Annotated in this window: 212 protein-coding genes, 3 pseudogenes and 1 riboswitch (2 of these 216 only partly in view); of the genes and pseudogenes, 107 read left to right on the top strand and 108 right to left on the bottom strand. The window is 72.4% G+C overall.

What is annotated here, in order from left to right; genetic code table 11:
- Positions 1-146, top strand: the final stretch of a protein-coding gene (locus tag B0I28_RS19570) for a heavy metal translocating P-type ATPase (RefSeq protein WP_106365540.1). It extends 2,098 nt beyond the left edge of the window; 146 of the gene's 2,244 nt are visible here — the last part of the coding sequence; the start codon falls outside the window, past its left edge; its stop codon occupies positions 144-146.
- A gap of 42 nt (positions 147-188) precedes the next feature.
- Here the strand turns inward: B0I28_RS19570 and B0I28_RS19575 are convergent, their stop codons facing one another.
- Positions 189-1,034 carry an SRPBCC family protein gene (locus B0I28_RS19575; protein WP_106365541.1) on the bottom strand — a complete coding sequence of 282 codons (846 nt, stop codon included), beginning with the start codon at positions 1,032-1,034 and terminating at the stop codon, positions 189-191.
- A gap of 209 nt (positions 1,035-1,243) precedes the next feature.
- Between B0I28_RS19575 and B0I28_RS19580 the strand changes: the two genes are divergently transcribed.
- The 13 genes from B0I28_RS19580 to B0I28_RS19640 all read left to right on the top strand — a co-directional run bounded on the left by B0I28_RS19580 (position 1,244) and on the right by B0I28_RS19640 (position 14,546).
- A complete protein-coding gene (locus B0I28_RS19580) occupies positions 1,244-1,561 on the top strand; it encodes a DUF3817 domain-containing protein (RefSeq protein ID WP_219926868.1) in 318 nt (105 codons plus the stop codon).
- A gap of 185 nt (positions 1,562-1,746) precedes the next feature.
- The gene (locus tag B0I28_RS19585; protein ID WP_106365542.1) at positions 1,747-2,760 is read left to right on the top strand and encodes a LacI family DNA-binding transcriptional regulator; all 1,014 of its coding nucleotides are present in this window, start codon (positions 1,747-1,749) and stop codon (positions 2,758-2,760) included.
- Positions 2,757-3,671, top strand: coding sequence for a carbohydrate ABC transporter permease (locus B0I28_RS19590; RefSeq protein WP_106365543.1), 915 nt, complete (start codon positions 2,757-2,759; stop codon positions 3,669-3,671). Before B0I28_RS19585 ends, B0I28_RS19590 begins: the two co-directional genes overlap by 4 nt.
- On the top strand, positions 3,668-4,510 hold the full coding sequence (locus tag B0I28_RS19595; RefSeq protein WP_219926869.1) for a carbohydrate ABC transporter permease: 843 nt from the start codon (positions 3,668-3,670) through the stop codon (positions 4,508-4,510). The genes B0I28_RS19590 and B0I28_RS19595 overlap by 4 nt, the downstream gene beginning before the upstream one ends.
- A 32-nt stretch (positions 4,511-4,542) precedes the next feature.
- Positions 4,543-5,823: an extracellular solute-binding protein gene (locus tag B0I28_RS19600; RefSeq protein ID WP_106365544.1), complete on the top strand. Its 1,281-nt coding sequence runs from the start codon at positions 4,543-4,545 to the stop codon at positions 5,821-5,823.
- A gap of 72 nt (positions 5,824-5,895) precedes the next feature.
- Complete coding sequence (locus tag B0I28_RS19605; protein WP_106365545.1) at positions 5,896-7,080, top strand: ADP-ribosylglycohydrolase family protein; 1,185 nt, start codon at positions 5,896-5,898, stop codon at positions 7,078-7,080.
- A complete protein-coding gene (locus B0I28_RS19610; protein WP_106365546.1) occupies positions 7,077-8,423 on the top strand; it encodes an ADP-ribosylglycohydrolase family protein in 1,347 nt (448 codons plus the stop codon). Before B0I28_RS19605 ends, B0I28_RS19610 begins: the two co-directional genes overlap by 4 nt.
- Positions 8,420-9,319 (top strand): ribokinase, encoded by a 900-nt coding sequence (locus B0I28_RS19615; protein ID WP_106365547.1) that lies wholly within the window; start codon positions 8,420-8,422, stop codon positions 9,317-9,319. The genes B0I28_RS19610 and B0I28_RS19615 overlap by 4 nt, the downstream gene beginning before the upstream one ends.
- Positions 9,306-11,318, top strand: coding sequence for an SUMF1/EgtB/PvdO family nonheme iron enzyme (locus B0I28_RS19620; RefSeq protein WP_106365548.1), 2,013 nt, complete (start codon positions 9,306-9,308; stop codon positions 11,316-11,318). The genes B0I28_RS19615 and B0I28_RS19620 overlap by 14 nt, the downstream gene beginning before the upstream one ends.
- Positions 11,315-12,502 (top strand): CaiB/BaiF CoA transferase family protein, encoded by a 1,188-nt coding sequence (locus B0I28_RS19625; RefSeq protein ID WP_106365549.1) that lies wholly within the window; start codon positions 11,315-11,317, stop codon positions 12,500-12,502. The genes B0I28_RS19620 and B0I28_RS19625 overlap by 4 nt, the downstream gene beginning before the upstream one ends.
- A complete protein-coding gene (locus B0I28_RS19630) occupies positions 12,499-13,296 on the top strand; it encodes an HpcH/HpaI aldolase/citrate lyase family protein (RefSeq protein ID WP_106365550.1) in 798 nt (265 codons plus the stop codon). The genes B0I28_RS19625 and B0I28_RS19630 overlap by 4 nt, the downstream gene beginning before the upstream one ends.
- A gap of 16 nt (positions 13,297-13,312) precedes the next feature.
- A complete protein-coding gene (locus B0I28_RS19635) occupies positions 13,313-13,831 on the top strand; it encodes a GNAT family N-acetyltransferase (protein ID WP_106365551.1) in 519 nt (172 codons plus the stop codon).
- A 61-nt stretch (positions 13,832-13,892) separates the two neighbouring features.
- On the top strand, positions 13,893-14,546 hold the full coding sequence (locus B0I28_RS19640) for a maleylpyruvate isomerase family mycothiol-dependent enzyme (RefSeq protein WP_106365552.1): 654 nt from the start codon (positions 13,893-13,895) through the stop codon (positions 14,544-14,546).
- Between the two features lie 57 nt (positions 14,547-14,603).
- Here the strand turns inward: B0I28_RS19640 and katG are convergent, their stop codons facing one another.
- Both katG and B0I28_RS19650 read right to left on the bottom strand, forming a co-directional pair.
- On the bottom strand, positions 14,604-16,823 hold the full coding sequence (katG, locus tag B0I28_RS19645; RefSeq protein ID WP_106365553.1) for a catalase/peroxidase HPI: 2,220 nt from the start codon (positions 16,821-16,823) through the stop codon (positions 14,604-14,606).
- Between the two features lie 189 nt (positions 16,824-17,012).
- Entirely contained in the window at positions 17,013-17,396 is a 384-nt protein-coding gene (locus B0I28_RS19650) for a VOC family protein (protein WP_106365554.1), read from the bottom strand.
- 206 nt (positions 17,397-17,602) lie between these two features.
- Here B0I28_RS19650 and B0I28_RS19655 point away from each other — a divergent pair, with 206 nt between their 5' ends.
- Positions 17,603-18,229, top strand: coding sequence for an HAD family hydrolase (locus tag B0I28_RS19655; protein WP_219926870.1), 627 nt, complete (start codon positions 17,603-17,605; stop codon positions 18,227-18,229).
- Here B0I28_RS19655 and B0I28_RS19660 read toward each other — a convergent pair.
- The 3 genes from B0I28_RS19660 to B0I28_RS19670 all read right to left on the bottom strand — a co-directional run bounded on the left by B0I28_RS19660 (position 18,226) and on the right by B0I28_RS19670 (position 23,318).
- Positions 18,226-20,517 carry a 5'-methylthioadenosine/S-adenosylhomocysteine nucleosidase family protein gene (locus tag B0I28_RS19660; RefSeq protein WP_106365556.1) on the bottom strand — a complete coding sequence of 764 codons (2,292 nt, stop codon included), beginning with the start codon at positions 20,515-20,517 and terminating at the stop codon, positions 18,226-18,228. The genes B0I28_RS19655 and B0I28_RS19660 overlap by 4 nt on opposite strands.
- Positions 20,508-21,857 carry an FAD-dependent monooxygenase gene (locus tag B0I28_RS26940; protein ID WP_146148171.1) on the bottom strand — a complete coding sequence of 450 codons (1,350 nt, stop codon included), beginning with the start codon at positions 21,855-21,857 and terminating at the stop codon, positions 20,508-20,510. The genes B0I28_RS19660 and B0I28_RS26940 overlap by 10 nt, the downstream gene beginning before the upstream one ends.
- A 240-nt stretch (positions 21,858-22,097) precedes the next feature.
- Complete coding sequence (locus B0I28_RS19670) at positions 22,098-23,318, bottom strand: MFS transporter (RefSeq protein WP_219926871.1); 1,221 nt, start codon at positions 23,316-23,318, stop codon at positions 22,098-22,100.
- Between the two features lie 159 nt (positions 23,319-23,477).
- Here B0I28_RS19670 and B0I28_RS19675 point away from each other — a divergent pair, with 159 nt between their 5' ends.
- Positions 23,478-23,894, top strand: a complete 417-nt coding sequence (locus tag B0I28_RS19675; RefSeq protein WP_106365559.1) for a MerR family transcriptional regulator — start codon at positions 23,478-23,480, stop codon at positions 23,892-23,894.
- Here B0I28_RS19675 and B0I28_RS19680 read toward each other — a convergent pair.
- Positions 23,876-24,361 carry a hypothetical protein gene (locus B0I28_RS19680; RefSeq protein ID WP_106365560.1) on the bottom strand — a complete coding sequence of 162 codons (486 nt, stop codon included), beginning with the start codon at positions 24,359-24,361 and terminating at the stop codon, positions 23,876-23,878. The two genes, B0I28_RS19675 and B0I28_RS19680, sit on opposite strands and share 19 nt — an antisense overlap.
- Before the next feature lie 211 nt (positions 24,362-24,572).
- Between B0I28_RS19680 and B0I28_RS19685 the strand changes: the two genes are divergently transcribed.
- Positions 24,573-27,329, top strand: coding sequence for a glycoside hydrolase family 183 protein (locus B0I28_RS19685; protein ID WP_106365561.1), 2,757 nt, complete (start codon positions 24,573-24,575; stop codon positions 27,327-27,329).
- On the opposite strand, the gene B0I28_RS19690 is transcribed toward B0I28_RS19685, so the two are convergent.
- Positions 27,326-28,054: a methyltransferase domain-containing protein gene (locus tag B0I28_RS19690; protein ID WP_106365562.1), complete on the bottom strand. Its 729-nt coding sequence runs from the start codon at positions 28,052-28,054 to the stop codon at positions 27,326-27,328. The two genes, B0I28_RS19685 and B0I28_RS19690, sit on opposite strands and share 4 nt — an antisense overlap.
- 25 nt (positions 28,055-28,079) lie before the next feature.
- Between B0I28_RS19690 and B0I28_RS19695 the strand changes: the two genes are divergently transcribed.
- The 4 genes from B0I28_RS19695 (at position 28,080) to B0I28_RS19710 (ending at position 32,456) form a co-directional block, all read left to right on the top strand.
- The gene (locus B0I28_RS19695; protein WP_106365563.1) at positions 28,080-28,916 is read left to right on the top strand and encodes a UbiA family prenyltransferase; all 837 of its coding nucleotides are present in this window, start codon (positions 28,080-28,082) and stop codon (positions 28,914-28,916) included.
- Between the two features lie 11 nt (positions 28,917-28,927).
- Positions 28,928-30,118 (top strand): acyl-CoA dehydrogenase family protein, encoded by a 1,191-nt coding sequence (locus B0I28_RS19700; protein WP_106365564.1) that lies wholly within the window; start codon positions 28,928-28,930, stop codon positions 30,116-30,118.
- The gene (locus B0I28_RS19705) at positions 30,112-31,146 is read left to right on the top strand and encodes a type III polyketide synthase (RefSeq protein WP_106365565.1); all 1,035 of its coding nucleotides are present in this window, start codon (positions 30,112-30,114) and stop codon (positions 31,144-31,146) included. Before B0I28_RS19700 ends, B0I28_RS19705 begins: the two co-directional genes overlap by 7 nt.
- A 212-nt stretch (positions 31,147-31,358) precedes the next feature.
- Positions 31,359-32,456, top strand: coding sequence for a Cmx/CmrA family chloramphenicol efflux MFS transporter (locus B0I28_RS19710; protein ID WP_106365566.1), 1,098 nt, complete (start codon positions 31,359-31,361; stop codon positions 32,454-32,456).
- Here the strand turns inward: B0I28_RS19710 and B0I28_RS19715 are convergent.
- Positions 32,431-33,963, bottom strand: a complete 1,533-nt coding sequence (locus tag B0I28_RS19715) for a DUF1349 domain-containing protein (protein ID WP_219926873.1) — start codon at positions 33,961-33,963, stop codon at positions 32,431-32,433. The genes B0I28_RS19710 and B0I28_RS19715 overlap by 26 nt on opposite strands.
- An 87-nt stretch (positions 33,964-34,050) precedes the next feature.
- Between B0I28_RS19715 and B0I28_RS19720 the strand changes: the two genes are divergently transcribed.
- Both B0I28_RS19720 and B0I28_RS19725 read left to right on the top strand, forming a co-directional pair.
- A complete protein-coding gene (locus B0I28_RS19720; RefSeq protein WP_106365567.1) occupies positions 34,051-35,169 on the top strand; it encodes a sensor histidine kinase in 1,119 nt (372 codons plus the stop codon).
- Positions 35,166-35,822 carry a response regulator transcription factor gene (locus B0I28_RS19725; protein ID WP_106365568.1) on the top strand — a complete coding sequence of 219 codons (657 nt, stop codon included), beginning with the start codon at positions 35,166-35,168 and terminating at the stop codon, positions 35,820-35,822. Before B0I28_RS19720 ends, B0I28_RS19725 begins: the two co-directional genes overlap by 4 nt.
- On the opposite strand, the gene B0I28_RS19730 is transcribed toward B0I28_RS19725, so the two are convergent.
- From B0I28_RS19730 to B0I28_RS19740, 3 genes are all read right to left on the bottom strand, one after another.
- Positions 35,807-36,316: a potassium channel family protein gene (locus B0I28_RS19730; RefSeq protein ID WP_219926874.1), complete on the bottom strand. Its 510-nt coding sequence runs from the start codon at positions 36,314-36,316 to the stop codon at positions 35,807-35,809. The genes B0I28_RS19725 and B0I28_RS19730 overlap by 16 nt on opposite strands.
- On the bottom strand, positions 36,313-37,611 hold the full coding sequence (locus tag B0I28_RS19735; protein ID WP_106365569.1) for a chloride channel protein: 1,299 nt from the start codon (positions 37,609-37,611) through the stop codon (positions 36,313-36,315). Before B0I28_RS19735 ends, B0I28_RS19730 begins: the two co-directional genes overlap by 4 nt.
- A gap of 73 nt (positions 37,612-37,684) precedes the next feature.
- Positions 37,685-38,245 carry a TetR/AcrR family transcriptional regulator gene (locus tag B0I28_RS19740; protein WP_219926875.1) on the bottom strand — a complete coding sequence of 187 codons (561 nt, stop codon included), beginning with the start codon at positions 38,243-38,245 and terminating at the stop codon, positions 37,685-37,687.
- Between the two features lie 141 nt (positions 38,246-38,386).
- Here B0I28_RS19740 and B0I28_RS19745 point away from each other — a divergent pair, with 141 nt between their 5' ends.
- Complete coding sequence (locus B0I28_RS19745) at positions 38,387-39,886, top strand: MDR family MFS transporter (protein WP_106365571.1); 1,500 nt, start codon at positions 38,387-38,389, stop codon at positions 39,884-39,886.
- A 58-nt stretch (positions 39,887-39,944) separates the two neighbouring features.
- Here the strand turns inward: B0I28_RS19745 and B0I28_RS19750 are convergent, their stop codons facing one another.
- The gene (locus B0I28_RS19750; RefSeq protein ID WP_106365572.1) at positions 39,945-40,442 is read right to left on the bottom strand and encodes an ArsR/SmtB family transcription factor; all 498 of its coding nucleotides are present in this window, start codon (positions 40,440-40,442) and stop codon (positions 39,945-39,947) included.
- Between the two features lie 86 nt (positions 40,443-40,528).
- Between B0I28_RS19750 and B0I28_RS19755 the strand changes: the two genes are divergently transcribed.
- The 3 genes from B0I28_RS19755 (at position 40,529) to B0I28_RS19765 (ending at position 43,416) form a co-directional block, all read left to right on the top strand.
- A complete protein-coding gene (locus B0I28_RS19755) occupies positions 40,529-41,500 on the top strand; it encodes a S41 family peptidase (RefSeq protein WP_219926876.1) in 972 nt (323 codons plus the stop codon).
- A 156-nt stretch (positions 41,501-41,656) separates the two neighbouring features.
- Positions 41,657-42,904 carry a sulfotransferase family protein gene (locus B0I28_RS19760; protein WP_181245869.1) on the top strand — a complete coding sequence of 416 codons (1,248 nt, stop codon included), beginning with the start codon at positions 41,657-41,659 and terminating at the stop codon, positions 42,902-42,904.
- A gap of 17 nt (positions 42,905-42,921) precedes the next feature.
- Positions 42,922-43,416, top strand: a complete 495-nt coding sequence (locus B0I28_RS19765) for a nucleotidyltransferase domain-containing protein (RefSeq protein WP_106365575.1) — start codon at positions 42,922-42,924, stop codon at positions 43,414-43,416.
- 17 nt (positions 43,417-43,433) lie between these two features.
- Here the strand turns inward: B0I28_RS19765 and B0I28_RS19770 are convergent, their stop codons facing one another.
- Genes B0I28_RS19770 through B0I28_RS19780 form a run of 3 tightly spaced genes read right to left on the bottom strand, consistent with a single transcriptional unit; the run spans position 43,434 to position 48,932 of the window.
- Entirely contained in the window at positions 43,434-46,595 is a 3,162-nt protein-coding gene (locus B0I28_RS19770) for an error-prone DNA polymerase (RefSeq protein WP_106365576.1), read from the bottom strand.
- Complete coding sequence (locus B0I28_RS19775) at positions 46,588-47,973, bottom strand: DNA polymerase Y family protein (protein WP_106365577.1); 1,386 nt, start codon at positions 47,971-47,973, stop codon at positions 46,588-46,590. The genes B0I28_RS19770 and B0I28_RS19775 overlap by 8 nt, the downstream gene beginning before the upstream one ends.
- Entirely contained in the window at positions 47,970-48,932 is a 963-nt protein-coding gene (locus B0I28_RS19780) for a hypothetical protein (protein ID WP_106365578.1), read from the bottom strand. The genes B0I28_RS19775 and B0I28_RS19780 overlap by 4 nt, the downstream gene beginning before the upstream one ends.
- 384 nt (positions 48,933-49,316) lie before the next feature.
- On the opposite strand from B0I28_RS19780, the gene B0I28_RS19785 reads away from it, so the two are divergent.
- A complete protein-coding gene (locus B0I28_RS19785; protein ID WP_106365579.1) occupies positions 49,317-52,253 on the top strand; it encodes a carbohydrate binding domain-containing protein in 2,937 nt (978 codons plus the stop codon).
- 76 nt (positions 52,254-52,329) lie between these two features.
- Here B0I28_RS19785 and B0I28_RS27360 read toward each other — a convergent pair whose 3' ends face one another.
- From B0I28_RS27360 to B0I28_RS19800, 4 genes are all read right to left on the bottom strand, one after another.
- Positions 52,330-52,500: a hypothetical protein gene (locus tag B0I28_RS27360; protein ID WP_181245870.1), complete on the bottom strand. Its 171-nt coding sequence runs from the start codon at positions 52,498-52,500 to the stop codon at positions 52,330-52,332.
- Positions 52,501-52,598: 98 nt separating this feature from the next.
- The gene (locus B0I28_RS19790; RefSeq protein WP_106365580.1) at positions 52,599-54,677 is read right to left on the bottom strand and encodes a PhoX family protein; all 2,079 of its coding nucleotides are present in this window, start codon (positions 54,675-54,677) and stop codon (positions 52,599-52,601) included.
- Positions 54,678-54,858: 181 nt separating this feature from the next.
- Complete coding sequence (locus tag B0I28_RS19795; protein ID WP_106365581.1) at positions 54,859-56,214, bottom strand: MFS transporter; 1,356 nt, start codon at positions 56,212-56,214, stop codon at positions 54,859-54,861.
- Positions 56,215-56,419: 205 nt separating this feature from the next.
- On the bottom strand, positions 56,420-57,070 hold the full coding sequence (locus B0I28_RS19800; protein WP_106365582.1) for a TetR/AcrR family transcriptional regulator: 651 nt from the start codon (positions 57,068-57,070) through the stop codon (positions 56,420-56,422).
- Positions 57,071-57,243: 173 nt separating this feature from the next.
- Between B0I28_RS19800 and B0I28_RS19805 the strand changes: the two genes are divergently transcribed.
- Together B0I28_RS19805 and B0I28_RS19810 are read left to right on the top strand one after the other, a co-directional pair.
- Positions 57,244-58,122, top strand: coding sequence for a shikimate dehydrogenase (locus B0I28_RS19805; protein ID WP_106365583.1), 879 nt, complete (start codon positions 57,244-57,246; stop codon positions 58,120-58,122).
- 19 nt (positions 58,123-58,141) lie between these two features.
- Positions 58,142-59,947: a sugar phosphate isomerase/epimerase and 4-hydroxyphenylpyruvate domain-containing protein gene (locus B0I28_RS19810; RefSeq protein WP_106365584.1), complete on the top strand. Its 1,806-nt coding sequence runs from the start codon at positions 58,142-58,144 to the stop codon at positions 59,945-59,947.
- Positions 59,948-59,981: 34 nt separating this feature from the next.
- On the opposite strand, the gene B0I28_RS19815 is transcribed toward B0I28_RS19810, so the two are convergent.
- Together B0I28_RS19815 and B0I28_RS19820 are read right to left on the bottom strand one after the other, a co-directional pair.
- Positions 59,982-60,242, bottom strand: a complete 261-nt coding sequence (locus B0I28_RS19815; RefSeq protein WP_106365585.1) for a hypothetical protein — start codon at positions 60,240-60,242, stop codon at positions 59,982-59,984.
- Positions 60,239-61,051: a phytanoyl-CoA dioxygenase family protein gene (locus B0I28_RS19820; RefSeq protein ID WP_181245871.1), complete on the bottom strand. Its 813-nt coding sequence runs from the start codon at positions 61,049-61,051 to the stop codon at positions 60,239-60,241. The genes B0I28_RS19815 and B0I28_RS19820 overlap by 4 nt, the downstream gene beginning before the upstream one ends.
- Before the next feature lie 367 nt (positions 61,052-61,418).
- On the opposite strand from B0I28_RS19820, the pseudogene B0I28_RS28640 reads away from it, so the two are divergent.
- From B0I28_RS28640 to B0I28_RS19835, 3 genes and pseudogenes are all read left to right on the top strand, one after another.
- A pseudogene (locus B0I28_RS28640) lies at positions 61,419-61,811 on the top strand (helix-turn-helix domain-containing protein); the annotation flags it as partial.
- Positions 61,812-61,968: 157 nt separating this feature from the next.
- The gene (locus B0I28_RS19830) at positions 61,969-63,315 is read left to right on the top strand and encodes a GH1 family beta-glucosidase (protein ID WP_106365586.1); all 1,347 of its coding nucleotides are present in this window, start codon (positions 61,969-61,971) and stop codon (positions 63,313-63,315) included.
- Positions 63,312-64,604: an MFS transporter gene (locus B0I28_RS19835; RefSeq protein WP_106365769.1), complete on the top strand. Its 1,293-nt coding sequence runs from the start codon at positions 63,312-63,314 to the stop codon at positions 64,602-64,604. Before B0I28_RS19830 ends, B0I28_RS19835 begins: the two co-directional genes overlap by 4 nt.
- On the opposite strand, the gene B0I28_RS19840 is transcribed toward B0I28_RS19835, so the two are convergent.
- Positions 64,601-65,566 (bottom strand): GlxA family transcriptional regulator, encoded by a 966-nt coding sequence (locus B0I28_RS19840; RefSeq protein ID WP_106365587.1) that lies wholly within the window; start codon positions 65,564-65,566, stop codon positions 64,601-64,603. The genes B0I28_RS19835 and B0I28_RS19840 overlap by 4 nt on opposite strands.
- 149 nt (positions 65,567-65,715) lie before the next feature.
- On the opposite strand from B0I28_RS19840, the gene B0I28_RS19845 reads away from it, so the two are divergent.
- The 5 genes from B0I28_RS19845 to B0I28_RS19865 all read left to right on the top strand — a co-directional run bounded on the left by B0I28_RS19845 (position 65,716) and on the right by B0I28_RS19865 (position 71,796).
- Positions 65,716-66,282 carry a hypothetical protein gene (locus B0I28_RS19845; RefSeq protein WP_106365588.1) on the top strand — a complete coding sequence of 189 codons (567 nt, stop codon included), beginning with the start codon at positions 65,716-65,718 and terminating at the stop codon, positions 66,280-66,282.
- Between the two features lie 121 nt (positions 66,283-66,403).
- Complete coding sequence (locus tag B0I28_RS19850; RefSeq protein WP_219926877.1) at positions 66,404-67,258, top strand: LamG domain-containing protein; 855 nt, start codon at positions 66,404-66,406, stop codon at positions 67,256-67,258.
- A gap of 151 nt (positions 67,259-67,409) precedes the next feature.
- Positions 67,410-68,924, top strand: coding sequence for a pectinesterase family protein (locus B0I28_RS19855; protein ID WP_181245872.1), 1,515 nt, complete (start codon positions 67,410-67,412; stop codon positions 68,922-68,924).
- A gap of 63 nt (positions 68,925-68,987) precedes the next feature.
- Positions 68,988-69,599 carry a LysE/ArgO family amino acid transporter gene (locus tag B0I28_RS19860; RefSeq protein WP_106365590.1) on the top strand — a complete coding sequence of 204 codons (612 nt, stop codon included), beginning with the start codon at positions 68,988-68,990 and terminating at the stop codon, positions 69,597-69,599.
- Between the two features lie 151 nt (positions 69,600-69,750).
- Positions 69,751-71,796 (top strand): cellulase family glycosylhydrolase, encoded by a 2,046-nt coding sequence (locus tag B0I28_RS19865; protein WP_219926878.1) that lies wholly within the window; start codon positions 69,751-69,753, stop codon positions 71,794-71,796.
- 57 nt (positions 71,797-71,853) lie between these two features.
- On the opposite strand, the gene B0I28_RS19870 is transcribed toward B0I28_RS19865, so the two are convergent.
- The 3 genes from B0I28_RS19870 to B0I28_RS19880 all read right to left on the bottom strand — a co-directional run bounded on the left by B0I28_RS19870 (position 71,854) and on the right by B0I28_RS19880 (position 76,728).
- Positions 71,854-74,088, bottom strand: a complete 2,235-nt coding sequence (locus B0I28_RS19870; RefSeq protein WP_146148172.1) for a tetratricopeptide repeat protein — start codon at positions 74,086-74,088, stop codon at positions 71,854-71,856.
- Positions 74,089-74,125: 37 nt separating this feature from the next.
- A complete protein-coding gene (locus tag B0I28_RS19875; protein ID WP_181245873.1) occupies positions 74,126-75,112 on the bottom strand; it encodes a LacI family DNA-binding transcriptional regulator in 987 nt (328 codons plus the stop codon).
- A gap of 89 nt (positions 75,113-75,201) precedes the next feature.
- Positions 75,202-76,728, bottom strand: a complete 1,527-nt coding sequence (locus B0I28_RS19880; protein WP_106365594.1) for an alpha-N-arabinofuranosidase — start codon at positions 76,726-76,728, stop codon at positions 75,202-75,204.
- 154 nt (positions 76,729-76,882) lie between these two features.
- Between B0I28_RS19880 and B0I28_RS19885 the strand changes: the two genes are divergently transcribed.
- The 4 genes from B0I28_RS19885 to B0I28_RS19900 all read left to right on the top strand — a co-directional run bounded on the left by B0I28_RS19885 (position 76,883) and on the right by B0I28_RS19900 (position 80,032).
- A complete protein-coding gene (locus B0I28_RS19885; protein ID WP_106365595.1) occupies positions 76,883-77,656 on the top strand; it encodes a DUF1684 domain-containing protein in 774 nt (257 codons plus the stop codon).
- Positions 77,657-77,769: 113 nt separating this feature from the next.
- Complete coding sequence (gene pnuC / locus B0I28_RS19890; protein WP_106365596.1) at positions 77,770-78,405, top strand: nicotinamide riboside transporter PnuC; 636 nt, start codon at positions 77,770-77,772, stop codon at positions 78,403-78,405.
- Positions 78,402-79,481, top strand: a complete 1,080-nt coding sequence (locus B0I28_RS19895; RefSeq protein ID WP_106365597.1) for an AAA family ATPase — start codon at positions 78,402-78,404, stop codon at positions 79,479-79,481. Before pnuC ends, B0I28_RS19895 begins: the two co-directional genes overlap by 4 nt.
- Positions 79,482-79,528: 47 nt before the next feature.
- On the top strand, positions 79,529-80,032 hold the full coding sequence (locus tag B0I28_RS19900; RefSeq protein ID WP_106365598.1) for a GNAT family N-acetyltransferase: 504 nt from the start codon (positions 79,529-79,531) through the stop codon (positions 80,030-80,032).
- A gap of 2,271 nt (positions 80,033-82,303) precedes the next feature.
- Here B0I28_RS19900 and B0I28_RS19910 read toward each other — a convergent pair.
- Positions 82,304-83,362, bottom strand: a complete 1,059-nt coding sequence (locus tag B0I28_RS19910) for a patatin-like phospholipase family protein (protein ID WP_245889047.1) — start codon at positions 83,360-83,362, stop codon at positions 82,304-82,306.
- Positions 83,363-83,596: 234 nt separating this feature from the next.
- Here B0I28_RS19910 and B0I28_RS19915 point away from each other — a divergent pair, with 234 nt between their 5' ends.
- The 5 genes from B0I28_RS19915 to B0I28_RS19930 all read left to right on the top strand — a co-directional run bounded on the left by B0I28_RS19915 (position 83,597) and on the right by B0I28_RS19930 (position 86,881).
- Entirely contained in the window at positions 83,597-84,772 is a 1,176-nt protein-coding gene (locus B0I28_RS19915) for an LLM class flavin-dependent oxidoreductase (RefSeq protein WP_106365601.1), read from the top strand.
- Positions 84,773-84,783: 11 nt separating this feature from the next.
- A complete protein-coding gene (locus B0I28_RS19920; RefSeq protein WP_106365602.1) occupies positions 84,784-85,263 on the top strand; it encodes a MarR family winged helix-turn-helix transcriptional regulator in 480 nt (159 codons plus the stop codon).
- The gene (locus B0I28_RS19925) at positions 85,260-85,952 is read left to right on the top strand and encodes a CE1759 family FMN reductase (RefSeq protein WP_106365603.1); all 693 of its coding nucleotides are present in this window, start codon (positions 85,260-85,262) and stop codon (positions 85,950-85,952) included. Before B0I28_RS19920 ends, B0I28_RS19925 begins: the two co-directional genes overlap by 4 nt.
- 91 nt (positions 85,953-86,043) lie before the next feature.
- The gene (locus B0I28_RS27365) at positions 86,044-86,199 is read left to right on the top strand and encodes a hypothetical protein (protein WP_181245874.1); all 156 of its coding nucleotides are present in this window, start codon (positions 86,044-86,046) and stop codon (positions 86,197-86,199) included.
- A gap of 31 nt (positions 86,200-86,230) precedes the next feature.
- Positions 86,231-86,881 (top strand): DUF4241 domain-containing protein, encoded by a 651-nt coding sequence (locus tag B0I28_RS19930; RefSeq protein WP_106365604.1) that lies wholly within the window; start codon positions 86,231-86,233, stop codon positions 86,879-86,881.
- 38 nt (positions 86,882-86,919) lie between these two features.
- Here B0I28_RS19930 and B0I28_RS19935 read toward each other — a convergent pair whose 3' ends face one another.
- Positions 86,920-87,864 (bottom strand): NAD(P)/FAD-dependent oxidoreductase, encoded by a 945-nt coding sequence (locus B0I28_RS19935; RefSeq protein WP_245889049.1) that lies wholly within the window; start codon positions 87,862-87,864, stop codon positions 86,920-86,922.
- Positions 87,865-87,945: 81 nt separating this feature from the next.
- On the opposite strand from B0I28_RS19935, the gene B0I28_RS19940 reads away from it, so the two are divergent.
- A complete protein-coding gene (locus tag B0I28_RS19940) occupies positions 87,946-88,548 on the top strand; it encodes a helix-turn-helix domain-containing protein (protein ID WP_106365605.1) in 603 nt (200 codons plus the stop codon).
- Here the strand turns inward: B0I28_RS19940 and B0I28_RS19945 are convergent.
- The 16 genes from B0I28_RS19945 to B0I28_RS28320 form a co-directional block, all read right to left on the bottom strand.
- The gene (locus B0I28_RS19945) at positions 88,545-89,273 is read right to left on the bottom strand and encodes an HAD family hydrolase (protein WP_106365606.1); all 729 of its coding nucleotides are present in this window, start codon (positions 89,271-89,273) and stop codon (positions 88,545-88,547) included. The two genes, B0I28_RS19940 and B0I28_RS19945, sit on opposite strands and share 4 nt — an antisense overlap.
- Positions 89,274-89,385: 112 nt before the next feature.
- Positions 89,386-90,075 carry a hypothetical protein gene (locus B0I28_RS19950; protein ID WP_146148173.1) on the bottom strand — a complete coding sequence of 230 codons (690 nt, stop codon included), beginning with the start codon at positions 90,073-90,075 and terminating at the stop codon, positions 89,386-89,388.
- Between the two features lie 61 nt (positions 90,076-90,136).
- Complete coding sequence (locus B0I28_RS19955; RefSeq protein ID WP_106365608.1) at positions 90,137-91,114, bottom strand: ABC transporter substrate-binding protein; 978 nt, start codon at positions 91,112-91,114, stop codon at positions 90,137-90,139.
- A 33-nt stretch (positions 91,115-91,147) separates the two neighbouring features.
- Positions 91,148-93,469: an arylsulfatase gene (locus tag B0I28_RS19960; RefSeq protein WP_106365609.1), complete on the bottom strand. Its 2,322-nt coding sequence runs from the start codon at positions 93,467-93,469 to the stop codon at positions 91,148-91,150.
- 14 nt (positions 93,470-93,483) lie between these two features.
- Positions 93,484-94,218 carry an ABC transporter ATP-binding protein gene (locus B0I28_RS19965; RefSeq protein WP_106365610.1) on the bottom strand — a complete coding sequence of 245 codons (735 nt, stop codon included), beginning with the start codon at positions 94,216-94,218 and terminating at the stop codon, positions 93,484-93,486.
- Complete coding sequence (locus tag B0I28_RS19970; RefSeq protein ID WP_219926879.1) at positions 94,191-94,979, bottom strand: ABC transporter permease; 789 nt, start codon at positions 94,977-94,979, stop codon at positions 94,191-94,193. Before B0I28_RS19970 ends, B0I28_RS19965 begins: the two co-directional genes overlap by 28 nt.
- Before the next feature lie 100 nt (positions 94,980-95,079).
- Entirely contained in the window at positions 95,080-95,967 is an 888-nt protein-coding gene (locus B0I28_RS19975; RefSeq protein WP_106365612.1) for an ABC transporter permease, read from the bottom strand.
- Positions 95,957-96,748 (bottom strand): ABC transporter ATP-binding protein, encoded by a 792-nt coding sequence (locus tag B0I28_RS19980; RefSeq protein ID WP_106365613.1) that lies wholly within the window; start codon positions 96,746-96,748, stop codon positions 95,957-95,959. Before B0I28_RS19980 ends, B0I28_RS19975 begins: the two co-directional genes overlap by 11 nt.
- A complete protein-coding gene (locus tag B0I28_RS19985) occupies positions 96,745-97,845 on the bottom strand; it encodes an ABC transporter substrate-binding protein (RefSeq protein WP_106365614.1) in 1,101 nt (366 codons plus the stop codon). Before B0I28_RS19985 ends, B0I28_RS19980 begins: the two co-directional genes overlap by 4 nt.
- A 202-nt stretch (positions 97,846-98,047) precedes the next feature.
- The gene (locus B0I28_RS19990; RefSeq protein WP_106365615.1) at positions 98,048-99,412 is read right to left on the bottom strand and encodes an LLM class flavin-dependent oxidoreductase; all 1,365 of its coding nucleotides are present in this window, start codon (positions 99,410-99,412) and stop codon (positions 98,048-98,050) included.
- Positions 99,409-100,167, bottom strand: coding sequence for an ABC transporter ATP-binding protein (locus B0I28_RS19995; RefSeq protein WP_106365616.1), 759 nt, complete (start codon positions 100,165-100,167; stop codon positions 99,409-99,411). The genes B0I28_RS19990 and B0I28_RS19995 overlap by 4 nt, the downstream gene beginning before the upstream one ends.
- On the bottom strand, positions 100,143-101,009 hold the full coding sequence (locus tag B0I28_RS20000) for an ABC transporter permease (protein ID WP_106365617.1): 867 nt from the start codon (positions 101,007-101,009) through the stop codon (positions 100,143-100,145). Before B0I28_RS20000 ends, B0I28_RS19995 begins: the two co-directional genes overlap by 25 nt.
- Positions 101,006-102,070: an ABC transporter substrate-binding protein gene (locus tag B0I28_RS20005; protein ID WP_106365618.1), complete on the bottom strand. Its 1,065-nt coding sequence runs from the start codon at positions 102,068-102,070 to the stop codon at positions 101,006-101,008. Before B0I28_RS20005 ends, B0I28_RS20000 begins: the two co-directional genes overlap by 4 nt.
- A 28-nt stretch (positions 102,071-102,098) precedes the next feature.
- Positions 102,099-102,599, bottom strand: coding sequence for a flavin reductase family protein (locus tag B0I28_RS20010; RefSeq protein WP_106365619.1), 501 nt, complete (start codon positions 102,597-102,599; stop codon positions 102,099-102,101).
- Entirely contained in the window at positions 102,596-103,135 is a 540-nt protein-coding gene (locus B0I28_RS20015) for an NADPH-dependent FMN reductase (protein WP_181245876.1), read from the bottom strand. Before B0I28_RS20015 ends, B0I28_RS20010 begins: the two co-directional genes overlap by 4 nt.
- 264 nt (positions 103,136-103,399) lie before the next feature.
- A complete protein-coding gene (locus B0I28_RS28320; protein WP_106365621.1) occupies positions 103,400-103,954 on the bottom strand; it encodes a winged helix-turn-helix domain-containing protein in 555 nt (184 codons plus the stop codon).
- A 262-nt stretch (positions 103,955-104,216) separates the two neighbouring features.
- On the opposite strand from B0I28_RS28320, the gene B0I28_RS20025 reads away from it, so the two are divergent.
- The 3 genes from B0I28_RS20025 to B0I28_RS20035 all read left to right on the top strand — a co-directional run bounded on the left by B0I28_RS20025 (position 104,217) and on the right by B0I28_RS20035 (position 108,582).
- Positions 104,217-104,672, top strand: a complete 456-nt coding sequence (locus B0I28_RS20025) for an RrF2 family transcriptional regulator (RefSeq protein ID WP_106365622.1) — start codon at positions 104,217-104,219, stop codon at positions 104,670-104,672.
- 121 nt (positions 104,673-104,793) lie between these two features.
- On the top strand, positions 104,794-106,005 hold the full coding sequence (locus B0I28_RS20030) for a glutamate-cysteine ligase family protein (RefSeq protein ID WP_106365623.1): 1,212 nt from the start codon (positions 104,794-104,796) through the stop codon (positions 106,003-106,005).
- Between the two features lie 120 nt (positions 106,006-106,125).
- Complete coding sequence (locus B0I28_RS20035; protein WP_106365624.1) at positions 106,126-108,582, top strand: polysaccharide lyase 8 family protein; 2,457 nt, start codon at positions 106,126-106,128, stop codon at positions 108,580-108,582.
- On the opposite strand, the gene B0I28_RS20040 is transcribed toward B0I28_RS20035, so the two are convergent.
- The 4 genes from B0I28_RS20040 to B0I28_RS20055 form a co-directional block, all read right to left on the bottom strand.
- The gene (locus tag B0I28_RS20040; protein WP_146148174.1) at positions 108,576-109,157 is read right to left on the bottom strand and encodes a hypothetical protein; all 582 of its coding nucleotides are present in this window, start codon (positions 109,155-109,157) and stop codon (positions 108,576-108,578) included. The two genes, B0I28_RS20035 and B0I28_RS20040, sit on opposite strands and share 7 nt — an antisense overlap.
- A 167-nt stretch (positions 109,158-109,324) precedes the next feature.
- Positions 109,325-109,999 carry a response regulator gene (locus tag B0I28_RS20045; RefSeq protein ID WP_106365626.1) on the bottom strand — a complete coding sequence of 225 codons (675 nt, stop codon included), beginning with the start codon at positions 109,997-109,999 and terminating at the stop codon, positions 109,325-109,327.
- Positions 109,996-112,542: a sensor histidine kinase gene (locus B0I28_RS20050; RefSeq protein ID WP_106365627.1), complete on the bottom strand. Its 2,547-nt coding sequence runs from the start codon at positions 112,540-112,542 to the stop codon at positions 109,996-109,998. The genes B0I28_RS20045 and B0I28_RS20050 overlap by 4 nt, the downstream gene beginning before the upstream one ends.
- A gap of 67 nt (positions 112,543-112,609) precedes the next feature.
- Positions 112,610-113,785, bottom strand: coding sequence for an ROK family transcriptional regulator (locus tag B0I28_RS20055; RefSeq protein ID WP_106365628.1), 1,176 nt, complete (start codon positions 113,783-113,785; stop codon positions 112,610-112,612).
- 215 nt (positions 113,786-114,000) lie between these two features.
- Here B0I28_RS20055 and B0I28_RS20060 point away from each other — a divergent pair, with 215 nt between their 5' ends.
- The 4 genes from B0I28_RS20060 to B0I28_RS20075 all read left to right on the top strand — a co-directional run bounded on the left by B0I28_RS20060 (position 114,001) and on the right by B0I28_RS20075 (position 118,926).
- Complete coding sequence (locus B0I28_RS20060; protein ID WP_219926880.1) at positions 114,001-115,407, top strand: ABC transporter substrate-binding protein; 1,407 nt, start codon at positions 114,001-114,003, stop codon at positions 115,405-115,407.
- Positions 115,408-115,514: 107 nt separating this feature from the next.
- Entirely contained in the window at positions 115,515-116,498 is a 984-nt protein-coding gene (locus B0I28_RS20065; RefSeq protein ID WP_106365629.1) for a carbohydrate ABC transporter permease, read from the top strand.
- Positions 116,495-117,559 (top strand): carbohydrate ABC transporter permease, encoded by a 1,065-nt coding sequence (locus B0I28_RS20070; RefSeq protein WP_219926881.1) that lies wholly within the window; start codon positions 116,495-116,497, stop codon positions 117,557-117,559. The genes B0I28_RS20065 and B0I28_RS20070 overlap by 4 nt, the downstream gene beginning before the upstream one ends.
- A gap of 14 nt (positions 117,560-117,573) precedes the next feature.
- Positions 117,574-118,926, top strand: coding sequence for a GH1 family beta-glucosidase (locus B0I28_RS20075; protein ID WP_106365630.1), 1,353 nt, complete (start codon positions 117,574-117,576; stop codon positions 118,924-118,926).
- Positions 118,927-118,968: 42 nt separating this feature from the next.
- Here B0I28_RS20075 and B0I28_RS20080 read toward each other — a convergent pair whose 3' ends face one another.
- Positions 118,969-119,421, bottom strand: coding sequence for a globin domain-containing protein (locus B0I28_RS20080; protein WP_106365631.1), 453 nt, complete (start codon positions 119,419-119,421; stop codon positions 118,969-118,971).
- Between the two features lie 38 nt (positions 119,422-119,459).
- Entirely contained in the window at positions 119,460-120,479 is a 1,020-nt protein-coding gene (locus B0I28_RS20085) for a LacI family DNA-binding transcriptional regulator (RefSeq protein WP_106365632.1), read from the bottom strand.
- Positions 120,480-120,661: 182 nt separating this feature from the next.
- Between B0I28_RS20085 and B0I28_RS20090 the strand changes: the two genes are divergently transcribed.
- From B0I28_RS20090 to B0I28_RS20110, 5 genes are all read left to right on the top strand, one after another.
- Entirely contained in the window at positions 120,662-122,299 is a 1,638-nt protein-coding gene (locus B0I28_RS20090; protein WP_106365633.1) for a glycoside hydrolase family 13 protein, read from the top strand.
- Between the two features lie 42 nt (positions 122,300-122,341).
- A complete protein-coding gene (locus tag B0I28_RS20095; protein ID WP_106365773.1) occupies positions 122,342-123,691 on the top strand; it encodes an ABC transporter substrate-binding protein in 1,350 nt (449 codons plus the stop codon).
- A gap of 16 nt (positions 123,692-123,707) precedes the next feature.
- Entirely contained in the window at positions 123,708-124,691 is a 984-nt protein-coding gene (locus B0I28_RS20100) for a carbohydrate ABC transporter permease (RefSeq protein WP_106365634.1), read from the top strand.
- Positions 124,691-125,584 carry a carbohydrate ABC transporter permease gene (locus tag B0I28_RS20105; protein ID WP_106365635.1) on the top strand — a complete coding sequence of 298 codons (894 nt, stop codon included), beginning with the start codon at positions 124,691-124,693 and terminating at the stop codon, positions 125,582-125,584. Before B0I28_RS20100 ends, B0I28_RS20105 begins: the two co-directional genes overlap by 1 nt.
- 166 nt (positions 125,585-125,750) lie before the next feature.
- Positions 125,751-127,022: a glycoside hydrolase family 16 protein gene (locus tag B0I28_RS20110; protein WP_106365636.1), complete on the top strand. Its 1,272-nt coding sequence runs from the start codon at positions 125,751-125,753 to the stop codon at positions 127,020-127,022.
- A 57-nt stretch (positions 127,023-127,079) separates the two neighbouring features.
- On the opposite strand, the gene B0I28_RS20115 is transcribed toward B0I28_RS20110, so the two are convergent.
- The 4 genes from B0I28_RS20115 to kdpF are packed head-to-tail and all read right to left on the bottom strand — an operon-like array spanning position 127,080 to position 131,904.
- Positions 127,080-128,003 carry a potassium-transporting ATPase subunit C gene (locus B0I28_RS20115; RefSeq protein ID WP_106365637.1) on the bottom strand — a complete coding sequence of 308 codons (924 nt, stop codon included), beginning with the start codon at positions 128,001-128,003 and terminating at the stop codon, positions 127,080-127,082.
- Positions 128,003-130,141, bottom strand: coding sequence for a potassium-transporting ATPase subunit KdpB (kdpB, locus tag B0I28_RS20120; RefSeq protein ID WP_106365638.1), 2,139 nt, complete (start codon positions 130,139-130,141; stop codon positions 128,003-128,005). Before kdpB ends, B0I28_RS20115 begins: the two co-directional genes overlap by 1 nt.
- 12 nt (positions 130,142-130,153) lie before the next feature.
- Positions 130,154-131,815 (bottom strand): potassium-transporting ATPase subunit KdpA, encoded by a 1,662-nt coding sequence (kdpA, locus tag B0I28_RS20125; protein ID WP_106365639.1) that lies wholly within the window; start codon positions 131,813-131,815, stop codon positions 130,154-130,156.
- On the bottom strand, positions 131,815-131,904 hold the full coding sequence (gene kdpF / locus B0I28_RS20130) for a K(+)-transporting ATPase subunit F (RefSeq protein ID WP_106365640.1): 90 nt from the start codon (positions 131,902-131,904) through the stop codon (positions 131,815-131,817). The genes kdpA and kdpF overlap by 1 nt, the downstream gene beginning before the upstream one ends.
- Before the next feature lie 418 nt (positions 131,905-132,322).
- Between kdpF and B0I28_RS20135 the strand changes: the two genes are divergently transcribed.
- From B0I28_RS20135 to B0I28_RS20150, 4 genes are all read left to right on the top strand, one after another.
- Positions 132,323-133,900: an alpha/beta hydrolase gene (locus B0I28_RS20135; RefSeq protein ID WP_106365641.1), complete on the top strand. Its 1,578-nt coding sequence runs from the start codon at positions 132,323-132,325 to the stop codon at positions 133,898-133,900.
- A 214-nt stretch (positions 133,901-134,114) separates the two neighbouring features.
- On the top strand, positions 134,115-134,948 hold the full coding sequence (locus B0I28_RS20140) for an undecaprenyl-diphosphate phosphatase (RefSeq protein ID WP_106365774.1): 834 nt from the start codon (positions 134,115-134,117) through the stop codon (positions 134,946-134,948).
- Between the two features lie 94 nt (positions 134,949-135,042).
- Complete coding sequence (locus tag B0I28_RS20145; protein WP_106365642.1) at positions 135,043-135,612, top strand: TetR/AcrR family transcriptional regulator; 570 nt, start codon at positions 135,043-135,045, stop codon at positions 135,610-135,612.
- Positions 135,609-135,881: a hypothetical protein gene (locus B0I28_RS20150; protein ID WP_106365643.1), complete on the top strand. Its 273-nt coding sequence runs from the start codon at positions 135,609-135,611 to the stop codon at positions 135,879-135,881. Before B0I28_RS20145 ends, B0I28_RS20150 begins: the two co-directional genes overlap by 4 nt.
- Here B0I28_RS20150 and B0I28_RS20155 read toward each other — a convergent pair.
- The 9 genes and pseudogenes from B0I28_RS20155 to B0I28_RS28645 all read right to left on the bottom strand — a co-directional run bounded on the left by B0I28_RS20155 (position 135,878) and on the right by B0I28_RS28645 (position 144,412).
- Positions 135,878-136,801 carry a DMT family transporter gene (locus B0I28_RS20155; RefSeq protein ID WP_219926882.1) on the bottom strand — a complete coding sequence of 308 codons (924 nt, stop codon included), beginning with the start codon at positions 136,799-136,801 and terminating at the stop codon, positions 135,878-135,880. The two genes, B0I28_RS20150 and B0I28_RS20155, sit on opposite strands and share 4 nt — an antisense overlap.
- Positions 136,802-136,948: 147 nt before the next feature.
- Entirely contained in the window at positions 136,949-138,184 is a 1,236-nt protein-coding gene (locus B0I28_RS20160) for an MFS transporter (protein ID WP_219926883.1), read from the bottom strand.
- Positions 138,181-138,813, bottom strand: coding sequence for a GntR family transcriptional regulator (locus B0I28_RS20165; protein WP_106365644.1), 633 nt, complete (start codon positions 138,811-138,813; stop codon positions 138,181-138,183). The genes B0I28_RS20160 and B0I28_RS20165 overlap by 4 nt, the downstream gene beginning before the upstream one ends.
- A gap of 60 nt (positions 138,814-138,873) precedes the next feature.
- Entirely contained in the window at positions 138,874-139,437 is a 564-nt protein-coding gene (locus tag B0I28_RS20170; protein ID WP_106365645.1) for a PadR family transcriptional regulator, read from the bottom strand.
- 186 nt (positions 139,438-139,623) lie between these two features.
- The gene (locus B0I28_RS20175; protein WP_106365646.1) at positions 139,624-140,727 is read right to left on the bottom strand and encodes a type I restriction endonuclease; all 1,104 of its coding nucleotides are present in this window, start codon (positions 140,725-140,727) and stop codon (positions 139,624-139,626) included.
- 195 nt (positions 140,728-140,922) lie between these two features.
- Complete coding sequence (locus B0I28_RS20180; RefSeq protein WP_106365647.1) at positions 140,923-141,486, bottom strand: hypothetical protein; 564 nt, start codon at positions 141,484-141,486, stop codon at positions 140,923-140,925.
- Positions 141,487-141,547: 61 nt separating this feature from the next.
- Positions 141,548-142,849, bottom strand: a pseudogene (locus B0I28_RS20185) (UDP-N-acetylglucosamine 1-carboxyvinyltransferase); the annotation flags it as partial.
- 128 nt (positions 142,850-142,977) lie between these two features.
- Positions 142,978-143,904, bottom strand: coding sequence for a LysR family transcriptional regulator (locus B0I28_RS20190; RefSeq protein WP_106365649.1), 927 nt, complete (start codon positions 143,902-143,904; stop codon positions 142,978-142,980).
- Positions 143,905-143,959: 55 nt separating this feature from the next.
- Complete coding sequence (locus tag B0I28_RS28645) at positions 143,960-144,412, bottom strand: hypothetical protein (RefSeq protein WP_181245877.1); 453 nt, start codon at positions 144,410-144,412, stop codon at positions 143,960-143,962.
- Between B0I28_RS28645 and B0I28_RS20200 the strand changes: the two genes are divergently transcribed.
- The 5 genes from B0I28_RS20200 (at position 144,375) to B0I28_RS20220 (ending at position 148,089) form a co-directional block, all read left to right on the top strand.
- Positions 144,375-144,767, top strand: a complete 393-nt coding sequence (locus B0I28_RS20200) for a CBU_0592 family membrane protein (protein WP_106365650.1) — start codon at positions 144,375-144,377, stop codon at positions 144,765-144,767. The genes B0I28_RS28645 and B0I28_RS20200 overlap by 38 nt on opposite strands.
- Positions 144,768-144,793: 26 nt before the next feature.
- Positions 144,794-145,441, top strand: a complete 648-nt coding sequence (locus B0I28_RS20205; protein WP_106365651.1) for a response regulator — start codon at positions 144,794-144,796, stop codon at positions 145,439-145,441.
- A gap of 13 nt (positions 145,442-145,454) precedes the next feature.
- Positions 145,455-146,066 (top strand): IMPACT family protein, encoded by a 612-nt coding sequence (locus tag B0I28_RS20210; RefSeq protein ID WP_106365778.1) that lies wholly within the window; start codon positions 145,455-145,457, stop codon positions 146,064-146,066.
- A 10-nt stretch (positions 146,067-146,076) separates the two neighbouring features.
- Entirely contained in the window at positions 146,077-147,030 is a 954-nt protein-coding gene (locus B0I28_RS20215) for a glycoside hydrolase family 43 protein (protein WP_219926884.1), read from the top strand.
- 72 nt (positions 147,031-147,102) lie between these two features.
- Positions 147,103-148,089, top strand: a complete 987-nt coding sequence (locus B0I28_RS20220) for an NAD(P)-dependent alcohol dehydrogenase (RefSeq protein ID WP_106365653.1) — start codon at positions 147,103-147,105, stop codon at positions 148,087-148,089.
- Positions 148,090-148,104: 15 nt separating this feature from the next.
- Here B0I28_RS20220 and arfB read toward each other — a convergent pair whose 3' ends face one another.
- Genes arfB through B0I28_RS20240 form a run of 4 tightly spaced genes read right to left on the bottom strand, consistent with a single transcriptional unit; the run spans position 148,105 to position 152,936 of the window.
- Positions 148,105-148,524, bottom strand: coding sequence for an alternative ribosome rescue aminoacyl-tRNA hydrolase ArfB (gene arfB / locus B0I28_RS20225; protein WP_106365654.1), 420 nt, complete (start codon positions 148,522-148,524; stop codon positions 148,105-148,107).
- A gap of 9 nt (positions 148,525-148,533) precedes the next feature.
- Entirely contained in the window at positions 148,534-149,574 is a 1,041-nt protein-coding gene (locus B0I28_RS20230; protein ID WP_106365655.1) for a phosphotransferase family protein, read from the bottom strand.
- 23 nt (positions 149,575-149,597) lie between these two features.
- Positions 149,598-152,087 (bottom strand): DEAD/DEAH box helicase, encoded by a 2,490-nt coding sequence (locus B0I28_RS20235; protein WP_181245878.1) that lies wholly within the window; start codon positions 152,085-152,087, stop codon positions 149,598-149,600.
- A 48-nt stretch (positions 152,088-152,135) separates the two neighbouring features.
- A complete protein-coding gene (locus B0I28_RS20240; RefSeq protein ID WP_106365657.1) occupies positions 152,136-152,936 on the bottom strand; it encodes an exodeoxyribonuclease III in 801 nt (266 codons plus the stop codon).
- Positions 152,937-153,049: 113 nt separating this feature from the next.
- On the opposite strand from B0I28_RS20240, the gene B0I28_RS20245 reads away from it, so the two are divergent.
- The 5 genes from B0I28_RS20245 to B0I28_RS20265 all read left to right on the top strand — a co-directional run bounded on the left by B0I28_RS20245 (position 153,050) and on the right by B0I28_RS20265 (position 158,337).
- On the top strand, positions 153,050-155,314 hold the full coding sequence (locus B0I28_RS20245) for a hypothetical protein (RefSeq protein ID WP_146148175.1): 2,265 nt from the start codon (positions 153,050-153,052) through the stop codon (positions 155,312-155,314).
- A gap of 58 nt (positions 155,315-155,372) precedes the next feature.
- On the top strand, positions 155,373-156,152 hold the full coding sequence (locus B0I28_RS20250; RefSeq protein WP_106365659.1) for an exodeoxyribonuclease III: 780 nt from the start codon (positions 155,373-155,375) through the stop codon (positions 156,150-156,152).
- 66 nt (positions 156,153-156,218) lie between these two features.
- Positions 156,219-157,181 carry a coiled-coil domain-containing protein gene (locus B0I28_RS20255; protein ID WP_106365660.1) on the top strand — a complete coding sequence of 321 codons (963 nt, stop codon included), beginning with the start codon at positions 156,219-156,221 and terminating at the stop codon, positions 157,179-157,181.
- A 17-nt stretch (positions 157,182-157,198) separates the two neighbouring features.
- Complete coding sequence (locus B0I28_RS20260) at positions 157,199-157,837, top strand: maleylpyruvate isomerase N-terminal domain-containing protein (RefSeq protein ID WP_106365661.1); 639 nt, start codon at positions 157,199-157,201, stop codon at positions 157,835-157,837.
- Between the two features lie 56 nt (positions 157,838-157,893).
- Entirely contained in the window at positions 157,894-158,337 is a 444-nt protein-coding gene (locus B0I28_RS20265; protein WP_106365662.1) for a hypothetical protein, read from the top strand.
- An 8-nt stretch (positions 158,338-158,345) separates the two neighbouring features.
- On the opposite strand, the gene B0I28_RS20270 is transcribed toward B0I28_RS20265, so the two are convergent.
- From B0I28_RS20270 to B0I28_RS20280, 3 genes are read right to left on the bottom strand one after another with little or no spacing between them, the layout of a single operon-like run.
- The gene (locus tag B0I28_RS20270; protein ID WP_106365663.1) at positions 158,346-158,837 is read right to left on the bottom strand and encodes a methylated-DNA--[protein]-cysteine S-methyltransferase; all 492 of its coding nucleotides are present in this window, start codon (positions 158,835-158,837) and stop codon (positions 158,346-158,348) included.
- Entirely contained in the window at positions 158,837-160,357 is a 1,521-nt protein-coding gene (locus B0I28_RS20275; protein ID WP_106365664.1) for an AlkA N-terminal domain-containing protein, read from the bottom strand. The genes B0I28_RS20270 and B0I28_RS20275 overlap by 1 nt, the downstream gene beginning before the upstream one ends.
- A gap of 49 nt (positions 160,358-160,406) precedes the next feature.
- Positions 160,407-161,399 carry a tyrosine-type recombinase/integrase gene (locus B0I28_RS20280; RefSeq protein WP_219926885.1) on the bottom strand — a complete coding sequence of 331 codons (993 nt, stop codon included), beginning with the start codon at positions 161,397-161,399 and terminating at the stop codon, positions 160,407-160,409.
- Between the two features lie 83 nt (positions 161,400-161,482).
- Here B0I28_RS20280 and B0I28_RS20285 point away from each other — a divergent pair, with 83 nt between their 5' ends.
- The gene (locus B0I28_RS20285) at positions 161,483-161,902 is read left to right on the top strand and encodes a secondary thiamine-phosphate synthase enzyme YjbQ (RefSeq protein WP_106365666.1); all 420 of its coding nucleotides are present in this window, start codon (positions 161,483-161,485) and stop codon (positions 161,900-161,902) included.
- 7 nt (positions 161,903-161,909) lie between these two features.
- On the opposite strand, the gene B0I28_RS20290 is transcribed toward B0I28_RS20285, so the two are convergent.
- Positions 161,910-162,869 carry an aldo/keto reductase gene (locus tag B0I28_RS20290; RefSeq protein ID WP_245889051.1) on the bottom strand — a complete coding sequence of 320 codons (960 nt, stop codon included), beginning with the start codon at positions 162,867-162,869 and terminating at the stop codon, positions 161,910-161,912.
- A 102-nt stretch (positions 162,870-162,971) separates the two neighbouring features.
- Here B0I28_RS20290 and B0I28_RS20295 point away from each other — a divergent pair, with 102 nt between their 5' ends.
- The 3 genes from B0I28_RS20295 to B0I28_RS20305 are packed head-to-tail and all read left to right on the top strand — an operon-like array spanning position 162,972 to position 164,663.
- Positions 162,972-163,331 (top strand): MerR family transcriptional regulator, encoded by a 360-nt coding sequence (locus tag B0I28_RS20295; protein WP_106365667.1) that lies wholly within the window; start codon positions 162,972-162,974, stop codon positions 163,329-163,331.
- 45 nt (positions 163,332-163,376) lie between these two features.
- Positions 163,377-164,114, top strand: a complete 738-nt coding sequence (locus B0I28_RS28325) for a nucleotidyltransferase domain-containing protein (protein WP_106365668.1) — start codon at positions 163,377-163,379, stop codon at positions 164,112-164,114.
- A 12-nt stretch (positions 164,115-164,126) separates the two neighbouring features.
- The gene (locus B0I28_RS20305) at positions 164,127-164,663 is read left to right on the top strand and encodes an AAA family ATPase (RefSeq protein WP_106365669.1); all 537 of its coding nucleotides are present in this window, start codon (positions 164,127-164,129) and stop codon (positions 164,661-164,663) included.
- On the opposite strand, the gene B0I28_RS20310 is transcribed toward B0I28_RS20305, so the two are convergent.
- Entirely contained in the window at positions 164,656-165,153 is a 498-nt protein-coding gene (locus tag B0I28_RS20310) for a tetratricopeptide repeat protein (RefSeq protein WP_106365780.1), read from the bottom strand. The genes B0I28_RS20305 and B0I28_RS20310 overlap by 8 nt on opposite strands.
- A 33-nt stretch (positions 165,154-165,186) precedes the next feature.
- Complete coding sequence (locus tag B0I28_RS20315; RefSeq protein WP_146148176.1) at positions 165,187-165,927, bottom strand: hypothetical protein; 741 nt, start codon at positions 165,925-165,927, stop codon at positions 165,187-165,189.
- Between the two features lie 39 nt (positions 165,928-165,966).
- Here B0I28_RS20315 and B0I28_RS20320 point away from each other — a divergent pair, with 39 nt between their 5' ends.
- Positions 165,967-166,638, top strand: coding sequence for a maleylpyruvate isomerase N-terminal domain-containing protein (locus B0I28_RS20320; protein WP_106365671.1), 672 nt, complete (start codon positions 165,967-165,969; stop codon positions 166,636-166,638).
- Here B0I28_RS20320 and B0I28_RS20325 read toward each other — a convergent pair.
- On the bottom strand, positions 166,635-167,348 hold the full coding sequence (locus tag B0I28_RS20325; protein WP_181245879.1) for an HNH endonuclease family protein: 714 nt from the start codon (positions 167,346-167,348) through the stop codon (positions 166,635-166,637). The two genes, B0I28_RS20320 and B0I28_RS20325, sit on opposite strands and share 4 nt — an antisense overlap.
- Positions 167,349-167,466: 118 nt before the next feature.
- Between B0I28_RS20325 and B0I28_RS20330 the strand changes: the two genes are divergently transcribed.
- From B0I28_RS20330 to B0I28_RS20340, 3 genes are all read left to right on the top strand, one after another.
- Entirely contained in the window at positions 167,467-167,991 is a 525-nt protein-coding gene (locus B0I28_RS20330; protein ID WP_106365673.1) for an AAA family ATPase, read from the top strand.
- 84 nt (positions 167,992-168,075) lie between these two features.
- Complete coding sequence (locus B0I28_RS20335; RefSeq protein ID WP_106365674.1) at positions 168,076-169,218, top strand: WD40/YVTN/BNR-like repeat-containing protein; 1,143 nt, start codon at positions 168,076-168,078, stop codon at positions 169,216-169,218.
- Positions 169,215-169,496: a MoaD/ThiS family protein gene (locus tag B0I28_RS20340; RefSeq protein WP_106365675.1), complete on the top strand. Its 282-nt coding sequence runs from the start codon at positions 169,215-169,217 to the stop codon at positions 169,494-169,496. The genes B0I28_RS20335 and B0I28_RS20340 overlap by 4 nt, the downstream gene beginning before the upstream one ends.
- A 58-nt stretch (positions 169,497-169,554) precedes the next feature.
- On the opposite strand, the gene B0I28_RS20345 is transcribed toward B0I28_RS20340, so the two are convergent.
- Positions 169,555-169,986, bottom strand: coding sequence for an FKBP-type peptidyl-prolyl cis-trans isomerase (locus tag B0I28_RS20345; protein WP_106365676.1), 432 nt, complete (start codon positions 169,984-169,986; stop codon positions 169,555-169,557).
- Between the two features lie 149 nt (positions 169,987-170,135).
- Here B0I28_RS20345 and B0I28_RS28330 point away from each other — a divergent pair, with 149 nt between their 5' ends.
- Entirely contained in the window at positions 170,136-170,588 is a 453-nt protein-coding gene (locus B0I28_RS28330; RefSeq protein ID WP_106365677.1) for a MarR family winged helix-turn-helix transcriptional regulator, read from the top strand.
- Here B0I28_RS28330 and B0I28_RS20355 read toward each other — a convergent pair.
- Entirely contained in the window at positions 170,582-171,244 is a 663-nt protein-coding gene (locus B0I28_RS20355; protein ID WP_106365678.1) for an NAD(P)-dependent oxidoreductase, read from the bottom strand. The two genes, B0I28_RS28330 and B0I28_RS20355, sit on opposite strands and share 7 nt — an antisense overlap.
- Positions 171,245-171,366: 122 nt before the next feature.
- Between B0I28_RS20355 and B0I28_RS20360 the strand changes: the two genes are divergently transcribed.
- From B0I28_RS20360 to B0I28_RS20380, 5 genes are all read left to right on the top strand, one after another.
- Entirely contained in the window at positions 171,367-171,972 is a 606-nt protein-coding gene (locus B0I28_RS20360; RefSeq protein WP_219926886.1) for a rhomboid family intramembrane serine protease, read from the top strand.
- Complete coding sequence (locus B0I28_RS20365; protein WP_106365679.1) at positions 171,969-172,193, top strand: hypothetical protein; 225 nt, start codon at positions 171,969-171,971, stop codon at positions 172,191-172,193. Before B0I28_RS20360 ends, B0I28_RS20365 begins: the two co-directional genes overlap by 4 nt.
- A gap of 89 nt (positions 172,194-172,282) precedes the next feature.
- On the top strand, positions 172,283-172,669 hold the full coding sequence (locus B0I28_RS20370) for a GntR family transcriptional regulator (protein WP_106365680.1): 387 nt from the start codon (positions 172,283-172,285) through the stop codon (positions 172,667-172,669).
- Positions 172,666-173,559: an ABC transporter ATP-binding protein gene (locus tag B0I28_RS20375; protein WP_106365681.1), complete on the top strand. Its 894-nt coding sequence runs from the start codon at positions 172,666-172,668 to the stop codon at positions 173,557-173,559. The genes B0I28_RS20370 and B0I28_RS20375 overlap by 4 nt, the downstream gene beginning before the upstream one ends.
- Positions 173,556-174,545 (top strand): ABC transporter permease subunit, encoded by a 990-nt coding sequence (locus B0I28_RS20380; protein ID WP_106365682.1) that lies wholly within the window; start codon positions 173,556-173,558, stop codon positions 174,543-174,545. Before B0I28_RS20375 ends, B0I28_RS20380 begins: the two co-directional genes overlap by 4 nt.
- A gap of 84 nt (positions 174,546-174,629) precedes the next feature.
- Here the strand turns inward: B0I28_RS20380 and B0I28_RS20385 are convergent, their stop codons facing one another.
- Positions 174,630-175,034 carry a VOC family protein gene (locus tag B0I28_RS20385; RefSeq protein ID WP_106365683.1) on the bottom strand — a complete coding sequence of 135 codons (405 nt, stop codon included), beginning with the start codon at positions 175,032-175,034 and terminating at the stop codon, positions 174,630-174,632.
- Between the two features lie 235 nt (positions 175,035-175,269).
- Between B0I28_RS20385 and B0I28_RS27375 the strand changes: the two genes are divergently transcribed.
- Positions 175,270-176,370: a coiled-coil domain-containing protein gene (locus tag B0I28_RS27375; RefSeq protein WP_106365684.1), complete on the top strand. Its 1,101-nt coding sequence runs from the start codon at positions 175,270-175,272 to the stop codon at positions 176,368-176,370.
- Positions 176,371-176,433: 63 nt separating this feature from the next.
- On the opposite strand, the gene B0I28_RS20395 is transcribed toward B0I28_RS27375, so the two are convergent.
- Together B0I28_RS20395 and B0I28_RS20400 are read right to left on the bottom strand one after the other, a co-directional pair.
- Positions 176,434-177,024 carry a DinB family protein gene (locus B0I28_RS20395; RefSeq protein ID WP_106365685.1) on the bottom strand — a complete coding sequence of 197 codons (591 nt, stop codon included), beginning with the start codon at positions 177,022-177,024 and terminating at the stop codon, positions 176,434-176,436.
- Positions 177,025-177,081: 57 nt separating this feature from the next.
- The gene (locus B0I28_RS20400) at positions 177,082-177,381 is read right to left on the bottom strand and encodes a putative quinol monooxygenase (RefSeq protein ID WP_106365686.1); all 300 of its coding nucleotides are present in this window, start codon (positions 177,379-177,381) and stop codon (positions 177,082-177,084) included.
- A gap of 64 nt (positions 177,382-177,445) precedes the next feature.
- Between B0I28_RS20400 and B0I28_RS20405 the strand changes: the two genes are divergently transcribed.
- Entirely contained in the window at positions 177,446-178,195 is a 750-nt protein-coding gene (locus tag B0I28_RS20405; protein WP_106365782.1) for an SAM-dependent methyltransferase, read from the top strand.
- Between the two features lie 63 nt (positions 178,196-178,258).
- On the opposite strand, the gene B0I28_RS20410 is transcribed toward B0I28_RS20405, so the two are convergent.
- The 3 genes from B0I28_RS20410 to trhA form a co-directional block, all read right to left on the bottom strand.
- Entirely contained in the window at positions 178,259-178,699 is a 441-nt protein-coding gene (locus B0I28_RS20410) for a DoxX family protein (RefSeq protein ID WP_106365687.1), read from the bottom strand.
- A 141-nt stretch (positions 178,700-178,840) separates the two neighbouring features.
- Positions 178,841-179,227 carry a DnaJ family domain-containing protein gene (locus B0I28_RS20415; protein WP_106365688.1) on the bottom strand — a complete coding sequence of 129 codons (387 nt, stop codon included), beginning with the start codon at positions 179,225-179,227 and terminating at the stop codon, positions 178,841-178,843.
- 39 nt (positions 179,228-179,266) lie between these two features.
- A complete protein-coding gene (trhA, locus tag B0I28_RS20420; protein WP_106365689.1) occupies positions 179,267-179,926 on the bottom strand; it encodes a PAQR family membrane homeostasis protein TrhA in 660 nt (219 codons plus the stop codon).
- Positions 179,927-180,043: 117 nt separating this feature from the next.
- On the opposite strand from trhA, the gene B0I28_RS20425 reads away from it, so the two are divergent.
- Together B0I28_RS20425 and B0I28_RS20430 are read left to right on the top strand one after the other, a co-directional pair.
- Positions 180,044-181,240, top strand: a complete 1,197-nt coding sequence (locus B0I28_RS20425; RefSeq protein ID WP_106365690.1) for a cation:proton antiporter — start codon at positions 180,044-180,046, stop codon at positions 181,238-181,240.
- Positions 181,241-181,322: 82 nt separating this feature from the next.
- Positions 181,323-181,844 (top strand): DUF2269 domain-containing protein, encoded by a 522-nt coding sequence (locus B0I28_RS20430; protein WP_106365691.1) that lies wholly within the window; start codon positions 181,323-181,325, stop codon positions 181,842-181,844.
- On the opposite strand, the gene B0I28_RS20435 is transcribed toward B0I28_RS20430, so the two are convergent.
- Positions 181,768-182,913, bottom strand: coding sequence for a glycosyltransferase (locus B0I28_RS20435; protein ID WP_106365692.1), 1,146 nt, complete (start codon positions 182,911-182,913; stop codon positions 181,768-181,770). The genes B0I28_RS20430 and B0I28_RS20435 overlap by 77 nt on opposite strands.
- A gap of 141 nt (positions 182,914-183,054) precedes the next feature.
- On the opposite strand from B0I28_RS20435, the gene B0I28_RS28040 reads away from it, so the two are divergent.
- Positions 183,055-183,966 (top strand): hypothetical protein, encoded by a 912-nt coding sequence (locus B0I28_RS28040; RefSeq protein ID WP_245889052.1) that lies wholly within the window; start codon positions 183,055-183,057, stop codon positions 183,964-183,966.
- Positions 183,967-183,978: 12 nt separating this feature from the next.
- Here the strand turns inward: B0I28_RS28040 and B0I28_RS28650 are convergent.
- Positions 183,979-184,710: pseudogene (locus tag B0I28_RS28650) on the bottom strand (helix-turn-helix domain-containing protein); the annotation flags it as partial.
- A gap of 131 nt (positions 184,711-184,841) precedes the next feature.
- On the opposite strand from B0I28_RS28650, the gene B0I28_RS20445 reads away from it, so the two are divergent.
- Positions 184,842-185,537, top strand: a complete 696-nt coding sequence (locus tag B0I28_RS20445; protein WP_106365694.1) for a hypothetical protein — start codon at positions 184,842-184,844, stop codon at positions 185,535-185,537.
- Positions 185,538-185,610: 73 nt separating this feature from the next.
- Here the strand turns inward: B0I28_RS20445 and B0I28_RS20450 are convergent, their stop codons facing one another.
- Complete coding sequence (locus B0I28_RS20450; RefSeq protein WP_106365695.1) at positions 185,611-186,123, bottom strand: LuxR family transcriptional regulator; 513 nt, start codon at positions 186,121-186,123, stop codon at positions 185,611-185,613.
- Positions 186,123-188,543 carry a helix-turn-helix transcriptional regulator gene (locus B0I28_RS20455; RefSeq protein ID WP_219926887.1) on the bottom strand — a complete coding sequence of 807 codons (2,421 nt, stop codon included), beginning with the start codon at positions 188,541-188,543 and terminating at the stop codon, positions 186,123-186,125. The genes B0I28_RS20450 and B0I28_RS20455 overlap by 1 nt, the downstream gene beginning before the upstream one ends.
- A gap of 209 nt (positions 188,544-188,752) precedes the next feature.
- Here B0I28_RS20455 and B0I28_RS20460 point away from each other — a divergent pair, with 209 nt between their 5' ends.
- From B0I28_RS20460 to B0I28_RS20505, 10 genes are all read left to right on the top strand, one after another.
- A complete protein-coding gene (locus B0I28_RS20460) occupies positions 188,753-190,243 on the top strand; it encodes a dynamin family protein (protein ID WP_106365696.1) in 1,491 nt (496 codons plus the stop codon).
- Positions 190,244-190,276: 33 nt separating this feature from the next.
- Entirely contained in the window at positions 190,277-190,867 is a 591-nt protein-coding gene (locus B0I28_RS27690; RefSeq protein WP_219926888.1) for a nucleotide exchange factor GrpE, read from the top strand.
- Positions 190,864-192,795 (top strand): dynamin family protein, encoded by a 1,932-nt coding sequence (locus tag B0I28_RS20470; RefSeq protein ID WP_106365697.1) that lies wholly within the window; start codon positions 190,864-190,866, stop codon positions 192,793-192,795. Before B0I28_RS27690 ends, B0I28_RS20470 begins: the two co-directional genes overlap by 4 nt.
- Entirely contained in the window at positions 192,788-193,276 is a 489-nt protein-coding gene (locus B0I28_RS20475) for a hypothetical protein (protein ID WP_106365698.1), read from the top strand. The genes B0I28_RS20470 and B0I28_RS20475 overlap by 8 nt, the downstream gene beginning before the upstream one ends.
- A gap of 482 nt (positions 193,277-193,758) precedes the next feature.
- Entirely contained in the window at positions 193,759-195,021 is a 1,263-nt protein-coding gene (locus tag B0I28_RS20480) for a J domain-containing protein (RefSeq protein ID WP_146148178.1), read from the top strand.
- Positions 195,022-195,102: 81 nt separating this feature from the next.
- Complete coding sequence (locus B0I28_RS20485) at positions 195,103-196,449, top strand: IucA/IucC family protein (protein WP_106365700.1); 1,347 nt, start codon at positions 195,103-195,105, stop codon at positions 196,447-196,449.
- A complete protein-coding gene (locus B0I28_RS20490) occupies positions 196,446-197,978 on the top strand; it encodes an IucA/IucC family protein (RefSeq protein ID WP_106365701.1) in 1,533 nt (510 codons plus the stop codon). Before B0I28_RS20485 ends, B0I28_RS20490 begins: the two co-directional genes overlap by 4 nt.
- Positions 197,975-199,114 (top strand): type III PLP-dependent enzyme domain-containing protein, encoded by a 1,140-nt coding sequence (locus tag B0I28_RS20495; protein WP_106365702.1) that lies wholly within the window; start codon positions 197,975-197,977, stop codon positions 199,112-199,114. Before B0I28_RS20490 ends, B0I28_RS20495 begins: the two co-directional genes overlap by 4 nt.
- 111 nt (positions 199,115-199,225) lie before the next feature.
- Positions 199,226-200,380, top strand: coding sequence for a hypothetical protein (locus B0I28_RS20500; RefSeq protein WP_106365703.1), 1,155 nt, complete (start codon positions 199,226-199,228; stop codon positions 200,378-200,380).
- Positions 200,377-201,168, top strand: a complete 792-nt coding sequence (locus B0I28_RS20505) for a PhzF family phenazine biosynthesis protein (RefSeq protein WP_106365704.1) — start codon at positions 200,377-200,379, stop codon at positions 201,166-201,168. Before B0I28_RS20500 ends, B0I28_RS20505 begins: the two co-directional genes overlap by 4 nt.
- A 12-nt stretch (positions 201,169-201,180) precedes the next feature.
- Here the strand turns inward: B0I28_RS20505 and B0I28_RS20510 are convergent, their stop codons facing one another.
- Positions 201,181-201,651, bottom strand: coding sequence for a MarR family winged helix-turn-helix transcriptional regulator (locus B0I28_RS20510; RefSeq protein ID WP_106365785.1), 471 nt, complete (start codon positions 201,649-201,651; stop codon positions 201,181-201,183).
- Between the two features lie 59 nt (positions 201,652-201,710).
- On the opposite strand from B0I28_RS20510, the gene B0I28_RS20515 reads away from it, so the two are divergent.
- Positions 201,711-202,088 (top strand): cupin domain-containing protein, encoded by a 378-nt coding sequence (locus B0I28_RS20515; RefSeq protein ID WP_106365705.1) that lies wholly within the window; start codon positions 201,711-201,713, stop codon positions 202,086-202,088.
- On the opposite strand, the gene uppS is transcribed toward B0I28_RS20515, so the two are convergent.
- The 5 genes from uppS to B0I28_RS20540 all read right to left on the bottom strand — a co-directional run bounded on the left by uppS (position 202,085) and on the right by B0I28_RS20540 (position 207,371).
- Positions 202,085-202,864: a polyprenyl diphosphate synthase gene (gene uppS / locus B0I28_RS20520; protein WP_106365706.1), complete on the bottom strand. Its 780-nt coding sequence runs from the start codon at positions 202,862-202,864 to the stop codon at positions 202,085-202,087. The two genes, B0I28_RS20515 and uppS, sit on opposite strands and share 4 nt — an antisense overlap.
- A gap of 20 nt (positions 202,865-202,884) precedes the next feature.
- Positions 202,885-203,634 (bottom strand): MerR family transcriptional regulator, encoded by a 750-nt coding sequence (locus B0I28_RS20525; RefSeq protein ID WP_181245880.1) that lies wholly within the window; start codon positions 203,632-203,634, stop codon positions 202,885-202,887.
- Between the two features lie 317 nt (positions 203,635-203,951).
- On the bottom strand, positions 203,952-204,698 hold the full coding sequence (locus tag B0I28_RS20530) for a succinate dehydrogenase/fumarate reductase iron-sulfur subunit (RefSeq protein ID WP_106365708.1): 747 nt from the start codon (positions 204,696-204,698) through the stop codon (positions 203,952-203,954).
- Positions 204,695-206,632 carry a fumarate reductase/succinate dehydrogenase flavoprotein subunit gene (locus tag B0I28_RS20535; protein WP_106365709.1) on the bottom strand — a complete coding sequence of 646 codons (1,938 nt, stop codon included), beginning with the start codon at positions 206,630-206,632 and terminating at the stop codon, positions 204,695-204,697. The genes B0I28_RS20530 and B0I28_RS20535 overlap by 4 nt, the downstream gene beginning before the upstream one ends.
- A gap of 1 nt (position 206,633) precedes the next feature.
- Entirely contained in the window at positions 206,634-207,371 is a 738-nt protein-coding gene (locus tag B0I28_RS20540; protein ID WP_219926890.1) for a succinate dehydrogenase cytochrome b subunit, read from the bottom strand.
- Between the two features lie 77 nt (positions 207,372-207,448).
- Between B0I28_RS20540 and B0I28_RS20545 the strand changes: the two genes are divergently transcribed.
- The gene (locus tag B0I28_RS20545) at positions 207,449-208,375 is read left to right on the top strand and encodes a LysR family transcriptional regulator (protein WP_106365787.1); all 927 of its coding nucleotides are present in this window, start codon (positions 207,449-207,451) and stop codon (positions 208,373-208,375) included.
- Here B0I28_RS20545 and B0I28_RS20550 read toward each other — a convergent pair.
- On the bottom strand, positions 208,372-208,743 hold the full coding sequence (locus tag B0I28_RS20550; protein ID WP_106365710.1) for an ankyrin repeat domain-containing protein: 372 nt from the start codon (positions 208,741-208,743) through the stop codon (positions 208,372-208,374). The two genes, B0I28_RS20545 and B0I28_RS20550, sit on opposite strands and share 4 nt — an antisense overlap.
- 212 nt (positions 208,744-208,955) lie before the next feature.
- Between B0I28_RS20550 and B0I28_RS20555 the strand changes: the two genes are divergently transcribed.
- The gene (locus B0I28_RS20555) at positions 208,956-209,207 is read left to right on the top strand and encodes a hypothetical protein (RefSeq protein WP_106365711.1); all 252 of its coding nucleotides are present in this window, start codon (positions 208,956-208,958) and stop codon (positions 209,205-209,207) included.
- On the opposite strand, the gene B0I28_RS20560 is transcribed toward B0I28_RS20555, so the two are convergent.
- The 15 genes from B0I28_RS20560 to B0I28_RS20630 form a co-directional block, all read right to left on the bottom strand.
- On the bottom strand, positions 209,179-210,381 hold the full coding sequence (locus tag B0I28_RS20560) for a chorismate-binding protein (RefSeq protein WP_425433449.1): 1,203 nt from the start codon (positions 210,379-210,381) through the stop codon (positions 209,179-209,181). The two genes, B0I28_RS20555 and B0I28_RS20560, sit on opposite strands and share 29 nt — an antisense overlap.
- Position 210,382: 1 nt before the next feature.
- On the bottom strand, positions 210,383-212,059 hold the full coding sequence (locus B0I28_RS20565) for a vWA domain-containing protein (RefSeq protein ID WP_106365712.1): 1,677 nt from the start codon (positions 212,057-212,059) through the stop codon (positions 210,383-210,385).
- Between the two features lie 90 nt (positions 212,060-212,149).
- Complete coding sequence (gene gcvP / locus B0I28_RS20570) at positions 212,150-214,999, bottom strand: aminomethyl-transferring glycine dehydrogenase (RefSeq protein WP_106365713.1); 2,850 nt, start codon at positions 214,997-214,999, stop codon at positions 212,150-212,152.
- Positions 215,000-215,037: 38 nt separating this feature from the next.
- A riboswitch (glycine riboswitch) is annotated at positions 215,038-215,138 on the bottom strand.
- A 21-nt stretch (positions 215,139-215,159) separates the two neighbouring features.
- Positions 215,160-215,717, bottom strand: a complete 558-nt coding sequence (locus B0I28_RS20575; protein WP_106365714.1) for a MerR family transcriptional regulator — start codon at positions 215,715-215,717, stop codon at positions 215,160-215,162.
- Positions 215,718-215,820: 103 nt separating this feature from the next.
- Positions 215,821-216,291 (bottom strand): bifunctional nuclease family protein, encoded by a 471-nt coding sequence (locus B0I28_RS20580; protein ID WP_106365715.1) that lies wholly within the window; start codon positions 216,289-216,291, stop codon positions 215,821-215,823.
- Between the two features lie 130 nt (positions 216,292-216,421).
- Positions 216,422-216,856, bottom strand: coding sequence for an FHA domain-containing protein (locus tag B0I28_RS20585; protein ID WP_106365716.1), 435 nt, complete (start codon positions 216,854-216,856; stop codon positions 216,422-216,424).
- A 36-nt stretch (positions 216,857-216,892) separates the two neighbouring features.
- A complete protein-coding gene (gcvH, locus tag B0I28_RS20590; RefSeq protein WP_106365717.1) occupies positions 216,893-217,270 on the bottom strand; it encodes a glycine cleavage system protein GcvH in 378 nt (125 codons plus the stop codon).
- 146 nt (positions 217,271-217,416) lie between these two features.
- Positions 217,417-218,028 (bottom strand): CDP-alcohol phosphatidyltransferase family protein, encoded by a 612-nt coding sequence (locus tag B0I28_RS20595; protein WP_106365718.1) that lies wholly within the window; start codon positions 218,026-218,028, stop codon positions 217,417-217,419.
- Between the two features lie 350 nt (positions 218,029-218,378).
- The gene (locus tag B0I28_RS20600) at positions 218,379-218,993 is read right to left on the bottom strand and encodes a hypothetical protein (RefSeq protein WP_106365719.1); all 615 of its coding nucleotides are present in this window, start codon (positions 218,991-218,993) and stop codon (positions 218,379-218,381) included.
- Positions 218,994-219,145: 152 nt separating this feature from the next.
- Positions 219,146-219,754 (bottom strand): YesL family protein, encoded by a 609-nt coding sequence (locus B0I28_RS20605; RefSeq protein WP_106365720.1) that lies wholly within the window; start codon positions 219,752-219,754, stop codon positions 219,146-219,148.
- A complete protein-coding gene (locus B0I28_RS20610; RefSeq protein ID WP_106365721.1) occupies positions 219,754-220,644 on the bottom strand; it encodes a carbohydrate ABC transporter permease in 891 nt (296 codons plus the stop codon). Before B0I28_RS20610 ends, B0I28_RS20605 begins: the two co-directional genes overlap by 1 nt.
- A 67-nt stretch (positions 220,645-220,711) precedes the next feature.
- A complete protein-coding gene (locus B0I28_RS20615) occupies positions 220,712-221,701 on the bottom strand; it encodes a carbohydrate ABC transporter permease (protein WP_219926893.1) in 990 nt (329 codons plus the stop codon).
- 71 nt (positions 221,702-221,772) lie between these two features.
- Positions 221,773-223,068: an ABC transporter substrate-binding protein gene (locus B0I28_RS20620; protein WP_106365722.1), complete on the bottom strand. Its 1,296-nt coding sequence runs from the start codon at positions 223,066-223,068 to the stop codon at positions 221,773-221,775.
- A gap of 54 nt (positions 223,069-223,122) precedes the next feature.
- Positions 223,123-224,568 (bottom strand): rhamnulokinase, encoded by a 1,446-nt coding sequence (locus B0I28_RS20625; RefSeq protein WP_106365723.1) that lies wholly within the window; start codon positions 224,566-224,568, stop codon positions 223,123-223,125.
- Positions 224,565-226,234, bottom strand: partial view of a bifunctional aldolase/short-chain dehydrogenase gene (locus B0I28_RS20630; RefSeq protein WP_106365724.1) — the 3' portion only. 361 nt of this gene lie beyond the right edge of the window; only the last 1,670 of its 2,031 coding nucleotides appear in the window; its start codon lies beyond the right edge, outside the window — the gene reads right to left on this strand; it ends in the stop codon at positions 224,565-224,567. The genes B0I28_RS20625 and B0I28_RS20630 overlap by 4 nt, the downstream gene beginning before the upstream one ends.

Genomic DNA, 226,234 nt, shown 5'->3' on the forward strand with positions numbered 1-226,234 from the left:
CGTTCGCCTACAACGTCGCGGCGATCCCGCTCGCGGCCCTCGGCCTGCTCAACCCGATGCTCGCCGGTGCGGCCATGGCCTTCTCCAGCGTGTTCGTGGTCGGCAACAGCCTGCGCCTGCGCTCCTTCAAGAGCCGCGCGCTCTAACGGCACGAAGCGGGCCCCGCCGGTCTCCGGCGGGGCCCTGCGCTATGCCGCCGCGAGCCGCGCGGCCTCGGCCGCGACATGCTCCACCGCGCCGGCGCCCCACTGCTCGACGGCCGCGTCGAGCTCCGCGGGATCGGTCCCGCGCACCTCCAGGAACAGCCTCGCGCCGTGCCCGGTGCCCTCGCCCAGGCGCATCCGCACCTCCCCGCCCGGCTCGCCGTGCGCGACGACGAACGCGAACGACTCCGGCCTCTCGCACTCGGTCACGGTCCCCAGCAGCACGTGCGGGACCTGCGGCGCCCGGAACTCCGCGCCCACACCCGGGGCCCGCTTCCCGCCGAAGAACAGGTCCCACGCGGCCTGCGCCGGACACACGAGCTGCCGCTCGAACCGCGCGGTCCACCCGTCAGGGCTCTGATCCACCTGCGGCCGATCGAGCCCGAAGCGCGCCGCCAGCTCCTCGTGGCGGGCCTCGCCGCGGCCCGGGTCGCCCGGCGTCCGGTCGGCGAGGACCTCGTCCAGGCCCGCCATGCACTGCTCCCACCCCGTCGCGAAGCTCGCCGCCCCGCCGCGGTCGTCGAAGCCGTGCAGCAGCGTGAACCGGGTCCCGCCGTCCTCCTCGGCCAGCGCGAACTCCAGCCTGTCGCCGCCCCACGTGAACGCCAGGCGCCGCGGCGGGTCCGCGGCGAGGACCTCGCCCTCGCCGCCCTCGCCGAAGTCGGCCCTCCCTCCCGCGCGCAGCTCCAGTTCGGCGCCGAACGGGAACCACTGCGCGAGCTGCGCGGGCTCGGTCACCGCGCGCCAGACGCGGTCGATCGGGTGGTCGTAACGCCGCTCGACCCTGACGGCCGGCCGGCCGCGGTCGGCGAGCATCCCGGGATCGGACATCGTTCCTCCTCGTGCAGCGGCTCCTCGTCCCAGCGTCGCCGCGCACCGGCGCGGGCGCTGGCGAACCCGGGATCCCGCGGTCCGGCGGGCACGTCGAGCCCCGGACCGGCCGCCGCGGGTGGCCTGCGGCGCAGGCGCGCGCCACGCCCGGCCGCCTTCTGGGACCCGGTGCTAGGTTCGGCGCGGAACCACTCTGAAAGGGGCCCGCGGTGGCAAAGAACCCCGTCTTCCTGTACCGGATGCTCACCCTCGCCGAAGGCTGGTCCTTCGTGCTCCTCCTCGTCTTCGGGTCCGTGCTCAGCCGCGTCTCCGAGATCGACCTGGTGATGCCGCTCGGCGCGCTCCACGGCGCCCTGTTCGTGCTCCTGGTCGGCTCCACCCTCGTCATCCGCCGCCGCCTCGGCTGGGGCTTCGGCACCACGCTCCTCGCGCTCGTCTGCGCCGTCGTGCCGCTCGCCCCGTTCTGGTTCCACCACCGCAAGCGCGAGGACTTCCTCGCCGCCGAGCGCGCGGTCCAGCCCGCCTAGACCCGTACGCCTCCCCAGCGCGTCCACGGCATCCTCCGTGGACGCGCTGTTCTCGTCCTGCCTGCGAAAACGATTGCCGCCGCGATACCGGTGTGACTGCTGTTGCGTTCCCGAGAATCTTTGGTATCGTTCCTGGAAACGTTCTTAAGAACGTTCCCAAACCCCTCCTACCCGCAAGGATCAGGATGGCTGAGACGCAGAAGTCCAACCTCCAGCTCGTCGCCGCCAAGGCCGGCGTGTCCGTGTCCTCCGTGTCGCGGGTCCTCAACGGCGGCTCCGCCTCCGAGGAACTCGCACGGAAAGTCCGCGAGGCCGCCGCCGAACTCGGCTACGTCCCCCACGCCAGCGCCCGCACCATGCGCACCGGCCGCACCGACCAGATCACCCTCGCCGTCGCCGACGTCGGCAACCCCGTCTACGTGCAGATGATGCGCACCGTCACCGGGATCGTCGCCAAGGCCGGGTACCGGCTCGTCGTCTCCTCCACCGGCGCCGACCCGCAGTCGCAGATCGACCTGGTCACCAGCCTCAACCGCGGCTACGCCGACGGGCTGCTCATGAGCCCCCTGCGCATCACCGAAGACCTCGTCGAGGCCATGAAGTCCAGCCGCCTCCCGATCGTCGTCATCGGCACCCTCCCCGCCGACGTCGCCCTCGACAACGTGCGCGCCGACTCCGCCACCGGCATCGGCCTCGCCGTCGAGCACCTCGTGGCCCAGGGCCGCAGGCGCATCGCGCTCGTCAACGGCCCCGTCGACACCGTCCCCGGCTCGGCCCGCCTCGCCGGGTACCTCTCCGCGATCGAGCGCTTCGGGCTCGCCACCTCCGCGGAACTCCAGGTCACCGCCTCGGCGTTCACGTACAAGGCCGGGCGCAAGGCCACCGCCGCGCTCCTGGCTCAGGCCAGCCCCGACGCGATCATCGGCGCCAACGACCTCCTCGGCGTCGCCGCCCTCAAAGAGCTCGCCGCCGCCGGCCGCCGCGTCCCCGAGGACGTCGCCGTCGTCGGCATGGACGACACCGACGCCGCCGAACTCGCCACCCCGTCCCTGACCTCGGTGGACCTCGGCTCGGCGAAGCGCGCCAAGGCCGCCGCGAAGCTCCTCATCCGCCGCATCGCCGAACCCGGCGCCCCCGTCAGCCGCATCGTCATCCCCCCGGCCCTGTCGGTCCGCGAATCCACCGGAGGCCCGGCATGACCGCCCTCGCCGCACCCGCACCGCCGCGCCGGCGCCGCCGCTCGACCGAGGGCCGCGACGCGTGGCTGCTGGTCCTGCCCGCGCTGCTGCCGGTGATGCTGTTCAGCGTCTACCCGCTCGTCTACGGCGTGCTCCTCGGCTTCACCGACGCCGAGGCCGGGCTCAACGTCGAGACGCACTTCAACGGCCTCGACAACTACACCGCGCTCGCGGGCAACGAGCTGTTCTGGAACTCGTTCAAGATCGGCCTCATCTGGGCGTTCTCGGTGACGATCCTCCAGTTCCTCGCCTCCCTCGGCCTCGCGCTGCTGCTCAACCTGAACCTGCGGCTGCGCTGGCTGGCCCGCACGCTCGCGCTCATCCCGTGGGCGATGCCGCCGGTGATCATCGCGATCATGTGGCAGCTCATGCTCAACCCGAACTACGGACCGGTCAACCGGACCCTGGAGTCGCTGGGCCTGCCGTCCTCGATCAACTGGCTCGGCGAGTCGGCGATCGCCCTCCCGGTGGTCATCGTCGTCGGCGTGTGGGCGGGGATGCCGCAGACCACGATCACGCTCCTGGCCGGGCTCCAGTCGGTCCCCGCGGAACTGAACGAGGCGGCCGCGATCGACGGCGCCACCACCTGGCGCCGGTTCTGGCACGTGACGCTCCCGGCGCTGCGCCCGATCATCACCGCGATCACCACGCTCGACCTGATCTGGAACTTCAACTCGTTCGCGCTCGTGTTCGTCCTCACCGCGGGCGGCCCGGGCGGGACCACGATGCTGCCGAGCCTGTTCGCCTACAACGAGGCGTTCCGGTACGGCAACTTCGGCTACGCCGCCGCGATGGGCAACGTCATGGTGATCCTCATCGGCGCGTTCCTGTTCCTGTACCTGCGCGCCCAGATGCGGAGCCGGACCTCATGACGAAATCGATGCGCAGCCCCCTCGCCCGCCCGCTCCAGTACGTCGCGCTGCTGGCGTACATGTGCTTCCTGGCGTTCCCGCTGGTCTTCCTGCTCACGACCGCGTTCAAGACCGACCGCGAGATCCGCTCGCCCGACCCGAGCTTCCTGCCGCAGTCGCTGAACTTCGACAACTTCACGGCCGCGATCGAACGCGCGGACCTGTTCCGCGCGGCCGGGAACAGCCTCCTGACCGCGGTCACCACCACGGTGATCGTCACGGCCGTGTCGCTCCCGGCGGCCTACGCCCTCGTGCGGTTCCGCACGAAGCTGCGCGCCGTCGCCACCGGGTGGATCCTGCTGTCGCAGGTGTTCCCGTTCATCCTCATCATCATCCCGCTGTTCCTGCTGCTCAAGAACATCGGCCTGGTGAACACGCTGCTGGGCCTGGTCCTGGTGTACGCGGTGTGGGCGCTGCCGTTCGCGCTGTGGATGCTCCAGGGCTACGTCTCGGCGATCCCCGTCGAACTCGAAGAGGCCAGCGCCGTCGACGGCGCCGGGCGCTTCAAGACCCTCGTCAGGATCGTCCTGCCGCTGCTCGCGCCGGGCCTGGTCGCGACCAGCCTGTTCACGTTCATCAACTCCTGGAACGAGTTCTTCTTCGCGCTCGTGCTCATCCAGGACCCCGACATGCAGACCCTGCCGCTCGCCCTCGCCCGCTTCGTCGGCGCCGAGGGGCAGGTCCAGCTCGGGCCGCTGGCCGCGGCCGCGCTCATCGCGTGCCTGCCCAGCCTCGTCTTCTTCATGCTCATTCAGAAACGGCTCACCGCCGGACTCCTCAGCGGCGCGGTCAAAGGCTGACCGGGCCGACCACTATGGAAAGAGAGAACGACATGCGAACTCGCACCAGCGCCAGCGTCGCCGCGGTTGCCGGGCTGCTCGCCCTGCCCCTCGCGCTGACCGGATGCTCGGCCTTCGGCGTCGGGGACGACGGCGGAGACGACGGGAAGGTCACCCTGACCTTCCAGTCCCTCGCCTACCAGGACACCACGATCGCCGCCACCCAGGAGATCGTCGACGCCTGGAACGAGGCCAACCCCGACGTCCAGGTCGAGCTCGTCCAGGGCTCGTGGGACAACGTCCACGACCAGCTCGTCACCCAGTTCCAGGGCGGCACCGCGCCGGACATCATCCACGACGAGTCCGCCGACATCATGGGCTTCGCCGAGCAGGGCTACCTCGCCGACCTGAGCGACTACCTCTCGGACGACACGAAGTCCGCGGTCTCGGACGACATCTGGGGCACCGTCACCGCCTCCGACGGCTCGATCGTCGCGGCCCCGACCCTGCTCCAGTCCTACGTGGTCTTCGCGAACACCGACGCGTTCGCCGACGCGGGCGTGGAGCTCCCGACCGGCGACAGCCTCGCCTGGGACGACTTCCAGGCCCTCGCCGGGCAGGTCGCCGGGGACGGCTTCGGCCTCGGCTGGGGCCTCCAGCAGCCCACCGCCGCGGTCATGAACCTCTCGCTCGGCTTCGACGGCACCTACTTCGACGGCGACGCGATCAACGTCGGCGCGAACGAACTCGCCGTGCCCGAGCGCATCCACGCCATGGCCTACGAGGACGGCTCGCTCGACCCGGTCTCGCTGACCCAGTCCGGCTCCGACGTCCTGCCGGGCTTCTTCGACGGCAAGTACCCGATGTACGTGGCGGGCAACTACATCGCCCAGCAGATCACCGAGTCCGCGCCCGAGGGCTTCAACTGGGCGGTCCTGCCCCCGCTCGCGGGCACCGCCGGGGCCGTGCAGGCCGCGAACCCGCAGACCATGTCCGTGGCCGCCGAGTCCGAGCACGTCGAGGAGTCGGCCGCGTTCATCGACTTCTTCATGCAGGCCGACCACCAGGCCGCGCTCGCCCAGGGCGACTGGCTCATCCCGTCCTCCACGGCCGCGCGCGACCTCGTCGCCGAGCAGACCGCGGGCGAGAACGGCTGGGACGCGATCCTCGCCTCCGGCGAGGGCCTGTCGGCCGCGCCGTTCCAGTCGGCCGTGAACTACCCGCAGTGGAAGGACCAGTACGCGACCCCGGCCCTCCAGCAGTACCTGGCCGACGAGATCACCGCCGAGCAGCTCACCACGCAGCTGACCGACGGCTGGAACAGCCTCGGCTAGCGCCTGTCCGCACCACCCCGTCCCGCCGGGGCCCCGGCCCCGGCGGGCACCCGAACCGATCAAGGAGACACGATGACCCAGGCCACCGCACCGCTGCACGACGTCCTGACCGACAAGGCGACCGGCGCGCTCGCGGGCGCCGCGGTGGGCGACGCGCTCGGCGGCGCCGCCGAAGGGAACACGCCCGAGGCGATCCAGCGGCGGTACGGCGGCTTCATCGAGGGGATCGTGCCGCCCTTCAACGCGGACTGGCGCAACGCCCGCCCGATCGCCCCGTACCACAAGGGCGACGGGCACATCACCGACGACACGCTCATGACCTGCGCGCTGGTCGACGTCTACGGGACGGTGCGCGACCACCTCACCGCCCACGACGTCGCGGCCCACCTGGTGCCGCTGCTCATGGGGGAGAAGCGGTGGATCCCCGAGTTCGAGTCCGAGGCGCTGCTGCTGCACCGGATCTTCCTCGCCGAGAAGTGGCTCGTCGCGCGCCTCCACTACGGGCACATCGACCCGCGCGAAGCCGGGGTCGGCAACATCGTCAACTGCGGCGCGACCATGTACGCCGCGCCGATCGGCATCGTCAACGCCGGGAGCCCCGACGGCGCCTACGCCGAGGCCATCGACGTCGCCGGGGCCCACCAGTCCTCCTACGGGCGCGAGGCCGCCGGGGTCTACGCCGCCGCCGTCGCCGAGGCCATGCGCCCCGGCGCGTCCGTGGATTCGGTCGTCGCCACCGCGCTGCGCCTCGCGAAGGACGGCACCCGGAGCGCCGTCGCCGCGGTCACCGAAGCCGCCCAGAGCATCACGGACTGGCGAGGCGGCCTCGCCGACCTGCGCCGCGCCGTCGAGCCGTTCGACACCGTCGGCCCCGACTACCGCGCCCCCGCGATGGACGCGCGCATCCCCAGCCGCACCAAGGCCATCGAGGAGCTCCCGATCGCCCTCGGCATGCTCGTCGCCGCCCGCGGCGACTACTGCGAGGCCGTCCTCGGGTCCGTCAACTACGGCCGCGACTCCGACTCGATCGCCGTCATGGCCGGGTCGATCGCCGGGGCCCTCGGCGGCCTCGCCGCCGTCCCCGCCGACTGGATCGCCGACGTCTCCGACGCCAGCCGCATCGACGTCACCGCCACCGGGCCCGCCATGGCCGCCGTCGCCCGCGACGTGTGGGCCCGCGACGCCGAGCGCGCCGCCGAGGTCGCCGCCGCCCGGACCGCCTACGCCGGGGCGCCCGCGCTCGGGGCCGCAGAATGATCCGGCTCTCCTGGACCCAACCCGAGGACCTCGTCCCGCACGCGCTCGAAGCGGCCCGCCTCGACGGCCGCGCCGCCGCCGCGATCCGCGACCGCTGGACCGCCGCGGGCGGCTCGACTGCCGCGCCCGTCTCCGGCGCGACCCCCGAGCCCGCCCCGGAAGCCCTGCGCGCCCTGGCCCGCGAGCTCCTCGACGAGCTCGACCGCCTCCCCGACCCGCCGGGCCTCGCCGACGTCGAACCCGACGACCTGGGCCCCGTCCTCGCGCGCGCCACGCCCCCGGAGCTCCCCGAGCCCGGCGACATCGAAGACCGTCTCCTCGGCGCCTGGCTCGGCCGCGCCGCCGGATGCCTCCTCGGCAAACCCGTCGAGAAGATCAGCCTGGCCGGCATCCGCGCCATCGCCAAGTCGACCGGCAACTGGCCCCTCAACGGCTACTTCACCGAGCAGGGCCTCGACCCGGACATCGCCGCGAAGTACCCGTGGAACCGGCGCTCGCGGCCCACCAGCCTCGCCGAGCACATCGACGGCATGCCCGAGGACGACGACCTCAACTTCCCGCTCATCGCCCTCACCCTCCTTGAGCGGCACGGCCCCGGCTTCACCACCGACCACGTCGCCCAGGCCTGGCTCGACCTCCTCCCCGGCGGCCGCGTCTTCACCGCCGAGCGCATCGCCTACCGCAACCTCCTCGACGGCGTCGAACCCGAGCGCGCCGCCGCGGTCCGCAACCCCTTCCGCGACTGGATCGGCGCGCAGATCCGCACCGACCTGTACGGCTGGACCCGCCCCGGCCTGCCCGTCGACGCCGCCCTGCTCGCCTGGACCGACGCCCGGCTCTCCCACGGCCGCAACGGGATCTACGGCGCCATGTTCGCCGCCGCGGCCAGCGCCGCCGCCGTCACCGGCGCCGGAGTGGACGCGGTCCTCGCGGCGGGGCTCTCGGTCGTGCCGCCCCGCAGCCGCTACTTCGCCGCCGTCGCGCGCGGCATCGCGCTCGCCGACGACGACCTGTCCGACGAGGACGCGATCGACGCGCTCCACGCCGAGTACGGCCACCTGCACTGGGTCCACGTGCTCCCCAACGCCGCGCTCCTGGCGTTCGCGCTGGCCCGCGGCGGCGGCGACTTCCACCGCACCATCACCCTCGCCGTCTCCGGCGGCTGGGACACCGACTCCGTCGGCGCCACCGCCGGGGCCCTCACCGGGGCCCTGACCGGCGCGAAAGCCCTTCCCGCCGAATGGATCGCGCCGCTCGACGACCGCTACGCGACCTCCGTGCCCGGCTTCGCCGGCGCCCGGTTCTCCGCCCTCGCCGCCCGCACCCTGGAGGCGTCCCGATGACCGTGCTCGTGCTCGGCTCCGCCAACCTCGACCTCGTCTACGAGGTCGACCGCATCCCCGCCCCCGGGGAGACCGTCCTGTCGCGCGGCTTCGCGTCCTTCGCGGGCGGCAAGGGCAACAACCAGGCCGTCGCCGCCGCCCGCGCCGGCGCCCCCACCCGGTTCGTGTGCGCCCTCGGCGCGGACGCCTCCGGCGACCGGCTCGCCGCCGAGGCCCGCGACGCCGGGATCGACCTCCTCGACCGGCGCGTCGACGCCCCGACCGGGACCGCGGCGATCTTCGTGGACCGGCGCGGGGAGAACTCCATCGTCGTCGACTCCGGGGCGAACGCGCTCCTCACCGACCTGACCGCGGCCGAACGGGAAGCGATCGGCGCCGCCGACGTGCTCGTCCTCCAGCTGGAGACGCCCGTGCCCACGGTGGCCGCGGCGGTCGCCGCCGCGAAGGCCGCCGGGACCCGCGTGGTCCTCAACGCCGCGCCCAGCGGGGCCGTGCCGCTCGATCTCCTCGACGACGTGGACGTCCTCGTCGTCAACGAGCACGAGGCCGCCGAACTCGCCGGGCCCGGCGACGCCGCGGCGGTCCTGACCGCCCGCGGCTGCGCCGTCATCGTTACCCTCGGCGCCGAAGGCGCCCTCGTCGGCGTCCCCGGCGAGGAGCCCGTCCGGGTGCCCAGCTACACCGTGGACGCCGTCGACACCACCGGCGCGGGCGACACGTTCGTCGGCGCGTTCGCCGCCGCGCTCGACGGCGATCCTTCCGGGACCGGCCTCGAAGCGCTCGTGGCCGCCACCGGCTTCGCGACCGCCGCCGCGGCGCTCGCCGTGCAGCGCAAGGGCGCCGTCCCGTCCATTCCGACCCTGGAGGAGGTGCGGGAGTTCCGTGACGCACGCTGATCCCGACGAGGCCGCCACCAACACGTTCGACCCGCTGGTGCCCCGGCCCATCGACCGGTCCACCGTCCTGCCCGCCGGAGGGAAGATCGACCCCGAGGCGGGGGACATCGCGAAGATCTTCGCCGCGCCCGACGACCCCGCCGACTGGCCCGCCTGGCGCGAGGACCTCGCCGCCTGGCGCGACGAGGCCCGCGCCCGCCTCGCCTACAGCGGCAAGGCCTACGAGGACCCGCGCACCGCGTGGGCGTCCCGCGCGTTCGCCGTCGCCCAGGTGTGGCTGTGGGACGAGCGGCTGTTCGACCACGCCGAGCAGCGGTTCACCGTCGACCGGTTCCTGGAGTCGATCGCGGGCCAAGGCGGCCTCGACGGGCTCGTCCTGTGGCACGCCTACCCCGTGATCGGCATCGACGACCGCAACCAGTTCGACTTCTACCGCGACGTGCCCGGCCTCGAAGCGCTCGTGCGCGAGTTCCACGACCGCGGCCTGCGCGTGTTCGTCGACTACAACCCGTGGGACACCGGCACCCGCCGCACCGGCCGCACCGACGCCGAAGAACTCGCCGACCTCTGCGCTGGGCTCGGCGCCGACGGCGTCTTCCTCGACACCCTCAAGGAGGGCGACGCGGACCTCACCCTCGCGCTCACCGCGACCGACCCGCCGCAGGTCCTCGAAGGCGAGTCCCGCGTCCCCAACGCGCGCATCGAGGACCACCTCCTGTCGTGGGCCCAGTGGTTCGCCGACTCCGAGGCGCCCGGCGTGCAGCGCGCGCACTGGTACGAGCGCCGCCACATGATGCACTCGATCCGCCGCTGGAACCGCGACCACTCCGGGGAGCTCCAGTCCGCGTGGATGAACGGCACCGGGATCCTCGTGTGGGACGCCGTCTTCGGCGTGTGGGTCGGCTGGAACCGCCGCGACGAGGCCACGCTGCGCCGGATGCTCCGCGTCCAGCGCGCCCTCGCCGACGTCCTCGCCGAAGGCGAATGGGCCCCGCTCGACGGCGCCACCCCCGAAGCGGTCACCGCCGGGGTGTACGCCTCCCGCTGGACCCGCGGCGACCTCACACTGTGGACGGTCGTGAACCGCCGCGACATCGACTGGATCGGCACCCCGCTCGCCGCGCCCGCCGCGGGCCGCCGCTTCGACCTGACCGCCGGGGCCGAGGTCACCGGCGCCGTCAAGGTCCCCGGCCGCGGCATCGCCGGCATCCTCGACCTCGCCCCCGGCGCCGAGGCCCCCGCATGGCTCGACGGGCTCCTGGCCGAAGCCGCCGCCGACCCCGGCTCCGGGGACGCCCGATTCCCCGCCCGCGAAGCGGTCCGCGTGCGCCCGAGCCGGTCCGCGCTCCACCTGCCGCCGAACACCGCCGTCCGGCCCGCCCCCGGGGCCCACCGCCTCACCGTCACGTTCCGGCGCCGAGAGACCGGCTTCTACCAGGGCGCGCCCTACGTCGAGGAGTGGAAGCCGCTGCCCCCGCGCCTCCACGACCCCCGCGAAGAGGTCGTCTCGTGCGAGACCGGCCCGGTCGCCGTGGCCGCCAACGAGGTCAGCGTCCGCCAGTACCGGCGGTTCCTCGAACGCTCCGGCTACGAGCCGCAGACGCCCCACCGGTTCCTGTGCGGCACCGAGGACGCCGACCCGGCCGCGCCCGTCACCGGCGTGTCCCTCGCCGACGCCCGCGCCTACGCCGCGTGGGCCGGGGCCCGCCTGCCCGACGAGTTCGAATGGCAGCTCGCCGCCGCCGAACCCGGCTTCACCCGCCGCGAACCGGCCGTGTGGAACTGGACCGAGAGCGAGCACACCGACGGGATCACCCGCTTCGCGATGCTCAAGGGCGGCAGCGCCCACCGCTCCGAAGGCTCCGACTGGTACACCGACGGCGGCCTCCAGGACCCGTCGTTCAGCCTCAAGTTCCTGCTCCCGGGCCTGGGCCTGGAGCGGTCCAGCAGCATCGGCTTCCGCATCGCCTGGGACCTGACCCGAGAGGAGACCGCATGACCGCGCCGCTGGAGGGCCTGCGCGTCCTCGACGTCTCGACCCTGTTCGCCGGGCCCATCGCCGCCACGTTCCTCGGCGACTTCGGCGCCGACGTCGTCAAGATCGAGCACCCGGCGAAACCGGACGCCTCCCGCGGCCACGGGCCCTCCAAGGACGGCGTCAACCTGTGGTGGAAGACCCTGGGCCGCAACAAGCGGACCGCCACCGTGAACCTCGGCACGCCCGAGGGCGCCGACCTGCTGCTGCGCCTCGCCGCCGACGCCGACGTGCTCATCGAGAACTTCCGGCCCGGCACCCTCGAACGCTGGGGCCTCGCCCCCGAGCGCCTCCACGAGGCCAACCCGCGGCTCGTCATCGCCCGCGTCACCGCGTTCGGCCAGACCGGCCCCTACGCGAAGCGCCCCGGCTTCGGCAGCCTCGCCGAGGCCATGAGCGGCTTCGCGGCCCTCACCGGCCAGCCCGACGGGCCCCCGACGCTCCCGCCGTTCGGCCTCGCCGACGGCATCGCCGCGCTCGCCACCGCCTACGCCGTCATGGTCGCCCTCCGCGCCGCAGGCCGCGACGGCCGCGGCCAGGTCATCGACCTCGCCATCATCGAGCCGATCCTCATGCTCCTCGGCGGCCAGATCACCGCCTACGACCAGCTCGGGACCCTCCAGTCCCGCAGCGGGAACCGCTCGGTCAACAACGCGCCCCGCAACGTCTACAAGACCGGCGACGGCGAATGGGTCGCCGTCTCCACCTCCTCCCAGTCCATCGCCGAACGCGTCATGCGCCTCGTCGGCCGCGGCGACCTCGTCGCCGAGCCCTGGTTCGCCTCCGGCCACACCCGCGCCGAGCACGCCGACGAACTCGACGACGCCGTCGGGGCATGGATCAGCGCGCGCCCCACCGCCGAGGTCGTCGCCGCGTTCGAGGAGGCCCAAGCGGCCGTCGCCCCGGTCTACGATGTACGCGGCGTCCTCGCCGATCCCCAGTACCGGGCGATCGGCACCGTCCAGACCGTCCAGGACGAGGACCTCGGCCCCGTCAAGATGCAGAACGTCCTGTTCCGCCTCTCCGAGACCCCCGGCGCGATCCGCTTCCCCGGCCGCCGCCACGGCCAGGACACCGACGAGGTCCTCGCCGAGGTCGGCGTGACCCGTGAGCAACTGGAACGACTGCGGGAGAAGGGGATCGTATGAACCCGGTCAGCGCGCTGTACGTCCCGGGCGACCGCCCGGACCGCTTCGGCAAGGCCGCCGCCTCCGGCGCCGACACCGTCATCCTCGACCTGGAGGACGCCGTCGCCGACACCGCGAAGGCCGCCGCCCTCGACCACGTCACCGCCTGGCTCGCCGACCGCGAACCCGGGACCGAAAGCGGCACAGTCGACGTGCAGGTCCGCGTCAATGTCGGCGCCGACCACGAGATCCGCGCCGTCCGCGCCACCGGCGCCCGCGTGGGCCTGCGCATCCCCAAAGTCGAAGCGCCCGAAGACCTCGGCGTCATCGCCCACCTCGCGCAGGGCCTGCCGCTGACCGCGCTCATCGAGTCCGCGCGCGGCCTCCAGAACGCCGCCGCCATCGCCGCCCACCCCGCCGTCGCCGCCCTCGCCCTCGGCGAGGCCGACCTGCGCTCCGACCTCGGCGCCACCGCCGAAGCCGTCCTCGACCACGCCCGCATCCAGGTCCTCGTCGCCGCCCGCGCCGCCGGACTGCCAGCCCCGATGCTCTCGGTCTACCCGCGCATCCAAGACCTCGACGGCCTGCGCGCCGACACCGAGCGCGGCAAGGCCCTCGGCCTGCGCGGCCGCACCGCCGTCCACCCCAAGCAGATCCCGGTCATCCGCGAGGTCTTCGCCCCCACACCCGAGGAGACCGCCTGGGCCGAAGCGGTGGTGGCCGCCCTGGAGCACGGGGGAGTGGCGACCCTCCCCGGAGGCGAGATGGTCGACCCCGCCATGCTCGGCCGCGCCAGGAGCATTCTCGGGAAATAGCGGGCATACTCGTGCGGTGACACTCATCCGACGCGAGACCGACCGCGACCACGCCGCCGTCCACGCCGTCCAGGATGCCGCCTTCAAGGGCGCCGCCCACGCCTCCGGCCACGAGGCCGACCTCGTCGACGCCCTCCGCGGCACCGAAGCGTGGGCCCCGCCCCACTCCCTCGTCGCCGAGATCGACGGCGCGGTCGTCGGCCACGTCGTCTCCAGCTACGGGACCGTCGCCGGAACCCGCGTCCTCGGCCTCGGCCCCATCGGCGTCCACCCCGACCGCCACGGCCAGGGCATCGGCTCCGCGCTCATGCACGCCGCGCTCGCCGCCGCCGACGCCCGCGACGAGCCCGCCGTCATCCTCCTCGGCGACCCCGGCTTGTACGGCCGCTTCGGCTTCGTCCCCGCCGCCGACCACGGCATCGAGCCCGAGCACCCCGAATGGGGCTACTACTTCCAGATCCGCACCCTCACCGCCTGGGACGACAGCCTGAAAGGCACGTTCGCGTACGCGCCGCCGTTCGCCGAATTCGGCTGAGACCGATGAATCCCGGAGCGCCGACGAGTCACCACCGGACGGAGAGAACGGAGCCCCGGAGATGACCGAACGATACGACCGGCTGCCGCGCACGAGGATCTGGAACATGATCTTCTTCGAACGCATGGCCCTGGCCGCGGACCTCGCCCGCATCGCCCCCGAGGCGTGGGAGACGCCCTCGCTGTGCGAGGGCCTCACGGTGCGCGAGGTGCTCGCCCACCTCACCGCCGGCGCGAGCCTCAACCTGCGGCAGTGGATGCGCGGCGTCATCGAATGCCGCTTCGACTTCGACGCGCAGGTCCACCTGCAACTGCGCCGGCACCTCGGGGCGACCTGGGAGGAGACCCTGGAGGGGTTCGACCGCGTCGACGGCAGCACGACCAAGGCGATCCCGTTGAAAGCGCTGCTCGGCGAGACCGTCGTCCACGGCGAGGACATCCGGCGCCCCCTCGGCATCCGGCACGACTACGCCGTCGCCACGGTCACCGCGCTGGCCGAGTACTACCGGCGCTCGAACTTCGTGGTCGTCGCGGGCAAGCGCGCCAAGGGCCTGCGCCTCGAAGCGGCCGACGGGCCGTTCGCGGCCGGAGCGGGCCCGCTCGTGCAGGGCCGCACCATCGCCCTCATCATGGCGATGACCGGCCGCAACGCCTACTGCGACGAACTCGAAGGCGACGGCGTCCCGATCCTCCGGGAGCGCTGCGAATCCATGTGAGGCGACGCGAAAGCCGCCGGGCCCCCAGGGCCCGGCGGCTTTCGCGTCGCTTGCGTCTTAGCGCAGGTCGAACCGGTCGAGGTTCATGACCTTCACCCACGCGGCCGCGAAGTCCTTCGCGAACTTCTCGGCGGCGTCGTCGCTGCCGTAGACCTCGGCGAGGGCCCGCAGCTCGGAGTTGGAGCCGAACAGCAGGTCCACGCGGGTACCGGTCCACTTGACCTCGCCGGTGGCGTCGTCGTGGGCCTCGTACGTGGCCGAGTCGTCGCCGACCTTCCACGTGACGCCCGGCGCCAGGAGGTTCCGGAAGAAGTCGTTGGTCAGCTGGCCCGGGCGGTCGGTGAACACGCCGTGCTTGGCGTCCTCGAAGTTCGCGCCGAGGACGCGCAGGCCGCCGACGAGGACGGTCATCTCCGGGGCGGTCAGCGTGAGCAGGTTCGCCTTGTCCACCAGGAGGAACTCCGCGGGGATGCGGTGGCCTTTCCCGAGGTAGTTGCGGAAGCCGTCGGCCGTGGGCTCCAGCGGCGCGAACGAGTCGGCGTCGGTCTGCTCCTCGGTCGCGTCGACGCGGCCGGGCGCGAACGGCGCCTCGACGTCGAACCCGGCGTCCTTCGCGGCCTTCTTGACCGCGGCGGTGCCGCCGAGGACGATCACGTCGGCCAGCGAGACGTGCTTGCCGCCCGCGTTGAACGCGTCCTTGACCGCTTCGAGCCTGTCGAGGACGACTCCGAGCTTGTCGGGCTCGTTCACGGTCCAGCCGCGCTGCGGCTGGAGGCGGATGCGGGCGCCGTTGGCGCCGCCGCGCTTGTCGCTGCCGCGGAAGGTGGACGCGGAGGCCCACGCGGTCGACACGAGCTGCTGCACCGTGAGCCCCGAATCGAGGATCCTGGCTTCGAGGTCGGCAACGTCGGCGTCAGTGAGCGGCTCGCCCTCGGCCTGCGGGAGCGGGTCCTGCCAGATGAGGTCCTCTTCGGGGACCTCGGGGCCCAGGTAGCGGACCTTCGGGCCCATGTCGCGGTGCGTCAGCTTGAACCAGGCGCGGGCGAACGCGTCGGCGAACTCCTGCGGGTTCTCGGCGAAGCGGCGCGAGATCGGCTCGTAGACCGGGTCGAAGCGCAGCGACAGGTCGGTGGTGAGCATGGTCGGCTGGTGGGTCTTCGACGGGTCGTGCGCGTCGGGGACGGTCCCGGCGCCCGCGCCGTCCTTCGGCCGCCACTGGTGCGCGCCCGCGGGGGACTGGAACAGCTCCCACTCGTAGCCGAACAGGATCTGGAAGAAGCTGTTGTCCCACTGGGTCGGCGTGTCGGTCCAGATGCCTTCGAGGCCCGAGGTGATGGCGTCGCCGCCCTTGCCGGTGCCGTAGGCGTTCTTCCAGCCCAGGCCCAGCTCCTCGATCGGGGCGCCCTCGGGCTCGGGGCCGACGTTCTCGGCCGGGCCGGCGCCGTGGGTCTTGCCGAAGGTGTGGCCGCCCGCGATGAGCGCCACGGTCTCCTCGTCGTTCATCGCCATGCGCGCGAAGGTCTCGCGGATGTCGCGGGCCGCGGCGATCGGGTCCGGGTTCCCGTTGGGGCCCTCCGGGTTCACGTAGATCAGGCCCATCTGCACGGCGGCGAGCGGGTTCTCCAGCTCGCGGTCGCCGGAGTAGCGGGCGTCGCCCAGCCAGGTGGTCTCGGGGCCCCAGTAGACGTCCTCGTCCGGCTCCCACACGTCGGCGCGGCCGCCCGCGAACCCGAACGTCCGGAAGCCCATGGACTCCAGCGCCACGTTCCCGGCGAGGATCATCAGGTCGGCCCAGGACAGGCTCTGGCCGTACTTCTGCTTGACCGGCCACAGCAGGCGGCGGGCCTTGTCGAGGTTGCCGTTGTCGGGCCAGGAGTTCAGGGGAGCGAAGCGCTGCTGGCCCGCGCCGGCGCCGCCGCGGCCGTCGTGGATGCGGTAGGTGCCCGCGGAGTGCCAGGCCATGCGGATGATGAGCGGGCCGTAGTGGCCGAAGTCGGCGGGCCACCAGTCCTGGGAGGTCGTCAGGACCTGCTCGATGTCGCGCTTGACCGCGGGGAGGTCCAGGGTCAGGAACGCCTTCCCGTAGTCGAAGTCCTCGCCGAGCGGGTTCGTCTCGGCCGGGTTCTTCGCCAGGAGCCGCAGGTTGAGCCGGTCGGGCCACCAGCCGCGGTTGCCGCCGCCCTGCGCCGGGACGGGCGCGCGGCCGTGCGCGACCGGGCACTTCGACTCGGCTCCGGCCTCCGGGTCGTGAATGATGGCTTCGTGGTCGTCAGACATGGCTTTCCCTCCTGTATCGCCGGGGAGCCCCGTACCCCTGCCAGGGCGGCCCCCACAGGCCCTAAACCTACTCCTAGTTTAGACAGAGTCTAAATGGGGGTCGGTGTGCCTCGTCCCACCCGTCCCGACCCGTGCACCGGGCCCATTCTAGGGACGAGCGGGACGATCAGGAGCGAATCGCCTGCCCTGTCACTCGGACCAGTCGTACCCGGGGTTGCGGCACAGGCAGAACGGGTGGCCGACCGGGTCGGTGTACACCTGCCAGCCGTAGCCCTCGTCGTTGATGAAGTCCTTCAGGTGCACCGCCCCGAGCGCCTCGATGCGCGCCCGCTCGGGCGCGAACTCGTCCACCTCGAAGTCCAGGTGGAACTGCTTCGGGTGCTCGTCCCCGGGCCAGCTCGGCGCCGTGTAGTCGTCCACCTTGTAGAACGCCAGCTCGATCTCGCCGAACACGAGACTCGCCCAGCGCTCATGGCTCGAAGCCGCCACCTCCCTGCCCGTCACCCCCGCATAGAACGCCGCGAGCGCCATCGGGTCCGGACAGTCGATGATGAAGTCGGTGAGTTTCAGCATCAGGCGATAGTGCCACGCCTTCCGGGCGCACGGAAGGCGCTGTGCGCCTCTGGCTCCCTGATCCGCTCGGTCCCGTCCGGATCACCCGGCTCAACAGCGGACTCCACTACCGTGTCATGCGTGTCGGATCCCATTCTCCCCGTGTCGAGTTAGACTGGCCCGAATGACTTCGGCTATGGGGTAGAAGAATGCTTCACGTGTTTGACATGGACGGGACACTGCTGCGATCCACTACTGCCAATGCCGAAATCGGCAGGCGCCTCGACATCCATCACGAAGTCCGCATGCTCGACCACGAGTTCGCCACCAGTGACATGTCCACACAGGAATACGCCTTGCGACTCAGAGGCTTGTGGAAGGTCCTTGAGTACAGCACCATTCGCGAAGCGTTCGAAGCCGCCCCGAAGCTCAAGCGCATCAAAGAGACCGTCCAGGACATCCACCGGCGCAACCACAAGGCCATGCTCATCACCATGGCGCCGCGGTTCTTCGCAGAACTATTCGAGGAATACGGGTTCGATGCGATCTGCGCCTCCGACTTCCCGCGGGACCACCGGGAACTCCTCGACATCGAATCCATCCTCTCGCCGGAGGACAAACCCCGACTCGCCCGTGAATTCTGCATGGACCACGCCATCGAATTCGAACAGGTCGTGGCCTATGGGGACTCCCGGTCCGACATCGCCATGTTCAGAGAGGCGCGGACCTCCGTCTCCGTCAACGGCGACCTCCACATCCAGGAGTTCGCCTCCCACCGCTACGAGGGCGGCGACCTCTGGGAGGCGTACCAGATGGTCGTCTCCGCGGCCGCCGTCCAGGATTCGCGGGTCTAGACCATGCCGCCGGCCTCGATCATGTGATGCGCGAACGAGGCCGCCTTGCGAGCGGCCTCCTTCTGCCGGCTCTCCTTGCGGTACCCCTTCCTCCCGTCCGCCCAGTCGCAGACCGCCTTGATGAGGATCCAGTCGGTCTTGCCCCGGTACGCGGCGGCGCACAGCCCGGCCCCCTCCATCTCGCCGCCGATCGCCTGGCCGTCGGTCAGCGCTGCGAGCTCGTCCCGGAAGTCGACGTCGTCCACGAGCTTGTCCCCGGACATGACCAGCCCGAAGTCGACCGACCCCTGGTCCCAGTCCACGGCCGCGGACCGGCACCTGCCGAGCAGCCGCGGCGAGGCGCTGATCCGGTCGCCCCGCAGCACCGTCCGGCGGTCCTGCGAACCCGAGCGCCGCTGGAGCTCGTACGACAGGACCTGCTTCGACACGAGCACGTCGCCGATGCGCTGGCGGGCCGGATCGAGCCCGAACGCGATGCCGACCATGACCAGGGACTTGGGGCGCAGCGCCTGGATGCCCTCCGCGATCGTGAGGGCCGACCCGGAGGCGCCGCCGCTGCCCATCTCGGTCTCGACCAGGTAGACGTGGGCGCCGGAGAGGATGTTGAGGTCGAGATAGGTGTTGTCGCCGATGAAGCGGCGCCGCAGCCGGTCGCCCGAGCGGATGCCGAAGGCGTCCAGGACGGCCCGCGTCTCGGTCCGGGTCGCGGTGACCAGGAGGATGTCGGCCCGCTCGTCCATCAGCTCGCGTCGGTGCTGCGCCATGATCGCTCCGTAGTAGGGGTTGTGCTCGATCGTCTGCGCCATCGCCTCGGCCGCGATCTCCGCGGAGGCGATCCGGAGGTCGGGGCGCTCGGGCCGGGGGTCCGGTTCGACGTCGATCCTCCGGACCACCGACTGGACGTACGACCGCAGGCTGAACTGCGAGCCGCCGAAGCCCTGCGCGGTCGTGGCGAGGGTCCGCAGGATGAGGCGGATGAGGCCGCAGAGCCGCAGGTGCGATTCGCTGCCGCGCATCGCCAGGAAGGCGTCCCAGTCGTCCTCGGCGGCCTCCCAAGGAGCGCTGACGAGGGCGCCGAGCCCGAACTTGACGAGGAGCAGTTCGAGGAGCTGGACGTCGTATAAGGGGAAGTCCTCGGAGAGCATCATGTCGAAGACCTCCAGGCCGCGGAGCCCGGTGGGGACGACCCCGTTGTAGAAGTCGAGGTAGTGCGTCGAGTACGCCGTGGAGATCTGCCTCCGGACCACCGCCGCCGCGGTGGGCGGCGCCGAGATGCGCCGGAGGTGCCGGTTGAAGTAGGCGATGGTGATCGCCTCCTCCTCGCGGGTGAGCAGCGACTGGAGCGACGACTCCTTCGCGATCCGCTCCGCCTCGTCGGCGGCCTGCCCCCTGTTCATCGACCAGAGCAGCATCTGCTCGGAGATCTTCTCCGTCGTGCCGTCCTCCTTGATGACGGCGGGCCGGATCGCGTCCAGCGCCTGGAGGTTCCCCCGGAAGTACATGGGGTAGCGGTCCTCGTCGTGGGCGTAGAGGAGCCTGCGGGACTCGTAGAACTCCTCGACGCTCGCCTTGTAGCTCACCGGGTGCAGGGCCCCGGCCTGGGCGGCGGACGCGAGGATCCGCCTGGAGGACTCGGCGAGGCCGGTGTTCTCCCAGACCAGCGAGATGCCGCAGTAGAGCGGGGACGCGGTGCCGAGCAGCAGGCATTTCAGAGCGTGCTCCATGACCGGGTGGCTGAGCCGGAACCGCACGGCCTCGCCGAGTTCGCGGTCCAGGAAGTTCAGGTACACCGGTCGCTCCACCATCCGGCCGATCATGGAACGCTCCTCCGCTCTGCTCGGGGGTAATTCGGCGAGGCAGGTCTGCGGATGCGATGCCGACCGCATCATCCGCCGCAGCTCGTCCTCGGACCGGCGGCCGCCCTCCAGGGCGCCCGCCTCGAATGCGGCTTCGTCCACGTCGATCTCCTTGATGTCCCGCAGTTCGGTGCCCAGGCTGAAGTACCTGACGGGCTTCTCCAGCCGGAGGGCGTACTCGATCTCGAAGAGGACGCCGTCCGAGATATCGCCGAACACCCAGGTCTCGTCGGCGATCCGCACGATGTTGTTGTTGCCGCGCCTGACGAGGTCGCGTTCGACGCGGTCGTTCAGGAAGTACTCGAACATGCGGAACGGGTTGAGCGGAACGGCGCCGCTGCGCAGGACGAATTCGCAGATGACGTCGCGGCAGTAGAAGCTCAGCTTCGAGTGCGCCGTGTAGACGACGGGAAGCTGCGAGACTAGGTCCATGTTCGTTGTCCTCGGATCGATCGGCGTTGGGACGGCAGGGCCTCCGCTATCTGGGAGCCGACGAACGCGCCGCTCACCAGGGCCGCGGTGATCCCTCTGAAGATCCCGGAATGGTCGCCTGCGACCCAGACCGGGAACGACGGGACGTTGAGCCGCTCGTTCACTAACGGGTAGAACCCGACGCCTTCCACCGTGGGTCCGGTGAGCGTCGCGCCCTCCAGCGAGTGCGGCCGGACCGCGTCGCTCAGGCGGCCGAGGCCCTCGGTGAGGAGGCCGTTCAGGTCGCCGCCGTAGAACTCGGCGAGCGGTCCCCGGTTCGCGGTGAACTCCTCGACGGGGCTCGAACGGACCGCGTCCGGGTTCCGGGCCCTGCCGCGGACGAGCTCCAGCGCCGCTTCCGCCTTGGCGCGGTCGTGGATCCTGAGGTTGAACCCCACGCTGGAGCTTCCTGTCGGCGGGCAGTCGGCGCGGCCGGACACGGAGGTGATGCGGTCGAACCTCGTGGTCACCACCGCGCCGTCGCGGCAGCAGCAGAAGGTGCGCCAGCTGTATCCGGGGGCGCCGTGGATGATGTGCTTGGGGTCGAGTCCGTTCTCGTGGCGGAGGAAGAACCGGTCGGCGGGCTGCTCGATGCGGAATCCCAGCTCGACGCGCCTGAACACCGGCCGGTGCCCGGGGGCGTCGAACGCGCAGGACAGCGACCCGAACCGGCCCGTCGCGAGGACCGCGAACTTCGCGCGCAGCACCGTTTCGGCCCCGCTGCGGTCCCTCGCCGCGACCTCGACGGCATCGTCGGGCAGCACCGAGATCCGATTCGCCTTCGTGCCGAACCGGAATTCCGCTCCGCTGCGCGATTGCAGCGATTCGACCAGTGATGCCCGGTGTTCCGGTGAGACATAGAATGACGGATACGCCTTCTTGAATTCACTCCGCGCGACGGTTCGGTGGCGATTCCTGTCCGTCATCGTCGGGAATCCGGGCGTCCCGATGCCGAGCGACGCCAGCGTCTCGGCGAATGCGAGATAAGCGGTGCGGAGCGCGGATTCGGGGCCGAGGTTCCACAGCGCCGTGGCAGAGGGAAAGAACGAGAATTTCCCGTCCGAATAGAGCCCGGCGCCGCCCGCTCCCGAGGTCAGGTCGTCCGGCTCCGCCGGATCACGTTCATGCAGCGGCCTTCCCTGATCGAGGACCACTGTGCGGGATCCGGTGGGCCCCAGAGCAGCGGCGGCGGCGAGTCCGGCCGGCCCGGCGCCGATCACCACCACGTCGCACGTGATCGGCATCGACTCCGGCGACCGGCGTTGGCGGGGAGGAATGAACGGAGCATCGGGGCGCTTCATGACTGGTGTTCCTTGTGTTCGTGCTTGCGTATTCGCATAGAACACGCCGAAGGGACAAATCGATATTCCCACGTTTCGGCGGAACGTGTGGACCCGAGCTTCCAGTCCCGCGGAAAGGAACTCGTTCCGGAATCATAAACGCACGCGGATCGGACTCTTTCTCACATGCGTGAGCAGAGTGGGGCGGCAGATGCGGACGATTCGATTCGTCCGCCTGTTCAATGCATTGTCAGATCTCGGTCAGTTCTCGGTGAGGTGCTTGGGTTTGCGGGCTGCGGGGGAGCAGATGAGGGCCACTGCGACGAGGACGAGGACGACGAGGAAGGCGTTGCGCAGGCCCACTTCGTCGCCGAGGAGGCCGATGAGGGGCGGGCCGACGAGGAAGGCCATGTAGCCGATGGTGGCGACGGCGGCGACGTTGGCGGTGGCGCGGCGGGGGTCGTCGGCGGCTGCCGACATGCCCACGGGGAAGCCGAGGGAGGCGCCGACGCCCCACAGGACCGCTCCGGCGATGGCGATCGGGGCGGTGGGGCCGATGATGACGAGGAGGAGCCCGGCGAACGCGAGGAGGGCGGACCCGGCCAGGACCGGGACGCGGCCGAAGCGGTCGAGGGCGGCGCCGCCGAAGAGGCGCCCGGCCGTCATGGCGGTGACGAAGACGGCGAAGACCGCGGCGCCGCCGGGGTTGGTCAGGCCGTAGCCGTCGACCATCGCGAGTCCGAGCCAGTCGTTCGCGGTGCCCTCGGTGAAGGCCATGCCGAGGATGATGAGGCCGATGAGGATGATCCGCGGGTCGGTCCACGCGGACAGGCGGGTCCGCCAGCCCGCGGGCTCCCCTTCGGTCTCGTGCGGCTCCTCGGCGGGCTGGAGGTAGCGCACCACCCACAGGTCGACGGCGATGACGAGCGCGCCGACGACGCCGAGGTGGGCGGCGACGGGGACGCCGAGCTGCTCGGTGAGCGCGCCGCACCCGGCGCCGAGCATGGTGCCGACGCTGAACCCGGCGTGGAACATCGGCATCAGGGTCTTGCCGATGCGCCGCTCGTTGGCGGCCCCGGCGACGTTCATCGCCACGTCGAGGACCGAGTTGCCCGCGCCCGCGACCATCAGGGCCGCGAACAGGAGCCAGAAGCCGGGGACGAATCCGGCGATGAGTCCGGCGGCGATGAGGCCGACCGCGGCGGCCGCGAGGAACCAGCGGATCGCCCGGTTGACGCCGACGTGGGTGATGACGTGGCTGGAGGCGACGAGCCCGAGGATCGCGCCGCCCGCCATGCCGAGGATGAGGAAGCCCATCTCCTGCGTGGAGGCGCCGAGGATGTCGCGGATGTTCGGCACCCGGGCCGCCCAGTTCGCGAACACGAAGCCCGAGAGGGCGAAGATCGTGAACACGGCGTTGCGCCAGTGGGCCAGCACCGGGTCGGTGCGCCCGAAGCGCTCGCGCAGGGGGGTCTCGGTCACGGCGGTCCAATCGGATCGTGGGCACAGGGGTGCCCGCGGCGGACCGGGCACCGGACCAGCTTGCATCCGATCGGCCGGTTCGACAAACCATTTCGACAGGTGAACGCCGGTGGATCGCTAAAGTACGGCGAATGCCGAGGTCACGCTAGGATGGCCCGCATGGACGAGGGGCTCTCGATCGGCGAGGTCGCGAAGGCGACCGGTCTGAGCGTGCACGCGCTCCGGTACTTCGAGCGCGAGGGCCTGTTCCTGCGCGACATCCCGCGCTCCGGCGGCGGCCGCCGGGTCTTCGACGCCGCCGACGTCGAGTGGCTGGTGCTCTTGAACCGGCTGCGGGACTCGGGGATGCCGATCGCGGGCATCCGCGAGTTCGCGGCGCTCGTCGGCGCCGGGCCCGGCAACGAGGCGGAGCGGCTGAAGCTCCTCAAGCAGCACGAGGCCGACGTGCGGGCGAAGATCGCCGAGCTGGAGGCCTGCCTCGACGTGGTGCACCGCAAGGTCGTCGTCTACGAGCGGCACGTCGAGGAGGGCACCGCGCGGGGCCTGTGGGACCCCGGTCAGGGAGCGGCCCGGTAGGGGAGCGCCCCGTCGAGGCGCCAGTGCGTCCGGTCGGTCGACACGCCCGCCGAGTGCAGGCGCACGCCGTCCTCCTTCCACCACAGCCACCCGGCGATCCCCACGACGGGCAGCCCTGCCAGGAACGCGAGGAGCACGATCTTCCCCAGCGGCTCGGCCAGCGGCAGGTACACCAGCGACCCGAACACCGCCGCCGCGGCCGACAGCGCGAGCCCCGCCAGCGCCACCGTCAAGTGCCGCTTGCGGATCCGCTTCGTCTCCGCAACACTGCGGACGCGCAGCAGCAGTTCCGCCCCGCAGGTCCCGCAGCGGACCTCGCCGACCTCCTCGCCCGCGGCGGGCCGCCGGTAGGGGACCGGGGTGGTCGCGAAGCGCTTCGTCTCGCGCGAGTAGACGATCACGGTGAAGAAGCTGGTGTCGACCAGGTGCCCGACGACGATCCCCGACTGTTCGCGCAGCTCGCGCACGGCACGCTCCTCCCGTTCGCCGCCACTGTAGTCGGGGCGCGGCGGGACCGGTCCCGTGCGCCCCGAAATCGCCTCCATTGAGGTCTATCGGGAAGACCCTCCACACTGCCATACTCACTGATGTCGATACTCATTGGTATCGATACCAACGGGACGGAGGGCAGTCTTGAGAAGGCTTCCGATCGCTTGCACCGCAGCGGTATTCGTCAGTTTGCTGGTCATCCAGCCCGCCCAGGCGGCCCCGCCGGCCGCCGCACCCCCAGAGGAGACTCCCGACCTGCAGCAGCAGGGCGTCGCCGAGCCCGAGCCGTGGGACCAGGACGCGTTCGACGCGTTCACCGACCCCGGCGACGCCGAGTTCGCGGGACCGGACGAGGGGTTCGCCGCCGCGCTCGCGCCCGGCAACAGCCCCGTCCGCCAGGCGATCACGGCCGAGTCGCTCGGCGCCGAGCCGTTCGCGATGGAGGACGCGGCGACCGCGGCGGCCGACGACTGCGCCTCCTCGTACAACTACAACTTCCACGACTACGAGTGCCAGGCGTTCGCCGGGGACTTCGTGTTCCTCTACGACATCAAGGACAGCCCCGGCGACACGCGCGGCGTCCCGGCCGACGCGGGCGCCAACGGCCGCCCCTACGCCGTCGTCGACATGATCAACGCGATCGACGAGGCCCAGTCCGCCTACCGCAGCATGGGCTACGACGTCGACCCCGGCTCCGGCCCCTGGGCGGTCGTGGTGGGGCTCAACGACACCCAGGAGGGCTGGTTCGACGGCGGGGCGTTCACGCTCCCGTTCGGGGCGAACAGCCAGCCGATGATCATCCTGCCCTCCGACCCGGGCCTGCACGACGACGACAACTACGACTACCTGCCCCGGCACGAGTTCTTCCACGTCGTGCAGTACCAGTACTGGGACGACACCGGCGACATCGGCTGGGCCTACGTGCGGGACTGGATGGGCGGCAGCGACTTCAAGACCATGAACTGGTGGATGGAGTCCACGGCCGAGTGGGCCGCGCTCATGTCCTACCGGCTCCAGCCGTACGACCCGCGCAACCCCACCGCCGCGATGATGTACGCCCGCGCGCTCCCGGAGTTCCTCGGCGACCCCGGCCGCGCCCTCAACGCCGCCGAGGCCCTGGGGAGTTCGAGGCAGTACAGCACGTTCATCCTGGCGTTCTACCTGAACGAGCAGACCGGCAGCACCGCGGCGGTCCGCAAGACCTGGGAGCACATCCGCGACCACGACTCGACGCCGATCACCGCGATCAAGGCCGTGCTCACCGGGTACGGCCTCGACATCCCCTCGACCCTCCTGGGCTTCTCGGTGGCGAACTACCGGCTCGCCGAGGAGCAGGGCGGCGCCCCGCCGAACCCGATGGCCGGGTACGGCTACGACGACGAGGAGCGCGACCTGTGGCGCTCCTACCTGGCCGGGGACTCCCGCACCGACGACCACCTGCTGGGCGAGTACCGCCCGAACCGGACCACCCGCGCCGTCCCGATGGGCACGCAGGAGACGTACACGGCCGAGATGGAGCCAGGCGGGTCCGCCTACTTCGACTTCGCGGCGGTCCAGAACTCCGGCGACCCGACGAACGGCTACCGGTCCCGCCTCACGATCTCGACTGAGGACCGGGACGACCTCGAATACGTGGCGATGGTCTGGTCCGCGCAGGGCAGCCCGGGGAGCCTCTCTGAATATCCGACGGCCGCAAGGGCGGTCTACCCCGACGCGAGCAACGTCATCACGATCACCGACTTCGCCTACCCGATGGTCGTCACGCTCGTCGCGACCCGCACCGACCTGAACACGAACTCGGTGGAGGCGGACGGCGACGGCCGCGAGTACCGCTTCCGCGCCAGGGCCCTCGTGCCGCTCGACCACCCCTCCTGCACGCTCTCGAACCTGGACGTCTCGAACCTCCAGGACGACGGCGTCGCGCCCGAGCAGCAGTTCCTCGACTACGCCGCGACCACCCCGAACGGCTGGACCGGCGGCGACTCGACCTACTCGGTGCGCCTGCCCGACGGGGACGTGCTGTGGCTGTTCTCCGACACGTTCCTGGGGCCGCTCAACAGCGACGGCACCAGACCGGTCACCGCGCCGCTGATCAACTCCACGTTCGTGCGGCAGGACGGGAGCGGTCTGACCACCATCCAGGGCGGCACGGCCGCGAACCCGGAGGCGATCATGCCGCCGCCGGAGGCGAACCACTGGTACTGGCTCGGCGACGGGATGATCTCCCGCCAGAACGGGACCGACTACCTGCAGGTGATCTTCCAGGAGTACCTGCGGTTCGGCACCGGGGACTGGGACTGGCGGTTCGACCAGAACGTCGTCGCCACGTTCTCGCTCTCGAACCTGAAGGACCCCTTGCGGGTCGAGGCCCTGCCCTCGCAGGCGGGCGCGTGGGGCTCGGCGCTGCTCCCGGCCAGCCAGTCCGGGGACGGCTACACGTACATCTACGGGATCGCCGACGCGCCGACGAACAAGAAGCAGCGCATCGCCCGCGTCCACGGCTCCGACCTGGGTGCGACCGCGAAGTGGCAGTACTGGACCGCCGACGGGTGGACCGCGTACGAGTCGGACACCGGCATCGGCCTCAACGGCATCGCCAACGAGTACTCGGTGACCAAGTGGAACAACCAGTTCGTGCTGGTCACCCAGGACTCGACGCTCGCGTTCAACAACCAGGTGTTCGCGTACACGTCCTGCTCCCCGGCGGGGCCGTTCACGAACCAGAGCCTCGTCTACTCGATGCCGGAGACGGGCCTGTTCGGCTCCTACGGCGACGAGCGGGTCTTCGCGTACAACGCGCACCTGCATCCGACGATCAGCTCCGGGAACCGGTTCGTCATGTCCTACAACGTGAACACCTTCGACAGCCGCATGACCGAGGAGGGCTCCCACTACCAGGACCCGAGCATCTACAAACCGAGATTCATCAGCTTCACCCTGAGTTAGCGACCGGGGCCCGCCTCCGGGCGGGCCCCTTTCACGCCCCACGCCTGGAACAGCACCGCCGTCGTCGGCACCGGCGCCATCCGCACGGCCTCGCGCCGCCGCGCCAGCCACAGCGCCGCATCGCCCAGGTGCGGCATGATCCCGCGCAGCGTCAACGCCACGCCGTGCCTCCTGCATTCGCGCACCAGCTCCCGCCGGTCCACCAGCAGCGCCGGGTCGTGGACGCCGCGCGTCGCGATCCGCGGAATGCGTTCGGCCACACCGATCGCCAGGAACCGGCACAGCGCGGTCGCCGCGAGCGTGTCGACCACCAGCAGCCCGCCCGGTCGCAGCAGCCGGCACGCCTCCGCGACGACCGCCGCCAGGTCCGGGACGTGCTCCAGGATCTCCCCGGCCACCACCACGTCGGCGCACTCGTCGGGCAGCGGCACCGCCGCCACGTCGGCGCGCACCGCCATGACTCCGTGCTTCCGCGCCAGCGCCAGCGATTCGCGCGAGACGTCAACGCCCACATGCACATAGCCCTCCACGTGCGGCGCGAGCAGCCCCGCCCCGCACCCGAGATCCACCAGGACCGCGCCCGGCCGCTCCGGGGCCGGGACGAGCGCGCCGCGCGCCGCCGCGAGCCAGTGCAGCACCGCGAAGACGCCCCGCGGGCGCCACCACTCCCCGGCGAGCCGGTCGTACAGCGCGGGGTCGTTCGCAATGCGGGTCTGGCGTGGCATACCGCCAGGGTGGCACACTGATCCGATGACAACGGCCGCGGCGATGCTCCGAGCGCTCGTCCTTGCGTCCCATCCGCTTCCGGCCCTCGCCGTCACCCTCGTCACCGCCGGACTCGCCGCCTCCGCGGGCTGGTCGGTCCCCGGGATCATCGCCATCGCGGTCGCGATCCTCCTCGGCCAGCTGTCGGTCGGCTGGCTCAACGACCTCGTCGACGCGCCCCGCGACGCCCAGGCCGAACGCGCCGGGAAGCCCCTCGCCTCGGGTGAACTCCACCCCGCCATCGCCTCCGCCGCCATCGCCGTCTCGGCGCCCGCCGCGGTCCTGCTCACCCTCGTCTCCGGCGTCCCCGCCGCACTCGCACACCTCGCGGCCCTCGCCTCCGCGTGGGCCTACGACCTCGGCGTCAAGTCCACGCCGTTCTCCGTGGTCCCCTTCGCGTTCTCCTTCGGGATGCTCCCGGCGATCGTGTCCCTCGGCGAGCCCGGCTCCCCCTGGCCGCCGCTGTGGCTCATGGCCGCCGCCGCGGCCCTCGGCTGCGCCGCGCACTTCGTGAACGTCCTGCCCGACCTCGCCGACGACGCCGCCACCGGTGTGCGCGGCCTCCCGCACCGCCTGGGCCCCTTGGCGACACGGCTCCTCGCCGCAGCGCTCGTCCTCGCCGCCTCCGTCCTGCTCGCGTTCGGCCCGCCCGGCCCGCCCTCGGCCCTGGTCCTGGCCGCCGTCCCCTTCGCCGCGCTCGTTCTCGCCGCCGGACTCGCCCTCGGCCGCAAGGCCGGTTCGCGCGCCGCGTTCCGCGCCGTGCTCCTCGTGGCCCTTGTCGACGTCGTCCTCCTCCTCCATACTGGGGTCCCTTCGGCCTGAGGAGTGAGCGCATGCCAGCACCGACCGAGTCCAAGGGCGGCGGCGCGCTGGCGCTGGCGCGCGAGCTCGCCCCGCGGTTCGCCGACCGGGCCGCGGCCCACGACGAGCGGGGCCGCTTCCCCGAAGCGGACTTCGCGGAGCTGCGGGAGGCGGGCCTGACCGGGCTCATGGTGCCCGAGCGGCTCGGCGGCGCCGGGGCCTCGTTCGCCGAGTACGCGGCGGTCGCGGCGGCGCTGGCGCGGGGCGCGGGCTCGACGGCGCTCATCTTCAACATGCACGCCTCGGTCACGGGCGCGCTCGCGCAGACCCCCGAGCACCTGGTGCGGGCCCTCGGCGCGCCCGAGAGCTTCTTCGCCGCCAGGGACAAGGCCCTCGCCGCGGCCGCCGACGGCGCCCTCTACGGGGTCGCGATGAGCGAGCGCGGCGGCGGCTCGCGCCTGTCGAAGACCACGACCGCTTACCGCCGCAGCGCGAACGGCTTCCGCATCACCGGCGCGAAGGCGTTCGTGTCCGGCGCCGGGCACGCCGACGCCTACCTGGTGACCGCCCGCGACGCCGAGTCCGAGGAGCCGCTCGTCTCGCACTTCCTCGTGCCCGCCGGGGCTGGGCTCCGCGTCGAGGAGACCTGGGACTCGCTCGGCATGCGCGCCACGGGAAGCCACGACGTCCACTTCGACGTCGAAGTCGGGGAGGACGCGCTGCTCGGCGGCGTCGAGGGCCTCGCGCTGCTCCTCGCCGAAGCGATGCCGCAGTGGCTCGTCGCCTCCTACGCCGCCGTCTACACCGGGGTCGCGCACGCCGCCGTCGACGCGGCCGCCGCCCACATCCGGGGCCGCGGCCTCGACGCGCTCGCGCCTGTGCGGGCCCGCATCGGCCGCGCCGACGCCGCGGTCGCCGCCGCGGAACTCGTGGTCGCCGAGGCGGCCCGGCGCATCGACGCCGCACCGGGGGAGGAGGACACCAACCGGTGGGTGTGGCGCGCGAAGCTCACCGCCGGGGACACCGCGTTCCAGGTCGCCTCGTCGCTCCTCGAAGCGGCCGGGACCTCCGCCTCGCGCCGCGGGCACCCGCTCGAACGGCTCTACCGGGACGCCCGCTGCGGCGCCCTCCAGCCCGCCACCTCGGACGTGTGCGCCGACTGGCTCGGCGCCGCCGCCCTCGGCGCCGACCCCGACCACGACACGGCGGTGCCGCGATGGTGACCGCGGGCCTCGCCGGAATCGGCATGGCCCTGCCGCCCCAGTACGAGCAGGACTGGCTGTGGGACAACGTGTTCCGCGCACACTTCAACGGCAGCCGCATCGCCGCGCGCATGTTCGACACCGCCGGGGTCGCCCGCCGCCACTCCACCACCGCGCCGTTCGAGCTCGCCGACGCCGCCGACTGGTCCACTGAGGAGCGGATGCGCCGCTACGCCGAACGCGCGCCCGCGCTCGGCCTGCGCGCCGTCCGCCAGGCCCTCGCCGCCGCGGGCACCGAACCCGACGAGATCGGCCTCCTCGCCGTCGCCACCTGCACCGGCTACGGCACGCCCGGCACCGACATCGAACTGGCCCGGACACTGCCGCTGCGCGCCGACGCGCGGCGGCTCCTGGTGGGGCACATGGGATGCCACGCCGCGATCCCCGCGCTCGGCGCCGTCGCCGACTACACGGCCGCCCACCGGCGGCCCGCGGTCCTGCTGTGCGTGGAGCTCACCTCCCTGCACGTGCAGCCCGCGACCCGCGACATCGACCAAGCGGTCGTCCACGCCCTGTTCAGCGACGCCGCCGCCGCGGTCGTCGTGCGCCCCGAGGACGGGCCGGGCCTGCGCGTCGTCGACGTCGCCGCCCGCACCGACACCGTCCGCCGCGGCCACATGACCTGGCGCGTCACCGACCTCGGCTTCCGCATGGGCCTCTCTCCGGAGGTCCCCGAAGCCCTCAGCGAGCACGTCGGCCCGCTCGTGAAGGACCTCCTCGCCCGCCACGGCCTCGACCGGTCCGAGGTCGCCGGGTGGGCCGTCCACCCCGGCGGGCCCCGCGTCCTCGACGCCGTCGCCGCCGGGCTCGACCTCGCTCCCTCCGCCCTCGACCCGTCCCGGAAGGTCCTCGCCGAGCACGGCAACTGCTCCTCGGCGACGGTGCTCCTCGTCCTCGACGAGATCCTCAGGGCCGGGCCCCCGGACGGCCCGATCGTGATGCTCGCCTTCGGGCCCGGCCTCACCCTCTACGCCGCCCTGCTCGCCTGAAAAAGCATTGCGGGCCCGTCCGGGGCCCGTGATAAGTTCGGCGCCATGTCCTCACCCGAAGCGTCCAGACCCGGGCCGCCGCACCGCCGGCGGCCCTGACGCCCGTGTGAGACCACTTCCAGCCCCGCTCGACGAGCGGGGCCGTCTCTCCGCGCGCCCGGCGCCGCGGCGGTCCCCAGCCGACCGTCCGCTTCTTCCGGAGAGACACACTCATGCCGTTCGTCCTGTACATGCTCGCCGTCGCCGTGTTCGCGCAAGGCTCCTCGGAGTTCATGCTCGCCGGGCTCCTGCCCGACATCGCCGCCGAGCTCCACCTCACCGTCGCCCGCGCCGGGCTCCTGACCTCCGCGTTCGCCGCGGGCATGGTCGTCGGCGCGCCGCTCATGGCCGCGGCCGGGCGCCGCTGGCCCCCGCGCGCCTCGCTCGCGGCGTTCCTCGCCCTGTTCATCGCCGCCCACGTCGCCGGGGCCCTCACCGACTCGTTCGCGGTGCTCCTCGCGACCCGCGCGGTCGCCGCGCTCGCCAACGCCGGGTTCCTCGCCGTCGCCCTCGCCACCGTCGCGCTCCTCGTCCCCGCCGACTCCCGCGCTCGGGCCCTCTCGATCCTCCTGGGCGGCACCACGCTCGCCCTGGTCGCCGGGGTCCCGGCCGGGGCCGTCCTCGGCGAGGCCCTCGGCTGGCGCGCGACCCTGTGGGCCGTCGCGGCCCTCGCCGTCCCCGCGCTCGTGGCCGTCGCGCTGGCCGTCCCCGACCGGTCCGCCGCGACGGGCCCGGTCGCCCTGCGGACCGAACTGGCGGTCCTGAAGCGCCCAAGCGTGCTCCACGTCCTCGCGCTCGGCGTCCTCGTCAACGGCGCCACATTCGGCGCCTACACCTACCTCGGGACACTCGCCTCGGGCCGCGTCCCGCTCGTGCTGGCGCTGTTCGGGATCGGCGCGTTCCTCGGCGTCCTCGCCGCCGGGCGCCTCGCCGACCGCCACTGGCGGGCCCTCCTCGCCTGGGGCGGGCCGCTGCTCCTGGCCGGGTGGCTCGCGCTCGCGCTCCTTCCGGCCGCCTTGCCGGCCTTGGCGTTCGCGCTCGGCGCGCTCGCGTTCGCGGTGGGCTCCACGCTCATCGGACGCATCATGGCCGCCGCGCAGGACGCGCCCACCATGGGCGGGTCCTACGCGACGGCCGCGCTCAACGTCGGCGCGATGCTCGGCCCGGTCCTCGCCGGGTTCGGCTACGACGCCGCCGGGCCGACCGGCCCGGCGCTGGTGAGCGCCGGACTGGTCGCGGCCGCGATCACCGTGCGAGCACTCCGGCGCTGACCGGCCGCGGCGCGCGGACCGGCACCGCGCGCCGCGCCGCCAGCCACCCGGCGACCGCCAAGTACGCCAGCAGCACCGCTGTTCCGGCCCAGCCCGGCAGCGGATAGAAGCCCGCCGAGGGCACGTAGTGCCCGGTCACCTGCGGGTACTCGACCACGGCCTGCTTGAGCGCGAACACCGCCGCCGGAGTGGTCCGCAGCAGCCACTGCGCGACCGCGTCGGGCAGCAGCGGCAGTACGCCGACCGCCAGCGGCACCGCGATGAGCACCACCGCCGCCACCGCGGCCGTCCACTTGCGGCGCAGCCACGCGCCGATCGCGAACGCCAGCACCGCACTCAGCGCGAGCGCCGCTGCGGCCCCGGCCGCGATCCGCGCCGCGTCCCGCACCGGGAGCGGTTCGACCGGCACCCCGTTGCCTTCCAGCACTGCGGTCCCCGCCCCGATCGCGACGCCCGCCGCGACCAGTCCGACCACGAACACCGCGGTCCCGAGCACGGTCGCGCGGGCCGCGAGGTCGCTGCGTGTCAGCGCCTCCCGAGATGCCCCGAACCGGGCTGCCGCCACGACCAGCACCGCCAGCGCGAACGGCAGGCCCGCCAGGAGCCGGTCCACCGTGGCGATCCCCTCGACCCCCGCGGGCCCGATGTCGCCGGTGCCGCTCACGGTCCAGGTGCCGCCGTCCTCGACGCCGCCGGAGGGGTTGTGGAGCTTTTCCCAGTCGGTCTGGTTCATCTGTCCGACCGACTCGTTGGCCCACCCACCTGCGCCGCCCTCGACCGCGACGTTGTCGAACACGCCGACGGCCTGCGTGAACCGCGACTCCGGAAGCCCAGCGCCCCAAGCCGTCTCGCGCACGGTCAAGTCGCCGGGGGAGGCGGCGAACATGCCCGCCTGGACGGTCTCGGGGAGCCCGTCGAGGACCGCGGTCCCGACCTCCTCCCACGTCTGCCCGTCCATCGACGCGGAGGCGGTGATCCGGTCGCCGTCCCGGTCCAGCCGCAGCCACACCGGCGTCCCTGGCTCGACGGCGGGCCCGGCGACGTCCTCGATGTACCCGTGCTGGAACCGGACCCCGTGCTCCCCGGTGAGCATGAGCGCGGCGTAATCGGAGCCCTGGTCGAGCCCGTCCTTGACGATGATCCCGGTCTTCGCCCACGGGACCAGGCCAGGGACGATCTCGTCGTGGTCGGGCGGCGGGTAGGTGATGGTGCCGGTCATGTCGGCCAGCCGCACCGTGACCGACCCGTCCGGGCCGAGTCCCCGGTGGACGAACCAGAACCGGTCGGCGACGGCCGTCCCGTCGCTTGAGGCGGGCGTCTGCGGGCAGGGGCCCTCGCACGAGGACCGGCTGCCCGCGGCCGTGAGCAGCGCGAGTCCGACGAGGACCGCCGCGGCGGCGGCGAGGGCGATGAGCCGCGCGGGGCGGCGCAGCGCCCCCAGGGCCCGCGGGCAGTGCCTGACGGTGCGGCCGACGGCCGCGCACGTGGCGTGCAGTTGCGTCTTCATGCCGGGAGTTCTACGCGCTCGTCGATGACACGGGCCGCACCGAACCCGTTAGGCCCCTGTTATCCCCGCGCGGGCATCCTTGGAGCCATGGTGAAGACGAGGACGCGGTTCACGGTCCTGTACGGCGCCGCGTTCCTGATCTGCGGGGCGGGGCTCCTCGCGCTCGTGTTCGCGCTCTCCGGAGGCGACCTCGCCGACACGCAGCCGGCGCCCGGCCAGGGGACCGCGAGCCCCGAGGATCAGGTCGCGGCCCTCCAGCGGCAGCTCGCCGAACTGGACGACCTGCACTCCCGGCAGATCCTCACCGCCTGCCTGAGCGCGTTCGCGCTCATGGTCGTCGTGTCGCTCCTGGTCGGCCGCGTCCTCGCCAAGCGGGTCCTGCGGCCGCTGCGGCGCATCACCGCCGTCACCCGCGGGATCACCGCCGAGCACCTGGACCGCCGCCTCGCCCTCCCCGGTCCGCGCGACGAGGTCACCGACCTCGCCGACACCGTCGACGACCTCCTGGGCCGCCTCGAAGCGTCCTTCGCGGCGCAGCGCCGCTTCGCCGCCGACGCCTCCCACGAGCTGCGCACCCCGCTCGCGACCATGCGCGCCACCGTCGACGTCGCCGCCGCCAAGCCCGCCGCCCCTGCGTCCGTCACCGCGCTCGCCGAACGCCTGCGGCCCCAGCTCGACCAGGTCGACCGGCTCTTGGACGGCCTCCTCGCGCTCGCCCGCGCCCAGCACGGCGCCGTCGCCGCCGACGACACCGTGGACCTCGCCGCCGTCGCGGCCGCCGCGATCGAGGCGCGCGCCGACGACATCGCCACTGCCCGCCTCACCGTCACGACCGCCGCCGAACCCGGCTCGCGCGTCCGCGGCGACACCGCACTCCTGGCCCGCATGGTCGGCAACCTGATCGACAACGCCGTCGACCACAACGGACCGGACGGCGCCATCGCCGTCGCCACCGCGCCCGCGGACGGCAAGGTCCGCCTCACGGTCCGGTCCTCCGGCCCGGTCCTCGACCAGGCCGCCGTCGACGACCTGGTCCGCCCCTTCCACCGCCTCGGCGCCGACCGCACCGGCTCCGACCGCGGCTCCGGGCTCGGCCTCGCGATCGTCCACGCCGTCGCCGCCGCCCACGGCGGCGCCCTCACGCTCACCGCCGCACCCGAAGGCGGCCTCACCGCGACGGTCGATCTCCCGGAGGCCCCGCGATGAGGGTCCTCGTCGTCGAAGACGCCCGCGCCCTCGCCGAAGTCGTCGCCGAGGGCCTGCGCGACAACGGGTTGGCCGTCGACCTCGCCTTCGACGGCCTCGCCGCCGCCGAGAAGCTCGGCTGCACCGCCTACGACGTGCTCGTCCTCGACCGGGACCTCCCCGGCCTGCACGGCGACGCGGTCTGCCGCCTCGTCGCCGACCGCCCCGACCGGCCCATGATCCTCATGCTCACCGCGGCGGGCGCCCCCGACGACCGCGTCTCCGGCCTGGTCCTCGGCGCCGACGACTACCTGCCGAAGCCGTTCCACTTCCCCGAGCTGGTGCTGCGCGTCCAGGCCCTCGCCCGCCGCCGCCCCGACGCCCGCCCGCGCACGCTCCGCGTCGCCGGGATCGAACTGGACCCGGTGCGGCGCACCGCGGTCCGCGACGGCCGGGTCCTGTCCCTGTCGGTGAAGGAGTTCGCGGTCCTTGAGGCCCTCATGCACGCCAGCCCCGGGTTCCTCTCGGCCGAGCGGCTCCTGGAGCAGGTGTGGGACGAGCACGCCGACCCGTTCACGAACACCGTCGCCGTCACCGTGGGCCGCCTGCGCCGCAAGCTCGGCGCGCCCGCGGTCCTCGCGACGACCCCGGGCGTGGGCTACCGGCTGGAGTGACGGGCCCCGCGCTGGCGGGCCCGCGCGGTCAGCTTGCGGGCCATGAGCGACGCCGACGCGGCGATCACGGTGAAGTTGAACGCCATCTGCACCGTCAGCAGCGCCCGCGCGATCTGCCCCTGGGCGTGGACGTCGCCGAAGCCCACTGTCAGGAGCGTGCTCAGCGCGAAGTAGAGCGCGTCGATGCGGGTCGCCAGCCCGGCGAACTCGTCGGGCCGGTGGACCGCGACGCCGTAGTCGGCGAGCGCGAACACGAGGACCCCGCCGAGGATCGCCACGAGCAGCCCGCCCAGCGGGGCGTCCGGGTCGCGGAGCTGGCGCTCGGCCTCCCAGTAGGCGAAGACCGCGATCGTCGCCAGCATCGCCGCGGTCACAGCCCACCGCAGGACCAGTACACCGGGGTCGGCGCCGGCGTTGACGGGGACGATCGCGTAGGCGACCGCGAGCGCGAGGCACATGGCCGCGTACCGCCACGGCGCCGGAAGCCGCTTCACGCCGCCTCCCCGGTCCGGGACCGGTCGAGGACCCGGCCGGTCACGAACGCGACGACGACGGCGATGAGCACCACCGGGGTCATCGACGCGGCGTCGGCGCCGAGCAGCAGCGTCACCAGGATCGCCGCCGACACCGGCAGCGGCAGGACCGCCGCGGTCGCCGCCGCCATGCCCGCCGCCAGCGCGGGCACCGCCCCGAACCCGGGGAGCGCGCTGAGCAGGACGCCCGCGGCCGCGCCGAGGAACACGCCGGGGAAGATCGGGCCGCCGCGCAGCGCCGCCAGCGACACCGCGTACGCCACGCCCTTGAACACCAGGACCGCGACGAGCACGCCGATCCCGAACGCCTCCGGGTCCCGGCTCAGGTCCGCGAGCGAGTCCTGCCCCGACAGGAGCACGTCGACGGGGGAGCGGCCCGTGAGCAGCGCGTACGCGCCCGCGCACACCGCCGTCACCGCGACCGCGGTGAGCGCCATGGCCATCGGCCGCCGCTGCGCGACCGGCGCGAGGCGCCTGCCGAGCGCGTGGACCTCCCTGACGCCGACCGCGATCGCCACGGCCGCGGGGACCGTCCACAGCAGGTCGGTCACGTGCAGCGTCGCGTCCGGCAGGCCCGGCAGCTCCAGCGACGACACCGGCAGGCCCGTCCACGCGCCGAGCCCGGTGAAGATGAGCGCGCCCACGCCCGCCGACAGCAGGCACGGCAGCAGCAGCTTCGTGAGCTTCGGCCCCGCGAACCCGGCGGCCTCCAGGATGAACACGGCCGCGACGAGGGGGCTGCCGAAGATCACGGCGACGGCCGCGGCCGAACCTGACGTGCCGACGATCCCCGCCGCGGGCGTGCCCTGCGTGCGGCGCGCGAGCATGAGCGCCGTCGCCGCGCCCACGGCCATGAGCGGCGCCTCGGGTCCGAGGACCACGCCGAGCGGCAGGCCGCCGACGGCCGCGAGCAGCACGCCCGGCAGGTACGCGGGCTTGACGGGCTCGGCCGAGAGGCCGTCGATCGGCAGGTGCCCGGCCCCGCCGGGCGTCCACTTGACCGCCGCGCCCGTGAGCAGGCCGCCCAGCAGCAGCCACGGGGCCGGCCACCACCACGGCACCGGGTCGAGGCCGAGATCCGCGGGCAGGTCCTCCCACACGAGGGCCGTCAGGCGGTGCAGCAGCGCCAGGAACGCGAACGCGACCGCCGAGACGGGGACGCCGACGAGCCCTGCGAGCAGCAGCACCCGCAGATACGGGCCGCTGCGCGCCAACTGCTCCAGCCGCCCTGCCTCCGGTTCCGCCCGATCGCCCACCGCGCCCCCTCACCCGTCACAGTGGATCTTCCACCGCGCGGGGGCCCGGCACCGGGCGTTCGCGCAAACGGAGTCAGCTCGCGCCGACCGGCCGCAGCGCCGCCATCGTCCGGTCCAGGGACGGCGCGAACTCCTCGGGGTCGCACGCGGGGAACGCCGCCGCGTGCAGGCACGCGAACGCCCCGCCGACCATCGCCCGCAGCACCACCGGGTCCGCGTCCTCCGACCGCGCCAGCAGCGCGTCGGTGAGCATCCGCTGGAGCAGCTCCAGGCGGCACAGGTACGAGGCGAGCAGCCGCGGGGACCGGTCGATAATTCGCTGGATCGCGGCGTCGTGCTCGCGCGATACTGGGTCGCCGAAGCGCTCGACGACCGGGTCGAACGCGCGCCGCAGCGAGTCCCATTCGTGCTCGCCCGCGGGCCGCGCCGCCAGCCGGGCCGCGAGGTCCTCGCCCAGCCGCTCCAGGCTGTCGAGCACGACCTCGTCCTTCGAGGCGAAGTACCGGAAGAACGACCGCTGCGACATGCCGACGGCCGCGGCGATCTCGTCGACCGTCGTCTCCTCGAAGCCCTTGTCGACGAACAGCTCCTCGGCGGCCCGTGCAATGCGCGACTGCACGGCCCGGCGTGACACTTCTCGCAGACTCCCACCGGCGCTCATGGTCGGATGGTAGCAACTGCAATGATTGACAGTCACTGACACTTCCGGGGCGTCAGCGCCGTCACCACAGCGCGGCACCGGCACGTCCACAACACCCGAAGGATGATCCCCCCAATGAGCGTTGACCAGCGACCGGCCGACACACCGCCGTCCGCCGAACCCGCCGAAACCGCCCCCTCGGAGGGGGTCCCGGCCCAGATCAAACTGGTGCTCGGCGTGCTCCTCGTGGCCGCGTTCGTGATGATCCTCAACGAGACCATCATGGGCGTCGCGCTCCCCGAGCTCATGGAGCAGTTCAGCCTGACCGCCGCCACCGTCCAGTGGCTCACCACCGGGTTCATGCTCACCATGGCCGTGGTGATCCCCATGACCGGGCTCATCCTCCAGCGGTTCACCACCCGCACCGTCTTCATCGCCGCGATGACCCTGTTCACCGTCGGCACGATCCTGGCCGCCTCGGCGCCGGTCTTCGGCGTCCTCGTCGCCGCCCGCGTCATCCAGGCCAGCGGCACCGCCGTCATGCTGCCGCTGCTCATGACCACCGTCATGACGTTCGTCCCCGCCGACCGGCGCGGGCGCACCATCGGCTTCATCACCATCGTCATCGCCGTCGCCCCCGCGATCGGCCCGACGTTCTCCGGGTTCATCCTCTCCCAGCTCACCTGGCACTGGATGTTCCTGTCGGTGCTGCCGATCGCCGTCCTCGGCCTCGTCCTCGGCGCCCTGAAGATCCAGAACCTCGGCGAGACCCGCCCGGTGAAGTTCGACCTGCTCTCCGCGCTGCTGTCCGCGGTCGCCTTCGGCGGCCTCATCTACGGCCTCTCCTCCATCGGCGAGGCCGCGGCCGGGGCCCACACCCCGGTCCCGCCGTACGCGGCGATCAGTGCGGGCGCGGTCGCGCTGGCCCTGTTCGTGCTCCGGCAGCTGCGCCTCCAGCGCACCGACTCGGCGCTGCTGGACCTGCGCGTGTTCCGCTCCCGCTCGTTCACCGTCGGCGTCGTCATGCTGCTGGTCTCCATGGCCGCCCTGTTCGGGTCGCTCATCCTGCTGCCCATGTACCTCCAGAACGTCCTGGAGCTCACCACGTTCCAGACCGGCCTGGTGGTCCTGCCCGGCGGCCTCGCCATGGGCCTCACCGGCCCCACGGTCGGCCGCCTCTACGACAAGCTCGGCCCGCGCCCGCTCGTCATCCCCGGCTCGTTCGGCGTGTTCGGGGCGCTGGCCCTGCTGACGCTGCTCGACCAGGCGAGCCCGGTGTGGTTCGTCGTCGTCATCCACGTCCTCATGAGCCTGAGCCTGAGCCTGCTCATGACGCCGCTCATGACGTCCTCGCTCGGGTCGCTGAAGATGGAGCTGTACTCGCACGGCAGCGCCGTCCTCACCACCCTCCAGCAGGTCGCGGGCGCCGCGGGCACCGCCGTGTTCATCACCCTGATGACCACCGGCACCAAGGCCAGCCTGGAGTCCGGGGCCGAGGCGGTCACCGCCACGGCCGACGGCATCCACACCGCGTTCCTGTGGGGCGCGGGCATGGCCGTGATCGCCGTGGCCGCGGCGTTCATGGTCCGCAAGCCCGCCGTCGACGGCCAGGAGCCCGCGCTCGCCGCGCACTAGCCCCTGACGACGCCCACCGGGCCCGGCCGCACCGCGCGGCCGGGCCCGGTCGCGTTCGTCATCCGGCCTGCCCGGAGCGGTAGAGGCCCACGAGGACGCCGTAGCGGGGCTCGCCCTCGGCCTCCTCAAGGCCGTTGACGAGCGCTTCGAGGGTCTCCCGCACGTGCCGGGCCTGGGCCTCGGTGAGGCGGACGCCCCGCAGGACCACCAGCGGGTCGTCGGCGTCGGCGACGATCTCGTCGGCGACGGCCGCGAGGACGATCTTCGTGGTCTCGCCGGTCTCGTAGTGCAGCCTGCGGAAGGCGCGCCTGAAGTACTGCTCGGTGCCGCCCCGGACCTGCCGCTCGTGGTCGAGCACCACCAGGCCCGCCTCGCGGAGGAGCTTCAGGTGGTGCCCGGCGCTGCCCTTGCTGATGCCGAGGTCGGCGGCGAGGCCGCTCAGCGTCGCGGGCCGCTCCCCGAGGGCGAACAGGAGCCGGTGCCGGACCGGGTGCGCCAGCGCGCGGTACTGCTGCGGGGTCGAGACCGTCAGATCGGGGGCGTGCGCTTCGTCCATGAAATCAAGTGTCCAGAAAACTGGACACTTTGTCAACGGCGTGGTTCACTTCTCGGTATCACCCGCCCCGCATGGAGGTCCCTCTCATGAACGCCGTCATCCCGCAGATCGCGAAACTGCTCCACGAGCACTACGTGTTCCCCGAGGTCGCCGCCGAGCTCGGCGACCTCCTCGCCGCCCGCGCGGCCGAAGGCCGCTACGAAGGCGCCGGCCAGGCCCGCCTCGCCGAGCTCGTCACCGCCGACCTGCAATCGGTCAACGGCGACCTCCACCTGCGCCTCAAGCACAGCGAGGCCGAACTCGAAGAGGCCCACGACGACGAGGAGACCCAGCTGCGGCAGATGGCCGAATGGGCCGGCCTCGCCTGCGGCGGCGTCGCCGCCGCGCAGCGCCTCCCAGGCAACGTCGGCCTCCTCAAGATCGCGCCGCTCCTGTTCCCGCCCGCCGTCGCGGGCGACCAGGTCACCGCCGCCTTCCACCTCCTCGCCTCGACCGACGCGCTCATCCTCGACCTGCGCGAATGCCTCGGCGGCGACCCGAACATGGTCGCCTGGGCCTACGGCTTCCTCACCGGCCCCGAACCCGTGCAGCTCACCGGCATGGCCCACCGCGACCCGGCCGACCTCCACCAGCTGTGGTCCTCCCACGTCCCCGGCCCGAAATTCGGCCCCGACAAGCCCGTGTGGGTCCTCACCAGCGCCATCACGTTCTCCGGCGGCGAAGCCCTCAGCTTCGACCTCCAGGAGCGCGGCCGCGCCGCCGTCGTCGGCGAGCGCACCAGGGGCGGCGCCCACCCCCGCCAGGGCTTCAAAGTGGACACCCACCTGGAGGTCACCATCCCCACCGCCCGCTCCGTCAGCCCCATCTCCGGCGGCAACTGGGAAGGCACCGGCATCGCCCCCGACGTCCCCGTGGCCGCCGCCGACGCGCTCCCCGCCGCCCACCGCCTCGCCCTCGAAGCGGTCCTCGCCCTCGGCGCCGACGGCTTCCGCGCGCAGGTCGCCGCCGAGGCCCGCCAGGCCCTCGCCGGCTTGGAGCACGCCGCCGCCGACTCCTGATGCATTGCGGCGCAGCCGGTCCCCGGCGAACCTGAACGCGGGGGACCGGGGCGGCGGCGTATCGTGTGGCGCACCGAGGGGCGGCAAAGACCACCGCCCCGCCCATACCGGTCGCACCCCGCCCAGATGTCCCCGAACCCCGTAAGGAGACCTCACTTGCAGCGCACCACCAGGATGCTCGGCGTCATCAACCTCCTCATGGAAGGCCAGCGCCGCGGCGAATCACGCGGCAACGACAAAGTGGACGCCGTCTTCGACAAGCTGACCGCCAAGGCCCGCAAGGACTCCGGCACCACCGACCTGGTCCTGTCCGACGAGGACGCCGCCATCATGGAGAGCCTGCGGTTCCTCCTCCACTGCTGGGCCGCCACCCCCGCCCTCTCCGGCGTCGGCTGGCGCTCCGCGAAGGACATGGTCGAGGCCCGCATCTCCAACCTGCTCACCGTCCGCCGCCTGCAAGCCCAGCACCCGCAGGTCCGCGACGAGGTCGTCGAGCGCCCCATCTTCGTCCTCGGCCTGCCCCGCACCGCCACCACGCTCACCCAGCACATCATCGCCGGGTCCGACCACGCCCGCGCCCCGTACCTGTGGGAGATGTACTACCTCGGCCTCGAACCCGACGCCGAGGAGCGCCAGCGGCGCATCCGCAAGACCCAGAAGCGCCTCGACATGACCCTCCTCATGTCCAAGACCTGGCAGCACATCCACCCCACCAACGCCGAATGGCCCGAAGAGGACTACTGGCTCAAGTTCCACGCCACGTTCCACACCACCGTCGCGCCCCTCCCCGGCTACCTCGACTGGTACCGCACCGAGTACGACCGCGACACCGACTTCCGGTTCGTGCGCGACGCCCTCCAGGTCCTCCAGGCCGGGCGCCCCCGCCAGCGCTGGGTCCTCAAGCACCCCGGGAACCTCTTCAACCTCGACTCGATCCTCCGCGTCTTCCCCGACGCCCAGATCGTCCTCACCCACCGCGACCCCAACACCGTCATGTCCTCGCTGTGCTCCATGGTGGAGAGCCTCTACAGCATCCACCTCAAGCGCGGCGCCGTCGACCCCCGGGCCATCGGCCGCCAGTGGCTCCACGAGCTCGCCTCCGGCATGGACCAGTGCCGCCGCGTGCGCGCCGAGAACGCCCGCCCCGGCCGCTTCATCGACGTCAAGTACCACCGCCTCACCGGCTCCCCCCACAGCGCCGTCCCCGACCTGTTCCGCCAGCTCGACCTCCCCTGGGGCCCCGACGACGAGGCCCGCCTCGACGAGCACCTCACCCGCACCGGCCAGGGCGGCGGCCGCGACGGCGTCCGCCGCCACGAGCACTCCCTCATGGGCTACGGCCTCGACCCCACCGAAGTCGACGACGCCTTCGGCAGCGACTACATGCGCCTCGCCGCCGGCTGACCGGTACCCTCGCGCACATGATCGGACCGCAGCAGGTGCTCGCCCTCCTCGACCGGATCGGCGGCGCCGGAGTCGACGTGTGGATCGGCGGCGGCTGGGGCGTCGACGCCCTCCTGCACGAGCAGACCCGCCCCCACCGCGACCTCGACCTCATGCACCGCGCAGAGCACGAACCCGCCCTGCTCGACCTGCTGCGCTCCCTCGGCTACGCCGAGACCCTCGACTGGCGTCCGGTCCGGTTCGTCATGACCGGACCGGACGGCATCGAGATCGACTGCCACCCGCTCCGCTTCGCCGCCGACGGCTCCGCCGTCCAGGCCGCCCCTGAACCAGCCGAGCCGTTCCGCTACCCCGCGGCATGCTTCACGACCGGCGTCATCGGCGGCACCCCCGTCCCCTGCCTTTCCGCCGAGCAGCAGGCCCACTTCCACCAGGGGTACGAGCCCGCCGAACGCGACCTCCACGACATGGCCCGCCTCCGCGACAGGTTCGGCATCGCCACGCACTTCTGACCCCTACCGACACTGCTTCACCTGAAGTCGCGGGACGGCGCCGACGGGCTGTTCAGGTCCAGCTCGACCAGCTTGTACGCCACGACCATCGGCATCGCGCTCCGGTGCGCGTCGACGGCCTTCTCGATCGTGCCCTTGATGCGCAGGGCCTTCGCCACGGTCGCGACCGACTGCCACCGCTTCCACAATCCTTGCGAGCACACCACGTTCGCGATGCCCGTCTCGTCCTCCAAGCTCAGGAACGTCACGCCCTTCGCGGTCGAGGGGCGCTGTCGGTGGGTGACGATCCCGGCGATCTCGACCCGCTTGCCGTCCTTCATGTGCGGGAGCCGCCGGGCCGGGAGCACGCCGTCGGCGTCGAGCCCCGCCCGCACCAGCTCCATCGGGTGCGTCTCCACCGACAGGCCCAGGCCCGTGTAGTCGGCGCGCGCCAGCTCGGCCGCGCTCATCCCCGGCAGCGTCGGCGGCGGCGCGGCCGGGCCCGTGCCCGGGATCGTCCCGGGCCGCTCGTCCACCGTGCCCGCCGCCCACAGGGCCTTGCGCCGGTCGGCCTCCAGGCTCCCCAGCGCCCCGGCGACCGCGAGCTTCTCCATCCGCGCCCGGTCCAGCCCCGCCCGCCGCGCCAGGTCCGCCAGCGACGCGAACGGCCCCTCCTCCCGCGCCGCCGCGATCCGCTTCCCCGCGTCGGCGCCGAGCCCCTTGACGTTGTCGAGCCCCAGCCGCAGGTCCGCGACCCCGTACAGCGGCGCCTCGCACGCCCGCTCGGCCGGGACCAGCGACGCGACCTCCTTGCTGGCGTTCACGTCCGGGGCCAGCACCTCGATCCCGTGCCGCTGCGCGTCGGCGATGAGCGACGCGGGGGAGTAGAACCCCATCGGCTGGCTCGCCAGCAGCCCCGCGTAGAACGCGGCCGGGTACCGGCACTTCAGCCACGCCGAGGCGTACACCAGGTGCGCGAACGACGCCGCGTGCGACTCGGGGAACCCGAAGTCCGCGAACGACTTCAACTGGTCGTAGATCTGATCCGCCTGCGCGCCTTCGATACCGCGTTCTCTCATCCCCGCGTACAGGCGTGCCTTCAGCTCCTCCATGCGCTCGGCGGACCGCTTCGCGCCCATGGCCCGGCGCAGCTGGTCGGCCTCCCCGCCGTTGAACCCCGCCGCCACGATCGCGATCTGCATGAGCTGCTCCTGGAACAGCGGCACCCCGTACGTCTTCGCGAGCGTCTCGTGCAGGATCTCCGGCACCTGCTCGCGCCACGGCTCGCCGTGCCGCCGCCGCAGGTACGGGTGAACCGCCCCGCCCTGGATCGGCCCCGGCCGGATGAGCGCCACCTCCGCGACGAGGTCGTTAAACACCCTGGGGCGCAAGCGGGGCAGCGTCGCCATCTGCGCCCGCGACTCCACCTGGAACACGCCCACGGTGTCGGCCCGGCACAGCATCTCGTAGACCTCGGGCTCGTCCGGCGGCAGCTTCCACAGGCGCACCTCCCGCCCGTGGAAGTCCCGCACCAGGTCGGACATGCGGTGCAGCGCCTCCAGCATCCCCAGGCCCAGCAGGTCGAACTTCACCAGGTGCGCGTCGGCGCAGTCCTCCTTGTCCCACTGGAGGACCGTGCGGTCCTTCATGCGCGCGGGCTCGACCGGCACGACCTGGCTCACCGGCTCCTCGGTGAGCACCATCCCGCCCGGGTGGATGCCCAGGTGCTGCGGCAGGTCCCGCAGCTCGCCCGCGAGCGCCTGCACGTCTTCCGGGATGCCCTCGGCCTCACCGGGATCGATCCCGCTCCACCGGTGCAGCCGCTTCGACCACGCCACCGCCTGGTCGTGCCCGTACCCCAGGGCCTTCGCCGCGTCCCGCACCGCCGACCGGGGCCGGTACGTGACCACGTTCGCCACCAGCGCCGCCCGGTCCCGCCCGTACTTCCCGTAGACGTACTGGATGACCTCCTCCCGGCGGCCCGACTCGATGTCGATGTCGATGTCCGGCGGCCCGGTGCGCTCATCGGACAGGAACCGCTCGAACAGCAGCCCGAACGCCACCGGGTCCACATTGGTGACTCCGAGGACGTAGCAGACCGCGCTGTTCGCCGCCGACCCCCTGCCCTGGCACAGGATGCCGCTCCGCTCGCAGAAATCGACGATGTCCGCGACGATGAGGAAGTAGCCGCTGAACTTCAGCCGCCGGATCACCCGCAGCTCCTTGTCGAGCTGCTCCCACTGCCGTGCCGTCGCCTCCCCGGGAGGCCCGTAGCGCTTCAGCGCGCCTTTCGCGGTGAGCGTCGCGAGATAGGAGAAGTCGTCGTGGTCCTCCGGGACCGAGAAGTGCGGCAGCTGCGGCTTCAGCAGCTCCAGGTCGAACGCGCACTCCCCGGCGATCCGCACCGACTCCTCCACGGCCGCAGGGAAGTCCGCGAACCGCAGCGCCATCTCCGGGCCCGAGCGCAGGTGCGCCCCCGCGTTCGCGGGCAGGAACGGGTCGACCTGGTCCAGGGTCGTGCGGGCCCGGATCGCCGCCAGCGCCGCCGCGGCCTTGGCCCGCGCCGGGGCCGCGTAGTGGGCGTTGTTGGTCGCCACCACCGGGACCCGGCAGCGCCGCGCCACCGCCGCGAGGGCCTCCATCCGCTCGACGTCCCCCGGCAGGTCGTGGCAGGTCAGCTCGACCGCGACGCGCTCGGCCCCGAACAGGCCGACCAGCCGCCGCAGCTCCCGCTCGGCCGCCTCGGGCCCGCCCGCGTCCAGCGCCGCGTTCAGCGGGCCCTTCCGGCAGCCGGTGAGGACCTGCCAGTGCCCGCCCGCCTCCGCCGCGAGCGCGTCGAGGTCGTAGCGGGGGCGGTCCTTCTCGCCGCCGTCGAGCTTCGCGGCCGTGATCGCCCGCGAGAGCCGCTTGTAGCCCTCGGGGTCGCGGGTGAGGACGACGAGGTGCCGCCCGACCGGGTCGGCCTGCCCGCGCCGCGCCTTCGGCATGTCGAGCCCCAGCTCGGCCCCGAAGACCGTCGGCAGACCCGACACCTTTGCGGCCGTGGCGAACTGGGACACCGCGTACAGGCCGTCGTGGTCGGTGATCGCCAGCCCCCGCAGCCCCAGCCGGTGCGCCTCCGCCGCCAGCGCCGCCGGGGCGTCGGCGCCGTCGGCGAACGAGTAGTGCGAATGGCAGTGCAGCTCCGCGTAGTCAGTCATACCAGCCCACCGCCCGCCACCGGCCGTCCTCGCGGACCAGCAGGGCCGCGCTCCCGTCGGCCAGCTCCACCTGGAGCCGCGCGTACCGGCGCGCCTCCGCGCTCCACCACCGCTCCGCCACCGGCCACGGCCCCGCCCACGCCGTGATCCGAATCCGCCTGCCCCCCAAGGACACCAGCGCCGGAGTCGCCGACAGGTCCCCGCGGGCCGCGACCGTCACCGGCGCCCCCGCCGCATCGAGGACCTCGACGTCCTCCCCGGTCCCGGTCAGCTGCGGCAGCGGGTCCGGCAGGCCGCCCGGCCACGGCCCCGACGGCGGCGCCGGGACCGGCTCGACCTCCCATGCGGCGCTGGCGTACCGCTCATCGAGGTCGCGGCCGTCGGCGGGAGCGGCGATGCGGACGGACTCGGGGCCGAGCAGGCTCTGCGCGTGCCGCAGCGCGGCTTCGGCCTTGACGGCGGCGGCGGTCTTGGCGCCCCACAGGCCCTGCCCGGCCTGGACGAGGCCGACCAGGCCGCCGGGGGCGAGTTCGAGGGAGGTGACGGCGTTCGCGGCCGCGTCGCCGCCGTGGACGAGCGGCCCGGCGGCGAGCCAGCCCTCCAGCTGCCAGCGGACGCGGCGGGAGAGGTCGGCGGCGGTGATCGCGGGGTCGACCTGCCAGGTGCGGCGCCGCTCCAGGCCGCTGCCGGTGCGGGCGGTGACGGTGACGCGGGTGCAGGTGAGGTTGCGCTCGTCGAGGACGCGCAGGAGCCGCTCGGCGAGGGGCCGGGCCGCGAAGACGGCGTGCTCCACCGTCTCGTACGGGGTCTCGGGGGTCTCGGCGACCGTGAGCTCCGGCGCGGCCGGGCGGGGCACGAGCGGGCGGGTGAAGCGCCCGGCCGCGAGCAGCTGGGCCCGCCGCACGGGCGCGCCGAACCGCTCGGCCACGGCCTGCGGCGGGAGGTCCCGGAACGTCCCGAGCGTATCGATCCCCAAGTGCCGCAGGGTCTCGCAGGTCTCGGGCTCCACCAGGCCGGTGAAGCGGAGGTCGGTGATGTCCCTCCCGGCGAGGAACGCGGCGTCGCCGCCGGGCGGCACGATCCGGCCGTCCCGGGCGGCCAGGACCGCCGCGAACAGGCCGTCGGCGACCCCGGTGAGGCAGTCCTGCCCGACCAGGCCGGCGACGGTGTCGATGAGCCGCTCGCAGAACGCCGCCTCGTTTCCGGCCCCGGCGCGCAGCGGCACGGCCGCGGAACCGATCTCCAGGACCTCGACGTACGGCGTGAGCAGGTCGAGGGCCTCCAGCACCGGCTCGAACGCGGCGGCGTCCTCGCCGTCCCAGTCGGGGAGCCGCATCACCAGGACCCGCCCCGGGGCCCGCCGGACGCGGACGGTCATCGCCGCTCACCCCGGCCCGCGCGGGCCGGGGGACCCGCCGCGCCGGGCCCGGCGGGCCGCCCGCCTTCGGAACCGGCGGTGCGGGCGTGCAGGTCCACGACCGCGGCGGCCCCGCCGCCCGGCTCGGCGGCGTGCCGCGGCTCAAGGTGCTTCTGCGGTTCCACGGCGCGGTCGCGCAGGTCGAGGACGTGCTCGGGCGGCATGCCGCCGTAGGGCCAGATCGAGGCCCGCCGCACGCCGCCGGAGCGCCAGCGGGAGGCCACGTCGAGTTCGCAGGCGTTGATGCGCCCGGAGCCCCAGCGGCGCCCGGCGTTCTCGCGCAGGCCGTTCCAGCGGGCCCGGGACACTTGCAGCCGGGTGTCGGCCCCGGCCACGGGCCGGGTCTCCCACCACACGATGGAGGTGCCGGTGCCGCGGGCGCGCGCGGTGAGGCGCCGGGCCTGCGCGGGGCTGAGGCCCTCGCTGGGCACGACGATCACGGCGACGCCCTCGGCGAGGGTCCCGGCCGCCTCGGCGACGCGCCCCGCGGGGTCGACCAGCGCGACCCGCCCGAGGTCGACCCCGGCCGCGGTCGCCGCCAGCGGGTACACCCGCGGCAGCCCGACCAGGGCGCACCAGGCTCCGGCGGCGGTGGGGCCGGCGAGGAGGCGCCAGAGGAGGGAGGTGGCGCCGCGGCGGGTGGCGGTGATTGCGGTCACGGTTGCGAGGCCGCCGTGGGGGAGGAGGGCGGAAATGTCGGGGGTGACGGGCAGGATGGTTTTCGGGGGCCCGATGGCAGGGGAGGTGCGGCTCTCGTCGTGCGCGGCGCCGTGCGGCGCCGCCAGACCCGCCCCGGCCGTGCCGGGCGTGGCCGCAGTATCGGCACCGACCCCGGTGCCGCCTGCGGCGGCGCGGCGCAGGTCCGCGCCGGTGCGCAGGCCGAGCTCAGCGGCCAGTGCGGCCGCGACTGTGGTCGCCACCAGAACCCCCGTGCTGTGTCGAACATGTGTATCAAGATCAACTTACCGAACGCGGCGGCTCGCGCAACTTAAAACGGGTGTTCGATAAATCTCGCTCGGCGGGTGTGCCCGTCGCCATGCCGCCCGGACGGGTGACAATGCGGCCGCGGCCCTCGCGCGGGCCGGATTTCTGTCGGACCCCCGGGCAAGGATCGCCGCTACGGTCCCCTGGGCGGGTGGGGGTTAGGGACGGCTGTACGGCCTGCGGCACTCAGCGCTATCAATCGAGACATGGCTATATGGGAAAGTCTGTGCTAGGGTCTGCTTACTTCTTGCAAGACCTGCAAGAAAACATCTGGGAACGGCAAGTCCAGAACAGCAGACCACGCCCCACAGGAGCCCGACATGACTCGCGGACCCCGCCGCCGTTCCCGGCTGCTCGCCGCCGTCCTCGCACTGGCCGCCGCGCTCATGGCGCTGGCGGCCGTCCCGGCCGCGACGGCCGCCACCACCGCCACCGTCTACTACCGCGCCGCCTCCGGCTGGACCGGCGCCAATATTCACTACGCCCCCGACGGCGGCGCCTGGACCGCCGTCCCCGGCGTCCCCATGACCCCCGCCTGCACCGGCTGGTACACCCGCACCGTCGACCTCGGCACCGCGACCGGCGCGCAGGTCGTCTTCAACAACGGAGCGGGCGCCTGGGACAACAACAACGGCGCGAACTACCGCATCGGCTCAGGCGACGTCACCGTCGCGGGCGGCCAGGTCGGCGCCGGGAACCCCTGCGGCGGCGACGAGGCCGTCGTCTACTACGACCTCACCTCCACGGGCTGGACCCAGGCCTACCTGCACTACGCCATCGCGGGCGTGTGGACCACCGCCCCCGGCCTCGCCATGGCCGAGCCCGCCTGCGCCGGATGGGCCCGCCTCACCGTCCCGCTCGGCTCCGCGGCCGGCCTAACCGCCGCGTTCAACAACGGCGGCGGCGTCTGGGACAACAACGGCGGCAGCGACTACGCGATCGGCGCGGGCACCACCCTCGTCTCCGATTCGGAGGTCACGGCCGACGCGGCCGACCCCTGCGAGGCAGCCGAGCCCGACACCGTCGCCCCCGCCGCGCCGACCGGCGTCACCGCCGCCGTCAACGCCACCACCGTGATCCTGTCGTGGACCGCCTCGACCGACGACGTCGGCGTCACCGGCTACCGCCTCACCCGCACCTCCGCCGACGGGACCGTCACCCGCACCACCGCGTCGACGAAGTTCACCGACGCGAACCTCGACCCGAACACCGAGTACGACTACACCGTCGCCGCCTACGACGCCGCCGGGAACCTCTCGCCCGCCAGCGGATCGGTCACCGCGACCACCGGCGACGCCCCGCCCGCCGCCGCGGGCGGCGAGATGCTCGGCGGCGACCCCCGCCAGGACCCGATCTACTTCGTCATGACCGCCCGCTTCTACGACGGCGACGAGTCGAACAACCGCGGCGGCGCCAAGCACGAGACCTCCGGGAACGCCGACTACGACGACCCGATGTTCCGCGGCGACTTCTCCGGCCTCATCGAGCGCCTCGACTACATCAAGGCCCTCGGCTTCTCCGCCGTGTGGATCACCCCGGTCGTGCTCAACCGCTCCGACTACGACTACCACGGCTACCACGGGTACGACTTCTACGAAGTGGACGCCCGCCTCGAATCCGAAGGGGCCTCCTACCAGGACCTCATCGACACCGCGCACGCCAAGGACATGAAGATCTACCAGGACGTCGTCTTCAACCACTCGTCCCGCTGGGGCGCGGTCGGCCTGGAGACGCCCACCGTCTTCGGCGTCCAGGACGACCAGTGGGGCGACTTCTACGACGACTACAACCCCGACTTCGCCTACGACGGCCTCTCGGTCGAGCCGAACTCCGGTCGCTCCTACTACAACGGCGACCTCTGGTCCACCGAGGAGCCGGCGGGCAACACCTGCCGCAACTGGGGCACCCCCACCGGCAACTACAGCTCCGAAGGCTGGACCGTCTACAACTGCCAGTGGCCCAGCCCCACCTCCGGCATGTTCTCGGCCGCGAACTACCACCAGTGCTGGATCGGGAACTGGGAGGGCGAGGACGCCCGCTCCTGCTGGATCCACGAGGACCTCGCCGACTTCAACACCGAGAACGCAGCGGTGCAGGACTACCTGATCGGCGCCTACGAGCAGTACATCGACATGGGCGTCGACGGCTTCCGCGTCGACACCGCCGTCCACATCCCGCGCGTCACCTGGAACCGCGTGTTCCTGCCCGCCCTCCAGGAGCATCTGGTCGCCAAGTACGGCGTGGAGAAGGCCCAGGACTTCTACATCTTCGGGGAGGTCGCCGCGTTCGTCCACGACCGCTGGAACCGCGGCTCGGTCAACCACTCCGCGCAGTTCTACACCTGGCAGGAGCGCCGCGAGTACTCGGCGGACGACGTCGCCGCCGCGATCGAGCAGTACGACTGGGAGAACGCCCAGGGCACCGAGAACCAGCCGACCAGCGACAACGCGTTCCTCGACGGGAACGCCTACCACGCGCCCGACTACTCGCAGTTCTCCGGCATGAACATCATCGACATGCGCATGCACATGAACTTCGGGGAGGCCTCGAACGCGTTCTTCAACGGCAAGGACTCCGACCCCTGGGTCAACGACGCCACGTTCAACGCCGTCTACGTCGACTCGCACGACTACGGCCCCAACAAGTCCAGCACCCGCTACGCCGGGGGCACCGACGCGTGGGCCGAGAACATGAACCTCATGTGGACGTTCCGCGGCATCCCGACCCTGTTCTACGGCTCCGAGATCGAGTTCCAGGCGGGCGTGCGGATCGACTGCGGGCCCACCTGCCCGCTCGCCGAGACCGGGCGCGCCTACTACGGCGACCACCTCGAAGGGACCCTCGCCGTCAGCGACTTCAGCCGGGTCGACTCGGCGACCGGCGCCGTCGCGACCACCCTCGACCAGCCGCTCGTGCAGCACCTCCAGCGCCTCAACGAGATCCGCCGGGCCGTCCCGGCGCTCTCCATGGGGCAGTACTCCACCGAGAACATCAGCGGCGGCATCGCGTTCAAGCGCCGCTACACCGACGCGGACACCGACAGCTTCGCCCTCGTCGCCATCACCTCCTCCGCGACGTTCACGAACATCCCGAACGGCACCTACACCGACGCCGTCACCGGCGACGTCAAGACGGTGACCGGCGGGACGCTGACCGCCACCGTATCCGGGCAGGGCGACATGGCCGTCTACGTGCTCGACACCGCGCTCACCGACGCGCCCGGCCAGGTCGGCGACGACGGGCCGTACCTCTCGTAGGACCTTGCCGCCCAGAAGGACCGGGCCGGCCGCGGGAGACCCCCGCGGCCGGCCCGGCCGCTCGCGCACAAACGCGTCAGAACTTCCCGAGGAGCCAGGCGACGCCGGTCGCCACGGCGGCGATCGCGATGGCGCAGTAGATGGCGAACTCCAGCCAGTCGCCGCAGGTGAAGTCGTCGAAGAAGCCGGAGAAGAACTCGCGGAGGAAGCCCTTGGGGGCCTCGGGGGGATCGGGCGGGGTGGACATGGCACCGAGGATAGGCAGGTCCGGCAAGCGGGCGCCCGCGCTCGGAACGCGGCGAGGCGGCGCCCGGTCCCCCGGACGCCGCCCCGCCGTTCAGTGCGCTAGCAGCCGATGTTGCCGAAGCGCGGGGTCGTCACGTTCACGACCGCCGGACGCGGGAGCGAGGTGCCGCCGTCGGGCCAGTTGGACAGGCGGTTGTCGTAGTCCGCGCCGTCGAGTTCGCCCGGGTGCTGGACCGCGACCAGGATGTGCTTGGCCTGGGCGACCGGGCCGCAGGTCTCGGCGCCGATCGGGACGGACAGGAACTGCTTGGTCTCGCCGCGGTGCGAGCCCTCCAGGGCCACCGCGAACAGGCCGTCGTTCGAGCCGAGCGCGTTGCCGTCGGTGGAGATCCACAGGTTCCCGTACGGGTCGAACGCCACGTTGTCGGGGCACGAGATCGGGGAGACCTGGTCCTTGGGGAACCCGCCGAAGTAGGTGTCCGCCGCGGCCGGGTCGCCGCAGACGAGCAGCAGGTTCCAGCCGAACGTCAGCGACCGCGGGTCGTCGTCGTCCTCGACGAGCTCCAGGACCTGGCCGTGCTTGTTCGAGTTGCGCGGGTTGGCCTCGTCGGCCGCGGCCTTCCCGGAGGTGCCGCGCTGGGTGTTGTTCGTCAGCGCCACGTAGACCTTGCCGGTCTTCGGGCTCGGCTCGACGTCCTCGGGGCGGTCCATCTTCGTCGCCCCGACCTGGTCGGCGGCCTGGCGGGTGAAGACGTACACCTCCTCGGCGGTGAATCCCTCCACATAGGAGGTGTCGCCGGAGGCCAGCTTGATCCACTCGCCCGAGCCGTCGAACGCGCCGTCGGCCGGGAGCGCGCCGGAGCCGTCGATCTCGGCCGCCGGGCTGTCGCCGGTGAACTTCGCGACGTACAGCGTGCCCTCGTCGAGGAGCTTGCGGTTGTGCTCGCGGGCGGAGCGGCCGGAGCCGTGCTTCATCTTGTTCTTGGAGACGAACTTGTACATGTAGTCGAAGCGCTCGTCGTCGCCCATGTAGACGACGACGTGCCCGTCGTCGGACAGGCGCGGCCCGGCGCCCTCGTGCTTGAAGCGGCCCAGCGCGGTGCGCTTGCGCGGCGTCCAGTCGGGGTCGTACGGGTCCAGCTCGACGATCCACCCGAACCGGTTGGGCTCGTTGGGCTCCTGCTCCAGGTCGAAGCGCGGGTCGTACTGCTCCCACTTGCGCGCCGACGCCCCGCCGGAGAAGCCGTAGCGGGCCAGCTTCGCCTTCTGCTCGGCGTCGGTCATCGTCGCGAAGTTCGCGAAGTACTGGTTGAAGTTCTCCTCGCCCGACAGGATCGTGCCCCACGGGGTGGTCCCGCCCGCGCAGTTGTTCAGCGTGCCCAGCGCGGTCGTGCCCTCGGGGTCGGCGGTGGTCTTCAGCAGGTCCGAGCCCGCGGCCGGGCCGGAGATCACGAACGGCGTCTCGGCGGTGATGCGGCGGTTCAGCTCGTCGCCGACGACCGGGGTCAGGGCGCCGGTGCGGCGGTCCTCCTTGACCGTGACGACCGACAGGCCGTGCGCGGCCATGCCGATGCGGATCTGGTCCTCGGTGGGGGCGGCCTCGTCGTAGCCCGGGAGCATGGAGCTCTCGGTCGTGTACTCGTGGTTGCACACGAGGACCTTCTTGCGGCGGTCGTCCGGGTGGTCGAGCAGCGCCGTGTAGTCGTTGTTGTAGCCGAACTGGCCGGCCTGCGACTCGGGCGTCTGGTGCTCGGGGTCGAACTCCGGCGCGCCCTCCAGGACCGGGTCGCCCCAGCGGATCACGATCTGCTGCTCGAAGCCCTCGGCCGTGACGACGGCGTCCTCGCGGTTGAGGGCCACCGCCTCGAAGTCGAGGCCGCGCGGGCGCGAGCCGCGCTTGCCGAGCTCGGCCGCGTCGTCGGCGTCCGCCGCGAACGCAGGGGTCGCGGCGGCGCCCGCGGCACCGGCCACGATCGTCGCCGTCACGCCGCCCTTGATGAGGCCCCGGCGCGAGACGGCCTTGGCGATCACGTCGCCCAGGTACTCGTTGTCGGAGGTGTTCGGCACCGGGTGGTTGCAGGCGTCACCGCACCGGTACAGGCAGGTCAGCTCCGAGCGCCCGCCGTGCACGGTCGGGAAGATCGTCAGGCGTCGCCGCTCCGGGTTGTGGGGTCGCATCGCTTCGCTTCTCTCCATGGCAGTCCGATGGGGAACGCGGCCGGGGGTCGTTCGCGTTCGGTTGTCTCTCGCCCCGGACGCTATGCGGAGCGGGTATGCGGTTCCACCAACGTCGCATGAACACCAGGAGAACGCCCTCGCCACGGTATAGAGGAATCGCCCGAGGCGAGGGCGAAACGGGTCAGTCCGCGGCGCCCGAGGCGGCCCGCACCGGCGCCCGCTTCAGGCCCAGCTCCTCGGTCGGGACCCGGTACGTCTCGCGCGCCGAGAACACCGCGACGGCGTTGACCAGGCACATGACCGCGGTGAACACGGCCACCCGCACCCACGCGCCCTTGTCCGCGCCCTCCAGGGCCACCGCGACCGTGGGCAGGAACCCGCTGATCGCGAACCCGATCTGCGTGCCGATCGCCATCCCCGACAGGCGCACCCGCGCGGTGAACATCTCCCCGTAGAACGACGGCCAGGTCGCGTTCGCGGCCTGGTAGACGAGGCCGAACAGCACGATGCCGAGCCCGAAGATAAGCGCCCAGTTCCCCACCGAGATCGCCCACAGGTACGGGAAGATGAGCACCCCGCACCCGAGCGACCCGAACAGGAACACCGGCTTGCGCCCGAACCGGTCCGCGGCCCCGCCCCACAGGGGGATGAGCGCCACCGCGAGGAGGTTCGCCGCGACGCCGACCCACAGCATCGGGGTCCGCTCCAGGCCCACCGTGTTCACCGCGTACGTCAACGCGTAGACGGTGAAGATCGTGGACACCGAGGCGATGAGCGCCGCGCACACCACGCGGAGCACGTCCGCCCAGTGGTCGCGCATGAGGACCGCGAACGGCAGCTTCACGGTGTTCCCGGCCGCCGCCTCGTCCTCGAAGACCGGGGTCTCCTCGATGCGGCGGCGGATGATGTAGCCGACGACGACCATGACGACGCTGGCCCAGAACGGGATCCGCCAGCCCCACGACAGCAGGTCCTCCTCGGGGAGGGCCGCCACCGGCAGGAACGCGGCGGTCGCGATGAGCTGCCCGGCCTGCGTGCCGCTCAGCGTCCAGGAGGTGAAGAACGCGCGCCGGTGCGCGGGGGCGTGCTCCAGGCTCATCGAGTTGGCGCTGGCCTGCTCGCCCGCGGCCGACAGGCCCTGGAGGAGGCGCAGGAGCACCAGGAGGACCGGCGCGGCGACGCCGATGGACTCGTAGCCGGGGAGGCACCCGACGAGGAACGTGGTGGCGCCCATGAGCAGGAGCGTGAACACCAGGACCCGCTTGCGGCCGAAGCGGTCGCCGACGTGGCCGAGGATCACCGCGCCGAGGGGGCGGGCGGCGTAGCCGACGCCGAAGGTGGCGATGGCGAGCAGGGTGCCGGTCGCGGCGTGCTCGGCGGGGAAGAAGACCTTCCCGAACACGAGGGCGGCGGCGGTGCCGTAGATGAAGAAGTCGTAGTACTCCAGGGCGGAGCCGATCCAGGCGGCGACGGCGGTGCGCCGGGGCGTGCCGCGGTGGTCGGGGCCCGGCGGGCGGGGGGCGGGGTGGACGGACACGGTGGATCTCCTTGCGCCGTTGCAGGGTCGCGGGGGGTGGTCATCGCAGACGATGAACGTACTGGATAGTTATGTACTGCTTGGTTAATACCCGATCATTCGCCAGCGCGGCGGCGCTGTCAAGAGGGCGCGGTGAACGGAAAGGCGCAGGTCGGCGGGCAGCATGCATTGCGGCCCATCGATGTTGCGGGAGTGGCTGGTGCGGTCAGCGCCTGGCGAGGTGCTCGACGACGAGGTCGCCGAGCATGGTCCGGTAGTGCTCGCGGCGGCCGGGGTCGAGCAGGTCGCGGCCGAAGATCGTGCTGAACGTGTGCCGGTTGGCGATGCGGAAGACGCAGTAGGAGCTGATGAGCATGTGGACGTCGAGGGCGTCGACGTCCTCGCGGAGCACGCCCGCGGCGCGGCCGCGTTCGAGGATGCGCCCGATGACGTCGAGGACCGGCGCGGACAGGCCGGGGAGCATCTCGGACTGGGCGAGGTGCTTGGCGCCGTGGATGTTCTCGATGGAGACCAGGCGGATGAAGTCGGGGTGCGACTCGTGGTGGTCGAAGGTGAGCTCGGCGAGCTCGCGCAGCGCCGCGAGCGGGTCGAGGTGCTCGACGTCGAGGCCGCTCTCCAGGGACCTGATGACCGAGTAGGCCTGTTCGAGGACGGCGAGGTACAGGCCCTGCTTGGACTCGAAGTAGTAGTAGATCATCCGCTTGGTGGTGCGGGTCTTCGCGGCGATCTCGTCGACGCGCGCGCCCGCGTAGCCGTTGGCGGCGAATTCGCTCGTCGCGACGTCGAGGATCTCGGCCCGGGTGCGCTGGGGGTCGCGGACGCGGTCGGCGGCCGGGGCGGTCTCTCGGGTGCTCAAGCGGGACCTCGTGTCGGGGGAGTGGCGGAACCGCAACTGTAACGCGCGGGGCCGCGGGCCGGCTGGACGGGCGGGGCCGCGGGCGCCCGCGGCGGGGCCTTTGCAAACGCGCGCAAGGTTGCTAAGTTGAAGTAACTAGTTCGTACAAAGCTGCCGAACGGCGAGGAGACCCCGTGCCCACAGACTTCGGCGCTCCCGGCGCGCACCTCATCGGCCTCGTCGGCGCCGGGATCGGGCCCTCCCTCAGCCCCGCGCTCCACGAGCGCGAGGCCCACGAGCTGGGCCTGCGCTACCAGTACCGGCGCCTCGACCTCCTCGACCTCGGCATCGGGCCCGACCGGGTCGGCGACCTCCTCGCGGCCGCGCGCCTCACCGGCTACACCGGGCTGAACGTCACCCATCCCGTCAAGCAGGCCGTCATCGCCCACCTCGACTCGCTGTCGGAGGAGGCCGCCGTCCTCGGCGCGGTCAACACCATCCTGTTCAAGGGCGGCAAGGCGGTCGGCTACAACACCGACGCCTCCGGGTTCGCCCGCAGCGCCATGGGCGGCCTCGCCGGGGCCCGCCTCGACCGCGTGGTGCTCCTCGGCGCGGGCGGCGCCGGGGCCGCCGTCGCCCACGCGCTCCTGGGCATCGGCGCCGGGCACGTGCAGGTGCTCGACCTCGACGCGGACCGCAGCGCCCGCCTCGCCGACGCACTCGGCGCCCACTTCGGACGCGACCGCATCACCGCCGGGCCCGCGGGCGACCTCGCCAGTGCGCTCGACGGCGCCGACGGCCTCGTCCACGCCACCCCGACCGGCATGGCCGCCCACCCCGGCACCGCCGTCCCGACCGCGCTCCTGCACCCGGGCCTGTGGGTCGCCGAAGTCGTCTACTTCCCGCTCGAAACCCCGCTGCTCACCGCGGCCCGCGCCGCGGGATGCCGCGTCCTCGACGGCGGCCGCATGGCCGTCTACCAGGCCGTGGACTCGTTCCGGCTGTTCACCGGGACCGAACCCGACGCGGACCGGATGCTCCGCCACTTCGACGCGCTCGCCGCCGCCCGCTGAGGAGGAACCCGTGCACCCCATGGGCATCGCCACCGTCTGCCTCTCGGGCACCCTGGACGACAAGCTCACTGCTGCCGCCGCCGCGGGCTTCGACGGGGTCGAGGTCTTCGAGCCCGACCTCGTCGCCGCGGCCGACACCCCCGAAGCGGTGCGCGCCCGCTGCGCCGACCTGGGCCTGACCATCGACCTGTACCAGCCGTTCCGCGACTTCGAGGCCGTGCCGCCGCCGCTGCTGGCCGCGAACCTGCGCCGCGCCGAGCTCAAGTTCCGGGTCATGGAGCGCCTCGGCGCCGACCTGCTGCTCGTGTGCTCCAGCGTGCATCCGGACTCAGTGGACGACGACGACCTGGCCGCGGAGCACCTGCACCTCCTCTCCGAACGCGCCGCCGACCACGGCGTGCGCATCGCCTACGAGGCCCTCGCCTGGGGCCGCCACGTCTCGACGTTCGACCGGGCCTGGCGGATCGTGCGCCGCGCCGGCCACCCGAACCTCGGCCTGTGCCTCGACACCTTCCACATCCTCTCCCGCGGGTCCGACATGTCGGCGATCCGCGTGATCCCGCCCGAGAAGCTGTTCTTCCTCCAGCTCGCCGACGCCCCGCGCCTGGACATGGACGTGCTCCAGTGGAGCCGCCACCACCGGCTGTTCCCCGGCCAGGGCGCGTTCGACCTCGCCGGGTTCCTGCGCACCGTCCTGGAGACCGGCTACACGGGGCCGCTGTCGCTCGAAGTGTTCAACGACGTGTTCCGCCAAGCGGATCCGCGCGTGGCGGCCGTCGACGCGCTGCGCTCGCTGCTCGGCCTCCAGGAGGCCGCGGGCGTGGACACCGCCCTGCCCGCGCCGCCGCGCCTCGACGGCGTCGCGTTCGTGGAGATCGGCGCGGGGGCCGGCGCCGACGCCGAGGTCGCCGGTGCGCTGGAGGCACTCGGGTTCGCGCGCAGCGGCGCCCACCGGTCGAAGCCGGTGGCATTGTGGGAGCAGGGGAGCGCCCGCATCCTGGTGAACCGGGCCGCCGCGGCCGAGGGCGCGACCGCGGTCGCCGCCATCGCCGTCGAGAGCACCGACCCGCCCGCCTCGGCCCGCCGGGCCGAGCGGCTCCTGGCCCCGATCCTGCCGCGGGAGCACCGCGCCGGGGAGGCCGACCTCGCCGCGGTCGCCGCCCCCGGCGGCACCTCGGTGTTCTTCTGCCGCAGCGACGTCGAGGAGGGCTGGCGGGCCGACTTCGCGCCGACCGGCGACCCGGCCGCGTCCGACTCGGTCCTCCACGGCGTGGACCACGTGGCCCTGACGCAGCAGACCGACGACTTCGACGGCGCGGCCCTGTTCTACCGCACCGTCTTCGGCCTCGACCCCGAGACGCCCGCCGAGGTCGCGGCCCCCTTCGGGCTCATGCGGAGCCTGTCGATGGCCGACGCCGCGCACCGCGTGCGGATCGCCCTGAGCGTGGCCGCGGTGCGCCGGGGCGGCTGGGCCCCCGCCGTCCCGCACCCGCAGCACGTCGCCTTCGCGACCGGCGACATCGCCGCGGCCGCAAGGCGACTGCGGGACGCGGGGCTGCTCCTGGAGATCCCCGCCAACTACTACGAGGACCTCGACGCGCGTCTCGCCCCGCCGCCCGGGCGCCTGGAACTGCTGCGCGCCAACGCCCTCCTGTACGACCGCGACGGGGACGGCGAGTTCCTGCACTGCTACACGCCCGTGCTCGGCTCCCGCGTCTTCTTCGAGGTCGTGCAGCGCCTCGGCGGCCACACCGGCTACGGCGCCCCGAACGCACCCGTGCGCATGGCCGCCCACCGCCGCGACCGCCTGCGCCGCAGAGCATAAGGGCCCGGGCCGATGGCCCGGGCCCTTCACCGTCCTATTCGATCTTCTCGAACCAGAACTCGTGCTTCAGGAACGACGTGTCGTACTCGTGCCCCGGATAGGGCGGGATGAGCTGCGACGCCTGGAACAGCCGCCAGCCGTCCTGCAGCGCCTCCACGCCGGAGTCGTACGGCGGCAGGTCGCTGTCGCCGGTGGTGGGGTCGGTCTTGCCGGTGCCGTCGTAGAACGACCAGGCGAGCACGTCGGAGTCGAGACCGGAGGTGTTCAAGTAGAGCACCATGACTTGCTGCTTCATGCGGCCCTCCCGGGGCGGTTGGCGACGCGGGTCGCCCACAGGTCGATGTCGAAGGAGGCGTTGCCGGTCATGGCCCGCCACAGCTTGATGCGGTTGTAGATCTCCAGGCGCCCGGTGGCGTGCTCGCACCACGGGAAGAACCGCGACAGCTCCTCGCTCACGCGCGGGTCGTCCAGGTCCGAGGTGTCCCACAGGCGCACCTGCGGCACCGTCGGGTTGAACCGGATCTTGTACATGTAGCGGCGCCTGTCGGAGTCGTTGCGGCGCCCGCCGTGCCAGATCCCGTGGTGGAGCAGCACGACCGTGCCGGCCGGGCAGGTGAGCCGCGTCTGGCCGCGCAGGTTCTGGTAGCGGCCGGTGTCGGACTCGTTGGTGCGGCGCAGGTGCGAGCCGGGCACGGACAGGGTCCCGCCCATGGTGCCGGTGACCTCGTGCGGGTAGTACATGAGCTGGACGTCGAAGGCGTCCGGGCGGGTGTCGATGATCGCGTCGCCGTGGAGCGCCTGGGCCGCGCCCTCGTGCGGCTCGCGCACGTGGAGGGCCTGGTGGTCCACGAGCGGGTCGGGGCCGACGAGGCTGCGCAGCGCCCCGGCGACCGCGGGCACGGCCAGCAGGCGCCGCGCGAACGAGCCCTCCTCGTACACCTTCGCGACCGGCTCGCCGTGGTAGATCACCGGAATGCCGGCGTCGAACACGTCGATCGCCTCTTTGTTGAGCTCGTCGGGGACGACGGCGTCCATGCGGTGGTAGCCGTTCGCGACGAAGCGAGCGACCTCGACCGAGGACAGCAGATGGTCAGTGGTTGCCATGCACCTAACGTAGGGGCTAATCTCGGCCCTGTCGTTGGCCGTAATCACCGACTGGTGGTCGATTCTCCCCATGCAGCACGTGCGCCTCCACCTCGACTCCCCGCCCGACGCCGTTCACGCCGGGATCGGCCTCCACGGCCAGGGCATCGACGAGGAGCGCTTCCGCCTGCCCGACCTGTGGCAGCTCCACCTCTACGACTACGACGCCGAACTCACGGTGGGCGGCACCCGCCACGCGATCCGGCCCGGCCGCATCAGCCTCATCCCGCCCGACACCGAGGCCCGCTTCCGCTACCGGGGCCCCTCCGAGCACTTCTACGTCCACTTCAGACTCACCGGTTCCGGTGCGGCCCACGAGGTCCCCGTCATGCGCGACGCCGGGCCCGCCCGCGCCCCCGTCGCCGAGGCCCTCCGGCGCGCCGTCGCCGCCCAGCCCCAGGCCCCCTCCCGCGCCGCCGCCGAGGTCTGGACCGTCCTGTGGCGCCTCACCGAGATTCCCTCCGAGCCCGCCGGGCACCCCGCCGTCGCCGCCGCCCTCGCCCACATCGAGGCGAACCTCCCGCGGCCCCTCACCGTCCCCGGCATCGCCGCCGCGGTCGGCCTGTCCCACAACCACCTCACGCGCCTGTTCGGCGCCGCCACCGGCACTACCGTCGTCGCCCACATCAGGCGCCGCCGCCTCGAACGCGCCCGCCACCTGCTCACCGAGTCGACCCTGTCGATCGCGGCCGTCGCCGCCGCCGTCGGCGTGCCCGACCTCCAGGCGTTCAACAAGGCCTGCCGCCGCGAACTCGGCGCCTCCCCGCGCGCGATCCGCGCCGCCGGACCCCCCAGAGACCGCCCCCAAGCGGGGTTACCGGCCGGTTCACGACCTGGTATGTTCACGAACGTAACTCACGTCACGTTCGGAGGTGCCCGTGGCCGCCATACCGCGCCTGCCCGAGGGATTCGTCTGGGGAACCGCCACCTCGGCGTTCCAGATCGAAGGAGCCGTGAACGAGGACGGGCGCGGCACGTCCGTCTGGGACGCCTTCACCGCCGAACCCGGCAAGATCCGCGACGGCCACACCGCCGACACCGCCTGCGACCACTACCACCGCTACGACGAGGACGTCGCCCTCCTCCAGCGCCTCGGCGCCGACGCCTACCGCTTCTCCATCGCCTGGCCCCGCATCCAGCCCGACGGTACCGGCCCCGCGAACGAACCCGGCCTCGCCTTCTACGACCGCCTCGTCGACGCCCTCCTCGCCGCCGGCGTCACCCCCATGCCCACCCTCTTCCACTGGGACCTCCCGCAGGCCCTCGAAGACCGCGGCGGCTGGCTCGACCGCGACACCGCCCACCGCTTCGCCGCCTACGCCGCCGCCGTCGCCGACCGCCTCGGCGACCGCGTGCGCCACTGGATCACCCTCAACGAGCCCTTCGAGCACATGGCCCTCGGCTACGCGCTCGGCCAGCACGCCCCCGGCCACACCTACCTCCTCGACGCCCTCCCCGCCGCCCACCACCAGCTCCTCGGCCACGGCCTCGCCACCGCCGCCCTCCGCGCCGCCGGAGCCCCCCACGTCATGCTCACCAACTCCTACACCCCCGCGATCCCCTACAGCGGCAGCGCCGCCGACACCGAGGCCGCCCGCGCCTACGACACCCTCCACCGCCGCCTCTTCACCGACCCCGTCCTCCGCGGCGCCTACCCCGACCTCGACGGCTTCGGCCTTGCCGGACCCCTCCCGTTCGTCAAGGACGGCGACCTCGACGCGATCAACGCCCCCCTCGACGGCCTCGGCGTCAACTACTACAACCCCACCCGCGTCACCGCCCCCGAACCCGGCACCACCCCGCTCCCCTTCGAACTCGCCGAGTTCGCGCACGTCAACACCACCGACTTCGGCTGGCCCGTCATCCCCTCCGGCCTCACCCAGACCCTCCTGGAGCTCACCGCCGACTACGGCGACGCCCTCCCGCCCCTGTGGGTCACCGAGAACGGCTGCTCCTACGACGTCGCCCCCGACGCCGACGGCCGCATCCGCGACCAGGCCCGCATCGACTACCTCGAAGCGCACGTCAAAGCCGTCGCCGCCGCCGTCGACCAGGGCGCCGACGTGCGCGGCTACCTCGTGTGGAGCCTCCTCGACAACTTCGAGTGGGCCGAGGGCTACCACCAGCGCTTCGGCCTCGTCCACGTCGACTTCGACACCCTGGAGCGCACCCCCAAGGACTCCTTCGACCGCTACGCGGCCCTCATCGCCGAGCAGCGGCGATGACCACCGCCCCGCCCGCCCCCGACTCAGCCCCCGACGCCGCCGCGACGATTCCCGCTTCCGACGCCGCGCTGGCCGAACCCGTCCGCAACGTCGGCCGCGTCTGGATCGGCGGCATCACCACCGCCATGCTCGGCCTGTACATGGCGTTCTTCACCCCGATCCAGGTCCTCCTGCCCCTCCAGCTCGAAGCGATCGACGAGGACGGGAAGGTCGCCGCCTTCGGGCTCGTCACCGGCGTCGGCGCGCTCGTCGCGGTCGTCGCCAACCCCCTCGCCGGGGCCCTCTCGGACCGCACCACCGGCCGCTTCGGCCGCCGCCACCCCTGGACCCTCGGCGGCGTCGCCGCCGGCGCCCTCGCCTTGTGCCTCTTGGGGTTCCAGACCACCGTCCTCGGCGTCCTCCTCTGCTGGTGCCTCGCCCAAGCGGCCCTGAACGCCGGATACGCCAGCCTCAACGCCGGCATCCCCGACCACGTGCCGGTGCGCCAGCGGGCCGTCGTCTCCGGCTGGATCGGGTTCCCCCAGGCCCTCGGCCTCGTCGTCGGCGCCGTCATCGTCACCATGTTCGTCACCGACCTCTCGGCGGGCTACATCGTCATCGGCCTCGCCGCCGCCGCGATGGCCCTCCCGTTCATCCTCACCACGCCCGACCCGCCCCTGCCGCGCCGCGCCCGCCCCCCGTTCTCGTGGCGGGCCGTCCTCGACACGTTCTGGGTCTCCCCGAAGGCCCACCCCGACTTCGCGTGGGCCTGGTTCACGCGATTCCTCGTCATGCTCGGCAACGCCACCGGCACCCTCTACCTGCTGTACTTCCTCGACGACGCGGTCGGCTACCCCGACCCCGAGCAGGGCGTGCTCATCCTGACGCTCCTGTACACCGGCGGCGTCATCGCCACCGCCGTCGCCGGGGGCGTCGTCTCCGACCGGATCGGGCGCCGCAAGGCCCTCGTCACCGCGTCCTCAGTGGTCATCACGATCGCCGCGCTCATCCTCGTCTTCTGGCACACCTGGCCCGCCGCCATCGCCGCCGCCGCGATCATGGGCGCCGGGTTCGGCGTCTACCTCTCGGTCGACCAGGCCCTCATCACGCAGGTCCTGCCCGCCGCCACCGACCGCGCCAAGGACCTCGGCATCATCAACATCGCCTCCACCGTCCCGCAGGTCCTCGGCCCGGCCCTCGCCGCCCCGATCATCGCCGGGTTCGGCGGCTACGCCGGGCTCTACGCCGTCGCCGCGGGCGTCACGCTCCTCGGCGGCATCCTGGTATGGCCCATCAAGTCCGTGCCTTAACCCGTGTTCGCCGCGACCGTGCGGTACTGCGAGGGCGCGATCCCGTACTCCTTCGCGAACGCCTGCCGCAGCGCCTCCGCCGACGCGAACCCGCAGCGCGCCGCGATCCGCGCCACCGGCAGGTCCGTCGTGGACAAGAGCTGCGCCGCCGACGTGACGCGGGCCTTCCTGACGTACCTCCCCGGCGTCTGCCGCAGGTGGGCGCGGAACAGCCGCGTCAGGTGCCGCGGGCTCACCCGCGCGAGCCGCGCCAGCGCCTCGGTCGACAGGTCGCCGTCGAGCGCGGCGGCCACGTGGTCGGCGACCTTGCGGACCACGTCGTGGTCGGCGGGCGGCGCGGCGGTGAACACGCTCATCTGCGCCTGGTTCCCGGGCCGGTGCAGGTAGGTGACCATCGCGCGCGAGACCCACCGGGCCATGTCGGACCCGAAGTCCGCCTCGATGAACGACAAAGCGAGGTCGAGCGCGCTGGTGACCCCGGCGGCGGTGTACACGTTCCCGTCCTGCACCCAGATCGGGCGCGGGTCCACTTCGACCTGCGGGTACCTGGCGGCGAGCTCGTCGGCGAAGCGCCAGTGCGTGGTCGCCCTCCTCCCGTCGAGGAGCCCGGCGGCGGCGAGGACGCTCGCGCCGGTGCACAAGGACGCGACGCGCTCGCTCTCGCGGGCGAGGCGGCGCACGTGCCCGGTGAGCCGCTCGTCTGCCGCCGCGCCGCCGTGGCCGAGCCCGCCGGAGACGACGAGGGTCCCGATCGGCCCGCGGACGCGTTCGAGCACCGCCTGCGCGTTGAGGACGAGCCCGCTGGAGCAGGTGACGGGCGCGCCGCCGGGGGTGGCGAGCACGAGGTCGTACCGGCAGGCGGGGTCGATGTGCCTGACGGCGTCGAGTGTGGTGGTGACGCAGGCGATGTCGAGGAGTTCGGCGTCGTCGTAGCCGACGACGACCACGCGGTGCGGGTCCATGCCTTCACTGTAAGCGCAGGCGGGCGGTGTCCGGAAGACGAGGATCCCAAGATTTCGGACCTCGGTGCATCCCGAGCTTGACCGTCTCGCGCGGGAGGCGGATCGTTGGGGGCGTCAGATACCCCCTCCAGGTATGCAAGGAGCTTCCGATGTCGACCGCCACCCCTGAGCTCACCGGGAACCGCCTCCTGCGGTTCTGGCCCGCCGCCGCGGGCACCGCCTTCGGCGCGCTCGTCGCCTACGACCTCGCCGTGGGCGCCGACCTCGCGCCGGTCCTCACCGCCTCCGGCCTCGTCTACCTCGGCGCGGCCGCGCTCCGGCGCCCGCGCGCCGCCTGGCCCGTGTTCTGGCTGACCTTCGTGGTCATCGGCGCCGCCGGGTTCACGCCGTGGGAGGACGCCGACACCTGGGTCCTGCTCGGCGTCGCCGCCGCCTTCGCGGTGTACGGCCTGGTCCGCGGGGTGACCCGCCCGTTCGAGGAGTTCCCGCTCCAGTCCCTCGCGATGGTCGTATTCGGCGGGGCCGCCGTGGCGGTCCTCGTCATCGGCGGCGACGTCGCCGCGTACATCGTGGCCGCGGGACTGCTGGGCCACGCCGCGTGGGACGTCTGGCACCGGCACAACGGCCGCGTCGTGGTCCGCTCGATGACCGAGTTCTGCATGTTCCTCGACACGATCGCCGCGGTGGCGATGATCGTGGTGACCGTGAACGGGTGAACGCGTAGGAAACCGTTGACAAATGTGCGCCCGATCCGCACCATATATGACTGTATATTGAAGTGGTTCGATGTGACCGGAAACCTCCGGTCGCATCGCCGCGCATCGAAGGCGGTTGAACATGAACGCACCCAAGGGCAGCACCAGGCGCACGGCCCTCAAGCGGTTCGCGGCGGCGGCGGGCGCCGCCGCAGCCGCGCCGCTCCTCGGCCCGCTCGACCCGGCCCGGGCCGCGGACCAGGCGTCCGAGTACATCGGGGCCGCGGCCTGGGAGACCGTGCTCGACGGCTCCTTCGCCAGCCGCGCCACCCTCGAAGCCTCCTGGAACTACCTGTACCCGTGGGGCTCCGACCACAACGGCACGGCCCGGATGTACGCGTCCTCTTCGGACGCCAACCACCTCTGGCTCTCGCCCAGCGGCGTCCTCAACATCAAGGCCACCCGGATCACCTGGGACGAGGGCAACTCCAGCAAGGACCCGTACCTGCCGATCCACTACCACTCCGCGGCCATCCACGCCAAGCGGCAGGTCCTCGTCAACGACACCTACCCGAACTGGGAGCTGCGCGGCCAGTTCCAGGCCCCCTCGGCGCCCGGCACGTGGCCGGCGTTCTGGATCACCGGCGCGAACTCGTGGCCGCCGGAGAGCGACATCCTGGAGTTCAAGGGCGACGGCAGGAACTGGTTCAACACCTACGACGGCTCCTGGGACAACACGATCGTCCCGGTCTCCTCGCCCGGCTCCTGGCACGAGTACCGGATCTGGATGACCAAGACCAGCGCCACCGACGTGCAGATCCACTACTACCTCGACGGCACGTGGAAGGCCGCGCACACCGGCTCGAACTTCGTCGGCAAGGCCATGAACATCATCATCAACCTCCAGATGGAGGGCTCGTCGGGCTCCTCGGGCCCGAGCGGCGACACGCTCTACCGGGCCCAGAACGTCTACGTGGGCCGCACCAACAACGGCTGATCCGCTGCCACCCGGGTCTCGGAGGCCCGGGCGGTGGCGCCCTGAGACCGTTTGCCCTACAATCTGAATCGACAACTATCAATGCCTGGATTGCTGAGGAGATTTTCCTCCCGGCATGCTCAGCGACCGGGCGCGTTCCCATGGAGTCGATATGCAATCGATTGCCCCAGCGCGCCTTGCGAGCGCGCGCCCGCGGCGCGTCCTCACAGCGGCGCTCGCGCTCCTGCTCGGCGCCGTCCTGGCCGCCACGACCGCCCTGTTCACCGCCGCCAGTGCGCAGGCCTTCGAGACCGGTACCTGGTACAACGTGCAGTCCCGCAGCTCGGGTCTGGTGCTGGGCATCCGTGCGGCGTCGCTCGACAGCGGTGCCGAGCTCGTGCAGTGGTCTGCGAACGGTTCGCAGGACCAGCAGTTCCGCTTCACCGATGTGGGCGGCGGGTATTACAAGATCGAGGTGCGCCATTCGGGCAAGGTCCTCGACGTCGCCTCGGGCTCGACTGCGGACGGTGCGAAGGTCCAGCAGTGGGGCGATGCCGGGAGTGCGAACCAGCAGTGGCGGATCACCGAGTCCGGCGGCTACGCGACGTTCGTGAACCGCGCTTCGGGCAAGGTCCTCGATGTCTGGGAGTGGTCGACCGCCAACGGCGGCAGGATCTCCCAGTACACGGCCACCGGTGCCACCAACCAGCAGTTCAAGCTCATCCCCGCCGAGGGCGACATCGACGCCGACATCGTCGTGGCCGCCGACGGCTCCGGCGACTACACCACCGTCCAGGCCGCGGTGAACGCCGCGGCCTCCGGCTCGACGATCCTCATCAAGGCCGGGAACTACAAGGGCGCGGTCACCGTGCCCTCCTCCAAGACCGGCATCACCTTCGTCGGCGCCACGGGCAACGCCGCCGACGTCGTGATCCACGAGAACCGCTGCGCCAGTTGCGACAACGGCTCGGGCGGCACGTGGGGGACCAGCGGCAGCGCCTCGGTCCTCCTCCAGGGCGCGAACTTCACCGCCGAGGACCTCACCTTCGCCAACACCTACGACGAGGCCGCGAACGGCAGCAGCCAGGCCGTGGCCGTCAAGGTCCAGGGCGACCGGATGGTCTTCGACAACGTGCGGTTCCTCGGCAACCAGGACACGCTCCTGACCGACTCGCCCAGCGCCACCACCGTGTCGCGCCAGTACTACCACGACTGCTATGTGGAGGGCGACGTCGACTTCATCTTCGGCCGCGGCACCGCCGTGTTCGACGGCTGCACCGTCAAGTCGCTCACCCGCGGCTCGACCACCAACAACGGCTACATCGTCGCGCCGAGCACCGAGATCACCAACCCGTACGGGATGCTGTTCTACCAGTGCACCCTGACTTCCAACGCCCCCAGCAACTCCGTGTACCTGGGCCGCCCGTGGCCCGCCGGGGGCTCCACCACCGCGCGCGGCCAGGTCCTCTACCGCGAGACCTATATCGGCGCGCACATCCGCACGGCCGAGCCGTGGTCCGACATGTCGGGCCTGGCCTGGGAGGACGCGCGCCTGCGCGAGTACCAGAACACCGGCCCCGGCGCCACGGTCAACGCCAACCGGCCCCAGCTGTCCTCCAGTGAGGCCGCGAACTACGAGATGGCGGACTACCTGCGCGGCTCCGACGGCTGGAACCCGATCCGCTGACCGCGGGTGCGCATTGCCGGACCACTACGATCCGGTGATGCGCACCTACCCCTCGCCCCTCCCGTGACCGCGCTCCTCGCCGGGCTCGCCCTCGGGCTCGCGCTCATCGTGCCGATCGGGGCCCAGAACGTGTTCGTGTTCGGCCAGGGCGTGGCCCTCGGGATGCCGCGGGCGCTGTGGGCCGTGGCCGGGGCGGGACTGTGCGACACGCTCCTCATCGTCCTCGGCGCGACCGGCGCCTCCGCGCTCCTGGACTCCGTGCCGGGCCTGCGGCCCGCGATGCTCGCCGCCGGGGCCCTGTTCCTCGCCTACCTCGGCGTGAAGTCCCTGCGCGCCAAGCCCTCCGAACTCGCCGACGAGACCGGCGCGTGGTCCCCGGCCCGCACGCTGCGCCGCACCGCCGCGGTGTCGCTGCTCAACCCGCACGCCGTGCTCGACACCGTCGGCGTCCTCGGCGCGGCCATCGCCGCGCAGGCCACCGCCTCCCGCGCGGTCTTCGCCGCCGGGGCCGTCGCGGCCTCCTGGATATGGTTCCTGCTTCTCGCCAGCGCGGCAACGGGACTGCGGAAGTTCATGACGAAGGAGCGGCGCGTCTGGTTCGACCGCGCCTCCGGGCTGGTCCTCCTCGTCTTCGCCGCCTGGCTCGCCTACGAGTTCGCAAGGCTCCTGATGTAAGCCTTGGGAGCGATTGACAAAGTTTAGTCTCACAACTTAGTCTTATATCGAGGATTCTCTATGGGTTCCCGCGGCCCCGCACGTCCTCCCGGCACACGACGCGGACAGAAGGAGAGCCATGCAAGGCGTCAAGCGACGAACCCGCACATGGATGGCACTGGCAGTGGCCGCCCTCGCCGTCTTCGCGGCAGGGCTCGGCATCCTCGCCCCCAACGCCGCCTACGCGGCCGAAGGCTGCAAGGTCGACTACAAGATCGCCGCCCAGTGGGGCGGCGGCTTCACCGCCGACGTGAAGATCACCAACCTCGGCACCGCCGTCAGCTCCTGGAACCTGGTGTGGACGTTCCCCAACGGGCAGCGGGTCACCAACGCCTGGAACGCGACCACCACCAGCTCCGGCGACACCGTCACCGCCAAGAGCATGAGCTACAACGGCTCCATCCCCACCGACGGCTCGCAATCGTTCGGCTTCAACGGCTCCTGGTCCGGCACCAACGGCGTCCCCGCCTCGTTCAGCCTCAACGGCACCGTCTGCACCGGCACCCCGACCAACCCCACCACCTCGCCCACCGACGGCCCCACCACCACCCCGCCGCCCACCGGCGGTGTCAGCGCCATGGAGACCGTCGCGGCCATGCAGCCGGGCTGGAACCTCGGCAACTCCCTCGACTCGGTCGGCACGGACGAGACCGCCTGGGGCAACCCGCGCATCACCCAGTCCCTCATCCAGAACGTCGCCGCCCAGGGCTACAACAGCATCCGCATCCCCGTCACCTGGGACAACCACCAGTCCAAGTCCGCGCCTTACACTGTGGAGGACGCCTACCTCGACCGCGTCGAAGAGGTCGTCAACTGGGCGCTCGACGCCGACCTGTACGTCCTCATCAACATCCACCACGACTCGTGGATCTGGATGGCGGACATGAACTCCAACCGCACCGTCGTCGAGGCCCGCTACGAGTCCATCTGGACCGCGCTCGCCGACCGCTTCCGCGACGCCCCGCCCGAGCTGCTGTTCGAGAGCGTCAACGAACCCCAGTTCAACAACGTCGACGACGCCACCGCCTACGCGCTCCTGGACGACCTGAACACCTCGTTCCACGAGATCGTCCGCGCCTCCGGCGGCGGCAACGCCGACCGCGTCCTGGTCCTGCCGACCCTCCACACCAACGCCGACCAGGGCCGCCTCGACGCCCTCAGCGACACCATCGCGGCCCTCGACGACCCGAACATCGCCGCGACCATCCACTACTACGGCTTCTGGCCCTTCAGCGTCAACATCGCCGGGTACACCAAGTTCAACGACGAGGTGCGCGCCGACCTCGAAGGCTACTTCGACCGCGCCTACAACGAGTTCGTCGCCAACGGCATCCCCGTCCTGATCGGCGAGTACGGCCTCCTCGGCTTCGACGCCCACACCGGCACCGTCGAGCAGGGCGAGAAGCTCAAGTTCTTCGAGTACGCCGGGTACTACGCCCGGCAGAAGGGCATCACCCTCCAGCTCTGGGACAACGGCCAGCACTTCGACCGCACCGCCTTCCAGTGGAAGGACCCCGAGCTCTTCGCCATGATGAAGGCCGCCTGGACCACCCGCTCCGGCACCGCCTCCTCCGACCAGATCTACGTGGCCCGCACCGCCGCCGTCGCCGACGTCTCCCTGACCCTCAACCTCAACGGCACCACCTTCCAGGGCCTGCGGGTCGGCACCACCAACCTCGTGCAAGGCACCGACTACACCGTCTCGGGCTCCACCCTCACCATCAAGGCCAGCAGGCTCACCACCCTCCTCGGCGACCGCTCCTACGGCGTCAGAGGCAGCGTCCAAGCGGTCTTCTCCCAAGGCGCGCCATGGCGCATCAGCGTCATCTCCTACGACCAGCCGACCATGTCCGCCGCGACCGGCGCCTCCGCGTCCTTCGCCATCCCCACCCAGTTCAAGGGCGACCAGCTCGCCACCATGGAGGCCAAGTACGCCGACGGCACCCCCGCCGGCCCCCAGAACTGGACCTCCTACAAGGAGTTCGCCCGCGCCTTCAGCCCCGACTACGCGGCTGGCACCGTCAGCCTCCCCACCGCGTTCTGGGCGGAAGTCAACGACGGCCAGAAGGTCACCCTGACCTTCCACTTCTGGAGCGGCAAGACCGTCACCTACTACGTCACCGAATCCGGCGGCAACGTCACCGGCTCCCTGACCTAGCCCGCCTCCGACAGACGGACCGGCCCGGCGCGAACGCGCCGGGCCGGTCCCGCGCCGTCAGTAGCTCCCGATCCCGATATTGCTCGCCCCGCCGGTGAAGCCGCGCCCGGGGCCGCGATACCGGCCGGAGCGCTGCCGCTCGGTCCAGTAGTCAAGGTTGTGCACCACGGCCTGGCGGTACCGGTGCTCGTAGGGAAGCAGCCGGTCGCAGTCGGCCAGCAGGCCGCGGAACTCCTGGAGGGCCGTATCGACATCGCCGGTCCGCGCCGTCCACCGGGCGAGGTCGTTGCGGACCGCGAGTGTGTCGGGGTGGTCGGGCCCGAGCACTTGGAGCTGGTGGGCCAGCACCGACCTCAGCTCAGCGACCGCGGCGGCCCTGTCGCCGGCTTCTCCCCTCCAGCCCGCGAGGTTCTGGCGGCTGCGCAGCGTGTCGGGATGGTCGGGCCCGAGCACGCGCAGCCGGTCGGTCAGCATCGCCTCGGTGGCGGCCACCGCACCCTCGGGGTCCCCGGCGGCGCCTCGCCAGTGGGCGAGATTGTGCCGGACCGCGAGCGTGAACGGATGGTCGGTCTCCAACAGCCGCAGGCAGTCCGTGAGCAGCTCTTCGTTCTCCTCCGCGGCGGCCGCGGCGTCACCGGAGCGGCCCTTCCAGCGGGCGCGCAGCGAGCGTGCCACGAGCACATCGAAGTGGTCGGCGCCGAGCACTCGGGTCCGGTCGGCCAACAGCTTCTCGGTCTCCGATATGGCCGTCTCCAGATCCCCGCGCTCGCCCTTCCAGTACAGGAGGCGCTGTCGGGTGGAAAGGGTGTCGGGGTGGTCGGGCCCCAGTACGCGGGCACGGTCGATGAGGACCGATTCGAAGCCCTCGATCGCGGATTCCACATTGCCGGACTCGCCCTTCCAGCGGGCGAGCGAGTGGCGGGCGCGGAGCGTGTCCGGGTGGTCCTCGCCCAGATTCCCGCTGACCGGCAGCAGCAGCGCTTCAAAGAACCTCTCCGCCATCTGCACTTGGCCGTGCTCGCCGAGGCTGTTGCCGGACCTGAACAGCAGCGGATGCGCCCGATCGTGGAACAGCGTCATGCTGGACTGTTCGACCAGTCGAGCCGCACTGACCAGCAGGGTCGAGGCTGAAGCGGGTGAGCTCTCCAGATCGGGCCAGATCGCCAGCAGGGCGTCCGCCGCGGTAAGCACGCCCGCGTCGATATCGGCGGTCGAGGCGGATTCGAGCACGGCCCGCTGCACCAGCGCGTGCATCCGCACCAGTGACCCGTCGGTGTCTATCAGGCTCAGGCGGTGGAGTCGGCTCAGCGCGGTCGGGACCTGGTGCGCTCGGACCGCGCCGCCGCGGGAGCAGAACTCCAGGGCCGGTTCGGTGGAGAAGAGCGAGGCGGGAATCCCGGTCGGGTCGAGCAGCGCGGCGAGGTGCAGGAGGCTGCTGGCGAGTCCCCAGGGAAGCTGCCGATCGGCCTGTTCGAGCGAGAGCGTCCAGGTCGTGTTCAGCGGCGAGTGGTAGCCGTCAGGCGAGATCTCCGGACTGAGCTCGGCGAGGGCGATGGTGCGGTCCGCCATCAGTGCGAGGTAGCCCTCGCAGGAGAGGCCGGGCCGATCGATGATGAACGCCGCCGCCTGTGCGAGCGCGAGCGGCAGTCCGCCGAGGCGCTCGGCCAGGACCGCGGCCCCGGCAGTGCGCCTTGCGTGGAGTCCGAGCCTGCCGTGCAGATACGCAAGGGACTCTTCAGGGCTGAACAGGCCGATGTCGAGACGGGACCGGCCGTCGCCGTCCAAAGCGGCGTCGCGGCGCCGTGTGGTGACGATCGTCCGTCCCCGTGGGTGCGCCGGAGGCCAGAGCCCTTGGAGGTCCGCCGGATCGTCGAGGTCGTCGAGCACCACCAGCCACCGCGGTGCCCCGGGGCGAGCCAGGAAGTTGAGGAAGGCAACCGCGGCGTGATCGCCCTGTTCCGGCTCGGCGCTGCAGATCTCGACCCCCGCCTGCGCGAAGGCGGCGGCGATGCCGCTGCGGCTGCTGGCGTTCACCCACATGAGCAGGTCCACTTCGCCCCGCTCCCAGCGGCGCGTCGCGTAGGCCGCCGCCAGTTGCGTCTTCCCGACGCCGCCCATGCCCGACAAGACTTGGCAGGGCGCGTCCGCTGCGACCAGGTGCTCATCGGCGGCGCGCTCCTGCCGTGATGCCGCCAGCGGCGGCACCGTGCCGATGCGGTGCGGCCATTGGACCGGGGCGGGGCGCGGGGCGCCCACGACCAGTTCGATCCGGTTGTCGAAAGCTCGGGGCAAGGCGGCTACCTCCGGGGGAAGGAAGTACCGATTCTACTCAGGCGGTCGACTCGCGCACTTTCAGTTCGAATGGGGCCGTGTGCTCTTCGGGGGGCCGGGTCGGGTCCTCCATGCGGGCGGCGATGAGGTCGACGGCTTTTTCGGCCATCCAGCGGTGGTCCGGCGAGACCGACGACAGTGCCGGTGTGGTGTAGGCGGATTCGGGGATGTCGTCGAAGCCGACCACCCGCACATCCTCGGGGACGCGGAGGCCGAGGTCGGCCAGGCCGCGGATGACGCCCAGCGCCACGGTGTCGGTCACGGCGACGACGCCGTCGAAGGGGACGCCCGAGGCGTGGAGGCGGCGGACGGCGCGGCGGCCGTCCTCCATCGACATGCCCGAGAGGGCGACCAGGGAGGTGTCGAGGCCGATGCCATGGGCCGCAAGGCCGTCCACATAGCCCTGGTAGCGGCGCGAGACGACGTGGACGCCTTCGAGGGTCCACCCCGTGACGTTCGCGATCCTCTTGCAGCCCTGTGCGATCAGGTGCTCGGTGGCGGCGCGGGTGCCCGCCTCGTTCGCCATGCCGACGTGGTCGATGCTGGCGCCGAAGTCGCGTTCGCCGAGCATGACGATGGGGAAGTCGCCCCAAGAGTGGGCCTGCTCGCGCGGGTCGAGGACCACGGCGCTCAGGATCAGGCCGTCGAACTGGAGCTTGTGGGACTGGGCGACCGCCTCGACCTCGCCGGTGTCGCTGCCGCCGGTCTGCTCGATCGCCACGTGGAAGCCGCGCGCCTGCGCCGCCTCGATGACGAGGGCGCCGAGCATCCCGAAGTACGCCTGGTCGACGCCGGGCACAGCGAGGCCGATGACCCCGGTGCGCCCGGCTTTGAGCGTGCGGGCGTTGACGTTCAGGCGGTACCCGGACTGCTGGATCGCATCGAGGACGCGCAGCCGGACCGGCTCGGAGACCCCGGCCCGGTTGTTGACCACGTTGGACACGGTCATCTTCGACACGCCGGCCAGGCGCGCCACGTCGCTCATCGTCACCATCTCGGGTACCGCCTTCCAGACTCGACGACCCTCCTATGTTCTCACCCTAATGCGGGGGCGCGACTACGCCGTGTCCCCGCCTACGCGACATCGCCCGCGACGGTGACGAACGAGTGCGCCGGAAGGTGCACGAGCAGCTTCCCGCCCTCGATCCGCACCCCGTCGTGGGCGCGCGGCGCGACGGCCTCGGGGGCGTCGGGGCTGTTGTGCGCGTTGACCGCGGCGGCCGTGAGGATCTCCGAGGCCAGGCCGGTGACGGCGCCGCCGCGGAGGTCGATCGACACGTCCGCGGCCTCGTCGGCGTCCAGGTTGGACAGCGAGACGAGGAGGCGGCCGTCCTTGCGGGAGGCCGAGACCGACACGGTCGGCAGCTCCGCGCCGTCGACGTCCTTGACCGGCTTGTCGCCCACGACGTGCACCTGGAGGCTCGCGGCGTCCTGGTGGCCCTTGTTCATACGGAACACGTGGTAGGTCGGGGTGAGCACCAGCGCGCCCGAGTCGGGGTCGGTGAGGATCATCGCCTGGAGCACGTTCACCGTCTGCGCGATGTTCGCCATCACCAGGCGGTCGGCGTGCTTGTGGAAGATGTCGAAGTGGACGGAGGCCACGAGCGCGTCGCGCATCGTGTTCTGCTGGTACAGGAACCCGGGGTTCGTGCCCGGCTCCACGTCCCACCAGGTGCCCCACTCGTCGAGGACGATCCCGATCTCCTTCTTCGGGTCGTACAGGTCCATGACGTTCCCGTGCCCGGTGAGCAGCTCGTCGGTCCGCGACGCCTTGTAGAGGGTCGTGTAGTACTCGTCGGTGGTGAACTCCGTCGCCGAGCCCTTGTTGTCCCAGGGGCCCGCCACGGTGTAGTAGTGCACCGAGACCGCCTGGTACAGCGGGCGCTCGACGCGCTGGCAGCCCAGGTGGGAGAGCTGCTTCATGAGCGTCTCGGTCCAGCCGTACGAGAAGTCCGAGGCGCCCGCGGCGATGCGGTAGAGCTTGTTGTCGCCGTAGTTGCGGCAGTAGGTGGCGTAGCGGCGCGCTTCGAGGGCGTACTGCTCGGCCGACATGTTGCCGCCGCAGCCCCAGGTCTCGTTGCCCAGGCCCCAGTACTTGACCTTCCAGGGCTCCTCGCGGCCGTTGGCCTTGCGCTCGCGCACCGCGGGGGAGTCGCCGTCGCGGGTGAGGTACTCGACCCACTCGCTCATCTCCTGCACGGTGCCGGAGCCGACGTTCCCGGAGATGTACGGCTCGGTGCCGAGCAGCTCGCACAGGGCCATGAACTCGTGGGTGCCGAAGTGGTTGTTCTCCTCGACCCCGCCCCAGTGGGTGTTGATCATGACCGGCCGGTCCTCCTTGGGGCCGATGCCGTCGCGCCAGTGGTACTCATCGGCGAAGCAGCCGCCGGGCCAGCGCAGGTTCGGGATGTCCAGGGCCCGGAGGGCTTCGACGACGTCGAGGCGGATGCCGCCCTCGTTGGGGATGTCGGAGTCCTCGCCGACGTAGAAGCCGCCGTAGATGCACCGGCCGAGGTGCTCGGCGAAGTGGCCGTACACGTGCCGGCTGATGACGGGGCCTTCGAGGTCGAGGTTGACCACGGCGTTGACGGTGCTGCTCATCGGTGCCTTCCAGGGAGGCGCGCCTCCCTGGGAAACGCGCTGCGGACGGGGTAATTTATCGGTAAAGCGACCTCACTCTACCGGGTCCCGCCGACCGCTTGTCAAGACTCCAGGGAAAGGGAATTTCCCGGCGCACCGCGGTCTTGTACCCGGCATGACCGACGACTTCACCCGCGCCTGGCGAGACTGGCACGAGCACCGCGAGGCCGCGCTGGCCCAGCCCCACGGCTGGCTCAGCCTGACCGCGTTCCACTGGCTCGACGAGGAGCCCGCGCCCCTCGACGGCCTGCCCGGCCTCTGGTCCTCCGACGGCACTGCCGTGACCGTGACCGCAAAGGCCGCCGACGGCCTCAGCGCCGACGGGCGCGCCGTCGACGGCACCGTCGAGTTCAAGGCCCCCGCGGGCTCGGGCCCGGCCTGGGTCGACTACGGCGACAAGCGGCTCGAACTCGCCCCGCGCGGCGGCCGCCACGCCGTGCGCGTGCGCGACCCGCTCGCGCCCACCCGCACCGGCTTCACCGGCGTCCCCGCCTTCGACCCCGACCCCGCGTGGGTGGTGCGGGCCGAGTTCACCCCCGCCCCGGAACTCGTCGACGTCGGCTCGGTCCGCGAAGGCGTCGACCAGTCGCTGCACGCCGTCGGCACCGTCCGCTTCGACCTCGGCGGCGCGGCCCAGGAGCTCGTCGCGACCGACGCGGGGGAGGGCCGCCTGTGGCTGCTGTTCCGCGACCCCACCAACGGCGACACCACGTCCTCGTTCCGCCAGCTCACCGCCTCCGCGCCGGACCCGGACGGGACGGTGGAGCTCGACTTCAACCGCTCGCTCAACATGCCCTGCGCGTTCACCGACTACGGCACCTGCCCGCTCCCGCCGGGCGCGAACCGCCTCACCGCCGCGGTCACGGCGGGCGAACGCAAACCGTCATAAAGAAGATATATCGACACCGAGGCTGACGCCCTCGCGGCGGGCCGGGACGCTCCCGGCCCGCACCGGCGCCGACGTAGAGTCGTGACCCGAAGCGCCCCTTGAAAGGACCCCTCGTGTTCGACGCCGTGCCCAACCCCGTCCTCTTCGACGCCTTCGGCGTCCCGACCACCCTCATCGAGGTGCTCGGGTTCGTCTCCGGCGCCCTGTGCGTGTGGCTGGTCGCCCGCCAGCACATCGCCAACTGGGGCATCGGGATCTTCAACTGCCTCATGTTCATCGTGCTGTTCACCCAGTGGGGCCTCTACGCCGACGCGGGCCTCCAGCTCGTCTTCATCGCCCTCGGCGCCTACGGCTGGTGGAACTGGGTCCGCGGCGGCGGCCCCGCCGACGACCGCCTCCCCGTCAGCCGCACCGGCCGCACCGAGTGGACCGCCCTCATCGGCGCCGGGCTCATCGGCCTCGCCGCCCTCGCCCTCCTCCTCGACCGCGCCACCGACTCGACCGTCCCGTTCTGGGACGCCCTCACCACGGTCCTGTCGCTCATGGCCACCTACGGCCAGACCCGCAAGCGCCTCGAATCCTGGTGGCTCTGGATCGCCGCCGACCTCGTCTACATCCCCTTGTACGCCTACAAGGGCCTGTACCTGACGGCGATCCTCTACGTCGGGTTCCTCGCCCTGTGCGTCCTCGGCCTCCGCAACTGGCAGAAGGACCTCCGCACCGCCGGTCTCGCGGAGGCGACCGCGTGAGCCTCCCCGAGCACGGCCTGGTCCTCGGCAAGTTCTACCCGCCGCACGCGGGCCACTTCCACCTCATCCGCCGCGCCCTCGCCGGATGCGAGCGCCTGACGGTCCTCGTCAGCCACGCCGACGTCGAGTCGATCCCCCTCGCCGACCGCGTCGCCTGGATCCAGGAGGCGTTCCCCGCGGCCCGCGTCATCGGCGCCGTCGACAACGTCCACATGGACCTCAACGACGAGGCGATCTGGCAGGCCCACGTCGACATCTTCCAGGCCGCCGTCCCCGAGCGGATCGACGCGCTCTTCACCTCCGAGCCCTACGGCCCCGAGCTGGCCCGCCGCCTCGGCGCCGCCCACGTCCTCGTCGACCTCGACCGGAACGCCGTCCCCGTCTCCGGCACGAAGATCCGCGCCGACCCGGCCGGGAACTGGGACTACCTCGAAGGGCCCGTGCGCGCCGGCCTCGCGCTGCGCGTCGTCGCGGTCGGCGCCGAGTCGACCGGCACGACCACGATCGCCGAAGACCTCGCCGCCGCCTACGCCGCCCGCGGCGGCGTCTGGGCCGCCACACAGTGCGTGCCCGAGTACGGCCGCGTCTACAGCGAGGAGAAGCTCGCCGCACTGCAAGCGGTCCGGCCCGGCGCGGTGTGGGCCGACGTCAGGTTCGACACCGCCGACTTCCCGCGCATCGCCGCCCGCCAGAACGACCTCGAAGAGGCCGCCGCCCGCATCGGCGGCCCGGTCCTGTTCTGCGACACCGACGCCTTCGCGACCGCCGTCTGGCACGAGCGCTACATCGGCGGCCGCAACCCCGACGTCGACCCGCTCGCCGACGCGCTGCACCACCACCTGTACCTCCTCACCGACCACGAGGACGTCCCGTTCGAGGACGACGGCCTGCGCGACGGCGAGCACCTGCGCCCCTGGATGACCGGACGCTTCAAGGCCGAACTGGAGCGCACCGGCCGCCCTTACGTGCAGCTCCACGGCACCCGCGCCGACCGCCTCGACCAGGCCGTGCGCGCCGTCGACGCGCTCGTCGCCGCGGGCTGGGGCATCGCCGACCCGCTCCCGGAGTACCGCTGAGGCGAACCGGCTTGCCCCGCCGGGCCGCGCGGGCGCACACTTGCCACATGCGCATCCGGGCCGTGACCACTACCGACCTGCCCCTCCTCCAGGACATCGAGCGCGCCGCGGGCGAGTGCTTCCGCACCGTCGGCATGGACGCCATCGCCGACGACGAGCCGCTCACCCTCAAGGAACTCGACGACTACCGCCGCACCGGCCTCGCCTGGGCCACCGCCGACCGCGGCAGGCCCGTCGCGTACCTCATCGCCGAGCCCGTCGACGGCGCCCTCCACATCGAGCAGGTGTCCGTCCACCCCGACCGGGCCCGCCGCGGCCTCGGCCGCGCCCTCATCGACCACGCCGCCGCAGCGGCCGCCGAGCGGGGCCTCGACGCGCTCACCCTCACGACCTTCCGCGACGTGCCCTGGAACGCCCCCTACTACGAGCGGCTCGGATTCGCCCCGCTCGCCGACGACGCCCTCACCTCGGGCCTGCGCGCGATCCGCGACCGCGAATCCGCCCACGGCATCGACCGCTGGCCCCGCGTCTGCATGCGCCGCCCGCTCTGACCCGCGTCCCGCGCGTCCAGCCGGTCCAGCCGCTCCGCGGCGAGGAACGCCCGCGACAGCTCCGTGCGCACCCGCGGCGCGTCCGCTCCCGCGCTCTTGAAGTAGTAGATCGACAGGTTGATGAGCGACACGAACGACGCGTACACCAGCTCGTCCTGCACCAGGTCGAGCATGATGAGCGTGCCGATCCCCAGCACCGGCACGCAGTAGATGACCAGCGTCGGCCGCCACCGGGCCAGCCGCCCCGGCGGGAACTCGCCCTCGGGGACCGTCGAGAGGCCCGCGGTCCGGGCCCGCCGGTGGATGTCGCGCTCGAACGCGATGAAGACGCTGAACACGGCCGCCGTCCACACCAGCCCGATCTGCGTCGCCAGCGGCCACCAGTCGCTCTGCACCAGGGTCGGCAGGATCACGCACAGGGAAGGCAGGACCGCCATCGACCGGAGCCCGAACTCGGTCGCGTACGTGAGGAACCGCTGCCTGCCGCGCCGCGGCAGCGACGACAGCGGCGAGATCTCCGCGAACAGGTTCAGATAGAGCCGGGCGTTCACCAGGGCGAACGAGAAGCCGACGAGCCGTGCGGGGAGGTTCCCCCACGGGTCGGGCACGACGTACCCGTCCATCCGCATCGCCGCGAAGAAGTCGAAGTCCGATCCGGCCTCGGCGAGGGCGATGTTGACGACCTCGATCCACTTCGCCTGCCAGCCGATGCCGAGGTCCTCCAGCCACCAGGTCGCGACCAGTGCAGCCGTCCCCCACAGGAGGAACGCGGCCCCCCACGCCCATCGGCGCAGCCGCTGGGCCTGCCGCAGCCGCGACACGTCGGCGGTCCGGCCCTGGTCGCGCATCGCCGCGGCCTGCCGCTGGCGCACCCGCATGATCCGGCCCTGGCGGGACACCGTGCCCGATCCCGGCAGGAGGTCCTTGAGCCGCTCCATCGCCCCCTCGGGTTCGAGGCGGGCGGCTTCGCGGATGACCTCCATCTCGCGCTGGAACAGCTCGCGGATCTGGTCGATCCGGTTGCGGCCCTGCGCGGATTCGGGCGCTTCGGGGGGCTCGATCGGCGTCACGAGCAGCCGGCGGTCCGGGTCGGCGTCGACGAGGTCTTCGAGCAGGCGGGCCATGCCCGTGGAGAGCACGTAGGTGTGGTCGGGGAGGCTGCCGTCGGGGCCCAGCCCGGAGCCGCTGATCGCCAGCAGCAGCCGCCCGAGCGAGTACAGGTCCGCCTGGTCGTCGCCGTGCCCGCCCTTGCGGACCTCGGGGGCCACGTAGACGGCCTCGCCGTAGGACTCGCCCGGCAGGGTCCGGGTGTGGAGGTGGTTGACCCCCAGGTCGATGAAGCGCATGCGGGCGGTGCTGCCGAAGTCCTGGACGATGATGTTGGACGGCGACAGGTCCTCGTGGCGATATCCGAGCCGGACCAGGTCCGCCAGCGCGTACAGGAGCGCGTTGCCGAGCAGGTCGAGTTCGGCGATGTCGATCGGGCGGATGGCGGTCTTGCGGGGCCGGGGCTCGGTGCGGGGGCGGGTGCGGAGGCGTTCGGCGAGGGTCTGCCCGGTGAGGAAGTCCTGGAGGATCCAGTTGTCGTGGCTGGCCCAGACGACGACGAGCGGGGCGTCGTCGGGGATGAACGTGTCGAAGCGGTCGGCGTAGGTGCGGGTGGCGTCGGCGATGGCGGGCAGGCGCTGGTAGGGGTAGACGATGCATTTGAGGGCGAATTCGGTTCTGCGGCTCTTCTTGGGGTCGGCGCTCTTGCCGTACAGGATGATCGAGGTGGTCCCGTGGCGGTGGAACCGCAGGGTGTCGAAGTCGATCAGGGCCCATTGGTCGAGGGTGTCCTGCGGTGCGGGGCCGGTGGCGGCCGGGTCGTAGAGGGTCTTGAGGGCGTCGCGGACGCGCGGGTCGGCGACGAGTTCGGTCGAGAGGTGCGCGGCGGTGACCTGCGTGTCGCCGCAGGTGTAGGTCACGGTGGTCTCGCCGTGGAAGCGGGCGCGTTCGGAGCAGTGGACGGCGGTGACGGTGAGCAGGTAGAGCCCGAGGAGGCCGACGGTCTCGGGGGTGTGCCGATGGTCGCGCGTGCCGGTCCACCAGGTCCAGAGCCGTTCGATCTCGGCGCGCTGGTGGCGGTGGAAGCGGTCGTAGTAGCCGTGTTCGTCGAGGGGGAGGTCGAGGAGGGCCTCGCGCCAGTCCTGCGGTTCCCATCGGTCGAGGGCGGCGGCCGCTGTCGGGTCGCCGTCGGCGGTGAGGGCGTCGAGGGCGGCGGCGAGGGTCTCAGTCGGCGTCGGCACGGACGCCTCCGTCGACGGTGGTGAAGCGGGGGAGGGACGCGAAGGTGCCGTCGCGCAGGCGTTTGGCAGGGACGCCGGTGACGGCGGCGTGCATGATCGCGTGGGCTTGGCGGGCGGCGGTCAGGAGCGCTCCCAGGGACATCTCGTGGCGGCGGACCTCGGGCATCCACGGGAGGGGCGCGAGGTCGAGGACGTAGGGGCCGGTGCCGGGGTCGGTCATCCATTCCTGGAGCTGCCTGCGCTGGGTGCGGTAGCGGTCGAGGTTGGCGAGGTAGCCGCGGCCGAGGCCTTTCCTGATGCGCTCCATGTAGAGCGCGGAGAGGCGGCGGCCGGGGGAGGGGCGGCCGGGGGCGCGCAGCGGCTTGGTGGAGAGGGAGAGGACGTGGGTGCAGCCGTCGGCGAGGGCGAGGAGGTAGGGGTGGGCGGTGAGGACGCCGCCGTCGACGGCGCGGCGGCCGCGGAAGGTCCCGGCGCCGGGGACGGCGACGGGGAGCCAGCAGCTGGCGCGCAGGCCTTCGCGGAGGTCGTCCTTGTCGCGGAAGTCGGCGACGCTCTCGGTGCGCAGTTCGTCGACGAGGGTGACGGCGACGTGGAATCCGGCGGGGGCCTGGAGGATGCGGTCGTAGTCGAGGGGTTTGACGGTCTCCAGGACCTGTTCGAAGACGTAGTCGAGGTTGAGGATGCCGCGGCGGGAGGCGAAGCGGCGCATGTCGACGAACTGCTTGGTGGCGAGGTCGTCGAAGTAGATGGTGAGCGGGTACCAGGTCTCGCCGCCGGCGAAGTAGGCGGCGTTGACCGAGCCGGAGGAGCAGCTGTAGACGTCGTCGAACGCGTCGCGCAGGCCCAGGTCGTCGAGGGCGGTGAGCATGGCGGCGGAGACGACGCCGCGCATGCCGCCGCCTTCGACGGCGAGGCCGAGGCGGTGGCCGTCGCCGTGGGCGCCGGGGCGGGTCCCGGCGGCCTTGCGGGCGCGGACGAGTTCGAGGACGGGGTGGTCGTCGCTCCAGTAGCGGTCGCGGTCGGGCGAGTACAGGTCCTGCAACGGTGCCTCCGGGGGTGGGGCGGACGGCGGGGCCGAATCCGGTCGATTGCGGCATGTCCTTCTGAGGGTACGCATCCGGGCATCGTTCCGTCATACATGCGTCACCGCGGGCGACTTCCTGCTGTGACGACCGCCTCGGGGCCCTGGACGGAATAGGCCGGGCCGGGGCACCGTTACGGTAGATGCAAACGCATGAACTTCGATCCCGCGGAGGCGGGGAGAGCAGGCAGTCCGATGCAGTTCGGGATCTTCTCAGTCAGTGACATCACGCGCGACCCGGTCTCGGGCGAGACCCCGAGCGAGGCGGAGCGGATCGACGCGATCGTCAAGATCGCGGTCAAGGCCGAAGAGGTCGGCCTCGACGCGTTCGCGATCGGCGAGCACCACAACCCGCCGTTCTTCTCCTCCTCGCCGACGACGCTGCTCGCGCACATCGCGGCGCTCACCGAGCGGCTCGTCCTCACCACCGCGACCACGCTCATCACCACGAACGACCCGGTGCGCATCGCCGAGGAGTACGCGATGCTCCAGCACCTGTCCAAGGGCCGCATGGACCTCATGCTCGGCCGCGGCAACACCGCGCCGGTCTACCCGTGGTTCGGGCAGGACATCCGCCAGGGCCTGCCGCTCGCGCTGGAGAACTACAACCTCCTGCACAAGCTGTGGCGCGAGGACGTCGTGGACTGGGAGGGCCAGTTCCGCACGCCGCTCCAGGGCTTCACCTCGACGCCGCGCCCGCTCGACGACGTGCCGCCGTTCGTGTGGCACGGCTCGATCCGCACGCCCGAGATCGCCGAGCAGGCCGCGTTCTACGGCAACGGCTACTTCGCCAACCACATCTTCTGGCCCACCTCGCACTCCAAGCGCCTCATCGACTTCTACCGGCAGCGCTTCGAGCACTACGGGCACGGCACGCGCAAGCAGGCGATCGTCGGCGTCGGCGGCCAGGCCTACATCGCGAAGCGCAGCCAGGACGCCGTCAAGGAGTTTCGGCCCTACTTCGACGAGGCCCCCGTCTACGGCCACGGCCCGACCCTGGAGGAGTTCACGCAGGGCACGCCGCTGACCGTCGGCAGCCCGCAGGAGGTCATCGACAAGACCCTGACCTTCCACGACGCGTTCGGCGACTACCAGCGCCAGATGTTCCTCATCGACCATGCCGGGATGCCGCTGGGGATGGTCCTCGACCAGCTCGAACTGCTCGGCGGCGAGGTCGTCCCGGTGCTGCGCAAGGAGCTCGCGGCCCGCAAGGACCCCGAGTCCGCCGAGGCGCCGACCCACGCGAGCCTCGTGAAGGCGAAGTACGGCGACGGCCCGGCCCGCCAGCCGCGCCCGAACGCCAACCGCGGCGACAACGTCACCGGCGACTCGCCTTACCAGGACAGCGCCCCCGCGGGCGCCGACGAGTAAGGGACCCGACGATGACCCGCTCACGCAGCAGGCTCGCGAACGACTCGTGGGAGTCGCTGCTGACCGCCCACGCGGCGCTCATGAAGCGGTTCGCGGCCGAGCCGATCTGGGGCGAGGTGTCGATGCGCGAGTACGACGTGCTCTACACCCTCGCCAAGCACGAGGGGCCGATCCGCCTGTTCGAGCTGGGCCGCGGCGTCCTGCTCAGCCAGCCCGCGCTGTCGCGGCTGGTCGAGCGGCTCGCCGAGCGCGGCCTGGTCGAGCGGACCCCCGACCCCGAGGACGGGCGCGGCCTGCGCCTGGGCCTGACCGCCGCCGGGCGCGAGGCCCAGCGGCGGGTCGGCGGCCGCCACGCCGTCGACGTGGCGCGCGCCGTCGCCGACGTCCTCACCGACGAGGAGATGCGCCAGCTCGAATCGATCGGCCGCAAACTCGCCGGGGCCCAGGCCCCGGCCCAGACCCGGACCACCAGCAAGGAGGCAGTGCTGTGAGCACGCCCAAGGAGCCGTACCGGCTCGCCGTCGTCAGCGCCGGCACCAGCGACCCGTCCTCGACGCGGATGCTCGCCGACCGGATCGCGTCCCGCGTCTCCGCGCTCGCGACCGAGCGCGGCGCCGCCGTCACGGTCGACGTGATCGACCTGCGCGAACTCGCCAGCGAGATCACCACTGCGATCGTCTCGCAGCTCATGGGCCCCAAGATGACCCGCGCGATCGAGGTCCTCGGCCGCGCCGACGGCGTCGTCGCCAGCGCGCCCGTCTACAAGGCCGCGCCCAGCGGCCTGTTCTCCTCGTTCTTCCACGTCCTCGACAACGACCTGCTCATCGCCAAGCCGGTGGTGCTCGCAGCGACGGCGGGGACGGCGCGGCACGCGCTGGTCGTGGACGAGCAGATGCGGTCGCTGTTCGCGTACCTGCGGACGATGACGGTGCCGACGTCGGTGTTCGCGGCGACGGAGGACTGGAACGCCGCTGAACTCGGGGAGCGGATCGGGCGGGCGGCGATCGAGCTTCTGCTGCTCATGGAGTCCGGGTTCGCCGAGCAGGTGCGCTCGGAGTCGTGGAAGTCCTACCAGCACGAGTACGGCTCGGCGGGCGGGACGGAGCTCGACATCGACCTGAGCTCCGATCTGATGCGCCTGGCGACGGGCGGGTCGGCGAAGCCGCCGCGCCGGGACTGAACGGCCGCAAGAGCAGAGGGCTCCGGTTCACGCCGGGGCCCTCGTCGCGTGCGCGCAGTACAGTGGAGGGAACCCTTTTGGAGGTCCCCTCATGAGCGATCGCGACATGATCAGCACCGGCGAGTTCGTGGTCTACCCGCACGAGGGCCCCGCGGAGGTCATCGAGACCGTGCAGGTGGTCGCCGAGGACCCGACCGGCGGCGACTTCGCGCTGGCCGAGGACGGCCCGGAGTCCGAACAGGGGTGAGCGCGTTTGCCGGGCCCGCTACGATCGGGCCATGGCGTACGCCCCTGACTTCGCGGTCCTGCTGACTCCCGGCGCGGTGTTCGACGCCGGGTGGAACGACGGGACGACCGGCGGCATCGTGCCGATGGAGATCGGCTCGGCGGTGCTGCCGACGGGCCGCATCGTCGGCTGCGACCCCCTCGTGTTCCCCGAGAACGCCCCGTACCTCGTTGCGGTGGAACCGGGTTCGTATCCGCTGATCGCGTGGGTGGCGGTGTTCTCGCGCGAGGGCAAGGAGACCGACCGGCGCAACGCCGCGCTGGAGCTGCGGGTGAGCGGGGCGCCGACGGTGGTGTGGGAGATGGCGCTGACGAGCGCGGACGCCGATGTGGCGGGATTGAGCGAGGACGGGTTCTTCGGGTACGGCGTCGACGCCGGGTGCGGGGCCCTCGCCGACGAGGCGGCGGTGCGGCCGCTGAAGGACTGGGACTTCGAGCGGACCGAGGACGAGCTCATCGGCGAGATGGACTGGGAGGGCCCGGTGACGGGCCTGGCCGCGGCGGTGACCGATCCGGCGACGGGCGCGAACGTGGTCCTGGTCGGCTCGGGCTTCGGCGACGGCGCGTACCCGACGTTCATCGGCCGCGACGCCGACGGGGCGGTGACGCGGTTCGTCACCGACTTCCTGGTCCTGCCGGATTAGGCGTCGCGGCGGCCCGGAGGCCGCCGCGACCCGTGTTGCTAGGCGCCGAGGCGGTGCAAGGCCACGGCTTCGGCGGTCTCCTCCTCGATGAGGTCGTAATTGATGAGCGCCCCGGCCTGGGCGCCCGCGACGGCGGCGGGGCCGACCTGGGCCATGAGGTCGGTGACGTTCCCCGCGGCCCACACCCCGTCGACCGCGGTGCGGCCCATGGGATCGGCGGGAACGTGCTGCCCGGCGCCCGAGGGGTGCTCGACCGGCTCCAGCCCCAGCGCCGCGAGGAACCCGGCGCGGGCCTCCATGCGAGTGGCGACCGCGTACGCCTGGCGTTCGATGAGCGTCCCGTCCTGCATGCGCGCGCCTTCGGGCTCGATCGCGGCGATCTCGCCTTCGACGATGCGCACGCCGCGGGCGGTGAACCGCTCGCGCTCCTCGGCGGTCAGCTCGGGCGCGGTGTGGGTGAAGAACACGAGGTCGTCGGTCCACTGGCGGAACAGGGTCGCCTGGTGGACGGCGTTCGGGCCGGTGCCGATGACGCCGATGGCCTGGTCGCGGTGCTCCCAGCCGTGGCAGTACGGGCAGTGCATGACGTCCTTGCCCCAGCGCTCGGCCAATCCGGGGATGTCGGGGAGCGCGTCGGTGAGGCCGGTGGCGACGAGGAGCCGCCGGGCGGCGACCTCGCGGCCGTCCTCCAGCGCGACGGTGAACCCGTCGTCGCCCTTGTCCGCCTTCGCAACGCGCCCGTCCACCACATGGCCGCCGTAGCCGCGGACCTCCTCGCGCCCTGTCGCGAGCAGCTCGCCGGGGGGCGTGCCCTCGCGGCCGAGCAGGCCTTGGACGCCGTCGGCGGGGGCGTTGCGCGGCTCGCCCGCGTCGATCACGGCCACGGTGCGGCGGGCGCGCGCGAGCACGAGCGCTCCGTTCAGCCCGGCGGCGCCGCCGCCGATCACCACGACGTCGTACCGGTCCCTCAGTTCATCGGTCACTTCGACCACCTCCTGCGGGAACGGTAGAACAGCCCTCGCGAAACCGGCAAACATTCTTGCCGGTATGGCAAACTCGGAGGCATGGATCCGGACCAGAGTCTCGACAAGGCCCTCGACGCGGTCGGCCCGCGCCTGCGCGCCCTCCGCAAGCAGCGCGAGGCCACCCTCGCCGACCTCGCCGAGCAGACGGGCATCTCGGTGAGCACGCTCTCGCGCCTTGAATCCGGGGCGCGGCGGCCCACCCTGGAACTGCTGCTGCCCTTGGCGAAAGCCCACGGCGTCACCCTCGACGAACTCGTCGACGCCCCGCCGACGGGCGACCCGCGCATCCACCTGCGCCCGGTCGTGCGCCACGGCATGGTCCACCTGCCGCTGACCCGCCGCCCCGGCGGCATCCAGGCGTACAAGCTCATCATCCCCGCCGGGTCGCCGAGCGAGCCGGACCCGCAGGTCCACGAGGGGTACGAGTGGATGTACGTCCTCAACGGGCGGCTGCGGGTGGTCCTGGGCGAGCACGACTTCGTGATGAAGCCCGGCGAGGCCGCCGAGTTCGACACGCGCACGCCGCACTGGTTCGGCCGCGCGGGGGAGGAGTCGGTTGAGTTCCTGAGCCTCTTCGGCTCCCAGGGCGAGCGGGCCCACCTGCGCGCCAAGCCCAAGGGCCGGACCGATCCGAGCGGCTAGTCCAGGAAGCCGAGCACGTGCGCGAGGCCCCGCTCACCGGTGCGGGCCTCGCCCGGCAGGATGAACGCCCGCAGCCCCGACGCGGCCGCGCCGCCGTCCTTCGCCGGGTTGTCCCCGACCATGAGCGCCGCCCGCGGGTCCACCCCGAGCCGCTCGCATGCGGCCCGGAACAGCACCGGGTCGGGCTTCTCGGTCCCGAACTGGTACGACACGATCCGCACGTCCACCAGGTCTTCGAGCCCGAAGTGCTCCATGTGGACGCCCACGTCCCACGGGAAGTCCGAGACGATCCCGGTCTTGATCCCGCGCCGCCGCAGCTCCCGCAGCAGCGGCTCGGTGTCCGGGTACGGCACCCACGCGTCGGGCGCGGCGATCAGCTCGTACGCCGTCGCCTCGATTCCCTGTAGGTAGTCGACCCGCTCGAACCACGCGAACAGCGCCGCCCGGTGCTGCCCGGCCGACTCGTCCCGCCCGACCTGCGCCGCCGCCACCTCGGGAATCCGGTACGCCTCGTACAGCTGCGCCGCGGTCTTCTCGACCGTCGCCGCGTCGATCGGCTTCCCGGCCGCCTCGGCGACCCGCCGCAGCCACGTCGGGATGTCGATGAGCTTGAAGATCGTGTTGCTGAAGTCGAACAGCACCGCCTCGATCGGCGGCACCGGCCCGGCCTGCTCGGCCTCGGTCGGCCGGTACGCGGCGGCGGAGTCGAAGAGGTTGTAGATCACGGGCGGCCTTCCGTTCGCGCGGGCATCACCCGCAACCGTAACCGCCCCGAACCGCCCGAACCCACCCCCACGCCCCACCTCACACAACCGTCCCCGTACATTCGCGGCCCGTTCACCCGCGACGGCGGCGGCGCATGCGCCGGAATCTGGCCGCCGCGGCGGCCTTGAGCGAGCCGTCGTCGACCAGGTACAGCCGGGACAAGGCCCCGGCGGCGAAGAACAGCAATGACAGGGGCGCGAACGCCAGGCCACCGGCCAGGCTCGGGTCGCCGAAATCGGGGTCGACCCGGCCGAGTGGATCGAAGACCACGATGCGGACCTCGCTGAGCCGGAGGGCCTCCTCGCGGTCGGTTGTCAGCGTGGGCGAATCCCAGCCGACGCACCTGAACTCGTGGGCGGACCTCGGCAAATCGCCTTCATCGGTCTCCGCGACGTAGTCCGTCCGATGCGCCACGGTGCACTCGACGTCGACCCCGTGGTGTACGAGTGCGAACTGATTGAACGCCGAGATCTGCACGGTGGCGGCCGCGACGATCGTGGCGGGAAACACCATGGCGGCCTTCCAGTTCCGGCGGGCGCGGCCCCGGAAGCACAGGACGACCCCGGCGACCGCGGGCGCCGCGACGACGGCGACGCCGAGGATCTCGCCCCACAGCGGGAGTGGTTCGGCGCTGAACAGGTCGAGCCAGAGGAAGGCGCACATCACCGCGACGGCGAAGAGCGGCAACAGGACCGCGATCGCGACTTCGCGACGGACATTGAACGGGGCGGTATCCGGGTCGGTGCGAGGGGTTCGGGGCATGCGGCAATGATGCCGGTCCCGGGTCCCCGCGAGCTGATCGGGGACCCGGGGCCGGAGTCTCTTATGCCTCGAAGGCGCTGGAGAAGGAGGTGTCGAACTGGTCGGCGGCGTCGAGGGGGTCGATGATGCCCAGGGCGGCGTAGCCGTCGGACTGGTCCTGCTGGGAGGCGATGATCGCGTCGGTGACCGGGCCGAGGGTGACGGGGGCGCGGGTCTCGGTGGCGGTGACGACGTCGAGGGGGAGGCCGGTGAGGGCGGCGTACTGCTCGGTCCAGGCGTCGAGGTTCGCGTAGCGCCACTGCTGAGCCCGGCCGTAGCGGTCGATGTAGTCGGCGAGGGCGTCGGTGTAGGCCGCGTCCTCGATGATCTCGGTGCGCGCCGAGAGCAGGCCGATGCTCGGGAAGTAGTCGGCGCCCGTGGCGACCAGGGTCGCCCCGGCGAGCTCGGCCTGGGACCAGTAGATGCCGAGGGTCGCGACCGCGTCGACTTCGCCGTTCGCGAGCGCGGTGTTCGCGTCGACGACCGGCAGGTTCGCGGTCTCGACGTCGTCGAGCGTCAGGCCGACGGATTCGAGGGCCTTCACCACGTGGTACTGCGTGATCGTGCCCTCCTGGAAGGACACCTTGCGGCTCTTGAGGTCCGCTACGGTCGAAATGCCGGTGCCGGCACCTGCGAGGATCGCGTTGAAGGACGTCGCCGGGTCGTCCACGGTGGTCGCGGCGACGGCCTTGAGCGGGACGCCGTTCGCGGCCGCGAAGATCAGCGGCGTGTCGGCGGTGAAGCCGACGTCGACGGCGCCCGCGCCCGCGGCCTCGATGTACTCCGGCCCGGCGTTGACGAACTGCTTCCACTCGATCGCATACGGCAGATCGGCGTCGAGGCCCGCGGCCTTGAACAGCTCCTGCGTGACCGGGGCGGCGCCGAGCTCGCCGACCCGCAGCGTGACGCCGGAGCCGTCGTCGTCGGAGCACGCGGCCAGGCCGAGCGCGGCGAGCGGTGCGGCGGCAGCGGCGCCGAGGATCGTTCTGCGGGTGGTCATCTCAAATGCCTTTCAGGGGGATGGGGGATCGGGCTAGTCGGCGGCGAGTTCAGCCTCTCGCTGGATCGCCTTGATCTCCTCGGGGCCGAACGCGAGCGGCCCCGGGGTGTAGGTGACGGCGGTGAGCTCGCCGTTGAACGGGAACAGGCCGCGCCGCTCGCGCAGGTCCCACAGGACCGGGCCGCGGGCGTCGCGCCCGACCGAGATCCCGGTCCACGGGGCCATGCCGACGAGCTGGAACCGGCCCGGCAGGTCCGCCACCGGCACCGGCTCGCGCACCCCGTCGCCGACGGCGAGCGTGAAGTCCCAGCGCAGCCGCGGCGTCGCGGCCGCGGTCAGGCGGATCAGGCGCGTCCCGGCGGGGATCTCGGCGCCGACGACCGCGGTGCGCCCGAACTGGTTGTACCCGAAGTGGACGCGCCCGTCCTCGACGTAGAGCACGTACCCGCCCAGCGGGTCGCCGTGCGCGACGAGCACGCCGTCGCCGCCGTCCCCGTCCAGCTCCGCGTCCACGGTGAAGGACCGGTACTGGATCAGCTGCGCCGACCGGAACCGCTCCAGGACCGGCGTGCCCGGCAGGATCCGCACCGGATCGGCAAGGTGCGCATGGGAAGGTCGCCGCGACCGCGGCCCGCCGAACCCCTGCCCGAGCGGGAACACCGTGTTGCGCCACGCCGCGGCCTCCCATGCCTCCGCCAGCTCCCGCACCAGGTCCGGGTGCTCGCCGGCGACGTTGCGGATCTCCGTCGGGTCCGCGGCGACGTCGTACAGCTCCCACTCGTTGTCGTCGAACGGCGTCCCCGCCTGGTGCAGGGTGACGAGCTTCCAGCCGTCCCGGTAGTAGCCGCGGTGCCCGCCGAACTCGGCGTACTGCTCGGTGTGCGGGCTCGCCAGCTCGCCCTTGCGCAGCACCTCGGCCAGGCTCACCCCGTCCCGGTCCTGCGCCTCGCGCCCCGCCCGGTGCGACGGCGCCTCCAGCCCCGCCAGCTCCAGCAGGGTCGGGAACAGGTCGGTGACGTACCCGTACTGGTGCCGCACCCCGTCGTCGCCCTCGGCGCGGGCGAGCCCGGCCGGCCACGACACGATGAGCGGCACCCGCACCCCGCCCGCGAACGTCTGCCCCTTGTAGAACCGGAACGGCGTGTTCGACGCCTGCGCCCAGCCCCGCGGATAGTGCACGCCGAGCTTCGCCGAGCCGATGAGCTCCGGGTCGTGCGGCACGTCGCGCTCCCAGTCCGCGGGCACCGGGTGGTGCACGAACTGCGAGAAGTACGTGCGGGTCCCGACCGGGCCGCCCTCGGCGGTCCCGCCGTTGTCGGAGGTGAACACCACGATCGTGTTGTCCAGCTCCCCGAGCGCCTCCACGGTGTCGAGGATCCGGCCCACCGACTGGTCGACCGAGTCGACCATCGCCGCGTACACCTCCATGTAGCGCGCGTACCGGTCCCGCTCCTCCTCGCCCAGCGAGTCCCACGCGGGCACGTCGAACCCGGGCACGGTGTTCTCCGCGGCCTCCGTCCCCTCCGGGAACAGGCCGTCGGCGAGCTGCTTCGCGAAGCGCGCCTTGCGCACCGCGTCCCACCCGTGCCCGTACCTCCCGCGGTACTTCGCGATGTCGTCGGCCTTCGCCTGGTGCGGGCCGTGCATCGCCACGTGCGCGAAGTACAGGAAGAACGGCTTCGACCCGTCGTGCGCGCGCAGGTCCTTGATGAGCGACACGGCCCGGTCGGTCAGGTCGTCGGTCAGGTAGTACCCGTCCGGGTACTCCTCCACCGCGGACGCGTCGTTGTCCACCGTGAGCTGGTTGGGGTGGAAGAACGAGTTCAGCCCCTCCAGGGACCCGTAGTAGCGGTCGAAGCCGCGCTGGAGCGGCCAGGAGTCCTTGGTGCGCCCCGGCGCGAGGTTCGCGTCCCGCGCCAGGTGCCACTTGCCGATCGCGTACGTCGCGTACCCGTTGGCGCGCAGCGCCTCCGGCAGGCTCAGCACGTCGTCGGCCAGCTCCAGGCGCAGCCCCGGGAAGCCCGGGTCGGAGTTCGCGACGGACCCGTACCCGGCCCGGTGCGGGTTCAGGCCGGTCAGCAGCGCCGCTCGGGCGGGGGAGCACACCGGCGTCGTGTGGTAGTTCGACAACCGCACCCCCGTGGCCGCGAGCCGGTCGAGGTTCGGCGTGTCGATCTCGGACCCGAACGGCCCGATGTCGCTGTAGCCCATGTCGTCCAGCAGCACCACGATGATGTTCGGGGCGCCCTCGGGCGCCGTCGCCTCCTCGGGCCACCACGGCGTCGACTCGGCCGCGGTGCGCCCGATCTCGCCGCCGAAGCCCTCGTAGCCGCGGGCGTGCTCGGGGATGGTCATGATGTCTTCTCCTGTCAGCGTTCGGATTCGGCGACGCCCAGCTCCGCGAGGAGCCGGTCGCGCAGGTCGGCGAACTCCCGGGAGCGCCGCGGCGCCGTCTCGGGCAGCTCCACGCGCGCGTCGAGCGAGATGCGGCCCTCGGTGAGCACCAGGACCCGGTCGGCGAGCGCGATCGCCTCCTCGACGTCGTGCGTCACCAGCAGCACCGACGGCCGGTGGACGGCCCACAGGCGCCGCAGCAGCGCGTGCATCTTCAAGCGCGTCAACGCGTCCAGGGCCCCGAACGGCTCGTCGAGGAGCAGCAGCTCCGGTTCGCGCACCAGGGCCCGCGCGAGCGCCGCGCGCTGGCCCTCCCCGCCCGAGAGCGTGTGCGGCCACGCCTTCGCCTTGTCCGCCAGGCCGACCTCCTCAAGGACCGCCAGCCCCTGCGCCCGCGCGGCCTTGCCGCGGCGGCCGAGCACCACGTTGTCGAGGACCCGCTTCCACGGCAGGAGCCGGGCGTCCTGGAAGGCCACGGCCCGCCGCGCGGGCACCGCGACCTCACCGCCGTACTCGGTGTCGAGCCCGGCGAGGACGCGCAGGAGCGTCGACTTGCCCGAGCCCGAGCGGCCCAGCAGCGCCGTGAACTCGCCGGGGGCGATGTCCAGGTCCACGCCCTGGAGCACGTGCTGCGCCCCGAAGGACTTGTCGAGCGCCCTGACCGCGACGGCGGCCGGGGCCGCTACCGCGCGTTGAAGGTCCGTCGCCACGGCAGGACCCTCCCTTCGGTGAAGCGGACGAGCCGGTCCGAGACCAGCCCGAGGAGGCCGTAGACGACCAGGCCGACGACGATGACGTCGGTCTGGGCGAAGCTGCGCGCCTGGGTCATGAGGAAGCCGATGCCGCTGGTGGCGTTGATCTGCTCGGACACCACCAGGACCAGCCACGAGATCGCGGTCGCGAACCGCAGGCCGGTGAAGAACCCCGGCAGCGCCCCCGGCAGGATCACGTGGCGCACCAGGCCGATCCGGCCCAGTTCGGCGGTGCGCGCGAGCTCGGCGAAGCGCGGGTCCAGGCCGCGGATCGCCGCGTGCGTGTTCACGTACACCGGGAACGCGGTCGCGAACACCACCAGGAAGACCTTGACCTCCTCGCCGATGCCGAACCACACGATCGCCAAGGGCACCAGCGCGAGCGCGGGGATCGCGCGCAGGATCTGCATGGGCCCGTCGATGAGGTCCTCGCCGAAGCGGAACAGGCCCGCGACCACGGCCAGCGCCGCGCCGATCGCCACGCCGAGGGCGAGGCCGGTCGCCGCCCGGCCGAGGGACACCAGCAGGTGCTCCTGCAGGCGCCCGGTCTCGACCAGGTCGGCGCCGGCGGCGATCACCGTCGAGGGCGCGGCGAGGGTCTGCTCGGGGATGAGCCCGGTCGCGGAGCCGATCTGCCACAGCGCCACCAGCACGACCGGCCCGATGAGGACGCGGAGCCGGTCCAGGCGCAGGCGGGCCAGGGCGGCCCTGATATCCATCTGTCCGATGGATTTGATGGGAATTGAAGTCATCGTGTGCCCCAAGGGATCGATCCCCCGGAGGACGCAGGTGCGGAGCGCCCTCCGGGGGAGGTCTCGGTCATTCCTGGTCCAGGCCCCAGGACCGGCGGATCTTGTTGTCGGCGGCCCGGAACAGCGTGTCCACGATGATGCCGATGACCAGGACCGTGACGATCCACGTCAGCACCCGCGGCGCGTCGTTGAACTCCCGCGCGCCCTGCATGAGCGCGCCGATCGAGCCCTGCCCGGCCACGATCACCAGGAGCTCCCCGGCCATGAGCGAGCGCCACGCGAACGCCCACCCCTGCTTCAGGCCCGACACGAACGACGGCAGCGTCGCGGGCATGATCACGTGCCGGTACAGCTGGAAGCCGCGCATGCCCAGCACCGCCCCGACCCGCTTCCACGCGGGCGGCACGTAGTCGATCCCCGAGATGATCCCGTTCGCGATCGACGGCACCGCCCCGAGGATCACCACGAACATGATCGTCGACTCCGAGATCTGGAACAGCAGGATCGCCAGCGGGAACCAGATGATCGACGGCATCGTCTGGAGGCCCGTGATCGCCGACCCGATGGCCGCGCGCAGCGGCTTGAACCGCGCCACCGCGATCCCCAGGAGCGACCCGACCGCCACCGACAGCGCGAACCCGGTCAGCGCCCGCTGCATGGTGATCCCGATGGCCGTCCAGTAGTCCGGCGTCGGCACGTACGCCGCCAGCTCCTCCCACACCATCAGAGGCGACGGGAGCGCCCACGGGTCCTTCCAGCCCGACAGGAACAGGATCTGCCAGAACCCGATGACGATGACCAGCGCGAGCGCCTTCGGCCACGTCCCGGCCCACAGGCGCGAGGCGAAGCGGCCCCACCTGGTCTCGGTGATCGGGGTCTTCTCCAGCTCGTCGAGGCCCGACGCCCAGTCGCGCGAGGTGTCCTCCACCTTCGACTTCACGGTCTCAGTTGGCATGGCGCGACACCTCCTCGCGGAGCGCGTCGGTGATCTCGGCGGCCAGCGCCGCCACCGGAGCGGAGTCGATGCGCCGCGGCCGGTCCAGCTCCACGTCGTACACGTTGAGCACCCGGCCGGGCCGCGAGGACAGCAGCACCACCTGGTCGCCCAGGCGCACGGCCTCGCGCACGTTGTGCGTCACGAACAGCACCGTGAGGCCCTGCTCGCGCCAGATCCGCTCCAGCTCGTCGTGGAGGAGGTCGCGGGTCATGGCGTCGAGCGCGCCGAACGGCTCGTCCATGAGCAGCACCGACGCGTCCTGCGCGAGGGCCCGCGCGAGCGCGACGCGCTGGCGCATGCCGCCGGACAGCTCGTGGGGTCGCTTGTGCGCGAACCCGGTGAGCCGCACGGTCTCCAGCAGTTCCAGGGCGCGGCGGCGTCGTTCAGCCCGACCGACGCCGCGCACGCGCATGGCGATCTCGACGTTGCCCTGGACGGTGAGCCAGGGGAAGAGCGCCGATTCCTGGAACATCATGGCGACCGGCTGGTCGACGTGGTCGATCGAGCCGCCGGAGAGGTCGTCGAGTCCGGCGACGAGCGAGAGCAGGGTGCTCTTGCCGCAGCCGGAGGCGCCGAGCAGGCAGGTGAAGCTGCCGGGCTCGACGCTGAGGGAGACGCCGTCGAGGGCGGTGACGGCGCCCGGGCCGCGGCCGTAGCGCTTGACCACGTCGGTCAGCACGACGGCGCCTGCGGCCCGGGCGGTGTCGTCGACCCGCGATGCCGTGCGGGTCTCGGTCATGCCAGGTCACCTGCCGAGACTTCGGCGTCGCCGCGGTCGGCGAGCACCTGGTTGAGGGCGTCGAGGGCGTAGATGCCGGTGAGGTCGACCTCGTCGAGGAGCCCGATCTCGACGGCGTGCTCCTTGCTGCCCTGGAGCGAGGCGGCGATGGGGTCGGCGGTGAAGCTGAGGTTCTCGAAGGCCGCGGCGATGACGGCGTCGTCGAGGCGCTTGTCGGTGAGGGCCTCGATGCGGTCGTTGGACTTGACCTGGGCGTCGTCGGGGTTGGCGGCGATGTAGTCGAGAGCCGCGAGGTGGCCTTCGAGGAACGCCTTGACCAGTGCGGGCTGGGCGTCGAGGAACTTCTTGGAGACGATGATGTGGGTGGTGACGAACTCGCCGCCGTCCCACAGCTCGCGCTCGTTGAGGAACTCGACGGCGCCGTGCTTGAGCAGCAGGTCGGAGTAGCGCGGTTCGACGGCCCAGGCGGCGTCGACGGTGCCGTCGTCGAACGCGGCGGCGACCTCGGAGTTGTCGATGGGGGTGACGGCGACGTCGCCGCCGCCGTTCTCGTCGGTCTCGAAGCCCTGCTCCTTGAGCCAGTAGCGGGCCGCGACGTCCTGGGTGTTGCCCAGCTGCGGGGTGGCGAGGGCCTTGCCGCGCAGGTCCTCGACCGTGGCGATCTCGGGCTTGACGACCAGGCCGGCGCCGCCGGAGGTGGACCCGGCGATGATGTGGAGGGCCTGGCCGCTGGACTGGGCCCAGCCGTTGATGGCCGGGTTCGGTCCGATGTAGGAGATGTCGATGGCGTCGGCGAAGAGCGCCTCGATCGCGGAGGGCCCGGCGTTGAAGACGGTCTCCTCGATCTTCACGGCCTCGGGGAGGGTGTCGGCGAAGACGCCGGCTTCGAGGCCGACGAGGGCGGGGGCGTGGGTGACGTTCCCGAAGTAGCCCAGGCGGATGGTGCCCGAGGCGGTCGAGGCGTCGGCGTCGGCCGCGGCCTCGGAGGAGTCGTCGTCGTTGCCGCCGCAGGCCGCGAGCGCTGTGACGGCGGGCAGGGCGGCGGCGGCCGCGATGACGCTGCGGCGCTTGAGGGGGCGCGGGCTTGCAGAGCTCATGGGGATTGCTTTCTGTATCGTGAAGGACGGTAATCCTAGTAGTCCGATTATTCAGACTAATCTAGTGGGAATTCTAGGGTTGCCTCAAGTGCCGAGGCAACCCCGGTCCCGTCATGTGGGCGGAGCGCACGCGTTCTGGCTCGGCAAACGCCCGCCGTCCCGCGGCCGTTCCGGCCCTTGGGACGGTTCGGCCCGGTATGTCCTAGCGGGCGTGGGCGAGGACGCCGCGCACGGCCGACTCGACCGCGGCGGCGCGCCGCGGGTTCGCCGGGCGCGCGAGCCCGTAGTGGCCGCGCAGGGTCTCCGCCTCGTACTCGGTGCGGAAGCGGCCCTTCGCCTGCAGGATCGGGACGACCTCGTCGACGAACGCCTCCAGCCCCGAGGGCAGGACCGCGGGCATGATGTTGAACCCGTCGGCGGCGCCGTTGTCGGCCCAGTCGAGGATCGCGTCGGCGACCTGCTCGGGCGTCCCGGTGAAGGTCCGGTGCCCCCTCCCGCCGCCGAGGCGCCCGATGAGCTGGCGCACCGTCAGGCGCTCGCGCCGGGCCAGGTCCACGATGAGCGTGAAGCGGCTCTTGGCGCCCTCGATCTCGTCCTCGGTGGGCAGGACCGCGGGCAGCTCCTTGTCGAGGTCCAGTTCGGACGGGTCGAGCTTGAGCTGCTTGGCGAGGTTGCCCAGCGCGTACTCGGGGACGATGAGCCGGTCCAGCTCCTCCTCCAGCAGGCGCGCCTCGGCCTCGGTCGAGCCCAGGACCGGGACGATCCCCGGGAGCACCAGGACCGCGTCGGGGTCCCTCCCGGCGTCCTTGGCGCGGCGCTTGATGTCGGCGTAGAACGCCTGCGCCTCCTCGATGGTCTGCCACGCGGTGAAGATCGCCTCGGCGTGGTTGGCGGCGAACGCCTTCCCGTCCTCGGAGGACCCGGCCTGCACGAGCAGCGGGTGCCCCTGCGGCGACCTGGGCACGTTGAGCGCCCCGGCGACCTGGAAGTGCTCGCCCTCGTGCGCGGCGGGGTACAGCAGCCGGTCGTCGCCCCACAGCCCCGCCTCCTTGTCGGCGAGGACCGCGGCGTCGTCCCATGAGTCCCACAGCTTCTTGGCGACCTGGAGGAACTCCTCGGCCCTGGCGTACCTTGCCGCGTGCGAAGGCAGCTCGTCCAGGTTGAAGTTCCTCGCCGCGTCCAGCGTCGCGGTGGTGACGATGTTCCAGCCGACCCGGCCCCCGGAGATGTGGTCGACCGAGGCGAAGCGCCGCGCGAGGTTGTACGGCTCGTTGTAGGTCGTGGACGCGGTCGCGATGAGCCCGATGTGCGTCGTCAGCGCAGCGATGGCCGCGAGGACCACCGTCGGCTCCAGCGACCCCGAGGGCCGGCGCCCGATGGTGCCCCACAGGGACGGCGAGTCGGCGAAGAAGATCGAGTCGAGCTTCCCGCGCTCGGCGGTCTGCGCGAGCTTCGCGTAGTGCGCGATCGACGTGGTCGAGTACGGGTCGGACTCCGGCAGGCGCCAGGACGCCTCGTGGTGCCCGGTGCTCATCAGGAACGCGTTGAGGTGCAGCGGCTTGCTCATGATTCCTCCTGCTTGATCTCGACGCCCCCGGCCAGGCCGAGCGCGGCGAGCAGTTCGGTGCGGACGGCCGCGAAGCGCGGGTCCGAGGGGTCGCGGGTGCCGTCGAGGTCGATGCGCCGCTCGGTCTTGACCACGCCGTGGTCGAGCACGAGCACGCGGTCGGCGAGGACGATCGCCTCGTCCACGTCGTGCGTCACGAGCAGGACCGCGGGCCGGTGCCGCTCGTACAGGGCCCGCAGCAGCCCGTGCATCTTGATGCGGGTCAGCGCGTCCAGGGCCCCGAAGGGCTCGTCGGCGAGCAGCAGTTCGGGTTCGCGCACCAGGGACCGGGCCAGGGCCACGCGCTGCTGCTCGCCGCCCGAGAGCTCCCGGGGCCAGGCCCGCTCGCGCCCGGCGAGCCCGACCTCCGCGAGCGCGTCCTTGCCGCGCTGCACGGCGCCGGGACCGGTCAGGCCCAGCACGACGTTGCGCAGGACCCGCTGCCACGGGAGCAGCCGGGAGTCCTGGAACACCACCGAGACCTGCTCGGGCACTTCGATGTCGCCGGTCCCGGTCGCGTCCTGGTCGAGCCCGGCGAGGGCCCGCAGGAGCGTCGACTTCCCCGACCCCGACCGGCCGAGCAGGGCCACGAACTCGCCCTGCCCGATCTGGAGGTCCAGTCCGGACAGGACCGGCCGGTCGTCGGTGAAGGACCGGTGCAGGCCGCTGATGCGCACGGCCGCTCCGGTGGTCAGTCCTCCAGTGTGCGGCGCCATGTCAGGGCCCTCCTCTGAATCAGTCGGACGATCGCGTCGGAGGCCAGCCCCAGGAGCGCGTACAGGACCAGGCCGACGATGATGACGTCGGTCTGCCCGTACGTCCCGGCCAGCAGCATCATGTACCCGATGCCGCTGGTGGCGTTGACCTGCTCGACCACCACCAGGGACAGCCACGCCGAGGTCACGGCGAACCGCATGCCCAGCAGGAACCCCGGCAGCGCGCCCGGCAGGACCACGCGGCCGATGAACGCGGCCGGCTTGAGCCGCAGGGTCTCCGCCAGTTCGGCGTAGCGGCCGTCGATGGACCTGAGTCCGTTGTGGGTGTGGATGTAGATCGGGATGAGCACGCCGAGCGCGATCGTGATGATCTTCATGCGCTCGTCGATGCCGAACCACAGCAGCAGGAGCGGCAGCAGCGCGAGGTTCGGGATGGACCGCTTGATCTGCACGGGCCCGTCCACGATCGCCTCGCCCCAGCGGCTGAGCCCGGACACGAGCGCGAGCACGAGTCCGGCGAGGACCCCGAACAGCAGGCCCAGCGCGAACCGCTGCGTGGACACGAGCAGGTCGGGGCCGAGCTTCCCGGACTCCCACCGCTCCCAGGCCGTCGTCACCACGGTCCACGGCGCGGTCAGGACGCGGTCGTCGATCCACCCGGCCGCCGAGCCCCAGGCCCACACGCCCAGCAGCAGGAGCGGTCCGATGAGGAACGCCAGCGGGATCGGCTTGCCCGGCCCGAGGCGGCGCTTGCCGCGGGGCCGCGAGGCCCGCCCGGCGGCCAGCTCCTCGTCGTCGACGGGCGGGACGACCGCCTTCGCCTCGGTCTTCACGGCGGTCATGACGCGCCGCCGTCCCCGTACTCGGCGATGCCCTCGGCCACGAGCGGCTCGAAGCGCCGGTCGTACAGGTCCTCGGCGTCGAGCACCTCGTTGCCGGTGCCCTCGGCCACGATCTCGATGGTCTCCTGGTGGCGGGCGATCGTCTCGTCCCAGTTCTCGGGGAAGTCCGGCTCGCCCTCGCGGTCGTGCAGGTACTCGCCGTCCTCGACCGACAGGCCCTCGTGCTCGACGTACCAGGCGTTGATCCACTCGTCGCGGTTGGCGCGGGTCCAGAGCTTCGCGGCGCCCCACAGGCGCACGTACTCGGCGATCGCGGCGGCCTTGTCGGCGTCCTCCAGGACCTCCACGGGCGCGTACAGCACCCACGGGTCGTCGCGCAGCCCGTGCGGGATCGTCGTCGCCCCGTCCGAGCCGTACTTGTTCACATAGGACTTGACCTGGGTGCCGCCGATCGGCGCCACGTCGACCTCCCCGCCCGCCAGGGCGTTCGAGTAGGTGTCGGCCGTGGACGGCAGCTCCACCAGCTCCACGTCGTCCTGCGTCAGCCCGGCCGCGTCCAGGACCCGCAGGATGAGCGCGCCCTGGGCCTGCCCGGGGGAGTAGGCGATCCGCTTGCCCGCCAGGTCCTCCAGGGACGCCACGTCGACCCCGGGGGCGATCCCGAGGTCGTAGATCGGGTGCTGGAGCGGGTCGATGCGCCCGGCCGCCGCCACGATCTTCGTCGGCAGGCCGGTCCAGTTGGTGTGGATCGGCGGGATGTCGGCCACCGAGGAGATGTCGAGGGACTTGGCGCGGAACGCCTCCGCGGACTTGGGCCCGCCGGAGATGTTCGCCCACTCCACGTCGAAGGTGAGCAGCGACGCCAGCCCCGACAGCTCGAAGGCGACCTGCTGGGACGGGTCGCCGATGACGAGCTTCGTGCCCTCGGGCACGGTGGTCGGCAGGTCGGCGTCGGCGGCGAGCACGGGCCCGCCGTCCTCTTCGGAGCACGCGGTCAGGGCCAGCGCGGCGACGGCGGGAACGCCCGCCAGAAGGGTTCGTCGGGTGGTCTTGGATTGCACGGGAAGGCCTTTCGGAACGAGGTGGAGGTCAGTCGAGGGGAGCGGCGGCGCAGTAGCCGCCCGCGTGGTAGACCAGCGGGTCGTGGTCGCCGCCCGCGGCGGCGTCGACGACCAGGGCCAGGACGATGTGGTGGTCCCCGGCCTCGATGCGGTCGGTGACGACCGCCCGCAGGTGCGCGGGGGCGTCGGCCAGGACCGGCTCGCCGGTCTCCAGGCGCGACCACGCGGTGCCCTGGAACCGGTCGATGCCGCTGGTGGCGAAGCGGGTCGCCACCGCGTGCTGGTCGGCGGCCAGGAAGTTCACCGTCAGGCTCGCGGACTCGCGGACCGCCGGCCACGCCGAGGAGGTGTTCGCGATCGCGAACGACACCAGCGGCGGGTCGAGCGACACCGACGTCAGCGACGTCGCGGTGAACCCGGCCGGGCCGGTGCCGGGGTCGGCGCAGACCACGGTCACCCCGGCGGGGTGGGAGCGGAACAGGGACCGGAACACGCCGGGCTCGACCCCGGCCTGGACCTGGGTGCTCATGCCGCCACCCCCGCGGATTCGCGGCCTGCCGCCGCGGCGAGCGCGGGAAGATTCGCGCCGGTCCAGGCCGCGATGAGCGCGTCGAGGTCGCCGAGCTCCTTCTCCCGCAGCGTGAGCGAGGGCACCGGCAGGCTCGCGCCGAGCTCGGCCAGGACCGGCCGCAGCTGGAGGTCGGCGAGGAACCGGTGCTCGGCCGAGGCCGCGACGGTCACCGGGACCGCCACGGTCCCTTGCAGTGCGCCCGGCGGGAGCTGGTCGAGGAAGAGTTTCAGCAGGCCCGTGTACGAGGCTTTGTAGACGGGCGTGCCCACGACCAGGACCGGCGCGGCCTTGATGCGGTCCAGGGCGTGCTCGAAGCCGTCGTGCGGCGGCTCGATCCCGTCGAGGTAGAGCTCGGCGAGGTCGGTGGAGGCGGTGCGCGGTTCGGTGCCGATCCCGGCCGCGATGGCGGCGGCGAGGGCCTCGGCGGTGGTGAGGGTGCGCGAGAGGCGCTTGGGGTTGCCGACCACGGCGGTCACGGCGAAGCTGTCGGTCACAGTGGAGTCCTTACGGTGGGTAGCGTGCGAGGGCGCCGCCCGGAGGAGGGCGCGCGTGAAGAACCGGGATGGGAGCCGGGAGAAGAAGATTCGAAGAGATGCGCAGTCGGGCGGCGCGGGGCGCGCGGGCCCGACTAGCGCATTCGCGGACGACAGAGGGCGCTGGCGGCGCGCATCTGGTCGATCTCGCGCCGCCGCGTCAGGAGGCTGGCGGACGTCATGCCGACAACACTAACAGTATTCCTATAGAAATACTAGGAGTTCTTAGATCGTGAGACCCCGGTCCTCGTTGTAGCCGGTCCCGGTCCGGTACTCCACGTCGCGGCTGCGGGTGAACCGGTAGCCGACCCCGCGGACGGTCGAGACGAGCGCGTCGAACTCGGCGAGCTTGGCGCGCAGGCGCCGCACGTGGACGTCCACGGTCCGTCCGGGCAGGCCCGTGTCCGGCGTCTCCCAGACGTACTGGAGCAGTTCGGATCTGGTGTGGACCATCCCGGGGTGGCGGGCGAGGAACGCGAGGAGCTCGAACTCCAGTCGGGTCAGCGCGACCTCCTCCCCGTGGATGGTCACCTCGCGGCCCGGGACGTCGATCACGAGCGCGGGCGAGGCGGCCGGGGCCTCGGGGGTCGGCTCGGCCGGAACCGGTTGCGCCCCTTCAATGGCGACGCGGCCGCCGCCCTGCGCGAGGACGCCGAGCGCGGCGGTCAGCCGCCTCGCGAGCCTCGGGTCGTCGGCGGGGATCTCGACGGTGACGGTGATGGTGGCGGTGCCCGAGCGGCGGTGGGCCGGGGGGCGGGTGCGGGTCTGGACGGGAGTCATGGCGGCGCCTTCGTTCGTGCTCGATCGGAGTCCGGGGGAGGGCGGCGCCGCGGGTTCCGCCCGCGGTCAGCGGTGCGGTCCGGCGGCGCGGCCCGGGCGACACAGCGCCGATGCCGAACGCGCGAAGTCGATGTGGCGCCTCTTGGTGGGCCACTGACGCGCGGGCTCGCTGGTGCGGTTCACTCCGACAGCATATCCTATCGATCAAGTAGGATTCAAGTACACGTTCCGGTTTGCCCCAGATCACGAAGGGAGCCGCGCCATGCAGGTCTCCGCACGAGGCGAGTACGCCGTCCGCATCGCCGTCACGCTCGCCACCGGCCATCCGCGGACCATCTCCGCCAGCGCGCTCGCGGCCGCGCAGGCCCTGCCGCGCAAGTTCGCCGAGGTCATCCTCGGCGACCTGCGCCGGGCCCACCTCGTCGACTCGGTCCGCGGCGTCGAGGGCGGCTACCGGCTCGCCCGCGACCCCGGCGACGTCTCGGTGGGGGAGGTGCTGCGCGCGGTCGACGGGCCGCTCTCGGAGGTCCGCGGGCGGCGCCCCGAAGAGACGAGTTACGAAGGGGCCGCGGTGAACCTGCCGCGGCTGTGGGTCGCCGCGCGCGCGGCGGTGCGCTCGGTCTTCGACGAGGTCTCGCTCGCGCAGGCGGCCACAGGGGACTTCCCTGTCCGCATCGCCGAGCTGACCGCGGCCGACGACGCGTGGATGCCGCGCTGACCGCGCTTCCGGTTGCGCGGCAGGGCGGCGGGCCGTACCATGCTTATATCCTATTGTTCCGATAGGAATACTCGGCGCGGGCCCGGCGGCCCGCGGCCTCCACCGAGACCGGGAGGACAGCATGTCCGAAGCCACGCTCCGCGACCGCACCGCCGCGCCCCTCACCGAGGACGACGCCTTCGCCTACGCTGCGGCCCAGGGGTTCGCGGCGAATCCGCCGGGACACGTCGGTGCGGAGGTGGAGTGGCACCTCACCAGCACCGCCGACCGGCGCCGCCGCATCGACGACGAGACCGTCAAGGCGCTCCTGGGCGTGCGGGACGCCCTGCCGCGATGTACCCGGCTCAGCTTCGAGCCCGGCGGCGCCCTCGAACTGAGTACCCGGCCCGCGTCCGTGCGCGAGTGCTTCGGCGACCTCGAAGCCGACCGCGCCCGCATCGCCGCGGCGCTCGCCGATGAGGGCCTCGAACTCCTCGGCCTGGGCCTGGACCCGGTCCGCCTGCCCCGCAGGGTGGTCCGCTCCGCCCGCTACCAGGCGATGGAGGAGCTGTTCGACCAGGACGGGCGCGCCGGGCGGTGGATGATGGCGAACACCGCCTCCGTCCAGGTCTGCCTCGACACCGGCACCGAGGCCGAGATCGCCTCCCGCTGGGCCCTCGCCCACCGCCTCGCCCCGGTCCTGGTCGCCGCGTTCGCGAACTCCCCGCTGCGCCGCGGCGAGCCGAGCCTGTGGCGCTCCACCCGCCAGCACGTGTGGACCGCGATCGACCCGACCCGCTCGCGCCCCGTCCCCGCCGGGGACCCGCGCGAAGCGTGGGCCCGGTACGCCCTCGACGCGCGCGTCATGGCCGTGCGCGGCCCCGGCCGCTGGACCGTCCCCCGCGGCCTCACCTTCCGCGACTGGCTCCGCGCCGCCGACCTGCGCCCGCCCACCCGCGACGACCTCGACTTCCACCTCTCGACGCTGTTCCCGCCCGTGCGCCCCCGCGGCCGCTACCTCGAACTGCGCATGATCGACGCCCAGCCCGGCCCCGACTGGATCGTCCCCGTCGCCGTCGCCGCGGCCCTCCTCGACGACCCCGCCGCGAGCGAGGCCGCCGCCGCGGCCCTCGAACCCCTCTGGGCCGGCGCCGCCTCCGCCGACCTCTACCTCCGCGCCGCCACCGCGGCCCTCCACGACCCCGCCATCGCCGCCGCGGCCCGCGCCTGCTTCGCCGCCGCCCTCGCCGTCCAGACCGACCCGGCCATCGCCGCCGCCGTCGGGGCCTTCACCGACGCCTATGTCGCCCAAGGCCGCACCCGCGCCGACGACCTGGTGCCCGGATCGCGGTGATTCGACCACTGTGGCGCAAGCCTCACCGAAGGCCCGCAGGTCAACGGGGGACCGAGCGCTTCCGGTGCGGCCGCTAGTATTGGGGCGACCTCCTCCCCGCCGCCTCGACTTGGACGCCGCATGCCTGCAACGCCCTCCCCTTTCAACCGCCGGACGCTGCTGCTGGGAGGGGCCCTGGGCCTCGCTGGGGTCGGCGCGGGAGTCGGCATCGCCGCCTACATCTCCGGCCGCGGCGACGACCCGCGCATCACCGGCGTCGAGGGCCCGCTCAACCCGCTCGACTTCGACCAGCTGCGCCTGCGCGCCGCCGAACTGTTCGTCGGCGGCGAGATCCACCCCGACGACCCCGAGTACGCCCCGGCGATCAGCCGCATCAGCTCCGAGTCCGCCGTCCTGTGGGAGACCATGGACCGCACCGAGGGCCGCACCGCCGTCTGGCCCGACCTCAGCCCCGTCTCCTCGGCGTCGAACTTCAACAACTCCTACCGGCAGCTCTACCGCCTCGCCACCGCCTGGGCCACCCCCGGCACCGAGCAGTACGCCAGCGACGAGATCGCCGACGCGATCGTCGACTCCCTCGCCCTGCTCTACGACGGCGGCTACAACGAGCAGGCCGAAGAGGTCGACAACTGGTACTGGTGGGAGATCGGCACCCCCTCGGCACTGCTGAAGACCTGCGTCATCCTCTACGACCGCATCCCCGCCGAGCGGCTCGCGAACTACCTCGCCGCCGTCGGCCGCTGGTGCCCCGACGCCGACATGCGCGTGGTCAACCCGAACATCCACGAGACCGGCGCCAACCGCGCCGACAAGGCCGTCATCGTCGCCCTCCACGGCATCCTCGCCCGCGACGAGGACAAGCTCCGCCGCGCCCGCGACGACCTCTCCGGAACGGTCGACGACGGCCGCCACTCGCTGTTCCAGTACGTCACCGAAGGCGACGGGTTCTACCGCGACGGCTCGCTCATCCAGCACGACGACGTCCCCTACGCCGCCGCCTACGGCACGACCCTCCTGTCCTCCGCGGGCATGGCCGTGTCGCTCCTGGCCGGGTCCGCCGGGGAGGTCGTCGACGACAACGTGCCGGTCCTCTACGACGCCGTCGAGGCGAGCTTCGCGCCGTTCGTCGAGGACGGCCTGTTCATGGACTGCGTGTACGGCCGCGGCGTCTCCCGCCCCGAGCAGCGCGACTACCACAACTCCACCGGATTCATCACGGCCGCAACGCTCCTCGCCGTCGGCGCCCCCGCCGACTACCGCGACCGCTGGCACTCCCTCGTCAAAGGCTGGGTCCAGCGCTCGCAGGAGACCCTCCCGTTCGCCGCCGAGGCCGGCATCCCCGGGATCAGCCGCGTCAAGGCGATCCTCGCCGACGACACGGTCGAGCCCGCCGCCCGCGCCACCTCCACGCACGTGTTCGCCGACATGGACCGCGCCGTCGCCCGCCGCACCGACTGGTCCTGGGCCCTCTCCATGTCCTCGAACCGCGTGGCCGCCTACGAGATGGGCAACTGGGAGAACCTCCGCGGCTGGTACCTCGGCGACGGCATGACCTACCTGTACCTGCCCGGCGACCCCCTCCACTACAGCGACGAGTTCTGGCCCACCGCGAACCCCTACCGGCTCCCCGGCACCACCGTGGACACCCGCGAGCGCGAAGTCACCGCCGACGAGGAGGGCATGGTCAAGCACCTGCCCGAGAACACCGTCGCCGGAGGCGCCGTCCTCGAAGGCACGTACGCGGTCGCCGCGATGGACCTGATCGCCGACGGCTCCACCCTGCGCGCCAAGAAAGCCTGGTTCACCGTCCACGACGCGGTCGTCGCCCTCGGCGCGGGCATCACCGCCTCGGACGGCCGCACCATCGAGACCACCGTGGAGCACCGCAACCTCGGCGAGGACGGCGACGCGCTCCTGTCGGTCAACGGCGACCCGCAGTCGCGCGACGTCGGCTGGTCCGCGAACCTCGACGACGCCCGCTGGATCCACCTCGACGGCGTCGGCGGCTACGTCTTCCCCCAGGGCGCCACCGGTCTGCGCGGCCTGCGCGAATCCCGCGACGGCGCCTGGAACGACATCGAACAGGGCCCCACCACCGGCGGCGGCGACACCACCGTCCACACCCGCCGCTACGCCACCCTCTGGTTCGACCACGGCGTCTCGCCCGTTGACGCCTCCTACGCGTACATCCTGCTGCCCGCTGTGGACGCGCCCGCGACCGCGACCCTCGCCGGAGGCGACCGCATCAGGATCCTCGCCAACACCGCCACCGTCCAGGCCGTCGAGGACACCGAAGCGGGCGTCATCGCCGCGCACTTCTGGGAGGCCGGCGAAGCGGGCGGGATCGCGTGCGACACACCCGTCTCCATCGTGCTCAGCCCCCAGGAGGCCGCCGCCGCGATCGCCGTCGCCGACCCCGGCCGCACCGCAGGCAAAGTCGTCATCGAACTGCCCTTCGCAGCGACGAAGGTCATGGAAGGCGACGGCTTCGAGATCGAGGCCGGCGACCGGGCCCGCCTCACAGTCGACCTCACCGACACCGGCGGCCAGACCCTGACCGCCACCATCGGCTACTGATCGTCGCGCTTGAGATAAGCGCCGACGCCGGGGCGGTACAGCAGCCACAGGGCCAGTGCGGCAACGACGATGAAGACGATCTGGAGCGTCGTCTCGCCCGCGCCGAACCAGGCCGGGAAGTGGTCGCGGAGGTACGCGACGACTTCGGTGTCCGCGTCGTTGGCGCCGGCCTCGGCGAAGACCCAGCCGAGGTCCAGCAGTCCCGGGACCGCCCACAGGGCCACCGCGAGCGGGGCGCTGACGGCGGCGAGGGTCCGCGCGCCCGCGCGGCCCCGGCCGGTGCCGATCGCCGCCGCGAGCAGGAGCGCGAAGCACACCACCGCAGCGGCGATCGCGCCCCAGTACGGCAGGAACCAGCCCAGCGGACTGAGCTGCTCGCACGGTGACGAATCGTCGGGCCAGTTCCCGGTCGGCGACGCGTTGAAGACCGCGTCGCACGCCTCGAACTGCGCGTCCTTGAACGCGCCGTACAGGACCACCCGCACCGCCGCCGCGGCCGCCAGGACCGCGGTCGCGCCCCACAGGAACGCCGTCCCGGCCTCCAGCGCACCGGGTTTCATATCGGCACCGCTCATCTCGGTCTCCTTTCAGGGGGTCCGCCGCCCACTGTAGGAGGAGGAAGCGCGCCCGGGGGACCGCGCCGCGCCACCTGGCACGAACCGACGGCCTACTGCGCCGCTGACCGGCCTACGGCCGACTGCGCCTCCGACCCGGCCTACGGCCGACTGCGCCGCTGACCGGCCTACGGCCGGAACCGGTACCCCATACCGGGCTCTGTCAGCAGGTGCACCGGCCGCGCCGGGTCCGCCTCCAGTTTGCGGCGCAGCTGGGCCATGTACTGGCGCAGGTAGTTCGTCTCGCGGTCGTAGTTGGGGCCCCAGACGCGGTGGAGGAGCTCGCGCTGGCTCACGAGCTTCCCCGGATTGCGCAGCAGCACCTCAAGGAGCTGCCACTCGGTCGGCGTCAGCCGCACCTCGTCGCCGTCCTTGCGGACCTCCCGGGCCGACAAGTCCACAGTGACCGGGCCGATCGCCGTCACCGGCGATTCCGCGCCCGGCCCCGACCGGCGCGTGGCCGCCCGGACCCGCGCGAGCAGCTCGCCGATGTCGAACGGCTTGGTCACGTAGTCGTCCGCGCCCGCATCCAGCGCGGCGATCTTCTCGGCGCTCGCGGCCCGGCCCGACAGGACCAGGATCGGCGCCTTCGACCAGCCGCGCAGGCCCTCGATCACCTCGGCGCCGTCCATGTCCGGCAGGCCCAGGTCGAGCACCACCAGATCAGGGACGACCGCCGCGGCAGCGCGCAGCGCCTGCGCGCCGTCGGCCGCGGTCGTCACCTCGTACCCGTGCGCCGCCAGGTTGATCCGCAGCGCCCGCGCGATCTGCGGCTCGTCATCGACTACCAGGACCTTGATCACTCCGCACCCTCTCCATCAGGCGCCGCAATCCGCAGCGCCAGCACCATCGTCAGCCCGCCGCCCGGAGTCGCCTCCGGCCCCAGGGTCCCGCCCATCGCTTCGGCCAGGCCGCGCGAGAGCGCGAGGCCGAGGCCGACGCCGGTCGTGTTGTCGCGGTCGCCGAGCCGCTGGAACGGCCGGAACATCGTCTCGCGGTCCTCGTCAGGGACGCCGGGGCCGCGGTCGATCACCCGCAGCTCCACCGTCCCGCCGTGGATGCCCGCCGTCAGCCGCGGCGGCTCCCCTTCGGGGCTGTACCGCAGCGAGTTGGCGATGACGTTCACCAGGATCCGCTGGAGCAGACCCGGATCGGCCATCACCTCCGGCAGGTCCGCGGGCACGTCGAGCCGCACATCCGCCGCGGCCTCGCCGATTTCGTCGAGCGCCCACGGGACGGCTTCGTCGAGGGCGATCGGTACGGGGTCGGCGCCGAGCACGCCTGCTTGGAGGCGGCTCATGTCGAGCAGGTTGTCGACCAGGCCGGTCAGTCGCGACAGTGACTGCTCCGCTGAATCCAGGAGCTCCATGCGTTCTCCGGGGGTGAACAGCTCTCCGGTGGATTTGAGGCTGGAGACGGCGACCCGGGCGGAGGCCAGTGGTGTGCGCAGGTCGTGCGAGACCGCGGCCAGCAGCGCGGTCCGGAGCTTGTCCGCATCGGTGAGCCGCTCGACCGCCTCCGCTTGGCGTTCAAGGCGTTCGCGTTCCAGCGCGGCGGCGGCGTGCATCGCGAACGCCTGCGCGATCCGCCGGTCCGCCGCTTCGAGCGTGTGCCCGCGCAGCGCCATCGCGAGGTCGTCGCGGATCGGCAGGTCGTTCTCCGCGGCGCCGGGACTGCCGCACGCGGCGCCCGCGTGCGCCACGATGCGCCACGCCTTCGGGTCGTGCCGCTCGTCCGGGCCCGCGCCCGGCGCCGTGCGCTCCAGCAGGGTCACCGACGTGAGCGAGAACGTCTCCCGCAGCTGCTCCAGCAGGTCGTCGAGTCCCGAGCCGCCGCGGAGCACGTTCCCCGCGAGCGTCGCGAGGGTCTGCGCCTCGGCGCTGGCGCGCGCCGCCAGCCGCGCCCGCGCCGCCGACAGGTTCACCACGGCCGCGCCGCCGAGCGCGAGCGCCACGAACACGACGAGGGCGACCACCTGCTCCTGATCGTGGATCTTGAACTCGTAGTAGGGGGTCGCGAAGAAGTAGTTGAGGAGCAGGAACCCGATCAGCGCGCCCAGCAGCGCGGGCCACATGCCGCCGGTGAGCGTCAGGGCCATGACCGCGGTGAGGACGATGAGGATCATCGTCGTCAGCGACAGGTCCTCGTGGAGGGGGATGAGAATCGTGACGAGCGCGGGAATCCCCAGGAACGCGAGCGCGATCCCGAAGCGCCGCCGCGCGGCGTCCACGATGCCCGGGCCTGACCGGGCCCGCTTGACGGACCTGACGCGTTCGTGGCTGACCAGGTGCACGTCGATCTTCCCGGACCGGGCGGTGGTGGTGACGCCGACGCCGCGCGAGAGCGCCTGCGCGAACCGGCCGCGGCGCGAAGCCCCCAGCACGAGTTGCGTCGCGTTCGCCCCGCGCGCGAACTCCAGGAGCGCGTCGGGGATCGAGTCGCCCACGACCTGGTGGTACGTCCCGCCCAGGTCCTCCACAAGGGTCCGCTGCCGCGAGAGGTTCCGGGCCGACCTGGCGCTGGTGAGGCCGTCGCCGGACGCCACGTACACGGCCTTCAAGTCGGCGTTCCCGGACCTGGCGGCGATGCGGGCGGCCCGGCGGATGAGCGTGTCGCCCTCGTCGCCGCCCGACAGGGCCACGACGACGCGTTCGCGCGACTCCCACACGGCGGTGATGTGCTGGTCCTCGCGGTACTTTTCGAGTTGGTCTTCGACCTTGTCGGCCAGCCACAGCAGGGCGATCTCCCGCAGGGCCGTGAGGTTCCCGACCCGGAAGTAGTTCGACAGGGCCGCGTCGACTTTCTCCGGCGGGTAGACGTTGCCGTGGACCATGCGGCGGCGCAGCGCCTCCGGCGTGATGTCGGCCAGCTCCACCTGGTCCGCCCGGCGCACGACCTCGTCGGGGACGGTCTCCCGCTGGGGGACCCCGGTGATCTGGGCGACGACGTCGTTGAGCGATTCGAGGTGCTGCACGTTCACCGTCGAGATCACGTCGATCCCCGCGTCCAGCAACTCGTCGATGTCCTGCCAGCGCTTCTCGTTGCGCGAGCCGGGGACGTTGGTGTGCGCGAGCTCGTCCACGAGCACCACGGCCGGGGCGCGGCGCAGCACCGCGTCGGCGTCGAACTCCTCGAAGGAGGATCCCCGGTACTCGACGGCGCGGCGGGGCACGGTCTCCAGGCCGTCGACGAGGTCGGCGGTGGCCTGCCTGCCGTGGGTCTCGACGAAGCCGATGACGACGTCGGTCCCGCGGTCGGCGCGGCGGCGGGCCTCTTCGAGCGCGGCGTAGGTCTTGCCGACGCCGGGGGCCGCGCCCAGGTAGATCCGGAGCTGTCCTCGTGGCACCTACTCATCATTGCCGCGATTTGCCAGAACGGCCGTCAAGAACGCGTCAAAGGTGTCAGGACGGGTCCTAAGCGCCGCCGAGGAACCGGACGATGACGGGGGTCGCGGCGCCCTTGGCGACGGCGTCGGGGCCGAGGAGCCCGGGGGCGATGCGCGCGGTCGCGAAGGGCTGCTTGAGGGCGTATTCGCCGGTGGCGGCGGTGATGTCGGCGAGGCGGCGGGCCGCGAGGAGGTGCCCGGCCCAGCCGCCGATGACGATCAGCTCGGGGTTGAACAGGTTGAGCAGGTCGGCGAGTCCGGCGCCGAGGTAGCGGACGGTCTCGTCGATCACGTCGGCGGCCGCGGGGTCGTCGAGGAGCCGCTCCAGGGCCGCCTCCTCGCCGCCGTCGAGGTCGACGGCGCCGGTCGCGGCGAGGAACCGGTCGAGGACGCCTTCGGCGCCGACGTACGCCTCCAGGCAGCCGCGGGACCCGCACCGGCAGCGGCGCCCGTCGACGCGCATCGTGGTGTGGCCCCACTCCCCGGCGCTGGACCCCGCGCCGCGGTAGAGGGCGCCGTCGGCGACGACGCACGAGCCGACGCCGGAGCCGATGAGCGCGATGATCGCGTTCGAGGCGCCCTTCCCGGCCCCGAACCACAGTTCGGCCTGGCCCATGGTCATCGCGCCGTTCTCGACGTGGACCGGCAGCGGCCCGAGGCGCTCGGCCAGCAGGCGCCCCAAGGGGACCGCGTCCCAGCCGAACGCCTGGGCGTGGACGATCCCGTCGGGCCCGTACTCGACGATGCCGGGCATGCCGACGCCGACGCCGAGGACCGGGACGCCGCCTGCCGCGCCGAGCACCTCCCCGACACCGGCGGCGATCCGGTCGATGACCGTCGCCGGGTCGTGACGGCCCGCTTCGAGCGCGTACCGCGCGGCGGCCCGCGGTTCGAGCGTGAGGTCCAGCAGCTCGACCTGCACGTGGGTCTCGCCGACGTCGACGCCGACGACGAGCGCGTGCCCGGGGTCCACTTCGAGCAGGATGTGGGGGCGGCCGCCGTCGGAGTCGACCTTCCCGGCCTCGCGGACGATGCCCTCGGCGATGAGCTCGGCGGTGACGTTCGAGACCGTCGCGGTGCTCAGGCCCGTGGCGGGGGCGAGGTCCCTGCGGGTGAGCGGCCCCTCGAAGTACAGCGTCCGCAGCAGTCGCATCCGGTTGCCGAGCTTGAGGTCGCGGGTCGTCATCCGCTTGGGGCGTTCCATCTGTCCACCAGTCCGTGTCGTTACCTGTCCGGAGCCATGCCGTTATTGCGGGGAGATTGACGGCACGAGTCGATCTACTTAATCTAAGTCTTAACAGTAAGTCGTAGACCTACTGGTCCAGCCTACATCCGGCCCCCGCTCCGGGGGTGAAAGGACCGCGTCAATCATCCCCTCCCGGCCGCAGGCGTCCCCCGCGGCCGCAGCAAGGAGCACCCGTGACCACACCTTCCCGCCGCCGCGGCGCGGCCGCAGCCAAGGCCGCCGCACTCGGCGGCACCGCACTCCTCCTCGCCGCCGCCTGCCTCGACGGCGGCGGCTCCAGCGCCTCCGGCAAAGTGGAGATCCGCTGGTTCGTCGGCATGGGCGCCGGCTCAGACGCCCCGACCATCCCCGCCCAGGAAGCGATCGTCGAGGAGTTCAACGCCTCCCAGGACGACATCGAACTGGTCCTGGAGATCGTCGACGCCGACCAGGCCCCGAACATCCTCTCCACCCAGATCGCCACCGGCGACGCCCCCGACATCGTCGGCCCCATGGGCATCCGCGGCCGCTCCACCTTCCCCGGCGCCTGGCTCGACCTCACCCCGTACATCGAGGAGAACGAGTACGACCTCACCGACTTCGACCCCGCCCTCGTCGACTTCTACCGCATCGAAGAAGAAGGCCAGATCGGCCTGCCCTTCGCGGTCTTCCCGTCCTTCCTCTACATCAACCTCGACCTGTTCGACGAGGCCGGACTGCCCTACCCGCCCCAGGAGTACGGCGCCCCCTACATCGACGCCCAAGGGACCGAGCACGTCTGGGACATCGCCACGATGACCGAGCTCGCCAAGCAGCTCACCGTCGACGCCGACGGCAACGACGCCACCAGCCCCGACTTCGACCCCGCGAACATCGTCCAGTTCGGGTTCGGCAACGTCTTCGCCGACATCCGCGCCCAGTCCACCCTCTTCGGCGCCGGATCCCTCGTGGACGCCGACGGCAACGCCCAGATCCCGGCGAACTGGGCCGAGGCCCAGCAGTGGTACTACGACGGCATGTGGACCGACCACTTCATCCCCAACGGCCCCTACGGCGACTCCGACATGCTCAACGCCGGGTCCTGGTTCGAGTCCGGCAACCTCGCCATGGCCAACACCCACCTGTGGTACGCCACCTGCTGCATGGCCGGGTTCGAAGGCACCTGGGACACCGCCGCCGTCCCCTCCTACGACGGCACCACGACCGCGAAGCTCCACGCCGACACCTTCTCCATCACGAAGAACACCGAGCACCCCGACGAGGCGTTCGACGTCCTCACCTACCTCATCGGCGACGCCGCCGAGGACCTCACCCAGACCTACGGCGGCATGCCCGCCCGCATCAGCCTCCAGGACGGCTACTTCGAGCGCGTCGGCGCCGCCAACTTCGAAGGCCAGGACATCAACTGGGACACCGCCGTCGAAGGCATGACCTACGTCGACAACCCCTCCCACGAAGGCGGCATGCCGAACTTCCTCGAAGCCGAAGCGGTCCTCGCCGAGTACGCCACCAAGTTCAACACCGAGGACGGCCTCGACATCCCGACCGAGCTCGCCGCCCTCCAAGCCGACCTCCAAGCGGTCTTCGACGCCGCCGAATAACCGCAATCACCGGGCCCGGACCAGACCCCCGGGCCCCCTCCCCGCCGGGCGGGCGCCACGCCGCCCGCCCGGCACCCCCACTCCGCCTTCCGAAAGGCCCACCACCCATGTCCGGTCTCACCGACGCGGTCCTCACCGCGCGGCGGCGGCGCGGCGGCCGCCCCACCCGGCCCGCCGGGCCGATGCAGCGCCGCGAAGCCCGCTGGGGCTACTTCTTCATCAGCCCCTGGATCCTCGGCTTCCTGCTCTTCTCGGCCGTCCCCATCGGCGCCTCCCTCGTCTTCTCCACCCTCGACTTCCAGCTCACCGACCCCGGCGCCACCACCTTCGCCGGCACCTCCAACTGGGAACGCGCCCTCGCCGACCCCGACACGTGGACCTCCCTCGCGGCCACGTTCCGCTTCACCGTCCTGTTCCTGCCCCTGAGCATGGTCGTCGCCCTCGCGCTGGCGCTCCTGCTCAACTCCAAGCACCTGCGCGCCACCGCGTTCTTCCGGCTGCTGTTCTACGCGCCCTCGATGATCCCGCTCGTCGCCGGCGTCCTCATCTGGCAGCAGGTCCTCAACCCCCAGACCGGCTGGGTCAACCGGCTCATCGGCCTCACCGGCGTCCACGCCACCGGCACCGACGGCATCCGCTGGTTCGACAACCCGATCCTGGTGCTCTTCGCGTTCAGCTTCATCGGCCTGTGGGGCATCGGCAAGTCCATGGTCGTCAACCTCGCCGGACTCCAGGGCATCCCCACCGAGCTGTACGAGGCCGCCGAGATCGACGGCGCCGGCTGGTGGCGGCGCCTGCGCAGCGTCACCCTCCCGCTGCTGTCCCCGATCATCTTCTTCAACCTCGTGATCGACTCGGTCGCGATCCTCCAGTACTTCGTCGTCCCCTGGGTCCTCTTCGGCGCCACCGGCCGCCCCGACGGCGCCAGCCGCTTCCTGCTCGTGAACTTCTACCAGCAGGCGTTCGTCTTCGGCGACATGGGCTACGGCGCCGCCCTCGCCTGGATCATCTTCATCGTCGTCGCCGCCCTCACGGGCGTCCTCTTCGGCACCTCCCGCTACTGGGTCCACTACGGAACGGAGCGCTCGTGACCACGACGCAGCCCACCGAGAACGCCCTGCGCCGCAGGCGCCGCGGCACCCTCCTCACCCTCTGCACCACCCTCGGCGCGCTCCTGCTCGCCGCGGTGTTCCTCATGCCCCTGGGCTACGGCATCGCCACGTCCCTCAAGGACAAGGACGGCGTCTCCGACCCCGACACCGGCGTCCTGCCCGTCTCCGCCCTCACCTTCGACTACGAAGGCGAGACCCACGACGTCTACGCCGTCCCCATGCCCGACGGCTCGACCCGCGACCTCGCCCTCATCGAGCCCGGCCGCGAGTCCAGCGTCTTCATCGACCCCGACGACCCCGAAGCGGGCCCGATCGAATGGGACGGCCGCTGGCGCACCCTCGACCGCGTCACCGGCCTCGACCCGCAGTGGGGCAACTTCACCGAAGCGTGGAACACCATCTCGTTCCTGCGCCTCACCGGCTGGACCCTCATGTACGCCCTGGTGACCATGGCCTTCACCGTCGCCTCCTCCGCCTGGGTCGCCTACGGCTTCGCGCGCTTCCGCTTCCCCGGCCGCGGCCTCCTCTTCGGCCTCCTCATGGCCACGATCCTGCTGCCCCCGGCGGTCACCCTCGTCCCCAAGTACGCGGTGTTCCTCCAGATGGGCTGGGTCGGCACCTACCTGCCGCTCATCGTCCCGCAGCTGTTCGCCAACGCCTTCAACGTGTTCCTGCTGCGCCAGTACTTCCTGACGATCCCCAGGGAGCTCGAAGAGGCCGCCCGCATCGACGGCGCCGGACCGATCCGCACCTTCCTGCGCGTCATCGTCCCGCAGTCGATCCCCGCGCTGACGGCCGTGAGCCTCTTCCACTTCTTCTACGCCTGGAACGACTTCTTCGAGCCGCTGCTCTACCTCGCCGGGAACCGCGACATCGTCCCCATCGGCGTGGGCCTGAGCTACTTCAGCGGCGTCTACAACTCCGAGCCCCACCTCATCCTCGCCGCCTCGCTCCTGGCGCTGGCCCTGCCCGTCGCGATCTTCCTCGCGGCCCAGCGGGTCTTCGTCCAGGGCATCGTCGTCACCGGCGTCGACAAGTAACCAAGGAGCACACCATGACCAGTCCCTTCCCCGACGGCTTCCTGTGGGGCGCCTCGACCGCCGCCTACCAGATCGAGGGCGCCGCCGCCGAGGGCGGCCGCGGGCCGTCCATCTGGGACACGTTCGCGGCGACCCCCGGCAAGGTCAAGCACGGCGACACCGGCGACACCGCCTGCGACCACTACCACCGCTGGCGCGAGGACACCGCCATCGCCGCCGACCTGGGCCTGAACGCCTACCGCCTCTCGGTGTCGTGGTCGCGCCTCCAGCCGTCCAGGCGCGGCGACCTCAACCCCGCGGCGGTCGCGTTCTACCGCGAGCTGCTGGCCGACCTGCGGGACAAGGGCATCCGCTCGGCGGTCACCCTCTACCACTGGGACCTCCCGCAGGTCCTCGAAGACGAGGGCGGCTGGCCCGAGCGCGCCACGGCCGAACGCTTCGGCGACTACGCGGCCCGCACCGCGCGGGCCCTGGGAGACCTCGTCGACGAGTGGATCCCGGTCAACGAGGCGTGGTGCGCGGCGTTCCTCGGCTACCACGCCGGCGTCCACGCCCCGGGCCGCCAGGACCGGACCGCGGCGCTGCGCGCGGCCCACCACCTCAACCTCGCCCACGGCCTCGCCGTCGCGGCCCTCCGCGAGCACGCCCCCGCGGGGAAGATCGGCTCGGCGGTCATCATGACCGACATCGAGGCCGCCTCGGACCGGCCCGAGGACGTGCGCGCCGCGCGCCTCTCAGACGGCGGCGGCAACCGCCTGTTCCTCGACCCGCTGTTCCGCGGCGCCTACCCCGAGGACATGCTCGCCCACTTCGCGCCCACCGGCGCGTTCGACGCGGTGCGGCCGGGGGACATGGAGACGATCGCCGCGCCCCTGGACTTCGTGGGCGTCAACCACTACCACCGGTTCGTCGTCGAGGCCGACCCCGACGACGCGCACCTGGGCAACCGCGCCCTGCCCCCGGCCAACCCGGTCACCGGGTTCGGCTGGGAGATCCACCCCGAGAGCCTGCGCCGGGTCCTGGCGCGCCTGTCCGACGAGTACACCGGCCTGCCGGTCTACATCACCGAGTCGGGCGCGTCCTTCGAGGACGCGGTGGCCGCCGACGGCTCGGTCGACGACGCCGACCGCGTCGCCTACCTGGAGGGGTACATGCGCGCGGCCGGGCGCGCGATCGAGCAGGGCGTGAACCTCCGCGGCTACTTCGTGTGGTCCCTGCTCGACAACTTCGAGTGGGCCGAGGGCTACTCGAAGCGCTTCGGGCTCGTCCGCGTCGACTACGACACGCAGCGGCGCACGCCCAAGCGCAGCGCCGAGTGGTACCGGGGCGTCATCGCCTCCAACGGCGCGGCCCTCTACAGCGCGTAGAACTCCCGGCCCGCGGCCCTTGCCGGGCGCCGCGGGCCGGGCTCACGCCTCGGGCCCGTCCCAGCCCCACTTCGGCAGCGCCAGACCGGCCTCGACCGCCCCGGCGTCGTCGGGATGCGATCCCATCAGCGCGGTCGCCCACCGGAACCAGTCCCGCAGGGACGCCCGCAGCCGCGGGTCCGGCGGGAGGCCCGCGTCGTCCAGCGCCAGCGCGAAGCAGGCCTGGGCGGCCTCGTCGAGCTCGGGGTGCGCGCCGTTGCCCGAGTGCATGCGCAGCACGCCGCTGTGGTCGCCGAGGGCCCCGGTGTAGGCGGCGGGCCCGCCGAGCTGCTCGCCCCAGTACGCGGCCAGGCGCTCCAGGTGCTGGGGGTGCTGTCCGGGGTGGCTGAACGGGTGGGCGGTGAGCTCGTCCTGGAGGCACCGGCGGTGCCAGGCGCGGGCGAGCGCGAGCATGGCCGCGGCCCCGCCGGCGGCCTCGTACACGGTCCGGTCCATGCCCCCAGCCTGCCACGGGGCACCGACATCCGAGGGCGCTACGGCGGGGGACCGGCGGTGCCCCGCTCGATGAGCGCCACGTCCAGGGACACGGCCCGCTCGGGGCGCGGCCCGCCCGCGAGGCGGTCCATCATGAGCCGCACCGCTTCGGCGGCCTTCCCCGGCAGGTCCTGGGCCACCGTGGTCAGCTTCGGGGTCACCAGCGCGGCGAGGTCGGCGTTGTCGTATCCGACGACGGACACGTCCCGGGGCACCGACCTGCCTGCGGCCGCGAGCCCTTCGATGAGGCCGATCGCGAGGATGTCGGCGGTGGTGAACACCGCGGTCACATCGGGGCGCTCGGCGGCGAGGCGCCGCCCGTACGCGAAGCCGCCCGCGTGCGTGGTCTCCACTTCGGACACCAGGGCCGGGTCGAACGCGATCCCGTGCTCCTCCAGGACCTGCCGGTACCCCTCGAAGCGCTGGTGGACGACGCCGGTGTCGGCGAACGCGGGACCGGCGAAGGCGATGCGCCGGTGCCCCAGGCCCGCGAGGTGCCGGGTGGCGAGGACGGCGCCGCCGAAGTCGTCGGAGCGGACCTCCATCGCGAGGGGGTTCGCCGAGTAGGAGTCCATGGCGACCATGGCGACGTCCCCGACGTCGGCGGCGTCGAGCCGGTCGATCTCGATGTCGTTGAAGCCCAGCAGGACCGCGCCGTCGAGGTTCCAGGACCGGAGGGCCTCGGTGATCTCGCCGCGGCGGGAGATCCCGCGGAGCATGAGGTGGTAGTCGAGGCGGCGCAGCTCGCGCTCCAGCATGCCGACGACCTCGACGGTGTGCGGGTCGATCGTCAGGCTCGACTCGCCGACGGCGGGCACGAGCAGGCCGACGAGCCGCGAGGACTTCGCGGCGAGGCTGCGCGCCGACGCCGAGGGGACGTACCCGCGGTCCTTGACGATGCGCATGATCCGCTCGCGCGTGGCCGCCGAGACCCTCGCCTGCTTGCCGTTGACCACGTTGGACACGGTCATGAGGCTGACGCCGGCCTCCGCCGCGATGTCCTTCAGCGTGACGCCCAAGGGGGCTCCTCTCCATCGGGCGAGCGGTTACCGCACCCCCGCCGTTGACAAGTCTGACACCCGTCGTCTACGCTACCGACCAAGGTATAGCGCTAAACCTAGCATGTGCTGGGCTTCCACCGCGTACCGACCCCTGCCTTCAGTGCGCCCGAGCGCGCCCCGACGACCCGAACGGACCCACCTTGCACGAGTCGCAGCAGCCCGACGCCGCCCCCGAGTGGTGGCGCAACGCGGTGATCTACCAGGTCTACCCGCGCAGCTTCGCGGACGCCGACGGCGACGGCACCGGCGACCTCGCCGGGGTGCGCGAGCGCCTGCCCTACCTCGCCGCGCTCGGCGTCGACGCGCTCTGGTTCACCCCCTGGTACCGCTCGCCGCAGGCCGACGGCGGCTACGACGTCGCCGACTACCGCGAGATCGACCCCGCGTTCGGGACCCTCGCCGACGCCGAGGCCCTCATCGCCGCCGCCCTCGCGCTCGGCATCCGCACCATCGTCGACGTCGTCCCCAACCACATCTCCGCGCAGCACCCCTGGTTCCAGGAGGCCCTGGCCGCGGCCCCCGGCGACCCGGCCCGCGACCGGTTCTGGTTCCGCGACGGCAAAGGCGAGCACGGCGACGGCCTCCCCACCAACTGGGTCTCCAGCTTCGCGGGCGAGACCTGGACCCGCACGACCGGCCCCGACGGGACCCCCGGACAGTGGTACCTGCACCTGTTCACCCCCGAGCAGCCCGACCTCAACTGGAACCACCCCGACGTCGCCGCCGAGCACGAGGCGGTCCTGCGGTTCTGGTACGACCGCGGCGTCGCGGGCGTGCGCATCGACTCGGCCGCGATGCTCGCCAAGGACCCCGACCTGCCCGACCTGGCCGAACACCACGGGCCCGGCGAGCACCCGCACAACGACCGCGACGAGGTCCACGACGTCTACCGCCGCTGGCGCAAGATCGCCGACTCCTACGACGAGCCCCGCCTCCTCGTCGGCGAGGTCTGGCTTGAGGACACCGAGCGGTTCGTCCGCTACCTGCGCGACGACGAGATGCACACGGCCTTCAACTTCGACTTCATGTCCCGGCCCTGGGAGGCCGGCGCGATCCGCGACTCGATCGCGTCCACCTTCGCCGCCCACGCCGCCGTCACCGCGCCCCCGACCTGGGTCCTGTCCAACCACGACGTCACCCGCCCGGTCACCCGGTACGGCCGCGAGGACTCCTCGTTCTCCTTCGCCGCCAAGCGGTTCGGCACCCCCACCGACCTTGCGCTCGGCGCCCGCCGGGCCCGCGCCGCCGCCCTGCTCACCGCCGCCCTGCCCGGCGTCCTCTACATCTACCAGGGCGACGAACTCGGCCTCCCCGAAGTCGAGGACCTCCCCGAAGGCGCCCGCGAGGACCCCATGCACTTCCGCTCCGGCGGCGTCGACCCCGGCCGCGACGGCTGCCGCGTCCCCCTCCCGTGGACCCCCGACGGCCCCACCTACGGCTTCAACACCACCGGCACCCCCGCCTGGATGCCCCAGCCCGCCGGATGGGGCGCGCACGCCGCGGCCCTCCAGGAGGCCGACCCGGACTCCTTCCTGCACCTCTACCGCGCAGCGATCCGCCTGCGCCGCACCGAACCCGCCCTCCGGGGCCCGGACTTCGCCTGGGCCGACGCCGCACCCGGAGTCCTCGCCTTCACCAGAGGCGCCGACCTCCAATGCGTCGTCAACTTCGGCGACGACCCGATCGACCTGCCCGCCCACAAGGGAGTGCTGCTCGCCAGCGCCCCCCTCGGCGGCGACCGCCTGCCCGGCGACGCCGCCGCGTGGCTGCGGGTCTGAGCCGAAACCCCTCCATCACAAAGGAACCGACAAGGAGCAATGATGCTTACCTCTCGCACCGCCGCAGCCGTCACCGCGGCCGCCCTCACCGCCCTGGGCCTCGCGGCCTGCTCGGACGACGGCCCCGACGACGGCAAGACCCACATCACCGTCACCATCGACGCCGGGCTCGAACAGGCCGCCATCGACGCGTTCAACGCCCGCGTCGAGCAGTTCGAGGACGCCAACCCCGACATCGACGTGGAGACCCAGGAGTACACCTGGACCGCCGGGACCTTCACCGCGCAGCTCGCGGGCGGCACCCTCCCCGACGTGTTCTCCATCCCCTTCACCGACGGGCGCGGCCTCATCGAGCGCGGCCAGATCGCCGACATCTCCGCGTACACCGCCGAACTGCCCTACCGCGACGCGTTCAACCCGAACATCGCCGCCGCGGGCGAGGACGCCGACGGGAACCTGTGGGCGATCCCGATCGCCGCCTACGGCCAAGGGCTCCACTACAACCGGACCCTCTTCGAGGCGGCCGGGCTCGACCCCGACGCCCCGCCGACCACCTGGGACGAGGTCCGCACCGCCGCCAAGGCCATCAGCGACGCCACCGGCGAGGCCGGGTACGCGACGATGACCAACGGCAACACCGGCGGATGGATCCTCACCACCGTCGTCGACGCCCTCGGCGGGCGCACCGAGGACGCCGGGACCGCCACCATCGACACCCCGCAGATGCGCGAGGCCCTCGCCCAGCTCCAGGCCATGCGCTGGGACGACGACTCCATGGGCGACACCCTCCAGTACGACTGGGCGGGCATCAACCAGGACTTCGCCGCGGGCCGCATCGGCATGTACGTCTCCGGCGGCGGCAACTACGGGAACCTGTTCACCCAGAACGGCCTCAACCCCGACGACTACGGCCTCACCGTCCTCCCGCTCGCCGACGCGCCCGACGCCGGGGTCCTCGGCGGCGGCACCCTCGCCGCCGTCAGCCCCAACGCCGAGCCCGCCGAGCAGGAGGCCGCGGTCGCCTGGATCGACTTCTACTACATGGAGAAGCTCACCGACCAGGCCGCGGCCGTCGCCGACGCCGAGGTGAAGGCCGAGACCGGCCAGCCCGTCGGCGCCCCCGAGCTGCCCGTGTTCGACCAGGCCACCTACGACGAGCAGCAGTCCTGGATCGCCGAGTACGTGAACGTGCCCGTCGACCAGATGGCGCCCTACACCTCCCAGGTGTTCGCCCAGCCGCTCGTCAACGAGCCCGTGACCGCCACCCAGGAGGTCTACGCCGTCCTCGACACCGTCGTCCAGTCCGTCCTCACCGACGAGGGCGCCGACATCGACGCGCTCCTGGCGACCGCCCAGGCCGACGCCCAGGCCGCCATGGACGCCGCCGCGTAACCCGAAGGCACCGAACATGACCACCACCGACATCCGCACCTCCGGCGCTTCCGGAGGCGGAGTCGCGGGACACCAGGCCGGGCCGCCCCGTGCGGCCCGGCCGGGCCGACCGCGCGCCCGCCTCGCCCGCGCCCGCTCCGGGCTCCACACGCTCGTCTTCCTGGCGCCCATGCTCATCGTCTTCGGGGTGTTCTCCTGGCTCCCCATCGGACGCGCCGTCGTCATGAGCTTCCAGCGCACCAACCTCGTCACCGACCCCGTCTTCGTCGGCTTCGCGAACTTCCAGCAGGTCTTCGCCGACCCGCAGCTGTGGACCGCGATCCAGAACACCGGGTACTTCGCGCTGCTGGCCCTCCTCTTCGGCTACCCCGTGCCGCTGGTGGCCGCGGTCCTCATGAGCGAGGTCCGCAAGGCCCGCGGCCTGTTCTCGGCCCTCGCCTACCTGCCCGTGGTCGTCCCGCCCGTCGTGGCCGTCCTGCTGTGGAAGCTGTTCTACGACGCAGGCGAGGACGGCGTCTTCAACACCATCCTCGGCTGGTTCGGCCTCGGCCCCGTCGCCTGGCTCCAGGACGCCGACGTCGTCATGCCCTCCCTGGTCCTCGAAGCCACCTGGGCCGCCGCGGGCGGCACCGTCATCATCTACCTCGCCGCGCTCGTCGGCGTCGACCCGAGCCTCTACGAGGCCGCCGAGATCGACGGCGCGGGCGTGTGGCGCAAGCTCTGGCACATCACCCTCCCGCAGCTGCGCGGGGTCCTGCTCATCACGTTCATCCTCCAGATCATCGGCACCGCGCAGGTGTTCCTGGAGCCGTTCCTGTTCACCGACGGCGGCCCCGCCAACCGGACCCTGACGCTGCTGCTGCTCATCTACCGGTACGCGTTCACCAACTCCCTCGGCGGCGACTACGGCGCCGCGGCCGCGCTCAGCCTCATGCTCGCGGTGGTCCTCGCCGCGTTCTCCATGCTGTACTTCCGCCTCACCAGGAAATGGAGCAGCTGATGGCGGCCCAGACGACCACCGACCGGGGCCTGCTCGCCCCCACCGACCGCAAGCGCGCCAGCGTCCGCTGGTCCACCCGCCTCCTCCACGGCCTGCTCCTGGCGATCCTCGCCGTCGCCGGGCTCGGCCCGATGCTGTGGCTCGCCAAGGCCGCCGTCACCCCCACCCAGGACACGCTCCGCCACCCGATGGCCCTGTGGCCCAACGGCATCGACCTCGCCAACCTCGCCGAGGCCTGGACCCGCGTCGAGATCGACAAGTACTTCTTCAACACGATCGCGCTCGCCGCCGGGTCCTGGGCCGTGCAGCTCCTCGTCGCCGCCACCGGCGGCTACGCCCTCGCCGTCCTGCGCCCCCGCCTGGGCCGTTACCTCTCCGGCGCGGTCCTGGCGACCCTGTTCGTGCCCAGCGTGGTCCTCCTCGTCCCGCTGTACCTGACGATCCTCGACCCGCCCGTCGTGGGGACCTCGATGCTGAACACGTTCTGGGCCGTGTGGCTCCCCGCCGGGGCCAACGCCTTCAACGTCCTGCTCATGCAGCGGTTCTTCGCGAACCTCCCCAGGGAGGTCTTCGAAGCGGCCCGCGTGGACGGCGCCGGGCCCTACCGGCTGTTCTGGTCGATCGTGCTGCCCATGTCCCGCCCGGTCATCGGCGTCGTCTCGGTCTTCGCGGTCATCGCGTCCTGGAAGGACTTCCTGTGGCCGATGCTCGTCCTCCCCGACCCGGCCCTCCAACCGCTGTCGGTGCGCCTGCCCGCGCTCCAGCAGTTCGTGGAGCTCGACGTGTTCCTCGCGGCGCTGGCGATCTCCTCGCTCATCCCGATCGCGCTGTTCCTGGTGTTCCAGCGCCTGTTCCTGTCCAGCGCCGGGCTCGGCGGCGCCGTCAAGGGCTGAGGCGGGGGCGGGGGAGGAGCCCCGCCCCTGTTCGGCATGTCCCGCTTGCCCTATTGACAATGGTCTATCCCGATGCTAAAAAGACAGGAATATTTAGAGAGAGCGCTCTCTCAGCGTAGCCCCGCCGTGACGCGCGCTCTCCTCCACGGAACGAGAGGACGCCTCCGTGAGACCACCCCGAGTCCGCAGACCCATCCGCAGGGCCCTCGCGATCGCCACCGCCGTCGTCGCCGCGACCGCGGCCGCCACGGTCGGCATCGTCGCCGCGGGCGCCTCCGAGACCTACGAGCCCCAGATCCAAGAGCAGGTCTCGGCCCAGGCGCTGACCTGGAGCGACGAGTTCAACGCCGCCGCGGGCACCGCCCCGAACTCCTCGAAGTGGAACTTCGACACCGGAGGCGGCGGCTGGGGCAACAACGAGCACCAGTACTACACCAACTCGACGTCGAACGCCGCCCACGACGGCAACGGCAACATGGTCATCACCGCCCGCAAGGAGAACCCCGCGGGCTACCAGTGCTGGTACGGCACCTGCCAGTACACCTCGGCGCGACTGCTCACCCAGGGCAAGTTCACGCAGGCGTACGGCACCTTCGAGGCCCGCATCCAGATCCCGCGCGGCCAGGGCATCTGGCCCGCGTTCTGGATGCTCGGCGACGACATCGGCTCGGTCGGCTGGCCCCAGTCCGGCGAGATCGACGTCATGGAGAACGTCGGCTTCGAGCCGAACTCGGTGCACGGCACCATCCACGGCCCCGGCTACTCCGGCGGCGCCGGCCCCGGCGGCACCTACACGATCGGCGAGCCGTTCGCGAACGGCTTCCACACCTTCGCCGTCAACTGGACCCCGACCTCGATCTCCTGGTCGGTCGACGGCACCACCTACCAGACCAAGACCGCCGCGGACATCGGCGGCAACGAATGGGTCTTCGACCACCCGTTCTTCCTGCTGCTCAACGTCGCCGTGGGCGGCAACTGGCCCGGCTACCCCGACGGCTCGACGCAGTTCCCGCAGACGATGAAGATCGACTACGTGCGCGTCTACTCCGGCGCGGCCTCCTCGGGCGGCGCGATCACCGGCCTGGCCGGGAAGTGCCTCGACGTGGAGGGCTCCGGGACCGCCGACGGCACCCCGGTGCAGCTGTACACCTGCAACGGCACCAACGCCCAGAAGTGGACCACCCCCGGCGACGGCACCCTCCGCGCGCTCGGCAAGTGCCTCGACGTCAAGGGCGGCGCCACCGGCGACGGGACCCCGGTCCAGCTGTGGACGTGCAACGGCACCGGCGCCCAGCAGTGGGCGTTCTCCACCGCGAACGACATCGTCAATCCACAGGCGAACAAATGCCTCGACGTCCCATGGGCGAACTCCGCCGACGGCACGAACCTCCAGATCGTGACGTGCAGCGGCAACGCCGCCCAGAAGTGGTTCCGCTGACCTGACACGAGAAGGGCCGGAGGGGATCCGCGTTCCCTCCGGCCCATACCCGTCCCCCTAGGAGACGGGGTACCGCTCGTCGAGCGCGAGGTTGAGCTCGACGACGTTCACCGCCGGGTCGCCCATGAACCCGAGGAACCGGCCGGTCGTGTACTCGTCGACCAGCGCCGCCACGTCCGCCTCGCCCACGCCGCGCTCGGCGGCGACGCGCGCGGTCTGGAGCTCGGCGTACGCGGGGGAGATGTGCGGGTCGAGCCCGGACCCGGAGGCCGTGACCGCGTCGGCGGGGACGGCCGGGTCGGCGGGCGCGTCCCCTTCCACCGGCACGACCACCGCCGCGGCGTGGTCCTCGCCGTACTCGGCGCATTCGACCTGCACGCCTTCGTACTCGGCGAGGAACGGCGCCTCGACGGCGCCGCACTCCTCGTTCAGGCTCACCACCCGGACCACGTCGCCCGAGGTGCCTTCCGAGTAGTAGACCCCCAGGACCGCGCCGACCGCCGAGTCGCCGGAAGGCGCGCAATACGGCCGCGACCCGTCCACGCCCTCGCGCTGGCCGACCGCGAACGACCGCTCGCACACCTGCGTGAGCAGGCTCTTGGCGGCGTTCTCGTCGCCGTCCCAGCCCAGTGCGGGGTCGGGGAGGGCGTCCACGACGTCCTCGGGCCCGAGGTTCGAGGCGCCGGAGACGAGCGGGTCGTAGTCGCCGCTCTCGCCGGCCGCCATCGAAGGGCGCGACTGGAAGTACTCCAGGAGCGCGGTCCCGTCCTCATCCGTGAAGGACTGCCCGATGAGCGAGGAGCCGACGACGTTCCCCGCCTCGTCGTACAGCAGCGACCCCTCGGCCTTGTCGTTCAGGCCCGGGAGCTGCGCCACCGCGAGGACGGCGAGCGGATAAACGATGCCGGTGACCGCGGTGAGCACCAGGAGCGCGCGCAGCGCGGCGAGGTGGTGTGCGATCCAGCGTGGAAGCCTAGCCATCATGCGACTCCGGGAATGAGCGCGACCAGCAGGTCGATGAGTTTGATGCCGATGAACGGCGTGACGATGCCGCCGAGGCCGTAGATCCACAGGTTGCGGCGCAGCAGCGCCGACGCGGACCCCGGCTTGTAGGCGACGCCCTTGAGCGCCAAGGGCACCAGGGCGATGATGACGAGCGCGTTGAACACGACCGCCGAGATGATCGCCGACTCCGGGCCGGCCAGGCGCATCAGGTTGAGCGCGTCCAGGCCCGGGTAGATCACGGCGAAGATCGCCGGGATGATCGCGAAGTACTTCGCGATGTCGTTGGCGATGGAGAACGTCGTCAGCGCGCCGCGGGTCATCAGGAGCTGCTTGCCGATGGCGACGATCTCGATGAGCTTGGTCGGGTCCGAGTCGAGGTCGACCATGTTCCCGGCCTCCTTGGCCGCGGACGTCCCCGAGTTCATCGCGACGCCCACGTCGGCGGCGGCGAGCGCGGGCGCGTCGTTGGTGCCGTCGCCGGTCATGGCGACCATGCGCCCGGCGTCCTGCTCGCGCTTGATGAGCGCCATCTTGTCCTCGGGCTTGGCCTCGGCGAGGAAGTCGTCCACACCCGCCTCGGCCGCGATGGCCTTCGCGGTGCGCGGGTTGTCGCCGGTGACCATGACGGTGCGGATGCCCATGGCGCGCAGGCGCGCGAAGCGCTCGGCCATGCCCTCCTTGACGACGTCCTTCAGGTAGATCACGCCGAGGACCTGCGCGGCCTCGCCGTCGCGGTGCTCGGCGACCACGAGCGGCGTGCCGCCCTCGCCCGAGACCCGGTCCACGAGTTCATCGACGCGCGGGTCGGGGTCGCCGCCGGAGGCGCGGACCCAGTCCACGACCTGCGCGGCCGCGCCCTTGCGGATGCGGTGGACCCCGGCGTCCTCGGCCAGGTCCACGCCGGACATGCGGGTCTGGGCGGTGAACTCGATCCACTCGGCGTGCGCGAGCTCCCCGGTGCGGCGCTCGCGCAGCCCGTGGGCCTCCTTGGCGTACACCACGATCGAGCGGCCCTCGGGGGTCTCGTCGGCGAGGCTGGAGAGCTGCGCGGCGTCGGCGAGGCGGTTGCCCGCCACGCCCGGCACCGGCAGGAACCGGGAGGCGCGGCGGTTGCCGTACGTGATCGTGCCGGTCTTGTCCAGCAGCAGCGTGTCCACGTCGCCCGCGGCCTCGACGGCCCGCCCGGACATGGCGAGGACGTTGCGCTGCACGAGCCGGTCCATGCCCGCGATGCCGATCGCGGACAGCAGCGCCCCGATCGTGGTGGGGATGAGGCACACCAGGAGCGACACGAGGACGATCCCGGTGACGCCGTTCCCGTCGATGACGGCCGAGTCCGGGGCCGCCGCCATGAAGTCCTTGGAGTAGATCGCGACCGGCTGCATCGTGACCACGGCCAGCAGGAAGATGATCGTCATCGCCGACAGCAGGATGTTCAGGGCGATCTCGTTGGGCGTCTTGCGCCGCTCCGAGCCCTCCACGAGCGCGATCATGCGGTCCAGGAACGACTTCCCGGGCTCGGCGGTGATCTTGACGACGATCCAGTCCGAGAGGACCTTCGTGCCGCCCATGACCGCGCACCGGTCGCCGCCGGACTCGCGGATCACGGGCGCGGACTCGCCGGTGATCGCCGACTCGTCCACGCTGGCGATGCCGGTGACGACGTCGCCGTCCCCGGGGATCGTCTGGCCCGCCTCGACCAGCACGTAGTCGCCGCGCACCAGTTCCGGCGCGGGCACCTCCACGGTCGCCACCTTCGGGGAGTCGATCGCGGGGTCCTGCTTCGCGAGCTTCCGTGCGACCGTGTCGGTCTTGGCCTTGCGCAGGCTGTCGGCCTGCGCCTTGCCGCGGCCCTCGGCGATCGCCTCGGCCGCGTTCGCGAACAGCACCGTCAGCCACAGCCACACGGTGATGGTCCACGCGAACACGCCCGGGTCGGCGATCGCGAGCACCGTGGTGAACACGGCTCCGATCTCGACGATGAACATGACCGGGTTGCGCCACATCAGGCGCGGGTCCAGTTTGCGCAGTGCCGACGGCGCGGACTTCACCCACTGCCCGGGGTCGAGCAGACCGCCCCGGACCTTCGGCGCCACAGTGGTCATTGCAGACATTGCGGGCATCTCCTATTGCAGCCCTTCGGCCAGCGGGCCGAGGGCGAGGACGGGAAGGAAGGTCAGCGCGACGAGCACCAGCGTCACGCCCACGACCATGCCGACGAACAGCGGCTTGTGCGTGGGCAGCGTGCCCGCCGTCGCCGGGACCGGCCGCTGCCGCGCGAACGACCCGGCCAGCGCCAGCACCAGAATGATCGGCACGAACCGGCCGAACAGCATGCACAGGCCCAGCGCCGTGTTGAACCACGGCGTGTTCGCGCCGAAGCCCGCGAACGCCGACCCGTTGTTGTTCGACGCCGACGTGAACGCGTACAGCATCTCCGAGAGCCCGTGCGGCCCCGCCTCCTGCATCGAGTCCAGGTTCGACGGCACCGCGAACGACAGCGCGAGCCCCGCCAGCAGCAGCGTCGGCGTCACCAGGAAGTACAGGCTCGCGAGCTTGATCTCCCGCGCCCCGATCTTCTTGCCGAGGTACTCCGGGGTCCGGCCCACCATCAGCCCGGCCACGAACACGGTGATGACCGCGAGCACGAGCATCCCGTACAGGCCCGAGCCGACCCCGCCGGGCGCGATCTCGCCGAGCATCATGTTCAGGATCAGCGTCCCGCCGCCCAGCGACGTGAACGAGTCGTGGAACGAGTTCACCGACCCCGTCGACGTCAGCGTCGTCGCCGCCGCGAACAGGCTCGAATCGCCGACGCCGAACCGGACCTCCTTGCCCTCCATGGCGGCCGCGACCGCCTGCGGCACGGTGCCGTTCGCCATGGCCTCGAACCCGAACACGGCGGTGACCGACGCCAGGGCGAGCACGCCCATGACCGCGACGATCGCGTACCCCTGCCGGTCGTCGCCGACGATCCGCCCGAACACGCGCGGCATCGACACCGGGATCGCCAGCAGCAGGTAGATCTCGATGAAGTTCGTCCACGACGTGGGGTTCTCGAACGGGTGCGCCGAGTTCGCGTTGTAGAACCCGCCGCCGTTCGTCCCCAGGTCCTTGATGGCCTCCTGGCTCGCGACCGCGCCGCCGGTGATCGACTGCGTGTCGCCCGCGGCCGTGGCCGCCTGCGTCACGTCGGTGAAGTTCTGCACCACGCCGCCGACGACGAGCGCGACGGCGCCGAGCGTGGCGATCGGCAGCAGCACCCACAGCGTGATCCGGGTCAGGTCCACCCAGAAGTTCCCGAGCTTGTCGGTGGCCTTGCGCGCGAACCCGCGCACCAGCGCCGCCGCCACCGCGATGCCCACGGCCGCGGACACGAAGTTCTGCACCGCGAGCCCGCCGGCCTGCACGAGGTGGCCCATGGCGGACTCGCCCGAGTACGCCTGCCAGTTCGTGTTCGTCACGAAGCTGACGGCGGTGTTCCACGAGACGTACGGGTCCACGCCCGGGAAGCCCAGGCTCAGCGGCAGGTACTCCTGGAGCCGCAGGAACCCGTACAGGAAGAAGATGCTCACGGCCGAGAACGCGAGCACGCTCTTGGCGTACCCGGCCCAGTTCTGCTCCGTGCCCGGCCGCGCCCCGACGACCCGGTAGATCCCGCGCTCCACTGTGAAATGGCGCTCGCGCGTGACGACCCGGTAGATGTAGTCGCCCAGCGGCCGGTAGGTCGCGGCGAGCGCGACGAGCATCGCCGCGATGAAGACGACCCCGGTGGTCGTGGCGCTCATCAGAACCGCTCCGGTTTCAGCAGCGCGACCACCAGGAAGACACCCAGCAGCACGGCGAGGACGAGGCCGATGGCGTTGACGGCGCTCACAGCTTCTCCACCGCCTTCACCAGGAGGCCGAGGGCGATGAAGCACACCGCAGTCAGCGCCAGAAAGGCAAGATCGGGCATGGGATCCTTCTTCTCAGGAGGGGGCGCGGCCGGTGCCGCGCCGCCGGAGCGGGGGAACGCGCACCCGGCGGATCCGAGTCAACGCCCGGCCGCACCGTTTGCACAGAGGACCTGACGCCTTCGCTATGCCGCCGCCCCGCTTCTTGACGAGTCGCTGACAGCCCCGGCGCAGACCCCCCATTCGGATCCCATCACGCCAAACGCCCCCAATCCGGAAAACGGGGCCGTAGAGTCGCCTGCATCGGCGCCTGCCGCGGCCGACCGACCCGGTTTCCTGCCATGCGACCGGGCCGGACGGCCGCGGCGAACCGCGCGCCCCGCGTCCCGAGGGAGTCCACATGAGGCGCACCGCCGTGCCCGCCGCCCTTGCCGTCCTCGCGTGCGCCGCGCTGGCGGCCTGCGGCGCCGACTACGCGGGGAACGGCTCGTCGAAGGCGCGGGCGGGCGTCGCGGACGTCCAGGAGCGCGTCACGGGCGTCGACTGGGGCGAGTGCGACCTCCAGGCGATGTTCCAAGGCGAGGAACTGGACGCGGCGGCGGCGGCGTGGGCCGAGGCCCTCGAATGCGGTTCGATCCGCGTTCCGGTCGACTACGAGGACCCCGGCGGGCTCCAGGTGCGCCTGGCGATGGTCCGCCACCCGGCGACCAGCGCCGACCGCACCGGCTCCCTCCTGGTGAACCCGGGCGGCCCCGGCGGCTCGGGCATCGAGCTGGCGCAGCACCCGTTCCTGCCCGACGCGGTCACCGCGGCCTTCGACGTCGTCGGCTTCGACCCGCGCGGCGTCGGCCAGAGCGCCGACCTGACGTGCGGCTCCGAGGACGCGTTCGACGCGGCCGTCACCGACGTGTACACCGCCGACCCGGCCGCGATCACCGACGCCCAGACCGAGGCCCTCAAGACCGGCGCCCAGGACTTCTCCGGCGAGTGCGCCCAGGAGGAGGACCCGCTGTTCCTCGACAACATCGGGACCATGAACGTCGCCCGCGACCTGGAGGTCATGCGCGCCGCGCTCGGCGACGACCAGTTGACGTACCTCGGCTACTCCTACGGCACCTACATCGGGCAGATGTACCTGTACCTCTATCCGCACAAGGTCCGCGCGATGGTCCTCGACGGTGTCATGCGCACCTCCGGGTCGGTGCTCGACGTGGCCGAGGGCCAGGCCACCGGGTTCCAGACCGCGTGGCGCGACTTCGCCGCGTACTGCCTCACCGTCGACGGCTGCCCGCTCACCTCGGCCGACACCGCCGACGCCGAGCTGACCGCGATCCTCACGCGGGCGCAGGAGCGCGTCGGCGGCGAGATCACCGTCGCCGACATGCTCGACATGGTCGCCCAGAGCCTCTACTCCGAAGCCAAATGGCCCGCACTCGAAACGGTCCTCGCCGGGGCCGCCTCGGGGACCCTGGAGCAGTTCGTGCAGGACCTCCAGGACCTCGCCGGAGGCGCCGGCGGCGCGGCCCGCATCCCCCCGATCCCGCTGCCGCAGCGGGACTCCGACGCCGACTTCTACGGCGTCCAGTGCGCCGACCGCGACAACCCCGGCCACTTCGGCGCCTACCGCAGCTCCGCCGAGGCCGCCTACGGGAACTCCGCGCTGTTCGGCGCCGGGATCTCCTGGAGCTACCTGCCGTGCGCGACCTGGCCCGCCGACGAGCCGAACCCGTCGAAGGTCGACGGCCGCGGCGCCGCGACCACCGTCCTGGTCGGCAACACCGGCGACCCGGCGACCCCGTACGCGTGGGCCGAGTCCCTCGCCGAGGACCTCGACGACGCCGTCCTGGTCACCTACGAGGGCTCCGGGCACACCGCGTACGCCCTCGGCCACGAGTGCGTCGACGCGCCGATCACGGCCTACCTCACCGGCCTCACCGTCCCCCAGCAGGACCTGCGCTGCCCGCAGGAACTCGGCTGAACCCCGATCGCCACTGCACTGTGGAGCGGCCTTCGGCCGCGTCTCACTCCCGGTTGTACACCGGTCGGTCACCCTGGCGCGTCTGGCAAGATGTCCCAGGCGCTCCGCGAGCCGCACGGCGGCGGGAGCGACGCCAGACCGTCGATGTGACGAAAGAAGCGCGAATGCACACTCTCCCCAGCACTGCTCGGACGGAGGCACCCGCATGGTCGACATGACCTGGTTCGAGGCGATCGTGCTCGGCATCGTCCAGGGCCTGACCGAGATGCTGCCGGTGTCCTCCTCGGCCCACCTGCGGCTCACTTCGGCCCTGTTCTTCGAGGAGGACGCGGGGGCGTCGTTCACGGCGGTCACGCAGCTGGGCACCGAGACGGCGGTCCTCATCTACTTCTGGAAGGACATCGTCCGCATCCTCGTGGCCTGGTGGAAGGGCCTGTGGAACAAGGACATGCGCGGCGAGACCGACTACCGCCTCGGTTGGTACGTCATCATCGGGACGCTCCCGATCGTGTTCTTCGGCCTCATCTTCAAGGACGCGATCCGCGACGGCGCCCGCAACCTGTGGCTCGTGGCCTTCAGCCTCATCTTCTTCGGCCTGCTCCTCGCGCTCGCCGAGCTCGTCGGCCGCAAGACCCGCACTTGGGACGACTTCCGCATGAAGGACGGCCTCATCCTCGGCTTCGCCCAGGCCGGCGCCCTCATCCCCGGCGTCTCCCGCTCCGGCGGCACCATCACCGCAGGGCTCTTCATCGGCCTCGACCGGGCCGTCGCCGCCAGGTACTCGTTCCTGCTGGCGATCCCGGCCGTCTTCGGCGCGGGCATCCTCAGTCTCGGCGACGTCTTCGAGCCCGCCACGGAAGGCTCGGTGCCTTCAGGGGCCCAGATGCTCGTCGCCACGGTCATCGCGTTCATCGTCGGCCTCGGCGCCGTCCACTGGATGCTCAAGTGGGTCGCCAAGCACTCCGTCTTCATCTTCGTCTGGTACCGCTGCCTCCTCGGCGTCGCCGTGGTCATCATGCTGGAGACGGGCTTCCTCCAGGCCACCTGAGCCGCAAGCCGCCACAGGGCCGGGTCCGATCGGACCCGGCCCTGTCCGCATCCCCGGACTTGACAGTCTGACAACATCGATAAACAATGTCAGGATGTCAGATCGAGCGGCGGCCGCGAAGGCCGCGATCACCGCGGCCGCGGGCCCGGTGTTCGCCCGCTACGGGTACCGGCGCACCACGATGGACCTCATCGCGCAGGCCGCGAAGGTCTCCCGGCCCGCGGTCTACCAGCACTTCCCGAACAAGGCCGCGGTGTTCGCCGCCGTCGCCGAGCACATGACCGGCCACCTGCACGCCGCCGCCGAAGCGGCCGCCGCCGCGGACGGGACCACCGCCGAGCGCCTCTACCGGGCCCTCGCCGTCAAGCTCGACTTCGCCGCCGAGGCGATCAGCGCCGATCTGCGCGGCGAGCTCGTCCAGGAGGCCGCGCAGATCGCCCCCGAGACCGTCGCGGCCGCCGAAGCCCGCTACGCCGCGCTCGTCGCGTCGGTCCTCGCCTCCGACCCCGGCCTGGACCGGCTCCCCGCATCCGACGCGGCCGCCGTCCTCGTCGACGCCATGCTCGGCATCGCCCGCTCCGCGGCCGGCGCCGAGCAGATGCACGAGCGCCTCCGCCTCCTCGTCGACCTCACCCTCAACGGACTCCGGAAGGACCGGCCATGACCCTCCTCCTCTGCCTCCTCGCAGGCCTGTGCATCGGCAACGGCCTGCCGCACTTCATCAAAGGCATCACCAAGGAGGACTACCCGTCGATGCTCGGGAACGGGCCCGTTCCCAACCTCATCGCCGGATGGTCCTCCCTGACGATCGCGGCGTTCCTGCTCCTCGCCGCCGACCTCGGCGCGGCGCCCGCCGTCTCGACCGCCGTGATCAGCCTCGGCGTCCTCGCGATGGGACTGTTCCACGCCAAGGTCGGCGCCTTCGGCCGCTAACCCCGCCGCGACTCCGCCACCGCCAAGGCCGTGATGGACCCCAGCAGGACCACCGACCCGGCGACCGCGGCCGCCGTGAGCGGCTCGCCGAGGACCGCGACCGCCAGCACCGCGGCCGTGCACGGCTCGATGAGCATCATCACCGAGGCCGTCGCCGCCCGGACCCGGGCCGCGCCCGCGAAGTACAGCGGGTACGCCACGGCCGTGGTGAACACCGCCAGGTACGCCATGAGCGCGACCGCCCGCCACACCTCGCCGCCCTGGGGGAGGAGCCCCTCGAACCACGCGGGCGCCAGCAGCACGAGCGCGCCGACCCCGAAGGACCACAACGTGATCGTGAACGCGTCCTCGCCGCGCTGACCGGCGGACCGGCCCAGCAGCGTCACGGCCGCGTACCCCGCCGCCGACACCGCGGCCAGGACCGCCCCGGCCGGGTCGACCGTCGCGTCCCCGCCCACGAGCACCGCGAGTCCCGCGACGGCCCCGGCCACGGCGAGGGCCCCGCCGCGCCCGAGCCGCTCGCCCAGCCAGATCCGGGCGCCGAACGCGGTGAGCACCGGCCCCGACCCGAGCGTCAGGAGCGTCGCGACGGCCACGCCGGTGGCCTCCACCGACGCGAAGTAGGCGGTCTGGAACACCGCCATGCCGACCCCGGCGCCGACGAGCCGCCCCAGGCGCGGCCGCAGCGGCCGCGCTCCTCGCGGTTGCGAAGGCCGCCGGAGCGCGCAGAACGCGCCGAGCAGGACCAGGCCGCCGAGGTGGCGCCAGAACGAGACGGCCATCGGCCCGATGTCGGTGGCCGCGTAGACGAGGTCCGCGGCCGCGCCGGTGGTGCCCCAGGCGAGGCCGGTGACCGCGAGGAAGGCGAGCCCGCGCCGGGCCGAGCCGGACTCAGGGAGCGCAATGAGAACAGTGGACAAAGCGTCCTCCAGAGGAGAGTCGTCAGAACAGGTCTCTCGTCTGCGGGCACGCCATGGAAACGCGACCGGCCTCGGGCCGGTCGCGGTGCTTCAGATGCCCGCCGCTACGCGGTGGGCGGGGAGATGCACGAACGCATGGGCGCCACCCTACCCCGGCAGGTACCGCCGGTACGACCGCAGGATCGCCGCCGCGCACACCACGCCGACGCCCACGACGCCAAGCAGCAGCGACGGCGCCGGAGCCCCGGTCCCGGCCGCGACCGCCGCCAGCAGCGCCGGGGACGCGAACCCCAGGTACGACACCGCGTAGAACACGCCCGTCAGCCCCGCCAGATCGGCCGGGCCCGCGATCCGCTGCACCTCAAGCAGTCCCGAGACCATCCCGGTCCCCATGCCCGCCCCCGCGACCACCGCCGCGGCGACGCCGAGGGGCCACGACTGCCAGTGCGCGGCCGCGGCCACCGCCGCCACGCCCGCCGTGATCATCGCGACCCCGGCGAGCACGCCGCGCGCCGAGTCCCGCCGGTCGAGTCGCTTCGCCAAGGGCTGCACCGCGGCCGACGCCGCGAGCGCCACCACCGTCAAGAGCGTCGCGTACGCGATGCCCCACCCGCGCGTCGCGTCCGCCAGCAGCACCGGCAGGTACCCGTACCCGATCGCCGAGGCCGCGAACACCCACGGCCCCGCCACGAGCACCACCCGCGTGAACCGCCGGTGCCCCGCCGCGGGAACTCGCAACTGCGCGCGCAGCGGCCCCGGCACGCCGCCCGTGGTCGCCGTCTCCGGCGCCCTGAGCACCAGCCACGCGAACGGCAGCGTCAGCGCCACATGGATGAGGAACGGCAGCTGCTCGGGCCACGGCCCCCACTGGGCGATGAGCCCGGCGACCGCCGCGCCCGCGAGCGACCCGAGCGCGAACGACAGCGTCGCCCGCCGCGCCCCGGCCCCGGTGTCCGCCGCGGGATCGTGCGGCCACTGCGACAGCTCCTTCATCCACGCCGAGCCGACGCACGTCGCCGTCCCCACCGTGACCCCGGCGAGGAACCGCCCGAAGCAGATCATGAGCGCCCCGGACTCCCCGAACGCGAGCGCCGTCGACGCCGCGACCGCGGCGAGCACGCCCGCGAACATGACCGGGCGCCTGCCGTACCGGTCGCTCAGCGCCCCCGACAGCAGGAACGCGGGCACCAGCCCGAGCACGTAGACCCCCAGGAACCCGTTCACCGCGGCCGTCGAGTAGTGCTGGCGCTCCTGGTAGAGCAGCAGCAGGGGACTGAACTGGTTCCCGGCCCAGCTCGTGAAGAACATGACGGCGAACAGGATCCGCCACGGGCGGGTCTGCGGGGGAGCGAGCGGTTCCGGCGGCGCCGCGAGGACGCTCACGCCAGGCCCTGGTGGCGCGAGAGGTGCAGGTCCAGGACCGCCCCGTACCCGGCGGCGTCATGGCGCCCCAGGCACACGGCCATCTCGTGGTGCTCCCGGAACGAGGCGTCCAGGACCACCTGGCTGCTGGAGAGCACCAGGTGCGCGAGCCGCAGCTGCCGGTCGCGCAGGAGGTCGAAGAAGTGCGCGGCGATCGGGTTGCCGCCCAAGGCGATGACGGCGGCGTGGAAGTCGCAGTCGGCCTCCACATACGCGCCGAGGTCCCCGGCCGCGAGCGCCGCCTCCTGCCGCCGGAGCGGCACCCCCAGGGCCGCTTCCACTGCCGCCGCTTCGGGCCTGCGGGCGGCGACGCGCGCGACGGCGCTGCGCTCCAGGACCCCGCGCATCTCCAGGACGTCGGCGGCCTCGCCCGGCGACACCGGGTTCACGGTGGCGCCCTGCCGCGAGGACAGCGTGATGAGCCGCTCGGCCGACAACCGCAGGAACGCCTCGTGGACCGGCGTCCTGCTCAGTTCGAGCTCGTCGCAGATCTGCCCCTCGGCCAGCCTGGCGCCCCCGGCGAGGTCGCCGGTGATGATCCGCTGCTTCGTGTACGCGTACGCGCGCTCGGCCGCCGCCTGTCCCGTCATGGGTCAGGACGCTACCACTTGCATGCATCCTTGCATGCAACGATTCCCGGCGGTTGGGACTCAGTCGCCGTCGCGCTGGCGCACGGCGTACCCGGCGCGCTGGTTGAGGTCGGCGATCTGGCGGTCGAGCCAGTCGATCTCGGTGAGGTTGGTGGACCGGTGGATCTGCATGAGGCCCTTGCGGAACGGCGAGTCGAGCCGCTCGGGCGGGACCGGGGTCCCGTCGGCGTCGAAGAACAGCTGCGCGGGCTGGTCGAGGAACTCGCGGCGCCGCGCGAGCACGAGCGCCTGCTCCCTCGGGTTCTCCAGGTGGTGGAGGAACGCCAGCAGCACGTACCACTTGTTGTCGTCGGTGATGAACCCCGGCTCGGGGTCGCGCAGCCACCGCCGCAGCTGGTCCGTGCCGGTCTGCGTGATCTCCAGCATGTGCCGCGGCGCGGCCACCGACCCCGGCGCGGTGCGCCTGGTCAGGCACTGCGCGTCTTCGAGCTTCTTGATCGTCGGGTACAGCGTCCCGTCCGCCACCGGCCTGACATGCCCGGCCAGGCTCGCGACGCGGTTCTTCAGGTCGTACCCGTGCAGGGGAAAGTCCCGCAGGAATCCCAGAATCGCCATCTTCAGCATGCGTCCATTATGACACACCTATAGATATACATCGACGTCGAGGTTAAAAAACCTCTTGTCGGTCAACGAAACTGCGCCCTCAAACAACGCGCACGGGCTCCGCCCGCGCACTCACCAAAAAGGAAAACCGCCCTCGAATCCCTGCTCAGGCAAGGAATTCGAGGGCGGCTCGGGCCGCGGCGGGTGTCAGTCGAGAGGCTGGGTGTAGCGGCGGACGGTCTCGCGGATCGCCTCGGCGTGCAGGTAGATGTCGTCGAGAGACTCCAGCGGATGCCGGGTCTCCACCTTGTCGGCGTCGAAGATGCCGAGGTACTTCTTGGCCTTGCCGTTGAAGTGGAGACGGGCGACCGGCTTGCGGTTGTTGTCGTCCATGAGCACCGCGCAGTAGCTCTTCGCGTCCCGCTGGACGATCCGGTGCGGCTTGACCTCGCTGCAAGCGATCGCCTTGATGATCTGGTAGCCGCCGATCTCCTCCAGGGTCGTCTCGACGCCGGAGCCGGCCTCTTCGCCGCCCGACATCCCTTCCGGGCCCTCGCCGAGGTCGGCCGACTCGGGTTCGGACACGGCGGGGAACGTCGAGACCAGGGCGGTCTGGAGGCGGCTGTTGACCTGGTCGTTGAGGAACTGCGCGGAGGCCTTCGCTACCAGGGGAGTGAAATGGTCCCGGACGCGTTGGGTGATCGACCCTTCGTACACCCTCGCGGTGAGGAACCGGACCCATTCGGGCTCGGGCTCCTTGAACAGCGCCGACAAGGTCCGCTTGATCTGGCCGATGTACTTGAGCTCCTCGGCGGCGTTGATGATCGAGTCGAGGTCGAAGGACTCCTTGGTCAGCTTGCGCAGCTCGGGGAGGAGCGTCTCGTCGAGGTCGTCGAAGTCGAGGACCAGGAACGGCTTCTCGTCCATGCGGTTCGGGGCGTCGAGGTCGGTGTAGAACCGGTACTCCGAGCCGTTGGTCAGCACGGCGATCCTCGCGTTCGTGACTGCGAAGTACCGGAACAGCTGGGAGGCGTGCTCGACGCTCAGCGAGTCCTGGGGCCGCTTGCACTCGATGAGGATCTGCACCACGCCTTCATGGACGATGGCGTAGTCGATTTTCTCACCCTTCTTGAGGCCCACGTCGGCGGTGAACTCTGGGACGACCTCGTGGGGGTCGAAGACGTCGTAGCCGAGCACTGTCGAGATGAACGGCATGATGAAGGCGTTCTTCGCGCCTTCCTCGGTCTCGATGAGCTCGCGCTGGGTCCGGACCTTGGTGACCAGGGCGGCGATACGCTCGTTGAAGTCCATGTCTCGCTCCTTTGCAAAAGCATGGCGGTGATGAGGGCGCTACTTCGGGTAGCAGAGCGTATAGCGGGTCCCTGCGCTGGGGCAATAGGCCGTCAGGTCCCGAATCGACACCGGCAGGGCCATTTTGGAGGCTCGTGAACCACTCGGGCTCTTGGATTCCCCCTGGATTGCCCCGATTGGCCGGATCCTGCGGCGTCAGACGATGTGGAAGTACCAGAGGGCCAGGTAGGCGGTGGCGCCGAGGAAGGCGATGAGGGTCAGGAGGACGAGCCAGCCGGCGGCGGCTTCGAAGACGCCGGGGCGGGCGGATTCGCCGGTGGCCGCGGCGACGGGCTCCCAGACGGCCTGGTCGATGATCCGCATGGGGGCGATGGCCTTCGCAGGCGGGTACCAGGCGCGGGGCTGGACCTGGAGCGCGGTGCGGTTGGCTGCCTGGAGGCGCCCGCGCCGGTTGTACGAGAAGACGGCCACATCGGATTCGTCCGCGAGGGCCGCGAGGTCGTCGTCCAGGGGCATCGTGGTGTACAGGCGCCGCTTGCGGTCGGGGGAGCCGGTGCCGACGATCATGGGGACGTCCTCGGCGGTGACCGGCAGGCCCGGGGCCTTGACCGCGGCCACGGTCCGGGAGGACTCGACGGCGGCCTCCCACTGGGGCACCGGCAGGTAGTCGCCGTCGGTCTTGTCGAGGTGCCGCAGGTGCGCCTGGACCAAGCTGAGGAGTGCGTACGTCTGCGGCGGCACGTCGGACGGCATGTTCATGAAGTGAAGTGTCACATACGCCCGCGCCGGTCGCACCTGTCCGCGGCCGGGAGTGACGGGTTCAGAACGCCTCGATCTCGGCGCCGAGGAGCTGGAGCCGCTCGGCGAGGTGCTCGTAGCCGCGGTGGATGACGTTGACGTGCCGCAGCTCCGAGGTCCCCTGCGCGCGCAGCATCCCCAGCAGGAGCACCACGGCGGGCCGCAGCGCGGGCGGGCACACGACCTCGGCGCCGGTCCACGCGGCGGGCCCGGCGACCTCGATGCGGTGCGGGTCGAGCAGGCGCACGCGCGCGCCGAGCCGGTTGAGCTCGGTCAGGTAGATCGCGCGGTTCTCGTACACCCAGTCGTGGATCATCGTCGAGCCCTCCGCGCACGAGGCGATGAGCGCGAAGAACGGCAGGTTGTCGATGTTCAGCCCCGGGAACGGCATCGGGTGGATCTTGTCCATCGGCGCCCGCAGCCGCGAGGGGTGCACGGTCAGGTCGGTGAGCCTGGTGCGCCCGTTCTCGGCGAGGTACTCGGGGCCCTTCGCGTACTCCAGGCCCATCTCCTCGGCCAGCGCGAGCTCGATCTCGGTGAACTCGATGGGGACGCGGCGGACGGTGATCTCGGATTCGGTCACGATCGCGGCGGCGACGAGGCTCCACGCCTCGATGGGGTCCTCGGAGGGGGCGTAGTCGACGTCGGCGTCGATGTCCTCGCGGCCGTGGACGGTGACGGTGGTGGTGCCGACGCCGTCGACGCGGATGCCGAGGTGCTCCAGGAAGAAGCACAGGTCCTGGACCATGTAGTTGCAGGAGGCGTTGCGGATGACGGTGACGGCGGGGAAGCGGGCGGCGGCCATGATGGCGTTCTCGGTGACGGTGTCGCCGCGCTCGGTCAGGACGATGGTGCCGGGCGGGTCGACGCGGTCCTTGACGGTGGCCCGGTAGACCCCGCCGGAGGTCTCGACGGAGAGGCCGAAGCGGCGCAGGGCGACCATGTGCGGTTCGACGGTGCGGTCGCCGAGCTCGCAGCCGCCCGCGAAGGGCAGTTCGAACTCGGGGTGGTCGTGCAGGAGCGGGCCGAGGAACATGATGATCGAGCGGGTGCGGCGGGCGGCGTCGGTGTCGAGGCGGGTGAGGTCGAGGCGCTCGGGCGGGGTGAGGCGCAGGTCCTGGCCGATCCACTCGTGGTGGACGCCCATGGAGTCGAGGACGCGGAGGATGCGGTTGACCTCCTCGATGCGGGCGACCTTGCGGAGGGTGGTGGTGCCGCGGTTGAGCAGGCTCGCGCACAGCAGGGCGACGCAGGCGTTCTTGGAGGTCTTGACGTCGATCGCGCCCGACAGGAGGGTGCCGCCGTGGACGCGCAGGTGCCTGGGCGCGTCGCCCGCGCCGTTGCAGCGGCTGGTACGCGTGTGTGCTCCCGTGGCGGCGTAGTCGAACATGCGGTCAGCGTAACGGAGGTGAGTGTCCGAATAGGGGCGTTCGTGTGCGAACGGTCCACGGTTCAGGCGACGGGGTTGATGCCTTCGGCGGCGCGGATGCGCTCGTCGAGCAGCTCCATGACCGCGGCGACGGAGGGCCGGCGGGCGCCGCCGCGGAGCGTCACGGCCCGGAAGTGCCGGTAGGGCGTGTAGGGGCCGCCGATGGGGACGCGCACGAGGTCGAGGTGGTGGGGGAGGTCGACCAGGCGCGGGATGAGGGCGACGCCCATGCGGTGGTCGACCATGACGGCGATGACGGGCCATTCGCGGGCCTCGCCGGTGACGGTGGGCCGGAATCCGGCGTTGGAGCAGGCGGTGAGGACGTGGCGGCGGTGGATCGACCCGGGGACGCCGATGATCCACGGTTCGCGTTCGAGGTCGCGCAGGTCGGCCTTGTCGGCGCCCGCGACCCAGTGGTCTGCGGGCACGACCAGGTCGAACGGGTCGTTGAAGACCGTCTGGGAGTCGAAGCGGATGTCCTCGGGCGGCGGGTTGTCGGGGGTGGCCTCGACCAGGGCCAGGTCGGCGTCCCCGGAGAACAGCAGGTCGAAGCTCTCCGACGCCTCGGCCTCGCGCAGGCGCAGTTCGAGGCTGGGGTACCGGTCGCGGGCGGCGTCGACCAGCGGCGCCAGGAGCGTGGCGATGGCGGTGGGGAACCCGCACAGGCGCAGCAGCCCGGACGGCTCGCCCTCGGTGGCCTGGAGCTCGGCTTCGGCGAGGCGCCACATCGCCTCGATGGCGTCGATGTGCGCGATGAGGATCTGCGCGGCCGACGACAGGCGCACGCCGCGCCCGACGGGTTCGAGCAGGGGCACGCCGAGGTCCTTGGAGAGCAGCCGGATCTGCTGGGACGCCGCCGAGGTCGACATGTGGAGGGCCTTGGCGGCGCCGGAGACCGTCCCGTGGTGGGCGATGGCCCGCAGGACGTGCAGTCGGCGGAGGTCGATCACCGTGTGTCCCCAATCGCTTTAGCTACAGCTTCACGATGAGTTTCGCAAACCATCGTCACCGAAGTGTTGTAGCCCGGACGAATGGGACTCTAACCTCGATGATGAGCGTGATGCCGGCGTCCAGTGCCGGCGGGTGGGCGCTCGATCCGAACCTGATTCCGATGCCTTGTGAGGAGGACACGGTCATGCCTTGCTGCCCGTACTGCGGTTGGCCCGACGACGATCCGGTGACGACCGTGTCCCGGCACCGGAGCGCCGCGGGCGCGACGGTGTGGACGCGGTGCATCTGCGGGTCGCTCCAGACCCGGGTGCAGCGCGGCGCCGCGTCGGTGGTCTGCGCGCGGAGCAGACCGGCGGCCGATCCGGCCGCGACCCTGTAGCACCCCGCACTCCCTTCCAGCAATACCGCCGCGCGCCCGGCACGGGCGCGGGCGCCTTCCTGCCTGCCTTCGTTCCAAAAAGGGTTTCCAATGCACGACTTCGACATCCGCATCATGTTCCAGATCATCGGCGCGCTCCTCTACATCACGAACTTCCTGCTCCTCCAGACCCACCGCATCCACGCGACCAAGCCCGCGTCGCTGCTGCTGGTCATCTCGGCCTGCTCGATCCTGCTGACCGCGGCGATCATCGGCCGCGACTGGGGCCTGATCCTGCTCGAAGGGACCTGGCTGGTCCTCGTCAGCTCCACGTTCGCCATCCGCCAGCGCGAGACGCGGCGGCGCCTGGTGCTGGAGCGGGAGGCGGTGGACTCGGCGGTCGCGGTGGTGCGCGAGGCGCCGGTGCCGGCGGTCGTGGAGGCCGTGGAGCCGGTGGCGGTTCCTGTGGCGCGGGAGCGCGAACTGGCGGGCGCGGCCGCGTAGTGCGCAGGGCCGGTTAGGCTCTGGGCGTGGCTATCCGAGTGCTCATCGCAGACGATCAGGAGATGGTCCGGGCGGGGTTCCGGGCAATCATCGACGCGCAGCCGGATATGGAGGTGGTCGCGGACGCCCCTGACGGCGTGGTGGCGGTGGCCCAGGCGCGGCGGTTGCAGCCGGATGTGTGCCTGTTCGACATCCGGATGCCGCGTCTGGACGGGCTGGAGGCGACGCGGACGCTGCTGGCGGGTCAGCACGGTGCGGGTCCGCGGGTGGTGGTGGTGACGACGTTCGACACGGACGAGTACGTGTACGGGGCGCTGCGGTCGGGTGCGACGGGGTTCCTGTTGAAGGATTCGGGTCCGACGCTGCTGGTGGAGGCGGTGCGTGCGGCTGCTTCGGGTGAGTCGCTGGTGTCGCCGTCGGTGACGGTGCGGCTGTTGGAGCGGTTGAGCGAGCCGGTGAAGGACGGTGCGGCGGCGGTCGGTGTGCTGACCGAGCGGGAGCTGGACGTGGTGGAGCTGGTGGCGCGGGGGAAGACGAACGCGGAGATCGCGGGGACGTTGTTCGTGTCGGTGTCGACGGTGAAGACGCATCTGGAGGCGGTGCGGGCGAAGCTGCCTGCGCGGAACCGGGTGGAGATCGCGGCGTGGGCGTGGGAGCACGGCGTCGTCGGGTGACGCGGGGGTGCTGATGCGTGGGCTTGCGGTGGGGTCGTCGGTGACCGAGACGGTGGTGAACCGGTCGCGGTTCGTGTGCTCGCTGTTCCGGGTGGGCTCGGAGGCGGAGGCGCGGGAGCGGATTGCGGCGCATCGGCGGGAGTTCTGGGAGGCGACGCACCACTGCACGGCGTATGTGTTCGACGGGGGTCGGATCGCGCGGTCGAACGACGACGGGGAGCCGGCGGGGACGGCGGGTCTGCCGATGCTGGAGGTGCTGCGCGGCCGGGATCTGACGGACACGCTCGCGGTGGTGACGCGGTATTTCGGCGGGGTGAAGCTCGGCGCCGGGGGCCTGGTGCGCGCGTACGGCGGGGCCGTCTCGGCGGCCGTCGACGCCGCGGGCGTGGTGGAGCTGGCGGTGTGGCCGCGGCTGCTGGTGCGCGTCGACTACGGGGTCGCGGGGAGTCTGGAGGGCCTGCTGCGGCTGCGGGAGGACGTGCGGCTCGCGCACGTGTCGTTCACGGATGTGGTGACGTTCGACCTGGCGTGCGCGGACGCGGAGCTGCTGGCGGCGTGGGTGGCGGGGCAGTCGGCGGGCGCGGCGGAGATAGAGCCTGCGGGGTCGGTGCGCGTGGAGCTGTAGGATCCGTGTTGTGACCGATAACAGTTTCCCGAACCCGTTCATTCTGGAGCGCGCGGACCCGCAGATCCTGCGGCACGGCGGCCGCTACTTCTTCACGGCCACGGTCCCGGCGTACGACCGGATCGTCCTGCGCGGCGCCGACACGCTCGACGGCCTGCGCACCGCCGCGGAGACGACCATCTGGGTCAAGCATCCGGAGGGCGCGATGGGCTCGCACATCTGGGCGCCGGAGCTGCACCGGGTCGGGGACGGCTGGTACGTGTACTTCGCGGCGGGCGAGGCCGCCACGGCCACGGGCGACGTGTGGAAGATCCGCATGTACGTCCTGGAGAACCTGAACGACGACCCGCTGACCGGCGAGTGGACCGAGAAGGGGCGGATCGCCACCCCGGTCGACTCGTTCTCCCTCGACGCGACCACGTTCGCGCATGGCGGCACCCAGTACCTGTGCTGGGCCCAGCACGACCCGGAGCTGAAGGGCTCCAACACGAGCCTGTTCCTGGCCGCGCTCGCGAACCCCTGGACCCTCGCGGGGGACCCGGTGGAGATCTCCCGCCCCGAGCTCGACTGGGAGACGGTCCGGTTCGCGGTCAACGAGGGCCCGTACGCGCTCGTGCGCAACGGCAGGGTCTTCATCACCTACTCCGCTTCGGGGACGGGCGCGGAGTACTGCGTGGGCCTGCTGTCGGCCGGCGCCGGCGCGGACCTCCTCGACCCCGCCTCGTGGTCCAAGAGCCCGGTCCCGGTGTTCACCACGAACGCGGCGAACGGGATCTACGGCCCAGGCCACAACGCGTTCACCACCGCCGAGGACGGGACCGACCTGCTGGTCTTCCACGCCCGCGCCTACGAGGAGATCACCGGCGACCCCCTCGACAACCCGGACCGGCACTGCCGGATCCAGCCCTTCAGGTGGCACGAGGACGGCACCCCGGACTTCGGCGAGCCGCTCCCCGAGTCGTGAGGTAGGCCGGTCGGCCGAGGCGCCGGGGGTCCTTTCCGGACTACGGTGAGGGTCCAAACCCCTGGAGGTGCCATGAAAGCCGTCGTCCAGGACCGGTTCGGGCCGCCCGAGCAGGTCCTCCGCGTCACCGACATCGACCGCCCCGAGCCCGGACCCGGCGAGGTCCTCGTCCGGCTGCGGGCCACCAGCGTCAACACGCCCGACTGGATCGCGGTCGCGGGCGTCCCGTACGTGCTGCGCCTGTCGGCCCGCGCGAACGGGGCCGTGCGCGGCACCGACGTCGCCGGGACCGTCGCGGCCCTCGGCGAGGGCGTGACCGGCTTCGCCGTCGGGGATGCGGTCTTCGGCACGAAGTGGGGCTCGGGGTTCGCCACGGCGGGCACGTTCGCCGAGTACACCGCCACCGCCGCCGACCGGCTCCTCCCCAAGCCCGCGTCGCTCTCCTTCACCGACGCGGCCGCCGCGGTCATGTCCGGGCTCACCGCCTACGCGGCCATGACCGAGTCCTTCCAGGCCGCACCGGGGACGCGGGTGCTCGTCAACGGCGCCTCCGGCGGGGTCGGCACGTTCGCCGTCCAGTTCGCCAAGCACTTCGGCGCGCACGTCACCGCCGTGTGCGGCCCGAAGAACCTCGACCTCGTGCGCGGCCTCGGCGCCGACGAGGCGATCGACTACACCACCACCGACTTCACCGCCGGCACCGCACGCTACGACGCGATCCTCGACAACGTCCTCAACCACCCGCCGCGCCGCGCCTTCCGCGCGCTCGCGCCCGGCGGCGTCTACCTGCCCAACAGCATCGGCAACACCGGGGGCCTGGCCGCCGGGCTCGCGAGGATGGCCGGAGCGACGCTCCTGGGCGCGATGGGCCGCGCGAACGTGCGCTCCGTGGACGGGAACTTCACGCCCGAGCGCCTCGCGGCCGTCGCCGACCTCATCGCCACCGGCGCCGTGGCGCCCGTCATCGACCGCGCCTACCCCCTCGACGAGGTCCCGGCGGCGGTCGCCCGCATGTACGCCCACCACGCCCGCGGCAACATCGTCATCACCATCGACTAGCGGACCGGCGGGGACTCAGTCCCCGGTGTCGCGGCGCAGCCGCTTGGTCTCGCCGCGGCGCCGCTTGTCCTCCAGGCGCCGCCGCTTCTGCCCCTTCGAGGGCTTCGTGGCCCGCCTGGCCGGCGGCGGCGCCGCGATGGCCCGGCGCAGCAGCTCGCCGAGCCGCTCGGCGGCGGCCTCCCGGTTGCGCAGCTGCGACCGGAACTCGGAGGCGGCGATCACCACCGTCCCCTCCACCAGCCGCGGGGCGAGCCGCGCCAGCGCCCGCTGCCGCAGCGCCTCCGGGAACACCTTCGATGCGGCGAGGTCGAAGACGAGCTCGACGCGCGAGTCGGTGGTGTTGACGCCCTGGCCCCCGGGGCCCGAGGCGCGCGAGAACCGCCAGCGCAGCTCGGCGTCGGGGATCTCGTACTGGGCGGTGACGGTGACTGGCATGGCGTGCTTTCACGTTTCGAGTGCGGTGCGGGCCCAGCGGACGAGCATCGCGAAGACCGGGCGGCGCCGCTCCAGGACCTCGGCGTCCGCGGCGGCGTCGTAGTTCGCGCTGGCGACGCCGCGTCCTTCGGCGAGGCGCCGGAGCATCATCGGAGCGAGCCAACAGTACTTGGCGGCGCCCGCGGCGGCGACGGCTGTTCGCGTCCGGGCCTCGTCGTTGTACCCGGTTTCGGCGAGGCCCGCGAGGTAGGCGCCGGTGAGCGCGTCCTCCGCTTCGGCCAGGAGCGCGACGTCCTGGTGGCCGTCGAGGAACGTGTCAGGGATGAGGTTGGCGAGGTCCTCGCCGATCGCGCCGGTCCCGGTGAACGACCAGTCGAGGAGGACGAACTCGCCGCCGGGTCGCCGGTAGAGGTTCATCGGCCACACGTCGAGGTGGCACACCGTCTGCGGCGCGGCCTCGGTGAGCGCGAACAGGTCGCCGCGCCGCTCCCATATGGTCCGCAGGCCCCGGCGCAGGTCGGCGGGCCAGTGCGCGGCGGCGGCCGGGTGGTCCCAGTCGAGGGGCCCGGCCTCGTGGCGTCCGGCGTAGGAGCGCAGGAACCGGCGCGAGTGCCACGGGAGCACCTCCCGGGGCCGGCCCTGGACGGCGCCGAGGCGGCGGGCGAACTCGGCGAGGCCGTCCACGCCGAGGCCGGTGCCCGGGGTGCCCTCGACGTGTTCGAGCCACAGCTCGACGCTGCCGTCGGGGCGCTCCCCGGCCGCGAGCAGTGCGGGCGCGCCGATCCCGGCGTCCTTCCCGTAATCGCCCGCGAAGCCGCTGGTGTAGGCGATCGGTTCGCGGCGCCAGTAGTTCCAGTGCCGCGGGTCCGGGGAGGCCGGCCAGTCGGCGCGGCCGTCCCCGGCCGGGGTCAGGTGCTTGAGGACGGCGGTCCCGCCGGGCCCGGTGACGGTCCAGATCCCGCCGGTGGCCTGGTTCCCGGTGTTGTGCGCCAGCGCGCCCCGCTCGCGCACGGGCGCGCCGACGGGGGAGTGGCGGGGGTCTGCGAGCACCCGGTGGATTCTGCCATGGGCGCCTAGCGGCGGTCGGAGAAGTCCTCCACGGCCATGACGACGGTCCCGGTCTCGTCGGAGGCGTCGAGGTCCACGGTGAACAGCATGGACCAGTCGCGGTCGGCGGCCGGGTCGTCGATCGTCTGGCGCACCGACCAGGTGCGGCCTTCCTTGGCGATCTCCAGGAGGTCGGCGCCGCGGGCGGGCCCGGCGGTGCCGATGTCGTCGTGGGCCGCGAAGTACGCCTCCAGGGCCGCGTCCCACTTCGAGGCCGGCCAGCCGGTCTCCAGGGCGGCGAGGGCTTCGGGGCGGTCGGCGGCGGCGAGCTCGACGTGGCGGAACGCGGCGTTGCGCACGGCGATGGTGAACGCCCGCTCGTTGTCGGTGAACGCGCGCGCGGGGCGGCCGGTGTCGATGTCCTCGTCGTCGGCGGGGTTGGTCAGCTGCTCCCATTCGTTGATGAGCGAGGAGTCGGTCTGGCGGATCGTCTCCCCGAGCCACGCGGTGAGGTCGTCGACCTCGGCGCCGCCGGTGTCCTCCGGGAGCGTCTGCACCAGCGCCTTGTACGCGCTCGACAGGTACCGCAGGAGGAGCCCTTCGGCGCGGGGGAGGCCGTAGAGGGCGATGTACTCCCCGAACGTCAGCCGGCCCTCCCAGATCTCGCGGAGGATCGACTTGGGTTCGAGCTGGTAGTCCGCGGCCCACGGGTGGCTGGTGCGGTACGCGGCGAACGCCTCGTCGAGGAGGTCGGCGAGGGGCTTGGGGTAGTCGACCTCGGCGTCTTCGAGCTGGTTCATGCGGTCGTAGTAGTCCAGGCCCTCGGCCTTCATCGCGTTGATGGCCTCGCCCTTGGCCTTGTTGCGCTGCGCGGCCAGGATCTGCCCGGGGCCCTCCAGCGTGGCCTCGATGATGGAGACGACGTCCATCGGGTACGTCTCCGACTCCGTGTCGAGCAGTTCCAGGGCGGCCAGTGCGAACGGCGCGAGCGGCTGGTTGAGCGCGAAGTGGTCGGGCAGGTCCACGGTGAGTTTGACCGAGCCGCCGTCGATGACGATGATCCCCGCGTCCCGCAGCGTCCGGGCGATGGTGAGCGCGGTGCGGGCCATCTTCAGCTGGGTCGCGCGGTCGGCGTGGGAGTCCTCGATGAGGGTGCGCACGTGGGTGAAGGTGTCGCCGCCGCGGCCGAGGAGGTTGATGAGCATCGCGTGGGTCATGCGCATCCGCGACGTCAACGGCTCCGGCGGGGCCTCCGAGAGGCCCAGGAAGGTCTCCTCGGACCAGCCGACGAACCCCTCGGGGGGCTTCTTCTTCGCCATCTTCTTGCGCTTCTTCGGGTCGAGCCCGAACTTCTGCTGGGCCTTCTCGTTCTCGATGACGTGCTCGGGGGCCTGGCAGACCACGAACCCCTCGGTGTCGAACCCGGCCCTCCCCGCGCGCCCGGCGATCTGGTGGAACTCGCGGGCCCGCAGGCGCCTGGTCCGGCGCCCGTCGTACTTCGTGAGCCCGGTGAACACGACGGTGCGGATGGGCACGTTGATGCCGACGCCGAGCGTGTCGGTCCCGCAGATGACCTTGAGCAGGCCCTGCTGTGCGAGGCGCTCGACGAGCCGCCGGTACTTGGGGAGCATTCCGGCGTGGTGGACGCCGATCCCGGACCTGACGAGCCGGGCGAGGGTCTGCCCGAACTTCGTGGTGAACCGGAACCCGCCCAGCGCCGCACTGATGGCGGCCTTCTGGTCCTTGTCGACCAGGCTCAGCGACGCGAGGGCCTGCGCGGTCTCCAGGGCCGCGGCCTGCGTGAAGTGCACGATGTAGGCGGGGGCCTTCTCGTTCTTGACGAGGACTTCCACGGTCTCGTGGAGCGGGGTCTTGCGGTAGTCGTAGTGCAGCGGGACCGGCCGGGTCGCCGACGCCACCAGGGCGGTCTCGCGGCCGGTGCGGCGGGTGAGGTCGGCCTCGAAGAACGCCGTGTCGCCGAGGGTCGCGGACATGAGCGTGAACTGGGCGCGGTGCAGCTCCAGCAGGGGCACCTGCCACGCCCAGCCGCGGTCGGGTTCGGCGTAGAAGTGGAACTCGTCGGCCACGACCGAGTCGCAGTCCAGCGCGGCGCCTTCGCGCAGCGCCAGGTTCGCGAGGATCTCCGCGGTGCAGCAGATCAGCGGCGCGTCGGGGTTGACGGCGGCGTCGCCGGTGAGCATCCCCACGTTCTCGTGCCCGAACTGCTCGCACAGCTCGAAGAACTTCTCCGACACCAGGGCCTTGATCGGCGCGGTGTAGAACGACGTGCGCTGGTTCGCGAGCGCGTTGAAGTGCGCGGCGGCGGCGATGAGCGACTTGCCCGACCCGGTGGGGGTCGCGACGATGACGTTCTGGCCCGTGCAGATCGCCAGGAGGGCCTCCTCCTGGTGCTCGTAGAGGACGATCCCGGCGTCCTCGGCCCACTGGGCGAAGGCGGCGTAGACGTCGTCGGGCTCGGGACGGTCGGAGTCGGGCAGGTAGTCGATGAGGCTCACGTGTACCAATGGTGCCCGCCCGCCCGGTGCGTCCGCCAGCGGCCCCCTCTAGTGGTCGTAGGTGACCAGGACCGGCGCGTGGTCCGACCAGCGCTGGTCGTGCGTCGCGGCCCGGTCGACCCACGCCTTCCGGGCCTTCGCCGCCAGACCGGGCGTCGCCACGTGCAGGTCGATGCGCCAGCCCGCGTCGTTGTCGAACGCCCGCCCCCGGTACGACCACCACGAATAGGGCCCCTCGACCCCCGGGTGCAAGGCCCGGACCACGTCGACGAACCCGCGGCCGTCGTACACGTCCGTCAGCCACGCCCGCTCCTCGGGCAGGAACCCCGCGGTCTTCTTGTTCGCCTTCCAGTTCTTCAGGTCCGCTTCGGCGTGCGCGATGTTCCAGTCCCCGCACACCAGGTACTCCCGGCCCGCGCCGACGGCGCGCTTCCCGGTCTCGGTGAGGTAGTCGGCGAAGACGGCCATGAACCGCTCCTTCTCCTCCTGCCTGGGCGTGTCCGTCTCACCCGACGGCAGATACAGCGACGCCACCGTCAGCCCGGGCAGGTCGACCTCGGCGTACCGCCCGGACCCGTCGAACTCCTTGGACCCGAACCCGATCCGCACCGCCTCCGGCTCCTCGCGGGTGAGGACCGCCACCCCGGCGCGGCCCTTCGCCGTCAGCGAGGGCGCCACGACCCAGTGCCAGCCGCCCGCCGCGGCCGCGTCCGCGGGGATCTGCGTGTCGTCCGCGCGGACCTCCTGGAGGAGCACCACGTCCGCCTCCACGTTCGCGAGCCATTCGACCAGGCCCTTCTTCGCGGCGGCCCGGACTCCGTTGACATTGGCGGTGGCGATGGTGCGCATGCGCCCACCCTAACGCGCCGCCCCGACATCCACCGGCACCGCCGCGGCGCCCGCGCCCGCGGCGCTCCGGGAGGCGCCCGGTGAGGGCGCGGGCACCCCATACACTCGACGGCATGACACAGGCGAGGGAACGTGCGCGCATCCGGTGGGCGCGATGGGCCGCAGCGGCCTTGGCCGCACTGACGGCGGCACTCGCCCTCCCCGGCACCGCTCACGCCGCCGAGCCCGAAGCCGACGGCGTCGTCATCGTCGGCGTCCCCGGCCTCGCCTGGTCCGACCTCGACCCCGACGCGACCCCGAACCTGTGGGACCTCGCCGGGACCGGCGCCTCCGCGGCCATGAGCGTGCGCACCCTCGGCTCCTGGACCTGCCCCGAAGCCGGATGGCTCTCCCTGGGCGCCGGCGAGCGCGCCGGCGGCGTCGCCCCCCGCGACGCCCAGTGCGAAGCCCAATCCGCACTGCCCTCGCCCGGCGACACCGGCGACGGCTGGGCCGTCGAGGACTGGGACGCGTTCATCGACGTCAACTCCGCCTACAACTACGGCGCCCGCCTCGGATCCCTCGCCGACGCCCTCGCCGAAGCCGCCCTCGCCCAGGAGACGGCCGCCGCCGAAGCCGAAGCGGACGGCGAACCCGCCCCCGAACCCGACCCCGGGTCCTGCGTCGCCGGGATCGGCGACGGCGCCGCGCTCGCCGCCGCCGACACCGAAGGCCGCATCACCTACTGGGCGCCCGGCCTCGACTCCCTCCCCGACGCGATGGCCGCGTGCGACGTCGTCATCGTCGACCCCGGCGTCGTCATCGGCGACACCGCCGACAACGCCCCCGACACCTCCACCGACTACGACCAGCTCGGCGAGGACGACACCGAAGTCGGCACCGACGCCACCAGCGCCGAAGACGACCCCGGCGAGATCGAACCCGAGACCGACCCCGTCCGCGCCGGAGCCGCCGAGGCCGCCGACACCGCCATCGGCCAGGTCCGCGAGGCCCTCCCCGACTCGTGGCGGCTCATCGTCGCCGGCGTCGCCGACGCCGCCGCGCCCGGCTCGCTCCACCCCGTCCTCTACTCCGGGCCCGGCATCGAACCCGGCGGCCTCACCTCCCGCACCACCGGCCGCGACGGCTACATCCAGCTCACCGACCTGACCGCGACCGCGCTCGCCGTCGTCGGCGCCGACATCCCCGCCACCGTCGCCGGAGCGCCCATCACCGTCCTCGCCGACCCCGACCACACCGCCGCCGCAGCCGTCGCCCGCGGCTCCGACGAGACCGCCGCGTCCGCCGCGAACGCCGACGTCTCACCGAACTTCTACTGGACGCTCTCCTTCGTCGGCGTCGCCGTCATGCTCCTGGCCGCCCACCTCGTCGTCGGCCCCGACCGGTTCCGGCGCACCGCCCGCACCGTCTGCATCGCGTTCTCCGCCGTGCCCGTCGCCGGAGTCGCCGCCGGCATCCCCCCGTGGTGGCGCGCCGACCACCCCAAGCTCGCGTTCTGGGGCCTCATCCTCGCCGGGGCCGCCGTCCTCACCATCGCCGCGTCCCTCCCGTGGACGCGCACCGGCATCCGGCCCGTCCTCGTCGTCGCAGGCGCCGCCGCCGCCCTCATCGCCGTCGACCAGGTCTCCGGCGCCACCTGGCCCCTGCACACCCCCATGGGCTACACCGCCCAAGCCGGCGCCCGCTTCACCGGCCTGGGCAACTACGCGTTCAGCGTCTTCGCCGCCGCCGTCATCCTCCTCGTCTGCTTCATCCCCTGGCGAGGCCGCATGCGCCTGTGGGGCCCCGTCGCGCTCGGCGTCTGCTCCGTCGTCATCGTCGGCGCCCCCATGCTCGGCCGCGACATGGGCGGCACCCTCACCCTCGTCGCCGCCGGGATCCTCTGCTGCCTGAAACTGTGGGGCAAGCGCCTGTCCCTCGGCGCCGTCCTCGCCGCCGGCGCCATCGCCTTCGGCGTGTTCGCCGTCGCCGGCGTCCTCGACTACCTGCGCCCCGAAGAGGACCAGACCCACCTGGGCCGGTTCGTCGGCTCCGTCCTCGACGGCACCGCCGCCCAGATCCTCATCCGCAAAGCCTCCGCCGCCTGGGGCACCGTCGGCCAGTCCATGACCTGGATCACCCTCGCCGCGGTCATCGCCGCGATCATCATCTGGCGCAAACGCGCCCCCATCCGCACCGACGCCGTCGCCGCCGCCGTCGTCGGCCTCACCGCCGTCGCCGCCATCGGCGGCCTCGTCAACGACTCCGGCATGTCCGTGCCCGGCTTCACCGCCGCCCTCGGCTTCGGACTCCTCGCCGTCGCCGTCGGCCCCCGCCGCGACACCCCCGCGACCCTCGAAACGGAACCGGTCGCGACCGCGCCCGCCGCGACCCAGTAGACACCCGCGCACCCCCGGTCCGCCCGGTCACGCACCGCAGCCGGGTAGGGTGAGGCCCATGCGCGTGGCGACCTGGAACATCAACTCGCTCAAAGCCCGCCTCGACCGGGTCCTGGCCTGGATCGAGACCGCCGGAGCCGACGTGGTGTGCCTCCAAGAGCTCAAATGCGCCACCGCCGACGTCCCCGTCGACGCGTTCGCCGCCGCCGGATACGAGACCGCCGCCTGGGGCTCCGGCCGCTGGAACGGCGTCGCCATCCTCTCCCGCGTCGGCCTCGCCGACGTCCGCCAGGGCATCACCGGGCAGCCGCAGTTCGCCGACGCCGCCGAAGCCCGCGCCATCACCGCCACCTGCGGGCCCGTGCGCGTCCAGTCCCTGTACATCCCCAACGGCCGCGACACCGCCGACCCGCACTTCCCCTACAAGCTCGCGTTCCTCAAGGCCCTCGCCGCCGACGCCGCCGCCGACGCGACCGGGGACCTCCCCTTCGCGGCCATGGGCGACTTCAACATCTGCCCCACCGACGACGACATCTGGGACGTCGCCGAATGGACCGGCACCACCCACATCACCGCCGACGAGCGCGACGCGCTCGCCGCCGTCCAGGCCGCAGGCCTGGAGGACGTGTTCCCCCGGGCCCTCAAATACGACCGGCCCTTCACGTTCTGGGACTACCGCAACCTCGACTTCCCCAAGAACCGCGGCCTGCGCATCGACCTCGCGCTGGCCAACCCGGCGTTCAAGGACGCCGTCACCGACGCCTACGTCGACCGCAACGAACGCAAAGGCAAAGGCGCCTCCGACCACGCCCCGCTCGTGGTCGACCTCGACCTGTAAACCCACGCGCGGCCACCCCACCCGTACGCGAGCCGCGCCCGATCCGGGAAGGGCTGACCTCCACCCGTGCGCAACAAGATCCTCTCCGCGCTCCTGCTCGTCGCGCTCCTCGCGCTGATCCCCGCCCCGGCCGCGGCCGAACCGGACGAGGAGACCCTCGAAGCCGACCTCACCGAGGCCATCGCCGCCGTCAACGACGCGCAGGCCGCCGTCGACGAGGCCAACGCGCGCGCCGCCGAACTGGAGACGCAGATCGCCGACACGCAGGCCCGCTTCGACGCCCTGCGCGCCGACCTCGACGAGTACGCGCTGTTCCTGTACACCGAGGGCGACCTCCAGCAGACCAACGCGATCCTGTCCTCCGACGACACCCGCGACCTCATCGACGCGATGACCTACACCGGGTTCCTCGGCAACGAGCGGGCCGCGCTCCTCAACGAGGCCGGGGACCTCCTCGAACAGCTCGAAGCCGAGCAGGCCGCGCACGCGGCCGAGCTCGAAGACGCCGCCGCGGCCCTCAAGGACGCCGAGGACGCCCAAGCCGACCTCGAAGAGCAGCTCGAAGAGCTGCGCGCCGAGGAGGCCGCCGGTCCCGGCGGCGACGGCGGCGCCCCCGGCGCAGGCGAGTACACCGGCGGCGACGGCGGCTGCACCGAGGACGACCCGACCACCTCCGGGTGCCTGACCCCCCGCACCCTGAACATGTACTACGAGACCAAGGACGCCGGGTTCGACCACTACGTGTCCTGCTACCGCTCCGGCGGGTCCGGCGAGCACCCGCTCGGGCGCGCCTGCGACTGGGCCGCGAACGCCTCCGGCTTCCAGGACGAGGACGCGTCGGGCTCGGACAAGGACTACGGCGACCGGCTCGCCGCCTGGTACGTCAACAACGCCTCGAACCTCGGCGTGGAGTACGTCATCTGGTACCGGCAGTTCTGGTCCCCGGGCGGGGGCTGGCGCTCCTACTCCGGCGGCAACGGCGACCCCGCCTCCGACCACACCAACCACGTCCACGTCTCGATGCAGTAGCGACCGGAGGAACCGACATGACAGCGCTGACCGGCCCGTACCTGTCCGCCGCCCGCACCGCCCTCGACCTGGCCGGGCACGCCGCGGTCGCCGACCACTGGGCCGAGCCCTCGGCCCTGGAGGGCTTCACCGTCGGCGGCCTCGCCGCCCACCTGCTCGGGCAGGTCACCTCCGTGACCGCCGCGCTCGACGCCGACCACGCCGGCAAGGAGACCGTGTCCCTGCACGAGCACTACGCGCGCGCCGCGTGGCTGGCCGCGGACATCGACAACCCGTACAACACCGCGATCCGCGCCGGCGGCGAGCGCAGCGCCGAGGACGGCCCCGAAGCGGTCCTCGCCGACGCCGGCAAGGCCCTGGAGCGCCTGGCCGCCGAGCTCCCCGGCCTCGACCCGGCCCGCATCACCGGGAACGTCAAGTGGGCGTACGCGATGGGCCTGGACGACTTCCTCGCCACGCGGATCCTCGAACTGGTCGTCCACGCCGACGACCTCGCCTACTCCACCGGCGTCGACACGCCGGTCTTCGACGGCGAGGCGTTCGCGTCCGCCGCGGCCCTGCTCGCGCACCTCGCGGCGGCCCGCCACGGCCAGCCCGCGCTCGTCCGGGCCCTCGCCCGCGCCGAACGGGCCCCCGCGGTGATCAGCGGCCTGTGACACCGCCGCCCCGTATATGAGGCGCGCACGCCCCGGCACGGGGTAGGGTCGCCGCCATGGTCTCCCCGCCGGCCCCGACCGTCCGACGCGCCCTCTCCGCCGCCGCGTGGCTGCTGGTGGTCCTCGCCGGGCTCATCGCTGCCGTGTGGGGCGTCGCCTGGGCCCTCGAAGGCGGCCCGCAGCCCTCGGCGGACGCCGTGGAGGAGGCCGTCCACCTCGACCTGCCCGAGGGGACCGAGGTCGTGGACGCGGACCTGTCCCAGGCGCAGCCGCCGATGCCCGGCGACCGCGCCGAGGCGACCGTGCGGATCGAATCGGATGCGTTCGGGGCGTTCATCGCCGACAACGGCATGGACGCCCCGCTCCTGGCCGGGGTCACCCCGGCCGGGACCGCCTCGGGCGTCATCCCGGCCGGATGCACCGACGAGGTCTGCTACTCCGCGACGATCGTCGTCACCGACGACGCCGTCGAAGTGGACCTCACCGTCACCCTCCTCTAGTACCGCCGCTAGGCGAACAGGGCGGGCTCGCCGCGCTCCAGGCCCAGCAGCCACTCCTTGCGCCACAGGCCCCCGGCGTACCCGGTGAGCTTCCCGTTGGAGCCGATCACCCGGTGGCAGGGGACGACGATCGCGATCGGGTTGCGCCCGTTCGCGAGCCCCACCGCCCGGACGGCCTTGGGGTCGCCGAGGCGCTGCGCCACATCCAGGTACGACCAGGTCTCGCCGTAGGGGATGCGCACCAGCTCGTCCCACACCCGGTGCTGGAACCCGGTGCCCTCGGCCGCCAAAGGCAGGTCGAAGTCCTTCAGCTCGCCCGCGAAGTACGCCTCCAGCTGGTCCTGCGCGTCGGCGAGGACGGGCGTGGCCTCTTCGGGCCCCCACGCGTCCTTCATCTCCTCGACGCCCATGTGGACGTACGTCAGGCCCTCCTCGACCGCCGAGACCGCCATCAGGCCCAGGGGCGACTCGAATTTCACATGCCTCGCATCGGTGCGCATCACGCGTCCGCCTTCTCTCGTTCCGTCTCGTCGTCTGTCGTGTGGTCGGGGGTGCGGTTGGTGGGGTGCTCGGAGGAGGCCCACAAGTACTGGACGGCGTAGGCCCGCCAGGGCCGCCACGCCTGGGACCGGGCCTCCAGGGCCCGTCCGGCGCCGAGGCCGAGCGCTGCGGCGCCTTTGATGACGCCGAGGTCCCCGGCCGGGAACGCGTCGGGGTCGCCCATGGCGCGCATGGCGACCATCTCCACCGTCCACGGCCCCACCCCGGGCACCTGCGCCAACTGCGCCCTGGCGGTGGGCCAGTCGGCGCCGGGGCCCAGCTCCACCGACCCGTCCGCCAGCGCGGCCGCGAGGGCGAGGACGGTCCGCTTGCGGGACCCTGGCATCGGCAGGTGCGCCGGGTCGGCCTCCGCGAGCGCCGCGGGGTCGGGGAACAGCCGCGCGAGTCCGCCGTCGGGGTCGTCGACCGGCTCGCCGTAGCGTTCGGCGAGCCGTGCGGCGATCGTGGCCGCCGAGGCGGTGGAGACCTGCTGGCCGATGACGGCGCGGATCGCGTACTCGTCGGGGTCGGCTTTGCGCGGGACCCTCCGGCCGGGGGTCTTGGCGACCAGCGGCGCGAGCGCCTCGTCCGCGGCGAGGGCCTCCATGGGGGCCTGCGGGTCGGCGTCGAGGTCGAGCATGCGCCGGCACCTCGCCACGGCGGCGGTGACGTCGCGCAGGTCGGCGACGCGCAGCCGGGCTTCGATGTACCCGGGTCCGGGTTTGAGGGCGGCGATGCCGGGGCCGCCGGGCAGGCGCAGGGTCCGCCGGTAGGCGCCGCCCTGCCATTCCTCGACGCCGGGGGCCGCGGAGGCGGCGAGGTGCCCGAACAGGTTGGAGGGCTCGAACGGCTCGCGGTAGGCCAGGCGCAGGCTGATCGCCCCGCCGCCGGCTTCGGCCCGGTTCCTGGTCTTGGCGCGCAGCTCCGTGGGGGAGCAGGCGAACACGTCGGCGACGACGCGGTTGAACGCCCTGATCGAGGCGAATCCGGCGGCGAAGGCGACCTGCCCCATCGGCAGGTCGGTGTTCTCGATGAGGGTCCGCGCCACCTGTGCCCGCTGGGCTCTGGCGAGCGCGGCGGGCCCGGCGCCGACCTCGGCGATCAGCAGCCGCTCCAACTGCCGGAGGGAGTAGCCGAGCCGCTGGGCGAGTCCGGTGGCGCCTTCGCGGTCGACGACGCCTTCGCCGATGAGCCGCATCGCCCGCGCGCAGACGTCTGAGCGCCAGTCCCAGGCGGGGGAGCCGGGGGAGGCGTCGGGGCGGCAGCGCTTGCACGCCCGGTACCCGGCTTCCTGGGCCGCGGCGGCGGACGCGTAGAACCTTTGGTGCTCGCGTTTGGGTTTGACCGCGGGGCACGAGGGCCGGCAGTAGATGCCGGTGGAGGTCACGGCCAGGAACACCCAGCCGTCGAACCGGGCGTCGCGTCCGGCGACCGCGGCCTGGAGCTGCTCCTCGTTGCCGAGTATCTGAAGATCCGCCATGCCTCTAGCGTGCCCGCCGGGTCCGACATCGGCTAGCCGGAAATCGACATCACGATTCGGGGAGCTGGAGCCGGTCGACCGCCTCGCGCGAGCGCCGCGCCGGGCGCCGGTCGTACCTGGCGGTCGTCGCCGGGGAGGCGTGGCCGACGAGGGACTGGGTGATGGCGAGGTCGACGCCGGCGTCGAGGAGCTCGCCGATGAACGTGCGGCGGAAGTCGTGCGGGGTGTGGCGGCGCTGCCCGGCCTCCACGAGCCGCTTCGTCAGCAGGTCGGCGATGGCCTGCCCGGTCATGCCCGAGAGCCGGTTCCCGTCGCGCTTGAGCTTCCCGGCCTTGTTGATCGGGCAGAACAGGGCCCCGGGGGTGTTGCCGCGCACGGCCATCCACCGGTCGATGCGGGCCTGGGCGGCCTCGGTGACGTAGACGGCGCGCTCCTTGTTGCCCTTGCCGACGATGCGGATGGCCCGCTCGGCGGGGTCGTAGTCGGACAGGCGCATCGACGCGATCTCGCTCCTGCGGCACCCGGTCGAGTACAGCGTCGCCAGCACCGCGGCGTCGCGGGCCCCTGCGGGTCCGGGGTCGGCGTCGCACGCGTACAGGGCCGCGCCGAGCGCTTCGCCGTCGACCTGCTGCCCGACCGGGAGGCGCTTGGCCTTGACCGGCTGGAGGTCGCAGGCCCGCTGGTAGTCCTCGGCGGCCATGAGGTCGAGCCGCCACGCCTCCTTCAGGACCCGGCGCAGGGCCGCGAGGTGCTTGTTCACATAAGCGCCCGACCAGCCCGCGTCGATCATCGCCGCGCGCAGCCGGGAGGTGTGCTCGTACCGCAGCAGGTGCCACGGCTGGCCCTCGCCGGAGGTGCCGGGGTCGCCGGAGAGGAGCTGCGCGATCCGGTCGAGGCACCCGCGCATGGTCCGCCGCGACTCGGCCGACCCGAGCGAGTCGAGGTAGGCCCGGTAGGGGTCCGCGTTCGAGGGGACGGCGACGGCCCCCCAGTCGACGCCCGTCAGGTCCAGTCCCGCAAGGGCCTTCCCGGTGCCTTCCAACGATCTTCCCTCCGACGGCATGGCGTCCACCCTAGACGACGTCACCGACACCGGGGCCGGTGCGGCATGGCAGGATCGCGTCCATGCACTCGGCGTTCCACACCACGACCATCGAGGTCCACACCGGACGGCGCGAGACCGTCCGCAACCTCACCGGCGACTGCGAGGAGTTCCTGTCCTCGATCGGCGCCCGCGAGGGCCTTCTGAACGTGTTCGTGCCGCACGCGACGGCCGGGATCGCGGTGATCGAGACCGGCGCCGGCTCCGACGAGGACCTCCTGGACGCGCTGGGGGACCTGCTGCCGCGCACCGACCGGTGGCGCCACCAGCACGGCTCGATCGGGCACGGGAGGGACCACGTCCTGCCCGGGCTCGTCGCCCCGCACGCGACGCTCCCGGTGGTGGCCGGACGGCTCGCCCTGGGCACGTGGCAGTCGGTGCTCCTGGTGGACACCAACCGCGACAACCCCGACCGGACCGTCCGGCTCACCTTCCTCGGCTAGACCGCGACTAGGCCGCGGCGGTGAGGCGCTGCCACTGGTCGGCGTCGAGCTTGAGCGCGACCCCGGCGGCGGCCTCCTCCAGCTGCGCGACCGACGACACCCCCACCAGGGGGATGACGGGCGCGCCGTGCCCGGCGAGCCACGCCAGCACCACCTGGTTCCGGGTCGCGCCCGTCTCCGCGGCGACCTCGTCGAGGACCTTGAGCCTGGCGTCGGTCCCGGGGTGGGCGTAGTGCTCCCCGAGGGGCTTCTTCACGTACGCGCCCGACAGGAGCGAGGAGTACGTCAGGATCGCCATGCCCGCCGTGCCCTCCACGAAGTCGAGGTCGGCGGGGTCGGCGTGGACGTGCCCGCCTTCCGGCAGGACCGTCCCGGGGCGCGGCTTCAGGTACGAGTACCGGTTCTGCATCGCCGTATAGGCCGCCGCCCCGGTCCGGTCCGCGATGCTGCGGGCGCGTTCGACGCGCCACGCGGTGTGGTTCGAGGCGCCGACCATGCGGGCCTTCCCGGCCCGGACCGCGTCGTCGAACCCGGCGACGGTCTCCTCCAGGGGCGTGTCCCGGTCGTCGCGGTGCGACCAGAACAGGTCCACCCGGTCCGTGCCCAGCCGTCCCAGCGACTCGTCGAGGGCCGCGCCGATCCTGGCTCGCGACAGCGGCTCGGAGTGCTCCAGGCCCCCGCCGGGGAACGACGGTCGCCGCCCGGCCTTCGTCGCCAACACCACTTCGTCCCTGGTGCCGCGGGCGGCGAACCAGCGGCCCAGCAGCAGCTCCGACTCGTCCCCGGTGCCGCCGTCGATCCAGAACATGTAGCAGTTGGCGGTGTCGATGAAGTTCCCGCCCAGTTCGAGGAACCGGTCCAGGATCGCGAAGCTCGTCGCCTCGTCCTGGACCCCGCCCAGGGCCATCGCCCCCAGGCACAGCCGCGACACCCCGATGCCGTCCGGCCCCAATGCGATCCGCTCCACAGCGGTCCCCTTCCATGCGTCGATGCGTTGACTCCGACGACGGTAGGACCTGGAGTGGACTCCAGCGCAAACCCGCAGGCCGCACGCGTATCCTCGACTGCCGTGGACACCTACACGATCGGCGAGTGCGCGCGCCGCTCCGGCTTCACCATGGACACCCTCCGCTACTACGAGCGCATCGGCCTCATCGAGGACATCGCCCGCACCCCCACCGGGCAGCGGCGCTTCACCGACGACCACCTCGAATGGCTGAGCGTCCTCAAATGCCTGCGCGACACCGGCATGCCCGTCGAGCAGATGCACCGCTTCGCGACCCTCGCCCGCGACGGCGACCACACCATCCCCGAGCGGATCGCGATCCTCCAGGCCCACAAGCTGGCCGTCGACGCCCGCATGGACGACCTCGCCGCCAAACGCGACTACCTCCTCGGGAAGATCGACTACTACAAGTCCGTCGCCTAGAAAACCGGTTCCGCCCGCGCCGCCGGGCGGGGGATACTGCGGCCCGTGGACCACACCGCGCACGCCCGCGCCATCGCAGCGTTCTACGCCGACGCCGAAGCCCCCTGCACGCGGGGCATCGCCCTGGTCGGCTCGACCGCCACCGGCACCGACCACCCCCACTCCGACATCGACCTCATCGCCGCCGCCGACACCGACCCCGGCACGCGCGTCCTCCACCGCGAAGGCCGCATGGTCACCATCACCCGCAAACGCCCCGCCGAGCTCGCCGCGTCCCTCACCCGCCCCTGGGAATCCGGCGCCGCCGTCCCCGCCTGGCGCACCGCCCGCATCCTCCACGACCCCGACGGCACCCTCAACGACCTCCAAGCCCTCGCCCGCGCCTGGACCTGGGACGACCACGCGACCGCCGCGGACACCTGGGCCGCGTCCCAGCTCGTCGGCCTCGCCGAGGAAGTCCACAAGATCCACGGCATGCTCGCCCAAAGCCGCACCCGCGCCGCCGCCGCGAACCGCCTCATCCTCGCCCTCGCACTCCCCGCACCCATGGCCGCCGCCCACCGGCTCCTGTACGGCTCGGAGAACGACCTGTGGGACGCCGTCGCCCACGCCGCAGGCCCCGACTGGGCCGCCGCCTGGGACCTGGCCGCCGGCACCGCCCCCGCCAGTCCCGAAGCAGGATGCCGCGCCGCGCTCGACCTCTACAAGCTGGCCGCGCACCGCCTCATCGGCCACCTCGACGGCTCCGACCGGACCGTCGTCGACACCGCCCGCAACCTCTAAGGAGCACATGCGTTGCGCCGCTACATCCTCACCGGCGCCCCCGGCGCCGGCAAGACCACCACCGCCCGGCGCCTCGCCGCAGCCGGGCACACCGTCATCACCGAAGCCGCCACCGACCTCATCACCGCAAGCCAGGCCGCCGGCGTCGACGCGCCCTGGGACGACCCGGCGCTCACCGACCAGATCGCCGCCCTCCAACGCGAGCGCCAGCACCGCGCCGACGCCCTCCCCGGGCCCGTCCAGTTCTTCGACCGGTCCCCGGTGTGCACCCTCGCCATGGCCCGCTTCACCGGCCACGAGCCCGGCCCGGTCCTCCTCGCCGAACTCGACCGCATCACCACCGAGCGCATCTACCAGACCACGGTCCTGCTCTTCGACCTGCTCGACGCCATCACACCCACCAACGTCCGCCGCGTCACCCTCGACGAAGCGAGAGCGTTCGAGCACGTGCACCTCGACGCCTACGCCGAGTACGGGTTCCGCATCGAACGCCTCCCGCCCCTGCCGGTAGCCGCACGGGCCGCGCTGGCCGAACGCCTGGCTAGCTGACCGGGTCGAGGCCGACCAGGCCCCGCGCGTAGTTCACCGTCGACCGCTGATACCGCGGCAGGTGCGGCGCCAGCGCCACCAGCGCGACCGACAGGCCCTCCCGGTCCCGGCCGAGCTTCGCGAGCGTCAGCGCCTCGCACATCGCCAGCGCACCGTCGTACGCGTCCGAGCCGCGGCCCCGCTCCTCCTCGATCAAGGCGAGGGCCTCCTCGGGGCGGCCGGTCTCGCGCAGCGACGACGCCATCTGGATCGACACGCGCCGCCGCCGCACCCCCGACAGGCCCGCCTCGACCGCCCGGCCGTAATAGCCCACGGCCTGCTCGGTGAACCCCTTCGAGTCGTGCGCGCCGCCGACCTCGAACAAACCCACGGCCTCGTCATCGGTCTCGGCGGCGAGGTCCTGCATCGCCTGCACGAACTCCTCGCGCCCGAACTCGTCGAGCCGCTCCCACAGCGCCGCGCAGCGCGCTTCCCAAGCCTCATCTGCCATAGCGAGGAACATACGCCCCCGGTCCCGCACGCGTCAGGGTGCCCGCAGCCCGTCGCCGAGCGCCCCCAGCGACCCGAGCAGCAGCAGCCGCTCCTCCGCGTCCAACGCCTCGTACACCGGCGCATCCAGCCGGTTCGTCTCCGCCTCGATCGCCTCCCGCTCCGGGCCCGGCGCCATCGCCTCGATCTGCGCCACGGTCAGGCCCGCCGCGCCCCACGCCGCCCGGTGCGCGTCCGCCCGGTGATGGCGCAGCGCCTCCAACAGGGCCACCAGCAGCGCCGCCTCCGAAGCGCCCTCCGGCTCCCGCGCGGGCGTGAACGCCCGGAACACCGGCCCGCCCGACTCCTCACCGGCCTCCAGCAGCCGCCCCAGCAGCGGCAGCGCCGCCGCCACCGCCGACAGGCCCGGCAGCGACGGACTCGGCCGGTACGACCACAGCCGCTCCGCGGCCGAAGCGAACGCCGCCTCGACCCCGACCGCCAGCTCCCGGCCCGCCGCCGTCCACTCCCAGCACCCGTCGACTCGGCGGACCAGCCCCCGCGCCTCCTCCGCCGCCGGGTCGAACGGCAGGTACACCATCCGCGCCGCCACCGCCGCCTCCGGCACCGGATGCTCCAGCAGCGCGTACAGCAGATTGATCTCCAAACCAGGCACCAGACCCAGCGGCGCGTACAGGCGCTGGACCTCCGGCCGCGACGCGTGCCGCACCGCGACATGCAGCCGGTCCACCACCGGACGGACCACCGCGGCGTAGGAAGCGAGCGGATGCGACATCAAAGACTCCTCCAGCACAAGGGAATAGGATCAGACCCCATGATCGCACCCGCACCCATCCCCGCACTCACCGCCGAAACCACCCGACTCGCCCACGCCCTCAACGACATCACCGACTGGCACACCCCCACCCGCTGCACCCCCTGGGACGCCGCCGCCCTCACCGCCCACATCACCGGCGCCCTCGCCCGCCTCGACCCCATGCTCGACGCCCCCGAACCCCCGCACGCCACCGTCACCGCCGCCGGCTACTACGCCCCCGACCACCGCTTCGCACCCGACACCAACACCGACCGCATCCACACCGCCACCGAAGCCGCCACTGCCGGAGGACCGGCACTCACCGCCGCATTCCAAGCCACCGCGACACGCATCATCGACCGCTGCACCCGCGAACGCCCCGACCGCCGCGTCACCACCCGCCACGGCGACCCCATGACCCTCGCCGACTTCCTCACCACCCGCATCGTCGAGACCGCCGTCCACGGCATCGACCTCGCCGACGCCCTCGACCGCCCCCGCTGGACCACCCCCGAAGCCCAGCACGCCGTCAGTCACCTGCTCCTCGGCGACCACCACGACACCGCGCTGGCGGCCCTCGGCCTCGACCCGGTCGCGTTCATCGCCAAAGCCACCGGCCGCGACCCCTTCACCGCACCCGAACGCGCCCAGGCGGAAGCCCTCGGCGTCACCTGGCTCGCCCTCGGCTAACACGCGCCGGCGTACTCCAGCAGCGCCGCTTTCTCGGCCTCGTCCACCGTCAGCGACCACTCCTTCTTGACCTCGACCCACGCCCACACGTACGCGCACCACGCGCTCTCGTCCTCGGGCATCCACTCGGCCGGGTCCTGGTCCGACTTCGACCGGTTCGACGACGCCGTGACCGCGATCAGGTGCCACGAGTTCCCCAGATAGTTCGCGTACGACTGCCGGTCCTCGGTCGTCCAGTCGACCGCACCCGACCCCCACGCCTCCTTCAACGGCACGAAGTGGTCGATGTCGAGGTCCCCGGAGTCCGTGACGGTCTCGGCGTCGTACATCGACACCCACTCGCCGGTCATCGCACCCCCGCAGTCCGCCTCCGTCAAACCACCGGACCGGTCCTGCGCCACCAGCACGTCATCGCGCGCATCGCACCCGTTCCCGTCATCGTCCTTCCAATGCGGGAACAGCGACCGGTCATAGCCGTCGTTCCGCTCCTCGGCCACCGTCAGCGCCTCGACGTCCGCCGCCAGCGCCGCACCGTCGACGGTCACCGTGAACGGCGCCGTCGCCGAGAACTCCGCGCTCACCTGCGAACCGGTCCCGTCACCCGACGCCGCATCCGACGACGCGTCGTCGATCGCATCGGAGATCTCCTGGCATCCGGCAGCGAGCAGCAGCAGCGGCGACAACAGCAGGGCGAGACGGGAGGCGCGCATCATGAATCCTCACAGGATCGACTAACGGGCGGGGGAGGCGCATCGACGCGCCGGGGCGTTCGCAACGTAACACGAACACCCGCCCCGCAACAGCCCCGGCCCTGCTAGATTCCCCCGAATGATCGTCTGGCTCAACGGCACCTACGGCGCAGGCAAGACCACCACCGCCCGCCTCCTCCAACACGCACTCCCCGCACGCCTCTTCGACACCGAGCACATCGGACACCTCCTGCGCGGCATCATCGGCGACCTCCCGCACACCGACTTCAAAGACTGGACCCCCTGGCGCGGCCTCACCGTCGAGACCGCCCGCCAAGTCCTCGACTACACCGGCGGCACCCTCGTCATCCCGCAAACCGTCCTCCAGCACCACTACTGGACCGAACTGACCGACGGCTTCACCAAGCACGACATCCCCGTCCACCCCTACACCCTCCACACCGACCGCGACACCCTCACCCGCCGCATCCACGCCGACACCGACGAACCCACCGCCGCCGAATGGCGCCTCCACCACCTCGACCCCTACGAACACGCCACCTGGCTCGCCGAGGAAACCACCCTCATCGACACCACCCACCTCACCCCCGCACAGACCGCCGCAGCAATCCAAGACCACCTCCACGCGGAAACCACCCTCTAGGAAACCCCGGAACCGCCTGAAAACGTCACACCCGAGCGCGACGATGAGAACGACAAGCCACAACACACGGCAAAGGAGCCCGCCATGGCCTACCTCGTCCTCATCGGCACCCGCAAAGGCCTCTTCACCGCCACCAGCGACGACCGCGTCCACTGGTCCGTCGACGGCCCCGCCAAACTCGACGCCGACGGCTTCACCGCCGTCGCCGAGATCTTCGCCGCCGCCTGCGACCCCGCCACCGGCCGCATCCTCGTCGGCGCCTCCACCTTCTTCGGACCCTCCATCTGGCGCTCCGACGACCACGGCAACACCTGGGACGAACCCGTCAACGCCCCCATGGAATTCCCCCAAGACCTCCCGTACCGCCCCCTCGACTACTCCGACACCGCCGGCATCGACCAACCCGACGCCACCGACACCAACACCGTCAAGAAGATCTGGCAGCTCACCTTCGGCCCCGGCGACCGCGTCTGGGCCGGCGTCGAACCCACCAGCCTCTGGACCTCCGACGACTCCGGCCGCACCTTCACCTTCAACCAGGCCCTCTGGGACCACCCCCAGCACACCACCTGGGCCTCCGGCGGCGCCGGACCCGCCGTCCACACCATCGTCACCCACCCCGACGACCCCGACGCCCTCACCATCGCCATCTCCTCCGGCGGCATCTACCAGACCCACGACGACGGCCGCACCTGGCACGGCATCACCAAAGGCATCACCGTCGACTACGGCCCCGACACCACTCCCGAATCCGGCCAGTGCATCCACAAAGTCACCCGCGACGCCGACGGCACCCTCTACGCCCAAAGCCACGGCCCCGCCTACCGCGCCACCCGCCCCGACGGCGGCTGGACCGACATCTCCGCCACCCTCCCCACCAAATTCGGCTTCGCCATCGTCGCCCACCCCACCGAACCCGGCAACATCACCGCCTGGCCCGTCGGCGAATCCATGGACCGCACCCCGCCCGACCACCGCATCGCCCCCTGGCGCACCACCGACCGCGGCGAGACCTGGACCCCCTGGAACGACGGACTCCCCGACGAGGACTACTACGGCACCGTCATGCGCGACGGCGCCTGCACCGACCACGCCCCCGGCAACCCCGGCTGGTACTTCGGCACCCGCTGCGGCGACGTCTGGGCCGCCGACGACGGCGGCACCTGGCACCAGGTCGCCGCCCACCTCCCCGACGTCCTCTGCGTCCGCGCCATGGAGGCCCCGTGACCACCGACGTCAAAATCCCCGCCGCACTCGCCTCCGAATGCGACGGCGCCCGCCACCTCACCGTCGACCTCGACGAGCACGCCACACTCGCCGACCTCCTCGACGCCATCGCCCGCACCCACCCGCGCCTCGCCAGACGCCTCAGAGACGAATCCGGGAAACTCCGCCGCTACGTCAACATCTACATCGGCGACGACGAATCCCGCCGCCTCCAAGGCCTCGACACACCACTCGACAACAGAGAAATCCAGATCCTCCCCTCCATCGCCGGAGGATAAGCGAACACACAGAAGCGGGGGCGCCCCACAAAGGCGCCCCCGCTTCCGAAAACCAGACTTACTTCTGCCCGTTCACCGACACCACGTCGACCACGAACACCAGCGTCTCATTCGGACCGATCACACCACCGGCACCCGACGCCCCGTACCCCAGCTCCGGCGGAATCACCACCAGCCGGCGACCACCCACCCGGGCACCCACCAGACCATCGTTCCACCCCTGAATCACCGGAGCCGAACCCAACGGCGACACCGTGAACGGCTGCGCCCCACGATTCCACGACGCATCGAACTCCTTCCCGTTCGACCAGTTGAACCCCGCGTACTGCACCGCGACCGCATCCCCGGCCTGCGCCACCGCACCCGAACCCTCGACCACGTCGAACACCAGCAGCCCCGCAGGAGCCGCCGCATCCGGCACCGTCACCTCCGGCCGCGACGCCGTGTCCGCAGACACCGACACCTCAACCCCGTCACCGATCTGCACCATATCCGCAAACCCCTCTCGATCAGCCGCCCCAGGCGGCACCGCACAAAACCCCAACAGCCTAAGCACCGCGCCCGAACCCACCGCCCACACCCCCACACCCCGACCTCGCCTATCCTGAACCCCACCCGACCCGCCAGGAGCAGCCGACGATGACCCACCACGCCCACGACGTCACCGAACTCCTGCGCCACCTCACCGTCCAACTCCGCCTCCTCAACCACCAAGTCTCCGACCGCCTCCACCTCCAAGACGTCGACCTCGAATGCCTCGACCTCATCACCCGCACCGGACCCCTCACCGCCACCGCGCTGGCCCGCGCCGCCGACCTGCACCCGGCGACCGCGACCGGGGTCCTCGACCGGCTCGAAGCGGCCGGGTGGATCCGCCGCGACCGCGTCCCGACCGACCGCCGCGCCGTGCACCTGACCGCCGAACCCGACCGCACCGGGGAAGTCCGGGCCCTCTACGAGCCGCTGCGCGAGGCCATCGCCGCCATCTGCGAGGAGTTCACGCCCGAGCAGCTCGCCACGGTCGCGCAGTTCCTCGACAAGGCCGCAGGCGCCGCGCTCGCCGCCACCGACGACCTCGCCGCCCGTCAGTAGGCCACGCCCAGGATCTTCCCGGCCGCGCCCGGGTCCAAGGCCGCGTCGAGCATCGCCGCGGCGAGGTCCGACCGCGCGATCGTCGACCCGTTGCGCGGATTGCGGCCCACTTCGGTGCGCCAGGCGCCCTTCGGGGCCGCGTCGGTCAGCCGCGGCGGCCGCACCACCGTCCAGTCGAGCCCCGAGTCGAGGACGACGTCCTCCATGGCCGCCAGGTCCGCGTAGTGCTCGGCCAGCGCCCACTTCACGATCGGCGTGACCAGGCGCAGCAGCGGCCCGTCCCCGGGGTCGTACCGCGGCTTGTCGGGGCGCCGCAGCGTCGGCACCGTCCCGATCGGCGCGGCCGACAGCACCACCAGGCGCCGCACCCCGGTGGCGCGCATCGCCTCCACGAGCGCCGCGGTGCCCGTCCGCGCGACCCCCGCGTCGGCCTTCCCGGTCGCGCCCAGCGCCGAGACGACCGCGCCGGCGCCCGCCACCGCGCCCGCGAGCGCCTCGGCGTCGGGGGCGCTGAAGTCGATGCGCGCGTGGGGGACCCCGGGCGGGAGCTTGGCGGGGGAGCGGACCAGGGCGGTCACGTCGTGGCCCGACGAGCGGGCCCGCTCCAGGACCAGGCGGCCGGTCGCGCCGGTCGCCGCGGCAAGTACGAGCTTCACAGGGGGTCTCCTCACCGAGGGAACAATACGGAATCCATACTATCGGGATTTCGAAGCAACACGCGTGCGCGCGCACCGGCTACCCTTCACACCACCGACCGAACCCCGAGCGAGGAGCCGCAGTGACCCTCCCCGTCCCGCCCCAGGACCCCCGCCCCGCGCACCCCGTGCGCCGCGCCCTCGCCACCTGGGGCGCCCTCGCCGCGCTCCTGTGGGCGATCCTCCTGACCGACCTCGTCCTGCCCGCGCACCTGACGCAGTACGGCATCGTCCCGCGCACCCTCGAAGGGCTCGTCCCCGGCATCCTCGCCGCGCCGCTCCTCCACGCCGACGTCGCGCACCTCGCCGCGAACACCGCGCCCCTGGTCGTCATGGGCGTCATCTGCGCCCTGCGCGACCGCCGCGGCATGTGGACGGCCCTCGCGATGTCGCTCGTCGTCTCCGGCCTCGGCGTGTGGCTGATCTCCCCGGCGCACTCGGTGACCGTCGGCGCCTCCGGCGTCGTCTTCGGCCTCCTCGGCTACCTGCTCGCGCGCGGGGTGTTCATGCGCCGCATCGGCGACCTCCTCATCGCCGTCCTCGTGTTCGCCGTCTACGGGTCCCTCATCTGGGGCGTGCTGCCCACGAGCCCGTTCGTGTCCTGGCAGGCCCACCTCTTCGGGTTCCTCGGCGGCGTCGCCGCCGCCGTCGCGGTCGCCCGCGCCCGCCGCGCCAAGGCCGCCGCATGAGCGCCCCGTCCGGGTTCTCCTACCGCGAGCGGGGCAGCGGCACCGTCGTCATCGTCCACCGCGGCCGCGCCGCCGCGACCCTCCGCGGCGGGCGCGCCGCGGCGTTCCTCGCCGAAGTCGACGCCGGCGACCCCCAGCTCGTCATGGCCCGCTGGACCGGCGCCTACAAGTTCGGCAACGAGCGCACCGTCCGTAACCACCCCCGCAACCAGGGGCGATAGCCCCGCCGGGGGAGCAGTCGCGCCCCCGGGCTTGACGGGCCACCCTCATCGACCTATAGTGCTAACATCCTAGTGAAATAGAGAAAGTTGTGATCGACTTCCACCTCGAACCGCGCTCCGGCGTCGCCCCCTATATGCAGCTCGTCCACCAGGTCCAGCAGGCCCTCCGGCTCGGGATGCTCACCGTGGGGGACCAGCTGCCGACGGTCAAGCAAGTCGTGGCCAAAGTCGCGATCAACCCCAACACCGTCCTCAAGGCGTACCGCGAACTCGAACGCCAGGGACTCGTCGCCCCCAAACCCGGGCGCGGCACCTTCGTCACCGCGACCCTCGCGGGCGACGACCTCGACGCCCACGCCGAACTCCGCGCGGGCCTCGACCAGTGGATCACCCGGGCCCGCGCCGCCGGCCTCGCCGACGACGCCGTCCGGGCGCTCTTCGACACCACCATGAGAAGGACCGCGCAGGAACCATGAACACCCCCGTCATCGCGACGAACGCGCTCACCAAGCGCTACGGGCCCCATGCGGCCCTCACCGACGTCACCCTCGACATCCCCGCCGGGCGCATCGTCGGCCTCGTCGGCCCCAACGGCGCCGGCAAGTCCACGCTCCTGGCCCTCGCCGCCGGCCTCATCCGCCCCACCGCGGGCACCATCGACGTCCTCGGGAACCGGCCCGCCGCCGACGCCGCGCAGCTCGCCCGCGTCGGCTTTGTCGCCCAGGACACCCCCGTCTACGCCCAGCTCACCGTCGCCGACCACCTGCGGCTGGGGGAGAAGCTCAACCCCCGCTGGGACGCGAAGCTCGCCGACGAGCGCCTGCGCCAGACCGGCCTCGACCCCGCCAAGAAGGCCGGGCGCCTCTCCGGCGGCCAGAAGGCCCAGCTCGCCCTCACCCTCGCCGCCGCCAAACGCCCCGACCTCATGATCTTCGACGAGCCGGTCGCCGCGCTCGACCCGCTCGCGCGCCGCTCGTTCCTCCAGTCCCTCATGGAGTTCGTCGCCGACATGGACGTCTCCGTCCTGCTCTCGTCCCACCTCATCGCCGACGTCGAACGCGTCTGCGACCACCTCGTCATCCTCGCCGAGTCCCGCGTCCAGGTCGCGGGGGAGATCGACGACCTCACCGCCGCCCACCACCGCATCGTCGGCCCCCGCGGCGCCCTCGACCAGCTCCCACCCGGCGTCGACGTCGTCGCCGCCGACCACACCGACCGCCAGACCACGCTCATCGTCCACAACACCGCCGGTGCGCCCCTCGACCTACCCGGCGCCGAGCCGATCGGCCTGGAGGACATGGTCCTCACCTACCTGCACCGCGCCGAAGGCCTCGCCGCCCCGATCCTCCAGGAGACCGCCCGATGATCTGGCTGACCTGGCGCCAGATGCGCGCCCAGACCCTGTGGACCGCCGCCGTCCTCGCCGCGGCCGCCGCCTACATCCTCTACCTCGCCTGGGACGTCCGCGACGCCTACCGCACCCTCGTCACCGAATGCACCACCGCCTGCGACGAGGCCGCGCACTTTCTCGACGACCGGTTCGGCATGACCCTCACCCTCCTGGGCCTGCTCCTGCTCGCCGGACTCGCCGTCTTCGGCGCGTTCTGGGGCGCACCCCTGGTCACCCGCGAACTCGAAGCCGGCACCCACCGCCTCGCCTGGAACCAGTCGGTCACCCGCACCCGCTGGCTCACCGCGAAGCTCGCCGTCGCCGGGGGAGCCGGAGTCCTCCTCGCCGGGTCCGTCACGCTCCTGCTCACCTGGGCCGTCAGCCCCCTCGACGACCTCGCCGACTCCCGGTTCCACCCCATCGAGTTCGTCACCCGCAACCTCGCGCCCTTCGGGTACGCGGTCCTGGCGTTCACCCTCGGCCTCGCCATCGGCGCGCTCACCCGCCGGACCCTCGCCGCCATGGCCTTGACGCTCCTGGTGTTCCTCGGCTTCCAGCTCGTCATGGGCGGGTTCGTGCGGCCCCTGTACGCCGAGCCGGTCACCGAGACCATCACCATGGCCGAGGCCAACACCGTCGGCTACATCGACGGCCTCACCCTCGACGACTCCGGCGCCACCGTCATGGGCTACACCATCCCCGGCGCGTGGGTCGTCAGCGACGAGATGCCCGTGCGCATGGCCGACGGGACCGCGTTCACCGCCGACGACGCCGACGACTGCCGGGCCGTCAACGTCCCGCCCGACGAGTGCCTGTCCCAGAAGGACGCCGCGTTCGACGTCGTCTACCAGCCCGCCGACCGGTACTGGCGGTTCCAGTGGACCGAGTTCGCCATCGCCCTCGGCCTCTCCGCGCTGCTGACCGGCGCCGCGTACTGGCGCCTCCGCCGCGGCCTCAACTAGCACCGCCGCCGATATTCCCACAAGTAACGGTGGGCGGGACCCATGTCCCGCCCACCGCCTGTTCGTCCGTTTCCGCCGCGGGGACTAGCTCCCCGCGATGTTCACCATCCAGCCGATCCCGAACCGGTCGACCAGGGCGCCGAACTCGTCGCCCCACATCTGCTTCTCCAGCGGGATGTTCACCGACCCGCCCTCCGACAGGCCCTCGAAGTACCCGCGCAGCGCGTCCCCGTCGTCGCCCGAGAGGCTGATCGAGATGTTCTGGCCCGGCACGTACGGCATGCCCGGCGGCGTGTCCGACGCCATCACCGTGTACCCGGCCGGCGACGTCAGCTGCGCGTGCATCACCTGGTCGGCCGGGGCGTCCGGCACCCCCGAGTCGCCGAACGTCATCACGTTCAGCTCACCGCCCAGCACCGACTGGTAGAACTCCATCGCCTCCCGCGCGTTCCCGTTGAACGACACGTAGGGATTGAGGATCGAACCCATCGCAGACTCCTTCCGTCCGATCTCCCGCCATCGTCGCAGCACCCGCCGACAACGGCAGCCGAACCGGCCAGAACGGCCCCTCGGGCGCCCCGCAGCCCCAAGGTCGTGTCAGGCCCCCAAGACTCATAACTTGCGGGAACGGCACTTCTCGTGAGTTATGTACTGCGCGACGACACGCTTATTTTCCGGTTATTTAAATATCAATACCGGAAATAAATAATGTTAGGCTGTGGGCATGACGAAAACAGATGCCAGCAACCAGACCGGTCAGACCGCCCAAGCCGCCGGGCCGCGGACCGTCACGCTCTGCAAGCGCTGCGGGACGCCGATCCCGCAGCAGCCCGGCCGCGGACGGCCCCGCCTGTACTGCGCCGACGGCGACTGCGCCTCCCAGGCGAAACGCCAGCGCGAGCTGCGCCGCGCCACGCCGGGCCTGGAGGGCGCGCTGGCGCGGGCCGAAGAGCTGTACGAGCAGATCGAGCAGTCGATGACGTCGGCGCTGGCGCCGCTCGCTGAGGCGCTGCGGGCCGAGACGGACCCGGCGGAAGTCGAGGCGCGGATCGCGGAGGTCCGGTCCGAGGCCGCCAGCGCGGTCGCGGCGGCTCGTGCGGAGCGGGACGAGGTGGCCGGTCGTGCGGCGGCGCTGCGTGACGAGCTTGCGGCGGCGGTGGCTGAGGTGGAGCGGGTGGCCGGGGTCGCGGAGGCGGCTGAGGTTCGGGCGAAGGAGGCGGTGTCGGCGCGGGTTGCGGCGGTGAAGGACGCTGAGGCGGCGCGTGAGGAGGCGGGTCGTGCGCTGGGTGAGGCGCGGGCGGCGGTCGCGGAGCGGGATGCGGCCGTTGGCGATGCGGAGGCGGCGCGGGGCGAGGCTGCGGCCGCGGTGGCGGAGCGGGACGCGGCGGTCGCGGGCCGTGAGGAGGCCGAGCGGGCGGCGTTGTCGGCGCGTGGTGAGGCGGAGGTGGCGCGGGAGCGTGCGGAGCGGGTGGAGGCGGAGGCGGCTGAGGCGCTGCGGGCCGGTGAGGCGGCGCTGGAGCGGGCTGAGGGTCGGGTGGCGTCGGTGATGGTGGAGCGGGACCGGGAGCGGTCGCGTGTGGAGGGTCTGGTGGCGGAGTTGGCGGTGGCGCGTCGGGATGCGGAGCAGGCGTCGGCTTTGGCGGCCGAGCGCGGCTCGGTGGTGGAGCGGTTGCAGGGCGAGGCGGCGTCGGCGGTGGCGGATCTGCGGGTGCTGGCTTCCAGGTTGGAGGCTGCGGAGGCGGCTCGTGCTGAGCTTGTGGCCGAGGCGGGGTCGTGGCGTGAGCGGGCGCTGGCGGCGGAGGCGCGGGTGCCGGCGCGGGAGTAGGGGTACTCCCCTGGCGTCGCGTGGTGTCGGGGGCCCGGTGCGGTTGCGGGCCCCCGGTTGGTCTTATTCGCCTGCTGCGGTGCGGGCGGCTTGTTCGACCTGGTCGCGGTAGGCGGGCCAGTCGAACTGGTCGGCGGGCGGGAGGTTGGAGTTGCGTTCGTTGAGCCCGGCGGCGCCGTCGATGGTCTCGCGGACGATGTCGGCGTGTCCGGCGTGGCGGTTGGTCTCGGCGATCATGTGGACGAGGATCTGGCCGAGGGTGACGGTGCGGCGTTCTTCGGGCCACCAGGGGACGGTGCCTTCGCTGTCGAGGTCGAGGGCGTCGATGGTGGCGTTGGAGTGGTCCCAGACGCGCTTGTAGAGGCCGGTGATGGAGTCGGCGGTCTCGTCGGCGGTGGCCCACATCTCGATGTTGGGGACGGTTTCGATGAGCGGGAACCAGGCGGGCGGGTCGGGGAAGGGCCGGTCGAAGCAGAGGCCGAAGTACTCGACGTCGGTGGCGGCGCAGTGCTTGACGAGGCCGAGGAGGTTGGTGCCGGTGGGGGTGAGGGGTCGGCGCAGGTCGTACTCCCCCAGGCCGTCGAGTTTCCACAGGAGGGCTTCGCGGGCGGTCTGGAGGTATCGCTGGAGGTGGTGTTTGAGGTCGTCGGTCATGGGTGCGAGTGTGCCATCGGGGTGCGACGTGTGCATCTCGATGGCGGTCTCGGTGCTTTAGAGGCTGGTGGGGTGGGCTTCGTAGACGCGGACGTCGGCGGGGCGGGCCCGGTAGGGGTCGAGGGCCGCGGAGCCGGCGGTGTGGTGGGGTGCGGCGAGGTGGGCGTCGAGGGCGGCGCGGTCGGTCCAGGCTTCGACGCACACGAACGCGCCGGGTTCGGTGACCGATTCCCAGAACCGGTAGTCGAGGCAGCCTTCGTCGCTGGCGAGGGTGGATTCCTGGAGTGCGCGCAGGCCTGCGCGGTAGGCGTCGCGGTGCTCGGGCTGGGACCAGACGTACGCGTGGACGAGGATCATGGCCGTGAGTGTAGGCGGGGGTTCGCGTTTGCGCCCGGGGCGGGCCGCTGCTACGGTCCGGGCGATGACTTCTCAAGACAGGCCGGCGCGGTACGGCCACCTCGACTGCAACTCCCCCATCGCCAAGTGGCGGTTCGACCGGCAGGTCGACGACTGCGCGGCGTTCGCGCCGTCGTCGATCGTCGACATCGGGTGCGGGTGGGGCGAGCTGCTCCAGCGCATCACCGAGCGGGTCCCGGGCGCGAAGGCGGTGGGGATCGACTCGGATCTGGAGCTGCTGGAGCGGGGCCGGGCGGGCGCGGCCCGCCGCGGCATCGCGGACCGGCTCGAATTCGTGGAGTACCAGGGCGAGGACTGGACCGAGCCTGCGGATCTGGTGATCTGCATCGGTGCGGCGCATGCGTTCGGGACGAGCGCGCAGGCGGTGGCGGCGCTGGCGCCGCTGGTGAAGCCGGGCGGGCGGCTGCTGTTCGGCGACGGGATCTGGCAGCGCACGCCCACGGAGGCGGAGCTGGCGGGGATGTGGCCGGACACGAAGGCCGACGAGTGGCTGCTGCTGCCGGACCTGGTGGACGCGGCGGTGGCGACGGGGCTGCGGCCTTTGCGGGTGGAGTCGGTGGAGCAGCACGAGTGGGACGACTTCGAGTCGGAGTTCCTCATGGACAAGGAGGTCTGGTTGCAGGCCAATCCGGGTCATGAGCGGGCCGAGGAGGTGCGGGCCGCGGCGGATGCGCATCGTGCCTGGTGGCTGCGGGGTCACCGGGGTCTGCTCGGGTTCGCGTATCTGACGTTGGGACGCCAGGTAGCGTTATAGGCGTGGGCAAGGGGCCCGGACCCGGTGGGGGTCCGGGCCTTTCCCGTGCCCGGGCGGGATTCGTCAGAGTGCGGCGAGGACGCACAGGGCGATGAAGAGGGCCTGTTCGGCGGTGCGGATGCCGATGGGGGTGGCGGGCGATCCGGCGAGGGGGATGCCGCGTTTGGCGGCGGAGTAGTTCGCGGGGTACATGGCGACCAGGAGCGCGGCGAGGCACAGGGCCGCGGCGGTGGCCGTGGCGGGGATGAGGAGTCCGGCGGCGCCGGCGAGTTCGAGGACGCCGGTGAGGGCGACGAGGGCGGCGGGTGCGGGGAGGCGTTCGGGGATCATGCGGGCCATGTCGGTGCGGAACTTCGGGTGGAAGTGGACGGCGCCGGTGAGGGTGAACATGGCGGCGAGGCCGATGCGCAGGCACAGCTGCCAGTCGGTGAGGGCGTCGGCGCCGAGGAGCCCGGCGAGGCGGGCGAGGAGTGTGACGGCGGTGAGCGTGATGACGGGTGCCATGGGTGTGCCTTCGGTGGGGGGCGCAAAGCCGGTCTTGACAGTGTCAAGTTAAGGATGCGCCTGAAACTAGACACTGTCAAGTGAATCTGGGCACCGTCAAGCAGGGGCGCCGTCAAGCGGGACTGCCGGACCGATGCTCGGCTACTGACGGCGGGCTCTCCAGGCGGCGACGGCCTCGTCGACGTCGATGAGCCCGAACCGCAGCGGCGGGCCCTCCACGGGCCCGATGAGGGCCTTGCGGATGCGTCCGTTCAGCTCCTCGACGGCCGCGCGCACGGCGGCCTCGTCATCGAGGGCGTCGAGTGTCGCGGGGAGGTCTTCGCGTTCTTTGCCGAGGCGCAGTGCGGGCGGGAGGGCGTCGAGGCCCATGCTTTCGCGGGTGGCCTGCTGGTGGAGCCACCAGTCTTCGTGCAGGGGCTGTCCGATGCCCGGGAGGGGTTTTCCGGCGCCGGGGAGGTTCTTGAACTCGCCGCGGGCTTTGGCTTCCTGGATGGCCCGGTCCACTCCCCTGGCTTGGCGGTCGCTCATGGCGGCGCTGCCTCCGTCGTCGGTACGCCGATCCTATCGTCAGGCGGCCGAGTGGATCACGAGTGCGACGGCGGCGAACTGTGCGATGTAGGCGGCGATCGTGAAGGCGTGGAACACTTCGTGGAATCCGAACCACCGCACGGACGGGTTGGGGCGTTTGAGGGCGTAGACGATGCCGCCGGCGGTGTAGAGGATTCCGCCGGTGAAGATGAGGACGGTGGCGGCGATGCCGGCGCCCGCGGCGAGCTGCGGGGTGACGAAGACTGCGGCCCAGCCGAGGACGATGTACAGGGCGGTGTAGAGCCAGCGCGGGGCGCCGTGCCAGAGGACGCGGAAGACGACGCCTGCGGCGGCGCCGGTCCAGATGACGGCGAGGAGTGCGGTGCGGGCGGTGCCGTCGAGGGCGAGGACGGCGATGGGCGTGTAGGTGCCGGCGATGATGAGGTAGATGTTGGCGTGGTCGAGGCGTTTGAGGGCGGCGGTGGCGCGCTGGGTGAGGTTGGTGCGGTGGTAGAGCGCGGAGACGCCGAACAGGAGGGCGGAGGCGGCGACGTAGATCGCGGCGCAGACGCGTCCGGCGTAGGTGGGGGCGGTGGCGGTGAGGGCGAGTCCGGCGAGGAGTGCGACGGGGAAGGCGCCGGCGTGGAGCCAGCCGCGGAGGCGGGGTTTGGGGTCGTGGATCGCGGGTGCCAGTGCCATGGTTCGAGGCTACGTCTGCTGGTTACTGTCCGGTAGTGCTGTTGCTCCCCCGATGCGGGGTGGGGTTAGGCCCCGTTTCGGGTCCTGGGGGGCGGTGCGGGGCTTTAAGCTCCGGCGGTGGACTGGGACGGGTTGTCGGTGCAGTTGGTCGTGCTGGCGATGGCGGCGGTGGCGGCGCCGCTGCTGGTGGACCGGCTGGAGCGGTGGGTGCGGCTGCCGGGCGTGGTGGTGGAGATCGTGCTGGGCATCGTGATCGGGCCGCAGGTGCTGGGTCTGGTGCAGACCGGGGTGCTGCTGGAGACGGTCTCGCAGCTGGGGTTGGCGATGCTGTTCTTCCTGGCGGGGTACGAGATCGACTTCCGGGCGGTGCGGGGGCGGCCGATCGTAGCGGCGTCGGCGGGCTGGGTGGTGTCGTTCGCGCTGGCGGCGGGGGCGATGTGGGCGGCCGGTGCCGGTGGGGCGGTGCTGATTCTGGCGATCGGGGTGTCGTCGACGGCGCTGGGGACGATCCTGCCGATCGCGCGGGATTCGGGGCTGTTGGCGGGGCCGGTGGGGCCGCATCTGATGGCGGTGGGGGCGGTGGGCGAGTTCGCGCCGATCGCGTTGCTGGCGTTGTTCTATTCGGAGGGTCACCATTCGGGGAGGACGACGCTGGCTATTGCGTTGGCGGGTCTTGCGGTTGCGGCGGCGGCGATCGGGTCGCTGCGGCGGTCGGCGCGGGTGGGGCGGCTGCTGTCGGCGACGTTGGGGACGTCGGCGCAGTTGGCGGTGCGTTTGTCGGTGCTGGTGCTGCTGGGGGCGGTGCTGCTGGCGGCGGAGATCGGCGTCGATATCGCGTTGGGGGCGTTCGCGGCGGGGGTGTGCATGCATGTGCTGCTGTCGGCGCTGGACGAGCGGGAGGAGGCGCTGGTGCAGTCGAAGCTGGACGGGATCGGGTTCGGTGCGGTCGTCCCGGTGTTCTTCGTGTACACGGGGGTGACGTTCGATCTGGACGAGCTGCTCGGGTCGCCGGTGGCGCTGGCGCTGATCCCGGTGTTCCTGCTCGTGTTCGCGGTGGTGCGCGGGGCGGTGACGTGGCTGTTCGCGCGGAGGGCGCTGGCGGGGCGGGACCGGGGTGCGTTGGCGGCGTTCGCGGCGACGCAGCTGCCGATCGTGGTCATCGCGTCGTCGACTGCGGCGGAGCGGGGCCTGGTGGAGGAGGCGGTCGCGGCGGCGATGGTGGGGGCGGCGATGGTGTCGGTCCTGGTGTTCCCGCTCGTGGGCTTGAAGTGGACGAGGCGCAGTACTGCGGCGGTGGCGGCGGAGCCGATCTAGGCGGGGTCAGCGGGTGGGCGTAGGGGCGGATACGCGTCTGCTCCGATGCGCCCGCCTGCGTGAGGGGGCGAGCGTGGACGGTATGAGAAAACTCCGCCGCCCCGCGTACCGGGCCTTCGTCATCGCCCACGTCGCCTCGTCGGTCGCCTGGCTGGGCTTGAGCCTGAGCCTCCTGGTCCTCGGTGTCCGGGCCGTCACCACTGAGGACGCGGCCGTGCAGTTCGCGGCCGGGACCGCGATGGACGCGCTCGCCTCCGCGATCGCGGTCCCGATCGGGCTCGTCGCGATCAGTACCGGCACGGTGCTGATGTTCGGGACCCGCTGGGGCCCGTCGCACAAGTGGGTCCTCGTCAAGCTGATCGCGACGGTGGCCGCGTTCGCCGCGACGGTCTTCGCGCTGCTCCCGGGCCTGGAGGCGACTGCGGCGATCCTCGACCCGGACCGGTTGCAGGTCCTCGACGACCAGGTGATCGCCGCGCCGATCGTGTCCTCGGCGGTCTACCTCGGCGCGACGATCCTGTCGTACGTCAAGCCGTGGGGACGGGTGGGCGCAGGCCGCCGCGCGCCGGCCCCAGTGCGAGCGCCCGCCCGTAGTGCTCGATGAGCGCGTCGCCTTCGGCCTCCCAGGTGCGGCCGCGGACCTTCAATCGTCCGCGCCGCCCCCACTGGCGCAGCACGTCCCGCTGCCCGGCGAGGGAGGCGACGAGGCCCGCCAGCGCGGCGGTGTCGCCAGCGGGGAAGTGGGTGCCGTCCACGCCCGGGTCGACCAGTTCGGGCGCGCCGCCGGCGTCGACGGCGAGCACGGGCACGCCGGAGGCGTGGGCCTCCTGGATGGTCTGCCCGAACGTCTCGAACGGCCCGGTGTGGACGAACAGGTCGAGGGAGGCGTACAGGCGCGACAGGTCCGTGCCGTGGAGGGCGCCGAGGAACTGCGCCTGCGGCAGGAGCCGCTCCAGGGCTTTGCGGCGGGGGCCGTCCCCGGCGATCACCAGGCGCACGCCGGGGAGTGCGGCGGTGTCGGCGAGCCAGTGCAGCTGCTTCTCGCGGGCCAGGCGGCCGACGTAGCCGACCAGGAGCTCCCCGTCGGGCGCGAGCGCGTCGTGGAGGGCGGTGTCGCGGAAGGCGGGGTGGAACCGGTTGGTGTCGACCCCGTGCGGCAGGACCGCGACGCCGCCGATGCCTTGGGCGGTGAGGGACCGGGCGGTGCATTCGGAGAGGGCGAGGTTGACCGCGGCGCGGGAGTGGATCGACTTGAGGCGCTGCCAGACCAGCTGTTCGAACGCGGTCAGGTGGTAGGCGCGGGTGTAGGCGGGCAGGTCGGTCTGCCAGACCGCGACGGCGGGGACGCCGCGCCGCTCGGCCCAGGCCGCGGCGCGCGCGGTGTACCCGAAGGGGCTGGCGAGGTGGACGACGTCGGGCCGGTGGGCGTCGAGCGCGTCGTCGAGGGCTTTGGTGGCGAGTCCGGCGCGGAAGTGCCGGTAGGCCGGGAGCCGCACGGAGGGGACGTGGACGACGGGCCAGTCGAAGACCGGGCGCGGGCCCGGCCCGGGGGCGGGGGCGACCACGACCGGTTCGATCCCGCGCGACGCGAGGTGGGCCGCGGCCCGCGCCACCGAGCGGGCGACGCCGTTGATCTGCGGCGGGAAGGATTCGGTGACCAGTGCGACTCTCATGACCGGAGCGTAAAGGCGCAGGTGGGCGGTGGAGGGAATCGGAAGTGTCGCGGGACTGAACCCCAGCCGATATTCACGCCCGTCACGGCCTGGCCGATTCGTTCAAGCCCGGGGCCGGGCGCGGGTTTTAGCGTGAGGGGCATGGAACGGATCGATGCAGAGCAGTTGGAGCGCGCCGCGCAGTTCGTGTGGCGCACCGGGAGCCTGGTGGACCAGCGCCGCATGGCGCGCCTGGCCGGGACCGGCACGAGTGAGGGAGTGCGGGCGGCGGTGCTCGCGCACCGGACCGGTGACGGGGGGTTCGCGTTCGCGCTCGAACCGGATGTGAAGGGCCCCGAGCCGCAGCCGCTCGCCGCGATGACGGCGCTGGCGATTCTGGATGAGGCCGGGGTCCTCGACCAGGAGACCGGCGCGGGCGTGTGCGACTGGCTCGCGGTGCACACGGCCCCGGACGGGGGTGTCCCGGACCTTTTGGAGACGATCGGCGCCTATCCGCACCCGCCGTGGGTCCAGGCCCCGCCGCAGGACCGCGGCGGGCTGCTCACGACCGCGAGGGCGGCCGGGTACCTGCTGCGCAATAGGGTCGAGCACCCGTGGATCGACGGCGCGGCCGCGTTCTGCCGCGACCGGATCGACCGGCTCGAAGCGAGCCACCCGTACGAGATGTTCAGCGTCGCGGCGTTCCTCGGCGCCGCACCCGATCGCGCCTGGGCCGGCAAGGCCGCCGCGCGCATGGGTGAGCTCGTGCGCGGGGCGGGCCTGGTGCTCCTCGACCCCGCGGACCGGGAGGGTGTGGAGTCGCCGCCGGGGTACGCGCCCGGCGAGCACCACCTCGCCTGCGACTTCGCCCCCGACCCGGCCAGTGCCGGGGCGGCGTGGTTCAGCGCGGCGGAGATGCGTGCGGCCCTGGACTTCCGGGCCGCCGAGCAGGACGCGGACGGGGGCTGGCCGATCCACTACCGGCGCTGGCACGACGGGATCGAGCTCCAGGCCCGCCCCGGGTTCACCGTCGACGCCGTCAGGGTCCTCAAGGCGTGGGAGGGCGCGGCGTAAGCGCAGGCTCGTCGGCGGGACGCCGGACCAGCGGCGCACCTGCCGGGCCAGGTGCGCCTGGTCGGCGTATCCCTCCTCGGCGGCGATGCGCGCCCAGTCCCGCTCCCCCGCCGCGGTGGCCCTTCGGAACCGGAGGATCTGTTCGAGGGTCTTGGGGCCGTAGCCGAACGCGGCCGCGACGCGGCGGCGCAGGTGCCGCTCGGAGAACCCGAGGGCACGGGCCAGGACCGGGACGGGCGGGGGCTCGGGGACGTCGAGCGCCCGCGCGGCGGCCAGCGCGGCCGCATCGGGCGCGAACCGCACGGCGCGGGCGGCGAGGGCTCCGGCGAGGATCGCGGCGGCGTCCCACGGGTCGCCTGCGGCTGCAAGGCGGTCGGCGAGCGGCCCGGGGTCCCAGAGGTCGGCGAGGGCGGGCTGGGCGTCGGCGACCGCGGTGGCCGGGACGTCGCCGAGGAGGATCCGGGCGGCGCCGGGGCGCAGCCGGATCCCGGCGATCACGGTCCCGGTGGCGAGGGGGACGTCGCGGGGGCCCGTGTCGGGGCCTGCGATCTCCAGTCGGCCGCCGTGCCACAGGAGGTCGGTGCAGGCGTCGGGGACGACCCGGGTGGTGGCCGGGTGCGGGGCGCGGCGCACCCACAGGCACGGCGACCAGGCCGGGTCGGGTGCGGGCCGCTCGGTGTAGGCCGCGGGCGGGCGCCCGGGCGCGGTGTCCATGCCTGCGACCGTAACGCGCTGCACCGACATCGGCGGCGGTGCGCGCGACTGCGGGGCGGGGCAGTGTCGGACCCGGCGTGTAGGTATTGGAGGATGCAGTCCAGTTCACCAGGCCGCGCCTTCGAGTGCCGTGCCTCCGAACCCATGTGAAGGAGCCCCCGATGTCACTGTCGAGTGCCGACATCGCCCATCTCGAAGCGGTGCTGGCGCAAGGGAAGAAACCCAAGGTGGTGTTCACCGACGCGGCCGGGCAGGTCGCCGGGCGCACCGGGAAGGTCGTCGCCCTCGACCCGGCCGGCGTCGACGACTTCGTGCAGGTCGCGTTCGGGTCCGACGAGCTGTCGTTCTCCGCGGCCGAGCTGCGCCTGCCCGTCCCCGGCGAGGGGGCGAGGCGGACGGCGCCGCGCCAGCGCGCCGCCGCGCCGACCGGGCCCGGCCTGCTGCCCGACGATGCGCCCGAGGCCAAAGCGCCCGTGACCGAACCTGCACCGAAACCCGTTGTGAGCGAGAGGAAGACCGTGACCGAACCCGCACCGTCCGCGCCTGAGCCCGTGGTCAAGAAGAAGGCGGCGCGCCCGCGCGCCCAGGCTGCCAAGCACCCCGAGCTGACGGTCACGCTGACCTATGAGGACGGCGAGTGGTCCGTGGCCGCGGCCCGCGGCGCGCGCACGGTCGTCAAGGGCGCCAAGGTCGCCCACACGAACGCGCTGACGATGTGCCAGGCTTCGGGATCGGACGAGGTCAACGAGGTCGTCTCCGAAGTGGTCGAGAAGATCCGCTCCGAGGCCGCCGAGGAGGCCGCCCGCCTGCGCCGCCAGCTCGAAGAGGCCGAAGCGCGCCTCGCCGAACTGAAGTAGCCGCACCCGCGGAGCCGACGGGCCCGGGACGCCGGGAGGCGGACCGGGCCCGGCTGTGTCTGCGCTCCAGCGGCTAGTCGCGGGCGTGCTTGATGTAGATCATGACCGCTTCGCGGGTGGTCTTGACGCCCAGGGACTGGCGGGCGGCGGCGATGCGGCGGTTCGCGGTGCGCAAGGAAACGAACTCGGCTTCGGCGGCGGCGGCGATCGTCGACCCCGCCGCGAGGCGCGACAGGAGGGCGCGCTGCTCGGCGTCCAGGTCGAGGCCGTCGGCGGCTTCGGCTTTGCCGGGGGTGAGGCCGAGGGGGCCGACGCGGCGCAGGTCGGCGGCGAGGTTGAGCGCCAGCTGCCCGGTGGCGACGGCGATGATCCCGGCGCCGCGGGCGGCGGCCAGGACCGCCTGGGACGCGGTGTGGTCGTCGCCGACGGCCCCGTGGCACACCAGGCGCCGGTCGGCGAGGTCCCACGCGGGCTCCAGGAGCGCGAACCCGCGGTGCGCCGACCAGCCCGCGGCCGCGCACCGGCGCACCAGCGCGTCGGCATCGCTCCCGGCCGCGACGACATGCAGGGGCACCTGTTCGCCCATCAGCCCTCACCGCCTTCGGCCGGCGCGGCGGACAGCAGGACCGCGGCTTCGGTGCGGGTCTTCGCGCCGAGCTTGCGCATGCCTGAGCGGATGTGCGTCTCGACGGTCTCGGCGGTGATCCCGAGGATCTCGGCGATCCGCCGCGACGGGTGCCCGGAGGCGACGTGGCGCAGCACCTCGGCCTCGCGGTCGGTCAGTCCCCCGCCGCCGCGCGCCGAGCGGCGGTCGCGGCGCACGTCGTGGCGGCGCAGGCCCCGGCGGGCGCGCCCGGCCAGGACGATGAGGCCGTGCTCGTCGGCGATCCGCTCGGCCGCTTCGAGGGCCGCGACGGCGGCTTGGGGCTCCCCGGAGTGGGCGGCGAGCGCGAGGAGGCAGCGGACCTGCTCGCGGGCGGCGAGGCCGTCCCATGCGGAGGCGGCCTGCGCGAACGGGCCCGGTGCGGCCTTGTCCCACGCGGCGAGCGTGGTCGCGACGGGCGCGGGCCAGGGGGTGGCGTCGGCGGCGACCGGCTCGGTCCCGGTGTCGTAGGCGATCCACCGGCCGGTGATGTGCGCGAGCCCGCCGACGAGGCCCGGCTGGGCCTCGGGGGCTTCGGGGCCGGGCTGGCCGTCGAGCCACGCGGTCTCGTGCTCCAGCCATGCGACGAGCCCGTCGAGCGCCGCGGGGGCGTCGTGCAGGCGCGAGAGGCGGGCGCGGGCGGCGCCGAGCGCGCCGGTGTCGGCTTCGGCGAGGGCGATGGAGGCGGCGATGAGCGTGTCGGCGACCGCCGGGAGCGCATGGTCGGCCAGGGACTGCGCGGCGGCGATCACGTTGTCCAGGCCCGTCCCGGACAGGACGAGGCACCAGGCGGCGGCGGCGAGGAACCGGGTCTGCCACGAGTAGGCGCCGTCGGCGCCGGCCCGGTCGGCGGCCTCGTGGGCGACCGCTTCGGCCTCGACGAGGCGCGCGGCGTCGGCGAGGGCGATCACCCGCGACCACGCGCACCACGCGGCGGTCGTCGCGTCCCCCGCGTCGCGCGCGAGCGCTTCGGCGGCGGCGAGCGCGTCGGGGTCGTCCCCAGCGAGCGCCGCGGCGAGCCCGGGATGGGCGAGGTCGGGGTAGGCGGCTCGCAGCTCCTCGGCCAGGAGCGCGCGTTCGGCGGGCGGGGCGCACAGCAACCGCAGCTGGTCGGTCTCGGGACCCTCGGGGGCCTCGGCGAGGGCGGCGCGGGCGCGGCCGGTCTCGCCGACCGCCAGGAGCGCCCAGGCGCGCACGACGGCGGTGTCGCCGCCTGCGGGGGCCTGGTCGAGGACCGCGAGCGCGGCGTTGGTGCGGCCCGCTTCGAGGGCCGCGCGGGCGGCCGGGACGGCGTGCGCGGGGTCGATCTCGGCCGCGAGCAGCAGCGCCTCGGCGCGGGTCTGGGGACCGGCGCCGTCGGCGGCGGCCAGCGCGGTGGCGAGGGCGCGGCTTGGGAGCCCGGCGGCGTGGGCGTGGCGCGCGGACTCCACGCCCTGGGTGGCGTCGGCGAGGTGCTCGTGCATGGACCGGCGGGCTTCGGTGTCGAGGATGCCCGCGGCGATCTCGGCCATCCACGGCGACGCCGGGCGCAGGAACGGCCCTTCGGCGACGGCGAGTCCGGCGTCGGCGAGGACCTGCGCGCCCTCGCCCAGCAGGGACGGGTGCGCGGGCCGGCCGAGCAGGCCCAGGACGGCCAGGGCGGTGCGCCCGGCGCGCGGCAGGTCCGCGATGGCGGCCGCCGCGGCGGAGGCGGGGTCGCCGGGCAGGCCCGCGTCGGGTTCGCCCGGCCCGGTGTGCGCGGCGCGCTTGGCGAGGGCGGTGAGGGCGAGGGGGTTGCCGCCGGCGCGGGAGGCGAGCGCCGCGGCCCTGGTCGCCGGCAGCGCCGGGGCGGCCTCGGCGACGAGCGCCGCGGCTTCGGCGTCGGTGAGCTCGGGGACGGGGATGACGGTGGCGGCGGCGAGGAGCCGCGCGAGGGCGTCCTCGCCGAGCCGGTTGGGGATCCGCAGGGCGGCGGCCACCGGGAGGCGCTCGGCGAGCACGGGCAGGACCGCGAGGGTCGCCGCGTCGCACCACTGGAGGTCGTCGATGACGAGCAGGCCCCCGCGGGTGCGCGAGTAGACGGCCTCGGCCAGCAAAGGGAGGTCGTCGGCGGGCATCCGCGCCCGCGTCGCCCGCTCCAGCGCGAGCGCGGGCTGCCCCGAGAGCATCGCCAGGCCCCCGCCGGCGTGCACGGGCCGCTTGGAGGCGCGCGCGAGCCGCTCCAGCAGCCGGGTCCGCCCCGACCCGGGCGGGCCGGTGACGACCACCAGGCCCGGTCCCGCCAGCGCGCCGGCCATGGCGCGCAGGGCATCGTCGCGGTTGGCGACCCCGAGGGGCGTCGAGGCGATCGGGGGCGCCAGTCCGGGGGTGGGCGGGGCGGCCAAGGGGGCTCCTAACGCTGTGGCACGAATGGGGGAGGCGGCCGGGCGGTCGCGGTTTGTAATCTCGTGTGTGTCGACGGACCGCCGACGCCTCTCATGATATTGCGGAAGCTTCGATGCCGCAGACCGGCGTCGGCGACCGGAGTGCCGCATACCGGGCGCAGCGCCCGGACGGACCGACGAGACTACAGGAGAGGGCGGACGCGGGGACCATGGTGGCAGGACAACTCACCACGAGCGTGGCGGGCATGTGCGAGGAACTGGCCGGCAAGGTCTCCCCCGCGTCGCGCCCCGTGGTCGAGGAGGTCGCGGCCCGGCTCGGGCAGCCCCTTCGCGTCGCCGTCGCCGGACGCCTGAAGGCCGGGAAGTCCACGCTCGTGAACGCGCTGATCGGCCGCCGCGTCGCACCGACCGCCGCCGGGGAGTGCACGCGGGTGGTGACCCAGTTCCGGTACGGGCCCGCCGACCGGGTCGACGTGGTCGCCCGCAACGGCGTCAAGCACGCCGTCCCGCTCGATGCGAACGGGATGATCCCGACGTCGCTGCCGATCCCCGCCGACGAGGCCGCGATGATCGACGTGCAGCTGTCCTCCGACCGCCTCCGCGACCTCACCGTCGTCGACACGCCCGGGTTGCAGTCGGTGAACACCGACATCTCGGATGCGGCCCGCGAGATGCTGTTCGCCGCGCCGATCGCCGAGGACGTCGACGACGACTCCAAGGCCGCCGTCGAATCGGCCGAGGCGATCATCTACGTGTTCACCCAGCAGGTCCGCGCCGACGACGTCGAGGCCCTGGAGGCGTTCTCGAAGGCGTCGCAGCAGCTGTCGTCCTCGCCGATGAACGCCCTGGGCCTGTACAACAAGGCCGACAAGCTCGCCCCCGGCCCCGGGCAGGACCCCTGGCCCGTCGCCGGCCCGATCGCCGGGGACCAGGCGAACGTCCTGCGCCGCGCCGTCTGCGACGTCGTCCCCGTCGTCGGGCTCCTCGCCGAGACCGCCGAAGCGGGCCTGCTGACCGCCGCGGACTGCGAGGCCCTGCGCACCCTCGCAGGGCTCGGCGAGGAGAAGCGGGCGCTCATGCTCGCCTCCGCCGGGCTGTTCCTGTCCACCGAGTCCCCCGTGGACGAGCACCAGCGCAGGCGGCTGCTGGAGCGCCTGGACCTGTACGGCATCCACTTCGCGATCGCCCACCTCCAGGCCAGCCCCCACCTCGCCACGGGTGAACTGGTGCGGCTGCTGTTCGCCGCCTCCGGGTTCCCGCGGCTGCGCACCACCCTCCACCAGATCTTCGGCGTCCGCGCCGACGTCATCAAGGCCGGATGGGCCCTCGGGCGCCTCGACGCCGCCGCCGCCTCCGGGCCCGCCGCGGACCGGGACCTCCTGCGGGGCGCGGTCGAGTCGATCGTCGCCCGCCCCGAATACCACCGCCTCCCGCTCCTCGAAGCCGCCGCGCAGGTCACCACCGGGCAGGTCGCGCTCCCCGAGGCCATGGAGGCCGAGGTCGCGCGGCTCGCGCTCACCGACGACGCCGGCGTCGTCCTGGGCCTGCCCGGCGAGGCCCGCCCGCAGCTGCGCCGCGCCGCCATCGAAGCCGCCGCGCGCTGGCGGGCCTTCGCCAACGGCGGCGCCACCCCGTCCCAGGCGCGGGTGGCGAACGTGGTGCATCGTGGTTTCCATCTGCTGGCCCAACGCCTCGGCTGACAGCGACAAGCGTTCACACATAAGGAGAGCAAAGTGACGAATCGACTCGGCGGACCGCTGGTGGGGGCCCTCGTCGGCCTCGCCGCCGCGGCCCTCGGCGCGGTGTTCCTCACCGGCGGCGGGTTCGATGCGCGCGTCCTGGCCATAGCCGCCGGCTCGGTCCTCGTCACCGCCGCCGTCGCCTTCATCGCCGGCAAGTCCATCACCGCCCCCGCCGCCGCGGCGCCCCTCCAGCCGCCGCCGTTCGCGCCCGCCCCCGGCACCGGCGCCGCCTCCGGCGCGATCCCCGTCGGCCAGCTCCAGGACTCCGCCCGCGCCGCCCAGAACGCCGCCGACCGGACCGTCCTGGTCGAGACCTGCGTGTGGATGCGGGACCGCGCCACCTCCCCCGCGCTCGCCCAGCACCTCGACGGCGCGTTCGCGAAGGTCGGCGTCACCCAGGTCGACGCCACCGGCCAGCGCTTCGACCCCGCCGTCCACGAAGCCGGCTCCACCGTCGCCGCCCGCGGCCCCGCCGACGAGGGCATCATCGCCCGCACCGAGCAGATCGGCTACACCGACCGCGGCCGCATCCTGCGCCACCCGATCGTCACCGTCTACCGCGGCCAGGGGGTCCGGGCATGACCGACACCGCCGCCCCCGCCGCCGCAGCGGCCGCGTCCGCGAACCCGGCGCCCGCGAAGAAGGCCGCCGCGAAACCGAACCCGGCCGCCCAGATCCACAAGCTGTGCGCCAAGGCCGCGAAGGCCGGGAACGCGTCATTGCGGACGGTGGACGCCCGCGCCGCCGCGGAGGTCGACGAGGTCGCCCGCTGGCAGCCCGACAAGCCCGTCGCCGTCGTCGTCGGCGAGACCAAGCGCGGCAAGTCCTCGCTGGTGAACGCCCTCCTGGGCATGCCGGGCCTGTCCCCGGTGGACGCGCAGGTCGCCACGACCGCGTATCTGGAGTTCGCGTACGCCGAGCAGGCGTCGGTGCGCGCCTGGCAGCCCGGCGCCGCCGACCCGATGCTCCTGGGGGTCGGGGACCTGCGGAACTGGGCAACCCGCCTGGGCACCATGCCCCCCGGGATGGTCCCGCCGCGGCGCATGCTCGTCGGGCACCCGTCGGCGCTGCTCAAGCACATGTCCGTGGTGGACACGCCCGGCACCGGCGGCCTGGACCCCGACCACGCGCAGATCGCGCTCGAAGCGGTCGCCCGCGCCACCTGCCTCATCATGGTCACCGACGCGTCGTCGCCGATGGCGAAGACCGAGCTGGACTTCCTCACCGAAGCATCGAAGCGCGTCAACTTCGTGGTGTTCGCGCTGACGAAGACCGACACGTACCCGGGGTGGCGGACGGTCCTGGAGGAGAACCGGTCGCTCATCGAGGCGCACGCGCCCCGCTTCCGCAACGCCCCGCACTTCCCCGTCTCGGCGATGCTCGCCGAGCATGCCCTGAACTCCCAGGGCCCGACCCGCCAGGCCCTCGCCAAGGAGTCCGGGATCGGGAAGATGCAGCGGGCCCTGGTCAAGGTCGGCGCCGCCGGGAAGGCCCTGGTCGCCGCGAACGTCGTGCGCGCGGTGCGCACCGAGTTCTCCCGCCTGGCGATCTCCGCGCAGGAGGACATGAAGGCCTACGACCCCGACCCCGAGACCGCGAACCGGTTGAAGGAGGAGAAGAAGCAGGCCCTCAACGCCCGCCGCACCGAGACGAAGAAGGCGAACCTCGCGCTGCGCGTGGAGACCCAGCGCGCGAAGATCGAGGTCCAGGGGCGCCTGCGCGCCCACCTCCAGGAGCTCGAAGAGGCCCTGCTCAACGAGTTGGAGAAGGCCAACAAGGCCGCCCTCGAATCGCTCCCCCAGCGCATCGACATCGCCCTCCAGGGCATCGCCGCGCGCCTGTCGGGCGAGCTGCACCAGCGGTTCGTGCTCCTCGCCGAGCGCGTCCTGCGGCAGGTGTTCACCGAGGACGAGCTCATGCAGGCCACCAACTCGATCTCCGCGGGCCTGCGGGCCGCGGCCTCGGGCCGGGCCCGCCGCGACGCGAACCAGGACGGCGCGCTCCTCATGGCGTCCTCCGCGGGCGTGGCGATGATGGCCGGGCGCGCGGTCACCGCCGGCGCGGGCATGATCGGCCTGACCGCCGTCGCCGGATCGGTCGCCTCCGTCGCCTTGACCGCGTCCGGTGTGGGCATCGGGCTCGCCGCCGCCGCGTTCCTGCTGTACCGCAGGAAGATCCAGGGCGACCGGCAGGCCGCGAAGCAGTGGGTGCAGCGCGTCATCGCCGAGGCCCGCGCGAACCTCAACGAGGAGATCGGGTTCCGGTTCACCGAGGTCGAGTTCGTGTTCAACTCCACCCTCGACGACGCCCTGGAGCGCCGCGCCGCCGAGTTCGACGCCCGCATCTCCGCGGCCGAGAACGCCGCGAAGGCCGACCAGGCCGCCCGCGCGAAGAAGCAGGCCGCGCTCAAGCAGCGCCGCGACTCCATGGCCCAGAAGGTCAAGCAGCTCGACGAGGTGCTCGCCAAGGCCCGCACCCTCGTACCAGGAGATGAGGAATCCGATGGATGAGTTCGACCCCTTCGACCCCGAAGCGTCCTCGGACGAGTTCGGCGACGGCCTCGACGACGGCGAGGAGGCCCCCGGGTTCGACGAGTTCGACACCGGCGAGGTTCCCGACGAGGACGGACTCGAAGCGTTCGCGTTCGACGACGGCGACGACATCGACGAGGACGAGCCGCTCGACGAGGGCTTCAGCGTCGACGCCGAGTACGACGAGGACGGCGACGACGCGACCGGCGGCGACGAGACCGCCTACGCCGCGACGTATGAGGACCTGCTCCTCGACGAGGCCGACAACCCGCCGACGTTCCCGCCCGAACTGGACCTCGACGTCCCCGAACCGGTCGACGGCTACCCGTGGGTCGACCTCGACGCCCTCGGGTCGGCCGAGGCCGAGCCGTGGGTGAACTCCGTCGACGCCTCCGAGTACGCGATCGCCGACATCGACGACCCGGCCGCGCAGGCCCTGGCCCGCTTCTGGCAGGGCTAGACCCGGGCCCCGGCTCGGCGGGCCCGGCAGCCGCCGACCGACCCCCGCGACCGCATCTTCAAGGCCGACGGCCCCGCACCGAGTGCGGGGCCGTCGGCGTCCGCGCACACAGATCGACAAACGCGAATGGCCGCCGTGCACTGTCCGAAGTCGCCGAACCCGCCGCGAGTGGGGAGCGACGCAAAGGAACGCACCGCCCGTGCGCCGCGCGCCCGCGCGAACACACGACCCCGCCGGCGCGAAGGAAACCGCAGGTCCCAGCGCTGCAAGCAGTTTCATGAAGCGGCTTCGCGGCCTCCACTGTGGCGGCGGATCGGGCCGGGATTCACCCGTCCGGGTGCGGCGGTGCGAAAATTCGGGACCTGCCGACACCGAAAGGGGCGAACCGGCGGTAGATTGGGGGCTCCATTACCGTCGAGTCCGACGCCCGATCCCCCTCTCCGGGCACAGGCCCGTCCCCGTACGACCGACCGGGAGCCGTGGTGAACGAACCAGACCACTACCGCGTCCTCGGGGTGAGCCCGCAGGCACCACGCAACGAGATCCAGGCCGCCTACCGCCGGCGCCTGCGCGAGACCCATCCCGACCGCGGCGGCGACGAGGCCGAGTTCCACCTCGTCCAAGGCGCCTGGGAGACCCTCTCGCACGCCGGGCTGCGCCGCGAGTACGACCTGCTGCGGTTCGGGCGCCGCGCCGCCCGCCGCTACGGCAAGGCCGCCGCCAAGCCCTCCCACAGGAAGGTCCGCGGCTGGAACGTCGCGCCTCCGCCCGAACCGGTCCAGCACGCCTTCCCGACCAAAGGCGCCCTCGTCGCCGTCCCCTGGCACGCGCGGCTGCGCCTGGCCCGGCCCGTCTACCGGCCCTCGGCGTGGATCGCCGCCGCGGTCAGCATCGCGGCCGCCGCCGTGTGGGTGTTCATGGGACTGGGGTTCCTCGGCCAGGCGTTCGCCTCCGACTCGTGGATCTTCCTGCTCCTGGCCATCCCGGTGACGATCGCGATCGCGATGATCGTCGTCGTCCAGACCAGCCGGGCCCTGCGCCGCCGCCCCGACACCGCCCCGCCCCCGCCCACCGGGCGGCTGATCTTCGCGACCCTGTTCGCCGCGGCGGTCATCGCCCTCGCCGGGCCCTCCACGCCGTGGGGCTGGGCCCTGGGCGTGTACGTCCTCACCGGGGCCGCCCTGGCGTGGACCGTGAAACGGGTCCGGTACACCGTCGCGCTGCGCCGCCAGGTCGGAGCCGCGCTGCGCCAGTTCAACGCGTTCGGGCCCGTCGGGACCCGCCCGAAGGCCGACCGGCCCACGGGGAAGCTCCTGCGCGAAGTCCTCACGAACCTGCCCGCCGCGCGCCTGTTCGTGGCGCTCCCGGCCGAGCCGGACACGCGCGTGCCGCACGCGATCGTGTGCGGCGACCGGATCGCGCTGCTGTGCGCGCCGGTCGGCCGCGACAGCGCCGACGTCGACTCCGTGAACCTCCCCGAGGCCGTCAAGGTCCTCACCGCGGCCCTCCCCGACGCGCACGTCCAAGGCTGGGTCCTGTGGCCGACGCTCCCCGAGGCCGCCCGCGCCGGGGAGGAGGCCGCCGTCCACGACGTCGCGGTCGGCCAGGCCGCCGCCGACATCGGCCTGTGGCTCGCCTCGGCAGGCGCGGTCTACGACCTGCCGGTCCTCCAGGCCCTGCGGATGCGCCTCGCCGCCGTCCCGGGCCCGCGCACCGGCGACCGCACCCCGGCCGTCCGCACCTGACACTCTTACGCTGCGCTTATGCGCGCTCCGTGAGCAATCGCACCCTCCACACGGGCGGGTGCGGACAGTAGGGTTCAGGCAATGGACGCCACCGCCCGCGCCGACGCGATCGTCGCCGACCGCCTCCGCGCCGCCGCCGACCGCGAACCCCTCCCCGGGCCCGCAACAGGGTCGAGCGCCGTCGAGATCGCCGCGTCGATCAGCGCGGGATCGCCCCACGCGGCACGGTTCACCGGCGAGGTCGCCGCGGCCGTCCGCGGCACCGCCCTCGCATTGGAGGCGGCCCGCCCGCACCCCACGGACCTGTGGGCCGCCGCCGCGGCCGAGCACCCGGACCCGTCGGTGTGGTTCGAGCAGGCCGTGCTCCTGGGGCACCCGGTCCACCCGCTCGCCCGCTCGCGCGGCGAGCTCACCGACGACGAGATCCGCGCCTACGCGCCCGAGCACCGGGCCCGGATCGACCTGGGCCGCTACGACGTCCCCGACCGGGCCGCGACCTACACCGACGACGAGGGCCTGCCGCTCCTGCCGGTCCACCCGTGGCAGGCCGCCCGGCGCGGCCTCGACGGCCCCGGGCAAGTGTGGGGCGGTGCGGCGCCGCTGATGAGCCTGCGGACGCTCTCGACCGGCGACTGGCACGTCAAGACCGCCGTGGACCTCCAGCTGACCTCGGCGGTCCGGCACGTCTCGGCCGCCGCCGTCCACAACGGGTACTTCCTGTCCGAGCGCCTCGATGCGCCAGTGCGCCGCTGCGGGATCGCGCTCCTGCCGGAGACCGCCGTATGGGCGCGCCTCGACAGCGAACCGGACCCAGGTCTGGCCGCGATCGTCCGCCCCGCCCCTCATGCGATCGGCCACCCGCGGGCGGTGCCGCTCGCCGCGCTCGCCGAATGCTGTCCTTCGGACGGGCGCCCGATCGCCGTGGCGTTCACCGGCGACGACCCCGAGGCGTGGTGGGCGTCCTTCGTGGCGGTCGCGCTGGCGCCGCTGCGGCTGTTCGCCGACACCGGCGTGGCCCTTGAGGCGCACGGGCAGAACACCCTCGCCTCGTTCACCGGGGACCTGCCGACATCCCTCGTATACCGGGACTTCGGCGGCGTCCGCGTCCCGCCCGAGGACTGGCCCGAGCTGATCGGCGACCTCCCCGAGCCCGATCCGGAGGCGCGCCTCGTCAAACTCCTCGCCGCGCTGTTCCCGACGACGCTGACATCGATCGTCGATGCGTTCGCCGACTGGTCGGGCACCGACCCCGGCAAGTGGTGGTCCACCGTGGCGACAGAGGTGCGGAGCATGGGTCTGGAGTCGTGGATCGCCGACGCGGTCCTGCGCAGGCCCTGGCCGCTTAAGGCCACGACGGCGATGCGCCTGGCCGACAACGCGACCGACGACATCTGGGTGCGCGTCGACAACCCGCTGGCGGCGGCGTGAACCTGACCGACCAGATCACGGCCGCGGCCTGGCGCGAAGACCTCGCCGGGCACCGGGCCGGGCCCGCCCCGGCCCCCGAGGGCCCGTTCAACCAGCTCGATTACCCCGACGGCGGCGACAATGGCGACGACGGCGACCCAGTGAAGGCCCTGGAGGCGATCCTCGGCGCGACCGTCCCCGCGCACCTGGCCGCCGAACTCGAATCCGCGAAGCACGGCCGGGCCCTCGCGAAGGCCCGCGCCGCCGTGCGCCGCAGGCATTTCGCGGCGCTCGCCGCCCGGGCCGGGGCGTCGAGCCTCGCGCGGCTCGTCGCCGCCTGCAACAGTGACGCCGACACTGCCGCGCGCCTGCTCGAAACCCTCGCCACCGACGGCCACCAGCTGCACCCGTGCGCGCGCACCCGCCTGGGCTGGCACCGCCGCGACCTGGAACGGTACGACCTGGAGACGCCCCGCCCGGTCCGCATCCGCCTCGTCGCCGACCGCGCCGGCATCCTCGACCGGTCCGGGGCCGACTTCCGGACCCACCCGATGCTCGCCGGGCTCGACCTGCCCGAACCGGTCGTCCCGGTCCACCCGTGGCAGCTCGAGCACCGCGTGCTCCCCCAGTACGCGGACCTGTTCGCCGCCAATCGGCTCGTGGTGCTCGGCGAGACCGTCCCGGCGTGGCCGACCGCCGCGATCCGCACCCTCGCCGGGCACCGCGCCCCCGGGTTTTTGAAGCTCGCGCTCGGCATCCACATCACCTCCACTCGCCGCGACATCTCCCCCGCGACCGCGCTCCTCGCGCCGGTCCTCTCCGCGCACTTGACCGCCCTCGACACCGCGCTCGGCACCGGTGGGCCGCACCGGCTCGTCCCCGACCTCGCCGGGGCGTGGCTGCCGGGCCGCCGGGACCTGACCGCCATCGCCCGCGCGCCCCTGTCGGCCGTGACCCCGGCGGGAACGGTATGCGTGCCCGCGACCGCGCTCGCCGCCCTCTCGCCGGTCACGGGGGTGAGCATGGCCGCGGAGTACGCCGACTGGCACGGCGACCCGGCGGCGTGGCTGCGCGCCTATGCGGCCCTGTTCGTGCCGCCGGTGCTCGCCAAGGCCGCCATGGGCATCGGCCTTGAAGCGCACCTCCAGAACAGCCTGGTCGCCATGGACGGGCCCGTCCCGGTCGCCGCGGTCTCGCGCGACCTCGGCGGCGCGCGCCTCCACCTGCCGACCGTCCCCTTCGACGTCGAGCTGCCGGAAGGGAGTCCGGTGAACGCGGACTCGATGGACCAGGTGCGCGCGAAAGTCGCGTACACGCTGTTCCAGAACCACCTGGCGGCCTTGGTGACCGCGCTGGCGCGCGACTGCGGCCTCGACGCCGCCGCGTTCTGGGCCGACCTCGCCGACCTCGTCGCCTCGCTCGACCTGCCCGCGGCCGACCGCGACTGCTACCTCGCCGAGCGGCAGCCGACGAAGGCGCTGCTGTCGATGCGCCTGGACCCGGGCCGCGAGATCGAGGCCCTCGTCGACAACCCCATGGGGCGCCGATGAGCATCCCCGCGAAGGTCCGCATCGCGGTCGAAGCCCTCGAATCCCCGGCCAGCGCGTGGGTGTACGACCCGGGCGTGCTCGGCGCGCGCCTGGCGGCGGTGCGGGCGGCGTTCCCGGAGTGGACGGTCCTGTATGCGATGAAGGCGTGCGCGAACCCGGCGATCCTGGCCGCGGCGGCGCGCGGGGCGGACGGGATCGAGTGCGCCTCGGGCGGCGAGCTCGCCGCCGCGCAATCAGCAGGGGCGCGCCGGTTGGCGTTCTCGGGGCCTGCGAAGACCCCCGCGGACATCGCGGCCGCTGCGGCGTGCGGGACGCCGCTGGTGATGCACGCCGAGAGCGTCAGGGAGCTGGAGGCCCTCGCCGCGGCGGGGTTCGCGGGGCCGGTGGCGCTGCGGGTCAACCGGGGCCGGGCGCTGCCGGGCTCGCACCAGATGACGGGGGCGCCCACGCCGTTCGGCATGGACGAGGACACCGCGCTCGCCGCCCTCGGGCAGGCGCTGGCGCTGGGGCTCGATGTGGCGGGGTTCCATCTGCACGCGGTCTCGAACTGCCTCGACGCCGACGCGTACGCCGCGCACGTCCGCGACGCGCTCGCATGGGCCGCAACCGCATCGGAGGGCGGATTCGGCCTCCGGTATGTGAACGTCGGCGGGGGCCTGGGGGCGGATCCGCGCGGCGACGTGCTCGACCTCGACGCCGTCGCCGCGGCCCTCGGCGACGGGCCGGGGCGGTTCCTGGACGCCGGGGTGGACTTGGTGGTCGAGCCGGGCCGGTACCTCGCCGCCGCGGCGGGCTGGTACACCGCGGAGGTCGTCGACGTGAAGACCGTCGGGGGGCGGGCGTTCGCGCTCGTGCGCGGCGGCACGCACCATTTCCGGCTGCCCGCGGCGTGGGGGTACGCGCACCCCTTCGACGTCGTGCCGGGCCCGCGCACGGGCGCGGTGCTGACCGACGTGGAGGTCAGGGTGTGCGGGGAGCTGTGCACGCCCCGCGACGTCCTCAACGGCGGCCAGCGCGTCGAGTCCATCGGGGTCGGGGACCGGCTCGTGTTCGCGGACGCGGGCGCGTACGGCTGGGAGGTCTCGCACGACCGGTTCCTGGGGCATCCGGGCCCTGACATGGTCGTCATCGACTGATCGGCCGATCCGCAAACGCTCGCCGTGCTCTACCATGAAGGACCCGATAGGGTGCCCGGTCCGTCCCGACCAGGTGCGCTACCGCCTCGATCCCCCCATTGAGGAGTCCGTATGCCGATTCGGCGTTTTGCCCGGCGGACCCATCGCGACGCGGCCCGGCTGGCGGCCGCGGGCGAGCACCGCAGCGCCCTGCCCGCGTTCGCGGCGGCCGCCGCCGAGTACCGCGAGCGCCTCGCGGGCCATCCGGGCGACCGGGGGTCCCGTGAGGACTTCGCCGATCTGCTCGCGTCCGCTGCGGCCTCCCATACCGCGGTGGGCGACTACGCGGCGGCGTTCGCGGCCGAGCGCGAGCGCGCGCAGGTCGCCGACGCGCTCGGCGCGGTCGGCGCCGCGAAGGCCCGCCAGCGCATGGACCTCGCCGAGTCGGCGGTGCGCGCCGGGCGGCTGCTGACCGCGGCGGTGCAGGCCGACGCGGCGTTGAACGCCCTGGACGACACGGACCCGAACGACCCGGCCGGCGCGGGGTTCGCGGATCTCGCGTCGGCGCTGGCGCGCGCGGCGCGGGTGTTCGGGCGCGCCGCCGACCCCGATCTGGCGGTGGCCGCGGCGGACCAGGCCGCGCGGATGCTCCTGGCGGCGGGCCGTCAGGACGCGCTGCTGCGCGACAGCCTGCGCCTGGCCGCGGCGCTGCACGCGGCCGCCGGGCGCGGCGCGCACGCGCGGGGCGCGAAGGAGCTGCTGGGCAAGTACTTCCCCGACGCCGAGCCGCTGACGGCCCCGAACCTGGTGACGCTGCGGACGGCGCTGGAGACCGCGGCCGGGCGGGGCGCGTTCGACGATCCGGCGCTGGTGCGGCGCCTGTGCCCCGACCCGGCCGGGCGGGAGGCGCCGCCGACAGTGACGGCCCGCTGCGACCTCGGCCTGGCCGCGGTCGCCCTGCACGCCGCCGAGCCCGCGGTGGCCGCGCTCGTGGCGCCCGCGCCGGGGATCGGGTGGCGCATCGCCACCGAGGTCCACTACCTGCTCGCCGCGGCCGACCGGCACGGCGAGCGGAACCTCCACCTGAACTTCCGCGACCACGGACCGGTGTGGGTGGCGATGCTCATGGCCCTGGCAGAGGACGGCAAGCGCGGCCCGCTCATGGCCGACCTCGCCCACGCCCTCGCCGGGTTGTGCGACCGCCTCCACACCCGCCACGCCGCGCCGGAGTACGAGCCGCTGATGCGGTCGGCCCAGCGGTTCATCGCCGCGCACCCCGACCGGTGAAGGTCCTGGTGGTCGACGCGTGCTGGCGGGGCGCCGCGGGCACGGGCTCGCCGACGGCGGTCGTCGACGACGATGCGGGGTTCGCGGACGCGGACCGGGCGCGGGTGCCCCTGTCCGCGGGGACCTCGCACGCGGTGTTCCTGGACCGCACCGACCCCGGTTCCGTGGGGCTGCGGTTCTTCACCGCGGCCGGGGAGCTGCCCGCGTGCGGGCACGGGACCCTCGCCGCGCTCGCGGTCCTGGAGTCCCTGGACGGTCGGGACGAGTGGCGGCTGCGCGCCGGGGGCCGGGTGTTCCTCGGCGGCATCGGCGCGGACGGCCCGTGGTTCGACGCCGGGACCACTGGGCATCGCGCCTTCCCGGAGCCGGGGCCCGCGCTGGCGGCCCTGGGGGCCGTTGCGGCGGGCCCGGTCCTGGCGGCGGGGACGGCCCGCGAGCGCCTGCTGATCCCCGTGCGGCCCGAAGCCTTGGAGGGGCTGCGCCCGGACTTCGCGGCGCTCAAGGCCGCCTGCGATGCGGCGGGCCTGCTGGGCTGCTTCGTGTACGCCGAGGTCCGCGAGCGGTGGTTCGCGGCGCGGATGTTCGCGCCTTCGATCGGCGTGGACGAGGACGTGGCGAACGCGAACAGCGCCGCGGCGCTGGCGGGCGCGCTGGTGGCGGCGGCGCCGGTGCGGGTCGTGGTGTCGATGGGCGGCGGCCTGGGGTCGCCCTCGCGCATCCGCGCGGAGGCGTTCCCGGGCGGCGGGGTGCGCCTGTCGGGCCGGGTGGGCCCGGCGCGGGTGGTCTAGGGCGCCTGTTGCTCAGGAGCCGCTGAACCAGCCGGGGGCGTCGAGGCGGAACGGTTCGCCGGGGGCGAGGGCCGCGAGGTCGGCTTCGAGGGCGTCGAGGCGCTCGGGCCCGATCTGGGCGGCCCAGGCGGCGCGGACGCGGTCGAAGGTGCGCGCGGACCGGTCGAGGACGTCGAGTCCTTTCGCGGTGAGGCGGACGGCTTTGCGGCGGGCGTCGGCCGGGTCGGGGGCGCGCTCGACGTACCCCTGCTGCTCCAGGGCGGCGATGGTCTTCCCGGCGGCCTGCTTGGTGACGCCCAGGCGCGCGCCGAGTTCGACGGCGGTGGTCCCCTGGGTGCCGATGGCCTGGAAGATGAACCCGTGCATGGGCCGCAGGCCGGGGTGGCCCGCGGCGGCGAGGTCGGCGTGGACGGCGTCGACGGCGGCGCGGAACGCGGCGAACAGGCGCAGCGGGAGCTCGTGTCCGGGGGGCGGCTCAACCATGATCGACAACCAGGTTTACTATATGGGCAACCATGTTGTCCATCCTAGGAGATTCCCCCATGCGCATCGTCCGCAGTGCCGACACCCGCCGCACCGCCACCCCCGCGGCGGTCATGACCACCCTCGCCTCCCCGAGCCTCGGCGGCGCCCCGTTCCCGCTGTGGCGGGTCGAGGCCGCCCCTGGCACGGCCGGGCCGCTCCACCTGATCGACGCCGACCAGGTGTGGGCCTTCACTGCCGGGACCGCCGAGATCGAAGTGGACGGCGAGCGCACCGAGGCCGCCGCGGGCGACACACTCGTCGTCCCCGCGAACGCCGAGCGCCGGTTCACGCCCGGTCCCGACGGGTTCACCGCCGTGGTCGCCGGCCCGGCCGGGATGCGCGCGGCCATGCCCGCCGCCCCCGATGAGAAGATCGACATCGCCTGGGCCGCTTAGACCCCGGCGAGGCGGTCCCGGCGCCGGGCGGCGTAGTCGCGCAGCGCCCGCAGGAAGTCCACGTGGCGGAACCCCGGCCAGTACACGTCGCAGAACGACAGCTCCGCGCCCGCCGACTGCCACAGCAGGAAGCTGGAGAGCCGCCGCTCCCCGGAGGTGCGGATGATCAGGTCCGCCCCGGGCAGGCCCGCGGTGTACCGGTGCGCGTCGATGTCGCCCTCGGTGATCCGCGCGGCGAGGTCGGCGAGGTCGCCGCCGCGATCGGCCTCGGCCTCCAGGAGCGAGCGGACGGCGTCGACGATCTCGGTCTGCCCGTCGTACCCGATCGCGACGGTCAAGTGCGCGCCGTCGCGGTGGGCGGTGGCCTCGGCGGCGTCTTTGAGGGCGCGGGCGGTCGTGTCGGGGACGGTGTCGAGGCGCCCGGCCAGATGCAGCCGCCACGGGTTCGCCGGTGCGGTGAGCCGCTCGGCGACGATCTGCTCGACCATGGCCATCAGGTGGGCGACCTCGGCGCTGTCGCGCTTGGCGAGGTTGTCGGCCGAGGCGACGTAGACGGTAACGTGCCCGATGCCGAGCTGGTGGCACCAGGCGAGGAGGTCGTCGAGGTGCTCGGCCCCGTACCGGTGCCCGATCCCGGCGTCGGCGAACCCCTGCGACCGGGCCCACCGCCGGTTCCCGTCCATGGCGACCGCGACATGCCGCGGCAGCAGCGCCGGGTCGAGCCGCCGCCGCAACTGCCGGGCGTAGATCCGGTACAGCCCTTGGGGAACGCGCATGCCCCGACCCTACCGGCCCGTCACAGCCTGGTGTCGGCGTAGCGGGTCATCGCCGCGGCGAAGTAGGCGGCGTGGCCGGGGGCGACCTGCTCGCACGGGTCCCGGAAGCGGGGGTCGCCGGTGTAGAGGGCCGCGAGGCGCCGGTACGCCTCGGGAGCGGGGGCCGAGTCCCAGTGGGCTTCGACGAGCCGGTAGTGGTCGGCCACGACGTCCTGGACGGCCTCGTCGGCGGGGCCGCGGCCTTCGGACCGCAGGGCGGCGAGCGCGGTGTTGATGCGGTGCATCTGGGCGGGGACCGCCCGTCGCTGCTCGGGGGTGAGGGCCTGGAGGGCGGCGAAGGCGCGTTCGACGACCTGCTGCGCCCACGCCCGGCGGGCGCGGTCTCTCTCGTCGGGGGCGTCGAGTCCGGTGAACCAGGTGTCGGGCGCCATGGGGCGGCCTCCTTCGAGTTGGCGGATGGTGGCCTCGACGGTGTCGGCGAGGCGGGCGAGGCGGTCCCGTTCGGCACCGATCTGGGCCGCGTGGCGGCGCAGCGCCTCGGTCTCGGACTGCTCTCCGGCGAGGACGGCGCCGATGTCGCCCAGGCCGAGGCCGAGGCGTTTGAGCAGGAGGATCTGCTGGAGCCGCAGGAGTTCGGCGCGCCGGTAGCGGCGCTGGCCGCCGGGGCCGGTCCCGGCGGGGGTGAGGAGGCCGATGGCGTCGTAGTGGCGCAGGGTGCGCGCGGTGGTGCCGGCGAGGCGGGCGACCTGCGCGGTGGTCCACTCGTCCAAGGCGTGTCTCCGTTCCGTCGGGTGCGGGTTCGACGGTATCGGCTGACGCGGCGTCACCCGCAAGGAAAGAGAGACGCGTGTCACCGTCAAGTGGCGCGTCCGAGGCGCGTCCGGGTCGTTGTTTACATGGGGCGGCATTGACCCACTCACGTGGGACGGAAATTCCCCCTGGGGTCTCCCCGCTCACGCGGGGCAGGAGAAAGAACGAGCGGCCCCCAGCGTCACGCTGGGGGCCGCTTCTCCACTTATGTGGAGGTGAACCGTCGCGTTTGAGTCGGCCGATTACTTCGAGGCCATTTCACCTGCCCCGCGCTCGCTCAGGCGGCTCTTGCGGCGGCCTTGCGGAAATCTCTGTTGAGACGTCCGATCACATCCAGTCCGATCTCCTTGGGGCACGCGGCGGCGCATTCGCCGGTGTTGGTGCACCCGCCGAATCCGGCCTCGTCGTGGGCGGCGACCATGCCGAGGACGCGCGTGGCCCGCTCGGGCTGGCCCTGCGGGGTCAGGCCCAGGTGCGCGACCTTGGCGCCCATGAACAGCATCCCGGACCCGTTGGGGCAGGCGGCGACGCACGCGCCGCAGCCGATGCACGCCGCGGCGGAGAACGCGGCGTCGGCGTCCTGCTTGGGGATCGGGACGGCGTGGGCGTCGGGGGCGGTGCCGGTGGGCGCGGAGATGTACCCGCCGGCCTGGATGATCCGGTCGAACGCGGACCGGTCGACGACGAGGTCCTTGATGACCGGGAACGCCCCGGCGCGCCACGGCTCGATGTCGATCGAGTCGCCGTCGCGGAACTTCCGCATGTGGAGCTGGCAGGTCGTGGTCGCGGCCTGCGGGCCGTGCGGCTGGCCGTCGATGACGAGCGAGCAGGCGCCGCAGATGCCTTCGCGGCAGTCGTGGTCGAACGCGACCGGGTCCTCGCCCTCGGAGATGAGGCGCTCGTTGAGGACGTCGAGCATCTCCAGGAAGGAGGCGTCCTCGGAGACCTCGTCGAGCTCGTAGGCGACCATCCGGCCCTTGGCGTCGGCGTCGGCCTGACGCCAGATTCGCAGCTTGAGTTTCACTTGTAGCTCCGTTGGGTGGGCTTGACGTACTCGAACACGAGCGATTCCTTGTGGAGGACGGGCGCGTCCTCGCCGTACTCCCAGGCGGCGACGTACGAGAAGTTGTCGTCGTCGCGCTTGGCCTCGCCCTCGTCGGTCTGGGACTCGGCCCGGAAGTGCCCGCCGCACGACTCGGTGCGGTGCAGGGCGTCGATGCACATCAGCTCGCCGAGCTCGAAGAAGTCGGCGACCCGGCCGGCCTTCTCCAGCTGCTGGTTGAGCTCCTCAGCCTTGCCGGTGACCTTGACGCGCTTGTAGAACTCGGCCTTGAGGTCGCGGATGAGGCCGATGGCCTTGCGCAGGCCCTCGTCGGTGCGCTCCATCCCGCAGTACTCCCACATGATCTTGCCGAGCTCGCGGTGGAAGGAGTCGACGGTGCGGTCGCCGTCGTTGCCGAGGAAGAACGCGATGCGCTCGTCGACCTCGCGGCGCGCGGCCTGCACGTCCTCGTGGTCCTCGCTGACGGCTTCGAAGGGGCCGTCGGCGAGGTAGTCGGAGATCGTGTTCGGCAGGACGAAGTACCCGTCCGAGAGGCCCTGCATGAGCGCCGAGGCCCCGAGGCGGTTCGCGCCGTGGTCGGAGAAGTTCGCCTCGCCGGTCACGAACAGGCCCGGGATGTTCGACGACAGGTCGTAGTCGACCCACAGGCCGCCCATCGTGTAGTGCACGGCCGGGTAGATGCGCATGGGCCGCTCGTACGGGTTCTCGCCGGTGATCCGCTCGTACATGTCGAACAGGTTCCCGTACTTCGCTTCGACGGCCTTCTTCCCGAGGCGCTTGATGGCGTCGGCGAAGTCGAGGTAGACGCCCAGGCCGCCCGGGCCCACGCCGTGCCCTTCGTCGCACACCACTTTCGCGGCGCGCGAGGCGATGTCGCGGGGCACGAGGTTCCCGAACGCGGGGTAGCGCCGCTCCAGGTAGTAGTCGCGCTCGTCCTCGGGGATGTCCGCGGGGTGGCGCTCGTCGTGCTTGGACTTGGGCACCCACACGCGCCCGTCGTTGCGCAGGCTCTCGGACATGAGCGTGAGCTTCGACTGGTGGTCCCCCGACTGCGGGATGCACGTGGGGTGGATCTGCGTGTAGCAGGGGTTCGCGAAGTAGGCGCCCTTGCGGTGGGCCCGCCACGAGGCGGTGACGTTGCAGCCCTTCGCGTTCGTGGACAGGAAGAACACGTTCCCGTACCCGCCGGAGGCGAGGACCACGGCGTCGGCGAGCTCGGTGGTGATCTCGCCGGTGACCAGGTCGCGCACGACGATGCCGCGGGCGCGGCCGTCGACGACGACCAGTTCGAGCATCTCGTGGCGGGTGTGCAGGTCGACCGTCCCGGCCGCGACCTGCCGCTGGAGGGCCTGGTAGGCGCCGAGGAGGAGCTGCTGGCCGGTCTGGCCGCGCGCGTAGAACGTGCGCGAGACCTGCGCGCCGCCGAAGGACCGGTTGTCGAGCAGGCCGCCGTACTCGCGGGCGAACGGGACGCCCTGGGCGACGCACTGGTCGATGATCTCGGTGGAGACCTCGGCGAGGCGGTGCACGTTGGACTCGCGGGAGCGGAAGTCGCCGCCCTTGACGGTGTCGTAGAACAGCCGGTGCACCGAGTCGCCGTCGTTGCGGTAGTTCTTCGCGGCGTTGATGCCGCCCTGTGCGGCGATCGAGTGGGCCCGGCGCGCCGAGTCCTGGAAGCAGTAGTTCGCGACCCGGTAGCCCAGTTCGCCGAGCGTCGCCGCCGCCGAGGCCCCGGCGAGGCCGGTGCCGACGACGATGACGCGGAGCTTGCGCCGGTTCGCGGGGTTGACCAGGCGCCCGGAGAAGCGGCGCTTCTCCCAGCGCTCGCTGATCGGGCCCGCGGGGGCCTTCGTGTCCGCGACGGGCTCGCCCTCGCGGTAGTAGTCGATGCTCATCTCAACTCACCAAACCGAACGTGACGGACAGGGGCACGATCGCGAACCCTGCGACGATGATGACGGCGACGGCGAGCGCGATCGCCTGGGTGCGCTTGCGCCACTTCGTGTCCGGGCCCGCGATGGTCTGCACGGCCGACCAGATGCCGTGCCGCAGGTGGATCCCGAGGGCGGTGAGCGCGAGGAGGTAGAACACGGTGACCGGCCAGCGCGAGGGGTCGAACGCGGCGACGACGGCGCCGTAGGCGTCGTGGACGTCCTTGACGGGGTTGACGGTGCGCCAGGTCAGGTCCAGCAGGTGCCAGATGACGAACAGGAAGATGACGATGCCGCCGAACCGCATGTTGAGGTAGGCGTTGCGCGACTCGCCCCGGTTCTTGTGCCGGTGCGCGTACTTGACGGGCCGGGCGTGGTGGGCGCGCGCCGACAGGACGATCCCCGTCCAGATGTGGACGGCGATCGAGGCGATCAGGCCGATGCGCAGCACCCACAGCAGCGACTCGTGGGGCAGGAGCGGCTCGCCGAAGGACCGCAGGCCCGCCGCGTAGGCGTTCATCTCCTCGCGGCCTTCGAAGATGTGGAGGTTCCCGGCCATGTGGACGATGATGAACAGGACCATCAGGACGCCGGAGACGGCCATGGCGATCTTCAGGCCGATGTTCGACCGCCAGGGCTTCCGGGCCGCTTGGGCGCGTTTCGCCGCTGTCGCGGCGGTGCGCGGTTGCAAATCCGTAGACACGACCGGATGCTAGACGCGACAGGCGTCACCGGTCCAATTCATGGCCGCACCCGGTTCCATGCCGATACGTTATGGACATGCGCCCGCAGCAGCTCCAGGCATTCCTCACCGTCGCACAAACCAGACATTTCACTCACGCGGCCGAAGAACTCGGTGTGACACAACCGTCATTGAGCAAGCAGATCCAAGCCCTCGAAACCGAACTCGGCGCCCCCCTCCTCACCCGCTCGCGGGGCCGCATCGAACTGACCGACGCCGGGCAGACCCTCCTGCCGCACGCCCGCCGCATCACCGCCGCCCACGCCGCCGCCAGAGCCGACATCGACGACGTCCTCGCCGTCCGCGCCGGGCACCTGCGCCTGGGCGCCACCCCGTCCCTGTGCTCCTGGCTCGTCGCCCCCCTGCTCATCCGCTACCGCGACACCCACCCGGGCGTGCGCGTCACCCTCACCGAGGACGGCTCCGGCCCCCTCGCCGAACGCCTCGCCGCCGGAGACCTCGACCTCGCGTTCACCGCCGGGGACACCGGCGCCGACCCGACCCTCTCCGTGCAGCCGATCCTCGCCGAAGCCCTCGTCGTCGCCTCCGCCGCCCACCTCCCGCCCCTCACCCGCCAGGCCTACATCGGGCTCGCGCAACTGCGCGAGCAGGCGTTCGTCCTCCCCGCCCACGGCTACGACCTGCGCGACCTCACCATCACCACCTGCGAGCAGGCCGGATTCACCCCCCGCACCGGCGTCGACGGCGGCGCGACCGACGCCGTCGCGTCCCTCGTCGAAGCGGGCCTGGGGATCGCGCTGCTCCCGGCGATGATCGCCGCCTCCCGGCCCGGCCTGCGCGCCACCCCGCTCGCCCCGCCGGGGGCGAGCCGCACGATCGCGCTGGCCTCGCGCCGGGAGGCGCCGCTGACGAAGGCGGCGGGGGCGTTCGCGGCGTCGCTGGAGGAGCACCTGACGGACCTGCACGCGTGGGGGCGCCTGCCCGAGGGCATGCGCGCCGTCTAGGCGGTGAAGGTGTCGCGGTCGAGCATGGCGGCGGTCTGGCGGGCCGAGGGCGTGCCCGCGTCCGGGTCGGCCCCGGCAGCGAGGAGGACGGCGATGACCTCGTCGGAGTTCTTGAAGACCGCGCCGGCGAGGGGCGACTGCTGGCGGTCGTTGCACCGGTCGAGGTCGGCCCCGGCGGCGATGAGGGCGCGGACGGTGTCGGCGCGGCCGTGGTAGGCCGCGAGCATGAGCAGCGAGTCCCCCGACTCGTTCGCGTGATCGGCGGGGAGACCCGCGGCCAGGAGCGCGGCGAGCCGGTCGGTGTCCCCGGCCCGCGCCAGGTCGAACGCTGCGTCGAAAGGGGCGTCCGCGTCGCTGCTCATGCGCATCAGCCTCGCACACCCGCGGTGCCGTCGTGCCGGGTTCGCCCGGGGCTCTCCAGTGGACCGGCGCGGGCCCGGTTCACCCGGGCAGGTGTCGCCCCGGGTATTGACACGGCCGCACAGGGGTGGGAAAGATTGATGCGGGCCCGCAGGCGCCTCGCTGACACGAACCGCCGCGTCGCCTCTATCGGTGGGACAAGAACGGTGAGGACTCGGGCATGAGCGAGCCGAAAATCCTAGGACAGTTCCAATTGGAACATAGGACCATCCAGGTCAGCGGCGACGACGGGAACGCCGGCACGGTCTGGCTCCAGCGGCTCCACCCCGATCCTCCCATGGCGCTGGGCTGCGTGGTCGAGCTCGACTCCTCCACGCCCAGGCTGCGCCTGTACCGGGCGGAGTGGCCCGACGCGCTCAGGGAGCAGGCGAAGGAGCAGACGATCAAGATCTGGCGGGCCTCGCGGGACTGAGCCTGGCGGCCACGGCCTCGGCTTTCGCGTCGGCCTCGGCGACTTCGGCGTCGGGGTCCGACCGCCACGTGATGCCCCCGCCCGCCCACAGGTGGGCCCGGTGCGCATCGAGCGCGACGGTCCGGATCGTCACGCCCAGGTCCACGCGGCCGTCCTGGACGTACCCGAAGGCGCCCATGGCGGGCCCGCGCCCGACCGGCTCCAGACTGGAGGCGAGGTCGAGCATCGCGAGCTTCGGCGTGCCGGTGACCGACCCGGGCGGGCACATCGCCCGCAGCAGGTCCGCGAGTCCGGTCCCCGGCTCCAACTCGCACACCACTGTGGATTCGGCCTGCCAGAGCCGGTCCCATGCCGCGAGCGCGAACAGCCGCTCCACGGCGACCGTCCCGGGGACGGCGATCCGGGCGAGGTCGTTGCGTTCGAGGTCGACGACCATGACGTGCTCGGCGCGCTCCTTCACCGACGCCAGCAGGTCCGCCCGGCCCTCGGCCGTGGCGGGCGCGGTGCCCTTGATCGGGTACGTCGCCGCGCGCCCGCCTGCGACGGTCACGAACGCTTCAGGGGACCCGGAGGCGATGAGCCAGTCCTCGCCGGACAGGACCCCGCCCCAAGCGGCACCGGGGATCGAGGCGACCGCGGCGGCGATCCCCGCCGGGTCCCCGGACCAGGGCGCGGACCGGTGGCCGACGACGTTCGCCACGTACACCTGGCCCCGCCCGATCGCCTCCTGGACGGCGACCACCGCCTTCGCATGATCGGCCTGCGACCAGGACCGCCGCCACTCCCCCACGGCGAAACCACCCGGCGCCCGGTCGGTGCGCTTCCCGTGGGCGTAGGCGACCAGCGCGAGGTCGGGGACGGCCGGGACCGGGGTGGGCGCGCCCGTCGCGCCGCCCGCCATCACCGCACCCGCCGCGGCAGAGATCAAGACCGCGACACCGCAGACCGAGCCGTCCGCGCCCGTATGAGCGCCGCTGTACTCGTCGCAGAACGCTTCGGCGAGCGCCGCGGGGTCGCCCCCGTCACCGACACGCCATTCGAGCCGATCCACCTCGACCAGGCGCGCCCGGCAGCCCGGATCGGCACCGGGCGGCGCGGGAGGCACGGACCGCAAGATCGACATGGACCCATTGTCGCCGCCGCCCACCCGACTCGAGCGGGCCGAGTGGGGCACCTCACGCCGGAGCGATCGCCCCCAGCACCCCGCCCTCCGACGGCGCCGGCAGGTACTCCCCGCCCGTCGCCGCCGCCAACTGCGTCAAGTTCTCCGCATTCGCCTCACCGAACCCGACCGTGTACACCGTCGCCGACCCCGCCATCCCCGCCAGCGAATCCGCCGTCTCGCCCACCGTCGGCAGGCTCGCCGTGTCCTCACCCGAGTTCGTCAGCACGACGATCACGTTCGCCGCGCCCTCCACGAGATTCGCATTCATATCCGAATACGCGGCCACCAGGGAGTCGTACAGCGGCGAGCCGCCCTCGAACACCGCCTCCTCCGACAAGTCGTACAGCGACTCCGTCAGCGAGCTCTTCGCATCATCGGACATCTCCGCACCCTCGGCCACCGACCGCCAGTTCTGATCCTCACCCGCACCGACCCCGTACTCCCACAACCCTGCCCGCCACGTCGGCTCCATCTCCCCCACCATGTCCACCGCCATCCGCACCGCCGCGATCCCCGCCTCGACCGTGTCCCCCTCGTACTCCACGGTCTCCTCCATCACCGCCGACGACCAGTCCAGCAGGAACAGCACGTTCAAATCCTGCGCCCCCGACTGCCACGCCCGCACCGCCGCACCCACCGTCTCCGGCGTCACCTGCCCCAGGGCAGCGGCAGGATCATCCACCGGCTTCAACTCAGGATCGGAGAACGCCCCCGACTCGACCTGCCCTGACACGAACTCCCCGAACATCTCCGCGATCCGCGCATCCGGCTCCGACACCCACGCCGCACCCCCCAGCACCATGTACGACGCCACCGCACTCACCGACGACCCGCTCGGCACCACCGGCACCAGCGGATCCGCCGACTCCGACGTCGAATTGAAATCCTCCACCTGGTAGTCCAGCATCGTCATCACCTGACTGCTGTCCGCCGCCTCCACATACGCGTTCTTCAACCCCTCCGCATCAGCCGCCGACGACCCCGCCTCGATCGCCGCCGCATACGCATCCGCCGCCGCCTGCGAAAACCCCCCGGCCCCATCAGACGACGCGTTCAACAACGCCACCAGACCCTCCGTGGACGACCGCGGATTCGCCGCCGCCAGACTGATCTCCCCCGCCGACGCCGCCGCCACCACATCCGCCCACGACGGCGGCTCACCACCGACCCAACCCAGCTCAGTCGCCTTCGACTCCGCGACCGCCAGCACCGACCCCGCCTCACCCAACGCCACCGGCTCCGACGACACATACCCCGCCGTCGCCTCACTCGACGTCATCCACGACGCCCACGCCTGCGCATCAGGCGCCCACGCGATCGGCCGCTTCCCGAACGACATCTCGTTCCACGTCCCCGTGATCCCCCGAGACGCATCCGCCGCCGACACCTCCGTCACCGCGACCCCGACGCACTCCCCGTTCAGCTCCGGCTGCTCCCGCTCCCACTCCTGCGCCGCATCCCCCAACGACCCGTACACACTCGGCGCCGCCGCCACCGTCACCCGGTACACCTCCCCCGAGCACCCCGACCGCAACAACGCCACAAAACCCCACGTCAAACCCGACGCCACCAGCACCGACACCAACGTGATCACGATCCACGGCGCCACCAGCTTCTGCTGGCCGCCCTTCTTGCGCCGCCGCCCCGTCCGGTGGGACTTCACCTTGTGCTCAATGCCGAAAACCATGCGCTCAACTCCTGGGGGGATCGTCGGCAGCCAGTGTAGAGCCCGCACGTCGAAGGCCCGCCCACAGTAGTGAGCGGACCTCCCGTCGAACTACTCCCCGAACGCCTCGATCGGCGGACACGTGCACGCCAGGTTACGATCACCCCACGCATTGTCGATCCGACCCACCGGCGGCCAGTACTTCCCCGCCGACACCCCGCCCGGCCACGCCGCCTCCGTACGCGAATACGCCCGGTCCCACACATCCGCCGTCGCCACAGCAGCCGTGTGCGGCGCCGCCCGCAGCGCCGAATCCTCCACCGCGACCGCACCCGACGCCACCTCGGCGATCTCCGCGCGGATCGCGACCATCGCGTCCACGAACCGGTCCAGTTCGGCAAGATCCTCCGACTCGGTCGGCTCGACCATGAGGGTCCCGGCGACGGGGAACGACATCGTCGGCGCGTGGAACCCGTAGTCGATGAGCCGCTTCGCCACATCCTCCACCGTCACCCCCGACTCCTTCGACAGTTCCCGCAGATCCAGGATGCACTCGTGCGCCACCAGGCCGTGCTCACCGGTGTACAGCACCGGGAAGTGATCGCGCAGCCGCGCCGCCACATAATTCGCGGCCAGCACCGCCGACGCCGTCGCAGCCGTCACCCCGGCCGAACCCATCATCCGCAGGTACATCCACGGAATCTGAAGAATCCCCGCCGACCCCCACCGCGCCTGCGACACCGGACCCACCGGCCCCGCCGCATCCGACGGATCCGAAGGCAGGAACGGCACCAGATGCTCGGCCACCGCCACCGGACCCACACCCGGACCGCCCCCGCCGTGCGGAATGCAGAACGTCTTGTGCAGGTTCAGATGCGACACGTCCGCACCGAACCGGCCCGGCTTCGCCCAACCCAGCAGCGCATTCAAGTTCGCGCCGTCCACGTACACCTGCCCGCCCGCGTCATGGACCTTCGCGCACACCTCCACGATCGTCGACTCGTACACCCCGTGCGTCGACGGGTAGGTGACCATCAGCGCCGCGAGCCTGTCCGCGTGCGCCGCGATCTTCGCGTCCAGGTCGGCGAGGTCCACGTTCCCGGCCTCGTCGCACGCCACCACCACGACCCGCATCCCGGCCAGGACCGCGCTGGCGGCGTTGGTGCCGTGGGCGGAGGCGGGGATGAGGCAGACGTCGCGGCCGGTCTCGCCGCGGTCGTGCTGCCAGGCGCGGATGGCGAGGAGCCCGGCGAGCTCGCCCTGGGAGCCGGCGTTGGGCTGCACGGAGACGGCGGCGTAGCCGCACACGTCGGCGAGCCAGCCTTCGAGCTGGTCGATCAGGGCCCGCCAGCCGCGGGTCTGGTCGGCCGGGGCGAGGGGGTGGACGTCGGCGAACGCGGGCCAGGAGATCGGCTCCATCTCCGCGGCCGCGTTGAGCTTCATCGTGCACGACCCGAGCGGGATCATGCCGCGGTCGAGCCCGTAGTCCATGTCGGCGAGGCGCTTGAGGTAGCGCATCATCGCCGTCTCGGAGTGGTGGGCGGTGAACACCGGGTGCGTCAGGTACGCGGACTCGCGCGCGAGTCCGGCGGGGACCGCGGCGGCGGCCGGAGCGGCGAGGGGGACGCCGAACGCGGCGCACACCGCGTCGAGGTCGGCGTCGGTCGTGGTCTCGTCGCAGGAGGCCGCGACGGTGTCGGCGTCAACGCGGCGCAGGTTCACGCCGCGGTCGGCGGCCGAGGCGACGATCGCGTCCGCGCGGCCGGGCACCGTGGCGGTGACGGTGTCGAAGAACGCCTCGGAGCCGAGGGCGATCCCGGCGGCGGTGAGGGACGCGGCCAGGCGCGCGGCTTGGGCGGCGGCGTGCTCGGCGATGGCGCGCAGGCCCTGGGGGCCGTGCCAGACGGCGAACGAGGACGCGATGACCGCGGGCAGCACCTGCGCGGTGCAGATGTTGCTGGTGGCCTTCTCGCGGCGGATGTGCTGCTCGCGCGCCTGGAGCGCGAGGCGCAGCGCGGGCTTGTCGCCCGAGTCGCGCGAGACGCCCACCAGGCGGCCCGGCAGCTGCCGCTGGAGCTGCTCCGCGACGGCCATGTAGCCCGCGTGCGGGCCGCCGAAGCCCATCGGCATCCCGAACCGCTGCGTCGAGCCCACGGCGATGTCCGCCCCGAACTCGCCCGGCGCCGCGAGGAGCGTCAGCGCGAGCAGGTCGGCCGCGACGGTGACGAGGGCGCCCTGCGCGTGGGCGGCGTCCGCGACCGCGCTCCAGTCGCGCACAGCGCCGTCGGCGCCCGGGTACTGGAGGAGGATCCCGAAGGCGCCCTCCGGGACTCCGGAGCACAGGTCGGTCACCTGGAGGTCGATGCCGACCGGCTCGGCGCGGGTCTTGAGGACCGCGAGGGTCTGCGGGAGCACGCGCGCGTCGACGGCGAACACGTCCCCGGCGCCGCGCTTGGCGGCCCGGCGCGCGAGCAGCATCGCCTCGGCCGCGGCGGTGGCCTCGTCGAGGAGGCTCGCACCGGCTACGGGCAGGCCCGTCAGGTCGGCGACCATGGTCTGGAAGTTGAGCAGCGCCTCAAGGCGCCCTTGGGAGATCTCCGCCTGGTAGGGCGTGTACGCGGTGTACCAGGAGGGGTTTTCGAGGACGTTGCGGCGGATCACCGCGGGGGTGTGGGTGCCGAAGTAGCCCAGGCCGATCATCGACCGCATGGGCCGGTTCTGGTCGGCGAGGCCCTGGAGCTCGGCCTGCGCCTCGGTCTCGGTGACGGCGTCGGGCAGGGCCAGGCCGTCGGAGGAGCGGATGAGCGCGGGCATGCACGCGTCCATGAGCGCGTCGAGGCTCGGGTACCCGACCGCCTTGAGCATGGCGTCCTGGTCGGCGGGGTCGGTGCCGATGTGGCGGGCGGCGAAAGCGGAACGGTCGGTCACGGTACCTCCGGTGACATGGGACGACACTGGCATCCCCTCGTCTGTCACCGGGTGAGCGGCTTCAGAGCGGCCTGTTCCGAACGGTCCTGGTACCTGAGAGTTTGAAGCGAGGGACTTGCCCCTTCGGTGCCGTGTAGCGCATGAGGCCCACGATCTCTCCCGCCCGGTTTTCCGGCTCTGCCGCCATGGTAGGTCAGGACGCCCCGCGTCGGCGAACGGGCACGCCCGTCGTGTGGCCCACGGCCGCCTGATCGGGCGCGTGCAGCTGCGTCGGGGCCTTCACCGGGGCCTCGCCCGGCAGCGTCGCCAGGCGTCCCATCACCTCGGTCACCGTCGAGCGGACCGCGATGCCGAAGACGCCCTGGCCGCCGCGCAGCAGGTCGATGACCTCGCCCGCGGACCGGCACTCGTACACCGTCGAGCCGTCGGACATGAGCGTGATCTCGGCGAGGTCCTTCACGCCGCGCGACCGCAGCGCCTCGACGGCCTTGCGGATGTTCTGCAGCGAGACGCCCGCGTCGAGGAGCCGCTTGATGACCTTCAGGACGATGATGTCGCGGAACGAGTAGAGCCGGTTCGACCCCGAGCCCGACGCCGCCCGGATGCTCGGCTCCACGAGGCCCGTGCGCGCCCAGTAGTCGAGCTGCCGGTAGGTGATCCCCACGACCCGGCACGCCGCCGTCCCCCGCCAGCCGCGGATCTGACTGGGCGGGACCACCTGGCGTCCCGAGGGTTCACTGTGGGCGTCCATGGCGCGTCCTCCGAGCTCAGCGGTGCACTACGGGCTGAGCCTAAACGCCGCGACCCTCCACCATGGGCTGAACCAGAGAAAACCTCGACCCGTCCGCGAGGGGTCAGCGGTTCTCCTCGAAGTCCTCGGGCGTGACCTCTTCGAGGAACTCCCGGAACTTCTCCACCTCGTCCTCCTGGGTGTCCGGCAGGACCACCCCGGCCTCGTCGAGGACGGCGTCGGCGCACCAGATCGGGGCCTCCGTGCGCAGCGCGATCGCGATCGCGTCGGAGGAGCGGGAGGAGACGCGCGTGCGCCCGTCGAGGACGAGCTCCGCGAAGTAGATCGTGTCGCGCAGCTCGGTGATCTCCACCGACGTGAGCGTCACGTCGAGGGCGTCGAGCACGTCGCGGATCAGGTCGTGGGTCAGCGGACGGGAGAGCTGCACGTCCTGCTGCTGGTAGGCGATCGCGGCGGCCTCGACCGTCCCGATCCAGATCGGCAGGTATCGATTCCCGTCGACCTCTTTCAGGAGCACCACCGGCTGGTTGCTCGGGAGTTCCACGCGGACCCCGACCACGGTCATCATCCGCACCGGTAACGCCTCCAACGGTATCGCCGTCAAATGATAAGGACCCGCCAGGGAAACCCGGGCGGGTCCTGAGACTCTCAGCCTACTGCGCCGATGACGCGCGCGCAGCGCGCGCCGGGGTACGGCGCCGGGGTCAGGCGGCCGGCTTGGGGCCGGAGATGAACACCAGGCGGAACTTGCCGATCTGCACCTCGTCGCCGTTGCCGAGGCCCGCGGTCTCCACGCGTTCGCGGTTCACGTAGGTCCCGTTCAGGCTGCCCACATCGCGCACGGTGAAACCGGCCGCGTCGCGGTGGAACTCGGCGTGGCGCCGCGAGACGGTCACGTCGTCGAGGAAGATGTCGGAGTCGGGATGGCGCCCTGAGGTCGTCACCTCGGTGTTGAGGAGGAAGCGCGCACCGGCGTTCGGTCCGCGGCGGACCACCAGCAACGCGGTGCCCGCCGGGAGGGAGTCCGCCAACCGGGCGGAGTTGAGCTCCGCGTCGACCTCGCCGCCCTCCTGCAGGGCGGACAGGTTCATCGTGGCCGTGACATCCGGCGGAGGGAACTCGTCATTCGAACGCGTCATGGGATTGCCACCTTCTAGCAAGTCTGGACCCTCTGGTCACTCCGTAAGCTTCGCATATGCTCCGGCGTCGAGCAAAGCACTGAGCGAGCCGGCATCCTCGACTTCGATGTCGAACATCCAGCCCGCCGCATAGGGGTCGCTGTTCACCAATTCCGGGGATTCCGACAATTCGTCATTGCACGCAAGAATCTTACCGGTCAGGGGAGCGTACACGTCGGAGACGCTCTTGGTCGACTCGACTTCGCCGACCACCTCGCCGGCCCGGACCTCGGCACCGGCCTCCGGAAGTTGGACGAATACGACGTCGCCCAGCGCGTTCTGCGCGAACTCGGTGATGCCGATGCGCACGACGTTGCCGTCGCGGCGCTCGACCCACTCGTGCTCCGCCGTATAGCGCAGTTCTTCCGGAATCACCTGGTGCCCCCCTCTGCGAGCGCCCCGCCCTGTTGCGGGGTCGGACGTCCATGACGGTATCGCCCGTCAGAACGGACGTTGCGGCGGGGCGGCGACCGCGTGACGGAACGCCGCTTCCAGAAGCAGCGGTGGGACCGCTTCCCTGCTCACGCCGCGACCTCGGTGCGGGGGCTCCCTGCTTTGAGGAGCCCGCGGGCCTGCCGCAGGTAGACCAGGGCCGCGAGCCAGTACAGGCCCAGGCCCCACCAGGCGAGGGCCCAGCCGAGGGGCTTGGCCCAGAAGTCGGCCTCGGGCACGAGCCCGGCGATGACGAGCACCGGGAACGTGCAGAACACGATCGTCGTGGAGGCCTTGCCGAGGAAGTGAACTTGGGGCGGGGCGTGGCCGTGCCAGCGCAGCACGATGACCATGCCGACCATGACGGCCTCGCGGGCGAGCGCGGCGAGGGTGAACAGCCACGGCAGCAGGCCCACGTAGGTGAGGGCCAGGAGCGCGGTGAGGATGTAGAGCCGGTCGACGAACGGGTCGAGGAGCCGCCCGAGCTTGGAGACCTGGTTGAGGTGGCGGGCCAGCTGTCCGTCGACCCAGTCGGTGCCGGAGCCGACGGCGAGGACGACCGCGGCCTGCCAGTAGTACTGGGTGCCGAGGAGGAGGTAGCAGAACAGCGGGATGCCGAGGAGGCGCACGGCGGTGACCAGGTTGGGCCAGGTCCACACGCCCCATCCGGCGGGCGGCGCTGCATCGGCTGACTTGCTCAAGGTGTTCCTCTCGGCGGCGCCGGTCGCCGTGGCGGCCCGGTGCCCTGGGTCGGTCTCCTCTCGCTCGCCGGCGGGCGAGCGGTGTGTGGTCGTTTCGTTTCGCTTCGGTGGGTGTACCGCGATTCTAGCCGTAGGCACCGACACGCGTACCGCGGAAATTCGAGCCCTTGCTTGTGTAGCTGACGGGCGAAGCCCGGCGTTATCGTGACCCGAGGCCGAGGTGGGGCCGCGATTCCACAAGAGGCGGTACGCCTCGGAGTCGATATAACTCTTATGCAAAACGTGATAGGAAACAACCCGGGCCGATCCTGTGGGATCGGCCCGGGTCTCGAATCGGGTGCCGTACGGGCCTAGGCGGGCGGGGCGCCGGGGATGAACTTCTCCGGCTCCTCCTTGCGGAAGTAGGCGTTCGCGGAGGGCACGGCCAGCAGGACGATCACCAGCAGCGAGCCGAGGATGCCCAGGGCGAGGGCGCCGTAGGAGACGACCGCGGTCCAGGACGGGTAGGCGCCGGTGACGGCGTCCACGATCGCGTCGACGTCGAGGGCCTCCAGGGTCTCGTCGCCGGAGTTCTCGAACGCGTAGGACAGGAACTGGGAGAGGAACAGCGTCGACAGCATCCCGGCGAGCGTGCACACCAGGATGATCGGCTGGAGGACCCACGTGAGGACGCGGGCCGGGCGCTTCCCGGCGCCGTTGAGGAGCGCGAGCACCACGAGGAGCGCGGCGAGCACGATGTTGAACACGAGCGCGCCGGGGCCGGACTCGAACGAGGTGCCCTGGGGCAGGTCGGACATGGCCACGCCCTGCGCTTCGAGGGCGTCCTCGGCCGCGTCGGCGGCGTCGGGGCCGTAGACGAAGCTCAGGGCCGTCTGCGCGAGCAGGAACAGGGCCAGGAGGATCTGGAGCCACACCGCGAGGGTGACCGATCCAGGGCGGGTCTTGGGGGGCGAGGTGTCGGACATGGTTGCCTCCGTGCGGGTTCACGGGCGCGGCCGTGACGGCCGGACCACTGGGGGTGGTCTCCCCACGCTAGCAAGCATCGACACCCGTCGCTGGAAGGAATACCCGTCCTTCTGCGGCAGTAGGCCCAGGCGCCCCGACTCGGCCGTGAGGACTACTCCCCTGCGTCCTCCTCCGCCCGCTGGAGCGCCCTGCGGCGCACCGCCACCGCGGCCCCCGCCAGGCACCCGGCCATCGGCACCGCCAGGAGCCACAGGGCCCACGCGGTCGCCGCCAGCACCGCCACGCCGCCCAGGAGGATCCCCGTGCCGCCGAGATCGGTGCGGGTGCCGTCGAGGGCGCGGGCGAACAGGTCCCGCCACCGCTCCCCCGGGGCCCACTCCGCGGCGGCCCGCAGCAGGACCGTCGCCGCGAGCCCTGCGACGACGAACGTCGCCAGCGCGAACCCGGGCCGGCCCGGCACGCCCTCCTGCGCGAGCACCGCGAGGTTGAGCGACAGGACCAGGGCCGCGCCGATCATCGCGAGGCCGGTCTTCCAGCCGGTGCGCCACGCCTCGCGGAAGTCCGCCCAGAACGAGCCCCACGACGTCGGGTCCCCTTCCGAGAAGGCCCGCAGGTGCCGGGACGCGGCCGCCAGCGCGGCCGGGACCGTCACGACCGGGATTGCGGCGAGGGCGAACCAGACGCCGGTCAGCAGGCACTCGGCGAAGAGCGCGAAGCCCTCGCCGAACGCCTGCCGTCTCGGTCTTGCGATGGCGGCCATCAGCCCTTGACCCCGGAGGTGGCGATGCCCTTGATGAGGAACTTCTGGAAGACCAGGAAGAACAGCACCACGGGGACGAGCGACAGCAGCGTCATCGCCATCATGCCGCCGTAGTTCGAGACGGCCTCGGTGTTGTTGTAGGACTGGAGGAGCCGCGGCAGCGGGAACTTCTCGATCTCGTGCAGGTAGATCAACGGGCCCATGAAGTCGTTCCAGGAGCCGATGAACGTGAAGATCGAGGAGGTCACGATCGCGGGGCGCAGCAGCGGCAGCATGATCGAGAAGAAGATGCGGAAGTGCCCGGCGCCGTCGATGGTCGCGGCCTGGTCGAGTTCGCGGGGGATGCCGCGCAGGAACTGGATGTACATGAACACGAAGAACGCGTCGAGGGCGAGGAACTTGCCGATGACGAGCGGGAAGATCGTGTTGACGACGTCGAGCTCGGAGAAGATCAGGTACTGCGGGATGAGCATGACCTGGCCGGGCAGCAGCAGTGTCGCGATGACGACGGCGAACATGGCCTTGCGCCCGGGGAACTCCAGGCGGCCCAGGGCGTAGGCGGTGATCGAGCAGGAGACGACGATGCCGATCACGGACAGGGCGGCGATGACGAACGAGTTCCAGAAGAACCGCCACAGGGGGACCCCGGCGAGGCCGTCGAAGGCGCTCGCGAAGTTCTCCCACGTGATCGTCGCGGGGATCGGCGACAGGTCGGTGATGATGTCCGCGTTGGGTTTGATGGACGCGGTGAGGACCCAGAACGCCGGGTAGAGGACGACGACGAGGGACGCCAGGAGGCACAGGTGCCACAGGACGGAGCGGCCTTTTTCTCCGGCGGTGCGCTGGCGGCGGCCGACGACTCGGGGTTCGGTGGTTGCTTCAGCAGTCATCAGCGTTCACTCCGGTTTGGGGAGAGGCGAGCGAAGCGAGCCGGTTGGGTGGGGCGACGGGTGTGGGTCATCGGTTGTCCTCCCCCGCGTAGTAGACGAGGTTCTTGGCGGCGCGGAACATGATGAGGGTGACCACGCCGACGGCGAGCACGAGCATCCACGCCCATGCGGACGCGTAGCCCATGCGCAGGTCGACGAAGGCCAGCGCGTAGATGCGCACGGTGTAGAAGAGCGTGGACCAGGCGGGGCCGCCCGCGGTGCCGCCGATGATGAAGGCGGGGCCGAACATCTGGAACGCGTGGACGGTCTCCATGAGCACGTTGAAGAAGATGACCGGGGAGAGCATGGGGATCGTGATGTGCACGAACCGGTGCCACTTGCCGGCGCCGTCGACTTCGGCGGCCTCGTAGAGCTCGCCGGGGACCTGGAGGAGCCCGGCCATGAAGATGACCATGGGCGCGCCGAAGGTCCAGACGCTGAGGAGCACGAGCATGAGGATGGAGACGTCGGGGTTGCCGATGAACCCGCCGCCCTCCCAGCCGAAGAGGCTCATGAACTGGTCCTGGGGGCCGTCGGCGGCGAAGAGCGCCTTCCAGACCAGGGCCATGCCGACGCTCATGGCGATGAGCGAGGGCATGTAGAACGCGGCCCGGTAGAAGCCGATGCCGCGGCGCTTCTGGGTGAGGAGCATGGCGACGGCGAGGGACGCGAGGAGCTTCAGCGGGACGGCGAGGACGACGTACAGGAGCGTGACCTTGACGGCCCGCGCGAACATCGGGTCCTCGAACATGGCACGGTAGTTCTCGAAGCCGATGAAGTCGCCGCCGAGGACGAGGTGGTAGTCGGTGAACGAGAGGTACAGCGACCACAGCATGGGCCCGACGGTGAACACCAGCGAACCGATGATCCACGGGGTCATGAAGGTGTAGCCGGTGAGCAGTTCGCCGCGGCGGGAGAGGGAGGGGCGGCGCTTGGCGGCGCCCTTCTGCTTCTTCGCCTGCGCGGTGGCTCCGGCCTCGTCTGCCGCGGGCGGGGCCGCGGTCGGAGGAGCTGTCACGGTGAGGTTCCTTATCGGCGTTGGCTTTCGGGCCGCGCGACGAACGGGGCGCCGCGCGGCCCTGGGAGGGACTACTGCTCGGAGGCGAGGAGGGTCTCGGCCTCGGTGAAGAAGAGGTCGGCCGCTTCGGTGGTGGTCATGGCCGCGTACTGGACCTGCTGGTAGATCTCGCCGAACTTGACCTCGATGGCGCCGGTGGCGGCGGGCGGGGCGGGCGGCGGGGTCGTCAGGTACTCGGAGACGCTGGCCTCGTAGTCGAGGACGGCCTGCGCGTACTCGTCGAGCTCGACGTTCTCCAGGCCGGTGTTGGTGGCCGGGATGCCGCGGTTGGTGCCGAGGATCGCGATCGCCTCGGGGTCGCCGAGGAAGAAGTCGATGAACTTGGCGGCCGCCTCGGGCTGCTCGGTGGTGCCGGAGATGACCAGCTGCATCGAGGGCTTGAGGTAGAGGCCGAGGTTGCCGGGGTCGAGGCTCGGCGGGGCGGCGAGGGCGAGCGTGCCGCCGTTCTCGGCAACGGTCGGCGAGAAGCCGGGCATGAAGTTGTCCCAGCCGATCTCGGAGGCGAGGGCGTCCTGGACGAGGCCGTCCTCGGTCCATTCGATGGTGGTCTCGACCGGCGGGACGTTGCCCGCGGCGTACAGGTCCGCGGTGGTGGCCCACCACTCGGCGAGCTGCTCCTTGGTGAAGTTGAGGGCCTTGCCGTCCTCGGTGTAGAACGAGCCGCCCTGCTGGCGCAGCCACAGCTCCATGAAGTGGTACTGCCCGGCCCAGTCGCCGCCGCCCCACTTGCCCTCGCCGAGGGCGGGGGTGAGGGCGGCGATGTCGGCGCCGTACTGCTCCCAGGTGTAGCCGGGGGCGGGGGTGGCGATGCCGTGCTGCTCGAACCAGTCGGAGCGGTAGATCAGGCCGAGGGTGTTGCCCGCGGCCGGGACGGCGATGAGCTGGCCGTCGAGCTTGGCGGTGTCGAGGAAGCCCTCCCGGAAGTCGTCGGTCTTGACGACGCCTTCGAGCGGCAGGAGCATCCCGGCGCCGCCGAACTGGCGCAGGCGCGAGTAGTCCATCTGGAAGACGTCGGGCAGGTCGCGCGAGGCCATGCGGCCGGCCATGCCCTCCCAGTAGGTCGGGAAGTCGGCGAAGTTCGCCTTGACCTTGATGCCCTCGTTCTTCTGCTGGAACAGGTCGATGACCTGGTTGGTGAGGTCGGCGCGGGTCTCGTCGCCCCACCATTCGAAGCTGATCTCGATCGGGTCGTCGGCGGTGCCCGCGGGCCCGTCGTCGCCGCAGGCCGCGGCGGCGGCCAGCACGGCGGCGGCCGAGGCGCCCGTGAGGAGGGATCGGCGCCGCAGGCGGTGAGGATGGCGGATCATCGTTGATTGCTCCTTCTGAAATGAGGGGTCCCGCCGAGGGCGGGCCTTCGGGATCTATTGAGGCGGTCCCGACAGTCGTCGGGTGGCTTGCTCCCAGGGGTCTTGCGGCCCTTGGGGTTCGTGGCGCCTGGGCTGCGCGGAGGCGCGGGCCGCGGCGCGGCGGGCGTCGGGTCCGGGGCCGATGAGGCCGAGGGCCTGGGCCTGGACGAGGGCGTTGCCGAGGGCGGTGGCCTCGTCGGGTCCGGCGAGCACGGGGCGGCCGGTGGCGTCGGCGGTGAGCTGGCACAGGAGGGCGTTCTTGGAGCCGCCGCCGACGATGTGGATCGTGTCGACCGCCCCGCCGGTGAGGGCTTCGAGGGCGTCGATCGCGCGGCGGTGCGCGAGCGCGAGGGAGTCGAGGATGCACGCGGCGATCTGGGCGGGGGTCTCGGGGACCGGCTGGCCGGTCTCGGCGCAGTAGGCGCGGAGGCGCTCGGGCATGTCGCCGGGGTCGGCGAAGCGGGGGTCGTCGGGGTCGACGACCGAGCGCAGGCGCTCCTCTTTTCCTGCGGCGTCGAGGAGGTCGGCGAGGTCGATGTCGTGGCCCCTGCGGCGCCAGGTGTCGACGGACTCGGAGAGGAGCCAGAGTCCGGCGACGTTGCGCAGGAAGCGGATCGTGCCGTCGGCGCCGCGCTCGTTGGTGAACCCGGCGTCGAGTGCCGCGGGGGTGGCGATCGGGGTGTCGCGTTCGGTGCCGACGAGGGACCAGGTGCCGCAGGAGATGTAGGCGGCGTTCGGGCCTTCGTAGGGGACGGCGGCGACGGCGGCGGCGGTGTCGTGGCTGGCGGTCGCGATCACCTGAGTGGCGGCGGCGAGGCCGGTGGCGTCGGCGATCTCGGGGAGGACCGGGCCGAGGACGGTGCCGGTGGGGGTGACCGGGCCGAGGAGGCCCAGGTCGATCCCGGCAGCGTCGGCGGCGGCTGCGGACCAGTCGCCGGTGGCGGGGTCGAGTAGCCCGGTAGTGGAGGCGTTCGTGGCCTCCCAGGCGGCCTCGCCGCTGAGCCAGTAGGTGAGCAGGTCGGGGACGAGGAGGGCGCGGTGGGCGCCGGGCGCGTCGGCGGTGAGCTGGAAGACGGTGTTGAACGGCTGCGGCTGGATGCCGGTGAGCGCGAACAGGGTCTCGGGGGTGGTGCGGGCGAGGACGTCGGCTTTAGCCTTGGCGCCGCGGGCGTCCCGGTAGCAGTAGGGGTTGGCGAGGAGGTGGCCGTCGGCGTCGAGGAGGCCGTAGTCGACGGCCCAGGAGTCCACGCCGATCGCGGCCGCCTCGCCGACGGCGCGCAGGCCGTCGAGAACGCCGGACCACAGGCCGAGGACGTCCCAGTACAGGCGCCCGCGGACCTGGACGGCGCGGTTGGGGAACCGGGCGGCCTCGGTGAGGCCGATCCGGTCCCCGTCCACGACGCGGGCGGCCATGACGCGTCCGGAGGACGCGCCGAGGTCGACGGCTGCCAGTACCGTCACCGCAGGAAGCCCTGCGGGTTGCCGGAGTCCACGGGGATGTGGACGCCGGTGGTCAGACCCAGGTCGGGGCCGACGAGCGCGTAGACGGCATCGGCGACCGAGGACGGGAGCACTTCGCGCTTGAGCAGGGTCCGGCCCGCGTAGTACTGGCCGAGCTCCTCTTCCTTGACGCCGTAGACGGCCGCGCGGTTCGCGCCCCACCCGGAGGCGAAGATGCCGGAGCCGCGCACGACGCCGTCGGGGTTGACGCCGTTGACGCGGATGCCGTGCTCCCCCAGCTCGGCGGCGAGGAGGCGCACCTGGTGTGCCTGGTCGGCCTTGGTCGCGGAGTACGCGATGTTGTTGGGGCCGGCGAACACCGAGTTCTTCGAGGCGATGTAGACGATGTCGCCGCCCAGGCCCTGCGCGATCATGAGGCGCGCGGCCTCGCGGGAGACGAGGAATGAGCCCTTCGCCATGACGTCGTGCTGGAGGTCCCAGTCCGCGGCCGTGGTGTCGAGCAGCGGCTTGGACAGGGAGAGCCCGGCGTTGTTGACGACGAGGTCGACGCCGCCGAACGCGAGCGCGGCCGCGTCCAATGCGGACTTGATCGCGCTTTCATCGGTGACGTTGCAGGACACCCCGACCGCGACGTCGGCCGATCCGATCTCGGCCGCCGCGGCGGCAGCCTTTTCCGCGTCGAGGTCGGCGATCACGACGCAGGCGCCTTCGGCCGCGAGGCGCTCGGCCGTGGCCTTGCCGATGCCACCGGCCGCGCCGGTCACCAGCGCGACGCGCCCGGCGAGCGGCTTGGGCCTGGGGCGGCGCTGGAGCTTGACCTCTTCGAGGGACCAGTACTCGATGCGGAACTTCTCGGACTCGGCGATCGGCTCGTACGCGGAGACCGACTCGGCCCCGCGCATCACGTTGATCGCGTTGACGTAGAACTCCGCCGCGACGCGCGCGGTCTGCTTGTCGGCGCCGAAGGAGAACATGCCGATACCCGGGACCAGCACGATCGCCGGGTCCGCGCCGCGGATCGCCGGGGAGTCCTCGGTCGCATAGCGCTCGTAGTAGGCGCGGTACTCCTCGCGGTAGGCCGCGTGGCGCTCCTGGAGCTGCGCGATCACGTCCGCAAGGGGCGCGTCGGCGGCGGTCTCCAGGACCAGGGGCCGGACCTTGGTGCGCAGGAAGTGGTCCGGGCAGGAGGTGCCCAGGGCGGCCAGGCGCGGCATCTCGGCCGAGGCGAGGAAGTCGAGGACCTCCGGGGCGTCGGTGAAGTGCCCGACCTGCCGGTGGTCGGTCGAGGCGAGGCCGCGCACGACGGGCGCAAGGGCGGCGGCGCGCTCGCGGCGCTCGGCCTCTCCGAGCGGGGCCCACTGGGCGACCTTGTCGCCGAACGGGTCCGGCTTGCCGTGCTCAGCGAGGTAGGTCTCGCAGCCGCGGATGATCTCCAGGGAGTTCGCTTCGCACTCCTCGGAGGTCGCGCCCCAGGCGGTGATGCCGTGGCCGCCGAGGATGCAGCCGATCGCCTGCGGGTTCGCCTTCTTGATCGCGGCGATGTCCAGGCCCAGCTGGAAGCCGGGGCGGCGCCAGTCCACCCACACGACCCGGCCGCCGAAGCAGGCTTCGGTGAGCGCGGGCCCGTCGGCGGCGGTCGCGAACGCGATCCCGGAGTCGGGATGCA

Source organism: Glycomyces artemisiae (assembly GCF_003002955.1).
Lineage (GTDB): Bacteria > Actinomycetota > Actinomycetes > Mycobacteriales > Micromonosporaceae > Glycomyces > Glycomyces artemisiae.

Coding starts and splice junctions, on each gene's coding strand:
- B0I28_RS19575 (WP_106365541.1), bottom strand. CDS start 1,034: ATGTCCGATCCCGGGATGCTCGCCGACCGCGGCCGGCCGGCCGTCAGG.
- B0I28_RS19585 (WP_106365542.1), top strand. CDS start 1,747: ATGGCTGAGACGCAGAAGTCCAACCTCCAGCTCGTCGCCGCCAAGGCC.
- B0I28_RS19590 (WP_106365543.1), top strand. CDS start 2,757: ATGACCGCCCTCGCCGCACCCGCACCGCCGCGCCGGCGCCGCCGCTCG.
- B0I28_RS19595 (WP_219926869.1), top strand. CDS start 3,668: ATGACGAAATCGATGCGCAGCCCCCTCGCCCGCCCGCTCCAGTACGTC.
- B0I28_RS19600 (WP_106365544.1), top strand. CDS start 4,543: ATGCGAACTCGCACCAGCGCCAGCGTCGCCGCGGTTGCCGGGCTGCTC.
- B0I28_RS19605 (WP_106365545.1), top strand. CDS start 5,896: ATGACCCAGGCCACCGCACCGCTGCACGACGTCCTGACCGACAAGGCG.
- B0I28_RS19610 (WP_106365546.1), top strand. CDS start 7,077: ATGATCCGGCTCTCCTGGACCCAACCCGAGGACCTCGTCCCGCACGCG.
- B0I28_RS19615 (WP_106365547.1), top strand. CDS start 8,420: ATGACCGTGCTCGTGCTCGGCTCCGCCAACCTCGACCTCGTCTACGAG.
- B0I28_RS19625 (WP_106365549.1), top strand. CDS start 11,315: ATGACCGCGCCGCTGGAGGGCCTGCGCGTCCTCGACGTCTCGACCCTG.
- B0I28_RS19630 (WP_106365550.1), top strand. CDS start 12,499: ATGAACCCGGTCAGCGCGCTGTACGTCCCGGGCGACCGCCCGGACCGC.
- B0I28_RS19640 (WP_106365552.1), top strand. CDS start 13,893: ATGACCGAACGATACGACCGGCTGCCGCGCACGAGGATCTGGAACATG.
- katG (WP_106365553.1), bottom strand. CDS start 16,823: ATGTCTGACGACCACGAAGCCATCATTCACGACCCGGAGGCCGGAGCC.
- B0I28_RS19650 (WP_106365554.1), bottom strand. CDS start 17,396: ATGCTGAAACTCACCGACTTCATCATCGACTGTCCGGACCCGATGGCG.
- B0I28_RS19655 (WP_219926870.1), top strand. CDS start 17,603: ATGGACGGGACACTGCTGCGATCCACTACTGCCAATGCCGAAATCGGC.
- B0I28_RS19660 (WP_106365556.1), bottom strand. CDS start 20,517: ATGGACCTAGTCTCGCAGCTTCCCGTCGTCTACACGGCGCACTCGAAG.
- B0I28_RS26940 (WP_146148171.1), bottom strand. CDS start 21,857: ATGAAGCGCCCCGATGCTCCGTTCATTCCTCCCCGCCAACGCCGGTCG.
- B0I28_RS19675 (WP_106365559.1), top strand. CDS start 23,478: ATGGACGAGGGGCTCTCGATCGGCGAGGTCGCGAAGGCGACCGGTCTG.
- B0I28_RS19690 (WP_106365562.1), bottom strand. CDS start 28,054: ATGCCACGCCAGACCCGCATTGCGAACGACCCCGCGCTGTACGACCGG.
- B0I28_RS19695 (WP_106365563.1), top strand. CDS start 28,080: ATGACAACGGCCGCGGCGATGCTCCGAGCGCTCGTCCTTGCGTCCCAT.
- B0I28_RS19700 (WP_106365564.1), top strand. CDS start 28,928: ATGCCAGCACCGACCGAGTCCAAGGGCGGCGGCGCGCTGGCGCTGGCG.
- B0I28_RS19705 (WP_106365565.1), top strand. CDS start 30,112: ATGGTGACCGCGGGCCTCGCCGGAATCGGCATGGCCCTGCCGCCCCAG.
- B0I28_RS19710 (WP_106365566.1), top strand. CDS start 31,359: ATGCCGTTCGTCCTGTACATGCTCGCCGTCGCCGTGTTCGCGCAAGGC.
- B0I28_RS19715 (WP_219926873.1), bottom strand. CDS start 33,963: ATGAAGACGCAACTGCACGCCACGTGCGCGGCCGTCGGCCGCACCGTC.
- B0I28_RS19720 (WP_106365567.1), top strand. CDS start 34,051: ATGGTGAAGACGAGGACGCGGTTCACGGTCCTGTACGGCGCCGCGTTC.
- B0I28_RS19725 (WP_106365568.1), top strand. CDS start 35,166: ATGAGGGTCCTCGTCGTCGAAGACGCCCGCGCCCTCGCCGAAGTCGTC.
- B0I28_RS19745 (WP_106365571.1), top strand. CDS start 38,387: ATGAGCGTTGACCAGCGACCGGCCGACACACCGCCGTCCGCCGAACCC.
- B0I28_RS19750 (WP_106365572.1), bottom strand. CDS start 40,442: ATGGACGAAGCGCACGCCCCCGATCTGACGGTCTCGACCCCGCAGCAG.
- B0I28_RS19755 (WP_219926876.1), top strand. CDS start 40,529: ATGAACGCCGTCATCCCGCAGATCGCGAAACTGCTCCACGAGCACTAC.
- B0I28_RS19765 (WP_106365575.1), top strand. CDS start 42,922: ATGATCGGACCGCAGCAGGTGCTCGCCCTCCTCGACCGGATCGGCGGC.
- B0I28_RS19770 (WP_106365576.1), bottom strand. CDS start 46,595: ATGACTGACTACGCGGAGCTGCACTGCCATTCGCACTACTCGTTCGCC.
- B0I28_RS19775 (WP_106365577.1), bottom strand. CDS start 47,973: ATGACCGTCCGCGTCCGGCGGGCCCCGGGGCGGGTCCTGGTGATGCGG.
- B0I28_RS19785 (WP_106365579.1), top strand. CDS start 49,317: ATGACTCGCGGACCCCGCCGCCGTTCCCGGCTGCTCGCCGCCGTCCTC.
- B0I28_RS27360 (WP_181245870.1), bottom strand. CDS start 52,500: ATGTCCACCCCGCCCGATCCCCCCGAGGCCCCCAAGGGCTTCCTCCGC.
- B0I28_RS19790 (WP_106365580.1), bottom strand. CDS start 54,677: ATGCGACCCCACAACCCGGAGCGGCGACGCCTGACGATCTTCCCGACC.
- B0I28_RS19810 (WP_106365584.1), top strand. CDS start 58,142: ATGGGCATCGCCACCGTCTGCCTCTCGGGCACCCTGGACGACAAGCTC.
- B0I28_RS19815 (WP_106365585.1), bottom strand. CDS start 60,242: ATGAAGCAGCAAGTCATGGTGCTCTACTTGAACACCTCCGGTCTCGAC.
- B0I28_RS19820 (WP_181245871.1), bottom strand. CDS start 61,051: ATGGCAACCACTGACCATCTGCTGTCCTCGGTCGAGGTCGCTCGCTTC.
- B0I28_RS19835 (WP_106365769.1), top strand. CDS start 63,312: ATGACCACCGCCCCGCCCGCCCCCGACTCAGCCCCCGACGCCGCCGCG.
- B0I28_RS19840 (WP_106365587.1), bottom strand. CDS start 65,566: ATGGACCCGCACCGCGTGGTCGTCGTCGGCTACGACGACGCCGAACTC.
- B0I28_RS19845 (WP_106365588.1), top strand. CDS start 65,716: ATGTCGACCGCCACCCCTGAGCTCACCGGGAACCGCCTCCTGCGGTTC.
- B0I28_RS19850 (WP_219926877.1), top strand. CDS start 66,404: ATGAACGCACCCAAGGGCAGCACCAGGCGCACGGCCCTCAAGCGGTTC.
- B0I28_RS19855 (WP_181245872.1), top strand. CDS start 67,410: ATGCAATCGATTGCCCCAGCGCGCCTTGCGAGCGCGCGCCCGCGGCGC.
- B0I28_RS19865 (WP_219926878.1), top strand. CDS start 69,751: ATGGCACTGGCAGTGGCCGCCCTCGCCGTCTTCGCGGCAGGGCTCGGC.
- B0I28_RS19875 (WP_181245873.1), bottom strand. CDS start 75,112: ATGAGCGACGTGGCGCGCCTGGCCGGCGTGTCGAAGATGACCGTGTCC.
- B0I28_RS19880 (WP_106365594.1), bottom strand. CDS start 76,728: ATGAGCAGCACCGTCAACGCCGTGGTCAACCTCGACCTCGAAGGCCCC.
- B0I28_RS19885 (WP_106365595.1), top strand. CDS start 76,883: ATGACCGACGACTTCACCCGCGCCTGGCGAGACTGGCACGAGCACCGC.
- B0I28_RS19900 (WP_106365598.1), top strand. CDS start 79,529: ATGCGCATCCGGGCCGTGACCACTACCGACCTGCCCCTCCTCCAGGAC.
- B0I28_RS19915 (WP_106365601.1), top strand. CDS start 83,597: ATGCAGTTCGGGATCTTCTCAGTCAGTGACATCACGCGCGACCCGGTC.
- B0I28_RS19920 (WP_106365602.1), top strand. CDS start 84,784: ATGACCCGCTCACGCAGCAGGCTCGCGAACGACTCGTGGGAGTCGCTG.
- B0I28_RS27365 (WP_181245874.1), top strand. CDS start 86,044: ATGAGCGATCGCGACATGATCAGCACCGGCGAGTTCGTGGTCTACCCG.
- B0I28_RS19930 (WP_106365604.1), top strand. CDS start 86,231: ATGGCGTACGCCCCTGACTTCGCGGTCCTGCTGACTCCCGGCGCGGTG.
- B0I28_RS19940 (WP_106365605.1), top strand. CDS start 87,946: ATGGATCCGGACCAGAGTCTCGACAAGGCCCTCGACGCGGTCGGCCCG.
- B0I28_RS19950 (WP_146148173.1), bottom strand. CDS start 90,075: ATGCCCCGAACCCCTCGCACCGACCCGGATACCGCCCCGTTCAATGTC.
- B0I28_RS19955 (WP_106365608.1), bottom strand. CDS start 91,114: ATGACCACCCGCAGAACGATCCTCGGCGCCGCTGCCGCCGCACCGCTC.
- B0I28_RS19960 (WP_106365609.1), bottom strand. CDS start 93,469: ATGACCATCCCCGAGCACGCCCGCGGCTACGAGGGCTTCGGCGGCGAG.
- B0I28_RS19970 (WP_219926879.1), bottom strand. CDS start 94,979: ATGGATATCAGGGCCGCCCTGGCCCGCCTGCGCCTGGACCGGCTCCGC.
- B0I28_RS19975 (WP_106365612.1), bottom strand. CDS start 95,967: ATGCCAACTGAGACCGTGAAGTCGAAGGTGGAGGACACCTCGCGCGAC.
- B0I28_RS19980 (WP_106365613.1), bottom strand. CDS start 96,748: ATGACCGAGACCCGCACGGCATCGCGGGTCGACGACACCGCCCGGGCC.
- B0I28_RS19985 (WP_106365614.1), bottom strand. CDS start 97,845: ATGAGCTCTGCAAGCCCGCGCCCCCTCAAGCGCCGCAGCGTCATCGCG.
- B0I28_RS19990 (WP_106365615.1), bottom strand. CDS start 99,412: ATGAGCAAGCCGCTGCACCTCAACGCGTTCCTGATGAGCACCGGGCAC.
- B0I28_RS19995 (WP_106365616.1), bottom strand. CDS start 100,167: ATGGCGCCGCACACTGGAGGACTGACCACCGGAGCGGCCGTGCGCATC.
- B0I28_RS20000 (WP_106365617.1), bottom strand. CDS start 101,009: ATGACCGCCGTGAAGACCGAGGCGAAGGCGGTCGTCCCGCCCGTCGAC.
- B0I28_RS20010 (WP_106365619.1), bottom strand. CDS start 102,599: ATGAGCACCCAGGTCCAGGCCGGGGTCGAGCCCGGCGTGTTCCGGTCC.
- B0I28_RS28320 (WP_106365621.1), bottom strand. CDS start 103,954: ATGACTCCCGTCCAGACCCGCACCCGCCCCCCGGCCCACCGCCGCTCG.
- B0I28_RS20025 (WP_106365622.1), top strand. CDS start 104,217: ATGCAGGTCTCCGCACGAGGCGAGTACGCCGTCCGCATCGCCGTCACG.
- B0I28_RS20030 (WP_106365623.1), top strand. CDS start 104,794: ATGTCCGAAGCCACGCTCCGCGACCGCACCGCCGCGCCCCTCACCGAG.
- B0I28_RS20035 (WP_106365624.1), top strand. CDS start 106,126: ATGCCTGCAACGCCCTCCCCTTTCAACCGCCGGACGCTGCTGCTGGGA.
- B0I28_RS20040 (WP_146148174.1), bottom strand. CDS start 109,157: ATGAGCGGTGCCGATATGAAACCCGGTGCGCTGGAGGCCGGGACGGCG.
- B0I28_RS20055 (WP_106365628.1), bottom strand. CDS start 113,785: ATGGAACGCCCCAAGCGGATGACGACCCGCGACCTCAAGCTCGGCAAC.
- B0I28_RS20065 (WP_106365629.1), top strand. CDS start 115,515: ATGTCCGGTCTCACCGACGCGGTCCTCACCGCGCGGCGGCGGCGCGGC.
- B0I28_RS20075 (WP_106365630.1), top strand. CDS start 117,574: ATGACCAGTCCCTTCCCCGACGGCTTCCTGTGGGGCGCCTCGACCGCC.
- B0I28_RS20080 (WP_106365631.1), bottom strand. CDS start 119,421: ATGGACCGGACCGTGTACGAGGCCGCCGGCGGGGCCGCGGCCATGCTC.
- B0I28_RS20095 (WP_106365773.1), top strand. CDS start 122,342: ATGCTTACCTCTCGCACCGCCGCAGCCGTCACCGCGGCCGCCCTCACC.
- B0I28_RS20100 (WP_106365634.1), top strand. CDS start 123,708: ATGACCACCACCGACATCCGCACCTCCGGCGCTTCCGGAGGCGGAGTC.
- B0I28_RS20105 (WP_106365635.1), top strand. CDS start 124,691: ATGGCGGCCCAGACGACCACCGACCGGGGCCTGCTCGCCCCCACCGAC.
- B0I28_RS20115 (WP_106365637.1), bottom strand. CDS start 128,003: ATGGCTAGGCTTCCACGCTGGATCGCACACCACCTCGCCGCGCTGCGC.
- kdpB (WP_106365638.1), bottom strand. CDS start 130,141: ATGTCTGCAATGACCACTGTGGCGCCGAAGGTCCGGGGCGGTCTGCTC.
- kdpA (WP_106365639.1), bottom strand. CDS start 131,815: ATGAGCGCCACGACCACCGGGGTCGTCTTCATCGCGGCGATGCTCGTC.
- B0I28_RS20135 (WP_106365641.1), top strand. CDS start 132,323: ATGAGGCGCACCGCCGTGCCCGCCGCCCTTGCCGTCCTCGCGTGCGCC.
- B0I28_RS20140 (WP_106365774.1), top strand. CDS start 134,115: ATGACCTGGTTCGAGGCGATCGTGCTCGGCATCGTCCAGGGCCTGACC.
- B0I28_RS20145 (WP_106365642.1), top strand. CDS start 135,043: ATGTCAGATCGAGCGGCGGCCGCGAAGGCCGCGATCACCGCGGCCGCG.
- B0I28_RS20150 (WP_106365643.1), top strand. CDS start 135,609: ATGACCCTCCTCCTCTGCCTCCTCGCAGGCCTGTGCATCGGCAACGGC.
- B0I28_RS20165 (WP_106365644.1), bottom strand. CDS start 138,813: ATGACGGGACAGGCGGCGGCCGAGCGCGCGTACGCGTACACGAAGCAG.
- B0I28_RS20170 (WP_106365645.1), bottom strand. CDS start 139,437: ATGCTGAAGATGGCGATTCTGGGATTCCTGCGGGACTTTCCCCTGCAC.
- B0I28_RS20175 (WP_106365646.1), bottom strand. CDS start 140,727: ATGGACTTCAACGAGCGTATCGCCGCCCTGGTCACCAAGGTCCGGACC.
- B0I28_RS20180 (WP_106365647.1), bottom strand. CDS start 141,486: ATGAACATGCCGTCCGACGTGCCGCCGCAGACGTACGCACTCCTCAGC.
- B0I28_RS20200 (WP_106365650.1), top strand. CDS start 144,375: ATGCACGACTTCGACATCCGCATCATGTTCCAGATCATCGGCGCGCTC.
- B0I28_RS28645 (WP_181245877.1), bottom strand. CDS start 144,412: ATGATCTGGAACATGATGCGGATGTCGAAGTCGTGCATTGGAAACCCT.
- B0I28_RS20210 (WP_106365778.1), top strand. CDS start 145,455: ATGCGTGGGCTTGCGGTGGGGTCGTCGGTGACCGAGACGGTGGTGAAC.
- B0I28_RS20220 (WP_106365653.1), top strand. CDS start 147,103: ATGAAAGCCGTCGTCCAGGACCGGTTCGGGCCGCCCGAGCAGGTCCTC.
- arfB (WP_106365654.1), bottom strand. CDS start 148,524: ATGCCAGTCACCGTCACCGCCCAGTACGAGATCCCCGACGCCGAGCTG.
- B0I28_RS20240 (WP_106365657.1), bottom strand. CDS start 152,936: ATGCGCACCATCGCCACCGCCAATGTCAACGGAGTCCGGGCCGCCGCG.
- B0I28_RS20245 (WP_146148175.1), top strand. CDS start 153,050: ATGACACAGGCGAGGGAACGTGCGCGCATCCGGTGGGCGCGATGGGCC.
- B0I28_RS20250 (WP_106365659.1), top strand. CDS start 155,373: ATGCGCGTGGCGACCTGGAACATCAACTCGCTCAAAGCCCGCCTCGAC.
- B0I28_RS20260 (WP_106365661.1), top strand. CDS start 157,199: ATGACAGCGCTGACCGGCCCGTACCTGTCCGCCGCCCGCACCGCCCTC.
- B0I28_RS20265 (WP_106365662.1), top strand. CDS start 157,894: ATGGTCTCCCCGCCGGCCCCGACCGTCCGACGCGCCCTCTCCGCCGCC.
- B0I28_RS20270 (WP_106365663.1), bottom strand. CDS start 158,837: ATGCGCACCGATGCGAGGCATGTGAAATTCGAGTCGCCCCTGGGCCTG.
- B0I28_RS20275 (WP_106365664.1), bottom strand. CDS start 160,357: ATGGCGGATCTTCAGATACTCGGCAACGAGGAGCAGCTCCAGGCCGCG.
- B0I28_RS20285 (WP_106365666.1), top strand. CDS start 161,483: ATGCACTCGGCGTTCCACACCACGACCATCGAGGTCCACACCGGACGG.
- B0I28_RS20310 (WP_106365780.1), bottom strand. CDS start 165,153: ATGGCAGATGAGGCTTGGGAAGCGCGCTGCGCGGCGCTGTGGGAGCGG.
- B0I28_RS20315 (WP_146148176.1), bottom strand. CDS start 165,927: ATGTCGCATCCGCTCGCTTCCTACGCCGCGGTGGTCCGTCCGGTGGTG.
- B0I28_RS20320 (WP_106365671.1), top strand. CDS start 165,967: ATGATCGCACCCGCACCCATCCCCGCACTCACCGCCGAAACCACCCGA.
- B0I28_RS20325 (WP_181245879.1), bottom strand. CDS start 167,348: ATGCGCGCCTCCCGTCTCGCCCTGCTGTTGTCGCCGCTGCTGCTGCTC.
- B0I28_RS20330 (WP_106365673.1), top strand. CDS start 167,467: ATGATCGTCTGGCTCAACGGCACCTACGGCGCAGGCAAGACCACCACC.
- B0I28_RS20335 (WP_106365674.1), top strand. CDS start 168,076: ATGGCCTACCTCGTCCTCATCGGCACCCGCAAAGGCCTCTTCACCGCC.
- B0I28_RS20345 (WP_106365676.1), bottom strand. CDS start 169,986: ATGGTGCAGATCGGTGACGGGGTTGAGGTGTCGGTGTCTGCGGACACG.
- B0I28_RS28330 (WP_106365677.1), top strand. CDS start 170,136: ATGACCCACCACGCCCACGACGTCACCGAACTCCTGCGCCACCTCACC.
- B0I28_RS20365 (WP_106365679.1), top strand. CDS start 171,969: ATGAGCGCCCCGTCCGGGTTCTCCTACCGCGAGCGGGGCAGCGGCACC.
- B0I28_RS20375 (WP_106365681.1), top strand. CDS start 172,666: ATGAACACCCCCGTCATCGCGACGAACGCGCTCACCAAGCGCTACGGG.
- B0I28_RS20380 (WP_106365682.1), top strand. CDS start 173,556: ATGATCTGGCTGACCTGGCGCCAGATGCGCGCCCAGACCCTGTGGACC.
- B0I28_RS20385 (WP_106365683.1), bottom strand. CDS start 175,034: ATGGGTTCGATCCTCAATCCCTACGTGTCGTTCAACGGGAACGCGCGG.
- B0I28_RS27375 (WP_106365684.1), top strand. CDS start 175,270: ATGACGAAAACAGATGCCAGCAACCAGACCGGTCAGACCGCCCAAGCC.
- B0I28_RS20395 (WP_106365685.1), bottom strand. CDS start 177,024: ATGACCGACGACCTCAAACACCACCTCCAGCGATACCTCCAGACCGCC.
- B0I28_RS20400 (WP_106365686.1), bottom strand. CDS start 177,381: ATGATCCTCGTCCACGCGTACGTCTGGTCCCAGCCCGAGCACCGCGAC.
- B0I28_RS20405 (WP_106365782.1), top strand. CDS start 177,446: ATGACTTCTCAAGACAGGCCGGCGCGGTACGGCCACCTCGACTGCAAC.
- B0I28_RS20410 (WP_106365687.1), bottom strand. CDS start 178,699: ATGGCACCCGTCATCACGCTCACCGCCGTCACACTCCTCGCCCGCCTC.
- B0I28_RS20415 (WP_106365688.1), bottom strand. CDS start 179,227: ATGAGCGACCGCCAAGCCAGGGGAGTGGACCGGGCCATCCAGGAAGCC.
- trhA (WP_106365689.1), bottom strand. CDS start 179,926: ATGGCACTGGCACCCGCGATCCACGACCCCAAACCCCGCCTCCGCGGC.
- B0I28_RS20430 (WP_106365691.1), top strand. CDS start 181,323: ATGAGAAAACTCCGCCGCCCCGCGTACCGGGCCTTCGTCATCGCCCAC.
- B0I28_RS20435 (WP_106365692.1), bottom strand. CDS start 182,913: ATGAGAGTCGCACTGGTCACCGAATCCTTCCCGCCGCAGATCAACGGC.
- B0I28_RS28040 (WP_245889052.1), top strand. CDS start 183,055: ATGGAACGGATCGATGCAGAGCAGTTGGAGCGCGCCGCGCAGTTCGTG.
- B0I28_RS20445 (WP_106365694.1), top strand. CDS start 184,842: ATGTCACTGTCGAGTGCCGACATCGCCCATCTCGAAGCGGTGCTGGCG.
- B0I28_RS20450 (WP_106365695.1), bottom strand. CDS start 186,123: ATGGGCGAACAGGTGCCCCTGCATGTCGTCGCGGCCGGGAGCGATGCC.
- B0I28_RS20460 (WP_106365696.1), top strand. CDS start 188,753: ATGGTGGCAGGACAACTCACCACGAGCGTGGCGGGCATGTGCGAGGAA.
- B0I28_RS20470 (WP_106365697.1), top strand. CDS start 190,864: ATGACCGACACCGCCGCCCCCGCCGCCGCAGCGGCCGCGTCCGCGAAC.
- B0I28_RS20475 (WP_106365698.1), top strand. CDS start 192,788: ATGGATGAGTTCGACCCCTTCGACCCCGAAGCGTCCTCGGACGAGTTC.
- B0I28_RS20485 (WP_106365700.1), top strand. CDS start 195,103: ATGGACGCCACCGCCCGCGCCGACGCGATCGTCGCCGACCGCCTCCGC.
- B0I28_RS20495 (WP_106365702.1), top strand. CDS start 197,975: ATGAGCATCCCCGCGAAGGTCCGCATCGCGGTCGAAGCCCTCGAATCC.
- B0I28_RS20500 (WP_106365703.1), top strand. CDS start 199,226: ATGCCGATTCGGCGTTTTGCCCGGCGGACCCATCGCGACGCGGCCCGG.
- B0I28_RS20510 (WP_106365785.1), bottom strand. CDS start 201,651: ATGGTTGAGCCGCCCCCCGGACACGAGCTCCCGCTGCGCCTGTTCGCC.
- B0I28_RS20515 (WP_106365705.1), top strand. CDS start 201,711: ATGCGCATCGTCCGCAGTGCCGACACCCGCCGCACCGCCACCCCCGCG.
- uppS (WP_106365706.1), bottom strand. CDS start 202,864: ATGCGCGTTCCCCAAGGGCTGTACCGGATCTACGCCCGGCAGTTGCGG.
- B0I28_RS20535 (WP_106365709.1), bottom strand. CDS start 206,632: ATGAGCATCGACTACTACCGCGAGGGCGAGCCCGTCGCGGACACGAAG.
- B0I28_RS20545 (WP_106365787.1), top strand. CDS start 207,449: ATGCGCCCGCAGCAGCTCCAGGCATTCCTCACCGTCGCACAAACCAGA.
- B0I28_RS20550 (WP_106365710.1), bottom strand. CDS start 208,743: ATGCGCATGAGCAGCGACGCGGACGCCCCTTTCGACGCAGCGTTCGAC.
- B0I28_RS20555 (WP_106365711.1), top strand. CDS start 208,956: ATGAGCGAGCCGAAAATCCTAGGACAGTTCCAATTGGAACATAGGACC.
- B0I28_RS20565 (WP_106365712.1), bottom strand. CDS start 212,059: ATGGTTTTCGGCATTGAGCACAAGGTGAAGTCCCACCGGACGGGGCGG.
- gcvP (WP_106365713.1), bottom strand. CDS start 214,999: ATGCCAGTGTCGTCCCATGTCACCGGAGGTACCGTGACCGACCGTTCC.
- B0I28_RS20575 (WP_106365714.1), bottom strand. CDS start 215,717: ATGGACGCCCACAGTGAACCCTCGGGACGCCAGGTGGTCCCGCCCAGT.
- B0I28_RS20585 (WP_106365716.1), bottom strand. CDS start 216,856: ATGACGCGTTCGAATGACGAGTTCCCTCCGCCGGATGTCACGGCCACG.
- B0I28_RS20600 (WP_106365719.1), bottom strand. CDS start 218,993: ATGTCCGACACCTCGCCCCCCAAGACCCGCCCTGGATCGGTCACCCTC.
- B0I28_RS20605 (WP_106365720.1), bottom strand. CDS start 219,754: ATGGCCGCCATCGCAAGACCGAGACGGCAGGCGTTCGGCGAGGGCTTC.
- B0I28_RS20610 (WP_106365721.1), bottom strand. CDS start 220,644: ATGACTGCTGAAGCAACCACCGAACCCCGAGTCGTCGGCCGCCGCCAG.
- B0I28_RS20620 (WP_106365722.1), bottom strand. CDS start 223,068: ATGATCCGCCATCCTCACCGCCTGCGGCGCCGATCCCTCCTCACGGGC.